207 protein-coding genes, 4 tRNA genes, 1 other RNA gene and 13 pseudogenes (2 of these 225 cut by a window edge) are annotated in these 230,686 nt (G+C 41.0%); 140 read left to right on the top strand and 85 right to left on the bottom strand.

Annotated features, from left to right (window positions below; genetic code table 11):
- From C3Y93_RS00840 to C3Y93_RS00880, 9 genes are all read left to right on the top strand, one after another.
- A protein-coding gene (locus tag C3Y93_RS00840) for a quinone-dependent dihydroorotate dehydrogenase (protein ID WP_004971477.1) crosses the window boundary here: on the top strand, positions 1-403 show its final stretch. 599 nt of this gene lie to the left of the window's left edge; the window shows 403 of its 1,002 coding nt (coding positions 600-1,002); the start codon falls outside the window, past its left edge; its stop codon occupies positions 401-403.
- Positions 404-406: 3 nt separating this feature from the next.
- Positions 407-988, top strand: coding sequence for a CvpA family protein (locus C3Y93_RS00845; protein WP_004971476.1), 582 nt, complete (start codon positions 407-409; stop codon positions 986-988).
- 25 nt (positions 989-1,013) lie between these two features.
- Positions 1,014-2,552: an amidophosphoribosyltransferase gene (gene purF, locus C3Y93_RS00850; RefSeq protein ID WP_104851811.1), complete on the top strand. Its 1,539-nt coding sequence runs from the start codon at positions 1,014-1,016 to the stop codon at positions 2,550-2,552.
- Positions 2,553-2,648: 96 nt separating this feature from the next.
- Positions 2,649-4,538, top strand: a complete 1,890-nt coding sequence (locus C3Y93_RS00855) for a M48 family metalloprotease (protein ID WP_104853222.1) — start codon at positions 2,649-2,651, stop codon at positions 4,536-4,538.
- 170 nt (positions 4,539-4,708) lie between these two features.
- A complete protein-coding gene (locus C3Y93_RS00860; protein WP_104851812.1) occupies positions 4,709-5,359 on the top strand; it encodes a hypothetical protein in 651 nt (216 codons plus the stop codon).
- A gap of 63 nt (positions 5,360-5,422) precedes the next feature.
- Positions 5,423-6,397 (top strand): 2-hydroxyacid dehydrogenase, encoded by a 975-nt coding sequence (locus C3Y93_RS00865; protein WP_104851813.1) that lies wholly within the window; start codon positions 5,423-5,425, stop codon positions 6,395-6,397.
- Between the two features lie 105 nt (positions 6,398-6,502).
- Positions 6,503-7,939 (top strand): M48 family metalloprotease, encoded by a 1,437-nt coding sequence (locus C3Y93_RS00870; protein WP_171287373.1) that lies wholly within the window; start codon positions 6,503-6,505, stop codon positions 7,937-7,939.
- Between the two features lie 48 nt (positions 7,940-7,987).
- On the top strand, positions 7,988-8,362 hold the full coding sequence (locus C3Y93_RS00875; RefSeq protein WP_096902524.1) for a GFA family protein: 375 nt from the start codon (positions 7,988-7,990) through the stop codon (positions 8,360-8,362).
- A gap of 60 nt (positions 8,363-8,422) precedes the next feature.
- A complete protein-coding gene (locus tag C3Y93_RS00880; protein WP_004971462.1) occupies positions 8,423-8,785 on the top strand; it encodes a hypothetical protein in 363 nt (120 codons plus the stop codon).
- A gap of 149 nt (positions 8,786-8,934) precedes the next feature.
- Here the strand turns inward: C3Y93_RS00880 and C3Y93_RS00885 are convergent, their stop codons facing one another.
- Positions 8,935-9,381 (bottom strand): GatB/YqeY domain-containing protein, encoded by a 447-nt coding sequence (locus C3Y93_RS00885; protein ID WP_104851814.1) that lies wholly within the window; start codon positions 9,379-9,381, stop codon positions 8,935-8,937.
- Between the two features lie 31 nt (positions 9,382-9,412).
- Entirely contained in the window at positions 9,413-9,628 is a 216-nt protein-coding gene (gene rpsU, locus C3Y93_RS00890; RefSeq protein ID WP_001136722.1) for a 30S ribosomal protein S21, read from the bottom strand.
- Between the two features lie 146 nt (positions 9,629-9,774).
- Here rpsU and tsaD point away from each other — a divergent pair, with 146 nt between their 5' ends.
- Positions 9,775-10,791 carry a tRNA (adenosine(37)-N6)-threonylcarbamoyltransferase complex transferase subunit TsaD gene (gene tsaD / locus C3Y93_RS00895; protein ID WP_004971458.1) on the top strand — a complete coding sequence of 339 codons (1,017 nt, stop codon included), beginning with the start codon at positions 9,775-9,777 and terminating at the stop codon, positions 10,789-10,791.
- A 94-nt stretch (positions 10,792-10,885) separates the two neighbouring features.
- Here tsaD and C3Y93_RS00900 read toward each other — a convergent pair whose 3' ends face one another.
- Complete coding sequence (locus C3Y93_RS00900; protein WP_004971457.1) at positions 10,886-11,143, bottom strand: EexN family lipoprotein; 258 nt, start codon at positions 11,141-11,143, stop codon at positions 10,886-10,888.
- 353 nt (positions 11,144-11,496) lie between these two features.
- On the opposite strand from C3Y93_RS00900, the gene C3Y93_RS00905 reads away from it, so the two are divergent.
- Entirely contained in the window at positions 11,497-11,808 is a 312-nt protein-coding gene (locus tag C3Y93_RS00905; protein ID WP_104851815.1) for a hypothetical protein, read from the top strand.
- Between the two features lie 76 nt (positions 11,809-11,884).
- Here the strand turns inward: C3Y93_RS00905 and C3Y93_RS00910 are convergent, their stop codons facing one another.
- Entirely contained in the window at positions 11,885-12,757 is an 873-nt protein-coding gene (locus C3Y93_RS00910) for an ATP-binding protein (RefSeq protein ID WP_104851816.1), read from the bottom strand.
- A gap of 185 nt (positions 12,758-12,942) precedes the next feature.
- Here C3Y93_RS00910 and C3Y93_RS00915 point away from each other — a divergent pair, with 185 nt between their 5' ends.
- The 5 genes from C3Y93_RS00915 (at position 12,943) to C3Y93_RS00935 (ending at position 15,743) form a co-directional block, all read left to right on the top strand.
- Entirely contained in the window at positions 12,943-14,472 is a 1,530-nt protein-coding gene (locus C3Y93_RS00915) for a DUF3336 domain-containing protein (protein ID WP_104851817.1), read from the top strand.
- Entirely contained in the window at positions 14,462-15,313 is an 852-nt protein-coding gene (locus tag C3Y93_RS00920) for a serine/threonine protein kinase (protein ID WP_104851818.1), read from the top strand. The genes C3Y93_RS00915 and C3Y93_RS00920 overlap by 11 nt, the downstream gene beginning before the upstream one ends.
- Positions 15,314-15,430: 117 nt before the next feature.
- Positions 15,431-15,515 (top strand) — tRNA-Leu (locus tag C3Y93_RS00925).
- 33 nt (positions 15,516-15,548) lie between these two features.
- A tRNA-Trp gene (locus tag C3Y93_RS00930) sits at positions 15,549-15,622 on the top strand.
- 36 nt (positions 15,623-15,658) lie between these two features.
- A tRNA-Leu gene (locus C3Y93_RS00935) sits at positions 15,659-15,743 on the top strand.
- 244 nt (positions 15,744-15,987) lie between these two features.
- Here the strand turns inward: C3Y93_RS00935 and C3Y93_RS00940 are convergent.
- A complete protein-coding gene (locus C3Y93_RS00940; protein WP_004971452.1) occupies positions 15,988-16,191 on the bottom strand; it encodes a hypothetical protein in 204 nt (67 codons plus the stop codon).
- 420 nt (positions 16,192-16,611) lie between these two features.
- On the opposite strand from C3Y93_RS00940, the gene C3Y93_RS00945 reads away from it, so the two are divergent.
- Entirely contained in the window at positions 16,612-16,884 is a 273-nt protein-coding gene (locus C3Y93_RS00945) for a hypothetical protein (protein WP_104851819.1), read from the top strand.
- A gap of 41 nt (positions 16,885-16,925) precedes the next feature.
- On the opposite strand, the gene gloB is transcribed toward C3Y93_RS00945, so the two are convergent.
- Both gloB and C3Y93_RS00955 read right to left on the bottom strand, forming a co-directional pair.
- Positions 16,926-17,657 (bottom strand): hydroxyacylglutathione hydrolase, encoded by a 732-nt coding sequence (gene gloB, locus C3Y93_RS00950; RefSeq protein ID WP_104851820.1) that lies wholly within the window; start codon positions 17,655-17,657, stop codon positions 16,926-16,928.
- A gap of 209 nt (positions 17,658-17,866) precedes the next feature.
- Positions 17,867-19,102: a pyridoxal phosphate-dependent aminotransferase gene (locus C3Y93_RS00955; RefSeq protein WP_004971448.1), complete on the bottom strand. Its 1,236-nt coding sequence runs from the start codon at positions 19,100-19,102 to the stop codon at positions 17,867-17,869.
- A 153-nt stretch (positions 19,103-19,255) separates the two neighbouring features.
- Here C3Y93_RS00955 and msrB point away from each other — a divergent pair, with 153 nt between their 5' ends.
- Complete coding sequence (msrB, locus tag C3Y93_RS00960) at positions 19,256-19,675, top strand: peptide-methionine (R)-S-oxide reductase MsrB (RefSeq protein ID WP_096902313.1); 420 nt, start codon at positions 19,256-19,258, stop codon at positions 19,673-19,675.
- On the top strand, positions 19,672-20,151 hold the full coding sequence (locus C3Y93_RS00965; RefSeq protein WP_019836246.1) for a glutathione peroxidase: 480 nt from the start codon (positions 19,672-19,674) through the stop codon (positions 20,149-20,151). The genes msrB and C3Y93_RS00965 overlap by 4 nt, the downstream gene beginning before the upstream one ends.
- 73 nt (positions 20,152-20,224) lie before the next feature.
- Here C3Y93_RS00965 and dapC read toward each other — a convergent pair whose 3' ends face one another.
- The 5 genes from dapC to C3Y93_RS00990 all read right to left on the bottom strand — a co-directional run bounded on the left by dapC (position 20,225) and on the right by C3Y93_RS00990 (position 26,589).
- On the bottom strand, positions 20,225-21,394 hold the full coding sequence (gene dapC, locus C3Y93_RS00970; protein ID WP_104851821.1) for a succinyldiaminopimelate transaminase: 1,170 nt from the start codon (positions 21,392-21,394) through the stop codon (positions 20,225-20,227).
- A 20-nt stretch (positions 21,395-21,414) separates the two neighbouring features.
- Positions 21,415-24,081, bottom strand: a complete 2,667-nt coding sequence (glnD, locus tag C3Y93_RS00975) for a [protein-PII] uridylyltransferase (protein ID WP_104851822.1) — start codon at positions 24,079-24,081, stop codon at positions 21,415-21,417.
- Between the two features lie 27 nt (positions 24,082-24,108).
- On the bottom strand, positions 24,109-25,326 hold the full coding sequence (gene purT, locus C3Y93_RS00980; protein WP_104851823.1) for a formate-dependent phosphoribosylglycinamide formyltransferase: 1,218 nt from the start codon (positions 25,324-25,326) through the stop codon (positions 24,109-24,111).
- Between the two features lie 181 nt (positions 25,327-25,507).
- The gene (ygaH, locus tag C3Y93_RS00985) at positions 25,508-25,855 is read right to left on the bottom strand and encodes an L-valine transporter subunit YgaH (protein ID WP_004971441.1); all 348 of its coding nucleotides are present in this window, start codon (positions 25,853-25,855) and stop codon (positions 25,508-25,510) included.
- A complete protein-coding gene (locus tag C3Y93_RS00990; RefSeq protein ID WP_171062558.1) occupies positions 25,852-26,589 on the bottom strand; it encodes an AzlC family ABC transporter permease in 738 nt (245 codons plus the stop codon). Before C3Y93_RS00990 ends, ygaH begins: the two co-directional genes overlap by 4 nt.
- Positions 26,590-26,708: 119 nt before the next feature.
- Between C3Y93_RS00990 and C3Y93_RS00995 the strand changes: the two genes are divergently transcribed.
- Complete coding sequence (locus tag C3Y93_RS00995; protein WP_026438320.1) at positions 26,709-27,200, top strand: hypothetical protein; 492 nt, start codon at positions 26,709-26,711, stop codon at positions 27,198-27,200.
- A gap of 127 nt (positions 27,201-27,327) precedes the next feature.
- On the opposite strand, the gene ychF is transcribed toward C3Y93_RS00995, so the two are convergent.
- A complete protein-coding gene (gene ychF, locus C3Y93_RS01000) occupies positions 27,328-28,419 on the bottom strand; it encodes a redox-regulated ATPase YchF (RefSeq protein WP_004971435.1) in 1,092 nt (363 codons plus the stop codon).
- Between the two features lie 268 nt (positions 28,420-28,687).
- Between ychF and C3Y93_RS01005 the strand changes: the two genes are divergently transcribed.
- Complete coding sequence (locus C3Y93_RS01005; protein WP_096902290.1) at positions 28,688-29,452, top strand: glutathione S-transferase family protein; 765 nt, start codon at positions 28,688-28,690, stop codon at positions 29,450-29,452.
- 78 nt (positions 29,453-29,530) lie between these two features.
- Here C3Y93_RS01005 and C3Y93_RS01010 read toward each other — a convergent pair whose 3' ends face one another.
- A complete protein-coding gene (locus C3Y93_RS01010; protein ID WP_228153772.1) occupies positions 29,531-30,589 on the bottom strand; it encodes a hypothetical protein in 1,059 nt (352 codons plus the stop codon).
- 488 nt (positions 30,590-31,077) lie between these two features.
- Between C3Y93_RS01010 and C3Y93_RS01015 the strand changes: the two genes are divergently transcribed.
- Positions 31,078-31,548 carry an Lrp/AsnC family transcriptional regulator gene (locus C3Y93_RS01015; protein WP_004971430.1) on the top strand — a complete coding sequence of 157 codons (471 nt, stop codon included), beginning with the start codon at positions 31,078-31,080 and terminating at the stop codon, positions 31,546-31,548.
- 85 nt (positions 31,549-31,633) lie between these two features.
- Here C3Y93_RS01015 and C3Y93_RS01020 read toward each other — a convergent pair whose 3' ends face one another.
- Positions 31,634-32,383, bottom strand: a complete 750-nt coding sequence (locus C3Y93_RS01020; RefSeq protein WP_070155957.1) for a YebC/PmpR family DNA-binding transcriptional regulator — start codon at positions 32,381-32,383, stop codon at positions 31,634-31,636.
- A 99-nt stretch (positions 32,384-32,482) separates the two neighbouring features.
- Positions 32,483-33,061, bottom strand: coding sequence for a 1-acyl-sn-glycerol-3-phosphate acyltransferase (locus C3Y93_RS01025; protein ID WP_104851825.1), 579 nt, complete (start codon positions 33,059-33,061; stop codon positions 32,483-32,485).
- A gap of 307 nt (positions 33,062-33,368) precedes the next feature.
- Here C3Y93_RS01025 and C3Y93_RS14245 point away from each other — a divergent pair, with 307 nt between their 5' ends.
- The 4 genes from C3Y93_RS14245 to C3Y93_RS01045 all read left to right on the top strand — a co-directional run bounded on the left by C3Y93_RS14245 (position 33,369) and on the right by C3Y93_RS01045 (position 35,846).
- Positions 33,369-33,512: a hypothetical protein gene (locus tag C3Y93_RS14245; protein WP_158660378.1), complete on the top strand. Its 144-nt coding sequence runs from the start codon at positions 33,369-33,371 to the stop codon at positions 33,510-33,512.
- A gap of 138 nt (positions 33,513-33,650) precedes the next feature.
- Positions 33,651-33,727 (top strand) — tRNA-Ile (locus C3Y93_RS01030).
- Positions 33,728-33,920: 193 nt separating this feature from the next.
- Positions 33,921-35,120 (top strand): tyrosine-type recombinase/integrase, encoded by a 1,200-nt coding sequence (locus tag C3Y93_RS01035; RefSeq protein ID WP_043972784.1) that lies wholly within the window; start codon positions 33,921-33,923, stop codon positions 35,118-35,120.
- 468 nt (positions 35,121-35,588) lie between these two features.
- The gene (locus C3Y93_RS01045; protein WP_158660379.1) at positions 35,589-35,846 is read left to right on the top strand and encodes a helix-turn-helix transcriptional regulator; all 258 of its coding nucleotides are present in this window, start codon (positions 35,589-35,591) and stop codon (positions 35,844-35,846) included.
- 196 nt (positions 35,847-36,042) lie between these two features.
- Here C3Y93_RS01045 and C3Y93_RS01050 read toward each other — a convergent pair whose 3' ends face one another.
- Positions 36,043-36,369: a helix-turn-helix domain-containing protein gene (locus C3Y93_RS01050; RefSeq protein WP_043972788.1), complete on the bottom strand. Its 327-nt coding sequence runs from the start codon at positions 36,367-36,369 to the stop codon at positions 36,043-36,045.
- Between the two features lie 147 nt (positions 36,370-36,516).
- Between C3Y93_RS01050 and C3Y93_RS01055 the strand changes: the two genes are divergently transcribed.
- Positions 36,517-36,849, top strand: a complete 333-nt coding sequence (locus C3Y93_RS01055) for a hypothetical protein (RefSeq protein ID WP_081378479.1) — start codon at positions 36,517-36,519, stop codon at positions 36,847-36,849.
- Here C3Y93_RS01055 and C3Y93_RS01060 read toward each other — a convergent pair.
- The gene (locus C3Y93_RS01060) at positions 36,846-37,412 is read right to left on the bottom strand and encodes an IS630 family transposase (protein WP_121533679.1); all 567 of its coding nucleotides are present in this window, start codon (positions 37,410-37,412) and stop codon (positions 36,846-36,848) included. The two genes, C3Y93_RS01055 and C3Y93_RS01060, sit on opposite strands and share 4 nt — an antisense overlap.
- Entirely contained in the window at positions 37,402-37,857 is a 456-nt protein-coding gene (locus C3Y93_RS01065) for a helix-turn-helix domain-containing protein (protein WP_075696606.1), read from the bottom strand. Before C3Y93_RS01065 ends, C3Y93_RS01060 begins: the two co-directional genes overlap by 11 nt.
- Positions 37,858-37,977: 120 nt before the next feature.
- Between C3Y93_RS01065 and C3Y93_RS01070 the strand changes: the two genes are divergently transcribed.
- Complete coding sequence (locus C3Y93_RS01070; protein ID WP_004645384.1) at positions 37,978-38,724, top strand: IS5-like element ISAba31 family transposase; 747 nt, start codon at positions 37,978-37,980, stop codon at positions 38,722-38,724.
- A 19-nt stretch (positions 38,725-38,743) separates the two neighbouring features.
- Positions 38,744-38,989: a hypothetical protein gene (locus C3Y93_RS01075; protein WP_052690212.1), complete on the top strand. Its 246-nt coding sequence runs from the start codon at positions 38,744-38,746 to the stop codon at positions 38,987-38,989.
- A gap of 101 nt (positions 38,990-39,090) precedes the next feature.
- Here C3Y93_RS01075 and C3Y93_RS01080 read toward each other — a convergent pair whose 3' ends face one another.
- Positions 39,091-40,110, bottom strand: coding sequence for an AraC family transcriptional regulator (locus C3Y93_RS01080; RefSeq protein ID WP_045796736.1), 1,020 nt, complete (start codon positions 40,108-40,110; stop codon positions 39,091-39,093).
- Positions 40,111-40,263: 153 nt separating this feature from the next.
- On the opposite strand from C3Y93_RS01080, the gene C3Y93_RS01085 reads away from it, so the two are divergent.
- Entirely contained in the window at positions 40,264-41,709 is a 1,446-nt protein-coding gene (locus tag C3Y93_RS01085) for a coniferyl aldehyde dehydrogenase (protein WP_045796737.1), read from the top strand.
- Between the two features lie 114 nt (positions 41,710-41,823).
- Entirely contained in the window at positions 41,824-43,542 is a 1,719-nt protein-coding gene (locus tag C3Y93_RS01090) for a GMC oxidoreductase (RefSeq protein ID WP_045796738.1), read from the top strand.
- A 318-nt stretch (positions 43,543-43,860) separates the two neighbouring features.
- Here the strand turns inward: C3Y93_RS01090 and C3Y93_RS01095 are convergent, their stop codons facing one another.
- The 7 genes and pseudogenes from C3Y93_RS01095 to tnpA all read right to left on the bottom strand — a co-directional run bounded on the left by C3Y93_RS01095 (position 43,861) and on the right by tnpA (position 52,338).
- Complete coding sequence (locus C3Y93_RS01095) at positions 43,861-44,607, bottom strand: IS5-like element ISAba31 family transposase (RefSeq protein ID WP_087662167.1); 747 nt, start codon at positions 44,605-44,607, stop codon at positions 43,861-43,863.
- A 95-nt stretch (positions 44,608-44,702) separates the two neighbouring features.
- Positions 44,703-47,762 (bottom strand): tyrosine-type recombinase/integrase, encoded by a 3,060-nt coding sequence (locus tag C3Y93_RS01100; protein WP_075696605.1) that lies wholly within the window; start codon positions 47,760-47,762, stop codon positions 44,703-44,705.
- The gene (locus C3Y93_RS01105) at positions 47,755-49,944 is read right to left on the bottom strand and encodes a hypothetical protein (protein WP_075696604.1); all 2,190 of its coding nucleotides are present in this window, start codon (positions 49,942-49,944) and stop codon (positions 47,755-47,757) included. The genes C3Y93_RS01100 and C3Y93_RS01105 overlap by 8 nt, the downstream gene beginning before the upstream one ends.
- A complete protein-coding gene (locus C3Y93_RS01110; protein WP_075696603.1) occupies positions 49,934-50,575 on the bottom strand; it encodes a hypothetical protein in 642 nt (213 codons plus the stop codon). Before C3Y93_RS01110 ends, C3Y93_RS01105 begins: the two co-directional genes overlap by 11 nt.
- A gap of 211 nt (positions 50,576-50,786) precedes the next feature.
- Positions 50,787-51,548, bottom strand: a pseudogene (locus C3Y93_RS01115) (IS66 family transposase); the annotation flags it as partial.
- 74 nt (positions 51,549-51,622) lie between these two features.
- Positions 51,623-51,958: an IS66 family insertion sequence element accessory protein TnpB gene (gene tnpB, locus C3Y93_RS01120; protein WP_046880033.1), complete on the bottom strand. Its 336-nt coding sequence runs from the start codon at positions 51,956-51,958 to the stop codon at positions 51,623-51,625.
- Entirely contained in the window at positions 51,955-52,338 is a 384-nt protein-coding gene (tnpA, locus tag C3Y93_RS01125; RefSeq protein ID WP_104851828.1) for an IS66-like element accessory protein TnpA, read from the bottom strand. The genes tnpB (C3Y93_RS01120) and tnpA overlap by 4 nt, the downstream gene beginning before the upstream one ends.
- A 121-nt stretch (positions 52,339-52,459) precedes the next feature.
- Between tnpA and C3Y93_RS01130 the strand changes: the two are divergent.
- A pseudogene (locus C3Y93_RS01130) lies at positions 52,460-52,720 on the top strand (transposase); the annotation flags it as partial.
- Positions 52,721-52,751: 31 nt separating this feature from the next.
- Here C3Y93_RS01130 and C3Y93_RS01135 read toward each other — a convergent pair.
- Entirely contained in the window at positions 52,752-53,738 is a 987-nt protein-coding gene (locus C3Y93_RS01135; RefSeq protein ID WP_004278529.1) for an IS110 family transposase, read from the bottom strand.
- A 239-nt stretch (positions 53,739-53,977) separates the two neighbouring features.
- Between C3Y93_RS01135 and C3Y93_RS01140 the strand changes: the two are divergent.
- Together C3Y93_RS01140 and C3Y93_RS01145 are read left to right on the top strand one after the other, a co-directional pair.
- Positions 53,978-54,790: pseudogene (locus C3Y93_RS01140) on the top strand (IS3 family transposase); the annotation flags it as partial.
- A 578-nt stretch (positions 54,791-55,368) separates the two neighbouring features.
- On the top strand, positions 55,369-60,753 hold the full coding sequence (locus tag C3Y93_RS01145; RefSeq protein WP_075696592.1) for a DUF4011 domain-containing protein: 5,385 nt from the start codon (positions 55,369-55,371) through the stop codon (positions 60,751-60,753).
- A 1,041-nt stretch (positions 60,754-61,794) separates the two neighbouring features.
- Here the strand turns inward: C3Y93_RS01145 and C3Y93_RS01155 are convergent.
- Together C3Y93_RS01155 and C3Y93_RS01160 are read right to left on the bottom strand one after the other, a co-directional pair.
- The gene (locus C3Y93_RS01155; protein WP_000693745.1) at positions 61,795-63,750 is read right to left on the bottom strand and encodes an alkyl/aryl-sulfatase; all 1,956 of its coding nucleotides are present in this window, start codon (positions 63,748-63,750) and stop codon (positions 61,795-61,797) included.
- An 81-nt stretch (positions 63,751-63,831) separates the two neighbouring features.
- A pseudogene (locus C3Y93_RS01160) lies at positions 63,832-64,092 on the bottom strand (integrase core domain-containing protein); the annotation flags it as partial.
- A 113-nt stretch (positions 64,093-64,205) separates the two neighbouring features.
- Here C3Y93_RS01160 and C3Y93_RS01165 point away from each other — a divergent pair.
- Positions 64,206-65,174, top strand: coding sequence for an IS30 family transposase (locus C3Y93_RS01165; protein ID WP_005804963.1), 969 nt, complete (start codon positions 64,206-64,208; stop codon positions 65,172-65,174).
- Here the strand turns inward: C3Y93_RS01165 and C3Y93_RS01170 are convergent.
- A complete protein-coding gene (locus C3Y93_RS01170) occupies positions 65,101-65,511 on the bottom strand; it encodes a hypothetical protein (RefSeq protein ID WP_228153773.1) in 411 nt (136 codons plus the stop codon). The two genes, C3Y93_RS01165 and C3Y93_RS01170, sit on opposite strands and share 74 nt — an antisense overlap.
- 46 nt (positions 65,512-65,557) lie before the next feature.
- Here C3Y93_RS01170 and C3Y93_RS01175 point away from each other — a divergent pair, with 46 nt between their 5' ends.
- From C3Y93_RS01175 to C3Y93_RS01185, 3 genes are all read left to right on the top strand, one after another.
- Positions 65,558-66,241 (top strand): metallophosphoesterase, encoded by a 684-nt coding sequence (locus tag C3Y93_RS01175; RefSeq protein ID WP_104851830.1) that lies wholly within the window; start codon positions 65,558-65,560, stop codon positions 66,239-66,241.
- A gap of 644 nt (positions 66,242-66,885) precedes the next feature.
- Positions 66,886-67,185, top strand: coding sequence for a hypothetical protein (locus tag C3Y93_RS01180; protein ID WP_104851831.1), 300 nt, complete (start codon positions 66,886-66,888; stop codon positions 67,183-67,185).
- Positions 67,186-67,523: 338 nt separating this feature from the next.
- Complete coding sequence (locus C3Y93_RS01185; protein WP_228153774.1) at positions 67,524-67,781, top strand: hypothetical protein; 258 nt, start codon at positions 67,524-67,526, stop codon at positions 67,779-67,781.
- Positions 67,782-67,823: 42 nt separating this feature from the next.
- On the opposite strand, the gene C3Y93_RS01190 is transcribed toward C3Y93_RS01185, so the two are convergent.
- Together C3Y93_RS01190 and C3Y93_RS01195 are read right to left on the bottom strand one after the other, a co-directional pair.
- Positions 67,824-68,006: a hypothetical protein gene (locus C3Y93_RS01190; RefSeq protein WP_104851833.1), complete on the bottom strand. Its 183-nt coding sequence runs from the start codon at positions 68,004-68,006 to the stop codon at positions 67,824-67,826.
- Between the two features lie 107 nt (positions 68,007-68,113).
- Positions 68,114-68,440: pseudogene (locus C3Y93_RS01195) on the bottom strand (IS66 family transposase); the annotation flags it as partial.
- A gap of 87 nt (positions 68,441-68,527) precedes the next feature.
- Here C3Y93_RS01195 and istA (C3Y93_RS01200) point away from each other — a divergent pair.
- The 3 genes and pseudogenes from istA (C3Y93_RS01200) (at position 68,528) to C3Y93_RS01210 (ending at position 72,612) form a co-directional block, all read left to right on the top strand.
- Positions 68,528-69,546: pseudogene (gene istA / locus C3Y93_RS01200) on the top strand (IS21-like element ISAba8 family transposase).
- A complete protein-coding gene (gene istB / locus C3Y93_RS01205) occupies positions 69,546-70,319 on the top strand; it encodes an IS21-like element ISAba8 family helper ATPase IstB (protein WP_104851834.1) in 774 nt (257 codons plus the stop codon). The pseudogene istA (C3Y93_RS01200) and the gene istB (C3Y93_RS01205) overlap by 1 nt, the downstream one beginning before the upstream one ends.
- A 138-nt stretch (positions 70,320-70,457) precedes the next feature.
- Positions 70,458-72,612, top strand: a pseudogene (locus C3Y93_RS01210) (TonB-dependent receptor domain-containing protein).
- A 99-nt stretch (positions 72,613-72,711) separates the two neighbouring features.
- On the opposite strand, the pseudogene C3Y93_RS01215 reads toward C3Y93_RS01210, so the two are convergent.
- From C3Y93_RS01215 to C3Y93_RS01225, 3 genes and pseudogenes are all read right to left on the bottom strand, one after another.
- Positions 72,712-72,792, bottom strand: a pseudogene (locus tag C3Y93_RS01215) (4-carboxymuconolactone decarboxylase); the annotation flags it as partial.
- A gap of 40 nt (positions 72,793-72,832) precedes the next feature.
- Positions 72,833-73,333, bottom strand: a pseudogene (locus C3Y93_RS01220) (IS3 family transposase); the annotation flags it as partial.
- Positions 73,334-73,370: 37 nt separating this feature from the next.
- Positions 73,371-74,357 carry an IS110 family transposase gene (locus C3Y93_RS01225; protein ID WP_004278529.1) on the bottom strand — a complete coding sequence of 329 codons (987 nt, stop codon included), beginning with the start codon at positions 74,355-74,357 and terminating at the stop codon, positions 73,371-73,373.
- 250 nt (positions 74,358-74,607) lie between these two features.
- On the opposite strand from C3Y93_RS01225, the gene C3Y93_RS14535 reads away from it, so the two are divergent.
- The 4 genes from C3Y93_RS14535 to C3Y93_RS01245 all read left to right on the top strand — a co-directional run bounded on the left by C3Y93_RS14535 (position 74,608) and on the right by C3Y93_RS01245 (position 84,160).
- Entirely contained in the window at positions 74,608-79,080 is a 4,473-nt protein-coding gene (locus C3Y93_RS14535; RefSeq protein ID WP_158660380.1) for a GA-like domain-containing protein, read from the top strand.
- Positions 79,081-79,341: 261 nt separating this feature from the next.
- Positions 79,342-80,856, top strand: coding sequence for a TolC family protein (locus C3Y93_RS01235; RefSeq protein ID WP_104851835.1), 1,515 nt, complete (start codon positions 79,342-79,344; stop codon positions 80,854-80,856).
- A complete protein-coding gene (locus C3Y93_RS01240; protein WP_104851836.1) occupies positions 80,853-82,982 on the top strand; it encodes a type I secretion system permease/ATPase in 2,130 nt (709 codons plus the stop codon). Before C3Y93_RS01235 ends, C3Y93_RS01240 begins: the two co-directional genes overlap by 4 nt.
- Positions 82,979-84,160, top strand: a complete 1,182-nt coding sequence (locus tag C3Y93_RS01245) for an HlyD family type I secretion periplasmic adaptor subunit (RefSeq protein ID WP_104851837.1) — start codon at positions 82,979-82,981, stop codon at positions 84,158-84,160. The genes C3Y93_RS01240 and C3Y93_RS01245 overlap by 4 nt, the downstream gene beginning before the upstream one ends.
- 189 nt (positions 84,161-84,349) lie before the next feature.
- Here C3Y93_RS01245 and tnpC (C3Y93_RS01250) read toward each other — a convergent pair whose 3' ends face one another.
- The 4 genes from tnpC (C3Y93_RS01250) to betT form a co-directional block, all read right to left on the bottom strand.
- Positions 84,350-85,996: an IS66 family transposase gene (gene tnpC / locus C3Y93_RS01250; protein WP_104851838.1), complete on the bottom strand. Its 1,647-nt coding sequence runs from the start codon at positions 85,994-85,996 to the stop codon at positions 84,350-84,352.
- 74 nt (positions 85,997-86,070) lie between these two features.
- Positions 86,071-86,406 (bottom strand): IS66 family insertion sequence element accessory protein TnpB, encoded by a 336-nt coding sequence (tnpB, locus tag C3Y93_RS01255; RefSeq protein WP_000618091.1) that lies wholly within the window; start codon positions 86,404-86,406, stop codon positions 86,071-86,073.
- Entirely contained in the window at positions 86,403-86,786 is a 384-nt protein-coding gene (locus C3Y93_RS01260; protein ID WP_001055589.1) for a transposase, read from the bottom strand. Before C3Y93_RS01260 ends, tnpB (C3Y93_RS01255) begins: the two co-directional genes overlap by 4 nt.
- A 140-nt stretch (positions 86,787-86,926) precedes the next feature.
- Complete coding sequence (gene betT / locus C3Y93_RS01265; protein WP_104851839.1) at positions 86,927-88,894, bottom strand: BCCT family transporter; 1,968 nt, start codon at positions 88,892-88,894, stop codon at positions 86,927-86,929.
- Between the two features lie 591 nt (positions 88,895-89,485).
- Between betT and C3Y93_RS01270 the strand changes: the two genes are divergently transcribed.
- Complete coding sequence (locus C3Y93_RS01270; protein ID WP_104851840.1) at positions 89,486-89,740, top strand: TIGR03643 family protein; 255 nt, start codon at positions 89,486-89,488, stop codon at positions 89,738-89,740.
- On the opposite strand, the gene C3Y93_RS01275 is transcribed toward C3Y93_RS01270, so the two are convergent.
- Both C3Y93_RS01275 and C3Y93_RS01280 read right to left on the bottom strand, forming a co-directional pair.
- Complete coding sequence (locus C3Y93_RS01275) at positions 89,737-89,889, bottom strand: DUF2256 domain-containing protein (RefSeq protein ID WP_076755130.1); 153 nt, start codon at positions 89,887-89,889, stop codon at positions 89,737-89,739. The two genes, C3Y93_RS01270 and C3Y93_RS01275, sit on opposite strands and share 4 nt — an antisense overlap.
- Before the next feature lie 3 nt (positions 89,890-89,892).
- Positions 89,893-91,415 (bottom strand): annotated as a pseudogene (locus tag C3Y93_RS01280) (cryptochrome/photolyase family protein).
- Between the two features lie 380 nt (positions 91,416-91,795).
- On the opposite strand from C3Y93_RS01280, the gene nudC reads away from it, so the two are divergent.
- From nudC to C3Y93_RS01325, 9 genes are all read left to right on the top strand, one after another.
- Positions 91,796-92,569: an NAD(+) diphosphatase gene (gene nudC / locus C3Y93_RS01285; RefSeq protein WP_171287374.1), complete on the top strand. Its 774-nt coding sequence runs from the start codon at positions 91,796-91,798 to the stop codon at positions 92,567-92,569.
- A 228-nt stretch (positions 92,570-92,797) separates the two neighbouring features.
- A complete protein-coding gene (locus tag C3Y93_RS01290) occupies positions 92,798-93,346 on the top strand; it encodes a lipocalin family protein (RefSeq protein WP_104851842.1) in 549 nt (182 codons plus the stop codon).
- A gap of 136 nt (positions 93,347-93,482) precedes the next feature.
- Positions 93,483-94,469, top strand: a complete 987-nt coding sequence (locus C3Y93_RS01295) for an acyl-CoA desaturase (protein WP_104851843.1) — start codon at positions 93,483-93,485, stop codon at positions 94,467-94,469.
- Positions 94,466-95,749 carry an NAD(P)/FAD-dependent oxidoreductase gene (locus C3Y93_RS01300; RefSeq protein WP_104851844.1) on the top strand — a complete coding sequence of 428 codons (1,284 nt, stop codon included), beginning with the start codon at positions 94,466-94,468 and terminating at the stop codon, positions 95,747-95,749. Before C3Y93_RS01295 ends, C3Y93_RS01300 begins: the two co-directional genes overlap by 4 nt.
- 9 nt (positions 95,750-95,758) lie before the next feature.
- Complete coding sequence (locus tag C3Y93_RS01305; RefSeq protein ID WP_104851845.1) at positions 95,759-96,553, top strand: DUF1365 domain-containing protein; 795 nt, start codon at positions 95,759-95,761, stop codon at positions 96,551-96,553.
- Complete coding sequence (locus C3Y93_RS01310; protein ID WP_104851846.1) at positions 96,550-97,746, top strand: SAM-dependent methyltransferase; 1,197 nt, start codon at positions 96,550-96,552, stop codon at positions 97,744-97,746. The genes C3Y93_RS01305 and C3Y93_RS01310 overlap by 4 nt, the downstream gene beginning before the upstream one ends.
- A 25-nt stretch (positions 97,747-97,771) precedes the next feature.
- On the top strand, positions 97,772-98,548 hold the full coding sequence (locus C3Y93_RS01315) for a DUF1295 domain-containing protein (RefSeq protein WP_104851847.1): 777 nt from the start codon (positions 97,772-97,774) through the stop codon (positions 98,546-98,548).
- Positions 98,549-98,559: 11 nt separating this feature from the next.
- Complete coding sequence (locus C3Y93_RS01320; RefSeq protein WP_104851848.1) at positions 98,560-99,609, top strand: SAM-dependent methyltransferase; 1,050 nt, start codon at positions 98,560-98,562, stop codon at positions 99,607-99,609.
- A gap of 39 nt (positions 99,610-99,648) precedes the next feature.
- Positions 99,649-100,971: a sensor histidine kinase gene (locus C3Y93_RS01325; protein WP_104853225.1), complete on the top strand. Its 1,323-nt coding sequence runs from the start codon at positions 99,649-99,651 to the stop codon at positions 100,969-100,971.
- Here the strand turns inward: C3Y93_RS01325 and C3Y93_RS01330 are convergent.
- From C3Y93_RS01330 to C3Y93_RS01345, 4 genes are all read right to left on the bottom strand, one after another.
- Complete coding sequence (locus tag C3Y93_RS01330) at positions 100,968-101,660, bottom strand: response regulator transcription factor (protein ID WP_005177281.1); 693 nt, start codon at positions 101,658-101,660, stop codon at positions 100,968-100,970. The two genes, C3Y93_RS01325 and C3Y93_RS01330, sit on opposite strands and share 4 nt — an antisense overlap.
- An 11-nt stretch (positions 101,661-101,671) precedes the next feature.
- Positions 101,672-102,169, bottom strand: coding sequence for a chalcone isomerase family protein (locus C3Y93_RS01335; protein ID WP_104851849.1), 498 nt, complete (start codon positions 102,167-102,169; stop codon positions 101,672-101,674).
- Positions 102,145-102,717, bottom strand: a complete 573-nt coding sequence (locus C3Y93_RS01340) for a nuclear transport factor 2 family protein (RefSeq protein ID WP_171287375.1) — start codon at positions 102,715-102,717, stop codon at positions 102,145-102,147. The genes C3Y93_RS01335 and C3Y93_RS01340 overlap by 25 nt, the downstream gene beginning before the upstream one ends.
- A gap of 111 nt (positions 102,718-102,828) precedes the next feature.
- Positions 102,829-103,722, bottom strand: a complete 894-nt coding sequence (locus C3Y93_RS01345; protein ID WP_104851851.1) for a LysR family transcriptional regulator — start codon at positions 103,720-103,722, stop codon at positions 102,829-102,831.
- A 102-nt stretch (positions 103,723-103,824) separates the two neighbouring features.
- Here C3Y93_RS01345 and trpB point away from each other — a divergent pair, with 102 nt between their 5' ends.
- Together trpB and trpA are read left to right on the top strand one after the other, a co-directional pair.
- On the top strand, positions 103,825-105,036 hold the full coding sequence (trpB, locus tag C3Y93_RS01350; RefSeq protein WP_104851852.1) for a tryptophan synthase subunit beta: 1,212 nt from the start codon (positions 103,825-103,827) through the stop codon (positions 105,034-105,036).
- On the top strand, positions 105,033-105,821 hold the full coding sequence (gene trpA / locus C3Y93_RS01355) for a tryptophan synthase subunit alpha (RefSeq protein ID WP_104851853.1): 789 nt from the start codon (positions 105,033-105,035) through the stop codon (positions 105,819-105,821). Before trpB ends, trpA begins: the two co-directional genes overlap by 4 nt.
- A gap of 123 nt (positions 105,822-105,944) precedes the next feature.
- Here the strand turns inward: trpA and ribA are convergent, their stop codons facing one another.
- A complete protein-coding gene (ribA, locus tag C3Y93_RS01360) occupies positions 105,945-106,547 on the bottom strand; it encodes a GTP cyclohydrolase II (RefSeq protein ID WP_004976959.1) in 603 nt (200 codons plus the stop codon).
- 535 nt (positions 106,548-107,082) lie between these two features.
- Here ribA and C3Y93_RS01370 point away from each other — a divergent pair.
- From C3Y93_RS01370 to C3Y93_RS01390, 5 genes are all read left to right on the top strand, one after another.
- Complete coding sequence (locus C3Y93_RS01370) at positions 107,083-107,991, top strand: cation diffusion facilitator family transporter (RefSeq protein ID WP_004693172.1); 909 nt, start codon at positions 107,083-107,085, stop codon at positions 107,989-107,991.
- A 65-nt stretch (positions 107,992-108,056) separates the two neighbouring features.
- Complete coding sequence (locus C3Y93_RS01375; RefSeq protein ID WP_004693170.1) at positions 108,057-108,485, top strand: cation efflux protein, CzcI-like; 429 nt, start codon at positions 108,057-108,059, stop codon at positions 108,483-108,485.
- A 47-nt stretch (positions 108,486-108,532) separates the two neighbouring features.
- On the top strand, positions 108,533-109,855 hold the full coding sequence (locus C3Y93_RS01380; RefSeq protein ID WP_104851854.1) for a TolC family protein: 1,323 nt from the start codon (positions 108,533-108,535) through the stop codon (positions 109,853-109,855).
- Between the two features lies 1 nt (position 109,856).
- On the top strand, positions 109,857-111,092 hold the full coding sequence (locus C3Y93_RS01385; protein WP_104851855.1) for an efflux RND transporter periplasmic adaptor subunit: 1,236 nt from the start codon (positions 109,857-109,859) through the stop codon (positions 111,090-111,092).
- The gene (locus C3Y93_RS01390) at positions 111,082-114,228 is read left to right on the top strand and encodes an efflux RND transporter permease subunit (RefSeq protein ID WP_104851856.1); all 3,147 of its coding nucleotides are present in this window, start codon (positions 111,082-111,084) and stop codon (positions 114,226-114,228) included. Before C3Y93_RS01385 ends, C3Y93_RS01390 begins: the two co-directional genes overlap by 11 nt.
- A gap of 71 nt (positions 114,229-114,299) precedes the next feature.
- Here C3Y93_RS01390 and betA read toward each other — a convergent pair whose 3' ends face one another.
- From betA to betI, 3 genes are all read right to left on the bottom strand, one after another.
- Positions 114,300-115,958 (bottom strand): choline dehydrogenase, encoded by a 1,659-nt coding sequence (gene betA, locus C3Y93_RS01395; protein ID WP_104851857.1) that lies wholly within the window; start codon positions 115,956-115,958, stop codon positions 114,300-114,302.
- Positions 115,959-116,064: 106 nt separating this feature from the next.
- On the bottom strand, positions 116,065-117,537 hold the full coding sequence (betB, locus tag C3Y93_RS01400) for a betaine-aldehyde dehydrogenase (RefSeq protein ID WP_104851858.1): 1,473 nt from the start codon (positions 117,535-117,537) through the stop codon (positions 116,065-116,067).
- A complete protein-coding gene (gene betI / locus C3Y93_RS01405; RefSeq protein WP_004976938.1) occupies positions 117,530-118,156 on the bottom strand; it encodes a transcriptional regulator BetI in 627 nt (208 codons plus the stop codon). Before betI ends, betB begins: the two co-directional genes overlap by 8 nt.
- A 554-nt stretch (positions 118,157-118,710) precedes the next feature.
- On the opposite strand from betI, the gene C3Y93_RS01410 reads away from it, so the two are divergent.
- Positions 118,711-120,771, top strand: a complete 2,061-nt coding sequence (locus tag C3Y93_RS01410) for a choline transporter (protein WP_004976932.1) — start codon at positions 118,711-118,713, stop codon at positions 120,769-120,771.
- 12 nt (positions 120,772-120,783) lie between these two features.
- Positions 120,784-121,398 carry a MarC family protein gene (locus C3Y93_RS01415; protein ID WP_004976930.1) on the top strand — a complete coding sequence of 205 codons (615 nt, stop codon included), beginning with the start codon at positions 120,784-120,786 and terminating at the stop codon, positions 121,396-121,398.
- A 237-nt stretch (positions 121,399-121,635) separates the two neighbouring features.
- Here the strand turns inward: C3Y93_RS01415 and C3Y93_RS01420 are convergent, their stop codons facing one another.
- On the bottom strand, positions 121,636-122,067 hold the full coding sequence (locus C3Y93_RS01420; RefSeq protein ID WP_004976922.1) for a PPC domain-containing protein: 432 nt from the start codon (positions 122,065-122,067) through the stop codon (positions 121,636-121,638).
- Positions 122,068-122,202: 135 nt separating this feature from the next.
- Entirely contained in the window at positions 122,203-123,069 is an 867-nt protein-coding gene (gene tehB, locus C3Y93_RS01425; RefSeq protein ID WP_104851859.1) for an SAM-dependent methyltransferase TehB, read from the bottom strand.
- 279 nt (positions 123,070-123,348) lie between these two features.
- Between tehB and C3Y93_RS01430 the strand changes: the two genes are divergently transcribed.
- The 6 genes from C3Y93_RS01430 (at position 123,349) to C3Y93_RS01455 (ending at position 127,765) form a co-directional block, all read left to right on the top strand.
- A complete protein-coding gene (locus C3Y93_RS01430) occupies positions 123,349-123,975 on the top strand; it encodes a 2'-5' RNA ligase family protein (RefSeq protein ID WP_096901204.1) in 627 nt (208 codons plus the stop codon).
- Positions 123,972-124,493 (top strand): bifunctional adenosylcobinamide kinase/adenosylcobinamide-phosphate guanylyltransferase, encoded by a 522-nt coding sequence (cobU, locus tag C3Y93_RS01435; RefSeq protein WP_096901203.1) that lies wholly within the window; start codon positions 123,972-123,974, stop codon positions 124,491-124,493. The genes C3Y93_RS01430 and cobU overlap by 4 nt, the downstream gene beginning before the upstream one ends.
- Positions 124,490-125,548: a nicotinate-nucleotide--dimethylbenzimidazole phosphoribosyltransferase gene (gene cobT, locus C3Y93_RS01440; RefSeq protein ID WP_104851860.1), complete on the top strand. Its 1,059-nt coding sequence runs from the start codon at positions 124,490-124,492 to the stop codon at positions 125,546-125,548. The genes cobU and cobT overlap by 4 nt, the downstream gene beginning before the upstream one ends.
- Complete coding sequence (locus tag C3Y93_RS01445; protein WP_104851861.1) at positions 125,545-126,150, top strand: histidine phosphatase family protein; 606 nt, start codon at positions 125,545-125,547, stop codon at positions 126,148-126,150. Before cobT ends, C3Y93_RS01445 begins: the two co-directional genes overlap by 4 nt.
- The gene (locus C3Y93_RS01450; protein ID WP_104851862.1) at positions 126,147-126,890 is read left to right on the top strand and encodes an adenosylcobinamide-GDP ribazoletransferase; all 744 of its coding nucleotides are present in this window, start codon (positions 126,147-126,149) and stop codon (positions 126,888-126,890) included. The genes C3Y93_RS01445 and C3Y93_RS01450 overlap by 4 nt, the downstream gene beginning before the upstream one ends.
- A gap of 665 nt (positions 126,891-127,555) precedes the next feature.
- Complete coding sequence (locus C3Y93_RS01455; RefSeq protein ID WP_004976903.1) at positions 127,556-127,765, top strand: hypothetical protein; 210 nt, start codon at positions 127,556-127,558, stop codon at positions 127,763-127,765.
- Between the two features lie 85 nt (positions 127,766-127,850).
- Here the strand turns inward: C3Y93_RS01455 and bioB are convergent, their stop codons facing one another.
- On the bottom strand, positions 127,851-128,843 hold the full coding sequence (gene bioB, locus C3Y93_RS01460; protein ID WP_104851863.1) for a biotin synthase BioB: 993 nt from the start codon (positions 128,841-128,843) through the stop codon (positions 127,851-127,853).
- Positions 128,844-129,131: 288 nt separating this feature from the next.
- Entirely contained in the window at positions 129,132-130,232 is a 1,101-nt protein-coding gene (queG, locus tag C3Y93_RS01465; protein WP_104851864.1) for a tRNA epoxyqueuosine(34) reductase QueG, read from the bottom strand.
- 21 nt (positions 130,233-130,253) lie between these two features.
- Here queG and C3Y93_RS01470 point away from each other — a divergent pair, with 21 nt between their 5' ends.
- Positions 130,254-131,774, top strand: coding sequence for an NAD(P)H-hydrate dehydratase (locus tag C3Y93_RS01470; protein WP_104851865.1), 1,521 nt, complete (start codon positions 130,254-130,256; stop codon positions 131,772-131,774).
- 24 nt (positions 131,775-131,798) lie between these two features.
- On the opposite strand, the gene ruvC is transcribed toward C3Y93_RS01470, so the two are convergent.
- Positions 131,799-132,344: a crossover junction endodeoxyribonuclease RuvC gene (ruvC, locus tag C3Y93_RS01475; RefSeq protein ID WP_104851866.1), complete on the bottom strand. Its 546-nt coding sequence runs from the start codon at positions 132,342-132,344 to the stop codon at positions 131,799-131,801.
- A gap of 200 nt (positions 132,345-132,544) precedes the next feature.
- On the opposite strand from ruvC, the gene C3Y93_RS01480 reads away from it, so the two are divergent.
- The 3 genes from C3Y93_RS01480 to C3Y93_RS01490 all read left to right on the top strand — a co-directional run bounded on the left by C3Y93_RS01480 (position 132,545) and on the right by C3Y93_RS01490 (position 134,460).
- Positions 132,545-132,928: a YkvA family protein gene (locus C3Y93_RS01480; RefSeq protein WP_096901198.1), complete on the top strand. Its 384-nt coding sequence runs from the start codon at positions 132,545-132,547 to the stop codon at positions 132,926-132,928.
- 168 nt (positions 132,929-133,096) lie between these two features.
- Positions 133,097-133,669 (top strand): FxsA family protein, encoded by a 573-nt coding sequence (locus C3Y93_RS01485; RefSeq protein WP_104851867.1) that lies wholly within the window; start codon positions 133,097-133,099, stop codon positions 133,667-133,669.
- A gap of 149 nt (positions 133,670-133,818) precedes the next feature.
- A complete protein-coding gene (locus tag C3Y93_RS01490; RefSeq protein ID WP_104851868.1) occupies positions 133,819-134,460 on the top strand; it encodes a LysE family transporter in 642 nt (213 codons plus the stop codon).
- A 16-nt stretch (positions 134,461-134,476) separates the two neighbouring features.
- Here the strand turns inward: C3Y93_RS01490 and C3Y93_RS01495 are convergent, their stop codons facing one another.
- Positions 134,477-134,668, bottom strand: coding sequence for a hypothetical protein (locus C3Y93_RS01495; protein WP_104851869.1), 192 nt, complete (start codon positions 134,666-134,668; stop codon positions 134,477-134,479).
- Positions 134,669-134,995: 327 nt separating this feature from the next.
- Between C3Y93_RS01495 and C3Y93_RS01500 the strand changes: the two genes are divergently transcribed.
- Positions 134,996-135,226, top strand: coding sequence for a hypothetical protein (locus C3Y93_RS01500; RefSeq protein WP_413784395.1), 231 nt, complete (start codon positions 134,996-134,998; stop codon positions 135,224-135,226).
- A 166-nt stretch (positions 135,227-135,392) separates the two neighbouring features.
- Here the strand turns inward: C3Y93_RS01500 and C3Y93_RS01505 are convergent, their stop codons facing one another.
- Positions 135,393-135,704: a monooxygenase gene (locus tag C3Y93_RS01505; RefSeq protein ID WP_104498673.1), complete on the bottom strand. Its 312-nt coding sequence runs from the start codon at positions 135,702-135,704 to the stop codon at positions 135,393-135,395.
- Between the two features lie 152 nt (positions 135,705-135,856).
- On the bottom strand, positions 135,857-137,023 hold the full coding sequence (gene metK / locus C3Y93_RS01510; RefSeq protein ID WP_104851871.1) for a methionine adenosyltransferase: 1,167 nt from the start codon (positions 137,021-137,023) through the stop codon (positions 135,857-135,859).
- A 759-nt stretch (positions 137,024-137,782) separates the two neighbouring features.
- Here metK and tkt point away from each other — a divergent pair.
- From tkt to C3Y93_RS01525, 3 genes are all read left to right on the top strand, one after another.
- The gene (gene tkt / locus C3Y93_RS01515) at positions 137,783-139,771 is read left to right on the top strand and encodes a transketolase (RefSeq protein WP_104851872.1); all 1,989 of its coding nucleotides are present in this window, start codon (positions 137,783-137,785) and stop codon (positions 139,769-139,771) included.
- 151 nt (positions 139,772-139,922) lie between these two features.
- On the top strand, positions 139,923-140,138 hold the full coding sequence (locus tag C3Y93_RS01520) for a hypothetical protein (RefSeq protein ID WP_004976879.1): 216 nt from the start codon (positions 139,923-139,925) through the stop codon (positions 140,136-140,138).
- Positions 140,139-140,386: 248 nt separating this feature from the next.
- A complete protein-coding gene (locus C3Y93_RS01525; RefSeq protein ID WP_104851873.1) occupies positions 140,387-140,971 on the top strand; it encodes a YceI family protein in 585 nt (194 codons plus the stop codon).
- Between the two features lie 85 nt (positions 140,972-141,056).
- On the opposite strand, the gene C3Y93_RS01530 is transcribed toward C3Y93_RS01525, so the two are convergent.
- Positions 141,057-141,767 (bottom strand): glutamine amidotransferase, encoded by a 711-nt coding sequence (locus C3Y93_RS01530; protein WP_104851874.1) that lies wholly within the window; start codon positions 141,765-141,767, stop codon positions 141,057-141,059.
- Between the two features lie 237 nt (positions 141,768-142,004).
- Entirely contained in the window at positions 142,005-143,516 is a 1,512-nt protein-coding gene (locus tag C3Y93_RS01535) for an aldehyde dehydrogenase family protein (RefSeq protein WP_019837400.1), read from the bottom strand.
- A 245-nt stretch (positions 143,517-143,761) separates the two neighbouring features.
- On the opposite strand from C3Y93_RS01535, the gene C3Y93_RS01540 reads away from it, so the two are divergent.
- The gene (locus C3Y93_RS01540; RefSeq protein ID WP_104851875.1) at positions 143,762-144,943 is read left to right on the top strand and encodes a transcriptional regulator; all 1,182 of its coding nucleotides are present in this window, start codon (positions 143,762-143,764) and stop codon (positions 144,941-144,943) included.
- A 64-nt stretch (positions 144,944-145,007) separates the two neighbouring features.
- Here C3Y93_RS01540 and C3Y93_RS01545 read toward each other — a convergent pair whose 3' ends face one another.
- Both C3Y93_RS01545 and mdh read right to left on the bottom strand, forming a co-directional pair.
- Complete coding sequence (locus C3Y93_RS01545) at positions 145,008-146,003, bottom strand: alpha/beta hydrolase (RefSeq protein WP_104853226.1); 996 nt, start codon at positions 146,001-146,003, stop codon at positions 145,008-145,010.
- A 247-nt stretch (positions 146,004-146,250) separates the two neighbouring features.
- A complete protein-coding gene (gene mdh, locus C3Y93_RS01550; protein ID WP_004976867.1) occupies positions 146,251-147,423 on the bottom strand; it encodes an iron-dependent methanol dehydrogenase in 1,173 nt (390 codons plus the stop codon).
- A gap of 465 nt (positions 147,424-147,888) precedes the next feature.
- On the opposite strand from mdh, the gene C3Y93_RS01555 reads away from it, so the two are divergent.
- The 5 genes from C3Y93_RS01555 (at position 147,889) to C3Y93_RS01575 (ending at position 155,328) form a co-directional block, all read left to right on the top strand.
- Positions 147,889-149,892 (top strand): hypothetical protein, encoded by a 2,004-nt coding sequence (locus C3Y93_RS01555; RefSeq protein ID WP_104851876.1) that lies wholly within the window; start codon positions 147,889-147,891, stop codon positions 149,890-149,892.
- Positions 149,893-149,981: 89 nt separating this feature from the next.
- Positions 149,982-151,694 carry an AAA family ATPase gene (locus C3Y93_RS01560; protein WP_104851877.1) on the top strand — a complete coding sequence of 571 codons (1,713 nt, stop codon included), beginning with the start codon at positions 149,982-149,984 and terminating at the stop codon, positions 151,692-151,694.
- 140 nt (positions 151,695-151,834) lie between these two features.
- Positions 151,835-152,818, top strand: a complete 984-nt coding sequence (locus C3Y93_RS01565) for an ion transporter (protein WP_004976861.1) — start codon at positions 151,835-151,837, stop codon at positions 152,816-152,818.
- Between the two features lie 283 nt (positions 152,819-153,101).
- A complete protein-coding gene (locus tag C3Y93_RS01570; protein WP_004976859.1) occupies positions 153,102-154,022 on the top strand; it encodes a LysR family transcriptional regulator in 921 nt (306 codons plus the stop codon).
- Positions 154,023-154,152: 130 nt separating this feature from the next.
- Positions 154,153-155,328 (top strand): CynX/NimT family MFS transporter, encoded by a 1,176-nt coding sequence (locus C3Y93_RS01575; RefSeq protein ID WP_096901189.1) that lies wholly within the window; start codon positions 154,153-154,155, stop codon positions 155,326-155,328.
- 85 nt (positions 155,329-155,413) lie between these two features.
- Here C3Y93_RS01575 and C3Y93_RS01580 read toward each other — a convergent pair whose 3' ends face one another.
- On the bottom strand, positions 155,414-155,869 hold the full coding sequence (locus C3Y93_RS01580) for a DUF441 domain-containing protein (protein WP_004976854.1): 456 nt from the start codon (positions 155,867-155,869) through the stop codon (positions 155,414-155,416).
- Between the two features lie 159 nt (positions 155,870-156,028).
- Here C3Y93_RS01580 and C3Y93_RS01585 point away from each other — a divergent pair, with 159 nt between their 5' ends.
- Positions 156,029-156,751 (top strand): pseudouridine synthase, encoded by a 723-nt coding sequence (locus C3Y93_RS01585; RefSeq protein WP_104851878.1) that lies wholly within the window; start codon positions 156,029-156,031, stop codon positions 156,749-156,751.
- 101 nt (positions 156,752-156,852) lie between these two features.
- Here C3Y93_RS01585 and C3Y93_RS01590 read toward each other — a convergent pair whose 3' ends face one another.
- The 3 genes from C3Y93_RS01590 to C3Y93_RS01600 form a co-directional block, all read right to left on the bottom strand.
- Positions 156,853-157,296 (bottom strand): GNAT family N-acetyltransferase, encoded by a 444-nt coding sequence (locus tag C3Y93_RS01590; RefSeq protein WP_004976850.1) that lies wholly within the window; start codon positions 157,294-157,296, stop codon positions 156,853-156,855.
- A 93-nt stretch (positions 157,297-157,389) separates the two neighbouring features.
- Positions 157,390-157,746, bottom strand: coding sequence for a type II toxin-antitoxin system RelB/DinJ family antitoxin (locus C3Y93_RS01595; protein WP_004976848.1), 357 nt, complete (start codon positions 157,744-157,746; stop codon positions 157,390-157,392).
- A gap of 110 nt (positions 157,747-157,856) precedes the next feature.
- Complete coding sequence (locus tag C3Y93_RS01600; protein WP_104851879.1) at positions 157,857-158,771, bottom strand: pseudouridine synthase; 915 nt, start codon at positions 158,769-158,771, stop codon at positions 157,857-157,859.
- A gap of 216 nt (positions 158,772-158,987) precedes the next feature.
- Between C3Y93_RS01600 and tsaE the strand changes: the two genes are divergently transcribed.
- The 4 genes from tsaE to hfq all read left to right on the top strand — a co-directional run bounded on the left by tsaE (position 158,988) and on the right by hfq (position 163,004).
- On the top strand, positions 158,988-159,464 hold the full coding sequence (gene tsaE, locus C3Y93_RS01605) for a tRNA (adenosine(37)-N6)-threonylcarbamoyltransferase complex ATPase subunit type 1 TsaE (protein ID WP_096901184.1): 477 nt from the start codon (positions 158,988-158,990) through the stop codon (positions 159,462-159,464).
- The gene (gene mutL, locus C3Y93_RS01610) at positions 159,457-161,439 is read left to right on the top strand and encodes a DNA mismatch repair endonuclease MutL (protein WP_104851880.1); all 1,983 of its coding nucleotides are present in this window, start codon (positions 159,457-159,459) and stop codon (positions 161,437-161,439) included. The genes tsaE and mutL overlap by 8 nt, the downstream gene beginning before the upstream one ends.
- A 6-nt stretch (positions 161,440-161,445) precedes the next feature.
- Complete coding sequence (gene miaA, locus C3Y93_RS01615) at positions 161,446-162,390, top strand: tRNA (adenosine(37)-N6)-dimethylallyltransferase MiaA (protein WP_104851881.1); 945 nt, start codon at positions 161,446-161,448, stop codon at positions 162,388-162,390.
- 92 nt (positions 162,391-162,482) lie between these two features.
- Entirely contained in the window at positions 162,483-163,004 is a 522-nt protein-coding gene (hfq, locus tag C3Y93_RS01620; RefSeq protein ID WP_104851882.1) for an RNA chaperone Hfq, read from the top strand.
- A 169-nt stretch (positions 163,005-163,173) separates the two neighbouring features.
- Here hfq and C3Y93_RS01625 read toward each other — a convergent pair whose 3' ends face one another.
- Both C3Y93_RS01625 and C3Y93_RS01630 read right to left on the bottom strand, forming a co-directional pair.
- Complete coding sequence (locus tag C3Y93_RS01625; protein ID WP_104851883.1) at positions 163,174-164,472, bottom strand: peptidylprolyl isomerase; 1,299 nt, start codon at positions 164,470-164,472, stop codon at positions 163,174-163,176.
- Complete coding sequence (locus C3Y93_RS01630) at positions 164,472-166,919, bottom strand: LPS-assembly protein LptD (protein WP_104851884.1); 2,448 nt, start codon at positions 166,917-166,919, stop codon at positions 164,472-164,474. Before C3Y93_RS01630 ends, C3Y93_RS01625 begins: the two co-directional genes overlap by 1 nt.
- A gap of 120 nt (positions 166,920-167,039) precedes the next feature.
- On the opposite strand from C3Y93_RS01630, the gene C3Y93_RS01635 reads away from it, so the two are divergent.
- The 28 genes from C3Y93_RS01635 (at position 167,040) to pyrF (ending at position 189,095) form a co-directional block, all read left to right on the top strand.
- Positions 167,040-168,053 (top strand): aminoglycoside phosphotransferase family protein, encoded by a 1,014-nt coding sequence (locus C3Y93_RS01635; protein WP_104851885.1) that lies wholly within the window; start codon positions 167,040-167,042, stop codon positions 168,051-168,053.
- Positions 168,054-168,743, top strand: coding sequence for an N-acetylmuramate alpha-1-phosphate uridylyltransferase MurU (gene murU, locus C3Y93_RS01640; RefSeq protein ID WP_104851886.1), 690 nt, complete (start codon positions 168,054-168,056; stop codon positions 168,741-168,743).
- Positions 168,744-168,827: 84 nt separating this feature from the next.
- Positions 168,828-169,460, top strand: coding sequence for a 16S rRNA (guanine(527)-N(7))-methyltransferase RsmG (gene rsmG / locus C3Y93_RS01645; protein WP_104851887.1), 633 nt, complete (start codon positions 168,828-168,830; stop codon positions 169,458-169,460).
- 24 nt (positions 169,461-169,484) lie between these two features.
- Complete coding sequence (locus C3Y93_RS01650; protein WP_104851888.1) at positions 169,485-170,267, top strand: ParA family protein; 783 nt, start codon at positions 169,485-169,487, stop codon at positions 170,265-170,267.
- Complete coding sequence (locus C3Y93_RS01655; RefSeq protein WP_004976817.1) at positions 170,264-171,151, top strand: ParB/RepB/Spo0J family partition protein; 888 nt, start codon at positions 170,264-170,266, stop codon at positions 171,149-171,151. Before C3Y93_RS01650 ends, C3Y93_RS01655 begins: the two co-directional genes overlap by 4 nt.
- Positions 171,152-171,182: 31 nt before the next feature.
- The gene (locus C3Y93_RS01660; RefSeq protein WP_104851889.1) at positions 171,183-171,830 is read left to right on the top strand and encodes a MotA/TolQ/ExbB proton channel family protein; all 648 of its coding nucleotides are present in this window, start codon (positions 171,183-171,185) and stop codon (positions 171,828-171,830) included.
- 9 nt (positions 171,831-171,839) lie between these two features.
- Positions 171,840-172,262, top strand: coding sequence for an ExbD/TolR family protein (locus C3Y93_RS01665; protein ID WP_070154593.1), 423 nt, complete (start codon positions 171,840-171,842; stop codon positions 172,260-172,262).
- Positions 172,262-173,989 (top strand): lipid A export permease/ATP-binding protein MsbA, encoded by a 1,728-nt coding sequence (gene msbA / locus C3Y93_RS01670; protein WP_104851890.1) that lies wholly within the window; start codon positions 172,262-172,264, stop codon positions 173,987-173,989. Before C3Y93_RS01665 ends, msbA begins: the two co-directional genes overlap by 1 nt.
- Before the next feature lie 3 nt (positions 173,990-173,992).
- Positions 173,993-175,006, top strand: a complete 1,014-nt coding sequence (gene lpxK, locus C3Y93_RS01675) for a tetraacyldisaccharide 4'-kinase (protein ID WP_104851891.1) — start codon at positions 173,993-173,995, stop codon at positions 175,004-175,006.
- An 11-nt stretch (positions 175,007-175,017) separates the two neighbouring features.
- Complete coding sequence (kdsB, locus tag C3Y93_RS01680; RefSeq protein ID WP_104851892.1) at positions 175,018-175,779, top strand: 3-deoxy-manno-octulosonate cytidylyltransferase; 762 nt, start codon at positions 175,018-175,020, stop codon at positions 175,777-175,779.
- Positions 175,780-175,793: 14 nt separating this feature from the next.
- Positions 175,794-176,783, top strand: a complete 990-nt coding sequence (locus C3Y93_RS01685; RefSeq protein WP_104851893.1) for a DNA polymerase III subunit delta' C-terminal domain-containing protein — start codon at positions 175,794-175,796, stop codon at positions 176,781-176,783.
- A gap of 10 nt (positions 176,784-176,793) precedes the next feature.
- On the top strand, positions 176,794-177,135 hold the full coding sequence (locus C3Y93_RS01690) for a PilZ domain-containing protein (RefSeq protein WP_026438361.1): 342 nt from the start codon (positions 176,794-176,796) through the stop codon (positions 177,133-177,135).
- A 24-nt stretch (positions 177,136-177,159) separates the two neighbouring features.
- Positions 177,160-177,933 (top strand): TatD family hydrolase, encoded by a 774-nt coding sequence (locus C3Y93_RS01695; protein WP_104851894.1) that lies wholly within the window; start codon positions 177,160-177,162, stop codon positions 177,931-177,933.
- A gap of 93 nt (positions 177,934-178,026) precedes the next feature.
- Positions 178,027-178,641, top strand: a complete 615-nt coding sequence (locus C3Y93_RS01700) for a TetR/AcrR family transcriptional regulator (RefSeq protein ID WP_004976797.1) — start codon at positions 178,027-178,029, stop codon at positions 178,639-178,641.
- Positions 178,642-178,647: 6 nt separating this feature from the next.
- Entirely contained in the window at positions 178,648-179,199 is a 552-nt protein-coding gene (locus tag C3Y93_RS01705) for a type II secretion system protein (RefSeq protein WP_104851895.1), read from the top strand.
- Complete coding sequence (gene gspI / locus C3Y93_RS01710) at positions 179,189-179,569, top strand: type II secretion system minor pseudopilin GspI (RefSeq protein WP_004976793.1); 381 nt, start codon at positions 179,189-179,191, stop codon at positions 179,567-179,569. Before C3Y93_RS01705 ends, gspI begins: the two co-directional genes overlap by 11 nt.
- Entirely contained in the window at positions 179,566-180,189 is a 624-nt protein-coding gene (gene gspJ / locus C3Y93_RS01715; RefSeq protein ID WP_104851896.1) for a type II secretion system minor pseudopilin GspJ, read from the top strand. Before gspI ends, gspJ begins: the two co-directional genes overlap by 4 nt.
- Positions 180,190-180,202: 13 nt before the next feature.
- A complete protein-coding gene (gene gspK / locus C3Y93_RS01720; protein WP_171287376.1) occupies positions 180,203-181,186 on the top strand; it encodes a type II secretion system minor pseudopilin GspK in 984 nt (327 codons plus the stop codon).
- Between the two features lie 175 nt (positions 181,187-181,361).
- Complete coding sequence (locus C3Y93_RS01725) at positions 181,362-181,958, top strand: 6-pyruvoyl trahydropterin synthase family protein (RefSeq protein WP_104851897.1); 597 nt, start codon at positions 181,362-181,364, stop codon at positions 181,956-181,958.
- A gap of 37 nt (positions 181,959-181,995) precedes the next feature.
- Positions 181,996-182,709: a uracil-DNA glycosylase gene (ung, locus tag C3Y93_RS01730; protein WP_104851898.1), complete on the top strand. Its 714-nt coding sequence runs from the start codon at positions 181,996-181,998 to the stop codon at positions 182,707-182,709.
- On the top strand, positions 182,706-183,827 hold the full coding sequence (locus tag C3Y93_RS01735) for an enoyl-CoA hydratase/isomerase family protein (protein WP_004976784.1): 1,122 nt from the start codon (positions 182,706-182,708) through the stop codon (positions 183,825-183,827). The genes ung and C3Y93_RS01735 overlap by 4 nt, the downstream gene beginning before the upstream one ends.
- Before the next feature lie 27 nt (positions 183,828-183,854).
- On the top strand, positions 183,855-184,346 hold the full coding sequence (gene tadA / locus C3Y93_RS01740; RefSeq protein ID WP_004976782.1) for a tRNA adenosine(34) deaminase TadA: 492 nt from the start codon (positions 183,855-183,857) through the stop codon (positions 184,344-184,346).
- Between the two features lie 101 nt (positions 184,347-184,447).
- On the top strand, positions 184,448-184,879 hold the full coding sequence (locus tag C3Y93_RS01745) for an SRPBCC family protein (protein ID WP_004976780.1): 432 nt from the start codon (positions 184,448-184,450) through the stop codon (positions 184,877-184,879).
- A gap of 16 nt (positions 184,880-184,895) precedes the next feature.
- A complete protein-coding gene (cmk, locus tag C3Y93_RS01750) occupies positions 184,896-185,588 on the top strand; it encodes a (d)CMP kinase (RefSeq protein ID WP_104851899.1) in 693 nt (230 codons plus the stop codon).
- A gap of 119 nt (positions 185,589-185,707) precedes the next feature.
- On the top strand, positions 185,708-187,384 hold the full coding sequence (rpsA, locus tag C3Y93_RS01755; RefSeq protein WP_004976774.1) for a 30S ribosomal protein S1: 1,677 nt from the start codon (positions 185,708-185,710) through the stop codon (positions 187,382-187,384).
- Between the two features lie 159 nt (positions 187,385-187,543).
- Complete coding sequence (locus C3Y93_RS01760; RefSeq protein ID WP_004976773.1) at positions 187,544-187,849, top strand: integration host factor subunit beta; 306 nt, start codon at positions 187,544-187,546, stop codon at positions 187,847-187,849.
- Positions 187,850-187,866: 17 nt separating this feature from the next.
- Positions 187,867-188,232, top strand: a complete 366-nt coding sequence (locus tag C3Y93_RS01765; RefSeq protein WP_104851900.1) for a lipopolysaccharide assembly protein LapA domain-containing protein — start codon at positions 187,867-187,869, stop codon at positions 188,230-188,232.
- A 182-nt stretch (positions 188,233-188,414) separates the two neighbouring features.
- Positions 188,415-189,095 carry an orotidine-5'-phosphate decarboxylase gene (gene pyrF / locus C3Y93_RS01770; protein ID WP_019836519.1) on the top strand — a complete coding sequence of 227 codons (681 nt, stop codon included), beginning with the start codon at positions 188,415-188,417 and terminating at the stop codon, positions 189,093-189,095.
- Positions 189,096-189,216: 121 nt separating this feature from the next.
- On the opposite strand, the gene C3Y93_RS01775 is transcribed toward pyrF, so the two are convergent.
- Together C3Y93_RS01775 and C3Y93_RS01780 are read right to left on the bottom strand one after the other, a co-directional pair.
- Positions 189,217-190,122 carry a lysine exporter LysO family protein gene (locus tag C3Y93_RS01775; protein ID WP_004976767.1) on the bottom strand — a complete coding sequence of 302 codons (906 nt, stop codon included), beginning with the start codon at positions 190,120-190,122 and terminating at the stop codon, positions 189,217-189,219.
- A gap of 67 nt (positions 190,123-190,189) precedes the next feature.
- Entirely contained in the window at positions 190,190-191,668 is a 1,479-nt protein-coding gene (locus C3Y93_RS01780) for a flavin-containing monooxygenase (RefSeq protein WP_104851901.1), read from the bottom strand.
- A 169-nt stretch (positions 191,669-191,837) separates the two neighbouring features.
- Here C3Y93_RS01780 and C3Y93_RS01785 point away from each other — a divergent pair, with 169 nt between their 5' ends.
- The 4 genes and pseudogenes from C3Y93_RS01785 to C3Y93_RS01800 form a co-directional block, all read left to right on the top strand.
- Entirely contained in the window at positions 191,838-192,845 is a 1,008-nt protein-coding gene (locus C3Y93_RS01785; protein WP_165492532.1) for a helix-turn-helix transcriptional regulator, read from the top strand.
- Between the two features lie 89 nt (positions 192,846-192,934).
- Positions 192,935-194,089, top strand: coding sequence for a cell division protein ZapE (zapE, locus tag C3Y93_RS01790; RefSeq protein WP_004976758.1), 1,155 nt, complete (start codon positions 192,935-192,937; stop codon positions 194,087-194,089).
- A gap of 358 nt (positions 194,090-194,447) precedes the next feature.
- On the top strand, positions 194,448-196,613 hold the full coding sequence (locus C3Y93_RS01795; RefSeq protein ID WP_096901411.1) for a malate synthase G: 2,166 nt from the start codon (positions 194,448-194,450) through the stop codon (positions 196,611-196,613).
- Between the two features lie 199 nt (positions 196,614-196,812).
- Positions 196,813-197,433: pseudogene (locus C3Y93_RS01800) on the top strand (aldehyde dehydrogenase family protein); the annotation flags it as partial.
- Between the two features lie 75 nt (positions 197,434-197,508).
- Here the strand turns inward: C3Y93_RS01800 and istB (C3Y93_RS01805) are convergent.
- Entirely contained in the window at positions 197,509-198,282 is a 774-nt protein-coding gene (istB, locus tag C3Y93_RS01805; protein ID WP_104851834.1) for an IS21-like element ISAba8 family helper ATPase IstB, read from the bottom strand.
- Positions 198,282-199,301, bottom strand: coding sequence for an IS21-like element ISAba8 family transposase (istA, locus tag C3Y93_RS01810; protein WP_104851902.1), 1,020 nt, complete (start codon positions 199,299-199,301; stop codon positions 198,282-198,284). Before istA (C3Y93_RS01810) ends, istB (C3Y93_RS01805) begins: the two co-directional genes overlap by 1 nt.
- A gap of 76 nt (positions 199,302-199,377) precedes the next feature.
- On the opposite strand from istA (C3Y93_RS01810), the pseudogene C3Y93_RS01815 reads away from it, so the two are divergent.
- A pseudogene (locus C3Y93_RS01815) lies at positions 199,378-200,211 on the top strand (aldehyde dehydrogenase family protein); the annotation flags it as partial.
- Between the two features lie 115 nt (positions 200,212-200,326).
- A complete protein-coding gene (locus C3Y93_RS01820; protein ID WP_096901413.1) occupies positions 200,327-201,004 on the top strand; it encodes an SOS response-associated peptidase family protein in 678 nt (225 codons plus the stop codon).
- Positions 201,005-201,058: 54 nt separating this feature from the next.
- Here the strand turns inward: C3Y93_RS01820 and C3Y93_RS01825 are convergent, their stop codons facing one another.
- Complete coding sequence (locus C3Y93_RS01825) at positions 201,059-201,523, bottom strand: MarR family winged helix-turn-helix transcriptional regulator (protein WP_004976754.1); 465 nt, start codon at positions 201,521-201,523, stop codon at positions 201,059-201,061.
- Between the two features lie 777 nt (positions 201,524-202,300).
- Here C3Y93_RS01825 and C3Y93_RS01830 point away from each other — a divergent pair.
- Positions 202,301-203,824: a TerC family protein gene (locus tag C3Y93_RS01830; RefSeq protein ID WP_104851903.1), complete on the top strand. Its 1,524-nt coding sequence runs from the start codon at positions 202,301-202,303 to the stop codon at positions 203,822-203,824.
- Between the two features lie 267 nt (positions 203,825-204,091).
- Here the strand turns inward: C3Y93_RS01830 and C3Y93_RS01835 are convergent, their stop codons facing one another.
- Positions 204,092-204,952 carry an alpha/beta fold hydrolase gene (locus C3Y93_RS01835; protein WP_104851904.1) on the bottom strand — a complete coding sequence of 287 codons (861 nt, stop codon included), beginning with the start codon at positions 204,950-204,952 and terminating at the stop codon, positions 204,092-204,094.
- 140 nt (positions 204,953-205,092) lie between these two features.
- Between C3Y93_RS01835 and C3Y93_RS01840 the strand changes: the two genes are divergently transcribed.
- The gene (locus tag C3Y93_RS01840; protein ID WP_004976749.1) at positions 205,093-205,545 is read left to right on the top strand and encodes a hypothetical protein; all 453 of its coding nucleotides are present in this window, start codon (positions 205,093-205,095) and stop codon (positions 205,543-205,545) included.
- Positions 205,546-205,718: 173 nt separating this feature from the next.
- Here C3Y93_RS01840 and C3Y93_RS01845 read toward each other — a convergent pair whose 3' ends face one another.
- Complete coding sequence (locus C3Y93_RS01845) at positions 205,719-205,955, bottom strand: hypothetical protein (protein WP_004976747.1); 237 nt, start codon at positions 205,953-205,955, stop codon at positions 205,719-205,721.
- Between the two features lie 572 nt (positions 205,956-206,527).
- A complete protein-coding gene (gene brnQ / locus C3Y93_RS01850; protein ID WP_096901417.1) occupies positions 206,528-207,820 on the bottom strand; it encodes a branched-chain amino acid transport system II carrier protein in 1,293 nt (430 codons plus the stop codon).
- Positions 207,821-208,170: 350 nt separating this feature from the next.
- Between brnQ and map the strand changes: the two genes are divergently transcribed.
- Positions 208,171-208,965, top strand: a complete 795-nt coding sequence (map, locus tag C3Y93_RS01855) for a type I methionyl aminopeptidase (RefSeq protein WP_004976729.1) — start codon at positions 208,171-208,173, stop codon at positions 208,963-208,965.
- 225 nt (positions 208,966-209,190) lie between these two features.
- Here map and C3Y93_RS01860 read toward each other — a convergent pair whose 3' ends face one another.
- Together C3Y93_RS01860 and C3Y93_RS01865 are read right to left on the bottom strand one after the other, a co-directional pair.
- Positions 209,191-210,090, bottom strand: a complete 900-nt coding sequence (locus C3Y93_RS01860) for a LysR substrate-binding domain-containing protein (RefSeq protein WP_004976726.1) — start codon at positions 210,088-210,090, stop codon at positions 209,191-209,193.
- A 74-nt stretch (positions 210,091-210,164) separates the two neighbouring features.
- Positions 210,165-210,593, bottom strand: coding sequence for an HD domain-containing protein (locus C3Y93_RS01865; protein WP_004976725.1), 429 nt, complete (start codon positions 210,591-210,593; stop codon positions 210,165-210,167).
- A gap of 120 nt (positions 210,594-210,713) precedes the next feature.
- Here C3Y93_RS01865 and C3Y93_RS01870 point away from each other — a divergent pair, with 120 nt between their 5' ends.
- Positions 210,714-211,043, top strand: a complete 330-nt coding sequence (locus tag C3Y93_RS01870; protein WP_004976724.1) for a hypothetical protein — start codon at positions 210,714-210,716, stop codon at positions 211,041-211,043.
- Between the two features lie 94 nt (positions 211,044-211,137).
- On the opposite strand, the gene glnG is transcribed toward C3Y93_RS01870, so the two are convergent.
- Positions 211,138-212,616 carry a nitrogen regulation protein NR(I) gene (gene glnG, locus C3Y93_RS01875; RefSeq protein ID WP_096901419.1) on the bottom strand — a complete coding sequence of 493 codons (1,479 nt, stop codon included), beginning with the start codon at positions 212,614-212,616 and terminating at the stop codon, positions 211,138-211,140.
- Positions 212,603-213,712 (bottom strand): nitrogen regulation protein NR(II), encoded by a 1,110-nt coding sequence (gene glnL, locus C3Y93_RS01880; protein WP_004976718.1) that lies wholly within the window; start codon positions 213,710-213,712, stop codon positions 212,603-212,605. Before glnL ends, glnG begins: the two co-directional genes overlap by 14 nt.
- A gap of 350 nt (positions 213,713-214,062) precedes the next feature.
- On the opposite strand from glnL, the gene rimO reads away from it, so the two are divergent.
- The 12 genes from rimO (at position 214,063) to lpxA (ending at position 226,471) form a co-directional block, all read left to right on the top strand.
- Positions 214,063-215,406 (top strand): 30S ribosomal protein S12 methylthiotransferase RimO, encoded by a 1,344-nt coding sequence (gene rimO / locus C3Y93_RS01890; protein ID WP_096901422.1) that lies wholly within the window; start codon positions 214,063-214,065, stop codon positions 215,404-215,406.
- Positions 215,407-215,490: 84 nt separating this feature from the next.
- A complete protein-coding gene (gene pyrH / locus C3Y93_RS01895; protein WP_004976712.1) occupies positions 215,491-216,219 on the top strand; it encodes a UMP kinase in 729 nt (242 codons plus the stop codon).
- An 88-nt stretch (positions 216,220-216,307) separates the two neighbouring features.
- Entirely contained in the window at positions 216,308-216,862 is a 555-nt protein-coding gene (gene frr, locus C3Y93_RS01900; protein ID WP_004976711.1) for a ribosome recycling factor, read from the top strand.
- A gap of 3 nt (positions 216,863-216,865) precedes the next feature.
- Complete coding sequence (uppS, locus tag C3Y93_RS01905; RefSeq protein WP_004976709.1) at positions 216,866-217,618, top strand: polyprenyl diphosphate synthase; 753 nt, start codon at positions 216,866-216,868, stop codon at positions 217,616-217,618.
- A 3-nt stretch (positions 217,619-217,621) separates the two neighbouring features.
- Positions 217,622-218,446: a phosphatidate cytidylyltransferase gene (locus tag C3Y93_RS01910; RefSeq protein ID WP_004976707.1), complete on the top strand. Its 825-nt coding sequence runs from the start codon at positions 217,622-217,624 to the stop codon at positions 218,444-218,446.
- A complete protein-coding gene (gene ispC, locus C3Y93_RS01915) occupies positions 218,447-219,643 on the top strand; it encodes a 1-deoxy-D-xylulose-5-phosphate reductoisomerase (RefSeq protein ID WP_104851905.1) in 1,197 nt (398 codons plus the stop codon).
- A gap of 3 nt (positions 219,644-219,646) precedes the next feature.
- Positions 219,647-221,002 (top strand): RIP metalloprotease RseP, encoded by a 1,356-nt coding sequence (gene rseP, locus C3Y93_RS01920; RefSeq protein WP_104851906.1) that lies wholly within the window; start codon positions 219,647-219,649, stop codon positions 221,000-221,002.
- Positions 221,003-221,089: 87 nt separating this feature from the next.
- Positions 221,090-223,579 carry an outer membrane protein assembly factor BamA gene (gene bamA, locus C3Y93_RS01925; protein ID WP_416224616.1) on the top strand — a complete coding sequence of 830 codons (2,490 nt, stop codon included), beginning with the start codon at positions 221,090-221,092 and terminating at the stop codon, positions 223,577-223,579.
- Between the two features lie 41 nt (positions 223,580-223,620).
- Positions 223,621-224,121: an OmpH family outer membrane protein gene (locus C3Y93_RS01930; protein WP_104851908.1), complete on the top strand. Its 501-nt coding sequence runs from the start codon at positions 223,621-223,623 to the stop codon at positions 224,119-224,121.
- Positions 224,122-224,124: 3 nt separating this feature from the next.
- Positions 224,125-225,195, top strand: a complete 1,071-nt coding sequence (gene lpxD / locus C3Y93_RS01935; RefSeq protein WP_004976698.1) for a UDP-3-O-(3-hydroxymyristoyl)glucosamine N-acyltransferase — start codon at positions 224,125-224,127, stop codon at positions 225,193-225,195.
- A 2-nt stretch (positions 225,196-225,197) separates the two neighbouring features.
- Positions 225,198-225,686: a 3-hydroxyacyl-ACP dehydratase FabZ gene (fabZ, locus tag C3Y93_RS01940; RefSeq protein ID WP_004976697.1), complete on the top strand. Its 489-nt coding sequence runs from the start codon at positions 225,198-225,200 to the stop codon at positions 225,684-225,686.
- Positions 225,683-226,471, top strand: coding sequence for an acyl-ACP--UDP-N-acetylglucosamine O-acyltransferase (lpxA, locus tag C3Y93_RS01945; protein WP_004976696.1), 789 nt, complete (start codon positions 225,683-225,685; stop codon positions 226,469-226,471). Before fabZ ends, lpxA begins: the two co-directional genes overlap by 4 nt.
- A 154-nt stretch (positions 226,472-226,625) precedes the next feature.
- Here lpxA and tnpC (C3Y93_RS01950) read toward each other — a convergent pair whose 3' ends face one another.
- From tnpC (C3Y93_RS01950) to C3Y93_RS01965, 4 genes and pseudogenes are all read right to left on the bottom strand, one after another.
- Positions 226,626-228,272 carry an IS66 family transposase gene (tnpC, locus tag C3Y93_RS01950; protein ID WP_104851838.1) on the bottom strand — a complete coding sequence of 549 codons (1,647 nt, stop codon included), beginning with the start codon at positions 228,270-228,272 and terminating at the stop codon, positions 226,626-226,628.
- A 74-nt stretch (positions 228,273-228,346) separates the two neighbouring features.
- The gene (gene tnpB, locus C3Y93_RS01955) at positions 228,347-228,682 is read right to left on the bottom strand and encodes an IS66 family insertion sequence element accessory protein TnpB (RefSeq protein ID WP_000618091.1); all 336 of its coding nucleotides are present in this window, start codon (positions 228,680-228,682) and stop codon (positions 228,347-228,349) included.
- On the bottom strand, positions 228,679-229,062 hold the full coding sequence (locus tag C3Y93_RS01960) for a transposase (protein WP_001055589.1): 384 nt from the start codon (positions 229,060-229,062) through the stop codon (positions 228,679-228,681). Before C3Y93_RS01960 ends, tnpB (C3Y93_RS01955) begins: the two co-directional genes overlap by 4 nt.
- A gap of 44 nt (positions 229,063-229,106) precedes the next feature.
- A pseudogene (locus C3Y93_RS01965) lies at positions 229,107-229,950 on the bottom strand (YbgF trimerization domain-containing protein).
- 348 nt (positions 229,951-230,298) lie between these two features.
- Here C3Y93_RS01965 and ffs point away from each other — a divergent pair.
- Positions 230,299-230,395: signal recognition particle sRNA small type (ffs, locus tag C3Y93_RS01970), an RNA gene on the top strand.
- A 47-nt stretch (positions 230,396-230,442) separates the two neighbouring features.
- Here ffs and C3Y93_RS01975 read toward each other — a convergent pair.
- Positions 230,443-230,686, bottom strand: the 3' portion of a protein-coding gene (locus C3Y93_RS01975; protein WP_104851909.1) for a regulatory protein RecX. It continues 440 nt past the right edge of the window; 244 of the gene's 684 nt are visible here — the last part of the coding sequence; its start codon lies off the right edge, out of view; it ends in the stop codon at positions 230,443-230,445.

Genomic DNA, 230,686 nt, shown 5'->3' on the forward strand with positions numbered 1-230,686 from the left:
GTTAGCCGAAGAACATCAACATTATGTGCCGTTGGTATTAAAAGTTGCTCCAGATTTAGACCCTGAAGATATTCAGTTTATTGCCAAACAATTATTGCAATTCAAAATTGATGGTCTGATTGTGACCAATACCACTTTGTCGCGCGAAGGTGTAGAAAACTTGCCGCATGGCGATGAAGCTGGTGGTTTATCGGGTGCGCCTGTGTTTGAAAAAAGTACTGCATGTTTGGCAGCATTTTCAGCAGCACTGAAAGGTGAAATTCCTTTAATTGGTGTAGGTGGCATTTTATCGGGCGAACAAGCGGTTGCCAAAAAAAATGCAGGTGCAAGCTTGGTTCAGGTGTATAGTGGTTTAATCTATGCAGGTCCTGAGCTGGTTCAAGATTGTGTGAACGCCTTATAACTTATGAATACCATTGATATCGTTATTCTGATTCTCTTGCTTATTGGAGGGTTGAACGGTTTGCGACAAGGATTTATTAAAGCCTTTGCGAACTTGGTAGGATGGATTTTTGCCCTAATTGTTGCGGCAAAATATGCAGTTGTCCTAGCACCTTCGATGACAGCACTCAGTAGCGATCCTGTGGTACAAAAAATTGCAGCCTTTGCATTTATTGTCTTGGTGATTGTGGTACTGACCTGGATTGTAACCGCTGTTTTAAATGGTGTTTTAAAGAGCTTGAAACTTGGCCCATTAAATCGTTTGGCAGGCGGTGCATTTGGTACCTTGAAAGGCTTACTCATTGTTCTTATTACCATTCAAGGCATTGGTCCTTGGGTCGAAAGCTCGCCTTATTGGAAACAGTCTAAATTTGTACAAACTTTATTGCCGTATGCACCGTGGGCAACAGAACTCTCCAAAGACGCTGCCAATGAGGCTTTACAGCACATCAAGTCGAAAGATGCCGCGCCATCTTCCGACATCGCATCTGACGCAAAAGAAAATCGCTCTGGCGCAGATGGCTCAACGAATAATCCTTTTTATTAATCCCTAGCTGGTCTGCGAGGTTGCTATGTGTGGAGTTGTTGGTATAGCTGGTAAATCACCTGTTAACCAAATGTTGTTTGATGCATTAACGATGTTACAACATCGTGGACAGGATGCAGCTGGGATCGTAACTTGCCACAATGGACGTTTGTTCTTGCGTAAAGATAACGGTATGGTGCGTGATGTATTCCATACGCGTCACATGCGTGCGTTGCAAGGTAATTATGGTATTGGGCACGTGCGTTATCCAACTGCAGGTTCATCTAGCAGTGCCGAAGCGCAGCCATTTTATGTGAACTCGCCGTACGGGATTACTTTGGCACACAATGGTAATTTGACCAATGCCGAAGAAATTCACGAAGATCTGTTTAAAACAGATTTACGTCACATGAACACCGATTCTGACTCAGAAGTGTTATTGAACGTATTTGCACATGAATTGCAAAAACGTGGCAAATTAAACCCAACTTCAGAAGATATTTTTCATGTGATCAGCCGTGTGCATGAGCGTTGTAAGGGTGCTTATGGCGTTGTTGCTATGATTACAGGTCAAGGCTTGGTTGGCTTCCGTGATCCAAATGGTATCCGTCCATTGATTTACGGTTCACGTGAAACTGAACAGGGCATGGAATATATTATTGCATCAGAATCTGTGGCAATTACTGCACTTGGCTTTAAAGTTGAACGTGATATTGCGCCGGGTGAAGCGATCTTTATTAATGACGCAGGTGAATTATTTACCCAGCAATGTGCCGCTAAACCTGAATATCGCCCATGTATTTTTGAGTATGTATATTTTGCTCGTCCAGATGCGACCATTGATGGTATTTCAGTGTATAAAGCGCGTTTGAAAATGGGTGAAAAACTGGCGCATAAAATTACCCAAGAGTGGGGCGAGCAACACGATATTGATGTCGTTATTCCAATTCCAGATACATCACGTACATCAGCTTTAGAATTGGCAAATACTTTAGGGGTTAAATTCCGTGAAGGTTTTATGAAAAACCGCTATATCGGACGTACCTTTATTATGCCAGGTCAGCAATTGCGTAAAAAATCAGTACGCCAAAAACTCAACCCTGTAGAGCTTGAGTTTAAAGGCAAAAATGTACTGTTGGTGGATGACTCGATTGTCCGTGGTACGACCTGTAACGAAATTATCCAAATGGCACGTGATGCAGGTGCGAAAAAAGTATTCTTTGCTTCTGCAGCGCCAATGGTGAAATATCCAAACGTGTATGGTATTGATATGCCAGCCAAAGATGAATTAATTGCGTCTAACCGTAATGTTGAAGAAATTCGTGAAATTATTGGTGCAGACCGTTTAATTTTCCAAGATTTAGAAGATTTAAAACAAGCGGTTCGTACCCATAAAGTGTCGCATTTAACTGAATTTGATTGTTCAGTATTTGATGGTGTGTATGTGGCTGGCGGAATTGACGAAGCTTATCTGAATGATCTTGAGCAAAAGCGTAACGACTTGGCTAAAAAAGGCAAAGATGGTTATATTGATGTCAATATTGATGCCGCGTCAGTAGACTTAACTGGTGTAAAAGAGAGTTAATTCTTTTTCTGATCAGCTCAGTGAGAAAAGCGGGAAATTCCCGCTTTTTTCATTTATGATGGTGGCTCAAATACAATGTAATTCAGGATGTTTACATTGAGGTCTGTGAGTAGTTACTTGATTAAAAACAAAAATATGATTTGGTCTGCAATTTTATGTTTGGTTGCAGTCGCTTTGACCCTGTTTATCTTAAACACAGTTTTGGGTCTGTTGGTCTATTATGTCGATTCAAGCCAACCCATCTATTGGCACAGTCTAAGCCCATACTGGATTACGGTCTTGGTGCTGATTATGACAGTATCCGTCATTTTGGAATTTTACGTTTTTCGCTCAGGTGGTCATTCTTTGGCAAAACAATTGGGTGCGCGTCGTTTAACCCAGTTCGAAAGTACCCCAGAAGAAAGTACCGCACTTAAACTGACCGAACAATTGGCCGATACCTTTCAAATCCCAGCGCCTACTGTATATGTATTGCCCGATGAAATTGGGGTAAATGCCCTCACTGCAGGCTTTAGTCATAAAGATATTGTGATTATTTTGACTTGGGGTGCTTTGCAAAACTTGGATGAGCAAGAGCTTTATGGACTACTCAGCCATGAGTTTAACCATATTTTAAGTGGTGAAACCATTGATAATACCAAGCTTAAAATCCTCTACAGTAGCCTAACCACGTTTAGTAAGTGGGGCAGTAGCATCGCCAAACTTGGCTTTGGACAACATCGTGATGCACCGCCACATAAGTTAGCGACTTTTTTTGTTGCTGTAGGTGGTGGTATCTGGTTGTTTGGTAGCTTGGGCGTGTTGATTACCCGCTTAATTAAATATATTAGTCTAAGCGGACGTACCTTTAAAAATGATTTAAAAACCAAACGTTTGATTCAAAATAATGCCAATATTCAAACTTTGCTGCGAATTTATGTGCATCATGCAGGGTCGCAAATTCATAGTGAATATTCAGAATCTATTTCCCACATGTGCTTTGCTAACTCGCTCAGTCCGCAAAGCTGGATGAACATTCATCCAAGTATTGAAGCCCGTATTTTTGAGCTTGATCCAACCTTGGTACAAGACTTACAGCTAGAAAATTTGAAGCGTTTACGCAATCAGCCTTTGTTTAGTCTATTTCGCTCGTTAGAAGAAATGAATGCTGAATATTATGCGCCGTGGAGTTCACCACAACCTTTGCCTTTGCTGCGCTTATCGCCAATTAGCTTTGCAATTAATGATGCAATTAAGCCCCTCAAGCCTGAAATTCGTAATAACATGCCGCGCCCAGAGTTGATTCAGCGTGCCTTACAAACGGCAACGGGTTCGCGTGAGGTGATTGTTGCTATTTTAATGATTCGCCAATATCGTGAATTTATTCCTGCTGAAGCAGAAGTCAGCCGTGCAATTGTAGATGCTTTATTAAATTTGGATGGGCGAGTACATATCTCGATTTTCCATGAAGCATGTAAAAATATTGGTGGTATGCCGCTGAGTATCGCACGGCAGTTTTTAACCAAATTGGCAAAAATCATTCAGGAAGATGGTGAAATTGGTTTGTTAGATGCTTTGCTGCTTGAACGAATCAAGTTTGAATTGAACTTGCTGCCTTTACATACACCTGCAGCGTTACACGAAGTTAAACCGCAAATTGTACGTTTAATCGATGCTTTATTGCATGTGCAGCAAATTAATAGTGTTAATCAGTTAGATGTACGTGAACGTATTTTAGAACGTGTTTTAACTGCAGATGAATTGATTGATTATGAAGAAATTTCAGATGAACCGATTGATTTATCAGAAATTTTAAATGATATGGCAGGTTTGCTGCTGCGTGATCGACTGATGGTGTTAGGCATTGCTGAAATTTGTTTGTGGAATGACCGTATTATCACCCAAGATGAATTGGATGTTTTGGAGTTGCTCTATTGGCGTTTAGGTTTTAAAACCGAAGAAATTGTCGAGCAAATGCAAAAACAAAACAGTTTGATGATTGTGTGACACTGATTGACTAGGTGTGTTTAAAGCAGATTTTGAAAAAATACGAATAGGTCAGATTGGGTGAAAGAAAGCACAGCATTGTGCAGCCTTTCTAGGTAGAATAGGTGCTATCTTGCATGTTGTTCTGTGATAAATACGTGCAGCGAAAAATTAGATAGGTGATGATAAACATGATGGGGCATCAGCGTGACATTTTAGCCAGTTTGGGAATCGATATTTGGGTTTCCAGAATGGCTGTGTCTCAAACTTTGCCACAATCATCGGTTTGGCGCGACCAAGCTGCACCTGAAATACACAGCGAAATTATTGTTCCTGCTGCAGTACCTCAACAATTAAAACAACAACAGCCGATTATTCACGAAAAGCCTAAGCAAGAACCATCTCCGCAACATACGACAGTTGAAGCGGCCGCGCCAGAAGTTGTTCCTGAAGCGCGTGTCATGCTGCAAATTGAAGCATTTAGTATTGAAGCTTTGCAGTTGCCACATTGTGTCATTTTGGTAGAAAGCACTACCTTGAGTCAGGAACAGCAACAATTGTGGCGTAATATTCAACATGCGCTACAGGCCGAATATCACGTATTGCAATGGCCTTTTGCTTTAGAAGTATTACAAGACGGCATCGGGGTAGAAAATTATGTGCAAGGTTTTGTTGATGTCTTGAGTACAGATAAAAACATGCTGATTTTAGGTCAATTACCACATTTTAAATCTGAACAATGTTTGCATTTAGCCAGCTTGCAAGAGATGTTAGATCAACCGCTGTTGAAAAAAAGTCTGTGGGATGCGATACAAATCACATCGTTAAAGCCTAAAGCCTAAGTCAATTCAGATATTTAAAACTCTACATATACAAGCAATTGTAGACACGAAACAGGGATAATCATGCGTAAAAAAGTGGTAGTGTTTAGTCAAATTGATGCAGAAATTTTAAGTAAGCTAGAGCAAGATTATCAGGTGGTGCAGGTCAGCCCGAAGTTGGGTGACGTGAATCAACAGTTGCTTGAGCATGTGCAAGATGCGGATGGCATGATTGGTGCAGGGCGCTTGCTTAATCAAAGTAACTTACATACTGCGACTAAACTCAAAGTGATTTCGAGTGTAAGTGTCGGTTACGACAACTATGATGTAGATTATTTAACCCAACAAAAGATTAGTCTTTGCCATACACCGCATGTCTTGACTGAAACCACAGCAGATTTAGCCTTTACTTTATTGATGAGTGCAGCACGACAAGTGCCATATTTAGATCGGTGGACTAAACAAGGGCAATGGAAACGTACCGTGGGTGCAGCACAGTTTGGACAGGATATTTATGGTAAAACCATTGGTATTGTAGGTTTGGGGCATATTGGTGCGGCTATCGCACGGCGTGCATTTCATGGTTTTAATATGAATGTGGTGTACCACAATCGTCGTGAAAAAATGGAAGTGGCGAAGGCATTTAATGCAGAATATTTAAGTCTGGATGAATTGCTGCAACAGTCTGATTTTGTGGTACTGGCAGTCGATTTAAATGCAGACTCTAAAGCCTTAATTGGTCAGCGTGAACTTGATTTAATGCCGTCTCATGCAATTTTGGTCAATATTTCGCGTGGTTCGGTCATTGATGAGCAGGCACTTATTCAGACCTTACAAGCAGGCAAAATTTTTGCCGCAGCTTTGGATGTCTATGACAAAGAACCACTGCAAGAATCACCATTATTTGAGTTAGATAATGTCGTGACTTTGCCGCACATTGGTTCAGCAACTGCAGCAACTCGTCGACAAATGGCAAACTTAGCCTATAAAAATTTAGTTGATGCGCTGGAAGGACGTCGCCCGCAATATGTTGTTAATCCTGCTTGTTATACGTCTTAAAGTTAAAGATGATTTGGTAAAAATTGATAACACATCATTGCAAATGCGTTCATTTTTCAATGTTATAGTGAATCATTATGCAAAATATGTATTTGAGATCATCCATTGAAACATCTATTACTGATCTGCGGTTTGAGTTTTGCCAGTATTGCGACAACCCAAAGTGCCAATCTAACCACCACACCACAATTTAATGTGCCTGAAATAGGCAGTGGTGTGGGATTAATTGATCAGCAAAAAGAACGCAGTATTGGTGAAAAAGTCTATCGGGAAGTGCAGCGTAAAATGCCTGTCACGCAAAACCCGTGGCTGGAAGATCAATTAATCAATACGTTTTCGCATCTACTCAGCCAAACTCAATTGGGGCAACCCATTGGGCTACTCATTATCAATGATCCACAAATTAATGCTTTTGCTGTGCCGGGTGGTTTATTTGCGTTAAACACAGGTCTTATTAATTCTGCCCGTAATATGGATGAAGTTGCGGGCGTGATGGCGCATGAAATTGCGCATGTGTCGCAACGTCATTACAGTCGCTCTCAAGAGGCATTTAAAGGACAGGGTTTGTTGGCACTGGCTGGGGTTGTGGTTGGGGCATTGGTTGCCTCACAAGCCGATGGTGATGCAGGCGCAGCGGTGATGATGGGTTCTCAAGCCGCTTTAATGGATCAGCAATTGACTTATAGCCGTAATCAGGAACGTGAAGCAGACCGTATTGGCATGCAATATATGTATAGCGCAGGCTATAACCCACAAAGCATGGCAGATTTTTTTGAGGTGATGCACCGTACTACGAGTCGAGTGAGCTTCTTACCTGACTTTTGGTTTACCCATCCCTTAACCACAGAGCGGATGAGTGAGGCGCGTTTACGTGCCAATCAATTGCCACCAGTGCCAACCTCGCTGCGTGATGAAGACTTTGAGATTTTAAAGTTATATAGTTTGGTGGTTTCGCAGCAGGCGACAGAACAGCAGCTTAAAGCATTTGCAACCCGTAACCATTTTGCGGCGAATTTGGCTTTGGCTTATTTTTATAGCCAGCAAGGCGATTTTGTTTTGGCGCAACAAAGTATAGATCAGGCCAAAAGTCACAATCGTTTACATAATTTATTGACACTTATTCAAACTGACATTTATTTAGGGCAAAATAAAATTGATTTAGCGCTCAAAACAATTGGTTCACCTGCGCGAATTATGCCTGAAAATCGTGCGCTGAATTATAAATGGGCCGAGGTTTTGATTCGTCAAAATCAAACTACGCAAGCAGAAAGTATTTTGAAGGGTTTCTTGCAAAAAAATCCACGTGATTTATCGGCATGGAATTTAATGCAGCAAGCGGCAAATGCAGACCGAAGTTCTGCATTACGCACGGTAAATGTGTTACGGTATCGTGCAGAAGTACAGTATTGGTCAGGTTGGGAAGAAGAGGCAATTAAATCATTACTGCACGCGCAGCGTTTAGCCAAAGACAATCAGGCGATGTCGGCAAATATAAAAAACCGTGTGACTGAAATGCAAAGAGAACGACAGTTAAAAATATAAGTCGGGCGTACATACGGTGGCATAACAATAAAGAAAAGGAGTTTAAGAATGATTGAGGGACAATGTTTATGTGGTGCGGTGTATTACCGTTACCATGCCGAAATTGAAAAAACAATATTATGTTTTTGCCAGCATTGCCGTCGTGCGCAAGGCGGTATTATGGGATGGAATAGTCCAGTGGCACGCGAACATTTTGAAGTGGTGCGTGGCTTAAAATATCTAAAAGAATATTTTCATAGTCCCAATAAAGCACGGGTATTTTGTCAGGAGTGTGGCAGCCCGATTTATTCTTATCGGCTAGATTTACCCGATATTATTCGCTTACGCTTAGGGACAGTGACTCAAGGCAAAGTTCCCGAACCATGTGAGCAAGCATTTGCGCAATACAAACCCAACTTTTTGGCAATTGAGTCGTGTGAATAGTTATTCACCGAATATACAATGCTAAAATAGAACTTGAGTTGAAACGACCCTGACTTGAAAATGAAAAAATATATTTATTTATGCCTTACTTTGGGGATGACCTTGCAAAATGTCTATGCTGCGAGTGCAGAGCAGTATGTGTTGGCTGTTGAAGAAATTAATGCGCAATATAAACAAGATACCCGACAGTTTTTACGAGGCTTAAACCCACAACAGCAGGGTTTTAATCCGCAGCAACAGCAGCAGTTTTGCGGCATTGTTAGTCGTTATGTTGATCGTTTATATCAGGCAGCAGATGAAAACCGTGCCTATTTGGATCGTCGTTACCAAAATATTAATAAACAGGATGTGATTCAGCAGGTCAGTACATCTAAAGAAATGCAATTGCTGAAAAAGTATCAAGTGAACTGCGATTTAAAGTAAAAAGTTAAAGCAAAAGTGTCTAAGGGTGAGTAATAGTTATCTCATCCTTGTTTAGCATTATACTGAATGGTATTGGAGAGAAAGATTAAACAGGTTTAATCTGACTTTTAAATAAGTATTTGGATAAACACAAATTTGGGATGAGCTGATTAGCTTAATTTAGCTTTAATTTTTGCAGATACTTGTGCAGGATCGGCGCGCCCGGCTATGAGCGGACGCAGAGAGTTCATCACCTTACCCATATCTTTCATGCTAGTAGCTTGTTGCGCTTGAATGGTTTGCGCAATCATGGAATCAAGTTCTTCCTCAGTCATAGCTTCTGGTAGAAACTGAGATAACACCTCAATTTCGGCTTGTTCCTTACTAGCTAAATCTTCTCGGCCAGCGCCTTCAAAGGCTTTAACCGATTCTTTACGTTGTTTAATTTGCTTTTCAATGACCGCAAGAACCTGAGCATCGTCAAGCTCTTTGCGCTCATCGACTTCGATTTGCTTAATTGCCGCCTGTAGACTACGAATTACCGTTAACTTATCCATTTCTTTGGCGCGCATAGTCGCTTTTAAAACGTCAGTGATTTGGTTTTTTAAAGTCGTCATCATTTAATCCAGACAGGCAATCACAAATTAATTAGTAAAGGCGAGTAGTACGTACTGATTCACGCGCCAATTTCTTTTGGTAGCGTTTAACAGCAGCAGCTTTTTTGCGCTTACGTTCTTGAGTTGGTTTTTCGTAGAATTCACGCTTACGTACGTCAGCTAAAACACCTGCTTTTTCGCAAGAACGTTTGAAACGACGGATAGCTACGTCTACTGGTTCGCCTTCTTTCAATTTAACTTGTGGCATGAAGAATCCTCATTAAGTTATGGATAAGATCTGGGCGAAATTGCCCACGATCACAAGTGAAGGTCAGTATTTTACTCATTTACATCTCATATCACAAGTCTATAATAGGTTTCGCAATAGAATTGATACAGGTTATAGGCAATTTAATGATCGTTTTAGGCTTAGAAACATCTTGTGATGAAACAGGACTTGCACTGTATGACAGCGAGTTAGGTTTGCGCGGGCAAGTACTGTATAGCCAAATTAAATTGCATGCAGAGTATGGTGGTGTGGTACCCGAACTGGCTTCACGTGACCATGTGCGCAAACTTATTCCTTTAATCAATCAATTGCTTGAGCAGAGCCAAGTCAAAAAATCTGAAATTGATGCAGTGGCTTATACCCGTGGGCCGGGGCTAATGGGCGCACTCATGACAGGCGCATTATTTGGACGAACTTTAGCTTTTGCCTTAAATAAACCTGCAATTGGGGTGCATCACATGGAAGGGCACATGCTTGCACCATTATTGTCTGCGACACCGCCAGAATTTCCGTTTGTCGCTTTATTGGTTTCGGGTGGACATACACAGCTCATGGCAGCTTATGGCATTGGCCAATATGAATTGTTAGGCGAGTCGATTGATGATGCTGCAGGCGAGGCTTTTGACAAAGTTGCCAAAATGATGGGTTTACCGTATCCGGGTGGGCCAAATATCGCCAAACTAGCTGAACAAGGCGATGCCAAAGCTTTTGAATTTCCACGTCCAATGTTGCACCAAGGCTTAGAATTTTCATTTAGCGGTTTAAAAACTGCGGTTTCAGTACAAATGAAAAAGTTAGGTGATGAAAACCGTGATGCCGATATTGCGGCAAGTTTCCAAGAAGCGATTGTTGATACTTTGGTGAAAAAATCGGTAAAAGCTTTAAAACAAACAGGTTTAAAACGCTTGGTGATCGCGGGTGGGGTGAGTGCAAATACTCGGTTACGTGAGCGTTTAGAAGCAGATTTAGCTAAAATTCGTGCAACGGTTTATTATGCAGAACCTGCATTGTGCACCGACAATGGTGCAATGATTGCTTTTGCGGGCTATCAGCGTTTAAAAGCAGGGCAGCAAGATGGTTTATCGGTTACGACTACACCACGTTGGCCAATGACGGAGCTTACCAATCCAACTGCGGGTTAAGTTGTTCGTAGCATAAAATCAATCAGAGGCAATAATCTGCCTCTGACTTTTATGCTAAGTTTTTACATTAATATTAGAAACGAATACTTAAGACTTAGCGAACTGCGTCCATTAAACCTTTGGTAAGATCTTTCATCATGCCTTGCATCACAGCATTCCCTGCATTTGTACAGTTTTCTAATTTTTTACCTTCTAGTGATTTACCTTGATTGGCCATTTCTTCGCACTTCTGCAAAACTTTTTTAGCTTCATCTAAGTTCTCGGCATAATACTCTTGCGTTTTCACTTGTGTACATGCTGTAAGCGTTGTAATTAAACTTACTGTAATTAACAAATTTTTAAATTTAAACATTATTTTTTAACCGTTGTTTGTTTTAAAGAGATTGCATCTTAAGCGAATAATGGGTTCATAAAATAATACAATGGACTAAAGTTGATCTTATTAAGTAAAATTAAATAATTGCAATATAAATATTTTTAATTTTTTTGAAGTTTTATAGTCATATTCTATCCCAAACTTTATTTCACGTATTGGTTTCAAATAGAACTGCTTTATTTTTTTGTGCACTCATCCTACAATTTATAGAAATCCATAAAGTAGCTGACAGCAGTATTTAAATCTGTGAATCCTGTCCAATTGTTGTGTTTTCAACTTTAAACTATGATTTTTGGTAGATATTTAATATAAAACCAATTGAGATAAACATGCGATTTAAAAATACATTTTGCATTATTTGTGTGATGGGGATGATGGTATTGACCGCTTGCGAGGGCGCTGAGTCAATACAGCAAAATATAAATAGTACAGAAAATCAGCCGAGTTCAGTGACAGCCCAACAGGTCGAAGTACCGACTCGTTTGACTACTGTAGCAACTCATCCTTCGGCTATCACACCTGAAGCGACAGTACCGCAAGAAGTATATGTAGGAGAGCCGACTGTGGCAGAAATGCAGGCGCATGGCGAAGAATTTTATAAAGACACATTGGCACGGATTGCTGCAGAACAAGGTCAGTAGTCGCTCAGTCATTTAGCGCGTTTAAATAGAGTGGGTTGCTGACTATCTTCTATATGCAAACTACCCATTAAAATATTTAAAGTGCTTTAAGTTGCTGCGAGCCAATCCAGTGTTTAGAAAATTGATAGGCAGCACGCCCTGAACGCTGTCCACGTGCCTGACACCATCTTAATGCTTCTGCACGTACTTCGGCAGTCATTGGCATTTCGGCTTTGTGTAAATAATGCTCCACAATTTCTAAATATAGATTTTGATCCATTGGATAAAACGACAGCCATAGACCAAAGCGATCAGACAGTGAAATTTTCTCTTCAATTGCTTCTTGAGGATGCAACTCAGTATATTGCGGTACATCTACACGAGTGACAGGTGTATTTTCATGCATAAATTCAGGTAATAGATGACGTCTGTTACTGGTTGCATAAATAATAAAATTACTGGAACCTGATTGTAATGAACCATCTAAAACACTTTTTAAACTACGATAATTTTCATCTTCTGCGTTAAAAGCTAAATCATCACAGTAGACAATAAATTTTTCAGGACGATGCTGAATGATTTTTTGAATTTCTGGCAATTCAGACAAATCATCGCGTTCAATTTCAATTAAACGTAATCCTTGATTGGCATACTCGGTCAATAGGGCACGTACAATAGATGATTTTCCCGTACCGCGTGAGCCTGTAAGTAACACATCATTGGCAGGTAAGCCATTTAAAAACTGCAAGGTGTTTTGAATGACTTTTTCTTTTTGCTTTTCGATGCCTTTTAAATCATCTAAATCAATTTTTCTTGGTTGTTGAATCGCTATCAATTGTCGATCATGCCATTTGAATGCGATGGCGGAAAAGTCGGTTTCTTGTTTTAAAGCAGGTAAACTTTGCTGTAGTTGTTGGAGTACATGAGAAAGTGATAATAAGATGTTGTCGGGTAAATCTAGGTTTGCCATGATAATTCAGCTTAAAAAATGCAGATCAGATTGCTACACTTTAAGACTAGCGCAATTGACCTAGATTTGACAATCAAAGTGTGAATCGAGTCATTGACGCGTATTACAATTTTTTAGATATTGTTGTGTATAGTAGGCATAGGCAAGCGTAGTGCTGCGAATAAACCAACGGATTGAGGAATGCTATGTTATTTAAAGATTTCACCGAAGATGTTAATCCGCATCAAGCCTATCGCATAAAAAAACTCAAGCGCCAAATTCAAAATGCCGAATCGTATGAAGAATGGAAAAGTATTGCCATTCGTATAGATGAAGAAACTGGTGCGCAAGAATGGAAATATGACAACAGTTCGCCATATTTTGATGCGGAAATTATCTCGCATCGTTTAAATTTATTACGCCGTTATCGCACCACCGAACGCAGTCACGATTTAATTTATATTTTGCGTGAAGGTTTAACTTTTGACATCGCCAATATTGCCCATCCGATGTTGTTTACTGCAACCTATGTGGGTACTAAAAAAATTATTGAAGATTATGTGGATGAAGTCAGTAAAAGTTTGGCTTTTGTCGCTTCAGATGAATGTCAGGCTTTAACCAAAGTAGAAAAAATAGAGTTTTTTCAGCAATGCCAAACTGCATACGGACAACCTGCCTTGATGTTCTCTGGTGGGGCAACGCTAGGTTTGTTTCATACAGGTGTTTGTAAGGCCTTACTTGAACAGGATTTAATGCCTAAAGTGCTGTCGGGTTCGAGCGCGGGTGCAATAATGACTGCAATGCTAGGCATCGCAAAACCTGAAGAAGTACAGCATATTTTGGGTGGTGAGTCATTTTTCCACGAAGCATTTCAGTTTAGACAAATGCGCGAAATTCTTAAAGGTAATGGTGGAATTGCCGATGTGCATTATTTAAAAAAATTCCTGATCAAAAACTTGGGCGATACCACGTTTGAAGAAGCTTTTCAAAAATCAGGTTTGCATATTAATGTGGCGGTTGCGCCTTATGATGCATCGCAAGACTCACGCATTATGAACAGCTTTACTGCGCCAGATTTATTGGTTTGGAGTGCGGTGTTGGCCTCGTGTGCTGTGCCAATTTTATTTCCACCTGTACGTTTAACCAACAAACGCTATGATGGCGAACACACTCCATATATGGGTAAAACCCGTTGGGTGGATGGCAGTGTGCGTAGTGATTTCCCGCAGGAAAAAATGGCGCGTTTGTATAATATTAATTACACCATCGCCAGTCAGGTCAATCCGCATGTAGTGCCTTTTATGCAGGATGATATTAAGCGCTATCGTAAAGATATGCTGAGTTGGCCAGAACGGATTATTCGTCGTCAGGGCAAAGTCATTAGTCGTGGGGTAATGGATTTTGTGCGTGAGCGAGCAGGAGCTGTACCGCCTGTGCGTCGTTTGCTAGATCATGGCTATGGTATTGTCGATCAACGCTATTATGGTGATGTGAATATTGTAGGAAGCTATAACCTGCGTCATTACAGCTATATGTTGCAAAACCCGAAACCACATTTATTTAAAATTTTACAGCGTGAAGGCGAGCGTGCGACTTGGCCGAAAATTTCATCAATTGAAACGCATGCACGTGTCGGTAAAACTTTGCAACATTGCTTAGAATTATTAAATGCAGCTCAAATAGAGGTATCCACCGAAGTCGCAGCAGAAATGCGCACTGGCGCAAGTGTTGTTTAATGTTTTAAATTTGGATGTTCAACAGCTAGATACTGCGCAGTTCGAGTTGCGCAGTAAAGCGCAAAGTTTGCAACATGGTCGGCATATTTATCGTTTTGAACATCAAGGGCAGTTTTATTGGCTGAAAGCCCAACAACAGGGAGTTTATGCGACAGTAGAGCAGGGCTTTGCACAAGAATGGAACTTTTATAAACAGTACGCGCAATCATCATATTTATCTTTTTTATTGCCATGTGAATTGATGGATGCTGCACCCATTCATATTCAGTCGCAGGGTAATTCACATGACATTTCATCGCATTATTCACAGGTCTATTCACGTGCTTTAATTTTACCTGAAGCGCAAGCTGTTTTTGTGATGGGTAATTTACCTGAATATACAGAAGCGATTAAACACATATTTTTGCGTGTCTTTGAAGCAGTGGAAGCATTACATCAATTAGGTTGGATTCATGCTGACTTAAAAGCTGAACATATTGTGCAGTTGGATGGGCAAATCAAACTGTTAGATTTTGAGCAAGTACAGCAAATTGCAGATATTCAATGTCAGGGGATGACTGCAACGCCACGTTATATGGCACCAGAATTATTTCACGGACAGCTCAAAACTGCACAAAGTGATATTTATGCTTTAGGCATTATTTTTTATGAATGGTTAACGCAACAACGCTTGCAGGCAAATAGTTACCACGATTGGGCGTATTTACATTGTCAAAGATTGCATATCCAACTTTCTACGCATCTACAAGCATTTTTACCACTGCTGAATCACATGTTGGCAAAGTCCTATTCGCAGCGTGCAACGAGTATTGCAGAGTTGAAATTATGGCTTAGTGGCTGAATATGCTTAAGAAAAAATCAAAAAATAGTTTTTTGTTTTTTATTTAAACAGTCATTGTGCTTTTTTATAAAAAAGGCTTGTCATCAGGAAGTGATCTCTATAATATACACAGCCATCGGGGACGTGGCGAAATTGGTAGACGCACTGGATTTAGGTTCCAGCGCCGCGAGGTGTGAGAGTTCGAGTCTCTCCGTCCCCACCACTTAAATATCAAGTCAGCTTGATTTTAAGTTACAGAGGATTGGTGTAATGGTAGCATGACGGTCTCCAAAACCGTTCGTCAAGGTTCGAATCCTTGATCCTCTGCCAAATTAAAATCCAACAACTCAGTTGGTACCCGATGTTGGGGACGTGGCGAAATTGGTAGACGCACTGGATTTAGGTTCCAGCGCCGCGAGGTGTGAGAGTTCGAGTCTCTCCGTCCCCACCATACATTAAAGAGCAAGGCAATGACCTTGCTTTTTTATTGCCTGTTATTTTAGCTTTAAATCATTGCATCTCTTTGACAAGGCTTAGATGTATTTTAAGATTTAAAGTTCAGTATAAAAAAAAGCCCATAAACAGGTTATGGGCAAGATCATCTTTAAGTATTGATGAAATACGATTTGAATTTTTATTTTTGCATCCTATCAAGTTCAACCGTTATCGCATACTTATCTATATTGTATAAGTACTTATGCTTTTAAATGGTCTTCAAATTCCTCGCCTAATTTCATTGCTAAAGCATTACCAGAAAGCTCGCAAGTGACCAAACCATATTCTTTTTGAAAGCTAAATGTGAAACCGTGACCATCCGCCAAATTTTTGACTGAATAACCTAATTTTTCTAACCAAATACGAAACGCAATTAAATTTTTTGCTTTAACAACTTTTTTCACGAGAGAACTCCTATCCATTTATTTAATTATTAATAGGGATATTTCTTGAATTTTTAAAGGGCAGAAATGTATTTCTTTGACATTTTTTTCACTGATTTTTAGAAATCTAAAGTCCTTTTAAGCAATTAGAATATTTTAAAAGAATTATTTATTTGTAAATTATTGATATTTATTATTTTAACTGAGGTGGCGTAATTAATTTTAAGGTCTTAGATATATTGCCAAAAGATGACTTGGAAATAATTTGTTAATGATTTTTGGTTTTAGACTGTATTTATTTTCAGCATGAACACATGAAGATTTTCCATTGTTTTCATGCAAAGCTTTAATTTAGCGCAATGCATATCAGTGTGGAGCATGTCGGCACCAAATGGACATTAGCTTATACTATGGTTGAGTTTGAAGATTTGGAAAATAAACATGACTGCACAAACAATCCAACAGCAGGCTGAGTACATAGTGAAGCAGATGCAAAATCAAGGGCTAGAGCCTTTTGCTGTGATGCTTGGGCATGAAGATTGGTTACTGTTTTCCTCGCAATCCAAAGTGGCTTATACGCCTTTTGGCAGCGCACGCCGTTATCAGCCTGCATTGTCCAACTTACTTTTGGTGCGGGTCGATGAAATGAATGCTGTGCGTGTGGTGACGCAAACTCAATTAGATGAGTTTGCTGCCAGTAATCAGATTTTATAATCCGAGAGAAATATCAGATGCTTTATGATCAAAGCATCAATTTAAAAGTTGTCTTTGAGTTCACGTAATTTCTGAAATTCTTCGACACTTTCGGCCCTTAAAAATGGATTGGTTTCCAGTTCTAGTTCGATGCTGCTTGGCAAAGTGGGTTGATTAAGCATGCGTAAACTTTCAATTTGTTGATAACGCTCTTGAATGGCAACATTGTCGGGTTCTACATGCAGTGCAAATTGTGCATTCGCCAATGTATATTCATGGGTGCAATATACTTGGGTACGCGGAGGCAGCGCTGCCAAGCGGTTTAAAGATTGATACATTTGCAAATATGTACCTTCAAAAACACGCCCACAGCCCATCGCAAATAAAGTGTCGCCACAGAACAATACATCCAACGCATCTATAAAATACACAATATGCCCCAAGGTATGTCCCGGAACGGCAATAACATCGACCTGTAAATCATGAAAATTGATATGATCTTGGTTTTGTAAAGGATGCGTGATAAACGGAATTTTGCTCAATTCTTCACGTGGCCCATAAACAGGTAAATTACGTTCTGCAATGAGTTCAGGTACACCGCCAATATGGTCTTGATGCCAATGTGTCAACCAAATTTGCGCGATCTCTAAACCATGATTTTGGCAAAAACCTTCAACAGGTTTGGCATCAGTTGGGTCAACCACCACCACTTGTTTGCTGGCACAATGTTCAAGCAACCAAATATAGTTTTGTGATGGTTTCTGCGCATCAATAAGATGAACTTGGTAGTGCATGCTCAGTTCCTGAAACTTAATCGCTTGTGGCTATTACAGCATGCTTTTGCGGGCGTGTAAAAGTGTATCCCCAAGTGTCTGAGTATCGCTTTGCTATGTGACCACTTGATGATGAACAAGAGATGTAAAGATAAAATAGAAATAAAAATCAAATCCATAAAAAATGCCGTGATCAACACGGCATTTTAAAACAGAGATTCGGTTTGATCTTAGCGGATTTTTGCCAAGAAACGACCTAAACGTGTCATTGCTTCACGTAATTCATTTTCTGCAGGCAAGAACACGACACGGAAATGATCAGGCGTTGGCCAGTTAAAACCTGTACCTTGAACCAACAAAACTTTTTCTGCTTTGAGTAAATCGAGCATTAACTTTTCGTCATCTTCAATTGGATAGACGTTTGGATCAAGTTTCGGGAAGCAATACATTGCACCCTCAGGTTTGACACAAGACACGCCAGGAATGTCGTTCAGCATTTCCCATGCAATGTTACGTTGTTCGTATAAACGACCACCCGGACGAATCAAGTCATTGATAGACTGATAACCACCCAATGCTGTTTGAATCGCGTACTGCGCCTGATGGTTGGCACACAAGCGCATAGACGCAAGCATGTCTAAACCTTCAATGTAGTCTGCAGCGCGTGATTTATCGCCTGTAATCGCCATCCAGCCTGAACGGAAGCCCGCAATGCGATACGATTTAGACAAGCCATTAAATGAGATACAGAGTTGATCACCCGCTAAAGCTGCAACCGCAACATGCTCAATGCCGTCATAAATAATTTTGTCGTAAATCTCATCGGCAAATAAAATCAGGTCATATTTTTTAGCCAGTGCAACAATTTGTTCTAAAACATGACGTGGATAAACCGCACCCGTTGGGTTATTCGGGTTAATAATGACAATACCGCGCGTATTTGGCGTGATTTTGCTTTCCATATCGGCAATGTCTGGATACCAAAAGTTTTCTTCATCACATTTGTAGTGAATAGCAGTACCGCCCGATAAATTCACTGCCGCAGTCCAAAGCGGGTAGTCAGGCATTGGTACCAGCATTTCATCGCCATCGTCTAACAAGCCTTGCATCGCCATAACAATCAGTTCAGACACGCCGTTGCCAATATACACATCATTGACATGCATATCGAAAATGCCTTTTTGCTGATAGTACTGACAAATCGCTTTACGCGCAGGGAAAATCCCTTTGGAGTCGGTATAACCAATCGCATTAGGCAAGTTCAATGCGACATCATTAATAATTTCCTGTGGAGCTTCAAAACCGAATGGGGCAGGGTTGCCAATATTCAGTTTAATAATTTTATGACCGGCCTCTTCCATTTCATTGGCCGCTCGTAACACAGGTCCGCGAATGTCGTAGCATACATGCTCAAGTTTTGATGATTTTTTTATTTCGCGCGGAGTCGTGTTACCTAGTACGGACATAGTTCCATCCAATGATTAGAAGATAAATAAATTATAGATTACTGAAATATCACAATCTATGCTGAAATTTAGCTAGATATTTTGCAAGGTCTAGCGTAAAAATGGAAGTACTGAAGCATGACACTGAATGTCAAAGATTTAAAGGAGTTAGTGATGGGAAAACTCAATAAAACAGACCGAGAATGGCAAAGAGAGTTATCACCAGAGGAATTTCGGATTACACGTCAAAAAGGCACGGAGCCTGCTTTTACGGGGAGATATTGGAATACTAAACAAGAGGGGATTTATACCTGTCGTTGTTGCGGTACAGCGCTATTCTCATCTGAAACAAAATATGACAGCGGTAGCGGTTGGCCAAGTTTCTATCGTCCAATCCAGCCTGGGGTGATTGAAGAACATCAGGATGGTTCGCATGGCATGCAGCGTACTGAGATTGTTTGTCATCATTGTGACGCACATTTAGGGCATGTTTTTGATGATGGTCCACAGCCAACAGGATTGCGCTATTGTGTCAATTCGGCTTCTTTAGAACTCAAAACACAAGAAAAAAATGATGAGGGAAATTATCCATGACTAACATTTATCAATTTGAAGCCGAGTTGTTAGATGGACAAAATAAAGCTTTTAGTGATTATGAAGGGAAAGTTTTGTTGATTGTAAATACAGCCAGTAAATGTGGTTTTACGCCTCAATTTGCAGGTTTAGAAAAGTTATATCAACAATATAAAGATCAGGGGCTAGAAATATTGGGCTTCCCGTGCAATCAGTTTGGTGGGCAAGATCCGGGCTCCAATGAGCAAATTGGGAGCTTCTGCCAAAAAAACTATGGTGTCAGTTTTCCAATGTTTAGCAAAATTGATGTGAAAGGTCCTGAAGCACATGCGATTTTCCGTTACCTGACCAATAATAGTAAAGGTATTTTGGGCAACGGAATTAAATGGAATTTCACCAAGTTTTTAATTGGCAAAGATGGCAAGGTGTTGAACCGTTTTGCTCCGACCACAAAACCTGAAGATTTGCAGGCGGAAATTGAAAAGGCTTTACGATAAAGGCTTGCGCTTGTGCAAGTAAGATAATTAAGGCGATCAGATGATCGCCTTAAATTTAATTGAAATCATTAACTTATAAAATCGCTTTAAGACGTTGAATTACTTGTTCACATTGCGCCAAATCTGCAACCAAAGCTAAGCGAACATGGTTTTCACCTGGGTTACCTTGTGCGGTTTCACGAGATAAATACCGACCTGGCAGCACTTTAATATGGGCTTTTTCCATCAATATTTTGGCAAAATTTTCATCATGGTCGACTTTGAGCCAGTAATAAAAACCTGCATCTGGTTTTTTTAATGGCAGTAAATGCCCAAGTTCCGTTTGGAATAATTCAAACTTGGCGCGATATTGTTGACGATTATCTTCAACGTGCTGTTCATCATCCCAAGCTGCAATAGATGCCAATTGATGTTGTACAGGCATTGCCGCACCATGATAGGTACGATATTGCAAATAAGGTTTTAATAAGTTGGCATCGCCCGCAACAAAGCCTGAACGCATGCCGGGTAAGTTTGAGCGTTTAGACAAAGAATGGAATACGATGCAGTTTTTGTAGTCATCGCGTCCAAGTTCGGCACAGACTTCCAGTAAACCTGTAGGCGCTTGGTCAAACCATAATTCTGAATAACATTCATCAGATGCAATGACAAAATTATATTGATCTGACAGGGCAATCAGCTTTTTAAATTGTTCTTTTGAAAGGACAGCACCCGTTGGATTTCCCGGTGTACAGACAAATAATAAAGCAGTTTTTTCCCAGACTTTTGCAGGTACAGCATCAAAATCACCCAAGTAATTATTGTCTTCGGTGCAATTGATGAAATAGGGTTGAGCACCTGCCAATAAAGTTGCCCCTTCATAAATTTGATAAAACGGATTGGGCATCACTACATAAGGCGCATCTTCACGTCGAATCAATGCTTGTACGAAGGAAAAAATCGCTTCACGTGTACCTGAAACGGGGAGAACTTGAGTGTCTGGGTTAACTTGTTTTAAATGAAAGCGTTGTGTCAGCCAATGGGCAATGCTGTGACGTAATTCAGGCAGACCTTTGCTGTTCGGATAAGTCGATAAATGCTGAAAATTATCAATAATGGCTTGTTTGACAAATTCAGGTGCAGGATGTTTAGGTTCGCCAATAGACAGTGGAATTAACGGCAAATTTGCAGGTTGTACGTCCTGAAATAGTTTGTTTAGCTTTTCAAAAGGGTAAGGATGTAATAAGGACAAACTTGAGTTCATGGATGTTCCGTAAATTGAAGTTAATGTTGACCACAGACCTGATTAGAGGCCTCATCTAAAGCAGCTTTGAGCTGGATGGCAAAGATATCTGCTTCAGACTTTGTCATTGGGTTGCCATCTTTTTTGGTGACGAAGAAAATATCTTCGGCACGTTCGCCCAGGGTGGCAATTTTGGCGGAGTGAATATCTAAGCCTTGCATCATAAACAAGCCGCCAATTTTGGCGAGTAACCCGGGATGATCTAGTGTGGCAATTTCGACCATGTTTTGATTCAGCGCTGCATTGAAAGTCACTTCTACTGTATTTTCAATGTCAAAATGACGTAATTGACGCGGAATGCGGCGTTGCATCAGACCCGGATATTTATCTGACTGGCTCAAGGCATTCACTAAAGCCTCAATCACCATTTCTTCACGTTCAGGGTCTGTTAAGAGTGTGCCAAAACGGTCTAAGACCACGTAAGTATCCAAACTAAAGGCTTTGGTCGCAGTAATAATTCGTGCATCCTGAACGTCAAGGTTCATGCGGTCTAAAATAGCGACAGTTGTGGCAAATAGGTTGGGTTGGTCTTGCGTGTAAATAAAGATTTGTACTGCGTCTTGTGCTGATTTTCGGTGCGCGCGCATGAGCACTAATGGTGCAGGATTATCGCCATGCTCCAAAATCGCGCGGGTATGCCATGCAATTTCATCGGCAGATTCTTTAATAAAGTATTCATCGCCCAGTTCTTGCCAGACTTTTTCAACAGCACTGAGTTCAAAATCTTTAACTAGTAACTCGCTTGCCGCAAATTTGGTGTCTTCAATCAGCATTTGATAATCGACGGGACGCCCAAGTCCTGAGCGAATGACATCACGCGCTTGCGTATAAAGTTGGCGCATTAAGGATGCACGCCATGAGTTCCAGAGTGTTGGATTAGTCGCATTAATATCAGCAACCGTTAAGGTATAGAGATAATCTAAATGCTCCATATCTCCCATTTTTTCGGCAAATTCCTTGACCACATCGGGGTCAGAAATATCTTTTTTCTGTGCTGTGACTGACATCAACAAGTGATTTTTGACTAACCATGCCACAAGGTTACATTCACGTTCAGTAAATCCGTGTTTACGGCAAAACTCAATCGCATCTACCGCACCAAGTTCACTGTGATCACCACGACGACCTTTAGCAATATCATGGAAAATCGCAGCCAAATAAATAATGTCACGACGGGCTAAACGTTGAAATACCGAGCTGACCACAGGAAAATCTTTCGCAAATTCAGGTTCTTTGAAGCGGCTTAAATTGCGCAGCAATAGTAGAGTGTGGGCATCGACTGTATAAATATGGAATAAGTCGTATTGCATTAAACCTGTAATTTGACCAAAAGCGGGGATGTAATTGCCCAATACACCTAAGCGTTTCATAGTCACCAAGGTATTATACAAGCGGTGCGGTGAGCGCAAAATTGCCATAAACAGCGCTTGATGCGTTGTATCATCACGGAAACTTTGGTCAATACGCTTGGCTGCAAGTGTCAGCAGGCGCAGTGTTCGTGCGCGAATTCCTTCAATTTCAGGACGATTGGCCAATAAATAGAAAATTTCTAAAATTGCGCTTGGTTTTTCTGAGAAAATTTTGTGGTGCTGCACGGCAAGTTTGCCATCGACCAGTTTAAAATTTTCATTAATTTCTTCAATGTTACGTTCATAATTAGGCAAACGCGGGGTAATGACCGACTCATTAAAATAGGCCAGCAACATTTCATTTAAAGTGGAAACTTGCTGTGCAGAGCGATAATAACGCTTCATAAATTGTTCAATCGGGTAATTTTGCGGTTTACCTTCTTCTCGAACATAGCCAAAAGTTGCTGCAATATCTCGTTGATAATCAAACAATAAACGGTTTTCATCACGTTTGGTTAAACGGTGGAGATGATGACGAATTTCCCATAAAAAGCTTTCGGCTTCTTCGAGTACACCCAATTCAAACTCTGAAATAAAACCTAAATGCACTAAGTCGTAAATACGATTGACCCGAAAATGGCGTTTGGCAATCCAGCCAATTTGGTTGATGTCACGAATACCGCCCGGAGCATTTTTAATATCGGGTTCTAAATTACTTTCGGTGTCATTGTGCTGCGCATAACGCTTGCTTTGCTCCTCCATTTTGGCATCAAAAAAGGTTTTATCTGTCCAAGTCTGCGAAACAATACGACGCGGCCATTTGGCAAGCTGCTGATTTCCTGTAATTAAACGCGCTTCAATCAAGGCAGTTGCAACAGTTAAATCACTGGTTGCCTGAATCACACAGTCCTGAATAGTCCGCACGCTGGTGGCAGGTTTGAAATTGCCAACATCCCATAAAGATGAAATAAAGGTCGAAATAAGTTGTTCTTGTTCTGCTGTAATTGCATCTTCCGATAACACCATAATATCGACATCTGAATAGGGCAGCATTTCTTTGCGCCCATAGCCACCTACCGCAAATAGGCTTAAATCGGTTTTGTCTAATTCAGCATGTTGCCATAAGAAAGTGAGCGCTTCATCAATCAGGTTAGAACGCGCCAAAATCACTTCACGAATGGATTGTCCATTTTCAAAACATTGTTGTAGCTGATTTTCGACATCGGTGCGCCATTGGTTAATGGCCTGAATGTCATGGTTGCTTTTTACATAATTCAGCAAGGGTAATGTAATGATCATGGACAATTCCGTTATGCAATGACGAGCTTAATTTTGATTTTCGTTTAAATGTACGCGAACAGTGTCCGCAGTATGCTGAGCTAGCTCACGCGCTTGCTCTGTGGTTTCTGCTCGTGCAGTGGCAACGCCCATACGACGACGTTCAAAACCTTCAGGTTTGCCAAATAAACGTAAATCTGTATCGGGATGTGCTAATGCAAGATTCAGGCCAGAAAATGAAAGATTCGTTGCATCGACACCTGCATAAATCACCGCACTGGCTGCAACGCTATGGCGTGTGGTATTGACAGGTAAGCCTAAAATCGCGCGGGCATGTAATTCAAATTCACTTTGGAATTGTGAAGCCAATGTCACCAAACCTGTGTCGTGTGGACGTGGAGATACTTCACTGAACCAGACTTTATCGCCTTTCACAAACAGCTCTACACCAAAAATACCGCAACCACCTAAGGCAGTAGTCACTTTGTGTGCAATTCGTTTGGCTTCAGTCAAGGCAGCATCACTCATGGCTTGAGGTTGCCAGCTTTCTACATAGTCGCCTGCATCTTGACGGTGACCAATTGGGTCGCAATATGAAGTTTCGATCGCACCAGTTTCTGGGTTTTTAGCACGTACGGTTAATAAGGTAATTTCAAAATCGAAGTCAATTTGTGATTCAACAATCACAGTGCCTTGATTGACACGCCCGCCAGTCTGGGCATATTCCCAAGCTGCATCAACTTCATCAAAGCAGGTGACACGCGATTGTCCCTTGCCTGAAGATGACATCACAGGCTTCACAAAGTTTGGATAACCAATGTCATCACATGCAGCGCGGAAAGATTCGAGAGAATTGGCAAAGCGATAAGCGGATGTCGGCAAACCTAATTCTTCTGCAGCCAAACGACGAATGCCTTCACGGTTCATGGTCAAATTTACCGCTTTGGCAGATGGAATCACTGTTGCAATATTTTGCGCTTCAATTTCAAGTAAAACTGATGTCGCAATGGCCTCAATTTCAGGCACAATTAAATTAGGTTTAATTTTTTCAATCAGTTGTTTTAATTCTGTGGCATCTGCCATGTTTAAAGTATAAGCATAATGTGCGACTTGCATGGCTGGCGCATGGTCGTAGCGATCGGCGGCATGTACTTCTACGCCTAAGCGTTGCAGTGAAATTACCACCTCTTTACCGAGTTCCCCTGAACCCAATAGCAAAACCTTGAAAGCAGAAGATTGAAGGGGAGTACCAATGGTCACGCTCATGTGAATCGTCCTTGCTAAAGTGGGCTTTTAGCATAGCAGAACTGTTCCATGAGTTAAGCCCTGTTTGCAATAAAATCATGATTTTGTCATCTCGTTGTATTGCATTCAGTGCTTTATAGTAATTAGGGCTGAATCCTGAAATAGCTCATTTGGGCGATCCAACCTCTAAATTTCAGCAACATTAGAACGAAAATGGCACATAGGTATAAATTAAACCATAGGTGATGGCTGCGGTAAGCGTGGCAGGGACGATTTTCTTAAACTTAAAATACAAACCTGTGAGTACTAAAAAGCCAATTAACATCGCAAAACTTTTATTGGGTGTTTCAAGCAAAGGTGGCAAGGTTGCAACCACAAGCATAGAGCTAATTGCGGCTATACCAATGCTGCCCAAAGCGATTTTAAGCCATAAAGCACCACGTTGCTGTGAGCCTTGTTGAAACTTTTGAATCACAAAAAATGGCCCAAAACGTGAGGCGAAGTTTGCGATACCGACCATAATACCGACCAAAATAATTTCTAAACTCATGATTTTGCTCCTGTATGTTCAGGGTCGGGTTGTTTTAAAACATAGTGTTTAAATAATCCCGCCAAAATACCTGAAGAAATCCCAATAAAAATTGCAGCAGATAAGTCAATAAAATAACAAGCTACGGCAGATACTAGAATGGTGATTCCCACGACAAAGGTGTGTTTCTTTTCAAATGCTGCCAATAAGAAGCTAAGGAATAAAGCGGGCAGTAAAAAGTCGAGCGCCGCTTGCAAAAACTGTGGCATTTTAGTGACTTGATCGGCAAATAATCCGCCTAACAAAGAGCCTAATGCCCAAGACAACCAACTAAATAAACTCAGTCCAAGCATCCATGATTCAGACCATTCCTGACGGCGCTGTGACAGTTTAATCATGCCTGAGGCAAAAACTTCATCGGTCAGACCCCATGACCAAATTGCAGTTTTTTTTAGGTTTAAACGATCTTGAATCAGGTTTTGTAAGGCTGGGCCGTAAAGTAAATGTCGAATATCCAAGGCGATTACCGTTAATGCGGTCATCCAGATTGAAGTTCCACTGCCCAATAAGGCAACGACTAAAAATTGACTCGCCCCTGCATACATCGAGCAAGATAAAAATAAGGCTTCCCATGCGCTAAAGCCGAATTGAGTTGCAGAAACACCAAAAGCAAAAGAAACAGGCAGATAGGTGAAAATAATCGCCTGACTATCTTTTGCACCTTGCCAAAAACTTGCTGCGGGCGCAGTTTGAATATTGTGTACGGACACGACACACCTTGTGGGAGAAAGTTGAACGATGGGTCAAATGAAGATTGTGTATTATACTTGAATTCATTAGCATGATGCCGAATTGTTTGTATGGGCGAACCGATATGTTGAAATTGAAAACACCTGTAATCCTGCTTGCTTCAATGTTATGCAGTAGCCTGTTATTGCAAGCGTGTAGCAATGACAACAACCCGCAAAAAACAGTAGAAATTAAGCCTGCGCCAAAACTCACCAATGATGCGACTGTGTATGCGCAAGCCGCGTGGGAATTAATGAATGAAGTTGAGCCGTACGTGTATCGTAAACAGCGTAACTTAATTGAAGATAAAGTCCGCAAACCTGCCCGTAAATTAAGTACCGACTGGCGTATTAATGTCAAAATGACCGACTCTGTAACGGAAGGGAAATATGCGCTGTGTCGTAAGGCTTTGACCAGTTTGGAAATTTGGGCACGTGCGACGATTGACAGTTCAAGCAGTCTTGCACAAAAACAAGCTGATTATGAACGGGATAAAAAACAATGTGCTGATGCTTTGGCGCATCCTGAATTGGGCAATACTGACCCGAAACAAAAGGGCAATGTGGTGCAGTCTTAATTGAGGTTGTTCTGCATTAATGTGATGCGGAATCGCCCATAAAAAAACCTCGATGTAAGCATCGAGGTTTTTTTATTGAATCAATGCTCGGCTGTAAGCATTGTTCTAAAACTAAACATAAAAACAATTAAACATTAAAACGGAAGTGTAAAACATCACCGTCTTGTACGATATAAGTTTTACCTTCCAAGCGCCATTTACCTGCTTCTTTTGCACCTGCTTCGCCGTTGTATTGTACGAAATCCTCATAAGCAATACATTCTGCGCGGATAAAGCCTTTTTCAAAGTCAGTGTGAATTACGCCTGCTGCTTGTGGTGCAGTTGCACCTACTTTCACTGTCCACGCGCGGACTTCTTGTACGCCTGCAGTAAAGTAAGTTTGCAGACCTAACAGCGCATAACCTGCACGAATCACTACGTTCAGCCCTGGTTCTTCCATACCAAGAGCTTCTAGGAATTCTGCACGGTCTTCATCTTCAAGTAATGAAATTTCGGCTTCAATTTGGTTGCATAAAGGCACCACAATCGCATTTTCTTCTGCAGCAAGTTTTTTGACTGCATCTAAGTGCGGGTTATTTTCAAAGCCATCTTCTGCCACGTTCGCAATATACATGGTTGGTTTTAAGGTTAATAAACCAAAACCACGAACCAATTTGCGTTCATCGTCATCTAAATTGGCTGCACGTGCAGGCTTGCCATCATCCAGTAAAGGTTGGATTTTTTCTAAAACGGCTTTGGTCGCTACGGCTTCTTTATCGCCACCTTTGGCAGATTTTGCTAAGCGTGTAATGGCTTTACTTACCGTTTCTAAATCGGCCAAAGCAAGTTCGGTATTGATGGTTGCAATGTCATCTAATGGGTCAATTTTACCATTTACGTGAATGACGTTTTCATCTTCAAAGCAACGAACTACATGCGCAATCGCATCGGTTTCACGAATGTTGGCAAGGAATTGGTTACCTAAACCTTCACCTTTAGATGCACCTGCAACCAAACCTGCAATATCCACAAATTCCATCGTGGTGGGTAATACACGTTGCGGATTTACGATTTCCGCCAATTTGTCCAAACGTGAATCTGGCACAGGTACAATGCCTGTATTTGGCTCAATGGTACAGAACGGGAAGTTTTCCGCTGCAATTGCAGCTTTGGTTAAAGCATTAAAAAGCGTAGATTTACCAACGTTTGGCAGGCCCACAATACCACAATTAAAACCCATGAATAACTCACAACGTGTTATTTAAAAATTAGGCACGATTTTACATGAAAGGGCAGATAAAGTCAGGTCATCGGACAGATGTTTCTCCAATCTAGCGTGCTTGATGCTGTACGTTGAATTTCTTTTCGGAATTGATTTTGAATTGCTGACTGTTTCGCCTGAATTTTGAATAAAAAGTACATTGTAATTATAAGAGGCTATGACTAAAGTATGACAAGCACAGTATTGATACTGCTTTGGATATCAAAATTTTAAATATGGAGATTTTATGCGCATCTTATACCAGTTTCCTTTGTCTCATTTTTGTGAGAAAGCTCGCTGGTTATTGGATCATAAAGAGTTAGATTATGATGCGCAAAACTTAATTCCAGGCGTGCATCGCGCTTTTGCCCAATTAAAAACAGGGCAAAATAAATTACCTATTTTACGTGATCAAGACCGCTGGATAGCAGATTCGACTCAAATTGCTTTATATCTAGATGATATTTACCCCGAACATGCCTTGTTACGCAGTGATGCCGAACAATATAAACATGCGTTGGCCATAAATACTTTGGCTGATGAATTGGGGCAGCATGTGCGTCGATGGGGGTTGGCGCATGCATTATCTGAAAGTGAAGAACCTTTGGAAATTTTAATTGGCGAAAAAGGCTATTTGCGTCAATTTTCTAAATATTCCAAGCCAATTATTAAAGCCTTGGTGTCTAAGGGCTATCAGCTCGATCAAGATAAAGTTGCAGAATCCAAACAGCGGATGGATGAATTAATTGTCATTTTAAATCAGCATTTGATTGATAATTACGGGCGTTATTTTGTGGGTGAGCGTTTAGGTTTAGCCGATATTTCAGTGTGTTCGATGCTTGCACCTATTTTGGAAATTTCTGGAACGCCGTGGGAAAAAGAACATGATGAAGTGATTTCTGAAGAATTTAAAGATTATAAAAAATATTTGCTGGATTTACCTTTAGGGCAATATGTTTCTCGTATTTATCAAACTGAGCGTAATGCACGTGTAGATTGGCGCGGTATTTAAATGTTATCGCCTCAGATAAAATACGCGCAATCTGCGCGTATTTTTTGGATACTGATGTATAAAATCTAGAACTAAGAGTTAGAACAAAGAATTTAAGTTATTCAAATCAAAATTCTGTACCAAGTTTGGCAGGGTAGCTAAATCAAATTGTGTATCAGATGTTCCACCAGTTAAATTGCCAAATGCATCGCCTAAAGCAGGAACTAAGCTATCAATATTGATCTCTGAACTGGTTGTGGAGGATGCACCTTGCAGTAAGTCGCTGATGTTAAAATCTGAACCAGAAATTAAGTTGTTAAAACCATCACTCAAGCCATCTAAGCTGAAACCACCAGTTGTATCTCCAGTCAGATTATTTAATAAACCACCTAGATCAAAGTCACTTGCAAGCTGACCTTCAGGATTAAGCAACGCAAGAATTGGTTCTAGAGCAGCGATATCTAGACCACCTAAATCACCACCGATGTTACCGCCAATTAAGCCGCTTGCCAGTTGCGCAATTTGTGCAATATCAAGATCGCCATTGCCTTGCATTAAACCGCCTACTAATTCAGCAATGACCGCGATATCCATACCGCCTAAACCTCCACCGATGTTGCCACCAATCAAGCCACTAACCAGTTGAGCAATTTGAGCAATATCAAGATCGCCATTGCCTTGGATTAAACCACCCACCAGTTCAGCGATAGCACCAAAATCCATACCGCCTAAACTGCCAGTATTGCCGCCAATTAAACCACCAACCAGTTGTGTGATTGCGGCCATATCGAGGTCACTATTACCCAAAATCAAACCGCTGACCAATTGAGTAATTTGAGCAATATCAAGATTACCCGTATTACCACCGATTAACCCACTCACTAATTGGGTGAGTTTCGTAATATCTAAATCACCTGCATTGCTGCCAATCATGCCGCTGAGTAAATTGGTGATGGAAGCAATATCGAAGCTACCGCCATTGGATTGTGTCAGTTTGCTAATTAAACTGGTGATATCTAAGTTGGTATTCGAGCTTGAAAATTGGCTGATTAGATTGGTTAGGCTAGAACTATCTAAGCTGCTGCCAGAGAGTAAACTTTTTAATAAAGAATCTAGGGTAGGTGTGGTCGAGGTCGAACTAGTCAGGCTGCCAAGCAAACCAGAAAAGGTATTGCTTAAAGAGCCACTACTTAAGAGTCCATCGAATAAAGAGCTGGTCTGAGTTTCTACGGTAAATACAGAGCTAATTTTATTTTCAGCAAGCTTAGAGATTTAAAAGCCATGACGATTCCTTGTATTTTTATTGGTTTTGTTGTGCTGCATTGTGCTTATTGTCGAGCGCATCTGTTTTAATACATTTCTATACACTTGTAAAAGATAGACGGTCGGGATTGTGAAAATGTATGAGTAGATTCGTTGTTTTGTTGAGTTTTTTAAATTTAAAAATTTGAAAATCAATAAATTAGAAAGCTGTTCCGTTTGTCTGTTAAGTTGTTCAAAACGATAAGCGGTGATCTGTTGAATCATAAACATTTTGCTTTAATAATGGAAAATAATTTTCGATAAAGATGCTTAGTCTGCAAAATAATTTAAGTATAATGGCAGCATGAGTTTAAATTTTATCAGATTAGATTGAGTGCTTGAAAATGGAATTAGATCGCTACGATAAGCATATTTTAGAAATTTTAAGCAATGAAGATGTTAATTTGAATGAACTTTCCGAGCGGGTTAATCTGTCGGTAAGTTCGGTGCATCGCCGTATTAAAAGTCTGATCGATCATAAAATTATTTCAGGTTTAAAGCGTGAAATTAATTATCAAAAACTGGGCTTTAGTTTGCATGTGTTGTTGCAGGTGTCTTTGAGCAAACACGATACCGATATTTTTGCCAAATTTTTGGATGAATTGGAAAGCATTCCTGAAGTGATACGTGCATTTTTGGTGACAGGACAGACTGCAGATTTTATTGTAGAGGTTGTGGCACGAGATATGGAAAATTACAGCGAAATTTTATTAAAACGGATTGGTAAAATTGAGCATGTGGCAGGTTTGCATTCTAGCTTTGTGATTAAAGAATATGATGTTTTAAACTGTCATGGTTTATTAAATAAAGTTTAATTTATTAGAATCTTAGAATTATTTTGACTGGATCTATAAAAAAACGCACGAGAACGTGCGTTTTTAGGAATTGCAGTTAGACCGATTATGCGTCTAATTGTGCTAAAACTTCATCAGAGAATTCAACGTTGGTATATACGTTTTGAACATCATCTAAATCTTCAAGCATATCAATCATTTTCATAATTTTTTTCGCTTGATCGATGTCTGTAATTTCTGCTTTGGTCGATGGACTCATAACCACTTCAGCATTGTCAGATTTCAAACCTGCTGCTGTTAGCGCATCTTGAACTATACCAAAAGCTTCTGGCGTAGTAATAACCAAAATGCCATCTTCAGACACTTCAATATCTTCTGCGCCAGCTTCTAAAGCCACTTCCATCACTTGATCTTCTAAAGATGAATCTTCAAATGAAATTTCACCACGTTTGGTGAATAGGAATGCTACAGAACCATTGGTGCCTAAGTTACCGTCAGTTTTAGAGAAACAGTGACGTACATCTGGCACGGTGCGGTTTAAGTTGTCTGTCATGGTTTCTACAATAACCGCAACACCACCTACACCATAACCTTCATAGGTTACTTCTTTAAGATCGTCGTTATCTTCACCGCCTGCACCACGCTGGATGGCACGGTTAATGACGTCACGTGTCATGTTAACTGAAAGTGCTTTTTCCACAACAGCACGTAAACGAGGGTTACTTGCCGCATCTGGACCGCCGAGCTTTGCAGCAGTTGTTAATTCACGAATAAATTTGGTAAACAACTTACCACGACTAGCATCTTGTTTGGCTTTACGATGCTTAATGTTGGCCCACTTGGAATGACCCGCCATGCGAACTATGCTCCTTACAGATTGGCAGTATGCCTATCAAAATTGCGCCCATTCTAACATAAGCCCTTTTTTTAGATAAAGGGCAGAGTTTTAGGTTTTTTAAGTGTTGCTTTGAGTTGTTTTTGGCTCAGGAATGACAATATCTAAGCCCACTTGTTCTTTATATAATTGTTGGATAAGTGCCATATCGTGATCTAAATCTGTCGGATAGATTTTGCCAAAAATCCCACCTTGTTTGGTTTGTGAGTTGGCATACATTAAAACGATAGGCACATTGGCTGCTTTGGCAATATGCCAAAAACCTGTACGAATTGGCTTGCGGGCTTCACCTGTTTTTGCGCGAGTTGCTTCGGGTGCGATGACCAAATTGAAATGTTCATTTTGATCAAAAAGTTCGACCATTTGCGACACAATATCTTTGTTAGATTTACGGTCTACTGGAATACCGCCGACTTTTTCTAAAATAGGTTTAAGTGGCCCTTTAAAAAGCTCTTTTTTGATTAAAGTATGGATTTTAATATCATAAATTTGGAACAGAGCAAGCGAGAGGATTGCATCCATCATTGAGGTGTGTTCAAAACCGACGATCACTTGTTTGTTTTCGAGGACGTTGGGTTCTACCTGATATTGCCATCCTGCAAGTTTGAATGCGGATTCGCCTATAAATTTTTTCAACATAGATGTAACAGCTGATGAATCTGGAAATGCATAATTTCTGCTTATTTTATATAAGAGTCAACAGAAAAATTGTTTGAAATATAGCAATCTCAAGTGATGCAGTTGATATAGCGTTATATCTTTTATTGGTTTTAACTCTAAATACTTTGTTTTTAATATTAAAAATATATGAATTGAGAGAAATTAAGTCTTAAATTGAGCAAAAATGCACTATTCAAATGATTTGTAAATCATTAGACTTTGGTCGTAATTAGCTATGATTCTATTCATCATTTCACTATTCCACGCATCATGGAAGGATACTAAAGTGGCTTATTTGACGACTTTTCTTGTGGCATTGATTGTGTTGTTATTGGTCTTGGTATGGTCAATGTTTGAGTTGTTTTTAGAAGTGCGTAAAGAGAAGCGTTTAAAGTTGCATCGGGCAATGTTTCGGAAAGTGAAGGTGTAGTTTTTATATTTCAATAATAATCAAATTCGTCTGCTGACTATCTATACAGCAATTTCTGAAAATGGCTTGTGTTTTTAAAAAATCTTCGCTAGTATTCTTTGCGCTTGAACTTGTTGAAATATAACAAATTCAATTATAGGGCCTATAGCTCAGTCGGTTAGAGCAGCGGACTCATAATCCGTTGGTCGACAGTTCAAGTCTGTCTGGGCCCACCAAATTCATGTGTTTATATTGTAAAATACATACTTAAACCCTTAATTCTAAAAGAGTTAAGGGTTTTTTTATGTCTTAAGAATACTCAGGTGTACTCGTATAAAAACACCCTATTTGTATCCTGGCTTGTATCCTGTATAAAAAATAGAACTCAGGATACAGGAGCCTAGTTTAATCTAGGAAAATCAAAATTTTATGGCTAAATCTAAATTACTTACAGATACACAATATGCAGCATTAAAAGCAAAAGAATCTGAGTACAGAGTTTCAGATATTTCAGGTCTGTATTTAAAAGTTGGTGTAACAGGCAAAAAGTCATGGCAGTTAAGATTTAAGAGTACGGTTGGTAAGTGGACATGGCTTGGGTTGGGAAGCTACCCAGCAATCTCAGTCAAAGAAGCACGCTCGTTGGCTATTAAGTATCAAAATGGTGAACTCATTTTAAAAACTAAAAATGAGAAATTATTGGAAGCTAAACAACAAGAGAACCTATTGTTTGGTAATTTACTGATTAAATGGATGAATACGAAAAAAGGTGTATGGACTGATAAAACCTATAAGAAAGAGTATCAGTCGATAGAAAAGCATATATTGCCAGTATTTGGTCACCGTTTATTTAAAGAAATTTCCGCATCTGAATGGAAAGAATTTTTCAGAGAAAAACAATTAAATGAAGGGATATTCAATAGACTTGAAAAATTAATTTCGTATTGTCGTAATGCTTATGATTATGCAATTGATGATAATTTAATTAGCTATAACCCTCTCGCAAGAGTACGAAAAGGGCTAGTAAATCATACTTCAGGCTCAATGAAACATGTCGTAATGGATGAACTTCCCGATCTTGTTAATGCAATCCGTAATTATCGCTCTGAAACTACTAGCATTGGACTCGAATTGCTCTTGGTGTTGTTTCCTAGACCTGGTGAGTTGAGAGCTGCACGTTGGGATCAATTTAATTTTGAAACAAGAGTATGGCTTAGACCTGCTGATCTGATGAAAAGAAGAGTAGCTCATGCGATACCGTTACCGAAGCAAGCAATTAAATTATTGCTTCGATTAAAAGAGATTTCAGGGGATGGCAATGAATATTTGTTTCCATCAAGAAGTAATTCAAATGAAAAATTTATATCTGACGTGACCTTCACTTCAGCATTGAAAAGAATGGGGTATACTGGGAAGCAGAATCCTCATGGATTTCGCCACATTGCGAGTACTTTTTTAAATGATATTTTTAGCGATAAAGAACAAGTGATTGAATCAGCATTGTCTCATCAAAAAGCAGGTGTGAAAGGTGCATATGATAAAGGTGCTCACTTAAGAGAAAGGGTGGATGTTATGCAATTTTGGGCTGACCACTTGGATTCGATCTGCGGAGTAAGAATGTTTGATTAAAGTGTTCTTGTTATAATTTTAAAAGCTGAAATTTTATTTTCGGCTTTTTTTTTTGCGAAACGGGATTATTGAAGATGTGATTTTTCTAATATGTGTAGATTAATGGGTTTTAACTGTTTTAATAAATTGATGAAAACTTTACTAAACCCTCATAGTCAAATAAATCCGATTTTAATGAAACTCCGTGAAGAAAATGTGTGGCGATGTTCAAGTAGCATATTGTGCAAAATTTTACAGATTAATCGTCAGCAACTTATCAAAATTCAAAATGCTGTTCCTAACTTTCCAAAACCCATGAGAGATCGAGATACTCGACAAGCAGTGATGTATTTTGATGTTGATGAGATTTTCAATTGGTACATGAATGAATTTCATCCTGATTTTTGAACTAAATTTAACGAATTGACACTATTGGAAAAATATTTTTTTTAGTCTGATATGATTTTTTCTTTTTTTGAAAAAATATTTATGTTGGAAATGAATACACCACAATCAACTATGATTCAGGAAAATAAAGCGTTAGCTTTAAAGTTTAATGATGTAGCAAAAAAATTAGGCTTGTCGAGGACGGGACTAAACTTTTTGATCGCAAAGAATCCCGATTTTCCACGACCTTTTAAGCTTGCAGATGGTGAAAAAGCGCATAACTACTTTGATTATACGGAGGTGTTGAATTGGTATGAAATACAGAAAAAGAATAGGTCTTCTGTTAGTAGGAAACAATAAATTGGCTTATATGGGAACGTTTGGATAAAGGAGAAAGGCTCAAGGGGTAATTTTATAAAACCATGATGTGAATTTACTTTTAAAAAAATATTTCACGAGGAAAAAGCTATTTTGATCCTTGAAAAAAAAACCACGTTAGGTGGTTTTTTAATTTTTAGGTCTTTTTCTTGTCTGATTCATATATGCATGGTTGTCTCTAGTCAGAGCCTAAAGAAATAATAAATTTCTCAATCATTTTGCGTTCCAACTCTGGTAATTCCTGTAAAGCATTAGTAATAGGATCAATCTCTGAGGTACTCATTTTTTCACGGCGTCCCAAGATGTAATCGGCTGATACATTAAGTGCGACAATGAGTTTATAAAAATTCTCTAATGAGGGTTTACGTGAGCCCGACTCAAAATGCGCAATAGAGGTTACGGGTATTCCCGTTTTTTCAGCAAGTTCTTGCTGTGTCAGCTTTCGTATCTTTCTGACTTCTTTCAATCGAATCTTAAATTCATTCGAGTCTAATTCAAGTGTCATTATTACCGCCAAATAGACAATAAAAACTTGACGTTTTGGTCATGTTTTTATATAAATATAGACATAGTTTAGATGCTTACTTGTAAAACGAGAAGCAACTAAATCATTACTTGATAAAAATCTAAATCAATTGAAGGCCAAACGATCATGATGGATTATTCTTCGAGTCGAATTTTGACATCGATGCATCCTAGTATTCGCCATCTCAATATTCGCAATGTAGCTAAAATTGTAGCCTCAAAAATTATTTGTAATACGCAATTACAGTTGCAATATAATCCTGACTTTTGTCGGCAACTGGGCGTATCAACTTATCTCAACACGCACATAGGATTAGCTTATTTCATTGATGATCGCTATTTTGACCATTATGGTTTACAACCAGAAAGCTTAATAAATTTTTCAGATGTCTATGCTCAATTGTTGCATGACTTTTATGAGTTTTCAGGTTATCAGCCAGATCAGCTAAGCTGTCATTAAAAAGTAAACATGTATTCTTTTCCGAATTGGTTTGATACTCTCTCCACCCATTGCTCTATTTTATCAGCTGTCATGACTTGAAAGTCTCGCCAATAATATTTCATCTGCTTCCATACCATCTCGATTCGATTTAACTCAGGGCTATAAGCTGGAATAAAATACAAATTCGTCGAAAAGTTACTTTTAAGTAGCTCTCTGTAATCAGCCATCTTTTTACTTCTATGAATCGAGGCATTATCAACAATAAGAACCAATGGAAGGTTATAAGTCTGTTTTACTTGTTGAGCTATTCCAGTTAAATAGGCATAAAACCAAGTGCTTGTAACTGACTCTTGTAAACAACTTGTCACCAGTTTCCCCGTTGAAAGCAAACACCCCATGACATTAACTCGTTTTAATCTTATTGCATCAACCGCATGAACATCACCTATCTTTGTCCATGCATAGCGGTTATCAGGTGTAGATGAAAACCCTGTTTCATCAACATAACCTAATATAATTTCACCACGTGCCGCTTGCTCTCGTAATTTTTCAATCTGCTGTGTTGCTTGTTCAAATGCAATCGGATCTCTTTTTTTTCAAGCTATGACGGGTACGCTTGAAGACCATACCTGAATCACGTAAAAACTTACGAATGGTTTCAACAGACACGGACACTTCGTATTCTTCATGTAGTTTGACTCGGATTTGTTCTGCATTGAGTGGACTTGTATTGACCCAATCTAGGATTTTCGCCTGATAGTCTGAGATCAATGTATTGGGCCGACCTGAGCGATGACCTTCTTTAATCGATTCAAACTCATACAATTCCCAACGTCGGCGTTGTATCCTTATGGTTTCTGGGATACGTTCTTGTAGAGTGGCAACTTCCGCAACACTTTTACCTTCAGAAAGCCAGAGAATAGTTTGGGCACGTTGTCTTTCACGCCAATGTTTTGCATGCTTGGCCAGAAAAATGAGTCGTTCTCGCTGTTCTAAACTAAGTGGTACAGAAACAATTCGAGGCATGTGTGAACATCTGTTAACTAAAAAAACTTTTTCGCATGATTAGGGTGTGTTGACACTTTTAGCTTAAAAAAATAGCGAAGTAGTAAAATCAAATCGCCGAACCCAATTTTACTATTCGCTATGCCTCGTACCATGCTGACAGATCAACACTGGCAAAAGTTGAAAGTTATTCTGCGTAATTTATCCATTCACCACAACTCAAATTTACGCAATTTTATTGAAGCTATTCTCTATAGAATTAGAACAGGCTGTCCGTGGCGAGATATTCCTTGTTGTTTTGGTCATTCAAACTCTATTTTCAAACGTTTTAATCGTTGGTCAAGCAGCGGTAAGTTACTTAGATTATTCAAATTACTAGCCTCATGCCCCGATATGGAGTGGATTTTTATTGATGGCTCTCATGTACGTGCTCATCAACATTCTGCTGGCATAGCGAATCAATCTATTTCTAAAAGTGTAGGAGGAAACTCCTCAAAAATACATTTGATTGTTGATGCACATGGCAATCCTATTGATTTCATGATTACCGATGGAACCACACATGATGTTAAAGTTGCACCTGATTTAATATCAACATTAGATTTAAAAGAGACAAAAGTGGTATGTGCAGATAAAGGCTATGATTCAGAACCACTGCGTGAACAGATCAGGAAAACAGGGACTAAAGCGAATATACCAAAGAAAACAAATAGCCAATCGAACAATGACCATATGGACTGGTATTTATATAAAATCAGGCATTTAGTTGAAAATATGTTTTGTAGATTAAAGCAATTTAGAGGAATAGCTACTCGATATGACAAGCTCAAAAGAAATTATCAAAGTTCTGTTGCTTTAGCCTGTATATTTTTATGGCTACCTTTATAGGGTTAATTATGAACAGTAAATGTCAACAGACCCTAGTTACACTTATCCAAATAGTACGACGGTGGCATTGAATACTGAAACGACATATGACTGGAATGCAGAAGAAGCCACAGTTCCTGTCAACTTGACTGTGACCAAAGTGATTCGCCTAAATGGTCAGGCCATTAGTGTGGGCGGTGGTGCTCGATATTGGGTTGATGATACTGACGGCAGCCCGAAAGGTTGGGGGGCACGTTTGGTCGCATCCTTTGTTTTCCCGAAATAATCAATTGAGTCTGTATTGATTAGAGTGACATTCAATGGATTTAAACTATATGCTTGAATTCGTTGGGTACTTTTTATTTAACGAAGTAGCAAAACCAGAAGTCATACAATATGGCTTCGACTTTTGTCTCTTAACTCGGTTGGAGGAACGCCAAACCAGCTTTTAAAGTTGCGACTGAAAATAGATAATTCTGCATAGCCCAACTGTAGAGCAATATCTGTCAAATTCACATTGCCTGCATCAAGCATACGAAGCGCTTCTTTTTTTCGGACATTTTCGAGTATATCTCGATAGGTTGTTCCTTGCATTTTTAAAGCGCGCTGAAGCTTTTTCGGATGCATTCCCATACAGAGTGCGATATTTTCAATGCTGCAGTCTCCTGTCGCCATCAGCATGCGGACTGAACTCTCTATCAGTGCGGTATTGTCTTCAGTTTTGGTGCTGCTTTGTGTTTCAAGCTGCTGTACGATTAGTTGATTAATGGCATCTTCATTAAAATTATAGGGTTTATAGCTTAAAAAGCTTGCGGGAAAATAAAGCGCATCCTCATCGGTTTCAAATTCCACTGGACAGGAAAAATGTGCTTGGAAAGTTTGAGCTCCTTTTTGTGGTGCTTTTTGCTTGAAGCAAATTTTTTCTGCATGCCACTGTGGGCCAATCAAATCTTTTAAAATATTCGCGACAAGGCAAATGGCCAGTTGTGATTTTTGTGGTACATCGGTGTTGTATTCACTTAAACGCACAAAGTTCAGCTTACAGAACAGAGCATTATGTTGCGAGACGTGAAAGACAACGCCTTCAGCATGTAAATAGACATACTTTTGCGCCACGCTTAAGGCTTCAAGTATGCTCGTTTGTCGGGACATATAGACGCCAATCAAACCGATTGTGCTAATATTTTGGAGTGCGCCGAGTTTTAAACCGAAGCAGTCATCCTGACAGGCTAAGGCCGCTTTTTCCAATAAATTTAAATAATGATCATAATGAATAAATGAATCTGGATCGCGGAGTAAAGCAGGTAAAATCCCGATCTCTTTCAAGATTCCTATAGGGTTTATGCCATAACTACGGACTAAGTCTTCAAAACCGCCGAGGCTGGCTGCACGAATATAACTTCCCATTACAACATTCCGTGTTGTCCTAAAAGATCAATTTAGTGTCCTAAAAAGTCAAGCATAATTCAAGTCATTTGTTAAAGTAGGATAAGAGATTATCTCAACCAACATAGAAAAGAAGTATTGAATCACCATTTTTAGCCGTGAAAGGAAAAGCATATGCAACTTACGGTTCAGTCTCATATCGAGCAAACAGTGATAGAACAGACATTGCACGATTGTTTTCAATTACAGCGCAAAAGCTTTCATCAGCAAGGCATTGAAACGATTGAACAACGCAAGCAACATTTACTGAATTTAAAAGCATTGATTAACAATCACCGTGAAGCAATTATTGACGCCTTGAATCGTGATTATGGAAATCGTTCACGCCATGAAACCTTATTAGCAGAAATTATAACTGTCACGGATGACATAAACGGCAGCATCAAACACTTGAAACACTGGACCAAAGTACAAAAACGACATGTCGATCATAGCCTGTATTTTGGTGCAAAAAACCGTGTGATTCCGCAGCCGCTGGGGGTGATTGGAATTATTGTGCCGTGGAATTTCCCCATCAATTTGATGTTCTCGCAATTATCTGCTGTGTTTGCTGCGGGAAATACCGCTATGGTTAAAATGTCTGAAAATTCAAGACATTTGGCTGAATTACTGATTGAGTTAAGTCCCAAATACTTTAAAGCGGAAAAATTACAGATTTTCGATGAGACTGGTGAAGTAGGCATCGCATTTTCAAAATTGCCGTTTGACCACCTGATGTTTACTGGCTCTGGTGCGACAGGGCGTAAAGTCATGGCTGCTGCAGCACAGAACTTGACGCCAGTGACTTTGGAGTTGGGTGGTAAATCTCCTGCGGTGATTGATCCTGAATACCCTATTGAGAAAGCTGTAGAACGCATTATGTTTGTGAAACAGTTTAATGCGGGGCAAATTTGTACCAATGTCGATTATTTATTTGTACATGAGTCGAAGTTACAAGCTTTTATTCAAGCCGCGGCAGCGTGGGTTCAGGAACATGTGCCTGATATTCATAGCAAAGATTATACTTCTGTGATTGATGAGCGTGCATTTCAGCGCTTAGTGCATAGCTTGGCAGATGCTGAAGCCAAAGGGGCCAGTTTGATTAATTTAAATCAGCAAGAACCAGATGCTGCGACACGAAAATTTCCACTGACTTTGGTATTGAACAGTAATGATGAGATGGAAATTGATACGCGTGAAACCTTTGGTCCGATCTTGATGGTCAAAACCTACCAAAAGCCTGAAGAGGTAGTAGACTATATTGTGCAGCGTGATCGTCCATTGGCTTTTTATCCATTTAGTAATAACAAAAGTTTAATCGATTTTTATATCAGCAGAGTTATGTCGGGCGGGGTTTCGGTCAATGATGCCTTATTTCATGTCGGGCAGCATGACTTACCCTTTGGTGGAGTCGGTGCCAGCGGGATGGGGCACTATCATGGTTATGAAGGCTTTTTGACTTTTTCTAAAATGCGCCCTGTATTTTATCAGGCGGGTTTTTCGAGTTTGAAGTTTCTCGCGCCACCGTATGGAAAATTTGCCAATTGGCTGTTGAATTTATTGATTCGCATGAAGTCATAAGCGCTTAAATTTTAAAACCTCAACATCACTTTTCACTTCAAGATGGATATTTTGAAGTGAAGGAATTAGTGTATTTAAAAACAGAAAAATAAAACTATTAAAGGAGTTAATAGTATGAATAATAAAGATTTTGATTATGATCAAATCGTGATTGGCTCAGGCTTTGGTGGATCGGTCAGTGCTTTACGCCTCAGTGAAAAAGGCTATAAAGTCCTGATTTTGGAGAAAGGCTTACGCCGTGAAGACAAGGATTTTCCAACCACCAATTTAGACACAAAAAACTATTTGTGGCGACCTGAACTGGGATTCAGAGGTACGATGCAATTTACTTTCACCAGTAAAACCACCATTTTGCATGGGGTGGGCGTTGGTGGGGGCTCACAAATTTATGCCAATGTACATTTAATTCCACCTGATGCAGTTTTTGAGTCGGAGGCATGGACCAAGATTCGTAAAGACTGGAAAGACACCTTAAAGCCGTTTTATGGTCTCGCTCAACGTATGTTGGGTACAGCGAATAATACTTATACCAATATTGCAGACGACACGTTAAAAGAAGTTGCGAGTGAAATTGGATATGCAAATTCATTTAAAACGGTGAATACGGGGGTCTTCTTTTCGCAAGTAGCTGGTCAAGAAGGACAATTAGCGAAAGATCCGTATTTCAATGGAGATGGACCAGATCGTAACTCCTGTATTTATTGTGGCAGTTGTATGTTGGGCTGTCGTAATAATGCCAAAAACACCCTCATGAAGAATTACCTGTATTTTGCTGAACGTAATGGGGTAGAAATTCGTCCAAGTTCTGAAGTCCTCAAAATTATGCCATTGAGTGAGGATGGTGGTGAAGGCTATGAAATCATTATCAAAGAAACTTTAGGTAAGAATGTTCGTCAATATAGTTTGCGCAGTCGTGGGGTAGTGTTATCTGCAGGGGTGATGGGTACGGTACCGATGTTGTTAAAAATGCGGGATCAGTATAAGACTTTACCCAATATTTCTTCATTGCTGGGACAGGAAGTTCGGACGAACTCGGAAACTCTGACCACAGTGAACAACACAGATAAAAAACTGGATGATGGGGTAGCAATCAGCTCTTTTATTTCGGTCGATGCAGATACCAATATTGAGGTCACACGGTTCCCTGAAGGTGCGGATGCTTCATGGATTTATATTCCATACGTGCCGATGGTGACCGGTCAGGGCTTTATGCGCTTTATGAAGTTTGTGTTCAATACACTGTTACATCCCTTAAAAACCTTTAAAGTACTGCGTTATAAGGGTAAAGCCAAAGACTCTATCATTTTATTGGTGATGCAAAAGTCTGAAGCATTCATTCATTTTGAATGGCGTAGAAAGTGGTATCGACTGTTCAAAAATAGTATCACTGCTGTGCAAAAAGAAGGGGACACGCCACTCACCGTTTCATTCCCTGCGGCTGAAGAAGCCACTAAAATGATTGCACAAAAGTTAGGTGGAGAACCTGGTTCTGCACTTACTGAAATTCTACTGGGAACGCCAACGACAGCACATATTATGAGTGGTGTCGCGATGGGCAATGACAAGTCGAATGGCGTTGTGGACTTCACTGGTCAAGTCTTTGGTTATCAAAATTTACGCGTATTAGATGGTTCGATTGTACCTGGGAATTTAGGTGTGAATCCCTCACTAACCATTACCGCACTGTCTGAATTTGCGATGAGTCAAATCCCAGTGTTCTCCGCAGAGCGGGCAGCAAAGATTCAGCGTATTGAATTTAGTCAGCCTTTGGAGGGACAGGTGTCTGACTTGAAGGGTACTGGTGATTTAGCCAGTGCATTAAGCAATGCTTAAAAAAGTGGATATGGTTTGGGCTGGTGATGGTGATGGTGTCTAATACGGCAAATTAGACAGCCCAAGCAATACAATCTTGAGATCATTATCCCTCTAACGCTGTATGACAGCGTTAGAGGGCGTTGCTGATTTTATGGGCTATAATTCAGAAATTCCTAAGCTAAGAAGAGAGCGAAAAGCTGTCTTACCTTTTTTACCGATCAATGAGTAATTGGGGGGCATTATTGAGTCTATTCATAAACCCAAAAGCCATGGTTTATTTTTTCTTGTTATAAAATATGACTAGGGTCTGTTGACATTTACTGTTCATAATTAACCCTATAAAGGTAGCCATAAAAATATACAGGCTAAAGCAACAGAACTTTGATAATTTCTTTTGAGCTTGTCATATCGAGTAGCTATTCCTCTAAATTGCTTTAATCTACAAAACATATTTTCAACTAAATGCCTGATTTTATATAAATACCAGTCCATATGGTCATTGTTAGATTGGCTATTCGTTTTCTTTGGTATATTCGCTTTAGTCCCTGTTTTCCTGATCTGTTCACGCAGTGGTTCTGAATCATAGCCTTTATCTGCGCATACCACTTTTGTCTCTTTTAAATCTAATGTTGATATTAAATCAGGTGCAACTTTAACATCATGTGTGGTCCCATCGGTAATTATGAAATCAATAGGATTGCCATGTGCATCAACAATCAAATGTATTTTTGAGGAGTTTCCTCCTACACTTTTAGAAATAGATTGATTCGCTATGCCGGCAGAATGTTGATGAGCACGTACATGAGAGCCATCAATAAAAATCCACTCCATATCGGGGCATGAGGCTAGCAATTTGAATAATCTAAGTAACTTACCGCTGCTTGACCAACGATTAAAACGTTTGAAAATAGAGTTTGAATGACCAAAACAAGAAGGAATATCTCGCCACGGACAGCCTGTTCTAATTCTATAGAGAATAGCTTCAATAAAATTGCGTAAATTTGAGTTGTGGTGAATGGATAAATTACGCAGAATAACTTTCAACTTTTGCCAGTGTTGATCTGTCAGCATGGTACGAGGCATAGCGAATAGTAAAATTGGGTTTGGCGATTTGATTTTACTACTTCGCTATTTTTTTAAGCTAAAAGTGTCAACACACCCTAGTTATTTTTGTCAACTTATGATCTAGGTTGCGACGGCGTACATAGGATCAGTAAAACCAACATGCAATAGCGTAAGACGGTTAGTGCCTTTCCATTGTTTTGGGATACTAGCTCAAGCTTAAAAGCATTACTTAAACTGCTGTTCATTCGGTAAGGTATTGATTTAATCTGCAGTTTTTCAGTAAGCTTATCTTGTGAGATTTTAAGGGGTAGAGCGATCTGCCAATATTTTGCTGGAAATAAAGAATAAATACCTGTCAAAAATCGATTTGCTAGTCTTACTTCAGCACTGTTAAAGATTAATCCCGCGTGTGAAATGTTAGCCTTCATTTCAAAAATTGCTAGTGCATTTAATATATGGATATCATTATAACTATGCTGGTTGAGCTGTTTAAAAAAATATTCTAAGACTATTTTTTCTTCCATTGTTTCAATATGTGGAAGTATGCGTTGTGATTTATCAGCATCAATAATGAAGCGAGGCCGGTTCTTGCGATTTTTGAGTTCTTTGAGCCTAAGTATATTTTGTTGCCAGAGCATGAGTGTTTCAATTGGAAAGTTATACTTTTGAGAAAGAAGCTCAGGTGTATAAGATTGATCTAATGCTTTGAGTATTTTTGAAATCATTAAATACGAATACCCAGATTGACTAGTGCCATAAATGTAACGATGTTCAGTGAGTGGATGAGCATCTATTTTTTGCGGAAGTAAACTTGATTGCTGTACTGCGTCCAATAAAACTGCATGGGTTGCTTGAATCATTTGATTATCGTAACTACTGAGATAGCTTTCCTTAACATGTTTCAACGGTGTTATTGGTGTTAGGCAGATTTTTTGAATAACTGCAGAGCTAATCATTGGGTCAAATTGACGCAATTGATAGCCGGCCATTAAATAAGATAGGTGTATATAGCTGCGAAAAGTTTCTGTGGGTTCGATATGACCGAGCAAGTGAGCAAGTAGATACCAACAATCTTGTGGTGTTTTCGAGCGTAATAACCCATTTCGGATCAAGTGGTAATGATCGTTTGAATAGTCCGTGAAGGCAGCTACAAACTCGTAGTTCATATTCAAGATCATAGCGAGGTTATTTGCTGCTGAGTGCCGTAAAGAATGAAATGAATATCTGTGTTCTGGCAGAATTACATGGAGAATGCGTTGAAAAGGAAAGGTTACCAAGTTGGGTTTTAGTCGATCAATGCTATTCCACAGCGTGAATAGATATTGATTTGGTGTATAAGCCATACGGCGTGTTTTACAGTATCTCTGAAACTTAAGATGCTCTTCTTCGCTAAGTAGAATTTGGACGTTTAGATTACGTTCAGCACTATCTGTTTTCAGTAAATGTTGTTGTTTCTTCGAACGATATGGACGTATCCAAATGGAACTAGCTTGAACGCCTTCAACGTCCTTGATTCGCAAGCCGAGAATTTCATTAATGCGCATCCCTGTGCGAAAAGCTATCGTATATACGATACTTAACATTTCTAAATCATGTACCGTATAACGTGGGTTTTGATAGTGTGCAAGCTGAACGAGTAGATGTTTGAAGGTTTTTCCTGAGATGATTTCAGCTTTTGGTGAGCTGAAATCTTGCCCTTCGGTCTGCATTGGAAATGATTCAGCATTGAATAGCATTTGTTGAAATTGATGGAATCGTTTTAAAAGTGCGAATTTTTGTGATTTAGATTTACCGACGCCGTTTAACATGCGGTTGTAGATCACGTCTAGATGGTCGTTGAGATTGGATTCTTCTATAAAGTCAGTGCTATGTAGTAACCATGTCTCTGCTAACTTGGTGTAATAGCTATAAATTGAGGAATGACGAATTTTTTGTTGTTGAGCGATATAGCGCAAGTACTTGTTTTGATCGAGCTGATAAAGCTCTGTGATTTGCTTAATATCTTCTGTAGTCGGACGAAATAAGCTAAATAGCCAAAGCCCAAGCCGTTTGGCATTTTCTGGAAGATTGGCATGTTGGCTATGCAGAAGGTTACATAGATCTGAGGTGGTCTTATGAGTATTTTTGAAGAACGTCAAAATTTGTTTATGCAAAGCAGTGAGTGCCTCAAGCGGATCCTCAGTGTGTAATTTTTCCTCTTTTGCTTTGTCGTTGATATTTTGGGGCTGTGGTTCTTCAGTTTGATAGGAGTGGTCAAGTGTTAGCTGAGGTGAGAGATAGCGTTTAAAAGCACTTGGACTTAAGCCACAGGTTTCTATTTCTTCAGTTAAACACAGTGCAAGCGCAGGGCTTAAATTGACCTTGTCTAGTTGCATAAATGAATGACTTGAGGCTTGTAAAAGCTGATTAAATTTATTCTGGTTAAAAGAAAGCTCTAAGGCATTAAAAATGTAACGGATATAAGTATAGCAATCGTATTGAATATCTATTGATTGTGTTTTAAATCGAGTAATCCAGAGCTGTGTTAGCCGGTCTGGTACAAAATTTCGAGATTTCCTCAAGGTTTGTTTAGGATCATATAAATCACCATATTGCGGCGATTGAGGTTCTAGAAAGATCAGGGGTATTTGTATTTTTTGAAGTTGATAAATCGGGCCTTGTTCTTTTAAATGTTCTAACAATGCTTCTAGGCTGGAAAGATTAGAGATTCCGCCATACAGGATTGCGCAGATTAGGATATTTCCTATACTTTCATCCGCTGTAAAACCATCTGCCGTGTACCAATATCTTAAAAGCTTTTCTTTGATTTGTACTATGAATTTTGAATCATCTAGCCACGATTCATTGAATAGTAATGGTGTGCGTTGAATAGAAACTAGGTGGTGAGTTGGTAAAGGTACGTCTGTTTGAAGATTTCGATTGTATTGAATAATTTGTTTGCGGAAATGCTGATAAAATCTGCTTCTTAGAGAAAAGCTAAATTTATGTTGATCTAGATGCTGAGTTACTTGGTTAAAGAGGGATGGTATTCCTTCTGATTGTTGTGCTTGCTGTAATTGTTCGAACGATAGAAATTCATCGATGATTGCTTGAATTTGTAAGCGCTCTTTTATGTGCTTTTGATCTCTATTCTTTGTACGGCGTTCATGTGCATAGTGTTTTTCTTTAAGCATGTTCATACATTCCATCAATTTTAAAAGTGTGTTGCATGTCGTTAAGATGAGCAGCGAGGGTTTTATATTGTTGAAGAGACAGACTTGAGAATTTTTGCCCGATTTCCTGTTGATTCTGCTCATGTCCAAACGCAGCTAAAATTAAATTTTCATCTGCTTTTGAGGTAAGGTAAGCTCGAGTCGTATGTCTAAGCCAATTTGCATGCTCGAGTTGCATGAAGTGGGTAAATTGGCTTACAAGGTGAGGGGTGAGGGCTTGCCATTGTCCATGTTGGTAAACACTGAGAAGAGGTTTTTTACTGCTTAAAATTTCTTGAATGTGCGGTTGATGCTCTGGACACAGTTGTTGGAATTCATTTAAGTAGGTAATGAATTGGTGGATTTCCTTCACTACAAAATCACAGAGGGGAATTAAGCGACCATCATTCGTTCTGGTATGTATTTCTTTATCTGAAACCCAAAGCCATTGAAGCTTTAAATCAAAATTTCTTAAAAAACCAGGGAATTCACTTACAGGTCGAGCCGCACTGAAAAATAATAATATATGCCAAAGCCAGACATTATAGTGATTGAACATTTCAAGTATTTGTCCATGGTGTTGAGCTTGAATGATCTGATGTTGTAAGTAAGCAAATATTGCCGTCACTGTCGCTGGCTTGGGAGCTTTACAGCTACCAAATCTTAGTTGCTCATCATCTGCAAAAATATGAAGCTTTGCGGCCAAGTCGTGTGATAGTTGTTGCACAGTTGCTTGATAATTTTGATGTAATTTATACACAGGGTATGAGCAATATGAAATAGAAACGGATCGATTTGCATCAATGCCTGTGAGTATGTCAGCCAATTGCTGGCTCTTGGTTTGTTGGTAAATACAGTGATGTAGTAAAACACTTATTTTTTTAGTTGATAAAGATGGAATAAACAGTTCTTCACGGCATTTTTTTAATGCCTGGTTGACTTGGTCTTGGCTCACTATTGGAGATTGCTTTAGACCAAGTATAAGTTCCTTAATTAAGGGTAAGTCGAAATGGGTAACCTGATTAAGCAATTGGTCTTTGTATTCAAAAGCAGGGTCCTCAAACAGCGTGAATTTGGAACGTAGAAAATATTGATCGTTTTCTAAAATGAGTTGTTGTCGTTTATTTAGGGCACGGCGCTGATTTGTTTGTAGATTAAGCCATTGTTCAATAGGTACCCCAGTGAGAAAGCTCAGTAGGATAAAAAGATATGCTTTGTTTTTAGTTATGTTGTTTAAATAGTGCTCATGACAATGCTTTACAAGTAAACTCAGGCTGTTGAAGTCAGGGTAATGCTTGCTACACGTAAAATCATGCTGCTGTCTAATAATGTGTTGTTGTGTGAGTTGGCTAATTTTATGTTGTAGAAAACTGGATTGAGTGGCTAAAGGTGATACTTGTGCTGTATTAAGTGAGTATTGCTGTTTGGGCTGCTCGTCCTGTAATTGTTCGAAGAAGAGTGCAGGATGTTCTTTCTGAGGTATATCCTGTGGGCAGCATAAAATTGCGCCGTGCTCATCTAGATAATGTGGTTCATCTATGTGTTTGGGTGGTGCTGAATAATTTTTTTTGGGTTTGAGTGCTAATACATAATCATAAAATCGCCGTATATCAAGTAGTAGTAAATACTGAAAGCGATTGAGCTGATGATTAGCTTCTAAAAGGCGTAAATATTTGACGAGGTCAGCTAATGGTGTTTTAACGCTAGGAAGTTGTTGCCATAGCCATAAGTACTCTTGCTGATACTTATTGAGTTGATTTCCTAGTTGTAATGCAGCATAAGCTTCATTTGCTAACCTAAATCGATCAAGTACTTTAATAATCGTGGTTTGATGGTCTTTTTTACCTGCATTTGGAATAGATTTAAGAATGCAGGCAGCATGTAAATTGTGGACTGCCCATTGCTGTATAACTGAATGCTGTGAGTGCTGTTGTACTGAATAAATATAGGCACAAATAGGATGTGCTGAAACAGAAGGTGGAGCAGGTAAAAAAAGTGTCCGTTGATCCTGATGATTCGGCTCTGCTTTGATGTCGAGTGTTAATAATTGCTTTAATTCAGGGATAAGGGGTATGCCGTCTAAGTATTGCTCAAGCATTTCAGCATAGTCATCATGTATGAATTCTTTCTCTAAAAGACGCTGAATTAATGGCCTAGTTTGCATGTTGAGCCCTCCAAAATAGTTCTGGGTTAGGCTCAAGATGTTTGAGCGCTGCGCACTTTTGCGTAAGTTGCTGGATTTTGTCGGTGTAACTAGAGTGGATTTGTTTTTGTTGATACAAGAGCTGATTACGACTACAGCCGATGAGTTTTGCGAGCAAATCAAGCGATAACTCACAGCGTGGTTTTTCAGAGTGAAGTGCATTTAGGTCATAAATCGCATGCTTAGAAAGTGAAGCATTGAATGTATGTAGTACGCTATTTGGATTAATACATTTAATATCAATTTTAAGCTCAGTGATTAATTTGAATAAGCGTGTACTGAGTTGATATTTGAGCAGAGGTAGGTCAATGTCGGTTTGCACAATATAGCGTGCATTGATGGATAAACTTTGTGTTTTGGAAGTATATAGAAGCAGGAAGTTATCCAAGACGAAGAACTCATTCTCTGAAATTTTTGAGGGATAAAGTAACTTGATATCAGGCTGATAAATTGAAGGCAATTTTGCTGCCTTTAAGATTTGTGCATAGCAATTGTAAATTTTACTTAAAGGTGGGTATGGGGTAAGGGTGACCTGATGTGAGTCAAACTTAGCTTTAGCGTATTTCTTCTGATTTGAGTGTTTAGATGCCATGTTTATGCTCCTTATTTTAGTAATGTAAATAAAGACATGGCTAAAAAATCAATTTCAAAAAAAAGATCAAGAAAATGGTTATAAATGTGGATGGTTTTTGATGAATTTCAGATTTTGAAAATAATATGCTTAGTGCAGAGCTAGATATATTTTTGTGTAAGTTGTTGATTATTAGTTATTGAATGTGGCTGGTTTTACTAAGTTTTGTATTTTCTACACCGCAGCGACCTATCCAGTCAGATAAAGTTGATCTAGAAAGTTCGATTCCCGCCCGCTGATAGATCAGACGTTGACGGTACAGCGGCAAATGATCGGCATATTTCGATACCAAAACATGGCTGAGCAATTCAGGTGAAGCAATGCCTTTATCAATCACATAGGCGGGCATCGCTTGCTGAGTCAGGGTGTCACACTGATCACAGACCCATTTACCACGCACATGCTGTTCCTTATAGAACTGTGCCGGTCTGAAATGCAGTTTTTCACTGACATCTTCGCCGATACGACGGAGTTGGCAGCCACAAGCACATTGGGTTGATGCAGGTTCATGCTCAATACGGATGGTGTGTAGATGATCTGGCAGTGGTCGACGTTTAGGTTTATTGGTTTTGGCTTTCTGTGTCACTGCATCGGTTTTATCTGCATTTAGCCGTTCCAGTTCTAGATCAACCGCGGCAATATCTTCTTCAACCGCTTCATCCCACAGGTGGATTTGTTTTGCAGTGAGATGTTCGTTTTTACTGCCGAATTTGTGCTGTTTAAATAGTGCGAGTTCATGCTCGTATTTTTGATTGAGAATGGAAAGATGTTGAACTTTAGAATCTAATTGCTGATTGGTGACTTCAAGATGTTGAACTCTGGCATCTAATTGCTGGTTTGATTGTGCTAGAGACTGATGCTGCAGCGCCAACTGCCGGGTAAATTCCAGCAGTTGTTCATGGGTCAGTTGGCTTAAGTCAGGCAGCGTATTCATGACCGCAGTATGCCTGAGGTCATGACGCAGAGGAAATAGAACGTTTGGAGAATAGCAGAATAGCCGAGCCTGGTTTAGAGCATATTCACCACTTGCTGCAATCCAATTCTCTGCCAGGGCAAACCTTGGATTAATGCCTGTAACTGTTCCGGGTTGAGGGCCACGGTTTCACCTTGGTGAACTTGAGCCCAGTGGAATTTTCCCTGTTCCAGCCGCCTGGCACACAGCCAGATGCCCAGTCCATCATGTACCAGCACTTTCATACGATGGCCACGTTTATTACAGAACAGGTAGGCGCAATGCGGTTTGATTGAGCCAAAGGCTTTCATAATCTGCGCCATGACCGTATCCATCCCTGCTCGCATATCCAGAGGTTGGGTGGAGAGCCAGATTTCATCAATGCGGATCATGTTGCAAGTACCTTGAGTAATTCTGCTAAAGCAGATATTTTCGATACTTGCCATTTCAAGCCAATTTTTGCTTTTGAGTGGGGTAAAGTAATTTGAACTTTTAACATGTCAGTAGGAGTAGGATCTAATGGTGCAGAGCAAGATAAGGCAATAAATGCAGGTTTATTCGGTAGTGGTGAGCGATCACTCCCTGGCTTAGCATCAATTAAGCGAATCCATTTGGATACAAGATTTGTATTCAATCCATGTTGCAAAGCGACTGAAGCAATTGAAACGTCCGGTGCTTTACAAGCCTGAACGATCTGCTGTTTAAATTCAGCACTGTATGTTCTTCGTTTTTTCGCAAGAGATGCGATGGATGTCTGATTATTTGTAGTCATAAATTTAAGTCCCCACTTGTTTCTAAGTGGGGACTAAATTAAGGCTTATAGGATGAATTCAGAAGGTGTGTTCAGCGGACGCTTACGAATTTTCTCTTAAGATACGAGCAGGAGATTCTGCATGAAAACATCTAAATTTACTGATAGTCAGATCATGTCCATCTTGAAACAGGCAGAATCTGGCACACCTGTAGCGACCCTTTGCCGTGAACACGGCATGAGTAATGCTACCTTTTATAAATGGCGTGCCAAATATGGTGGTATGGATACATCATTAATGGCTCGACTGAAAGAGCTAGAAGCCGAAAATACCAGACTTAAAAAGATGTATGCGGAAGAGCGATTAAAGGCCGAAATCATCCAGGAAGCGATGGCAATGAGATACCGTCTTGGTAGTCAATCAGGTTTTGATATTATTCGACCAATAAATAATCTCTTTGATAGGCAGTCTGATGTTTTAAAACGCCATAACACAGATGTATAAGCTTGCGCATTGCAGCACCTAAAGCACACATTTTATTTTTACCCTGGCTTAATAATCGTTGATATAAAGCTTCAATGTGTGGATTATATTTAATCGCTGTTAATGCTGACATATACAATACTGAGCGTATTTTACTGTCACCTGCTTTTGATAAGTGACTTTGCTTGTTGACTGAACTGCCAGACAACTGATGTACTGGAACCAAACCTACATATGCAGCAGCTTGACTTGCTTTTTCAAACTTGTGCGAATGAAATAACCCCAACAGTAATAAGCCTGATCGTTCACCGATTGAAGGAATAGTTTGCAGTAATTTCAAATCCTGTTTCAATGTTGGATCTTGATCTATGTGATTATTTATTAACTTATCAATATGTTCAAGTTGCTGATTTAAATACTCAATATTCTCTTCAAGTAATTTAATCACAACAACGGAGGTATGAGTGGACTGCGCCTTTTCAAGTCGATTCTTTTCCTGCAATAGACTACCTAGATAGACATCTCGTCTGCCTAGTAAAGCTTTTAATAATCTGACATTTTCAGGTTCAGGCTGCCATATGATTAACTTTGCGGTGTAACCATAACGTGAAAGAGCTTCACTATCAGCTTTATCCGTTTTATTTAGCATGGACATGCCTTTGGCAAAGGCTCTTACTCGTGAAGGATTAGCCACACAAACCTTTACACCTGCATCATATAGATAATATCCCAAATTCTCATGATAAACCGAAGTCGCTTCCATGATTGCTGTCACTTGATCAGGTTCAATTTTAAGAGTGATGAGCCATTTGAGCAGACTGCCAAAGCCACTTTCTGTATTAGTAAATATTTTATTTTTTCTTTTTCCAGTCAAACCTTGAGGGAAAATGCAACAATCTATTTTGGTTTTACTGACATCAATACCTAGCATAATCATGGTGATATTCCTTGAGTTTAAGCTATGATTTTTATCCCATTAACCATCATCTTACCTTGTGAATACAGCATCAAAGTGCTTAGTTACCGTTCAGAGTTGTATGAGGGATAAGGGCAAATTGTAGGTTTTATCTCAGGTTCAAATTTAAGATTTTAGCAGCACTCCAAACTCTACAATTTGCGTATAGTGGTAGCTAATCACTATATCAATCAAGATACAAGCAGCACTGCTGCGCAAGGGTAAAGCCATCTTGCCGGCGTAAGATGGCACAACAGGCAGTTGCCCAGCATGCCATTAGTATTCGTTTGGCTTGTAAAGCATTTGGCATTAGTGAAACCTGCTACCGCTATCAAGCCAAACTCAGCGATGACAATGCACTCATTGCTGAACAGCTCATTGAACTCACTGAGGAAAATTCCGATTGGGGCTTTGGTTTGTGCTTCTCGTATTTACGGCATGTTGAGAGTTGTTGCTGGAATCACAAGCGGGTTTACCGCATTTACTGTGAGTTGGCACTGAATCTGCGTATTAAACCGAGAAGAAGACTAAAACGGCATGCGCCTGAACCATTGAAAGAACCAATCCGAGAAAATCAGGTTTGGTCATTAGATTTTATGCATGATCAGCTTTCCGATGGTCGCAAGTTTCGATTATTGAATGTGATTGATGATTACCGCCGCGAAGGCCTAGCCATTGAAGCAGGGTTCTCATTGCCCACAATCAGGGTTATTCGTACGTTGAATCAATTGCTGGAGTGGAGAGAAAAACCGTTAGTGATCCGATGCGATAATGGTCCCGAATTTATCAGTCACGAATTTGTGCGCTGGGCTACTGAGCACGGTATTCGTATTGAATATATTCAACCGGGTAAGCCACAGCAGAATGCGTATATTGAACGCTATAATCGGACCATACGTTATAGTTGGCTGAGCAAGCATTTATTTGATACTTTGGATGAAGTACAAGATTATGCAACAAACTGGTTGTGGCATTACAACCATGAAAGACCACATCAAGCTAACAAAGGAAAGCCACCTCTAATGGCTGCTTAACCTCTACTTTTAACTTCGGTTATTTATGGGAGGATTACCATACTAATATCGATGTTGAAATAGATTTCCTTATTCAATGGCAGAACTTTTTAAGTACAGAGTTAGACAATATTTTTTTAGAAGATCCTAAGTTGGTTAAAAATATATGTATAGCCGTAGCATTTAAAAATCCAGATAAGCGTGGGTGTCAGGCAGAACATAATATTTATAGATTTACTTTACTAAGATACGAAAGTTTACTTGTAAAAAAACAGAACAGCTGACATTTTTTGATTAACATGCATTCTGTTTAAGCCAATCATTCCATTACTGGCTGTATCATTTCGAAAGTTACCCAGCATGACTCTGATCAGGTTCACAAGCCCCCCGATATGCCCAAACTACTATGAGCCAAATCGAGGTGACCATGACAGAAAATGAGATGAGATGTTAAAGATCCAGTTTGAGAAAAACGCCAGCGTAGAGTGAAATGATCATTTAGGTATACAGGTTTATCAACTATTAAAAAAATGCTAAATTATTATCATAAAAGAGCAATGTAAAAATATTTTTTTGAATTTTAGAGGTTTTTAGACTAAATGACCGAGGGTACAGCAACATTTGCATATGATTCATTGGAGTCGATTCGTAAGAGACTATTGGATTTAAGTTCAAGAAATTCGCTGTTAAATTATAAGTTTCCACGTGGTAAGTGCCTTCAGTTCATTGAAACTACACCAAACTCTATATTCAAAGCATTAAATGACAGAAAAATAATAGATCTACTACCAATTCCTAAACCATTAGATGCAGAGCTCAAGAGCTACTATGGGGTGGAGGAAAAGAATGGTAGTGGTATTAAAGATCACGGACCAAGTGTTGAATCTTGGGCAAAGCATTTAGGTTATGAGATTAGTTTTGAATTGAGTCACAATTATACGAGTAATTCATCAAAACCTGAAAATACACATGTTTTACAGAGTTTACTTTATCCAAAGGACTTAGAAACTCGAGTTAAATATATTAGACAACAAGCCGAATCATTCATAAATGAAACAGGTTCGAATGTTTTATATATTGCGATTGGTTTTTTAGAATGGACTGAAAGTAAAGATTCAAATCTGAAACGGTTAGCTCCACTTTTCACTCTACCTGTAAAAATTGAAAAAAAGCCAAAAACAAAACATGGGGGCTATGATAATTTTGAATTATCTATGTCAGATGAAGGATTATTAAGTAACGTTACATTACATGAAAAGTTAAAAAATGAATTTGGCTTAGAATTGCCTTTATTGGATGAAGAAAGTACGCCAGAAGATTATTTTGACTTAATTGAAAAAAATATTTTGTCTCATGAAGTAGGTTGGAGTATTAAACGCAAGGTCTGTCTGTGCTTGCTAAATTTTTCTAAGCAAGCAATGTATCAGGATCTTGATCCTACGAATTGGCCTAAAGGGTATTCAATAGAAGATCATCCAGTTATTAAACAATTATTTAGTAAGGTAGCCAAAGAAAGTCAGTCTCATAGTTTCGACTCTGAATATGAAATTGATGATATAGAAGATATCCATGAAAAATTCCCAATCATTTACGATGCTGATAGTTCTCAACATAGTGCTTTAATCGATGCCGTAAAGGGGGAAAACTTAGTTATTGAAGGTCCTCCAGGATCTGGTAAATCTCAAACAATTACAAATTTAATTGCTGCAGCAATCAATGATGGCAAGAAAGTACTTTTTGTTGCTGAAAAAATGGCTGCATTAAATGTAGTAAAAGATAGACTAGATAAAGCTGGATTAGGTGGATTCTGTTTAGAATTACATAGTCATAAGTCTAATAAGTTAAAAATATTACATGACTTAAATGAACAATATAAGCAATTGAGGCACTATGCTAAAATACATGAAATACAAATCACAAAAAACAAACTTGAGTTAAGTAAAAATTATTTAAATCAATATGTAAAAAGAATTAATAAAGAGTGGGGAGAGACGAAATATACAGCACATGAAATTTTAACAAAAGCAACTTACTTCAAGAATTTATTGGATATAAATCCTGAAGATGTATTAATCGATAATTTAAATTTGACTACATTAAATCAGGATGATATCCAAAGCTATATTGATTGGGGGAAATTGTTAGAAAATTCATTTATACAAACTCGGGATCAATGTCCTGATAAGGAGATCTATAAACACTATTGGTTTGGGGTTAATAAGGTAAACTTAATTGATTCTGAAAAAGCAGAAATTGTGAACTTTCTTAAAGAGTGGAACTATGAATTAACAGTAATACAACGTTTATTTTCTGAGCTTTTTTTTAGTGATGATGTGAATTTAGAATTAGTTGAAAGAGTAACTAATAATGCAAAAGAATTACCAAATTTTGATGAGGAAATATCTTATCATTTAATTAATGATCAAATCGATAATATTAGTTTACTATCTGAATACATTCATTTGTATGATGAAATTAATAAAAACTACAGAGTAATTGTTGCGGTAATTAACAAAGAATATCTTGGAGAGTCAAGTTCTCGTGAAGTTGAAATCATTAGGAATTTGATAAATGAAAGCAAAGCTTTTGATAAAAGTATCACTTTAGAAGATATAGATGAAGCGATACACCAACTAGAAAAAATTAAGACTGCTTTGTTGGATTTAAAGCCTGATATTGAATTAATTGAAAAGAATATTCCTTCTGAACTTAAGAAGGTGTTTGGATATTCAGAAGAAAATTTTAAAGCTATGGAGATATTGGTAGGACATTTAAAAGGGTTGCCATTTGATCTTCTAAAACATAGAAATGAAATATTTGATGAATCTGGTATTGATCAGTTTATAATTGATTTTGAACCAATATTTAAACAGTTGCATCAAAACTATCAAGATTGTCAAAGACTGTACAAATTAGAGATCTTGCCTAGTGTGGAAGACTTAGAGATAAATTACAAAAATATATGTATAGGTGGATTTTTTAAATATTTTACGATGCGTTGGTGGAGCGCTCGAAAATTTATATTAGGTATCAGTAAAAATGAAGGTACTCCACTTATTGAAATACAAAATAATTTTTCTAAATTAATAGATTTTAAGAAAGGTATTGATTCTGCAAATAAATTGAATGATAAATATAAAATATTAAATCATATGTATGATGGAGTTAATACGCCATTAAATGATATTAAAACATTGCGTGATTGGTACAAAGGCGTTCGCCATGAATATGGTATTGGTTTTGATGAGAAGGTGAAGATAGGTTCTGCTATATTAAGATTAGAGAGTCACTTAGTAAAATCTATCATTGAAGAATATGATCGTAAAGTTGCACCTAAGATTAAAGATTTATTGAATTTACTGCAGGGCTTTTCTACTTTATATGCAAGTAAAATTAGTCATTTGAGAAACGTCCACGAAATTATTGATGATGAAAGTGAGATTTCTCGCACATTAATTTCTCTTAAAGAATTAAAATTAAAACTTGGGCCCTTTATTATTGATAAAGAATCTTCATTAGCTCGTATTGAAAATGAATTAATTTTATTTGATGCTAATGTAGTAAAAGTAACTCGATTTAATGAAATTAGAAAAAATTATCCTCAATTGTCTAAAGAATGGAGCTTTGATGATTTAAAAGGGGATATTAATGTTGCTGAACTAAATCGCGCTCAAAAGACTCTTAAGCTTTTAAATATAATTTCTGATTCATTCGGAATTTTAAGAGAGAAACTATCTAAGATATCAGATAAGGAAAGTTATCAAAGATTAAAAAAATCTTTAGATGAAATCTCTCATCATTTCAAAAATGAAGGAATAAGAAGAAAACAATTTGAAGAGCATTCTAATGTTGAAGCAAATTGGACCAATCAGCTTAAAAATTCTTTTATTGAAACGATAAAAAGAAATAATTTAGCTTTAGAGAATGAAGATTGGTTATTTACATGGAGTAATTACCATACTATTAAGAATAAAGCTGAAAATTCTGGTTTAAGATGCATTATTAAAAAGTTGGAAAATGCCGAATTAGAGAGGTATTCAGTTGCTGACGTGGTGCAACTATCTTTATATAGTTCTTTAGCAAAGCATATTATTAATACAGATACACTGATTCAAAAATATAACGGTATAGAATTATCGACTATGGTTAGTAATTTTCAGAATTATGATAATGAATTACTAGTATTACAAAGAAAGCAGATTGCTTGTAATGCCTCATCAGTCGATGTTCCTGTAGGGATTGCTTATGGTAGAGTATCTGATTTAACAGAATATTCATTAATTGCAAAAGAGGTTTCAAAAAAAACAAGACATATTCCAATTCGGTCTTTGCTAGAAAGAGCACCTAAATCAATTCAAGCATTAAAACCATGTTTCATGATGAGTCCTATGTCTGTTGCTCAGTACTTAAAGCCAGGACTTTTTGATTTTGATTTGGTTGTGATGGATGAAGCATCTCAAATTTTGCCAGAAGATGCGATTGGAGCATTAGCTAGAGGCAAAAGTGCAATTATTGTCGGTGATCCAAAACAATTACCACCTACAAGCTTTTTCAGCACATCAGTTAACTTTGACGATGCAAATGAAGATGAACTTGTTGGAGTAGAGGATGCTGAAAGTATCTTAGATTCAGTCTCAATGTTTAAGAAGAGGCGTTTACGTTGGCATTATCGCTCGCGTCATCAATCATTAATTGCCTTCTCTAATAAATACTTTTATGACTCTGACCTTGTTTTGTTCCCATCACCTATCCAAAGTTCTCCAGAACTTGGTATCCGATATAAGAAGGCATCTGGCATATTTGATTCAGGGCGAAACTATAAAGAAGCACAAAGTGTTGTAGATGAAGTATGTGAATTAATTCTTCAAGATAAAGAAGAGTCAATTGGTATAGTTGCGATGAATAGTCAGCAACGGGATGAAATCGAAAGTCAATTAGAACTCAGACTATCAAAAGATTCTAGGTTGCAGGATCTTTATGATAAAAAAATGAAATCTCATGAACCTGTATTTGTTAAGAATCTTGAAAATGTCCAAGGTGATGAAAGAGATGTTATTGTCATATCCATGACTTATGGGCCGTCACAGGTTGGGGGTAAAGTATTTCAAAGATTTGGTCCGATTAACCAAAGTTCAGGTTGGAGACGACTCAATGTACTGTTTACCCGTTCAAAGAAGAGAATGCATGTAATTTCATCTATGAATTCATCTGATATTTTATCATCTGAATCAAGTAGTAAAGGTGTAACTGCATTAAAGGCATTCTTAAGATACTGCGAAACTGGTTTTTTACATGAAGAAAAAGTAACTGGCAAAGCACCTGATAGTGACTTTGAAATAGCAGTCATTAAAGCGCTTGAGAAGCATGGATATGAATGTGAACCTCAACTTGGTGTTGCAGGATACTTTTTAGATCTTGCTGTCAAAAATCCAGCTAATCCAGGAGAATATTTGTTAGCAGTTGAGTGCGATGGTGCAACTTATCATTCTGCAAAATCTAGTAGAGATCGTGATCGTTTACGCCAACAAATTCTAGAAAGTTTGGGTTGGAATATACATCGGATTTGGTCAACAGACTGGTTTAAAAATTCGCAAGAACAAATGCAAATTTTGTTGGAAAAATTGAGAGTATTAAAACCGGCTGTTGATATACAAGATACTATTAATACCCAAATAACACGGCCGACAAGCATTAATATTGAGAAGCAATATTTACTTGAATTTGAAACACAAAATGAATCAAACGATAATATTATTGAAATAATAGAGGCGGGTGATCTGGTGAGATATTTGGATAGTAGGCATCCTGAAAAAATAATGAATGTTAAGATTTCTAATAATCTTAACAATTTCCAGGAAGGTATTACACATGTTAATAGTCCCTTAGGTCAAGCATTAATGGGACTAACGATAGATGACAGTACAACCTTATCTTTGCCAAGTGGTGATGTGAAAATCACAGTGAAAGAGATCATTAAGTCTTAAGTAAATTTTAACAATGGTGGTAAATATGAATTTTGAAATAGAAAAGTTAATGAGAGCTGAGGAAATTGCGGCATCTGGTATTTTTTAGTCTTTCTGAATCTGAACAGCAGGCTATATTACAGTGGGGCTTACGTTTATTTGGGATGGGACAGCACAAAGTCGGTGATATACACGAGATTAAATACGAGGGCAGAGTGGTTGTTTTATATGACGGTTCTAGATGGGAAGGGCTTTGTTGCATAAATATGTAAGCATCTGATTTAAATAAATTTAATTTTGGATCAAAAAACAATCAAAACTTTTAAAATCATATAGTTATGAAATCTTTGTGCAACAAAGCCATATTAAACTAGAAAAACATTTGGAAAATCGAGATGGAAGTCCAAAAATTCCAGGGGTGCAATTTTTTTATTGTCCATTAGATGTAGCTATGCAAAATTCACATTATGATTCCCCAGATTTTTTTCATGAATAGAATATTTAACAATAGACCTTGCGGAGTATGCTTTTACCTAATTTTGAATTGGTTAAAACCTTATAAAATATAGTTTGTGGCTGTTTAAATTTTGACTAATGCAAGGTCTAATATATTTTTTAAGGCGACTGATGCAAAAATCTATTTTTTGTTAAAGGATGGCTAATCATTGTATTTCAACCGCAGATTATGCACGAATGCTAAAAAATCTGGGATGCAATATAAAAGCTTATTTTCAATAAAAAACACATCATAATACCCCCTTGCCTTTTAACCACAAAAATATTGAAGTTATTATTTAGAAGCAATTAATAGAAAAATAAACAAATCTTTTTTAAACAAGCTACTAATAAAAATATCTCCATCGAAAATAAAGTATAAAAATTCAAAAACCATTTAATAAAGTATCAATAGAGTTAAAATACATATAGCTTACTTTTAATTTTAAAGAGGAATACAAGAAATAATTTCTTGTATTCCTGTTATAAGATTGGGAGAACCAAGTTGATAATTTCACCCATTTCTTTGGATCTATTAATTTAAGTTTCGACTTTACTTATTTGAGCTTAGCCATTTGGTCGAGTCACAATCGGGAAAATTGAATCTGGACGTTTAAACATTGCAAAGAATTTTCCAATTTTCAGTGGATTACCTTTGACTTTACTGTCTTTAGAAAGCAGGACTTTTACCCCTTCTATTTGACCTGTAATCATTTTTAGATATAAGGGCTTGGTTAAGGTTAATGTAGGGCAATCCAATGCCAAATCTTTACTTTCATCATAACGCTTAAACTGCATGACTGAGTTTTCAACCCATAATGAAAAATGCTCTTTGGTATCCGACAAAACCAGATTGATACACTGGTTTTCATTTTTTAAATTTTCCACATCTAAATTTGTCGCCATAGCTTCAAGAAATCTTTCAGTTGGTGTATGAATCAATAAATCACTCGGATCAGAAGTATTTTGTAGGGGTACATTATTTTGTAGCTCTTGAGCGCCCACCAAAAAGAAATTACGCCAAGTTGAAGCCTCAGCAGCATAGCCCAATTGACGATAAGTATTCGCCAATAAGTCTTTTGCTTGTTGGTTTTGAGGGTTATTCAACACAATATGTTTTAAAATCTCGGCAGCCCATCTATAGTCAGCTTGAGCGTAGGCATCCCGCGCATTTTTCAATGCATTGTTCTCCCCACCTGCTAACTCAATATATTTTTTTGCAACAGCTTTAGGGGGTAATGGATCTAAATTGGAAGGATGGGCATCGAACCATCCCATATAATATTGGTATACTGCTTTTACATTATGTTTTAGGGTTCCATAATAGCCATGAGCATATAGTTTTTGATCAAGTGCCGCTGGAAGCTTAATTTTTTCGGCAATTTCAGCGCCATTAAAACCAGAGTTCATATATCTCACCGTCTGATCATGCGTGAACTTATAAACATCTCGCTGGGTTTTAATAAAATCTTGAATATTGTCATTGCCCCAGACAGGCCAATGATGCTGTGCAATCAATACATCGGATGCTTTGGCATGCTGCATTGCTTGGTCTAGATAGCCCACCCATTTTAAGGCATCACGGACTTTAGCACCCCGAAGGGTATAAAGATTATGCATGGTATGAGATAGAATTTCTGCGCCGTTATAAAGTTTCAATGATGGGATAGAGAACGTTAATTCTGCTGGTGCTTCTGAACCCGGCACGTTATAAAACACAAAATCCAAGCCATCAACCGTCATTTTCTGTTCTGGTTGAGTGATCAGTTGTGTAGGCTCAAGGATGCCCATTTTTCCCACAGCAACAGCCTTACCTAAACCTGTATCCACCAATCCTTCCGCATTTTTAGGTAGAAAAGTTCCATACATATAAGTCGCACGACGTATCATGGCTGAACCTGCCATCACATTTTCACTGGTCGCTTCTTCCATAAAGCCTTTTGGCGCAATAATTGGAGTTTTTCTAGCGTTAATTTCTTCGCTAGAAAGAACGCCTAATGCACCACCAAAATGATCGATATGGCTATGGGTAAAGATAATGGCTGAAATTTTTTGCTCACCTAAATGCTGTCTAGCAAATTTAAGTGCTGCTTCAGCCGTTTCTTTAGAGGTTAATGTATCCACAATAATCCAGCCAGTATCACCCTGAATGATGGTCATATTTGCCAAATCAAAACCACGAATTTGCCAAACTCGATCTGTTACTTTAAATAGCCCAACATTGTTGTTTAATTTTGCTTGTCGCCATAGAGTGGGATTAACGGTATTTGGTGCTTGATCTTGTAAAAAACTAAATGCATCAAAATCCCAGATAACATTGCCTTTCTCACTTTTAATTTGACCTGTTGGCTTGGCAATAAAGCCCTTTTGAGCCTGATTAAACTCAGTCATATCCTCTAAGTTATACTTCGCCTTATATGTATTATTTGATTCAATGACCGCTTTTTCTACTACAGTATTTGCTGCAAAAACAGAAAATGGCAGAATAAGCATCAATGAAACTGTTAAAAACTTAATTTTCATCTTCTTTCCTTTTTTTAAATAGAGGTGGTCCCACATGTTTGAACAACTAAAAGCTTATTTATAAGTGATACTCTGCTCTAGTTAAGCTACCTTATTTTGTTGTGGTAGCTGGTCATAGTAAAACTCATCTGGAGTCATTTTGTCCAGACTCGAATGAGGTCGTTTCAAATTATAAAATTCAAAATATGCGTTTAATTGCTTCTTCGCATCCAAAACATTGCTGTAGGCTTTGAGATACACCTCTTCATATTTAACGCTCCGCCATAATCGTTCAACCATCACATTATCAACCCATCGACCTTTACCATCCATGCTGATTTGGATGTCATTTGATTTCAATACATGGCAGAGTAAAACTTGAAGTGCGACATAAACCACCTAATTAATTTAAAGGGTTTATGGAGTATATAAAATTGTCATACCATCATCTTAACTTTGAAGATCGTACTGCATTAATGCTTGAGTCAAGAAAAGAAGGCTTTTCAGCCAGAAAATTTGCTGAACTCATTAAAAGACATCCTAGTACGATCTATCGTGAGCTTAAAAGAAATAGCATCAATGACGTTTATCAAGCTCGATATGCTTCTGATAACACCTTCGCTAGACGTAGACGTGGTCACAGAAAACTCAAAATCGATTCAATCCTCTGGAAATTTATTGTTGAAGCGATCCGTTGTTTATGGTCTCCTCAGCAAATAGCAAAGCGTTTAAAGACATTTCCTGATTTGGATCAAACAATGAATGTAAGCCATACAACGATTTATTCAACGATACGAGCATTACCAAAGGGTGAGTTGAAAAAAGACTTATTATCCTGTCTGCGTCATGAAAATAAAAAGCGAAAAGCTAACGGTGAACCTAAAAAAGATTCTATATTACAGGATATTAAAACTATTCATGAGCGCCCAGCCGAAGTTCAAGAAAGAAAAATACCGGGTCATTGGGAAGCTGATTTAATTAAAGGTAAAGACAATAAAAGTTCGATAGCAACACTTATTGAACGAAATACACGGCTCTGTATCTTGGCAACATTACCTGATGCAAAGGCAGAATCAGTGCGCAAGGCTTTAACTGAAGCTCTGAAATATTTACCTGCAGAACTGCGTAAAACGTTGACCTATGACCGTGGACGCGAGATGTCAGAACATAAAATACTCGAAGAAGATTTAGGCATAGATGTATATTTCTGTGACCCACATTCACCTTGGCAAAAAGGCACATGCGAAAATATGAATGGTTTAATTAGGCAATATTTACCTAAAGGGATTGATTTAAATCAGGCAGATCAGCATTATTTAAATCAAGTTGCCATGTCACTGAATACTCGTCCTAGAAAGGCGTTAGATTGGCTTACACCATTAGAGAAATTTGCTCAGCTTGTTGATTATCATATGGCTTTTGAAACTGTCGCACCTCATGTTTGAATTCGCCCAGCTTTTCCAAAGCTTGTTGGGATGACATAGATTGGTCATGCTCAAATATTAGAGCATTTAGATCATTTTTTAATTTATTCTTTAAAAATGCCGGCATGATAAGATGAATTTTATTGCAATTTATTTGTAGATTGCTAAGTTCATCACAGGACTCCAAGATGACAATATGGATTTTATTTTCAGTCTTTCTTGGGATTTGTTCTAAAGTTTTAACTGTAAATAATATAGGGTTTAGTCCATCTTCAAATGGCTTATAAAAATCAAGTGAAATTTTATTATTTGTATAAATAACAATATCTTGCAATGTATTAGAAGCTGTATGGGTCATGTTCTATAATGGTAATCAAAATTTGTAAAAAGGTTTTATTCATAGCATGAATGATGTAATAAAGATACTTGTAAACCAAAATTATAATTCAGTTTATATCGTTGGAGATCTTCACGGGTCTTATAGTCTTCTAATGCATGAGCTTCATCTAAATAATTTTGATTTTGAAAATGATCTACTGATCTGCACAGGTGATCTCATCGATAGAGGTAATGAAAATTTAGAATGTATTTCATTACTCGATCAAAAATGGTTTTTAACTGTGCGCGGTAATCATGAAGAAATGTGTATTCGAGGGCAGTATGATCCTAAAATGAAAGACATGCATGCAAGGAATGGTGGAGCATGGTTTTATAGACAATTTCAAAAGACGCGACAGAGAATTGTTGATCGTTTAACAAAGTTACCTTTAGTGATTGAAGTTGAGCTGAAACATAAAAAGGTAGGTGTTGTTCATGCCGACATTGATATTCATGATTGGAACATTTTTAAGGAAGATATTGTCAAAGGTGACTATAAAATTCCAGGTATCGTATCAACATATTCAAATGCACTTTGGGGTAGGGGGAGAATACGTAATCATTCAAACCAATATGATATCGTCGAAAATATCGATGAAATCTATTTAGGTCATACGATCGTAAAAGAACATACGAAAATCGATAATTGCCATTATATTGATGTTGGTTCCTCTTTTACCAAGAAACTTTGTATTGTAAAAATCCAATGAACTTGGTGATGTGGTAGGGGGGGTGGTGAAAAAAGTTTAATTGATTAAAAAAACAACATTTAAATCATGTATCCTAGCTTGTATCCTGTAATTTTAAAAAATTAATTAGTTTAATAAAAACAATAGGGTAGGTGATAGTTCTCGTCTGTCTGGGCCCACCAGTTTTTTGTAATCATATGCACAGTTTTGTAATGATTTAATATATAAACCCATGAATTATAATGATTCATGGGTTTTTTATTTCTGCTTTTTGCACAACTATGTTTGGCTATGCACAGCTTTATTTGGCCCTCTTGTGTATCCAATCTTGTATCCGATACTCTTTCTGCATTACTCGGATACAAGAGATTCTGCTATGAAAAGAACGGCTTTAGATAACATCAAACAAATCAAAGATACCCAGTAATACCCCCTAAAAATAAAAGGATCTAAAAGTAGAATTTTCTCTTAACATACAAGCAGGAGATTCAGTATTTGGATGGAATAACTTTTTTGCTGAATTTGCTAGCAATGCTGATGAATTTAAAGATTTTAACCTTAGAGCTGAGTAATGAACTTTTGTAGTGTCATACGCTATAGTTTTTAAATTCATCCTCATGAGCATATGATAACTTCAGTATTGACTGAATATTAAAGGATTATTTGTGAGTAGAAGTGTAAAGAAGCAACTCAGTTTCTTTTTAATCGTACTTTGCGGAGTGATTAGCTATAATTATGTAGCTACTCGCCCAGTAGAAAATACAGCGGTGAATTCCAACGTTCGAGAGCGTGAGCGAGCATTTATACAAAAACGAGCTGAATACATAAAAAATCACGGTGAGACCAGTATAGCTGAGCAAGAAATTAATAAAGAATTGGCACTCAGAAGAGGGCATTCTTTAATTAATAGTTCGTCTTCGTACCAGAGTGCTGAAGAGCAAGATCTTGAAAAATTTGTAAAGTGAGATAGATATTATAGTAGATTGGATTGTTTATAAAGATAATGCGAAAATATTCGCTAAATCCGCAGCAAAAATTAGTAAGATGAAATAATAAAGTGTGACGATCTCAGGTCTATACTAAACGCAACTAATCAACCTCCTATGAAAATCGTCAGAACTGGTAAAGATGTCATGGAGTTTTTAGAGGATTGATTTTTAAGACATTGTTTTATTTTTATTTGATCGCGGTGATTTTAATGAAGTATTGTGGGATCATTACTCAATTTTAATTTATGTCATAAATTATTAATCTTAATTTCAGATAAAAATCAAGGAAAAAATTAATGTCGAGAAAGGTAATAATGACTACAAATGAAAGACGTCTTCAAGCATTAAATCAAATGCGTGCTAGCTACCGTGGTGTACAGCTTTTAAGGCAAGATAGAACTAGATTTATGCAAGATGGGTCTATTGTTCAATCCAGCTTTTCTTCCACAAGTGATAGTAGGTATCCTGCATGTGATGAACTATCAATGGAAACGGATGAGAGTGATGTGTTGAAAGAAACTGCTGAAGCTATGTACGCATCTACAGGTGATACAATTTGGTTAAGCTTTTAAATATAAAATTCAAGCGCTTTATATCGTTTCAATGAGCAGAGTTCAAAATTGCTTGAGTAAGTCGTCAATTGATATTTCCTCTTCCACATAGAAAATACCATTTTGATCTGCTTTCATTTTTTTAATAGTCATACCTTCAAGCTTGGCAATCTCGATTAAATCGTCAAGTATTTGATCTGCAATTTTATTTTTCCAATCATTTTCTGGGTCTAAAGGATTCGACATGAGTTTCTCCTAGTTCATGGTGTAGAAGCTAAATCAACAATACTATAGGATGTATGATATTAGAGTTGGTTTAAATGTAAGCGTCCGCTGAATCCCATACCTATTTTTTAATTCGATTTAGGTTTCCAACAGTGCGGCAGCAATTCTTCAATTTGGGTCACTTTGTGTGTCGGTAACCTTTTCAGCACATCACTTAAATAGGCATACGGATCCAAGCCATTCAGCTTTGCTGACTGGATTAACGTCATGATGTTTGCCGCTCGCTGACCACTGCGCAGCGAACCTGCAAACAGCCAGTTCTTGCGCCCCAACGCCCAGGGACGCATCTGATTCTCGACCCAATTGTTGCAAATAGGTAGATTGCCATCATCCAGATAGCGGCTTAAAGCTGGCCAACGCTTCAGAGTGTAATTGATGGCCTTGGCGGTGGGAGTGTTAGCGGCAGTGTAAAAATGACCCCCTAATGGCATTTAAAAACTGACCCCCTTGGTTAATATAGCGGTCATTTTGGACTGCTCAACATGTTAACTTTGGAGCAAGCAGTGACAATCCAAATACTTCATCAACAAGGTAAATCTATTAAAGCCATTAGTCGTGAACTGGGGGTGTCCCGAAATACCGTACGTAATATTTACGGCAAAACACCACACCTCAGTATCAGCGTATACAGCCTAGAATAAGTATCCTTGACCCATACAAACCCTATTTACTCCAACGTGTAAACGCAGCTCATCCTGAATGGATTCCTGCTGTTGTGCTCTACCAGGAAATTTTAAGGTTGGGATATCCAGGAAAGATCAGGATCTTGAGGGAATATCTTGCAACATTAAAACCAGTTGCTAAACCAGAACCGATCATTCGTTTTGAAACCCAACCTGGCCAACAAATGCAGGTGGATTTCACGACAATTCGACGCAACAACACGACTTTAAAAGCCTTTGTCGCAACATTAGGGTATTCCAGAGCGACTTTCGTGAAATTTTATGATCATGAACGTACGGATGCATGGATCGATGGTCTAGAAAATGCATTTCAGTTTTTTGTAGGAGTACCTCAAGAAATCCTGTTTGATAACGCTAAAACGATCATGATTGAACGGGATGCCTATCAGGAGGGGCAGCATAAATGGAATCCCAAACTGCTCGACTGCGCCAAGAAATACAGCTTTCGTCCTCGCGTATGTAAGCCCTACCGTGCACAGACCAAAGGCAAAGTTGAACGCTTTAATGGATACCTCAAATCAAGCTTTATTGTGCCATTGAAAGCAAGCCTGAAGACTTCGGGTTTACTGTTAGATGTTGATGTCGCCAATGCCCACATTGGCCGGTGGCTGCATGAAACCGCCAATCAGCGGATTCATGCCACCACGCAAGAAAAACCGGCTGTTCGACTGCAACAGGAGCAGCAAAAATTTACGCCATTACCGCAATCAGATACAGGTTCTAGCACTGTACCTGTTGCAGCAGCACAGCATGTCATGCCCTACGAGAGTTTGCAGCATCCCTTATCGGTATATGACCAGTTGCTGGGAGTTTCCTGATGAATCTGCAATACGACCGTATAGAGCAGCTTTGCCAAAAGCTCAATCTGCCTGCCATCGCATCACAATGGTCACATCATGCACAACAAACATTAGGTCAAGATGGAAGTTATGCCGACTTTGTTGAAGCGATCTTGACGCATGAATATGCTGCCAGGCAACAGCGCAGTCAGCAGGTACTGATGAAACTCTCAGGCCTGCCTCAAGTCAAAACCCTGGAAGACTATGATTTTAATTATGCCCTAGGGGCCCCTAAATCACAGGTGATTGAACTGTTCAATCTGAGCTTTATTGCTAGAGCAGAAAATGTGGTGTTTCTCGGGGCTAGCGGAGTAGGAAAAACGCACTTATCTATGGCATTAGGCTATAAGGCCATCATGAACAACATTAAGATCAAGTTCATTACCGCCGCCGATCTCATGCTGCAACTGAGTACAGCCTATCAGCAAGGTAAACTGAAAACCTATATGCAACGTGCGGTACTGGGACCAAAGTTACTGATTATCGATGAAATTGGTTATTTACCGTTTGGACGTGAAGAAGCGAATCTGTTCTTTAACGTGATTGCCAAGCGTTATGAAAAAGGCAGTACGATATTGACGAGTAACTTACCCTTTAGCCAGTGGTCCAAATCCTTTGCAGATGATGTCACGTTGACCGCTGCGATGTTAGATCGGTTATTGCATCACTGTCATGTGGTACAAATATCGGGTGAGAGTTATCGTTTGAAGGATAAAAAAAGAATTGGGATTCAGCCCCAGGTTGAAATTTAATACGAGATCAAAGGGGTCAATTTTACTTTGCCATTTGTAAGGTGAAAGGGGTCAATTTTAGAATGCCGTTGACAAGCATAGGCTTCCCATTTTTATGGTAATAACAAGCAAGGAAATATTGTGCGATTAACTTATTTGATGCCTGCACCTTTTAAACAAGCCTTATTGACTGCGGTTATTTTACAGTCTATGCATGCTTATGCAGAAACCACAGAATATCAACTTCCCGTCATCACTGTCCAATCGGTACATACCGATAGCGAGTTGTTATCGACTTCTGCATCTATTCAAAAAGTCCAAGCGGCTACAGTACAAAACAATGCCAATGTTAACCTATCGGAAATTTTACAAGGGGTTGCAGGCTTACAAATTAATAACCGTGAAAACTATGCGCAAGACTTACAGATTTCGATGCGTGGCTTTGGCGCTCGTTCAACTTTTGGAGTACGTGGCATTCGGATGTATGTCGATGGTATTCCTGCGACCATGCCTGATGGTCAAGGGCAAAGCTCCAATATTGACCTCAATAGTTTAGATCACATCGAAGTACTGACAGGGCCATTTTCATCTTTATATGGTAACTCATCAGGGGGAACCATTTTGGCTGAGACCAAAGAAGGGCAAGTGAAAGACTCAATCCAAGTGGGGCTAAATGCAGGCAGCCACCATAAGCAACAAACCAATATCCAATTACAAGGGGGTTCTGAACAGACCAATCAACCCGCTTATGTGATTAGTTCCTCTTATTTTGATACCGATGGTTTTCGAGACCATAGCGCAGCACAAAAAGTATTAAATAATGCCAAACTAACATGGAACTTAGAGGATGGCAGTAAAATCAACTGGGTCACCAACTATGTCAAAATCCATGCAGATGACCCAATGGGGTTAGAGCGTAAGGATTGGCAAGCAAACCCAAAACAAATTGCTCCTTATGTAAAAAATATGGGGTTTAACGCGCGCAAAGATATTGAACAAACTCAAACAGGTGTGACTTGGTTTAAACCGATTAATGATAAAAATGAACTCTATGCCATGGCATATTTAGGCAACCGCCAAGTCACTCAATATCAGGCAATTCCTAATGGAGCTACCTCCCAGAAGCTACCTACTCATGCTGGTGCTGTGATTGATTTCGAGCGTAATTATTATGGTGCTGATTTCCGTTGGACAGGTAAAGAATTATTACCGAATACTACATTTAGTGCTGGTATTGCTTTAGACAATATGGATGAAGACCGTCAAGGCTATAATAATTTTGTAATGGTAAATGGTAAATGGTAAAGAATCTTATGGTGTTAAAGGTAATTTACGCCGTAATGAAAATAATACCCTGTGGAATTTAGATCCATATGTACAAGCCTCATGGCAGTTCTTACCCACGTGGCATCTTGATACAGGCTTACGCTATAGCAATGTGCATTATGAGTCAGATGATCATTACATTGTAGCTGGTAATGGTGATGACAGTGGTTCAACGGATTATCAGAAATTATTGCCTTCTGTGGCTTTAGGTTGGGAAATTTTACCTGAACTTTATGCCTATGCGAGTTATGGTAAAGGCTTTGAAACGCCAACCTTTACTGAAATGGCTTATAACACTGATCCTTCTAAATCGGGTATGAATTTTGCGTTAAAACCTGCGAGTAGTGATAATTACGAGCTAGGTTTAAAGTCGCAGAATCCATTCGGGCTCTTCACTTTAGCTGTTTTCCAGACAGATACAAAAAACGATATAGTGACAGCGGGAACACGTGATGGTCGTGCGACTTTTCGTAATGCAGATCAAACCACACGACAAGGTTTAGAGCTTTCATGGCAACAAACGATTTGGAAAGAACTCAACATTCAATCGAGCTTTAGTTATATCGATGCAGAATTTGATAGTTATACAGCAGAAATAGCGAATCCAAATAACCCAAATACTCCATATGCAAAAGCAATTGATAAAGGAAATAAGATTCCCGGAATTGCTAAAAATCAAGCATTTACCCGTATTGCATGGCAACCTAAACAGGGCTTCCAAGCAGGCTTAGAAGCACGCTATATGGATAAAATTTATGTCGATGATATCAACTCAGATACTGCACCAAGTTATACCGTTGTGGCTGCAAATGTCGGCTATTTATGGGTAAACCGTGACTGGAAAGTAAACAGCTATGCTCGAGTCGATAACCTGTTTGACCGTAACTATGTTGGCTCAGTGGTTGTGAATGACGGCAATAGTCGCTTCTTTGAACCTGCCGATGGTCGAAACTTTAGCGTTGGCATGAGTGTGACCAAAGCCTTTTAATGGGAATGGTTTGACTAGGCAAATAGTGCTACATAGCCAAACCAGATGAATCGCGCCATACAACTGAAAAAAACGCTTTTGTATAGGCGCATAATCTATTTATGAATTGCTTTGATATTCCTGAATCACTTCCAGCGCAGCACGGAACGCCTCTTGAGTCGCAGGTGCACCGCAATAAGGTTGAACCGTACTGGGTTTGTCGGAGACTTTTTTATTTAAGTTAGGCCACCTGACCTAACGGGTTAATCTTATCATAGTACATTGCTTCAAACTCAAAAGGCGATACATAACCCAGTGCACTGTGTACACGCTTTTTATTGAACCAATCTACCCAGTTTAGTGTCGCAAGTTGTACATCCGCTAAACCTTGCCAATCCGCTTTTAAATATTCAATCACCTCTGTTTTGTATAAGCCATTCACCGTTTCAGCCAAAGCATTATCGTATGAATCACCGGTCGTACCGACTGATGCTCGTAAATTTGCTGCTTCTAAACGATTGGTATAACGAATGGAAAGATATTGCACGCCTCTGTCACTATGATGAATCACGTTCTTTGGCATGCCTCGATCATGCAATGCTTGCTCCAGTGCATCGAGCACCATATCTGTATTCATACGTGTTGATACTTTCCATCCAACAATTGCTCGCGAGAACACATCAATAATAAAGGCGGCGTAGACCCAGCCATAATTGGTTTGAATATACGTAAAATCAGCGACCTGAGATACCGTCTTGGTAGTCAATCAGGTTTTGATATTATTCGACCAATAAATAATCTCTTTGATAGGCAGTCTGATGTTTTAAAACGCCATAACACAGATGTATAAGCTTGCGCATTGCAGCACCTAAAGCACACATTTTATTTTTACCCTGGCTTAATAATCGTTGATATAAAGCTTCAATGTGTGGATTATATTTAATCGCTGTTAATGCTGACATATACAATACTGAGCGTATTTTACTGTCACCTGCTTTTGATAAGTGACTTTGCTTGTTGACTGAACTGCCAGACAACTGATGTACTGGAACCAAACCTACATATGCAGCAGCTTGACTTGCTTTTTCAAACTTGTGCGAATGAAATAACCCCAACAGTAATAAGCCTGATCGTTCACCGATTGAAGGAATAGTTTGCAGTAATTTCAAATCCTGTTTCAATGTTGGATCTTGATCTATGTGATTATTTATTAACTTATCAATATGTTCAAGTTGCTGATTTAAATACTCAATATTCTCTTCAAGTAATTTAATCACAACAACGGAGGTATGAGTGGACTGCGCCTTTTCAAGTCGATTCTTTTCCTGCAATAGACTACCTAGATAGACATCTCGTCTGCCTAGTAAAGCTTTTAATAATCTGACATTTTCAGGTTCAGGCTGCCATATGATTAACTTTGCGGTGTAACCATAACGTGAAAGAGCTTCACTATCAGCTTTATCCGTTTTATTTAGCATGGACATGCCTTTGGCAAAGGCTCTTACTCGTGAAGGATTAGCCACACAAACCTTTACACCTGCATCATATAGATAATATCCCAAATTCTCATGATAAACCGAAGTCGCTTCCATGATTGCTGTCACTTGATCAGGTTCAATTTTAAGAGTGATGAGCCATTTGAGCAGACTGCCAAAGCCACTTTCTGTATTAGTAAATATTTTATTTTTTCTTTTTCCAGTCAAACCTTGAGGGAAAATGCAACAATCTATTTTGGTTTTACTGACATCAATACCTAGCATAATCATGGTGATATTCCTTGAGTTTAAGCTATGATTTTTATCCCATTAACCATCATCTTACCTTGTGAATACAGCATCAAAGTGCTTAGTTACCGTTCAGAGTTGTATGAGGGATAAGGGCAAATTGTAGGTTTTATCTCAGGTTCAAATTTAAGATTTTAGCAGCACTCCAAACTCTACAATTTGCGTATAGTGGTAGCTAATCACTATATCAATCAAGATACAAGACAGCACTATTACCCCAGAAGAAGTTACCTTGTTAGAAGGTGCGCTGCTAGTTGCAGAAGCAGCGAAAGCAGCGGCTCAGGGCAAAGTTAATGGACTTCCGACAGGCGACGCCAAAAATGGATTACAAGGTCGTCTAGATATGCTTGAGTTTGAAGTGCCGCCAGCCAGTGACGATTACACCGATGCGGTTGATGCATTAAACGCTGCTAAGGATGCGATCGATGCGGCTGAACAAGCCTTAGAAGACGCGATTGCTGACGGCAAAGTAGAACAATCTGAAATCGATGCACTTAATGACGCTATCACCAACGCTCAAGGCAAATTGAATGACGCAAAAGATGCGATCAATGCCTTGCCAGAAGGCAGCGCGAAAGGTGCACTCGTTACTGAAGCAGGCACCGAGCAAGCTCGCTTAAATGCGATTGAAGTACCTGCGGTTGACGCAGACGACTTTGACGCTGCTGCTAACTTGTTAGCCGATGCAAAAGCAGCGGTTAATGCCGCTGAACAAGCACTGGCCGATGCCATCGCTGACGGTAAAGTTGAACAGTCTGAAATCGATGCACTTAATGACGCTATCACCAACGCTCAAGGCAAATTGAATGACGCAAAAGATGCGATCAATGCCTTGCCAGAAGGCAGCGCGAAAGGTGCACTCGTTACTGAAGCAGGCACCGAGCAAGCTCGCTTAAATGCGATTGAAGTACCTGCGGTTGACGCAGACGACTTTGACGCTGCTGCTAACTTGTTAGCCGATGCAAAAGCAGCGGTTAATGCCGCTGAACAAGCACTGGCCGATGCCATCGCTGACGGTAAAGTTGAACAGTCTGAAATCGATGCACTTAATGACGCTATCACCAACGCTCAAGGCAAATTGAATGACGCAAAAGATGCGATCAATGCCTTGCCAGAAGGCAGCGCGAAAGGTGCACTCGTTACTGAAGCAGGCACCGAGCAAGCTCGCTTAAATGCGATTGAAGTACCTGCGGTTGACGCAGACGACTTTGACGCTGCTGCTAACTTGTTAGCCGATGCAAAAGCAGCGGTTAATGCCGCTGAACAAGCACTGGCCGATGCCATCGCTGACGGTAAAGTTGAACAGTCTGAAATCGATGCACTTAATGACGCTATCACCAACGCTCAAGGCAAATTGAATGACGCAAAAGATGCGATCAATGCCTTGCCAGAAGGCAGCGCGAAAGGTGCACTCGTTACTGAAGCAGGCACCGAGCAAGCTCGCTTAAATGCGATTGAAGTACCTGCGGTTGACGCAGACGACTTTGACGCTGCTGCTAACTTGTTAGCCGATGCAAAAGCAGCGGTTAATGCCGCTGAACAAGCACTGGCCGATGCCATCGCTGACGGTAAAGTTGAACAGTCTGAAATCGATGCACTTAATGACGCTATCACCAACGCTCAAGGCAAATTGAATGACGCAAAAGATGCGATCAATGCCTTGCCAGAAGGCAGCGCGAAAGGTGCACTCGTTACTGAAGCAGGCACCGAGCAAGCTCGCTTAAATGCGATTGAAGTACCTGCGGTTAACGAAGGTCTGTTTGCTGACGCCGAAGCGGCGGTAAGTGCAGCGGAAGCAGCGGTTCAAGCGGCCCAAGTTGCGTTGACAGCGGCGAACAACGACGCCTTCATCACGCCAGCAGAAGTGGCTGACTTACAAGCGAAATACCAAGCGGCAGAAGATGCCTTAGGTGCTGCACACAACGCAGTGAATGTCTTACCAGCCAGTGATGCCAAAGATGGCTTCCAAGAACGTTTAGAAGCACTTGAGAACATCACCGTTCCAAGCGTGAGCGAGAGTTATGACGATGCGTATGATCTTGGAAGTTTTGCTGAAGATGCAGCGATTATTTTGACCGAGGCGGATCTGTTGAGCGGTATTGGTGCTCATGAGTCATTATCGGTTAAAGATGTTGCTGTTGCGCCAGAGTTTGGCTCAATTACCGATAACGGCGATGGCACTTGGACATTTACACCTACCGAACATTTTGCGCACGATAGCGCAGTGGGTACGCTTGAAATTACGTTCAAAGTGACCGACGGTGGTACACATGAGGCAGATGCTTCTGCGGCAGTTCATATCGAAGCCGTGGCTGATGGCGTAATGATTGATCTAAAAGCCAATATCTTTGACAACAGCGGCACTACAGGTGGCGAAGTTGGCGAGGTTGATCTGCCCATCGTGCCGCCGTCAACGGGCTTGATCTTTAAACAGTATGACAACGTCACGATTCCAAGTGGCCAAAAAGGAAGCTTTGCATCTGGTGGGCTTGAGCAGATTCTTGAAGGGACGCAGCCCACTAAGACAGGTCGAGCCGATACCTTTACGGGTGAGTTTGGAAATAAAAGCGGCAATAACGCCAATGCGGTGTCTTATACAGGCTTAATCTACTTAGAAGAAGGTCGTGAATACAGCTTCACGGGCCGAGTTGACGATTCTATGTATGTTGAAATTGGTGGCAGTGTGCTGGTGAGCACAGTGGGTAATACATGGGGAACCTACCATCCAGACCCAAGTAAGCAAACACTTTCAGGTGGCGCTTCTAATACTCAGAGCTTTATCCCACCAGCCACGGGCTATTACACCATCGAGGCCTACTTTGCTAACTTAGATAGTGAGGGTGACTATAGTATTACAGTGCTAGAAAAAGCCGAGAATGCTAGTTGGGATACAGCAACCTCTAAAGAGCTAACTTCCGATAACTATCATCTTTATGGCAGTGCCGAAGAGCTGATTACACTTGGCGCTGAAGTTGGTACTTTTGTTGAAAGTGGCAGCGGCGATCACCAAGGGAAGTTTGGCGGTTACTTTGCGGCGGGCGTGGTTGATGAAGGGATTATCGGTAACCCGATTAAGCTTTCAGGTATTGATGTTACGCTGATTGATAATGATGGTTCAGAAACACTGACTGTGTTGAAGATCACCAACATTCCAGAGGGTAGCACCATTACCGATGGCGCCAATACCTTTGTTGCTGATGCCGACGGTGCTGAGTTAAATCTGATGGATAGCGCAGGCAATATTATTTGGGATTTAGACCAATTAGTATTTATCTCTAATCCAGACCTAACGGCGGCAGACTTGCCAGACGGTAAACTCAGCATTGACTTGAAAATTGAAGCCACCACCAAGGAAGCAAGTAACGGGGATGAGAAAACCGTGGTGAAAGATTTGCTTGTGACGGTGTTAGACTTTGACGCCAGTACCGCAGATTTAGACCCAGCGATTAAAAACACCGATAACCTGTTTACCCATGGCACTGATAGTAACGATACGCTCACTGCTCCAACAGTCGCTGAGGATGTAAGAAAAGTCACTGTGGGTGTTGATGGTGAAACGGGATCAAAACATCCAGATAATCCATGGACGATACAGTTTGAGGGAAGCAAACCCGGCTTGAGCATTACCCAGGTAGTGATTGATTTGAATACTTCTGTTAATTCAGATGTACATTTTAATGCATCAGGTGGTAGCGGAAATACCAAAACAAAACATCAAGACTACTTTGAAAAGAAACCGATTATAGGGGGTAGTGACTCACCAAGTCACACAAGCCTCACTGGTGGTATGGTGCAAAATTACAGCATCGGTGGGCATAGTGGTATTTTGGGTAACCGTGAGCCACAAACTCTAACCATTAACTTTAAGTCGGGGCAATTTACATCGGGTAAAGAGTTTAGTTTTGTCGCAGATACGGATACGACACGCTCTCCTAACAATAGCTATGCCGATCAGATGGCTGGCTCTACCATCACGGTTTATTTCAGCGATGGTAGCAGCCAAACCATGACCTACGAGCAATTAAGTGGCAGTGGCACTTCAAGCAAAGCAGGTGCCGAGCATGAAGCTAACTGGGCAGCAGGTGCTTACCTCAACGGTGGCGATGGTGACGATACCATTTACGGCTCAGGTGGTGACGACTATCTGGTCGGCGGCGCAGGCGATGACTACCTCGAAGGTGGCGACGGCAAGGACTATCTGCTTGGTGGTGCTGGTGATGACCAATTACACGGCGGACAGGGTGATGACACACTACTTGGTGGCTTAGGTAATGACACGCTGAACGGTGGTGCAGGCGATGACATCCTTGATGGTGGTGCAGGTAACGATATCCTGAATGGTGGTGCAGGCAACGATATCTTGACAGGTGGTTTAGGTATCGACACCCTCATTTACAATGTCTTGACTGCTGGCGATGCCACCGCAGGCAATGGTAAAGACACATGGACGGATTTTGAAACACAAGACAAAATCCAGTTTGATCAGAATTTCTTTACTGGACTGCTGGCGTCTGATTTAAGTGATACTGCAAAGGTTGAGAAGTTTATTAGCGTTAGCAATGATGCAAATGGCAATGCCGTACTTAAAATTGACCGTGATGGTGACTTACCGACTTATGGCAAAACCGACTTGCTGGTACTTGAAAACCAAGCAGGTTTAACCTTGCAACAACTACTTGATAACAATCAAATTATCATTGGTTAATTTATGGGGTAGATTGAGCTACGGCTTGATCTGCCCAGCACTTAAAAAAGCAGTGTGCGGTGCATGCTGCTTTTCTTTGTTTTTAAATGCAGCTTGAAATGTGGCATTAGCGAATCAATTGTATCGTTGATTTTTATTGTAAATTTATCATGATCGATGTGGCACACATGGCTTTAAAATAGACAGGAATGCTGCTATAAACAACAGCAGTACAATACCTTTTTTGATTTGTAAACATAATAGAAATTCGACACTTAGACCATGAAATTAACCCAATCCAAGATATGGTTGTGCTTGTTTTTACCCATATCTAGCACGTTTAGCACTGCTTATGCAGCGCCTTCCTCATCTTATTTTGATGCCAGTAAAAATAGAATTCAGCAGCTATTCGCACCGCAATCTGCAACTGCAAACCAAGTCAACTTGCAGCAGTTTAAGCAATTTCCATTAGATATTCAGTCGCTACAAGAACGGTTGCCTGTGGTGACCAGCACGGCTCAAACCACTGGACATCCCACAAAAAATGCCGCAACGGTCGGATATGTAGCCGAACTAGGCTTACAAGACGCCATTCAACAAGCGCTACAACGTCGTCCAGAAATCACCCGCAGTATGGCCACTTTGGCAGGGCAAGCCGCCAATATCGATGCAGCCAAGGCACAGTATTATCCACAAATTTCTGGGGGCATCAGCACTGCTGACTTAACCACAGGTGAACGGGGTAGACAACTTTACAGCCTATCGGCAACCCAAGTCCTGTATGACTTTGGCAAAATTAAAAGTGCGGTCAATATTGAACAAGCCAAATTATTACAAGAACAGGCCAATGTGCTCGTGAGTATTGATGATATTGCCTATCAAACCGCCAATGCCATCGTCAATATCAACCGCTATCAGGAAATTGTTAAAATTGCGCATCAGCAAATTCAAGGCATCGCTCGAATTGCCGAAATTGCCAATTTACGTGCCCAAGCAGGGATCAGTAGTCAGGCCGACCCCGTACAAGCTCAGTCCAATGTAGAGGCAGCTCAGTCCAATTTACTCGTCCAAGAAAGTCAACTCAAGCAATATCAACAAACGCTCAGAACACTGTTGGGCTATGACGTATCCAATATACAACTGAGCCTGCCTGATACTGTGATTCGTCATGCAGGGTTATATGAAGAACCCAGCTTTAGCCAAATTCCGAAAATGATGGCGGCACAGGCTGCGGTACAAGTGGCACAATACCAAAGCCAAGAAACCAAACGCAGTGTTTACCCTAGTATTTATGTCAAAGGCAGTTTAAATCAGGCACTTAATGGAAAAAATCCCAATAATAATGAAGATGATGGCATGTATAGTTCAGTCATGCTAGAAGCCAACAGCAATTTTTTCCAAGGCGGTGCTTTACGTGCCAAACAACGCTCAGCGGCGTATGCCGAGCAGGCAGCCAAAGCCGAGGTGCAAAGCGTGTACTTAGATGTTTTAGATCAAATTCGCTTGATTCGAGAGCAAATTGATAATAAACAAAAGCAAATGGAGGTTTTAGCATTGCGAAAAAACACCACTGCCCGTACCAAAGAACTGTATCAAGAACAATATAAACTGGGCACCCGTACCGTGGTGGACTTGTTAAATTCCGAGCAGGCAATTCACAGTGCAGCGCAAGAAATTGAAACCGCCCGTTACGATATTTATGCAGGCTTAATTCAATATATTCATGTCACAGGGCGCTCCCGTGATCTTTACCAACTCAATAACACTAAAATTCAAGGGGTGGAGATTCAGCCATGAGTACCGCTATACACTACCAGCCTTGGCTACAAGCCGTTTTAACAATTGCCAAACATTATCGCATTGAAGCTTCGGAAGAGCGTTTACGTTTACAACTGGACTGGAACCCGAACCCATCTAGCGATGAGTTGGTGACTCTGATGGGGCGGCAAATTGGCCTACAGGTCAGAGCCAGTGCCTTTAGTCCCGAAATCTTAAACCCTTGGCGTTTACCTGTGCTCATTGCCATGCACGATGGGCAGGTCGGGGTGTTAGATAAACTCGATGCCGCAGGCAATGCCAGCGTACAATTTAGCGGTGACCAAGGCTTGGCACAAGTGCTCACGCTGCAACAACTGCAACACAGCATACAACAGGTCTATATTTTACGCCCTGAAAAATCGATCCCCGATGTGCGGATTGATGAATATGTCAAACCCTACGAGTCGAGCTGGTTTTGGTCAATTGTCCTGCGGGATTGGAAACGCTATATCGATGTCATGTTTGCCTCTTTAATGGCCAATATTTTGGCTTTGGCGACGGTTTTATTTTCCATGAACGTCTATGATCGGGTGATTCCAGCCCAATCGATTCCGACCTTGTGGGTGTTGGCAGGTGGGGTATTGTTGGCGGCGATCTTTGAATTTAGCATCCGTGTCGCCCGTATTTATTTGTCGGATATTATTGGCAAACGGGCCGATTTGAAAATTTCAGATCGGGTCTTTGGTCATGCGCTACGCATTAAAAATAAAGAACGTCCCAAGTCCACAGGCACCTTTATTTCCCAAATTCGAGAACTGGAAGGCGTACGGGAATTGGTGACTTCGACCACCATTTCAGCGGTGGCCGATTTACCGTTTTTCTTATTGTTTTTGGGCATTTTTTGGTTAATTGGCGGCGATTTATTTTGGGTGATGTTGGCTGTGGTGCCGTTGATGATTTTACCAGGGATTTTGATTCAAAAACCGTTGGCGAAATTGGCTGCTGAAGGTATGCGCGAAGGGGCAATTCGTAATGCCACCTTGGTCGAAGCGGTACAGGGCATTGAAGATATTAAATTATTACGTGCCGAAGCACGCTTTCAAAACCAATGGAACCATATGAATGAAGTCTCGGCAGAGATTTCGATGCGTCAGCGCAAATTGGTGGGCGTGGTTGGCGCATGGACGCAAAAAGTCCAAGGCCTAACCTTTGCCATTGTGGTTTTGGTGGGCTGTTTTGCAGTCATGAAAGGCGATATGACTACGGGAGCCTTGGTGGCCTGTTCGATTTTATCCTCTCGGATGCTGGGGCCGATTGCCCAAATTTCGGGGGTGCTGGGACGTTTGCAACAAGCCAAAGTGGCCAAAACCAGTTTGGATGAATTGATGAAAAAACCTGTCGATCAGGCGGAACATGCCCATCTGATTCATCGTACAGCTTTGCACGGTCAGTATGAGCTCAGCCAAACCCTATTTAAATATGCCGAAGATGATGCGCAAGCGACTTTGGCAATTCAAAAACTCGAGATTCGTGCAGGGGAAAAAATTGCAATTTTAGGTCGCAATGGCGCAGGGAAATCGACCCTGTTACAACTGTTGGCAGGCATGCAAGAACCTGTACAAGGCAAAATTAAACTGGATGGGGTGGATTTGGGTTTAATTGACCCTGCGGATGTGCGTCGTGATATAGGCTTGCTCAATCAAAATGCCCATTTATTTTTTGGAACGGTGCGGGAAAATCTTAAACTGGGCGCACCTTTGGCCACAGATCAAGACATTTTAACGGTCTTGAAAATGACAGGGGCTTTGGATTTTGTGTTGGCGAAAAAAGAAGGTTTAGATCATCAGGTCTTGGAAGGTGGAGCAGGTTTTTCGGGCGGACAACGTCAGGCTTTACTCTTGTCACGGCTGTTATTACGTCAGCCGAATATTGTGCTCCTCGATGAACCGACCGCAGCCTTGGATGATGTCACTGAAAAACAATTGATTGATCATTTACACACGTGGCTGGGGCAAAAAACCTTGGTGATTGCCACCCACCGTCGTGCAGTGCTGGAATTGGTGGATCGTATTATTGTGTTACAAGACGGAAAAATTGTGATGGATGGCAGTAAACAACAGATCTTGCAGCAGTCAGTTTCCAATCAGGCGGAGGCAACAGCATGAGCCAGCAATCCTCGCAACCGAACAAAGTGACACACATTGAACCACCTTTGCCAAGTGCTAGCTTATTTATTTGGATTATTGGCATAGGCTTGTTTGTGTTGTTGGCATGGGCGTGGTTATTCCAGCTTGAAGAAGTGTCCACAGGCACGGGAAAAGTGGTGCCTTCCTCTAAAGAACAAACTATTCAGTCACTTGAAGGCGGGATTTTAACCAAGCTCAATGTGCAAGAAGGACAAATTGTACAACAGGGGCAGGTGTTGGCACAGCTTGATCCGACCCGTTTGGCCTCCAATGTGGGTGAGTCGGCATCATTATTATTGGCCTCGCAAGCCACGGCTGCACGGTTGCGTGCCGAAGTGAATGGTACAGCACTGCATTTTCCTGCCGAAGTCTTAAAAGATCCCGCATTGGTACGTGAAGAAACCGCATTGTATCAATCTCGTCGTTTTAATTTAGAGGAGTCTTTGGCGGGTTTGCAGCAGGCTTTGATGTTGGTACAGCAAGAGCTGGGCATGACCGAACCATTGGTGGCCAAAGGTGCAGCCAGTGAAGTGGAAGTGTTACGCTTAAAACGCCAAGCCAATGAACTGCGGAATCAAATGAACGATGTCCGTAACCAATATTTGGTCAAAGCCCGTGAAGAATTGGCCAAAGCCAATACCGACATTGAAACGCAAGGACAAATTGTGAAGGGTAAGTCGGACAGCCTGAGCCGTACCGTCTTTAAGTCACCTGTACGCGGGATTGTCAAAGAAATTAATGTCATGACCTTAGGTGGGGTGGTGGCACAAAATGGCAAGCTGATGACTTTGGTACCGCTGGATGAAAAACTGCTGATCGAAGCGCGGATTTCACCACGAGATATTGCCTTTATTCACCCAGGTCAGGAAGCATTGGTTAAAGTCACCGCCTATGACTATTCCATTTATGGCGGACTCAAAGGTAAAGTCACGGTGATTTCACCCGACACCATTCGGGATGAGGTCAAGCAAGACCAGTTTTATTATCGGGTCTATATTCAAACCAATAGCGATAAACTGAACAATAAAGCAGGGCAGCAGTTTAGTATTACCCCAGGTATGGTGGCCACAGTGGATATTAAAACGGGTCAGAAAAGCGTGTTAGATTATCTGATTAAACCGTTTAATAAAGCGCAAGAGGCGTTAAGAGAGCGTTAAGATTTTGGTTTAAATCAGGTTTTTAGTAATACTTATTGGCTATTTGTTTAAGCTTTGAGGTTTGCTTAGTTTTTACCCGAGTGTTCGAAATTGCATTGAACTGCAAGCACAGTCTGTAATAGAAATGAACAATGAGCGCCACAGGCGCTCATTTTTATGTAAGCGTCCGCTGAACCCCATGCCTATTTTTTAATTCGGTTCAGGTTTCCAGCGGTGTGGTAGCAATTCTTCAATCTGAGTCACTTTATGTGTCGGCAACCTTTTCAGCACATCACTTAAATAGGCATAGGGATCCAGCCCATTCAGCTTTGCTGACTGGATTAATGTCATAATATTGGCTGCTCGCTGACCGCTGCGCAGCGAACCTGCAAATAACCAGTTCTTACGTCCCAACGCCCAGGGGCGCATCTGGTTTTCCACCCAGTTATTGCAAATCGGTAGATTGCCATCATCCAGATAGCGGCTTAAAGCTGGCCAACGCTTCAGAGTGTAATTGATCGCCTTGGCGGTAGGAGAACTCGATGGCACTGTCAGATGATGTTGGTTGAGCCATTCATATAGTTGTTGCATCACTGGTTGACTATGCTGTTGTCGGTATTCGCGGCGGTCTTCCGCTGTACCATCGGTCTTTTTCCTGAGTTCTGCTTCTATGGCATACAGTTTCTGAATCAGCACTAAGGCCTGTTCAGCGACCTGACTTTTCCCAGTTACATGCAGTTCATGGAATTTACGACGTGCATGCGCCATGCAGCCCACCTCAATGACCTGACCTGATTTAAAGCGTGCTTTATAACCGCTGTAATCATCACAGACCAGATGGCCCTGCCAGTCTTTCAGGAACGCTTCAGCATGCTGACCTGAACGACTATCCTGAAAGTCATAGATCACGGCTTGAACTGGATTGTACTGTGTAGTGGCATAGGCCCAGACATAACCTTTCTTCGGTTTTTTATCATTCTCACCCATCCGCATGATGGTGACTGGTGTTTCATCTGCATGCAGCACCTGCTGTTGTAGTACCACCTCTTTTAAGGCATTGGCCAGAGGTTCCAGTTCCACACCGCAGCGACCTATCCAGTCAGATAAAGTTGATCTAGAAAGTTCGATTCCCGCCCGCTGATAGATCAGACGTTGACGGTACAGCGGCAAATGATCGGCATACTTCGATACCAGCACATGGCTGAGCAGTTCAGGTGAAGCAATGCCTTTATCAATCACATAGGCGGGCATCGCTTGCTGAGTCAGGGTGTCGCACTGATCACAGACCCATTTGCCACGTACATGCTGTTCCTTATAGAACTGTGCCGGTCTGAAATGCAGTTTTTCACTGACATCTTCGCCGATACGACGGAGTTGGCAGCCACAAGCGCATTGGGTTGATGCAGGTTCATGCTCAATACGGATGGTGTGTAGATGATCTGGCAGTGGTCGACGTTTAGGTTTATTGGTTTTGGCTTTCTGTGTCGCTGCATCGGTTTTATCTGCATTTAGCCGTTCCAGTTCTAGATCAACCGCAGCAATATCTTCTTCAACCGCTTCATCCCACAGGTGGATTTGTTTTGCAGTGAGATGTTCGTTTTTACTGCCGAATTTGTGCTGTTTAAATAGTGCGAGTTCATGCTCGTATTTTTGATTGAGAATAGAAAGATGTTGAACTTTAGAATCTAATTGCTGATTGGTGACTTCAAGATGTTGAACTTTGGCATCCAATTGCTGGTTTGATTTTTCTAATTCTTGATTTGATTGTGCTAGAGACTGATGCTGCATCGCCAACTGTCTGGTGAATTCCAGCAGTTGTTCATGGGTCAGTTGGCTTAAGTCAGGCAGCGTATTCATGACCGCAGTATGCCTGAGGTCATGAGAAGAATGAAATAGAACGTTTGGAGAATAGCAGAATGGAACAGCCTGGTTTAAAGCATCGTCACCACCTGCTGTCGTCCAATGCGCTGCCAGGGCAAACCTTGGATCAGTGCCTGTAACTGTTCCGGGCTGAGGGCCACGGTTTCACCTTGGTGAACTTGAGCCCAGTGAAATTTGCCCTGTTCCAGCCGCCGGGCACACAGCCAGATGCCCAGTCCATCATGTACCAGTACTTTCATGCGATGGCCACGTTTATTACAGAACAGGTAAGCACAATGCGGTTTGATGTAGCCAAAGGCTCTCACCACCTGAGCCATGGTCGTATCCATACCTGCACGCATGTCCATGGGCTGAGTAGACAACCAGATTTCATCAATGCGGATCATGTTGCAAGTGCCTTGAGTAATTCTGCCAAGGCAGGTATTTCTGATGTCTGCCATTTTAGCTGAATATCATTATTCGTATGAGGCACGGTGATACACAACGTGATCCTCTCATCAATAGGTTGGCTGATTGCAGCAGTGTAAGGCAAAGCAATAAATGCTGGATTCACATGAGTAGGATCCTGCACGGCACCCTCATGATGGCTGAAGATCCTGATCCAACGACTGACAAGGTTGGCATTAATACTATGTTGCAGTGCGACCGAAGCGATCGAGGTATTAGGATTTTTACAGGCATTGACAATACTGAGTTTGAATTCTTTGCTGTATGTTCTGCGTTTTTTAGCAACAGGAGGTGTTGCTGAATATATATCCATGTTCATGGATTAAGTCCCCACTTGTTTTTAGGTGGGAACTAAATTAAGGCTTATAGGATCGCTTGGTAAGGCTGTGTTAGCCGGATGCTTACTTTAAGCATAGCAAACTCAGGCAATTACACAATTTAATTTACAGTCTCCAATACTTAGTTGCGAACCACATTTAAGAAATATAAATGCCGCTCATATTGTTCCAAAATGTCTTGAAGTAAGTCTTCTTGTGTCCATTCCATCACATTGTAGTTTTTACCACCTTCCCGTAAAAACACTTCAGCAATATAAGACTGCTGAGTATCTTCATTTTGATCTTGAAGCATAAAGCTTGGAGCGAGAGTTTTACTTACAGCTACTTGGTAAATAAAATTAATTTCATCATGATGATTGACTTTGAATAGTAAGCCTTGATCACTTTCGACAATAGATACATCCAGTTGGCGACGTTGAAATTCACGCTTTAAATTCTGAAATGCTTGACGTACATCCTGTTTAATATAAGCTTTGACTTCGGATTCACTGTGAGGCGAATGCATAATTAAACTTAAACGCTGTTGCCAGCTTCTTGGATTATGTATAGCGCGTGGTGTGATTCGAGCACTTTGTAAAGCTTGCATCTTAGTCACATCTAAACGTAAGGCTTTGATGAGTCCGATGCACAATAGCAGCATAATAAAAGTGAACGGTAGGGCACTCATAATAACTGCAGACTGCAAAGCTTCTAAGCCACCTGCAATCAATAAAATAATAGAGAGCACAGCAATAGTTGCTGTCCAAAACAGTCGTTGCCACGCAGGAGAATGTTCTGTTTTTGCTGTTAAATAATCGGTGATTAAAGACCCAGAATCTGCAGAAGTCACAAAGAATAGAAAAACTAAAACCGTTGCAAGTAAGCTAGAAGCCCCAGAAAATGGCAAGTGCTTTAAAAACTCAAATAAGGCAACAGAAGAGTCTTTTTCTACAGCAGCAACTAAACCTCCCTGATTTTCAAAAAGAATACTAAATAGCGCGGCATTACCCATAAAACCCATCCATACCAAAGTGAAACCTGTGGGAATGAGTAATACCCCTACAATAAATTCACGGATGGTGCGTCCACGGGAGACACGAGCGATAAACATACCAACGAATGGCGACCATGAAATCCACCAAGCCCAATACATGATGGTCCATCCACCAATCCAGCCTGTAGGCTGATAAGCATACAGATTAAAGGTCATTGCAAATAAATTGGAAACGTATTGACCAATGTTCTGAATGGTGGTTTGTAAAATATAAATACTCGAACTGGCGAAAAATACAAATGCGAGCAGTATTACGGCCAAAATGATATTTAGTTCAGAAAGTCGTTTAATGCCCTTATCAAGACCAAGAAAAACTGAAAATGATGCGAGTGCACTGACTAAGATAATTAAGATAACTTGGGTTTGAATACTATTTTCAAAATCAAATAGATAATTTAGCCCAGAGCTAATTTGAGTTACACCAAAACCTAAAGTGGTTGCGATACCGAATATTGTGCCTATAGTTGCAAAAGTATCAACTCCATCGCCAATAGGGCCATAAATTCGCTTGCCAATAATTGGATATAAGCCTGAACGCACCTTTAAAGGTAAGTTATGTCTAAAAGAGAAATAAGCAAGACTTAATCCCACTAAAGCGTAAATAGCCCAGGCATGCAATCCCCAGTGGAAAAAAGTAATACGCATGGACTGTTGGGCAGATTGGATGGTTTCGGGTGTTCCAGTCGGTGGGCTAACATAGTGCATAACGGGTTCGGCCACACCAAAGAACATTAAGCCAATACCCATTCCTGCGGTAAATAACATGGCAAACCAAGAACTATTTTTATATTCAGGTTCGCTATGATCTGGACCTAATTTAATACGCCCCATTTTAGACAAGGCGATACAGGTAAGCGCGATCAGAAAAATGGCGACAGCAAGTACATAAAACCAACTAAAAGAGGCTGTGATCCATTGGTTTAACTGATTGGTGAGCAAGTTAAAAGCATCTGGTGTAAATATCACTAATGCTAAAAAAACAGAAATAATAATCACGGTGCTAAAAAATACATTTGGATTGACGTTATCAAACCAAGATGCTTTTTTGGAAGGCATAATTCCCCCGTATTTTGTCGTAGTTTGGTGCGTGTAGATAAAAGCAAAAATTTCACATTGAGTGAAAAGATAGGAAATCAATCCCCTGATGAGTGTGCTTGGTACAGAATTATCGGCAGAACAACTGATTTGTAATTATATCATTGGATTTACCTTTTAGTAAAACCCAGGGTGTAAAAATGCATTTCAGTATTTTATATACGGTAAATTTTTAGTTAGGAAAAGTGTGGCTAGTAAATCGATGGTTATTCATAGCTTATAAGGCTAATACCTTAGCATAATCTGAAAGATCAACTAGCCTCACAGAGGCTTTGTTGCATTAATATGTAAGCATCTGATTTAAATAAATTTAATTTTGGATCAAAAAAATAATAAAAACTTTTAAAATCATGTAGTTATGAAATATTTATGCAACAAAGCCCTTAAATTTTAACAACTTAGGAAAGCTCTATCTTTAAAATCTTTATGCAACAAAGCGATAGTAAACTAGAAAAAATCACAAAAAATTCATGATTGTACTGTTATTCTTTTAGTCAAATTAAAGTCAATAAAGCTTATTCACGCTTCATGATGATTAAAAACGAGAATAGTATGAATCAATTTTCTGAAGAAGACTTATCTAGAATTATAGAAATGGCTTGGGAAGATCGAACTCCTTTTGAAGCTATTTTATGTGAGTATTGTTTAAATGAAGCTGCGGTGATCCGCTTGATGCGGCAAAATATGAAAGCATCGAGTTTTAAAATGTGGCGTGAACGCGTCACCGGCCGAAAAACCAAACATCTGCAACTGCGTTCCCCCGACGTGATACGGGCCTATTGTTCACGGCAATACAAGCGTTTCTAAGCGTTTGATTTTGACCGTTGTCTGGACTCACGTTTACATCGTTCAGAACAGTATCTGACTTCCTCCCAGCAGCGTTGCCATTTTTTGCGCCAAGTAAAAGGACGCAAACAGTGCATACAGATTTTTTCAGGAAGATGCTGTTTTTTCATGGTTTATAACTCATCAATCCGGCTAAGAAGTTGCTGGGCATGGCTGATGATCTGCGGCCGATCTTTAAGCTTGTCCAGCTGTCGATAGATCATGCCCATACGTGGATGAGTACGGAATGTCGCTTCATGCCGGATCATGAAATACCAGTACAGGCTGTTGAAAGGACAGCTGTCTGGTTCGGTACGGGTTTTGACATTGTAGCTACAGTGCTTGCAGTAATCCGACATCTTATGGATATAATTGCCCGAAGCCCATAGGGTTTGCTGGCCATCAAGCCGCCATCGGCATGCATCACCATGCCCAAGGTGTTCGGTAGTTCTACCCATTCATAGGCGTCGGCATATACTGCCAGATACCACTCACTGATCTGCTTCGGATCTATACCAGTTAATAAGGCAAAATTTCCAGTCACCATCAAACGCTGAATATGATGTGCATACGCATGCTGAAAAGTATTACGGAAACACTCAGCCATGCACTTCATCTGAGTGCGGCCAGTCCAGTAAAATTGTGGCAAAGGGGTTGAGTACTGCAGCGCATTGCGGCTGGCATACTCCGGCATGTACAGCCAGTAAACTCCGCGGACATATTCGCGCCAGCCGAGGATCTGCCTGATAAAACCTTCCACTGCATTCAGTGGTGCATGACCTTCATGGTAGGCAGCTTCTGCCGCATCACAAACTTCTTTGGGCAGTAACAGACCACAATTTAGATAAGGCGAGAGCAGGCTGTGAAACAGCATGTCTGCACCCTGAGCCATGGCATCCTGATAGTCTCCAAAATGCGGCAAACTGTGAGTAATGAAATGCTCCATTGCAAGCAGAGCATTGCTACGTGTGGTGGCCCAGCGGAAGTTGTCAAGGCTGCCAGCGTGAAGTGGAAACTCGCGCTCAACCAGCTTAAGTACATCCAGATCAATCTGATCGCGTTCAAAATGAAGTGTTGGAGGCAATGGTGGAGTGCCTGACCATGTCTTGCGATTGGCGCTGTCATAGTTCCACTGTTGTCCAAGCGGTTGCTGTCCTTGCATCAAGTAACCAGTCTGTTTACGCATTTCCCGGTAAAAATATTCCATACGCAGAGTCTGGTAGTGATTGGCCCAATGCTGGAACTGCTCTGGACTACAGAAAAAACGATCGTCATCCAGACACTGTACCGGCAGTTGCAACTGCTGGCTCCAGTGCTGTTCAATCTGCTGCTGCAGGCGGTATTCCCCGCATCGGGTCATTACCAATTCTGTGACGGGGAACAGCAGTTGCTGTGCCTGTACGAAATCCAGCAGGCTACGAATCGGACTGCCGAACTGAAAAGCATGGTAACGTACACGCCAGCCTTCCGCTTTGAGCTCTTTGGCAAAATGCCGCATCGCGCTAAAAATCAGAGCAATTTTCTGCGGATGATGGGCGACATAAGTCGCTTCCTCAACCACTTCGGCCATCAGGATCACATCCCGGGTACGGTCCAGCGCTTTAAGCGTAGCGAGCTGATGATGAAGCTGGTCACCTAAAATTAAACCGAAACGCATAGCCTTTCCAGACCCGATCAAAGATAGTCTAGTGTAAAGCCAGACAGTTCAATTTTTTGTGAAAATACAGATCAGTCCGCATGTTCAGTCAATTCAGCCCGACCTGATTTGCTGACATTGCACAGGAATCATGATTGCTACAATAACAGAGTGTCCATCTCTATAATGCTACAGCCAGTTAATGAAACTCGCTTCGCATTATTCCTGAAGACATAAATGTTGTGAAAATTATGTGATTTTAATCAAAAAGATACAAATTATTATGGTTGTAATTCAGGAAGCGTGCGCTTAGTATCTAAAGAGAAGTTACTCTATGTAAGTTTCCTTAGTTTTGTCCCATACACCCCCATGTATGGGATTTTTTTTAATCAGTGGATGTCATGAGCATGCATTCAAAAGCGTATATTTTTAGACAGCAGCAATTAATGGTGGATGAGCATTTTCAGTTGCCGCTGGTCGCAAGACTGCAGCATGATCTGGATTTGTCGGAAAATGGCCAGGTCATTGCACGGGATCTAAAAGAAAATGAATTAGTACCTGAAGGCTATCAACTAGTCCCGATCCGGCAATTGGTGCAGGTCTGGAGCAGGCCACAGTTTGAACAAGCCAGTCGTGCTGTGCAGTTGCTCGAGTGGCGCCGCAATCACCGCTTTTGCAGTAAATGTGGCCATCCGACCCAGCAGCACGTCAGTCACTATGCCATGGTCTGCCCATCCTGTGGTTATAACCAGTATCCACGTGTGAATCCTTGTGTGATTACCATCATTACTCGGGGTACAGATGAAATTCTGCTGGCGAAAAATGCCCGCAATAAAACCCAGATGTACAGCCTGATTGCAGGCTTTGTTGAAGTCGGCGAAACCTTAGAGGAGGCAGTACGCCGTGAGACGATGGAAGAAGTGGGGCTACAGATCAAAAACATTCAATATCTGGCCAGCCAGCCGTGGCCGTTTCCCAGCAATCTGATGATGGCCTTCAGGGCGGAATATAATGCAGGCGAGATTCAGATTCAGGAAGATGAACTGAGCGACGCGCAATTTTTCAAGTTTGATCAGTTACCCGAAATTCCCTTCAAGGGCAGTATTGCTTATGCCATGATTCAGCATGTGATGCATGGTACACCTGTTGCCGATGACGGCAAAGAATGGCTTTGAAGTAACCAGTCTGGTTTGGCTGCTTAAATTAAGAAAAAAAATCAGGAGGTTTATTTTCGATCGGTGTAATTTTTGAGAACCTGAATTTTCCGATGTTGAAGACTTAATTATTGTTTAGCGGATAAGCGAATTGCATCTCAACAAAAACTGAATCGCAGCATCTAATCTTCACACTTTGTTCACATCGACTTGGGTTATCTTAATCATGAGATCTAACAAGGCTAAAAAATGAAGATGCTATTAAATTCGGTTTTTGCAGTTACAGCGTTAGCCTTCATCAGCCTAAGCTTTACTACGCAAGCTGAAACGGTTCCACCTCAGGCAGTCGATCAGGTAGATATCCAACGGTATGCGGGCAAGTGGTATGAAATTGCGCATCTACCGATGTATTTTCAGCGTAAGTGTGTATCCAATATCACTGCACAATATAGCGTCAATGCTAACCAGACCATGGGCGTCTTAAATAGCTGCCGGATTGAAAATGGTGAAATGATCAGCTCTGAAGGGGTAGCCTATCCGCAAAATCAGGGCAACAGCAAACTGAAGGTCAGCTTTTTGCCGCCAGGTTTAAGATGGATTCCGTTTACCAAAGGGCATTACTGGGTATTACGCGTGGATCCAGAATATAAAGTGGCGCTGGTCGGTGGACCGAGTACCAAATACCTGTGGATTTTATCGCGCGAACCGCAACTGCATGAAGCCACCTATGAGTCCTATCTGGATACAGCAAAATATTATGGTTATGACATCACAAAACTGATCAAATTGCCGCATTAATCTGTTACCCTTTTGCCGAACTCATTAGTCTCTCTACAGTTCGGCTTTTTTTATTTCACTTCACATAAAATTCATATCTGACTGATTAGACTCATCAAATAGAATAAAGACAACCGCTTAAAAGTAGGATGAGTCCATGTTGAAAAGCCTGATGCGATGGATAGACAGCTGGTCCATACACACATCGCCTGAAACGCTGACCGCTGAAAATAGTAAAATTCAGTGGTTCAGAATTTTACCCTTTATTCTACTGCATCTGGCCTGTCTGGCAGTATTCTGGGTGGGGGTATCGTGGTTTGCACTGGGTTTCATGCTCGCATTCTACCTAATCCGCATGTTTTCCATTACGGCCTTTTTTCATCGCTATCTGTCACATAAAACTTTTCAGACTTCGCGTCCGGTGCAATTCCTGTTTGTGTTAATTGGAACTATGAGTGCACAGCGTGGTCCGCTCTGGTGGGCGGCGCATCACCGTTATCACCATCGCTATACCGATACCTTGCAAGACCCGCATTCCTCCACGCATGGTTTTTGGTACAGCCACGTTGGCTGGTTTTTAAATGAATATAACTTTGCCACGCGAAAAGAAGTGATTAGAGATTGGGTGAAATATCCGGAACTGATCTGGCTGGACCGTTTCAGTTTAATTGTGGTACTGCTGACCGCGGGCGGGATTTATGCGCTAGGGGAGTGGATGGCTATGACCTGGCCGCAACTTGGTACCTCCGGCCTGCAATTGCTAGTCTGGGGCTTTGTGGTCTCCACCGTGTTACTGCTCCATGCCACTTTGTGTATTAACTCACTGGCGCATCATTATGGCAGCCGTGATTTTGACACTGAAGATCACAGCCGCAACAATTTATTCCTGTCGATCATTACCTTAGGCGAGGGCTGGCACAACAATCACCATTATTATGCCGGCAGTACCCGGCAGGGTTTTTACTGGTGGCAGATTGATGTGACCTATTACCTGCTGAAACTCATGTCTTTGTTCGGGCTGGTCTGGGGACTCAAGCCGATTCCGGCACGGGTCTACGACGTCAGTAAAATTGCCCAAGCTCGAAAACAGAAAAAAGCTGCCAAGAAGGGCACTCCGACTATTCATTCAAAGGAATCACCATGAAAATTGCAATTATTGGTTCAGGTATTTCTGGTCTGTACGCTGCCTGGAAACTCAGCAAAGCGCATGAAGTCACAGTCTTTGAAAAGAATAACTACTTTGGTGGTCATACCGATACCCATCAGCTGAATATCGATGGTGAACAGGTTGCGGTAGACAGTGGCTTTATTGTCTTTAATGAACATAACTATCCGCTGTTCTGCGCCATGCTAAAAGAACTTGGGATTCAATCGCAAAGCAGTGACATGGGCTTTTCGGTGAATAATCAGGTCACTGGCTTACAGTACAATCCTTCAAAAAAATTCTCGTTATTGTTCCGACCTCAAAACTTTTTTAATGCAGATTTTCGCGCGATGTTGTCGGATCTGTTCCGCTTCTATGCCGCCAATAAAGATCTGGATGTGGAGCATGTCGATGCACAGCTCAGTATTGATGAGTATTTAAATCAACATGGTTATAGCGATGCCTTCCGTCAGGAACATCTCTATCCGATGTGCGGGGCGCTGTGGTCCTGCCCAGTGGAACAGGCCGGACAGATTCCGTATAAGTTTGTGGTGAGCTTTTTCCAGCATCATCGCATGTTGCAGCTCAAAGACCGTCCTTTATGGCTGACGGTCAAGGGTGGATCAGCTCGCTACGTCCGTGCCATTCAGGCCCAGTGCAATATCACGCTTCGTAAAACTGCTGTGCATCAGGTGTCTCGCAGTGCCAATGATGTACTGATTGAAACCCAACAGGGCAGCGAGCGTTTTGACTGGGTGATTTTCGCCAGCCACGCCGATGACAGCCTAAAACTGCTGAAAGACCCAACCGCGCAGGAGCTGGACGTGCTAGGCAAGTTCCGCTATCAGGATAACCGCATGGTGGTACATTCCGATACCTCTATCATGCCCAGATCCCGTCGCCAGTGGGCCAGCTGGCATGTACACGTCACGCCGACTCAGGTCACTGAACAGACGCCATTCCAGCACAGTGGCACACATTATGGCTTTAGCTACTGGATGAACCAGTTGCAGAACCTGAACTGCAAAACCCAGGTCTTTGCCACCCTGAATCCTAATTTTGCCCTGAATCCAAAAAAAGTCTGGGTAGAACGACATTACCGTCATCCGGTGTTTGATGCCTCGGCGATTGAAGCACAGCAACGCTGGGCCGAGGTCAACGGCCAAAACCGCACCTCATATTGTGGCGCTTACTGGGGCTGGGGCTTTCATGAGGATGGGGCGCGTAGCGCATCATGGGTAATCGATCAGTTATTAAAACAGGCTGAACAGGCAGCTTAGGAGCGCATGATGCAGATGTATCCACTGGCGATAGCCACTGCTGAAATCCGGCATCGTCGTTATTTGCCCCAAGCCCATGCTTTTAAAACCCAGCTGAGCTATCTGTGGTTTGATCCAGATCAACTCGCGACGTTTACCCGAAAATCCTGGCTGTGGTCATCTAACCGCTGGAATTTCCTGACCCTAGATGAGCTCGATTTTCTGACTATGGAATGTGGCTCGATTCGGCAGAAGATTGCACGCCTGCTGATCAAGCGGGAAAACTATCTGTTACCGCATGCCGCTTCCATCCGGGTGCTGGCTTTACCGCGCACACTCGGCTTTCGTTTCAATTCCGTAGTGTTTTATATGGTCTTTAGTGCGACCGACCAGTTGCTCTTTGTGCTGAGTGAAATCACCAACACACCGTGGAATGAACGACAGGTCTACATTCACGACTGCCGAAACAATGCAGACGAACATGCGCCGTACCAGAGTCACCAGTTTGACTTTAAAAAGGCCTTTCATGTGTCGCCGTTCATGCCAATGGGGTTGGATTATCGCTGGCGCTTCAGCTTTTCGGATCGGCAGAACGTGATTTATATGCAGCTGTTTGAGCAGGGAATCTTGCAATTCGATGCCACCCTGAAATTTTCCTTGCAGGCCATCACGGTTCCTTCACAGCAGCATCGCTATGCTGTACTGAAAGTTCTTGAACCCTTCAGGATGGTCAGCGGAATTTATCTGCATGCCTTTCGTTTATGGAAAAAGAAAATTCCGTTTTACCGCCATCCTAAAAAAGAAAAAGGAAACACATTGCGATGAAGACACTATTCATGGGAGAGCAAAGCACACTGCCGGTGGTACTGCGCCACCTGCTGAAATTACGCCATGGTCAGCTGATTTTTAAAGGCGTCTGGAACGGGGCTGTCGGGGAAAATAGCGATTTACAGGCGGTGATACAGGTGCATGATGTTCGTCTGATGGATCTGCTGTTCCGTAATGGTGTACTGGGTGCTGCCGAAGGTTTTATCCGTGGCTACTGGAGCAGTGAAGATCTGGTCGATGTGATCCGCATTTTGGCACGTAACCGCGATGTGCTGGACCAGATGAATCAGAATGCTGTGGCCAAAGCCAGCCAGTTACTGTTAAAGGTCTGGTATAAATCGCGCAAGAATTCGATTGATGGCAGCCGCAAAAATATTGCCGAGCATTATGACCTGAGCAATGACTTTTTCAAGCTGTTCCTGGATTACAGCATGATGTATTCAAGTGCTGTGTTTAAAGAGCCGGGCATGACCCTGGAACAGGCTTCGGATTATAAAAAAGAGCTGATCTGCCAGAAACTGCAACTCAAACCGATGGATCATTTGGTCGAAATTGGTAGCGGCTGGGGCGGTTTTGCCATTTATGCCGCGCAGCAGTATGGCTGCAAGGTCACCACCATCACCATTTCCAAAGCACAGTATGATGAAGCTGTGGCCCGGGTCGCTGCAGCAGGATTGTCACATCGTGTGACTGTGCAGCTGAAAGATTACCGCTTACTGGAAGGCAAATACGACAAGCTGGTGTCGATTGAAATGATCGAGGCCGTAGGTGAGCAGTATTTACCAACTTATTTCCGAAAATGCCGCGAGCTCCTCAAGCCGAATGGTCTGGCCCTGATTCAGGCCATCACCATTGAAGATGCACGCTATGCCAAAGCCCTGAATACCGTGGACTTTATCAAGCGCTATATTTTCCCGGGCAGTTTTATTCCCTGTATCAGTGTCATGACCCAGACCGCTTCCGAACAAAAATTGCGACTCAAACATTTGGAAGATATCGGCCAGAGCTATGCTCAGACCTTGTACTGTTGGCGTCAGCGTTTCTTGCAGCAGCATGATCAGGTACTTGGGCTTGGTTTTGATGAGCGTTTTATCCGCATGTGGGATTTTTATCTGTGTTATTGCGAAGGTGGCTTCCGCGAAGGCGTGATCAGTGATGTACATCTGCTGTTCGAAGCCAGTGCCTACTAAGCCAAGATAAAACAGGAGTGCCGAAATGCTGCTGAATTTACTGATGCTGAATGTCTTTATCATGCTCTGTAGCTGGGTGTTGGTGACCTATAACCACAGAGCAGGGCTGGTCGATGTCGCTTGGAGTTTCAGTATTACCCTCAATGTGATTATTGCCGCTTGGGCGATTGACAGTGCACCGATGCTGGTTCGCTTATTTCTGGGACTGGCGAGTGGGATCTGGTTTTCACGGCTGACTTGGCATCTGTTACGGCGCTATGACAGTGAAACCCAAGAAGACACGCGTTATGCCAACATGCGCCGAGCGATGGGGGATTATCAGCATCTTGGTTTTCTAATGTTTTTTATATTTCAGGCAGGTTTGGCTCTACTGTTTTCTTACCCAATGCTGAAGTTGTTAAGTATCTCGACCGAGCAATGGAATGACTGGACTTTGGTCACTGTGATTGTGGCGGGCATGATCATGTTGCTGGCGCTGATCGGTGAGAGTACCGCTGACCAGCAACTTTACCGTTTTAAGCTAGATCCACAGAATCAAGGTAAAACCATGGATCAGGGTTTGTGGAAATATTCGCGCCATCCGAATTATTTCTTTGAATGGCTGCACTGGTTTGCCTATCCGGTCCTTGGTCTGGCAGCAGGTGCCTATGGATTATGGATTTATCCGCTGCTGATGTGGCTGTTTCTGTACTACATCACCGGGATTCCCTTTAGTGAACAACAGGCGCTGGCACATCGCGGCGACAACTATAAAGACTATCAACGACGAACTTCAATGTTTATTCCGTGGCCACCCAAATAGTAGGTAAATACATGGACTTTATGATTCAACAATCTTTAAAACTGGTCGAAAGCGGCAAGCTGCCCGATTCGGTGATTCGCGCGGGCATTCGCAGCCTAAGCAAAAAACGTCTGGCACAAGAAGGACGCTTTGACCCGGCACTGGCAGCTCGGCGCTATATGGATGTGCTGCATATGCTGAAAAATAGCGAGATTGCCATCGAGACCGACAAGGCCAATGAACAGCACTATGAACTGCCCACCGCATTTTTCCAGGCGGTGCTGGGCAAGCGTCTGAAATACAGCGCTAGCCTGTTTGAACACACTCATACCACGCTGGATCTGGCGGAAGAAGCGGCACTTGCCAGCTATTGCCAGCGTGCACAGTTAAAAGATGGACAGGATATTCTGGAAATTGGCTGTGGCTGGGGATCGTTGAGTCTGTATATGGCCGAGCATTATCCCAAAGCCCGTATCACGGTGGTGTCGAATTCCTCGACCCAGCGCCAGTATATTCAGGAACAGGCGCGTCTGAAAAAGCTGCAGAACCTTATGGTGATCACCTGCGACGTCAATGTGCTGCAACTGGAACCCGCGTCCTTTGACCGCGTGGTTTCGGTGGAAATGTTTGAACATGTGCGCAACTACCAGAAACTGTTTGAAAATATCAGCAGCTGGCTGAAAGCGGATGGTCTGCTCTGGTGCCATATTTTCTGTCACCGTTTCCTACATTATCCGTTTGAAGTAAAAAATGAATTCGACTGGATGTCGAGATATTTCTTTAGTGGCGGACTGATGCCGGCAGCGTCGACCTTTCTACATTTCCAGCAGCATTTGCAATTAGAGCAGCACTGGCAATGGGCGGGTACGCAGTATGAACGTACCGCAAATGCTTGGCTAGAAAATATGGATGCTAAACAGGCCGAGCTAAAGCCCTTGTTTGAAAAAACTTATGGCGCGGATGCCGCAATCTGGTGGCAACGCTGGCGGATTTTCTTTATGGCCTGTGCCGAGCTGTTCGGTTATGAGCATGGACGTGAATGGGTAATCGGTCACTTTCTGTTTAAAAAGAAAACCGTATAATTGAACGGCGAATCGGATGGGCCAGCGGGGAATGCACCAATGTTAAAGCTGTTCAGGGACAAACACGATCATCCTCTGGGTGAGGTGTTTAACCGCTATTACTGGCTGCAAATCGGATTCATTGCCTTGTCTGTGGTGATTGGGATTGGCTGTAGTGCTTGGGTAATCAAAGGTTCCCTGCTCAGAACTGCGCTAGAACAGGAAATGTCACACTACTGGCAGCGGCTGGAACGTAATCCGGCTGCTGAATTGCCCGATACCAAAAACCTGTATGGTTACCGCTGGAACACTGTGCCACCCTCCCAATTTAAGAATATGTCACTTGAGCAAGGGGTGAATCGGCATTTTGTCGATGGCAAGGAGCGCATGACCGTGTATGGTGAAAAAGACGGACAGCATGTGCTGCTGGTGTTTGGCGAAAGCAACGTCAATAAGCTGGTCTGGCTGTTTGGTCTGGCACCGCTGATGGTCAGCCTGTTTGTGCTATATAGTGTGCTGTGGTGGTGGAACCGTCGGGCCCGGCGCTATTTTTCCCCCATTACCCGTCTGGCCAATGCGCTGGAATATATCGACTGGGAACATCAGAAAAATCAGGCTTCGCCTTTTCAGGACATCCGCACCGATTCTAATCTGGAAGCTGAATACCTCAAGCAGGCGCTGGAAAAATATCATCAGGTATTAAGTGAATTTATTCAGCGTGAGCGTGAATTTACTGGAGATGTCAGCCATGAGCTACGCACGCCACTGACCATTTTAAAAGGCAATGTGCAGCTGTGTCAGGCACGCTATGGCGACAACAAGGCCTTTACCCGCCTGCATAACACCATTGAAGACATGCAGCTGCTGGTCGATACCTTGCTGGCCATTGCCCGCAATACCACCAACACTTTAACTGCTGAACCGACCATGCTTTCAGAATGTCTGGACAATCTGGTGCAGGATCTGGAGAGTGTCAGTCATAACAAAGGCATGCAGATAGACCTGCAAAAAGACCTCGATGAACAGCCGCGTAAACTTTATCCATCCATGACCAAAATGGTGTTTGGCAATATTCTGCGCAATGCGCTGAACTATTCACAGGGCACAGAAATTGATGTGATTCTGGAAAAAAATAAAGTGCTGATTGCTGACAATGGGGTCGGCATGCCTTTACCTAACAATTCTAAAGTTCAGGAACTGTCTGGTCAGCAGCTAAAACTGGAAATCAAAGGGCATGGCATTGGATTACAATTGGTGCAAAAGCTATGCAAACAGCTAGGTTGGCGTGTGGAGCTGTTTGACAGGCAATATTATCTTGACACTCATCAGAATGTTGAATTAGCAATGACCACTGGACTGATTGTCGTTGTGTACCTAAATTAGGCTTCATCTTCGAAAGCAATTTTTAAACCAATCCCAGATATGGTGTGAATCAGCTTTTGTTCAAAGGGTTTATCGACCATTTTGCGTAAATTATAGATATGACTGCGCAGAGCATCACTTTCTGGCTCTTCGTCACCCCAAAGCTGCATCATAATTTCCTGTTTGGTCAGTACTTTAGGAGAATGACGCATCAATAGTTTCAAAAGTTTAAACTGAATTGGAGGCAATTCAATGTTCTGCCCAGCTCGAGTTAGCTGTTGTGTTGCTGGGTCCAAAATTAGGTCATGAATTTGCAGACGACTGCTAGATACTTCACCCAGGGAACGTTTGATCAGGGCCTTGACCCGAACCACTAGCTCGTTAAAGTCAAAGGGCTTGACCAGATAATCATCCGTGCCGGAATTGAAGCCTTTAAGTTTGTCATCCAAGGTATCCCGAGCGGTAAGCATCAAGACAGGTAAGTCCAACCCCTCTTCATTGCGTAACCACTCGCACAATTCATAACCAGAACCATCAGGCAAATTAATGTCTAGTAGCAAGATATGGTAGCGTTGCTGTTTCAGTAATTGTCTAGCAGCACTCAGATTGCGGGCGTGATCGACCACAAAGCCATGTTCTTCAAGAAACTCGCATAGGGTAGAGGCCAGTTCATAATGGTCTTCAACCATCAGGATAAAATGTTTCGACATAGCGGCAGACACTAATTTAATAATTGCTGTTTTAATTTAGCACTAAATGGCTGGGGACCCAGCCATATATTAAAATATTGTTGTGCCAGAGGATGTTTAAGCTGCCCTAAACTTTGCTGGTTCAAAGATAAGCTCAGGGTCTGTGTAGCATGGTTGTATTTTAAACGATACAGGTCGCCTGATCTGACCGGACGATACAAATCGGTGATTGGGTTGAATAGAGCATGTATTTTTGCGTCTTTAACATTACGTTTCAGTAAATGTGTGGCCGCACGCTTAAATGCCCATTCCGGAATATTCTGTGTATAGGAAAAGTCCATCTGTATATTTTGTTTTTCCCAGGACTGGCTACAGTTTTGGGCAAAATAACTGGCCATACCGACCTGTTTTTGACCCACCATCAGCGGACCATTGCCGCATTGATTCAGGCTCTGTGCATGCGCCCACGAACCGAAACTCCCGAGCATCAGTACAGTGGTTATGGCTACTTTTTGAAAGGCAGTACCCATGAATAGGTTCCTCCTACATATGGCAAAGAACGATACAGACCATTGGCCGGATCCCAGAAATCTTGTTGGAAAATAATCTGATGGTTTGGGTTGACCTTTATTTCACTGATTCCAAATGAATCCATTGTTCGTGTCTTCCCGAACATTTTAAAATCATAAACCATATGCCAATGCACATAGGCAGAGTCTTGATGATATGAAGTATTTAATAGGCTGACAGTGACATTACTCACCCGCTGGTTCATACCTTGAAAATGTTCAAGCAGTTTTTTACGCGATGAAAATTGCGACAGAGTATCGTTAATAAAAAGCTGATCTGCATACAGTGCTCCAGCATTTTCAACGAATTTAGGTGTGCCCAAGGTATTAAAGGCTGAGGTAAAGCGGAGGCCGATATCCTGAGCTTTAGCCTGATCCAGCGCTATCCCCTGAATACCATTTCTGGATTGGGCGTAATCGGCTGAATAACTGGGAATACTTTTACATCCGGCTAACAACAGAAGCGGCAAGGATAAGGCTGTAGCAGTTAGTGTTTTTACAAGTCTCATCATCAGTGTCCGTATGAAGTGTATGTTTATACCTTAGGCAGCACAGCGTGAACAGAATGTGAAGATAGATACTAAAGACAGTACATTGAATAGAATTTTGATGATTAAGGATTAAATTTCACTTTCTCTTTTTTCTTCAGTCATTAGCCAATGAATGATATTCATGACATCACGATTTTCGTTATTTTTTCTGACCATTGCATAAAAATTATAGTCACAATAGATAAAACCAAAAGGGGCAATGACCCTTCCATTTAATATTTCTTTTTCTACTAAAATTTGAGGCGCTATCGCAATTCCTAACCCAGACACAGCAGCTTCTATCATTAAATTGAGACTATCAAAATAGCGATCATTCGCTTTTGGGGGAAAGTGAATTTGGGACTGATTAAACCATGTATGCCATGCACTTTTATTTGAGTGGGTATGAAGTAATGGATAATTTAAAAGATCATTTTTTGTATGAAGAAGATTTATTTCACGATTACAAATAGGACCCATGTTATCGGGAAATAACAGATATTTATTCAAAAAGTTGGGAAGTAGATGATGCTCACTGACACTATTGATCAATATGTCAACTTTCTCTTTTTCTAACAATTTTAAATCATTACATGTCATTAATTTTATATGGATATTGGGATAAATGACTTCGAGCTTTTCTAATCGAGGAATCAGCCAATTTGCCATAAAACTATGAGAAGCGCCTATGACAACTTCTACTTCAGATGTCTTATTAGTTAACTCAAAGACGCATTGTTCTAAACGATTAAAAAGCTGCGTACAAACTCGAGATAATTCTTCTGCGTCCGTTGTCAGAGAGATGGTAGAGGAATGCCGAATAAACAATTTTTTATCTAACCATTCTTCTAACTGCTTTATTTGATGACTAATCGCACTATGGGTGACACATAATTCTTCGGCAGCTAAGCTGAAACTTTTATTTCTGGCGACAGCTTCGAAAGCTTTTAAAGCATTAAGAGGAGGTAATGTTCTGCGTTTCATGTTGTAAAATTTTCTAACATCATCAGCTCAAAATATATCAATTATCATCAAAATGAAAATATTTTAAGATCGAACAAGTTTTGATAGTAAAAGAGATATGAGATGACAACCCCTTATACAGGTAATGGTCCTGATGACTTAGGATTTTTTGGTAAATTTGGCGGATGTTACATGCCAGAGAGCTTAATGCCAGCACTTCAAGAATTAGAGCAAGCCTTTAATAATGTTCGGCACAAACCTGAATTTTGGGCTGAATATCAGCAGATTTTAACGGACTTTGTTGGTCGTCCTAGTCCTCTTTTTTATGCAAAAAACCTAACAGCTTATGCAGGCGGCGCTCGAATATATTTCAAGCGAGAAGATTTGAACCATACGGGTGCGCATAAGATCAATAATTGTGTAGGCCAAATCTTATTAGCCAAATTTATGGGGAAAACCAGAATCATTGCAGAAACTGGTGCTGGGCAACATGGTGTTGCAACAGCAACGGTTTGCGCGCTGTTTAAGATGAAATGTACCATTTTTATGGGAGAAACAGATATTCAGCGCCAACAAATGAATGTTGAGCGCATGAAATTACTCGGTGCTGAAGTCAGAAGTGTTCAAAAGGGTCGTGGGACTTTAAAAGATGCCATGAACGAAGCATTACGTGACTGGATTCGTCATGTGGATACAACCTATTACCTGTTGGGTACTGGCGCAGGCCCTCACCCATATCCGACGATGGTCAGAGAATTTCAGAAAATTATTGGTCTAGAAGCCAGAAACCAAATACTCCTGAAAGAAAATAGGCTGCCTGATGCTCTAGTTGCTTGCGTGGGTGGGGGATCAAATGCACTAGGGTTGATGCATCCTTTTCTAGAAGACCTGAATGTCAAAATGTTTGGCGTTGAGGCAGGTGGAAAAGGAATAAATAGCGATGAACATGCCGCCTCTATTTGCAAAGGTCAGGTCGGTGTGCTACATGGCAATTTAACCTATTTATTACAAGACTTCGATGGGCAGATTTTAGAAGGGCACTCTGTATCAGCCGGCTTAGATTATCCTGGTGTTGGTCCAGAGCATGGCATTCTGTTTGAAACAGGACGTGTGACATATACGGCTATAACCGATCAAGAGGCTGTAAATGCATTTCAGCTTTTAAGTCAACAGGAGGGTATTATTCCTGCGCTTGAGAGTTCTCATGCGATTGCATATGCGATTCAACTTGCTCAAGAAATGCAGCCAGAACAGATCATTATTGTCAATTTAAGTGGCAGAGGAGACAAAGACTTAAACACGGTCAAAAAATATCTTGCAGGAGCTACAGCATGAACCGTCTAGATCAAAAATTAGAGCAATTGAAACTGGAAAATCGAAGCGGTCTGGTCTGTTATTTTACTGCTGGAGATCCTAATTTTACAGAAAGTTGTCGTCTGTTAAGCCAATTGGGTCAAGCAGGGGCTGACATTATTGAAGTGGGTATTCCATTTTCTGATCCAGTGGCAGATGGAGAGATCATTCAGGCTGCGCATCTTCGGGCTTTAGGTGCAGGTCAAACGGTAAAACAGACCATTGAGTTGGTAAAAGCAATAAGACTGCATGATGACCAGACACCAATAATTTTCATGACTTATTTAAATCCGATGATGCAATATGGTTTTGAGACACTTATCGCCGAAACAGAAAATCTTATAGATGGAATATTGATTTTAGATGCTCCATATGGATATCGAGAAAACTTTGAAGTGCAGTTAAATGAAAAAAATATGCATTTAATTGCAATGACCGCGCCGACGACCCCAGTTGAAAGGTTAGAGCAAATCTCAGCGCGCGCGACAGGGTTTTTATATCATGTTGCAGAAAATGGCTTAACAGGAGGAGACTTCAATCTGTCTAATCTTGAGAAAAAGATTGCTGAAATCAAACCTATTTTTAATATTCCAGTTGCAATTGGCTTTGGGATCAAAAATGAAAGTCATGTTAAAGCATTAGCCAATAAAGTAGATCTTATTATTATCGGTTCAGCGCTCGTCAATACTTTCTTTAATAAAGGGATGATCGCAACTTTAGAAAAAGTCACGGTTTTTGCACAGATACTGAGACAAAACAAAGAATAGTCAGGCACCTTTCATAAATCTTCTTTAAAACCATAATTGAATATAAAACAATATTTTATCTTGGCCTTCTCCCGAAAGGGAGATGGAGCTTTATACGTGCATATTTTCTAAAAGTGATCGCTTTTAAAAATCACTATTATCATATAGATGTGACATGCGTTTTTGCTTTGTTTCTAGATAAGCTTTGTTAAAGATATTTAAACCAACTTTTAAAGGAATACGTTCAACAACATTAATTCCTAAATCAGTTAAAGATTTAATTTTAAGGGGATTATTTGTAATGAGTTTTACATTCTTTATTTTTAAATAATCTAACATAATGGTACACATATCATATTTACGAGCATCTGCTGGTAAATTTAATAATAAATTGGCGTCAAGAGTATCATGTCCTTGATCTTGAAGTGCGTAAGCTCGAATTTTATTGGTTAGTCCTATGCCGCGACCTTCTTGGCGTAAGTATAAGATCACACCTTGACCTGCATCATTAATCATTTTCATGGTTGAATGTAATTGGGGGCCACAATCACATTTGAGTGATCCAAAAGCGTCACCTGTTAAGCACTCTGAATGAATTCTAACGAGTACAGGTTGATTAGAAATAGTACCCATGCCTTTAGCAAGAGCGATATGTTCTTCACCAGTACTTTGGTCTTGAAACGCTATAATTTCAAAATCACCAAATGCAGTCGGTAGTTTTGATTTTGAAACAAACTCTATAGCCATTGAAGAATACACCTATATAAATTTATATTTGGTACAATTTACTTAATCTAACTTGAAAGCATTGGCTAATTTTTTTCAGTCATAAATTTCAGCATTTAACTTCCAAGTAAAGAGTATGTATTTAATAGTGAATTTTTTGTGAAATATTAAGTTGACAAAATAACTAACCAAGCTAAAAAAATTTAGTTAGCCCAGGCTTTGTTGCATAAATATGTAAGCATCTGATTTAAATAAATTTAATTTTGGATCAAAAAATAATCAAAACTTTTAAAATCATATAGTTATGAAAACTTTGCGCAACAAAGCCGAACAGATGCCAAAATAATTGATCTGGTACAGCGTATTACACCAACAGGCTATACGCAGGCCATGAGCTTTTTGACAGGGAAAAAACGCCGTAAATAAAGACGTATTCACATGAAAGATGATTTTATTGTTTTAACCGAGTATACTAAATCGAGTAATTTTTAAATTAAAAAAAGCTTCGATTTCAATGCTAAAGCATTCCGTTAAATAAAATGATAAGGAGTCCTACATGAGTGGTTCTCATAACCATGATCACAGTCATGTTGAAGTGACTGCAAAAAATGCCAAGAAATTAACCATCGCACTTGCCCTGACGTTTACCTTCTTAATTGTGGAAGTGGTTGCAGGATTTATCACGCAAAGCTTGGCCTTACTGTCCGATGCAGCGCATATGTTTACCGATGCCGCTGCTTTAGCGATTGCTTTAGCAGCCATCAAAATTGGGCAAAAACCTGCCGATGATAAACGTACTTTTGGCTATCAACGGTTTGAAATCTTGGCAGCTTTGTTTAATGCCATGATGTTGTTTGTGGTAGCCATTTACATTTTATATGAAGCCTATCAGCGTTTTAGTCAGCCACCTGAAATTCAAAGCTTGGGTATGTTGGTTGTTGCGGTTCTGGGTTTAATCATTAACCTGATTTCAATGAAGATTTTGGTGTCGAGCAGTCAAGACAGCTTAAATGTGAAAGGGGCTTATCTTGAAGTGCTCAGTGATGCCTTGGGCTCTGTGGGTGTGATCATTGGCGCACTGGTGATTTATTTCACAGGTTGGATGTGGGTAGATACCGTTATTGCGGTGTTGATTGGCTTTTGGGTCTTACCTAGAACTTGGGTGCTACTGAAACAAAGTATCAATATTTTGCTCGAAGGTGTACCAAGTGAAATTGATATCGAATCTTTACGCAATGACTTGCTGGCTTTAGAGGGTGTACAAGGTATTCACCAGCTTAAAGTTTGGGCCATTACCTCTAAGAATGTGCATTTAACAGCGCATTTGATTGCACCTGATGTAGATCAGAGAGCTTTATACCACCAAGCTGTGGAGTTATTGGGGCATGAGCATGGGATTACGCAAGTGACTTTGCAGATTGAAGAAGATGAATGCCATCCACACCAACATGAACATAGTCATTAAAAAAGACTTGACCTTAGACTTAGTCTAGGCTTTACAATAGCGTCACTTTATTTCAGTACGACATTATGCGTTCTACCACGTGGATTAGCGTCTTAGTTGCTTTATTCATGTTCCAAAGTCTTTGGAACGTGGCGGCAGCTTTTTGCGTCCATGAAGAACAAAAAACTCAAGTCGTGACGCAACAAAATTTTCATTTTGGGCATCATCAAACCACCTTGTGTGTGTCTGATGATAAGGCACACCAGCAAAGCAGTGCCGATAGCCATACTCAAACGGCAAATGATCAGTTTGAATTGGGTGAAGACCATCAAGACCATCAAGATCATTTGCCTTCAATGGCACATTTGATTATTCCGAAAGAAATAAACTATCAAATGCCGCTCGCGTTTGAAGTTCGTGAGCGTCCGCAGTTTTTTTGGCACAATGCCTATCAAGCCCCTGATTTATTGGGGCAACATCCTCCTCCTGAACTTTCCCCGCTAATGGTGGGGTAGCCTAAAACATTTCCCACCACTTCTTCTAAAAATTAGTGGGAAAAAACATGTCGAATCAATTTAAGGCGTTTATACGCCAAGCCCTTGCTGTGGGCATAACAACAGCCGCGATGCAATGGAGTTTTGCCGAACCGATCAAGACTTTAGATGAAGCTTTAGCAAAAGTAGAGCGCTATCAAAACCAAAGCGACATTGGGCAACAGCGTCAAAGCATTTCAGAGCTGAACATCAAAAACAGTGGCCTATGGCAAAATCCTAGCTTAAATATCAATCAAGATGGTTTGGGTTCAAATACCAATCAAGAGCTCAGTATTGCCATCAGTCAGCCCTTAGATGTTTTTGGACAGCGTAAGCTTAATCAAAAACTCGCAGAAACAGCGCAGCAACAAGGACAGTTACAACAACAACTGTGGACAGCACAAAGCCAATTGGTGGTGAAATTTGCATGGTCTCAGTTGGCTTTGGCACAAGTTGAAAAATCGCTGTACGCAGCACAACTCAAAGTGAGTCAAAACAATTTAGACAGTGCCAAAAAACGTTATCAGGCGGGCAGTATTGCTTTGGTTGACTATGAACGTGCGCAAATCGAAAGTTTGGATATGCAGCGCTTATACCAACAAGCGGTACTGTCAGAACAAGTAGCACAGCGTCAACTCTCAAACCTTTGGGGCGAAACCAAAGCCGATATTCAACTCAATGCGACCTCAATGCCATGGCCAGATCAAAGCGAGGCCACAGTACAGCGCTATATTGCTGAAGGTTGGTTGGAAAAGCTATATGCACTGAACATTCAACAGTCCAATTTAAACATTGAAAGTTTAAAAGTGCAGGCACGTCCCAATCCGACCTTAAATGTCGGCATGAAACGGAGCCAAGCACCGAATGAAAGTAGCGATACCACATTAGGTGTCGGCGTGGATATTCCGCTGAATATTTTTAACCGTCAGCAATACAGCATTCCGATGGCCCAGCGTCAGCAAAGCCTGTTGAATCAGCAGCAACAGCGTGAGTTAAAACAGCAGATTTTAGATATCGCCAATGCCATGCATGAGCTCAAAGGACTAAATAAACAGTTCAGTTCGATGAGCCAACAAACCACTTTGGCAGAACAAGTTCAAGTACGTACGCTGCAAGGTTTTAAAGCGGGAAAGCTGTCCATTACCGACATCCAACAAGCTAACTCACAACTGCAAAGCATACGCCTTGGGCAGTTGCAGTTATTACGTCAAGCTTGGCAGACTGCATTGAGCGCAGAAGCACTCAGCCTAGGTACTAGCTACGAACAGATCAGTAGTTCAGATGCTTATAGCCAAATCAGTAAAAATTCTATCGCACAAATACAAGACCTCATCCTTGGCGGAGCACAATAATATGCAACTAAAAAACCAACTTGGAAAAATATCACAGCCATTGATGATTGGGCTTTTGCTCCTCATTACATTTCTCATCGCTTTAGGGATCTGGTTTAGCTCAAAAGATAAAACCACTGATGAACATGCGCATGCAGAACATGAAGAATCTGAACATGCTGATGAACCCGAGGCAGAAAAAGGACATGCCGAGGAAGGTGAAATTCAACTGACGGCACAGCAACTGACAGAGCAAGGCATTCAAATCGCTTCAGCTCAACAAGGCGTGGTGTCTCAAGTTACCGTTCTGCCTGGAAAGCTTGTGGTTAATACCGATCAGCAAGCACATATTTCGCCAAACTTTGGTGGGCATGTGGAACAGGTGAATGTTGAACTTGGTCAAAACGTACAAAAAGGACAAACCTTAGCTGTACTGTCCGTCCCAGAACTGATTGATCAACAGGCCAATTTGCGGATGGCTCAAGCCAGTTTGGATTTGGCACGTCAAGATTATCAACGTGAACAGCAGTTATGGTCACAGGGCATTTCTGCCAAGCAGGATTACCAACGGGCAGAAAATGCTTACCGACAAGCGCAGATTACTGTGCAGTCCGTGCAAAGCCGCTTAAACGCCCTAGGTGCAACAGGTGGGGTAAATGGTCGTTTTGCCATCAAAGCACCCATTTCAGGTGTGATTAGCCAAAAAGATATCGTAGTGGGTGAAAACGTACAATTGGCCGATCAGCTTTTTGTGATTGAACAATTTAAAGAGTTATGGCTTGAGTTTAATCTGCCTGCTCAGTACTCAGGTCAGTTACAAGCCAATCAGAGTCTGACATTTAAGCCGAATGCTTCTGAACAAAAATATGAAGCCATTATCCAAAGCTTAACCTCTCAAGCCGATGCACAAACAGGACGCTTGGTGGTACGTGCTAAGTTAAGAAGCCAAGCGGCTGAACTACGTCCAAATGTTTTAGTGAATATCTTTTTAGACAATACCAGTTCAAAAACAGCACTTCGCGTCCATAAAAGTGCTATTCAAAACATTGAAGGTCAAACTTCGGTATTTGTGGTCGACGCGGAACAAAAAGGACAAGTGCATTTGAAAGCGCAGCCCGTTCAACTTGGGCAAGCTTCAAATGATGTTCAATGGGTGGAAGTGATTTCAGGCCTAACAGCAGGACAACGCTATGTCAGTCAAGGCAGCTTTGTTCTTAAGTCTGAATTAGAAAAAGGCGAGGCTGATCATGCACACTAATCATGATTTACCCAAGCCTGAGGGTTTGTTTGAACGAATTATTCAGTTCTCTATTCAAAATGCAATTTGGGTCATGCTCTTTGTCTGTACATGGATTGCGGTCGGGGTTTATAGCTATCAAAAACTGCCGATCGATGCAGTGCCCGATATTACCAATACGCAAGTACAAATTAATACCCAAGCCAATGGTTTTACCGCATTGGAGGTTGAGCAGCGGATTACCTACCCAATTGAAACTGCAATGGCTGGTATTCCCGATTTACAGCTGACTCGATCTATTTCACGCTATGGTTTGTCCCAAGTCACTATTGTATTTGAGGATGGCACAGACATCTATTGGGCACGTCAGCAGATTAATCAACGGGTGCAAGAGGTCAAAGCGGACTTACCTAGCGATGTTTCCCCAACCATGTCACCAGTTTCGACGGGTTTAGGTGAAATTTATCAATGGGTCATTAAAGCTGAACCGAATGCCAAAAAAGTGGATGGTACGGCTTATAGCGCGATGGACTTGCGGGAGATCCAAGATTGGATCGTTCGTCCACAATTGCAACGTGTTGCGGGGGTTGCCGAGGTCAACAGTATTGGCGGGTTTAATAAAACCTATGTGGTTGCTCCCGACTTAAACCGTATGCAACAGTTGAATATTTCCTTAAGCCAACTACAAACTGCTTTACAGGAAAATAATGAAAACCGTGGCGCTGGTTATATTGAGGAAAATGGTCAGCAGCTCACAGTCCGTGTTCCGGGGACACTCAACAGTCTTGCAGACATTGAAAATACAACGGTTGCCAGCCCAAATGGGAACCCCATTCGTGTCGCGGATATTGCGCAGGTTTCAATTGACCATGACCTCCGAACAGGAGGAGCAACCTATAACGGCGAAGAAACTGTACTCGGCATCGCTATGATGATGATGGGGGAAAATAGTCGAACGGTGTCTAAAGCTGTAGATGCCAAAATTCAGGAGGTGCAAAGCAGTTTACCGCAAGGTGTCACAATAGAAACGGTTTATGACCGCACGACTTTGGTGGAAAAAGCCATTAAAACGGTGCAAAAGAACTTGGTTGAAGGCGCAATCTTGGTGATTGTGATCCTCTTTTTATTCTTAGGTAATATTCGTGCGGCGTTAATTACAGCCTGTGTGATTCCACTGTCTATGCTGTTTACTTTAACGGGTATGGCACAGCAGAACATCAGTGCCAACCTGATGAGTTTAGGGGCATTGGATTTCGGGATTATTGTCGACGGTGCAGTGGTAATTGTTGAAAACTGTATTCGCCGTTTAGCCCATGCCCAGCAGTTACTCAAACGACCGTTGACTCAGTCGGAACGTTTTAAAGAAGTGTTTTTGGCAGCGCGTCAAGCCCGCCGTCCACTCATTTTTGGTCAGCTGATTATTTTAGTGGTGTATTTACCGATTTTTGCACTGACTGGTGTAGAGGCAAAAATGTTCCACCCAATGGCTTTGACTGTTGTACTTGCACTCGTTGCAGCCATTATTTTGTCGATCAGCTTTGTACCTGCGGCTGTCGCACTTTTTGTCAAAGGTGACATTAAAGAAACTGAAAGCCGTTGGATGCTGTGGCTAAAAGAGCGATATCAGCGAGTATTGGACTGTACCTATCAGTATAAAGCGGTGGTTTTGACCTTCGCACTGTGCTTATTGGTGTTGACGGGATTACTTGCAACACGTATCGGCAGTGAGTTTGCACCGCAACTGAGTGAAGGTGACTTTGCTGTACAGCAACTGCGCTCTCCAAGCACAGGCTTAGAAGAATCACTTCGTATTCAGGAAAATACGGAAAAGCTACTTCTGAAGAAATTCCCTGAAATACAGGCTATTTTTGCGCGAACAGGCACGGCTGAAGTGGCGACCGATGTGATGCCTCCAAATATTTCAGATGGTTATATCATGTTAAAACCCCGTGATGCATGGCCAAACCCGAAAGAAACATTGGATGAACTGCGTAGCCGTATGCAGGCGTATTTAGCGACATTGCCCGGTAACAACAGTGAGTTTTCTCAGCCAATTGAACTGCGTTTCAATGAGTTAATATCGGGTGTACGCAGTGATGTCGGTGTCAAAATCTTTGGCGATGACATGCAAGTATTAAATGCGGAAGCTGAAAAAATCAGTAAATTGATTCAACAGGTTTCAGGCAGTACCGCCGTTAAAGTTGAACAAACGTCGGGTTTACCTTTGCTCAATGTGGAAATTGATAAAAGTTTAGCAGCTCAATATGGCTTAAGTGTTAAAACCATACAAGACTATGTGTCAGCAAGCATTGGCGGACAAAATGTCGGTGAAATTCTACAGGGTGACCGCCGTTTTGACTTTGTGATTCGACTCAGTGAGCAAGATCGTAGTATCAGTGGGATTGCACAACTGCCTATACAGCTTCCGAACGGTGGCAGCATTCTGCTCACTGATATTGCCATTGTAAAAATGATGGATGGCATCAACCAAGTCAGTCGTGAAAATGGCAAACGTCGTGTGATTGTCACTGCGAATGTGGAAGGGCGAGATTTGGGTTCTTTTGTCACAGAAGTACAAAGTCAGCTTAAGCAGTATCCTCTACCAAGTGGTTACTGGATTGAATATGGTGGTCAATTTGAAAATCTGGCCTCGGCACAGGCTCGAATGCAAATTGTGATTCCACTGGCGTTACTGACGATCTTTATTTTGCTGATGGCCGTTTTCCATAACGTCAAAGAAAGCTTGTTGGTGTTCACGGGGGTTCCATTTGCTCTAACTGGCGGTGTGCTTTTCTTGTGGTTAAGAGACATTCCCTTGTCAATGTCGGCGGGCATTGGTTTCATTGCCTTGTCTGGCGTCGCCGTCTTAAATGGTTTGGTCATGTTGACCTTCATTAAAGAGCTAAGAGAGCAATATCGCCTGCATGAAGCCGTTTGGCAGGGAGCGATTTTGCGATTAAGGCCTGTTTTAATGACCGCTTGTGTAGCGTCTTTAGGTTTTGTCCCAATGGCGCTTGCCACAGGCACAGGGGCAGAGGTCCAACGTCCACTGGCGACCGTGGTGATTGGTGGAATTATTTCTTCGACGTTATTGACCTTGGTACTATTACCAGTGTTGTATCGTTGGATGAATGCAAAAAAAGAAACGGAAGTTTAATCCCTTAATCAGTTGAAGTATGAGGAGGTAAAATAGTCTCCTCATAATTGAGTGTGAGAAAATTATGCAGATCAACGGGCTTGATAAAAACCTGCATCGGAACGAGCTAGTGCTGGTAGTCCACGAATTTGATCGGCAATTTTCTCAGCCATCATAATGGTTGTCGCATTCAAATTCCCTGTGATAATTAACGGCATAATAGATGCATCAACCACACGTAAATTGTGCAGACCATGCACACGCCCTTGGCCATCGACCACGGCCATTTCATCTTCGCCCATTTTGCAGCTACAAGAAGGGTGGTAGGCCGTTTCAGCATGATTGCGTACGAAGTCATCCAATTCTGCATCACTGCTTAAATGTTTACCTGGACTAATTTCTTCACCGCGATAAGGATCTAATGCGGGTTGTTGCATGATTTCACGTGTAATCCGAATAGCATCGCGGAATTCGCGCCAATCTTGCTCTGTGGACATATAGTTAAACAGAATGCTTGGATGTTCAAATGGATCTTTAGATTTTAGTTTGATGCGTCCACGAGAGGGTGAGCGCATAGAACCGACGTGGGCTTGAAAGCCATGTTCTTTGACTGCGTTGCTACCATTGTAGTTAATTGCAACAGGCAGGAAATGAAACTGAATATTGGGCCAAGAAAATTCATCGGAAGAGCGAATAAACCCCCCTGCTTCAAATTGGTTGCTGGCGCCAATCCCAGTTCCATTGAATAACCATTCGGCACCAATGGCAGGCTGGTTATACCATTTCAATGCGGGGTAGAGCGAAACAGGTTTTGTGCATTTATATTGCAGGTACATTTCCAGATGGTCTTGTAAATTTTCTCCGACACCAGGTAAATCATGGACAATTTCAATATCTAGATCACGCAGTAACTCGCTAGAGCCTACACCTGAACGTTGTAAAATTTGCGGAGATGCAATTGCACCTGCACAGAGCAAAACTTCTTTATTCGCATAGACCTGATGTAACTGTTGCCGATTAGCACCTTGCAGGTATTCCACCCCAATTGCTTGTTTGCCACTAAACATAATTTTATGGGTGGTGGCATGCGTCATGATGGTCAAGTTGGGGCGCTGCTTTGCCATATCCAGATATCCACGGGCTGTACTGGCGCGTCGACCATTGGGCGTGACAGTTCGATCCATAGGACCAAAACCTTCTTGTTGATAGCCATTTAAATCATCTGTACGTGGATAACCTGCTTGTACGCCAGCGTCTACCATCGCATGAAACAGCTCATTATTATTGGCTTTGGGTGTAGCAACACTTACAGGTCCATGATCACCGTGATAGTCGTTGGCGCCAATATCACGACTTTCTGCTTTTCGATAGTAAGGCAGGCAATCGGCATAGCTCCAGTTTTCTAAACCTTTTAAAGTCGACCATTGTTCTAAGTCCATGGCATTGCCACGGATATAGCACATGCCATTAATCAGTGAAGATCCACCCAAACCTTTGCCGCGTCCACATTCCATGCGGCGGTTATTCATATGCGGTTCGGGGTCAGTTAAATAAGCCCAGTTATAGCGTCGCCCTTGCAGTGGATAAGCCAACGCAGCAGGCATTTGGGTACGAAAATCGAGTCGGTAGTCAGGTCCGCCAGCTTCTAGTAATAAAACAGAGATATCTGCATCTTCGGTTAAACGTGCCGCAAGAACATTACCTGCAGAGCCAGCGCCAATAATAATATAATCGTAGTGAGTAGAATGCATAATGATCCTTTTTCTATGGCAGTACCACGCCCGATTAGAGCGTGGCGACATGTTGAGTTGAGGATGTAAAACAGAAAAATAAAGAATAAAGGTCAGTATTTAGCGTTTAGAAAATACTGTGATAATCGCCCAATTCGACTTGAATGGATTTAATGCGGGTATAATGTTGCAAAGTAGACAAACCATTTTCACGTCCCACACCCGATTGCTTATAGCCCCCGACAGGCATTTCAGCAGGGGATTCGCCCCAAGTGTTAACCCAGCAAATGCCCGCTTCAAGTTGGTGAATAATGCGGTGTGCCTGCGAGATATCTTGTGTTACAACCCCTGCTGCTAGACCATAAGGGGTCTGGTTAGCACGTTGAATGACTTCTTCGATGCTGTCATAAGTCAAAAGACTCATCACAGGTCCAAATATTTCATCTTGTACAATTCGCATGTCGTCATGACAGTCTGTAAAAACAGTTGGCATGACATAAGCGCCCTGAGTCAGTTCCGCAGAGGTCGCTCGTTCACCCCCAATTAAAAGTGTCGCACCTTGCTGTTTGCCCAATTCAATATAAGACAAGACTTTTTCCATATGCGGGAAACTGGTGAGCGGACCAAAATTGGTTTCTGCCAACATTGGGTCACCGACACGAATACGTTTAACACGTTCGAGTACAGCCTGTTCAAACTCGACTTTTAGGTGGCGCGGTATAAAGACACGCGTACCGTTAGTGCACACCTGACCCGAACTAAAGAAATTTGCCATCACTGCAATGTCCGCAGCGCGGTCAAGAGGAGCATCAGAGCAAATGATCAGTGGAGACTTGCCGCCGAGTTCCATGGTAATTTCTTTTAAACTAGATGCAGCAGCACTGGACATGACTTTTTTGCCTGTTTCCACCCCACCTGTAAAGGAAATTTTGGCAATTTCTGGATGTTCAGTCAGCCATTGACCGACTTCTTGTCCAAGCCCTTGAACCACGTTAAAGACCCCAGCAGGCAAACCCGCTTCGGTATAAATTTCAGCCAACTTAAAGGCCGTCAGTGGCGTAATTTCACTGGGTTTGAAAATCATGGCATTCCCCGCAGCTAAGGCAGGTGCAGATTTCCACAGCGCAATTTGAATAGGGTAGTTCCATGCGCCTATACCCGCGACAACGCCTAAGGGTTCGCGACGGGTATAGAAAAAACTACTTTCACGCAGGGGTACTTGTTCGCCCTGAATCGCAGTTGCAAGACCTGCATAATATTCGAGAACATCCGCGCCAGTGACAATATCGACACTAGAGGTTTCGCTGTATGCTTTACCCGTATCGAGCGTTTCTAGACGGGCAAGCTCATCATTACGTTTACGTAAAATATCCACGGCACGCAGCAGAATACGTGCCCGTTCAACAGCCGTCATGGCGGCCCAAACTTGTTGCCCTTGTTGGGCACTTTTAACCGCCGCATCTACATCGGCTTGACTTGCTTGCTGCACGCTCGCAAGGATTTGACCTGTAGCAGGGTTAATCGTATCGAAGGTTTTACCACTAGTGGCATTGACATACTGTCCATGGATATACAATTGATGTAATTGTGCATCATTCATTTTGCTGTTCCTGCCGTATCTGTTGTATTAAGCGAAGTTGCATATCGACATAGTCGTATGCAATAGAACGTGCCAAGTCACGATCAAATGCTTGATGACCACTTAAACTGCCGCGTAACCAAAGACCATCAATCAAAGCAGCAAGCCCTTTGGCGATATGGCTGGCTTTGTCTTTAGGCATCATCTGCAGTAAATGAAATTTTAAATTTGAATAAAGACGTTGGTCATTTATTCGCTGCAAGCGACCTAAATCGGGCATGTGCATGCTGGCGGACCAAAAATCTAACCAGACACGCATCGCTGTTTGATTCACCTGACTGATGTCAAAGTTGGCATCAATAATTGCCTTAAGTAAATTTTCTGGTGTGGGCTGACTAACTTTGGCTTTATAGGTTGCCGCAGTTTCACGTAAGACAAAGAGCATTTGTCGCATACAGCTTTCAATCAAACCCTGCTTATCACCAAAATAATGACTCACAATGCCTGTAGAAAGTTGGGCTTTTTTTGCAATCTGAGCAATAGTGGTATTGGATAAACCCACCTCGTAAATGACCTCATAGGCTGCGCGAATGATTTCTTCACGACGTTCATGCTCAGGTTTAACTCTACGTTTATTCATGATAATCCAGAAAATTTACCTTAGATTTAAAGGTGTTAGATTCAATTATTGACATGGAAAACATCATAGCATTTTTTTATAATACTTTTAATTGATTGAACGTTCAATCAATTAAAAGTATCATGTTGTTTAAATTGAATGCAGCTTTGCAAAGTTTGTTCTCAATTTTTTAAGTATTAATGCTTATTTATCATATGGATAGATTTGTAGTTGGTTTTGGTGAACCTGTGGCAGAGTACGCGCATTTTTTTATGTTCTTGCTTGAAACATCGGATACAGCACCTAAAAGCTTCTACAAAAATTGAGTTTAAGGAGAAGAACAGTTTATTTATGTCGTTCTCATGTTGGAATTGGTTGTGTAAGCAGGGCAAATTTAGGGAATTTGTTACACTGCCACATATCTTTATATTCTGGCTAAACATTCGGTTACACGAAGATAGCATTTTTGTCGGAGATAAAAGTACTGTCGTATAGCACTTATCGATTTTTAAGCTCTCGACAGCGAGAAGTTTAAAAATAGATTTTCAACTTATATTTACTTCCTTGAGGATTGTATGGCAACAGATAATCCAAGAGCAGTTGATGATCAAACATTAGCACCAAAAGACCGTTTAAATGGTGTGGTCTTTTATATTTCAGCTCTCATTATTTTAATTTTTTCAATTACCACCATTTTGTTCAATGACTTCGCCAATCAAACGCTGAATGCAGTTTTGGCATGGGTCAGTTCCACCTTCAGTTGGTACTATTTACTGGCTGCCACACTGTATATGGTGTTTGTGATTTTTATTGCCTGTTCACGCTATGGTGATATTAAGCTTGGCCCCAAACATTCTAAACCCGAATTTAGTTTACTCAGTTGGTCTGCCATGCTGTTTTCAGCAGGGATTGGTATCGATTTGATGTTCTTCTCGGTCGCTGAACCTTTATCCCATTATATGCATCCACCAGTAGGTGAAGGACAGACCTTTGAAGCTGCACGCCAGAGTATGGTCTGGACTTTATTCCATTATGGCCTGACAGGATGGTGCATGTACGCCTTGATAGGCATGGCATTGGGATATTTCAGCTATCGCTACAATTTGCCACTCACCATCCGTTCCGCGCTTTATCCGATTTTTGGTCAAAAAATTCATGGTCCGATTGGACATAGTGTGGATACTGCCGCGGTGATCGGGACGATTTTCGGTATTGCGACCACCTGCGGTATTGGTGTCGTGCAACTGAATTACGGTTTACATGTACTGTTCGATTTACCTGAAAATCTGTGGATGCAGGCATCCCTAATTGGTGTTGCTGTAGTGATGACCATTATTTCGGTGACTTCAGGTGTAAATAAAGGTCTGCGCATACTCTCGGAAGTGAATATTTATGTATCCGTGGGTTTGATGCTGTTTATTTTATTCCTCGGCAATACAGAATTTTTACTCAATACTTTTGTGCAAAATATTGGCGATTACATTAGCCGTTTCCCAAGTATGACCTTGGAAAGTTTTGCCTTTCAGCAACCCAAAGAATGGATGAACAGTTGGACGCTATTCTTCTGGGCTTGGTGGGTGGCTTGGTCACCTTTTGTGGGACTCTTTCTTGCACGTATTTCTCGTGGGCGTACCATTCGTGAGTTTGTCAGTGGTACCTTAATCATTCCGTTAATTTTTACCCTAACGTGGCTGTCAATTTTCGGAAATAGTGCATTATACAATGTGATTTTTGATGGAAATCTGGCATTGGCTCAAACCGTCATTGCCAATCCAGCACACGGTTTCTACGACTTGTTGGCTCAATATCCGTATTTTCCTTTTATTGCAGGCATCGCAACCATTACAGGGTTGTTATTTTATGTGACTTCAGCCGACTCAGGTGCATTGGTCTTAGGGAATTTCACCACACAATTTACCAATGTCGACCATGATGCACCACGCTGGCTCAGTGTATTTTGGGCTATTGCCATTGGCTTGCTGACCTTGGCCATGTTGATGACCAATGGGATTACTGCTTTGCAAAATGCAACTATTATCATGGGGTTGCCTTTTAGTTTTGTTATGTTCTTGGTGATGGCAGGTTTATATAAATCTTTAAGACTTGAAGATTATCGACAAGCCAGTAGCAGTTTGAATGCAGCACCTGTGGTGGGTAATGTAGATATTCTGAACTGGAAAAAACGCTTGTCACGGGTTATGCATCATCCTGGAACCAGCGATACCAAACGCATGCTGGATGAAATATGCCGCCCCGCCGTGCTGGCCGTCGCAGAAGAAATGCAAAAAAGAGGCGTGAATATTGACGTGCAGGAAAGTGCATTAGAGCAAGATCCAACTTTATATCATTTAGATTTGATTATTCATCTGGAAGAAGAACAGAACTTTGTTTATCAAATCTGGCCAGTACGTTATATCGCACCCACATTTAGTGAACGTGGTAAGTTGGGTAAACGGTTTTATTTTCGTTTGGAAACCTATCTTTATGAAGGTTCACAAGGTAATGATTTGGTTGGTTACACCAAAGAGCAAGTTATTAATGACATTCTAGACAGATACGAACGACATATGACCTTCTTACATATAAACCGAATCAGTCCTGGAAATCGTCCGTTATTTCCAGACCCACAAAGTTAATCAGGGGACACCATGTATATCTCATATTTACATGCTTTTGCGTTGTTCTTTTCATTGCTTAATCCATTTTTGATGAGCATTTACATGATTGGCATGATTCGTAATTCAGAAGCAAAAGTGTTTAATAAAGCCCTGATTCAAGGCTGTTTAATTGCTTATGCGGTATTTATGCTGTTTGCATGGGGTGGTGAAGCTATTTTCAGCAAATATTTGAATGTGCGGTTTGAGGCATTTCAAATCTTTGGTGGGCTTATTTTCTTGGTGATTGGTTATCGCTATGTGTTTCAAGGTGCAGACACCATCGGTGAGATGCGGGGAGCACCTGAACACTTGGCAGGTACCATTGCTATGCCTTTTATGATTGGACCGGGGACGATTAGTGCCGCCGTGGTAACAGGCATGACTTTGCCCATTAGTGGGGCTGCGCTGGTAATTTTCCTCACCTTGGCGCTAACCTGTAGTTTAATGATTTTGATGAAGTTTGCGCATGATCATCTCAGGTATAAGCATGCCAAATATATAGACCGTTATGTGGATATTGTAGGTCGATTATCTGCGTTACTGATTGGTACTATTGCGATTGAAATGATTATTACGGGGATTTTAGGTGTGATTGCAGAGATGTAAGTTCATCACAGAAAAAAACCGAATGCAATTCATACAGTTTTTTATTGTCAGAAATATGATTCTGATTAGGATGCAAATTTCTTAAGAATTTGATGAGGGTGTAAATAATTCTGTGTAAATACAGTTTTATTTACAGTCTCCATACACGTAAAAATCACGCCCCAGTTTAACTGGCAATAGTTTTGAACCCTTAGTTTTGAACCCTTGTATTAAAACTTAAACGAATCTAGCAATTCTTTATTTGATGTTAATACTCATCCAGTATTGAGGTTTTTTATCTTTTCTTGCTTGTGATCTAGGTTGAAATACTCTAATTTCATACTCACCTGACGCAGGTAAAATATAAATACCATTATCATCAAGCTCTGGAGAATATTCTCCAAGACTGATGGAGTCTTTTAATTGATTACCCCATAAGTAAGTTTCAACATTTCCTCCAGTCAACTTCACTTTTAACTTTTGCCCTTTTTTAGCATAAAATTTGTAGGAATCATACTTGTATCCATCTATCCTTCCGTAATAATTTGCAGAGTAAGCTTTTTTTGCAAAGTTAACTACTACAATCTTTCGTATATCATTGTTATCATTTGCAAGTACGGCAGGGCTAAGCATAGTTAAAGTTAGGGCCATACAAGCACCAGCTAGTAATTTCGTATTCGCTATTTTCATAAGTTACCTTAATAATTGTATACCTCACTACAGAATAACATATGAACCCTTGATCCTAGGCAGTATCTAGGACAAACAACTCCTCGTTTGCGAGCAGCTAAAAAAGATCATCTGTTTCAAATTTCTTTTGTGATTCTACTTTTTCCTCGCCAACAATGTCGCAAAACGCTGTTTAATTCGATTACCATCTGCATCTTTACGGTGCAATTCACCGACATTTTCATTGTATTTCACAATATCCCAATCAGCATAATAAGCACTTAACTCACCCGCTTTAAAACTAAAAGGGAAGTCCTGTTGCACAGGGTAATCTTCAGTATTCATCGCGCAAACAATTAAGTTAAAGCCTTGAGGTTTGGTCGCTTGCTGCATATGCTGAATAAGAGGAGGGATAGTTTCAGGCGCCAAAAACATCATTACTACGATACAGTTGATGAAGTCATATTCACCAGTAATAGTGGCATCCTGATTGAAATCCCGAACAGCAGTTTGAATAGATGAAATCTGTTCTGCAGCAATAATTTCATTTAATTTTTGGATACTCACTGGGTTCACATCCCACGCATCCACCTGAAAACCGTTTTGGCTCAAATACAGCGCATTTCGGCCTGTACCACAGCCAACATCCAAAGCTTTACCCACGGTTAACTGTGGAAGTGCCATTAAAATTTCAGAATGTGTTGGGCTTAATTTATATTTTTTAACAAAATAATCTTGAGGCAAACAATAAAAACTGAGCTGACATTCAATATCATCACTGGCAGATACAATTTTATGCCACACTTGTGGTTCAATAAAAGGTGGTTGATTTTCCACAGAAAAAATATGCTCAGATTGTACTTCACCAGATTCATGCAGCATCGAAAAATGCAATTCGCCTTTTAAAATAGTCAACTTCGCCCATGTGCCGACTTGGGTATTGTGTTGTTTTTTGAACCCTTGTGGAATTGAGTCATAATTCCAAATTGGAAGTTGCTTATAACAGATCAATTCTTGTTGCATCATAAACTCCAGTTGTACCGATCCTGATGGGATATAACTTCACATTAATGTAGTGTCTTGTGTAGATTAGAAAATATCATCTTCATTTCAGCATAACATTGCAGACCTGTTTCAGCCATCTTCTGAATTTTATCCATCTCATTAAAATCAAAATTATTTAAATGATGTAGATGGTTAAAATACCAAACTGAAAAATATTCACCTCAAATTGCATGATTTTCATGTCTATTCAGTTGTGAATGTTTTACCATAAGCTGTTTTAATTCATTGAATTATCCCGTGTTTATTCAAGCCAATCAGTACGTTATTCCAACACAGCAGCATGATTATCCTGAATGGCATCGTGGGCGTGAGCGTTATGTGCTTTGGTATTTAGCTGTTCAACATCCAGCTTTAGAATGTTATTTACAACAATTAAAACAGCAATTTTCAGATGTATTATTTCGCCCAAACACTCGCCAGTTTCATATCACCTTATATATTTGTGGGTTTTATGCAGCAAAAAAGCATTGGGAAGATGACTTTCTCGAGTCACAATTTCAACAACAAGTTCAAGCCTTACAGCAGTTGCAACTAGAGCCTTTTCAACTGAAAGTGGGCGGCATCAATAGTTTTGATAGTGCTTTATTTGTAGAAGTGCAAGATCAATCACAGCAACTGGCGCGTATACGTCAGGCACTTAGCGTAGGCGGGGCTGAAATCGCAGCTTTACAGTATCATCCACATATTACTTTGGGTTTATATCAAACAGCGTGTTCAACCAATTTGATTTTGCAGCGTATTCAAAATCTCCCCGTGCAATATTTCGATTTAGATATCCATCATTTAAATTTTGGTTATTATCAGGCACACACTTTACAAGGTCAGCTATTTAGCACGCATCAATTTCCTTTGGAGCACATGTGATTCAACTTATTTTGGGCGGTGCGCGTTCGGGTAAAAGCCGTATGGCTGAGCAAACCGCGCAGCAACTTGGCAAATCCGTCATTTATGTAGCAACTGCACAAGCGGGCGATGCAGAAATGCAGGCGCGGATTCAGCATCATCAACAACAGCGTCCGCAGACTTGGCAATTGTGCGAAGAGCCATTGTATTTGGCGGAGCAGTTAAAGATGCTGGATCATCCGAATGCTGTGATTTTAGTAGATTGTCTGACCTTGTGGATGAGTAATTTGTTGATGCAATCTGCAGAAAGCTTTGCCGAACAACAAATTTCAGCATTGCTCGAAGTTTTACCTCAGTTGCAAGCCGATATTATTTTAGTGAGCAATGAAACAGGTTTGGGCGTTGTACCGATGGGCGAAATAACCCGAAAATTTGTCGATGAAACAGGGCGATTACATCAGCAATTGGGACAAATTGCAGACAAAGTGCAGTTCTGTGTCGCAGGTTTTCCAATGCTTTTAAAAGGAGAGAAGAAATGACTTGGTGGTTTGCAGCGTGTCAAAAGCCAAATGAACAGATGAAACAACAGGCAATTGCACGACAACTTCAATTGACCAAACCAACAGGTTCATTGGCAGCATTGGAAAATATTGCGATTCAACTGGCGGCTTTGCAAGGGACAACGCAGCCGAATATTGAACGTCCGTGGATATGTATTTTCGCAGGCGATCATGGCGTGATGGAAGAAAATATTTCCGCCTATCCCCAAGCCGTGACTCGGCAAATGCTACAAAATTTTGCCACAGGTGGGGCATGTATCAGCGTCATCGCCCGACAATATCAGGCGCATTTACAAGTAGTCGATTGCGGCTCAGTCGGGGACGCATACGAATATGCAGGAGTAGAGCGGCATTGTATTCGTGCAGGCACAGCGAATTTTTCCAAAACCCGCGCCATGACTGAACAAGAATGTGCAGATGCGATGGCACTTGGGCGTCAGAGTGTGGAAGATGCCATATCACAGCAGGCTTCGATTTATGTGGCAGGTGAAATGGGCATTGGAAATACCTGTTCGGCATCAGCCTTATCTTGCTTTTTATTACAAGAACCTGCGGAAGCTTTGACTGGTGTAGGCACAGGAATTGACACTGCACAATTGCAACATAAAAAACAGGTGATTGATGCTGCTTTAGCCCTACATCAGGACTATGTACAACATGATGCTTTTAAAGCCTTATGTGCAGTTGGTGGGTTGGAAGTTGCCGCAATGGTGGGCGCGTATATTCGCTGTGCGCAGTTGGGCTTGCCGATGGTGGTGGATGGTTTTATCAGCAGTGCTGCTGCATTAGTTGCAGTGCGTTTAAATCCTCAAGTCCGAGAATGGATGTTGTTTGGGCATCAATCGGCTGAATATGGACATCGTCGCTTATTAGAAGCATTAGGTGCACAAGCCTTGCTGCATCTAAATTTACGCTTAGGTGAGGGCAGCGGTGCGGGCGCGGCATTGGGCATTATCCAACTGGCCTGTGCCTTGCATAATCAAATGGCGACTTTTGCCGAAGCTGCGGTTATTGGTGAGAAAGTATCTTTATGATCATGCTAGACCTATTAAGACATGGCGAAACAGAATTGGGTCATACTTTGCGTGGCTCAACCGATGATGCTTTGACTTTAAAAGGTTGGCAAGACATGCAGCAGACTTTAAACACGGCAATAGCTACAGGACAGCGATGGGATGTTGTGGCAAGTTCACCTTTACAGCGTTGTCTGCAGGTTGCTCAGACCTTTGCGCAAGCACAGCAATTGCCACTGTATATTGATGCACAATTTCAGGAAATGCATTTTGGTGCATGGGAAGCTATTTCCACTCAAACCTTATATGAACAATACCCTGAAGATTTAGCTAAATTTTGGATGACACCGACCCAATTTAGTCCGCCACAAGCAGAATCTTTGCTAAATTTTCAGCAGCGCGTTTTGCAAGGTCTGTCCGATCTCAACCAATATTTACAACAACTCGAGCAACAACCTAAACGTGTGTTATTGGTCACGCATGGCGGGGTAATTAAATTGCTCAAAGTATTGGCGCAGAAACAACCTTTAGACGATATTTTAAAAATGTCTGCAGCGTTGGGGCAATTGAGTTCATTCCAGTTACATCCTAATGGCAAGATTCACATGCAGGGGCAAACATGACACCTTTTTGGATTGCCTTGCAATTTCTGAGCACGTTTCCTGTTTCTTTAAAACAGATACCAACTGCAGTGCAAAATGCGCAATCACTGTTGTTTTATCCGCTCGTTGGCTTATTAATCGGGGCTGTGTTGTGGGGAATGGCGCATCTATTGCAATTCCTGCCTTTGGTGCTCAGTAGCAGCTTAATTTTAGTACTCTGGATTTGGCTGACAGGTGGTTTACATTTAGATGGATTGGCGGATACTGCCGATGCATGGGTCGGCGGTTTTGGCGATTCTGAACGTAGCTTAAGCATCATGAAAGACCCAAGCAGTGGCCCGGTTGGAGTGTTGAGCTTACTGATCTGCTGCTTATTAAAATGGTCTGCGCTATATGTACTGCTTGAACAACAGTATTTTGCCTTTTTGCTGTTTGTACCCGTATTGGGACGGTTAAGTGCTTTGATTTTATTTTTAAGCACGCCTTATTTACGTGCCAATGGTTTAGGCACTGCTATTCAGGCACATTTGCCTAAAACAGGCACAAAAATTGTGATTGCATTGATCTTGTTTGCTACGGTGTTTTGGGGATGGATGGGCTTGGTGGCTGTTCTGACTTTTATTCTCAGCACTTTGTATTTGCGATACAAGTTTATGCAACGTTTAGGTGGAATTACGGGCGATACCGTTGGTGCGAGTATTGAAATAACAGAAAGCATGATGTTATTGGCTATTGCGATTCTTTGGTTTTTAATAAATTAGCTTTTAAGCAGTTTTTCTTGTTTCAAGCGCGCTGAAAATTGAAATAATATAAGCGAATGAATTTACAGCTATTTATGCACTCAATTTCAGCAAGTATGCAGATGAATTTGTCATTTGTCGGAAAGTTCCTAAATTAGATTTGCTATTTTTTTTAAATATGATAATAGTAGTTTATGTCAATCAGCCTTGATGGCATTTGTATCTCAGGATGAGATCACAAACGTGATGTATAAAAATCAAAAGGAATGTCATTTATGATCAAACTGTTAAAGCAAATTTTCTGTATCCATATTTATGAATATGACGCAATGGAAGAAATCGGGGCGCATTTAGAGTGTCGTAAGTGTGGGGATTCTAAGACACAATAATGTTAAGTATTGAATCTGTATTAAAACCAAGTGAGTCTTTATGACTCACTTTTTTATTTTAGGCTAATAGCCTGAATATTTTGCTTAGTCTTGCCTGCATGTATAGATTAGACTGCACTTATCCATCTTCAAAACTACATATATCATTCCCACCTCTTTTGGTGGGGAGACTTCTCATGCTGTACGAAGTTTGATTTATACAAGTGCACAATTAAATTTTCTATCCTCCGCACACTTTATCCCACAAGGTATTCCGCTTAAAATCCAGTACCTAGAAATATTGAACTGACCGTATTTATGGCTAAAAACTTTCAAGAAAAAACGTATATTGTAGATGACAATCTAGCAGATACTTTGACGTGGTTGCTGCATCATCAGGACTGTTATGATCGGTTTTATTATGATGCGATTCAGCAACAACTGACGGTAGAACATGCCAACGGGGTAGATATTATTAAAACAGGGCAGTATTTAAATGCCAGTTACGGAATTTTAATCACCTCTTAAAAGCATTGCCGCATAAACTTATTTTGCTGCATAAAAAACAAAGTCCCTTTGCGGGACTTTGTACATTTGGATGGATGCTAAAACTTTAAGCCATTGCCATCGCATCTACCGACAATTCAGAAACCGTTGGTTTAGCACGTTCAGGCACTAAGCCTAACTTTTGGAACAATTGTTTGTCTTTGCCTTCGCCTGCGTTTGGTGTAGTTAAAAGTTTTTCACCTGAGAATAACGAGTTCGCACCTGCCATAAATGCCAATGCCTGATCTGAATCAGACAACGATTCACGCCCTGCAGACAAACGAATATAGCTGTTTGGCATGATAATACGTGCAACTGCAATAGTACGAATCCATTCAATCACATCTAGCTTTTCGACTTCAGCCAGTGGTGTACCTTCAATCGGAACTAACATATTGATTGGCACAGATTCAGGGTGTAACGGTAAAGTCGCCAATTCATGTAACAAACCAATACGGTCTTGGGTATCTTCACCTAAACCGACAATACCGCCACTACACACTTTCATACCTGTTTGACGCACAATATCTAAAGTATTTAAGCGGTCATCAAAGCTGCGAGTACTAATCACATTGGGATAATACTCACGCGATGTGTCTAGGTTGTGGTTGTAATAATCCAAACCTGCATCTTTTAAGCGTTCTGCTTGAGATTGATTCAACATCCCTAAAGTCATGCAAGTTTCTAAGCCCAATGCTTTGACTTCACGTACCATTTCTAAAACATACGGCATATCGCGTTCATGCGGATTACGCCATGCAGCACCCATACAAAAGCGTGAAGAACCTGATGCTAAGGCTTCTTTAGCTTCTTGAATGACTTTATCCACTGCAATACGTTTTTCAGCTTCAAGCTGTGAATCATAATGCGCAGACTGCGAGCAATATTTGCAATCTTCAGGGCATTTGCCTGTTTTAATAGACAATAAGGTACTGACTTGTACGGTATTGGCAGCAAAATGTTGGCGATGCACACGTTGTGCTTCAAAGACTAAATCCAGAAAAGGCTGTTCATATAACTGCTGAATTTCTTCCCGAGTCCAATCATTGCGTACTGACATAAGTAAAAGTCCATCATCCCTATTATTCATAGTCTGTATCATACACAAATAGTTGGAATCAGAAAGGCATAATCTCCCAATTTCATGGCTAATATTCGACAGTATGGAAACAAAAATATGCAGTCGATTTGGTTGCAAACTTAAGCAATTTTAATACTATTTCGCTGCAAAATTTATTTTTAAGCATTTTTATTTTGCAATGAATTGGTCACTAAAATTCAGTTAACTGCATAAATTGGCAAGTAACCTGCAGCCAAAATATCGTACCATTTGGGTGGTAGTTTTTGTTTAAATTTTAGGCTGTTTAAGCAATTGTTCCTGAATCGCCCAATCAATATGGATTTGCACAATCTCATCATGCTGTGCTCGCGTTTGCTGCAAAGTTTGCAAAATCTGTGCTGAAAATGGGGCATTTCCAACCCCGATTGCAATATTACGCATAAAACTTTGATAGCCTGTACGACGCAATGGACTACCTTCAGTTTTGGCTAAAAACGTGCTTTCATCCCATTGCCATAAATCTAGCAAGCTGACTTGATCTAAGGCATGTCGAGGGTGAAAATCCTCCACCGTAGTGACTTGTGCAAAGCTATTCCACGGACAAATCAGTTGGCAATCATCACAACCAAACACCCGATTACCAATACCACGACGTAATTCTTCAGGAATAATACCCTGATATTCAATGGTCAAATAAGCAATACATTTACGCGCATCCAACATATAAGGTTCAACAATGGCCTGCGTTGGACAAATGTCGATGCAGGCTGTGCAAGAACCGCAATGCGAGGTTGCAGGCGGATCAAAAGGCAAATCTAGTGAAGTAAACAACTCGCCCAATACAAAAAAAGATCCAGATTTTTTATGAATCAGTAAGGTATGTTTACCTGTCCAACCCATACCAGCACTTTCTGCCAGTGACTTTTCAAAAATCGGGGCTGAGTCCGCAAAGGGGCGTGATTCAAAATTCCCCACTTTTTCACGAATACGGGTGGCAAGAGTTTTTAGGCGTCCGCGCATGACTTTGTGATAATCGCGCCCACGTGCATAACGGGCAATAATTGCAGAGTTAGGTGCATCGGGAATGTGTCGTGGACGTGGTGTTTCCACCAAATAATTCATCCGCACACAAATAATACTTTTTGTATTCGGGACTAACAGTGTGGGATTAGCGCGCTTGTCTAAATTTTCTTCTAGAAACTTCATATCGCCATGATAGCCACGTTTTAAATATTCCTGAAAACGTGCTAATTCTGCTTGAGCATCTGGTTTGGCAATGACACAATCAGCAAAACCAAGCGCCAAAGCTTGAGCTTTAATCCACGCTTTCAAGGCGGCTGGATCGTCTTGATGCAGAGAAATATGTGCTGAAGTGGTGGATGTTGCCATAACAAAATAGAAGGGAAGAAAATGCCGCAGCAAGTGTACCATAGCCCTGTTTATCATAGTCAAAGTATTCAAGCGTGGGAGCAGCGCTGGTTTGCCCGTCAAAATAGTTCTTACGGTTTAATGCAGCAAGTGGCGTGGACACTGCATTTACAAATTCGCAAAATTTTTGCAAAACAGCCATCTACAATACAAAAAATTGCTGTGTGTTGTGGACAAGGCAATAACGCAGGCGATGGCTATTTAACTGCAAAATATTTAAAACAAGCAGGTTTTCAAGTCGATATTTATGCCGCAACACGCGGTTCATCGGCAGATTTACATCAGGCTTTTTTAGAAGCTCAGACAGAACAAGTCAATATAATTCAAGGTTTTGCATTTCAACAAAGTTATGACTGCTATATTGATGCATTATTTGGTATTGGTTTAGATCGTCCTTTAAATGATGAGTGGCAGTCGCTTATTCACGCAATGAATCAACAAGCGGGTTTAAAAATTGCGGTTGATATTCCAAGCGGTTTAAATGCCAACACGGGGCAGCCATTGCCATGTGCAATTAAAGCCGATTACACCTTTACAGCTTTGGGTTTGAAAGCAGGGTTATTTACAGGGCAGGCACAGGAATATACTGGACTGGTCGATGTGCTGGATTTGATTCCAGCCGATGCAGAACTCAAAGCGTTGGCCCAACTCACACCACATTTGATTCAATTACCCGCACGGCAGGCTTTTGGACACAAAGGCAGTTATGGGCATGTGTTGATTGTGGGCGGACATGCGCAAATGGGTGGTGCGGTGATGATGGCTGCAGAAGCCGCATCAAGCGCAGGTGCAGGGAAAGTGACTGTGGTCTGTCATGCCAAACATCATGTGGCGATATTAAGCCGTGCGCCGAATTTAATGTTGCGGGATATAGACGCACTGACAGGCGCAGAAATTCAGCACTTAATTTCACAGGTCGATGCCGTGAGTTTAGGGATGGGACTAGGACGAGATGCTTGGGCAGAACAGCATTATGCAGACTGGTTTGCCGCACTAAATCAGTCCGAGGTAGAAGTAGTTTACGATGCCGATGCCTTGTGGTTTTTGGCGAAACAAGCGCATTCATCGCATCATCCAGCCCAACTAAAACCGAACAGTTATGCCACACCACATTCAGGTGAGGCTGCGACCTTGCTCAATACTACGGTTGCAGCCATTGAAGCAGACCGTATTGCCGCGATTCAGCAATTGCAGCAACGCTATGCAGGCGATTGGGTGTTAAAAGGTTCAGGTAGTTTGACTTTGCAAGCTGCATCTACAGAACCGCAAGCAAGTTCATTGTGGATTTGTACCGCAGGCAATCCTGGTATGGGTACAGGTGGTATGGGCGATGTGTTGGCAGGCATGATTGCCAGTTTAAAAGCCCAGTTTCATCATAAAATTCAATTGCATGAAATTGTCATGTTACATGCCTTGGCGGGGGATGTATTGGCACAGCAGGGCATGCGCGGTTTACAGGCACAGCACATGAGCCAAGCGATTTATCAGGTTGTGAATCGGTAAAATATAAGCGATGGCGATGCTGATTTAGCGACGTCTGAAGCTTGAACGACTACGTCCGCGTGCCATACCACCCAAGGCATTGAGCACAGCCAATTTGGTCATACTGCCCGATGCATGAGCATGGCAAATTGCAGCAGCCAAAGCATCGGCAGCATCTTGTTGTGGTTTGATGGATAGATTTAATAATTTCATGACCATCATTTGTACTTGTTCTTTATCGGCAGCGCCATAACCCACGACAGATTGTTTAATTTGACGAGCGGTATATTCCGCCACTTGTAAATCTAAATTTACCAAAGCGGCAATCGCTGCCCCGCGAGCCTGTCCCAATTTTAAGGCAGAGTCTGGGTTTTGCGCCATAAACACTTGTTCAACTGCTGCTTCAGTCGGGCCGTGAAATTTCACAATCCGTTCAATCCCTGCAAAAATCCGTTTTAAGCGTTCGGGCATTTCACTGGTTTCGGTGCGAATGGTTCCTGCATCTACAAAACGTAATTTAGCGCCATCACGTTCAATAATGCCGTAGCCCGTTAGACGAGAACCAGGGTCGATTCCAATAATAAGTGACATGCCAAGCCTTAAAAAATTACATCAAGTTGAATTATAGGAGTTTAAATCTCTTTTGTGTGGAGTAATTTCAAAACATTCGGTCAGTAAGCTGCCGTTTAAACAATTAGCATGTATCCTTTGCCATATTTTCAATTTTGGACTTCATTTTATTTTAAGTTTTGAGGCGTATATTTTATATACGGTAGCAAATGAGAGCGGCAATGAAGTGGATTAATAGGCTAAAACAGTGGGCGAAGCAAATTAAACGAGATGTTTATGCGGTGTGGTTTGCAGCACGTGATCCTGAAACACCGTTTATGGCAAAGCTTTTGGCATTGTTGGTCGCTGCTTATGCTATTTCTCCCATTGATTTAATTCCAGACTTTATACCTGTTTTGGGTTATTTGGATGATTTGATTTTAGTGCCATTGGGCATCATGTTGGTATTGCGTTTAGTACCTGCTGAAGTAATGCAGCGTTGTCGCTTACAAGCCGATGCGATCAGTCAAAAACCGAGCAGTTATATTGCAGCATCAGTTTTTATTGCGTTGTGGTTATTATTGGCTTATGCCGCATATTTTTATCTTTATCGTTTAAATATATAGACGTATTAAGTCTGTTATTGGGTGATGATGAAAATATTAATGACAGACTTAACCTTTAAAAATACAATAATGCCCATATTGAAACAACAGCGAATCAAAAAAGCTTGATCCCGATGAAGCACTTGGTTACTGCATTTTATTTATTTTGTTGAGATTAGATTAATTTTCATGAAATTATTTCTTATTGTTCTAATTGGCTTAGTTCTTGAAGTCTTCGTCTGGATTGGTGTGGGCGACCTAGTGGGGAGCATGTGGTACGTGTTCTTTTGGTTTGTCGCTGCTTTCTTCATTGGTTTGAACCTGATTCGTAAATATTCTGCAGGCGTGATGCCACAAATGCAGCAAATGCAAATGGGGCAGATGAGTGCCGACCCTGCACTTAGCAATAATTTACCTAAAATCTTTGCGGGTTTTTTATTGATGATTCCAGGTTTAATCAGTGATGTTTTGGCATTGTTGGTGATGATTCCTGCCGTTCAAAATGCATTTAAAGCTGCAATGATGAAAGCCATGATGAAGCGTCAGCAAGCGATGATGAATCAAATGATGGGTGGCATGATGGGCGATATGAATGGCATGGGCGGTGCAGGGCAAAACCCATTCGCAGATTTAATGCGCCAAATGCAAGATATGCAAAATCAACAGGGTGGTCGTGACTCTAGTATCATTGATGGTGAAGCACGTGAAATTACCCCTGATGCTAAAAAAATTGAAATGAAAGATGTCAATCAACCTAAGTAATATTAATTGTGCTTTCTATAAAACCGAATCGAGCTGATTCGGTTTTTTATGCGCATTTTGAATGATAATTAACGTGAAATATTTAAAGCATCGTCTATAGCCTGACAAGGCAAGCTATAATCTTGTTTTAAGTTTTTCCTAATGTATCTATGTCATTGTTATTGACCATTTGTGCACTGCATTTTGTTGCGCAGCTCAGTCCTGGTCCAGATGTGCTACTCATTGCTAAAAGTGCAGCAACCAATACACGCCGTAATACTTTACACATTATTGCAGGTATTTCGACTGGAATTGTCGTGTGGGTAGTGCTGACCTTGCTCGGTTTCACGGTCTTGGTACAACAATTTCCATGGATACAACAAGTACTAATGCTCATTGGTGGTTTATTTCTTGCCAAAATGGGCTGGGGCATGCTGTCAGGTGGTTGGCACAGTTGGCAGCAAAGCAAACTGTTTGATGATACAAATGTTCAAATTCCTGCGGCGAAAAACTACTTTTTATTGGGTTTGTTCACCAATTTATCTAATCCTAAGACCTTAATTTACTTCAGCAGTGTCTTTGCTTTGGCGTTGAGTTCATCTGCAACGGGGTCTTTAAAAGCCCAATTAGCGGTCATTATTCCTATTCAGACCTTTGTGACATTTACTTTATTTATGTTGCTGCTTTCCACACCCAAAATGAAAAAGTTGTATCAGCGTTCGGGCAGTTATATTGATATGGCATCGGGCGCATTATTTTTATTATTTGCGCTGTGGTTATGGCTTGATGCACTGCGTATGTTTTCAATCTAAAATATAGATATGAACCTTAGTGAGTTGAGTTAATTGGGTCTGATGGTTTTTTGACGATTTGTTCAACTTCAGCTTCTGTTTTAACTAAATGATCGGGTGGATAGTTGCGATTGCTACTTAAAGTCGCTTCTGTGTTTTCTGAGCCCTGATATTTTCGGCTACGGTTGGCACGTTCACGTAAACCGCCTTTTTTAATCAATTGCACCATCTTGATTCTATTCCGTGTGATTAAAAAGATTGATAAAACCCACGTTTAGCAAGCTAAATTTGAGCTGTGATCTTGAGTTTTACGCAGTTCAATATTTTAACATGGCATATAAAATTCAGATGGGAAATCCAGAAATTTATTCAAAAATACTATTTGCGCATTTCTTCTAACTTTGGCATGCTGATTGAAATGCTTGGCAAGGTTGCTGAGCAAGTATCTTAGACAAGCTACAAAGTGTCACAGATGCTTAAGCAAAATTACACTTCATCAGGGTAGATGGTGTAACAATAAAAACAAGAATTACAGTGAAGTAGGAGAATACCTATGCTGTATCATCAGTATCGTTGCGCATGTTGCAATCGTGTTGTGGAATCATCAGAAAAAGAATGTACTTCTTGTGGATCTCACAATATTCGTAGTCCTTATGGTTTTTGGTTATTCTGTGTTTTGGCATGTTTAGCTGCAGCTATTGTGTTTAAAGTCGTGCATGTGTATTTGCAAGATCATCAAGAGGTGCCTGTACAACAAACAGTACTTGATGTGATTCGCACACAGTAGGCTGAATATAATTCTAAACTTAACTTAATCTAAAATTGTCCGCTTAAACTTAGTTTGGCCATATTTACAATGCTAAATTTAAAAATCCTGAATGAAGCTATCATTCAGGATTATAGGTGATTTTTCTGCTTGTCTTCTAAATCTTAATCAAAGTACCCTAAAGCTGTTAAGAGTTTAAAAAACTAGCTTGGTTAATGGTAGACAGGGCAGCGTTCACTTCAAAAATCTTGCCACGAATGTTTTGTACGCCAAAACTTTCTAAACGTGCAGTGTGCATTTTTAAATAGCGTTCTGCATTGGCGGCATTATCAAATAAGTAGATGCCACCGGCTTCTTGCGTCTGGCTGTTCTCTGTCCAGATTTTCCAAATCATGCCAGCTTCTAAGTTAATACTTTCAGCAAGTTCTTTGTATGCTTGGCTCATGCTTTCACCAAATGGGCCTTGAGAAGGGAAGTCGACTTGAAGAATAACCGCCATGCGTAGCTCCTAAATTATTTTTAAGTGATATTAGGACTATAACATATTCATATTTTATATATTGTGGTTCACGTCATAAATATTGTTTGTTTTATGGTGCATTAAAAAAGCCCACCGAAGTGAGCTTTTGAAATCTGTTTGAATCAGAGCTTTTATAGGCCTGCAGAAGCTTTTAATGCTTCAACTTTGTCAGTTTTTTCCCATGTAAATGCAGTGTCTGAACCTTGGCGACCAAAGTGACCATAGGCTGCAGTTTGCTTATACATTGGTTGTAACAGATTGAGCATATTGGTAATGCCGTAAGGACGTAAGTCAAAGTGTTCACGTACCAAAGCAATAATCAACTCATCTGCTACTTTTGCAGTGTTAAAAGTGTTAATTGAAATTGAAGTTGGTTCTGCAACACCAATTGCATAAGATACTTGAATTTCACATTTGTCTGCCAAGCCTGCTGCAACAATATTTTTTGCAACATAACGACCTGCATAAGCAGCTGAACGGTCAACTTTAGAAGGGTCTTTACCTGAGAAAGCACCGCCACCGTGACGTGCCATACCCCCGTAAGTATCTACAATAATTTTACGGCCAGTTAAACCACAGTCACCTACAGGGCCACCAATTACAAACATCCCTGTTGGGTTGATGTGGAATTTGGTGTCTGCATGGAACATTTCGGCAGGAATCACTTTTTTCACAATTTCTTCAATTACAGCTTCTTTGAGCTGAATTTGAGAAATTTCAGGATCATGCTGAGTCGATAAAACTACTGCGTCCAAACGTACAGGCACACCATTTTCATACGCAAAAGTTACCTGACTTTTTGCATCTGGGCGTAACCATGGTAAAGCACCACTGCGACGTAATTCAGCTTGCTTTTCCATTAAGCGGTGTGCGTAAGAAATTGGGGCAGGCATTAATACATCAGTTTCACGGCTGGCATAACCAAACATCAAACCTTGGTCACCCGCACCCTGATCTTCAGGTTTTTGGCGGTCTACACCTTGCGCAATTTCAGGTGATTGTTTACCAATCATGTTAATGACCGCACAGGTAGAACCATCAAAGCCAAGATCTGAATGATGATAACCAATACCGTTTACGGTTTGACGAACAATGGCTTCAAAATCAACATTTGCAGTTGTTGTGATTTCACCTGCCAGTACAACCGCACCCGTTTTTACAAGCGTTTCACAAGCAACCCGCGCATAAGGGTCTTCTTTTAAGATTGCATCCAAAATGGCATCACTGATTTGGTCAGCCATTTTATCTGGATGGCCTTCGCTTACAGATTCCGAGGTAAATACAGCGTACTCGCGCATAAGTCCTATCACAGTTAAATTCAAAAGACGCAATATGTTACATCGAGTTAGACTTTAGGACTAGCGCATTAAGACTAAAATGGCTGAATTTATTTCAATTCAATGACTTTTTATCGCAATAAAGTATCGGTATGACTATATTTTGACTCAAAAATATTCATGTTGGCTAAAGCATGCCGTCATAATTTTAAACTAAGAAACACTTTATTTTTAAATAGTTAATTGTATTTAAAAACAATATTTTAGATGGATGTTTTAAAGACGTTGAATTGAGTTTATCTGCATAATTCTGCATTTTTAAAAGCTATTTTAAAGTTTTGAACGATGGCTGTGATTCAATTTATTGTGTGAAAAGTGAATAATATTCAGGGTGGCTGTAAAATTGTCTATTATTTCAGCATTTGGTTAGATCAAGATTGGATGATATATGTAGTTAAACGAGATGAATTGCATCTAAAGTGTGAGTCGGCTATCAAACTCGCTCTTCGATCATGTGCAATTCTATAAACTGAAATATCTATGTTTTAAAATCTGTAAAGCTGCGGCTTAAAACTTGCTTTGCTGAATGGTTGGCCTCATTTCTCTTCAAACAAATGCTGAAACTGTCCTGAATCTGCACGAAAAGTACGCTGAATGGGAATTAATGCGGAAATATTTTTGCATAGGCTTTACCCCTCAGGCTTTTTTTTGAGAGAATAGCGGCTGTTTTGAATTTTATTCATCTTCTTCTATTTAACGATTTTTTGTGGACTCTGACCTATGACGACCCCGCTTAACGAACGTCGTATTGCAAACGCAATTCGTGTATTGGCAATGGATGCTGTGCAAAAAGCAAATTCAGGACATCCAGGTGCTCCGATGGGGATGGCAGATATTGCCGATGTGGTGTGGCGTGAATTTTTAAATCACAACCCAACCAATCCACAATGGGCAAACCGCGACCGTTTTGTACTGTCTAATGGTCATGGTTCAATGTTGCAATATGCGTTGTTACATTTAACAGGTTATGATCTTTCGATTGAAGATTTAAAAGCATTCCGTCAGTTACATTCAAAAACTCCAGGTCACCCAGAATTGGGCTATGCACCAGGAATTGAAACCACCACTGGTCCTTTGGGTCAGGGTATTGCCAATGCCGTAGGTTTTGCCTTGGCTGAAAAAACTTTGGCAGCACAATTTAATAAAGAAGATATTCAAGTTGTAGACCATTTCACTTACTGTTTCTTGGGTGATGGCTGTTTAATGGAAGGTGTTTCACACGAAGCATGTTCATTGGCAGGTACTTTAGGTTTAGGCAAACTGGTTGTTTATTATGATGACAACGGCATTTCTATTGATGGTGAAGTAGAAGGCTGGTTCTCTGATGATACAGAACAACGTTTCTTGTCTTATGGCTGGCAAGTACTAAAAGTTGATGGTCACGATGCAGATGCAATTCGTGCGGCAACAGTTGAAGCAAAAGCTGAAACGCAAAAGCCAACCATTATTATTTGTAAAACAGTGATTGGTTTAGGTTCGCCAAACAAACAAGGTAAAGAAGACTGTCACGGTGCGCCATTAGGCCATGATGAAATCGCTTTGACGCGTCAAGCATTAGGCTGGACAGATGAAGCATTTGTTATTCCTGAAGATGTATATGCCGCTTGGGATGCTAAAGCGAAAGGTGCAGAAGCAGAAGCAGCATGGAATACAACTTTTGATGCCTATGCAGCAAAATATCCAACGGAAGCTGCTGAACTTAAACGCCGTTTAAGCGGTGAACTACCTGCAGAATTCATCGCACAGGCAGATGCGTTTATTGCTGAAACCAATGCTAAAGCTGAAACTATTGCAACGCGTAAAGCCAGCCAAAATACTTTGCAAGCATTTGGCCCATTATTGCCTGAATTATTGGGTGGTTCTGCAGACTTGGCAGGTTCAAACTTAACCCTTTGGAAGGGTTGCCAAGGCGTTCAGGACAATGCAGCAGGGAACTACGTGCATTATGGCGTACGTGAGTTTGGTATGACTGCTATTGCAAATGGTGTAGCACTTCACGGTGGTTTCATTCCTTACGTTGCAACATTCTTAATGTTTATGGAATATGCGCGTAATGCCGTGCGTATGTCTGCATTAATGAAGCAACGTGTGATTCATGTGTATACCCACGACTCGATTGGTTTGGGTGAAGATGGTCCAACACACCAACCGATTGAACAAATTGCATCTTTACGTGGTACGCCAAACTTAAATACATGGCGTCCTGCAGATACCGTTGAAGCGGCTATTTCTTGGAAATCTGCATTAGTCCGCAGCGAAGGCCCAACAGCTTTAATTTTCTCACGTCAAAACTTACCATTCCAAACTCGTACTCAAGCGCAAATTGAGAACGTGGCAAAAGGTGGTTATGTCTTGGCTGAAGAAAAAGGTGAATTGAAAGCAATTATTATTGCAACAGGTTCAGAAGTGAGCTTGGCAATGGAAGCATACGCACAGCTTGAAGGTGTACGTGTCGTGTCTATGCCATGTGCAGAAGAATTTGTGAAGCAAGATGCAGCATATCGTGAAGCGGTATTGCCATCCCAAATTCGTGCACGTGTTGCGGTTGAAGCAGCGCATGTAGACTACTGGTGGAAGTTTGTCGGCTTAGACGGTAAAGTGATTGGTATGACAACTTATGGTGAATCTGCACCTGCAAAAGACTTGTATCAGTACTTTGGCATTACCACTGAAGCGGTTGTTGCTGCAGTAAAAGAATTAACAGCTTAATTTTTTAATCCAGTGTTTTTGAAGGCGTTCCTGCAAAGGGACGTCTTTTATTTTGCAAATTTGTTGGGTGGTCAATCCGATGATCCAACAAATTTTGTCAGTGTAAGTCAGGTTTGTGAATAAACCTCTGTGTAATTGAGTGAGATGATAAATGAGTTTGTACGAGCAAATTAATGATGAAGTCACTTTAATGGATGCGGGTGAGCAAAAGTGGATTGGACAAGACTTACCACTTGAAGCTATGGTGGCAGTAGAGTTGTTATTACAGGATTTAGCTGAAGATCAGCAAATCAAAATTCGCCGTAAGAACCATGAAAAGCAATCAGGTTTAAAGCAGGTTGACCGCATTTTGATTGAGAAACTTTAATCTATTGCGATGCATTCGAGACATTAGTGGATGTATCATCCAAAATAGCTTTATTCTATGCGTAGGGTAAAGCTTTTTTATTCAATATCATTGCCTTCTAAATTCGATATAAAATACACACGCATATTTTTACAAATTTATCGTTTCAGTCATGCAACATATCGTTTTATCTTTAATCCTGTATTTGCAGCAAAAATCTATAAACTAAACCTCATTGAAACTTATCAACACTATTAGAGATGAACAATATGAACATGAAATCACTTGCTTTAGGTTTGGCTATCGCATCTGCAGCAACCATGACAATGGCAAAACCAGTGGCGTATCAAATTGACCCGACCCATACGGCAACTGTATTTAGCTGGGATCACTTCGGTTTCTCTACGCCATCAGGTAACTTCTCTAACATTCAAGGTACCATTAATGTTGATGAGAAACAGCCAGAAAAATCATCTGTCAACGTGACTATTCCATTAAACAGCCTGAACACCAACGTCAAAGCGCTGGATGAGCACTTAATGGCAGCAGACTGGTTTGATGCAGCAAAATATCCAACTATTACTTTCAAAAGTACCAAAGTTGAAACTCAGGACAAAAAGAACTTTAAAATCACAGGTGATTTAACTGTGAAAGGTGTAACGAAACCTGTAGTTCTGGATGCGGTACTGAACAAACAAGGTCCACATCCAATGACCAAAGCGGCAACTGTTGGTTTTAATGCCACCACGTCATTTGACCGTTCAGCATTTGGTATCGCCGGTTTTGTACCAAATGTAGGTGATAAAATTACTGTAAACATCACCACTGAAGCTTCTGTTGCTGCGAAAAAATAATCGCAAGAACAGCACAAAAAGCACCCGCTTCAGGGTGCTTTTTTTATGACGATGATAAATGTAAGGACAATTTAAAGCTTTCCGGTCAGCTTTGAGATTTTAAGCCGGCTAGAAACTGACCAAGAACCGTCGCGCTAACCTGTTGCAGTTGCGGCGCGTATTGCTGATGAGCGGCGCGTAAGGTGGGAATATTAATCTGGGCCTGACGTAATTCACAGGTATGGCCAATCAGCCATTTTTCTAAACTGTCTGCAGCAACTTCAGCGTGAAATTGTAACGCCAGAATATGTGGTCCGACCCGAAAGGCCTGATTCGGATACAGGTCGGAGCTGGCCAGTAATTCAGCCTCTGCTGGTAAATCAAAAGTATCGCCGTGCCAATGCAAAACCGGTGTATCGGCTAATGCCACCAGTGGATGATGGACGGCATCTGCCAGACTGAGCGTACTCCAGCCAATTTCTTTGGTATGGCCGGCATAGACTTTGGCACCCAAGGCATGAGCAATGAGCTGTGCACCCAAACAAATACCAATGGTTGGTAAATTCTTTTCTAAACGTACTTTTAGTAAGTCTATTTCTTGTTGTAAGAAAGGATAGTCTGTGATTTCATAAACGCCAATTGGGCCACCTAAAATAATCACTAATCCTTCATGTGCAAACGCCTTTTCTAGATTTTCCACACCAGCTTCAAAATACCGTACCCGTAAACCTTGTTCATACAGGACATCTTCCCACGCGCCGAGGTCTTCAAATGCAAGATGTTGAATGGCATAGACAGTGTCGGGTAAATCGAACATGGCAGATACTTCAGGCTGAAAGGGAGATTTAATGTAACGTGAAATAATTCTTAACTAAAGTGTAATACTTAAATAAAGGATAGATTTTTAATTTGATCTTCCGGTTTATACCACGCTGAAAGAGCGTGCTGCGAAAGTCATAGCATTTTATGTCGCAATAAAAACGCCCGATGCAAATACATCGGGCGCAGCTTGAAACGGTAACTTCAACGCTGTTGGAATTCTAAAGACGAGTCTTTAGAAGAAGCCAGCAGGTTTGGTGGAGTAGCTCACCAACAAGTTTTTGGTTTGTTGATAATGTTCTAACATCATCTTGTGGTTTTCACGGCCAATACCTGATTTTTTATAACCACCGAAAGCTGCATGCGCAGGGTAAATGTGATAACAGTTCGTCCAAACGCGACCCGACTGAATAGCACGACCTGCACGGTAAGAAGTGTGCGCAGAACGTGACCAAACACCTGCACCTAAACCGTAAATGGTGTCATTGGCAATTTTAATGGCTTCATCGAAGTCTTTAAATGTGGTCACAGAAAGCACTGGGCCAAAAATCTCTTCTTGGAAAATTTTCATGTCGTTGGTGCCTTTGAAAATTGTCGGCTCAATATAGAAACCGCTGCCAACTTCATGACGCTCACCACCACCTGTTAACACTTGTGCACCTTCGGCACGACCTGTCGCAATACAACCCAAGATTTTGTCCTGTTGTTCTTGCGATGCTTGTGCACCAATCATCGTTTCAGTATCAAGCGGGTGACCTGTTTTAATACGTTTAACACGTTCAATGGCTTTTTCAAGGAAACGGTCAGCAATACTTTCCTGCACAAGCGCACGCGATGGACAAGTACAAATTTCACCCTGATTCAGCGCGAACATAGCAAAGCCTTCGAGTGCTTTGTCTAGGTAGTCGTCTTCTTGCGCCATAACATCTTCAAAGAAAAGATTTGGAGATTTACCACCAAGCTCCAAAGTCACTGGAATGATGTTTTCAGTGGCGTATTGCATGATCAATTGACCGACCTGAGTCGAACCTGTGAATGCAATTTTGGCAATACGTGGATTGGTTGCCAATGGGCGACCCACTTCTACACCGTAACCATTGACTACGTTTAGTACGCCAGCAGGCAATAAATCTTGAATCAGTTCGACTAAAACTAAAATGCTGGCAGGGGTTTGTTCTGCAGGTTTAAGTACAATACAGTTACCGGCAGCCAAAGCAGGTGCAAGTTTCCATGTTGCCATTAAAATAGGGAAGTTCCATGGAATAATTTGCCCTACAACGCCCAATGGCTCATGGAAATGATAGGCAATGGTATCTTCATCAATTTCAGAAATTCCGCCTTCTTGGGCACGAATACAGCCCGCAAAATAACGGAAATGGTCAATCGCCAATGGAATGTCGGCAGCCAATGTTTCACGAACAGGCTTACCATTATCCCAAGTTTCGGCAACTGCCAATAACTCTAGATTTTGTTCTAAACGATCTGCAATTTTTAACAAAATGTTAGAACGCGTTGTTGGAGATGAGCTGTTCCATTGCGCTTTGGCTTTATGGGCTGCATCTAAAGCCAGTTCAATGTCTTCTGCCGATGAACGTGGGACTTTGGTAAATACTTTGCCATCCACAGGAGAGATATTTTCAAAATATTCACCTTTTACAGGGGCGACCCACTCGCCACCAATAAAGTTTTCGTATTGTGCTTTGAATTGAACTTTTGAACCGGGTTGATTGGGATCTACGTAACGCATAATTCACTTCCTTTGATGGTTTTTTATAATCTGCCGTCATCTTTACCTTTTAGCACAATCCTGTGTCTAAAATCAGGTTAAATTTACGGCTAAGGTATAAGGTACTTTGGTACGCTATTTGTTTAGCATACCAATATAAGGTTGGAAAAAGGTTGGAAAGTTGCAGGTTTACAAGCAATGAACAAATCCTTACAAAAGTAAGCGGTACAATGGATGTAATGCCCACAGGATTGTGAGAATCAATAATGATGAAAAAACAAGACCTATTGGAAAAAAGACAGCATATTGAACAATTTAGACAAAGCAGCAGTTTATCGCCGCTGCATGCGCAGCAAATTCAGCAGAGTATTTTAAAATCATGGCAACGCTCTCAAATTGCTGAAATTCCTGTTGATCGGTTGGCAGCCCCGTTAAATTATAGTCTAACGCATACACATGGTGGTTCGGCCTTACAACGTGCTGTGCAAAACTGTGCAGAAGATTTAAGACATATCGCACAGCAGTCCGACATGGTGGCAGCCGTGGGCGATGTGGGCAGTACAATTATTTGGACGGCAGCGAGCGCGCAAATGCGTAATGTGGCGGAACAGGTGCATTTTGTAGAAGGCGGGCAGTGGCGTGAAGAGTTGGTGGGTACCAATGCTTTGGCTTTGTCACTTAAAACTCAGCAAGCAAGTTGTGTGTTTTCCAGTGAACACTTTATGTCATCATTACATGACTGGGTTTGTTATGCAGCGCCTATTTTAGACCCTTATTCCAAACAAGTATTGGGTGTAATTGATTTATCGACTACTTGGAAAAACCATAACAGTTTGGGGATGTTGGCAGCAGAACGCTGTGCTTCTTTGATTCAAAATGCGTTGCTGGAACAGCAAAAACAGCAGCTTTATATTCGCGCGTTTCGTGTGCCACAGGTGTTATTTAATGGCAAAGTGGTGGTGATGACACCGCGTCAAATTGAAATATTGGTGATTTTGGCACTTTGCCCACAAGGCATGAGTTTAGACACTTTACACCAAGCACTATATGGTGAGCGTAAAGTCAGCATGGGAACGCTAAAAGCTGAAATGTCGCAATTACGCGATATTTTAGGGGGGATGCTCGGCTCGCGTCCTTACCGAGTTTTGGCGCATATTGAAGCCGATTTTTTACAAGCTGAGCAGGCTTTAGATGCAGGTTATGTGCAGTCTGCCTTGCAAACGTGTGCAGGGGTATTTTTGGCGAAAACTGAAAGTCCATTTTTATGCGCATGGCGAGATTGTTTAGAATCACGCCTGAGTGATGCCATTTTTAATGCACAAGATACCGATGTATTGCTGAAACATTTGGCGCATAGCCCTGAAGCGATTGATGCGGTAGAGCGTTTAATTGAACTGATGCCAAAGCATCATCCTGCACATCAAATTTTATTAAAATACAAAGCCTAAATGACGAATCAAGTCTTTAGGCTTTCATTTCACTGTCCTTTAGTCTTACTGTTTTTTTTAGTTTTTACAGCCCTTTGCGGTTTAACCAGTCAAACAAGGACTGATACACTTCCGCGCGGACTTCTGGCGCAGAAAGCACCAAATCATGCACGCCATCTTCAATTTGGCAAAGCTGAATATCACCATGCATGTGATGCCCATATTTTTGCATATCTGCAACATCCAAAATTACGTCAGTGCGTTGCGCAATCTCATTCCATTGGCGTGGATAACTACTTTGACTCGCATGCATAATTAAGGTTGGTACACCCAAATGTACGCTAGCATGAATTTCTTTTTGCGCTTCATGAATTGCACGTACAAAACTTAATCGTACTTTAGGATAGCGTGGCTTTTTCCATTCCAAATTAAATAACCATTCACCATGATATTGCTTGTGTAGACTTGGTACATAAAATGGATTGAGGCGGCTTGGAAATTTCATTTCTGGCAGCAATTTGCCCAATTGGCTTAAGCGCGGAATACCGACTTTTTTCTCAATTTCGCTCATATTGAAATCATAAAAAGGGCTGTTGCACCATAAACTACGAATCAGTGGATGATTGGGATGATGTGCCACATATAACGTGGTGATTAATCCACCTGTTGAATGTCCCGCCAAAATCACTGAGTCATGTTCTTCTGCGGCAATTTGCTCAAGTGCAGCGGAAATTTCTGCATCATATTCAGACAAGCTGCGCACGTTGTACCAATGCTGATGTGACAAATGCGAACGCCCGTATTTGCGCAAATCTAAGGCATAAAAGTCATAACCATGCTGATTAAACTGGTCTGCCATTTCTGTTTGAAAAAAATAGTCAATAAAACCATGAATATAAAGTACGGCTTTACGGGTTTCCTGTTCGGCTTTTTTGCGTACCAAGGTAGCAATCACTTTGCCTTCATAATCCGAAGGAAAATCCAGCGTCATTTGTTGGTAATCGGCACCCAAAATATCGGGTTGATAGCTTGGTGTTGTTTTTTGTTTTTTACTTAACAGCATAAGGTGTTCGTCATCCATTTTATTTTGACTATATCCTTGATGAGCTGTGCGCATTTGTCAAATTGAATTATGCAAACCCTCTGCATCTAAATCGCTTTAGTTTTATGCTGCGAGTTCATTTTGTTCTGAACAGCAAAAAAAGCAGAACGCATTTGAGATGGTTCTGCCAAAGGGAAGGATAAAAATAAAACAGCAAAAGAGGAAAATTGAAAAAAAGGATGGGAGATGCTGAGCAAATCTTGATTCACTCAGCAGGAGATTCAAATTACATCGCGGCTTTAAAAATTTCGACCACTTGTGCATGATTGGCTTTACGTGGGTTGGTGAGCATGCAGGCATCTTTTTGTGCATTTTCAGCCATAATCGCCAAGTCATCTTCTTTAACGCCTAACTCTGCTAAACCTGTTGGAATACCAATTGAGCTAGATAATTCACGAATTGCATCAATTGCGGCATAGGCGGCTTCTGTGGTAGTTAATCCATCAGTATTTACCCCCATCAGTTCTGCAATATCTGCATAACGCTCAGGGCAGGCAATCAGGTTAAACTCGCAAACATGCGGCAATAAAATTGCATTACATACGCCGTGCGGCAAGTTGTAGAAACCACCGAGTTGATGCGCCATGGCATGCACATAGCCTAATGAGGCATTGTTGAATGCCATACCTGCCAAATATTGCGCATAGCTCATGGCATCACGTGCTTCAATATTTTCACCATTTGCCACAGCAGGGCTGAGCCACTGGCTAATCATACGAATAGCTTTTTCCGCACAGGCATCGGTAATAGGATTGGCTGCAGTTGAAACGTAGGCTTCTACAGCGTGAGTTAAAGCATCCATGCCTGTTGCTGCGGTTAAACCTGCAGGTTTGGCAATCATGAGTTTTGGATCATCAATGGCGATGAGTGGTGTGCAGCGCCAATCGACAATTGCCATTTTAACGTGCGTGTCAGTGTTGGTAATGATACAGAAACGGGTCATTTCCGATGCTGTACCTGCTGTGGTGTTAATGGCAATTAGCGGGGTCATTGGCACGGTACTTTTATCAATGCCTTCATAATCACGAATATGCCCACCACCTGCGGTAACTAAGCCAATGCCTTTGGCGCAGTCATGTGAAGAACCACCACCTAAAGACACAATAAAGTCGCATTGATTGGCATTGTAGGCATCGACACCTTTATGTACGTTAATGTCGGTTGGGTTTGGCTCAGCACCTGCAAAGATATGGCTAGCAACGCCTGCTTCGGTGAGATAGCCTGCAATGGTATCGGCTACGCCAAATTTAAACAGTCCTTCATCTGTCACAATCAGGGCTTTTTTAGCACCTAAATTTTGCGCTCTTACGCCAATTTCTTTGGCACAACCAGGGCCGAAGAGAGACACACAAGGAATATAAAAACCGTTGGTTTGATCTGCAATATTTTTAAAAGCCATGCTCAGATTCCTTCTTGCATTGGGTATTGGAATAATGTGTTGTTATCGCGGTGTTGAACCGTGATTTGAGTATACAATGTATACAATGCTTTGTGGTGAAATCCTACCTACCAAACACCAACCCTATTTTCTGAGTAAATAATGCAAACTAATCAATTGAAATTTATCTGTTTTTTAATGGGTTTTTATTTTTTCTGAAGTTGTGCGCAGGCTATAGGCAAGGGCTTAAATCTTGTTTATAGTGTTTTTGTATCTCTAATTTTAAGGTGTAGATACCGTTCACATAAATTTCAGGTGTAATTCAATTAATAAGTGGCTTAAGCTCGATTGAAGAATTGTCCACTTTTTGCAGATGGAAATAAAAAACAAAAAATAGGGATGTATCACGTGATGGGTCTAGTCGGTGCAATCAAATAAAAATAAGATGACACTTAGATAGACCGCACTTAAGCATGAGGAGCGTATATGCAGCCAATTTGCCAGCATAGCCAGTTGCATGCCGTTGCACAGCAATTGTTTCGTATTTCCAGTGTGGCCGCAGAAATCTATCAAGATCAAATGGATTTGGTTGGACATTTTACAGCACAAAATTTGTTTCGGATCGATCCTTTGCAGCATCGGGTCGAATTGCTGAATGGTCTGTTTAGTCTTGAATTTTATCCGCCAAAATCGCATACAAATTTAATAGAAACTCACTTTGAATTTGCGGGGAAACAGCAAGAAGCATTTGAAGATTTTTTCTTACATGATCTGCATTTTTTGACTGGGGATTTAAAACCGCAGCATTCTTTATTTTTGCGTAATCAGGCGCAGCAATTGCGACAATTGATTCTGCAGCAAGTTTACCTGTGGGTAGATGGTGCAGCACGGGTTAAGCAATTGTTATTGCATTTAGATGCAATGCAGGCACAAATTTTAGATCAGGCATTAATGCAGGCAGACGATCAGTATCAACCAGTATTGACCAAATTTGTGCAGCAAGGGCAGCACATTCCTGAAGATGTTTTAACTAACTTATCGATGCTGTGTGCTTTGGAATTTGTAGAGGGTGAAACCTTTTTGCCAGTGCAAGCACTGATGCAAAGTTATGATGATTTTTGTTTTAGTGCGGCAGAATTTTTACCTAAAGCCATGCATCGTATTTTAAGTATTTCATTTCCTGAACGATTTAATTTGCAGGATTTAATCGATCATCAGGATGATATTCGGTTGTTGTATCGACATGCCGAAGAACATGGGCATTTATTGGGTTTTGCGCGTTTAATGCACCGTGAGGTGTGGCAGCGTTCCGATGCTTTGGCGAAACCGCATTTTTTAAAATCTTGCCCTTTAATTTGGCAAAAGAAAGTCGCCAAACTGCCGTTATTTGATTATCCACGTGCGGTGAATTGGCTGTTTAAACAGTCTGCACAAGTGTTGGATTGGCTTAGTTTAAATATTCATCATACCAGTGTGCGGGTGGCAGTGACTGCGCTCAGTTTTGTCGATTGTAGTCAGGCACATCCACGGATTATTTTGGCAACTTTGCAATATTTTCAATATTCAGCCGCACGTATGTTCATTCAAAGCTGTAATGTATATGCGACACAGCAAGCGTGGTTCGCACATGCGCATAATGTCAGTTTAATGCCGCATGGCGAAAAACAATCGTTGGATGATCCGCGAGTTGCCATTAGTCCTTCTATTTTGTATTTGGATGAGTGGATGACTTTGCTGAAAACCGTGGCACAACATGATGAGCATTTGGTCAAGCATGTATTTCGGCGTTTAAGTCGTGTCATGCAAAGTTATATGACTTATTTGCAGCAAATCACACAGGATTTACCGCTCGCTTTGTTGGATTATATTCAGCCCGAGAGTCAGCAGCAGCGTGACTTTTATACGGTGTTGCAGTGTTATCAGCTTCAACCCGATGATTTTCGGCAGCGTTTTTATTTACGGGCGCAGCATACGCGAGTTTCAGTGTTTGACAGTTATGTACGTGACTATTTACTGGAATATTTTGCAGCGCATACACATATTCCTAAGAGTCTGAGTTGGTTGGGATTATTTCATCAGGCGGTGCGTTGGCATCAACAGGTCTACAAAGCAGAGCTGATGGCTAAATTAAAAAAGGAAATTCTGTGCAGTGCATGGCAGGCCAAAAGCCCTCTGCCGACGCTAAAATTTTCAGGCTGGTGCTTTGAGGAAATGACTCATCTAGATCGTATTATTGAAGAATCACAAAACTTTAAACACTGTTTGGCACTTAGCTATGCCAAGCTAATGAGTGAAGGGCAATATGTGGCTTTTCACATGGCATCGCCACATTATGCGCAGCAATTGACCTTGGGGTGTCATTTTCGGCAAGGACAGCTTGAATTTGATCAGTTGGAATATCCGAATAATCAAAAAGCGGAACAGTTATTGGTGACCATTGCAGAGCAGTTTATTGCATGGGTGAATCCACAATTGCAAGCTAAAGCATAAGACAACAGTTGTCGTATTCGCAGACTTGAGCCTTAACTTTTGGGCAAAAACTCGTTAGGCTATAGCCGTTCAGCAATGGTATAGGTCTTATGAAACAGGAAACTGCACTTAAACTTTTAAAAGCAGGCGAAAATGTCTTTTTAACAGGCTCTGCTGGTGCGGGTAAAACCTATACCCTGAATCAATACATCAATTATTTAAAAGCACGTAAAGTACCTGTAGCCATCACTGCATCTACAGGTATTGCTGCAACGCACATGAATGGCATGACCATTCACACGTGGGCAGGCATTGGTATTAAAGACTTTTTATCAGATGCTGACCTGAAAAATATGAAAGAGCGCAAATATCTCAAAGAGCATTTAGAAAATGCGCAAGTGCTGATTATTGATGAAATTTCGATGTTGCATGCCAAACAACTGAATTTGGTCAATCAAGTTTTAAAATATTTTAAAGACAGTGATGACGCTTTTGGCGGCATTCAAGTGATTGTTGCAGGAGATTTTTTCCAGTTACCGCCTGTAGGAAAAAACGATGAGCGCAATCGTGACAAGTTCTGTTTTATGTCAGAGGCGTGGGTCGAAGCTAAATTTCGAGTCTGTTATTTAACTGAGCAGCACCGTCAGGGCGATGACTACTTAAATGACATTCTCAATGCAATTCGTGCACAAAGTATTGATCATCAACATATTCAGGCTTTGGAGCACACCCGCCATCAAGATATTGGCGACACTTTCACACGTTTATATACGCACAATATGGACGTGGACAATATCAACTTTAAGCATCTGAATGAAATTGAAACTGAGAGCAAGCAGTTTGATGCCGTGTGTGATGGCAATGAAAAGTTGATTGAAACGCTGAAATCATCCGTACGTGCGCCTGAAATTTTAAATCTAAAAAAACATGCCAAAGTGATGTTTGTTAAAAACAACTTCGATATGGGCTATATCAACGGCAGTTTGGGCGAAGTGATTGGCTTTGAAGAAGATGACGATCACGGTATTTTGCCTAAAGTAAAATTGACCGATGGCACAGTATTACTGGTCGAGCCTGAAACTTGGTCGGTGGATAATGATGCAGGCAAAACCATTGCCAGTTTCCAGCAAATTCCGCTGCGTTTGGCATGGGCAATTACCATCCACAAATCACAAGGTATGACCTTAGAAGCGGCAGAAATCGATCTTAGCCATACTTTTGAAAAAGGGCAGGGTTATGTGGCGTTGTCACGATTAAAATCGTTAAGCGGTTTGCGTTTATTGGGATTTAATAGCCAAGCTTTGGAACTCGACAGTTTAGCGATTAAGGCTGACCGCCGTTTTCAGGAATTGTCTGAAGAAGCTGAAACGCACTATGAGCTGATGGATTTAACACCACAACATAATGCATTTATTCGTCACTGTGGTGGCACGTTGAACGAAACCGAAATTTTGCGCAATGAAAAGAAAATTGCCAAAGGTGGAAAAACCAATTATGCGACTGCCACGTTAGATGAAACCCGCGCTTTATTTGAAGAAGGTTATGATATTCAGGATATTGCAGTAGAGCGAGGTTTAACTCCTGCAACTATTATCAACCATTTGGCACGTTTGCAAAAAGAACAAAATCTGGATATTTCAGTGGCACATCCAGGTGAAGAAGTGGTGGAAGAGGTCCGTAAAATTTATAAGCGATTAATGAAGCGTCAAAATGCAGAGCACTTCAGCGATGATGGCGCAATTAAACTGCGCCCGATTGTTGAAGCGACTAGTCCACGCATGGGCTATGATCAGGTGCGTTTAGCATTGCTGTTTATTCAGTAGTTTAGTCATTTGGATAATGATGACTTATACTGCAATTCTGCATTAAAAATGCCCGCTTAACGTCACATAAAATACTATCATTTTGAGAAAAACTTCGGTTAAACTGCCATCACTGTAAGCCTTAAAATATAATATTCGGTATGGCATTTACACCGTGGTACACATTTCGAAAATTTGTCTATAACAACTTACACGACGATGACTATGAAACATGGTTTAGTCGTTGCATTAACTATTTTTTAATTTTACTGATTTTAGGCAATGCCAGTGCGGTTATTTTAGAGTCGGTGAATGATGTCTATCTTGCCTATCAGGTATTTTTTGACCATTTTGAAAACTTTTCCATCGCAGTGTTTACGCTTGAATATTTGCTGCGGATTTGGAGTATTGCCGAAAAAGACCCGTTTATTTCGCCGTGGAAACAGCGTGTAAAATGGCTTACCAGCGGTGGGGCAATTATAGATTTGTTGGCGATTCTACCTGCTTATATTAACTTCTTTGTGCATCTAGATTTACGGTTCCTAAGAATTTTACGTTTGCTGCGTTTGTTAAAACTGACACGTTACTTTGTATCATTGCAAATTTTATTAAGAGTGATCGAACGGGAAAAAGGATCATTTCAGGCAGTCATTTTTATTCTCTCTATTATGATTGTGATGTCTGCCGCAGGTGTGTATGTGGTGGAAAGCAAGGCACAGCCTGAAGCCTTTAGCTCAATTCCCGCTTCGATGTGGTGGGCAGTGGTGACTTTAACCACAGTCGGTTATGGCGATGTCACACCAATTACCCCTTGGGGCAGAATTTTAGGTGCGTTAATTACGGTATTGGGTGTCGGCTTGGCAGCATTGCCTGCAGGTATTTTAGCCACAGGTTTAGCCAACGAACTTGAACAACGTAAGCAGCATTTAGGGTTGAAATTTAGAGAGCTATTGCAAAATAGTGAGATTGATCTGTTAAATGATCAAGAAAAAATTGAAGATTTACGCAAACAAGTCGGTTTAAACACTGAGCAAACCCAAGATATTTTATTGCAGTTAATTCGTGAGCGTCGTGAAGAAGAGCTGCGTTTAGAACAGGAGCCTTATAAATACTGCCCACATTGTGGAGAGAAGTTGTCGGAGTAAGCGAGGCTTGGGTTAAGAATTTCAATTCTAGTTTGGCTCTGCACGTTGGAAGCCTAAAATATGCTTGCTGAAAGCCATATTATTTTTATGGAATTGTATTGATTTCGTAGTAAATATCATCGAATAAAAACTAAGATGAAGAAAACTCATTATTTACATGCTAAGATTAAATTAATTCATTATTAAATTGAATCATGTTTGGCTTTGTTTCTTATTTTGCAAAATAAAAATGCGACCTAGGTCTAAACATGCAGTCAATAACTTGAAAAACTAGGAACAAGCAATGCTTGAAATTCGCCACTTAAAAACGCTATCAGCCCTGCGTGAACATGGTTCTTTGGTTGCTGCCGCCAATGATTTATGTCTGACGCCATCTGCCATTTCTCATCAACTCAAAGAACTAGATCATTGGTATGGCGTAGAAGTGGTGAACCGTCGTAGTCGCCCTGTGACATTTTCCAATGTCGGACAGCGTTTATTGAAACTGGCGGATGATGTCCTGCCACAAATTCAAATCACCCAAACTGATATTACCCGCATTGTGCATGGTCAAACGGGGCGAATTATTTTTTCTTCGGAATGTCATAGTTGCTTTGACTGGTTGATGCCGCTGCTGAATCAATATCGTCAGCAATACCCTGATGTAGATTTAGATTTTGCTTCAGGTTTTGAAGCCAATCCGCATGAATTATTGCAAAACGCAGAATTTGACCTATTGATTACTGCAGACCCGATTGCCTTAAAAGGTATCGAATATTTTCCAATTTTTGAATATGAATCGCGTTTGGTGTTGTCAAATACTCATCCTTTAGTACGTGCCGAGCGCATTACCGTACAGGAGTTGGCAGAAGAAACCCTGATTACCTATCCTGTCGATAAACACCGTTTAGATATTATGTCTAAGCTATTCATTCCAGCCAATATTCAGCCAAAAGCTATTCGTACTACAGATTTAACCCAAATGTTGATTCAACTGGTGGCGAGTGGGCGAGGGATTGGCGCATTGCCAGATTGGGTGGTGAATGAATATGAGCAAAAAGGCTGGGTAACTTCACGTCGTTTAGACTGCGTTGCTGCGGGAGGATTACGCCGTACCTTGTATGCGGGTTATCGTAGCGAAGAAAAAGAAAAGAGCTATTTTGAAGGCTTTTTGAAGCAATTAGAGAAATTTTCCCAAAAACGCACACAATATTATTCGAGTTAAAAATTGCACAATCAGCATTTTAAAGAGGATGCTGATTAATTGCTAAAAACACTAAGCTCATCTAAATCTCCACTAAAAACAGTGAGATGTTCTTGCTAAGCTTGCCTTGCGAAAATTAAGGGAGAGCGCTGTGAGTTCGGTACGTTGGCTGACCAAGGATTTATGGATTGTTGCTGCGGGTTTTATGGCAGCAATGCATATTGGCAAGTTGCCACCGACTGTGCCTATCCTTCAAGCTGAACTCGGAATTAGTCTGGTTCAGGCAGGCTTTTTGCTGTCTTTAGTACAAGCTGCAGGCATGACTTTGGCGTTGTTGCTAGGCAGTTATACCGCAAAAATTGGCTTAAAACGCTGTGTACTTTTGGGTTTGTCTTTATTGGCAGGTGCAAGTTTTGTCGGTGGTTTTGTACATAGCTTTTCCGCACTATTAAGTCTGCGTGTAATTGAAGGTTTTGGCTTTTTACTGATTACACTCAGCGGCCCTGCATTTATTCGTCAACTGGTTGCAGTGGAGCAGTTGCCTGCCAAAATGGGGCTGTGGAGTGCCTATATGGGCGGCGGGATGGGTATTGGTTTACTAAGTACGCCGTTTTTACTGACCATCTTGGATTGGCAAGGCGTGTGGATGTGTTTTGGATTGTTATCCTTTGCGCTCGCAATCATCATTTATAAAGCCGTACCGAGTGTGCAGATCAGCACGCAAGCCATTGCCATCTTTGAACTGATTAAAAGCACTTTGAGCCATCCACCCGCATGGATATTGGCTTTGGTTTTTGGTGTTTATGCAGGGCAGTGGTTCAGTTTGGTGGGTTTTTTGCCGACCATTTATCAGCAATATCAAATATCTTTACAAACCGCAGGTGTGCTCACAGCTATGGTTGCAATGGCAAATGCGGTGGGTACGTTTGTATGTGGGTTGTTATTACAGCGTGGGCTGAGAGCGCAAGTGTTGATGCAAATGGGTTTTGCGGTATTGATGCTATGCGCACTGAGTTTTTATATTTTGCGTGATGTTTTACCATTCATTGTGCAGTTTTTATTGGTCATCCATTTCTCTTTATTTGGTGGTTTAGTCGCAGCTGTGGTATTTGCGCAAGTACTTAATTTTGCACCACAACCGATTGCGATTAGTACCACCGTAGGTTTGGTGTTGCAGTGCTCGGCAATTTCACAATTTTTATTGCCGCCTGTGGTCGCAGCTATCGTATCTGCCACAGGAACATGGCTTTGGGTTGGTATTTTAATGGCCGTTTTATCTGCAATGGGAATGATATTAACATCTATCTTGTTTCGCAAAGTGGCTTAGATTTGGATGGTTTTTATTGAAATTGGTTGATACAAGACGATGAATTCAAGCAAAACCATCTAAACCAAGCGTCCCTAAATCTATGTTAAGAATAGCCAATAAACAAGGTGAGAATTCCTGCTGCAATCAATGGTCCCACAGGCACGCCACGTAGCACAGCAACACCTGCGACTGTACCAATCAATAAGCCTGCGACCACATCAGGCTGATTGGTCATGAGCTTGACACCACGCCCGCCTAACCATGCCACAAAAACACCAATTGCAATCGCAAGTAAAGATTTCCAACTCAGGAAAGATTTTAGAATTGCTTCGCCTGGAAGTTTGCCACTGGCAATGGGTGTCAGTACGCCAATGGTGAGAATGATAATGCCCAGATTTAAGCCATGCTGCTGCAATAGTGGGAAAAATTCACTTAGCGGCGTAATTCTAAAAACAATCAGTACTGCTGCGGCAATGGTCACAGCCGTATTTTGGCTAAAAATACCGCATGCGAGTAGAACGATCAGCACCATCAGGTTAAGGTCTAATTGAGAGAGCATGGTGATCCATAAAAGGGGAAATAAATTGGAAAAGTGCAGTTATTGTAACTGTTTTGAACTACAAGCGGGCAAGGTACGCAATGTGTTCAGAATTTACGGTGTATTTGGTTTAGAATAGCAGCAAATATATTTATACTTTTTATCATTAGGTCGCTCATCATGTTGTTGGAAAAAATGTTGCAATCACAAGGCTTTGGATCACGTAAACATTGCCAGCAACTCATTAAAAATGGTGCAGTCACCATTATGGGCGAAACCCAGACTAATCCTAAATTCGCGATAAAAATTGCGCCTGAAACGGTTTTGCAATTTTCGGTGTATGGGGAAAATTATCAATATCGTGAAAAGGTCTATATCGCCTTACATAAACCACAAGGCTATGAGTGTTCGCATCAGGCGACCCATCATTTTAGTGTGTTTGACTTGTTTGATGATGTATTGCTGAATCGTGGTTTGCAGTGTGTTGGACGCTTAGATCAGGACACCACAGGGCTGTTATTGCTGACGGATGATGGACAGTTTTTACAAGCATTGACCCATCCTAAAAAGCATGTGGCAAAAGTGTATGCTATGCACACCGCAGACCCGATTAATGCAACACAAATCCAGCAACTTGAGCAGGGTGTCGCATTGCGCAATGAATCAGGGACATTTGCTGCAACAGAGGTACAACAGCTTGCTGAACATGAATTGCAGATGACCATTCATCAAGGTGTTTATCACCAAGTTAAACGTATGCTGGCAGCAGTGGGCAATAAAGTAGAACAATTACATCGTCAGCAAGTTGGTGCATTAAACTTGACTGATTTGGCTTTAGATGTGGGTGAATGGATGTATTTAAGCCCTGAACAAGTCGAATTGGCAAAAAACCGTATGGAATAAATGAGGTTCTGCTGAACTTTCATCAATAGCTTATGATCAATGGCTTACGTCAGATTAAATTTAAACCCTTTGCCTAAAGCCGTAATCGTCAGATCAGGTGACTATTTTAAAAAGCAGTGATAAGTCTGGAATTCATCATCTTTGACAAAGCCCATCTTTTCATACAATTGGTGGGATTGGTAATTACTTTTTTGTGTTTCAAGGCTAATCCGTAGCGCATTTTCATGTCGTGCAAATAAAATTGCAGTATCAATGAGCTGTTTGGCCGAACCTTGTCGTCTAAAAACAGGGGTAACATAAACGTCATCTAAAATATAGTAGGTCGAGCAGGCAACCGAAGAAAAGCCTAAATAAAGTAATACAAATCCAGTGATTTTTTGATCTTTGATATGAATGAAAATCACACTTTCCTGATTTTCAAAACGCTGTTTTAAGAATGCTGCTGAAAGGCTTAAATTCGAGGATGCACCATAAAACTGACGATACTCATCGAACAATACAGCAAGCTGGTCTAAGTCTTCTAAAGTGGCACGTCTTACAATCATTACGATACTCCATGCTTTTTTATTGTCCTTGCATGAAGCATAGCTAAGTTTTTAAAGTAAATTTTTAAAGAATTGTTTAAAAATGCAACACTGTTAATTTTTGTCAGTTTCACCCAAAATTGCATTGAGTTCATCAAACAAGTCTAGATGTTCATCATCCAGTTCAAAATCTTCAACACTATTATTGCCAGTTACAGATGCTTCATTGCTTGGGGTTGCATCCACTAGCGTTGCTTTTTGCTCTTGTTTTAATTTGCGTAACTTAATCAATTGTTCCAGATTAATATTCTGATTTTCAATTGAAAAGGGAATTGATTTAGTCAGCACGACTTGCTTAAAAAACAAACGTACCGCTTGCGCAGGCGTAATCCCCAACTGTTTAAACACAGCAAAGGCTTGTTTTTTCTCTTGAGAGTCCAAGCGTACTTGATAGACTTCAGTTTTTCTCATAATTTTTAATAGAAGGAAATAGATTTAAATTTTAGCAATATTGTAAACAATTCATTTGTAATTTCAATATGACTACAACGAAAATCCACTATTTTGTAATGACAAACATATTACAATGTCAATTCTTGCTGTGCGCTAAAGTGGAATTGTTGCTGGCTAATCGGGTCAAAAAAACTTAAATGCTTGGCAAGCAATTGTAGCGGTGCAGAAAAATCATCTGCTTGTTTGTGCAGTAAAATGGGATAAAACGGGTCGTTCTTAATCGCAATACCTAAGCTATTTAAATGCACACGCAGTTGGTGCTGCTTGCCTGTTGTAGGCTTTAATTCATATTTTGCCCATGTTTGATTATGTTCAAGCAAACGAATTTCTGTTTCGCTGTTAGGTGTGCCTGCCACGACGTGCATCAAATAAAAAGGTTCACCTTTTTCCATGCGTAATTGCACAGTACATGGTAGTGACAAATTAGCTTGATAAGGCGCAATGGCATGGTAGGTTTTTTGCACCTGACGTTCTGCAAATAATTGCTGATACACCGCCCGAGTTTCTGGTTGTTTGGAAAACAGCACCACACCCGCAGTTTCGCGGTCTAAACGATGAATAGGTGTGAGCTGCTCATTCTGTGTTTGTTTTTTTAAGCGTACTAATAGGGTTTCTTGTACATATTGCCCTGTAGGGCTCATGGTCAAAAAATGTGGTTTATCTACAACCAATAAGTGTTCATTTTCAAATAAAACTTGATGCTGAAAAGGCACGGCAACTTCATGCGCTAAAAAACGATAATAAAAAATATCCTGATGTGCGCTATAAGGTGTATCTAAATCTAAACGCTTGCCTTCGGCATCATAAACCAGACCATCCTCAAAGCGTTGCAGCCATTCCTGTGCAGAAATATGGGCAAACTGGGCACATAAATAACGAAAAATTGATTCAGGCTGTGTGCTTAATTTGGGTAAATGCAATTTGCTGGCGCTCACACCATCGAGCATGGGTGGAACAAAGGTGTTGGGATGAGTCGACTTCATCTGCAAATTGCTCATATTCAGGTGGGAGAGTTTCTTTTTCATCATATTGAAAATAGCCTAAGCAGTTTGGGTGCTAAGCTTAATAATCTTGATTCATTGCCTTGTCTAAACTTGTTATAAATTGTCCACATTTACACAGTTTTATCCATCAGTACATAGGCTTTAAAGCAGTGCGATGCTATCATAATTGGTCTTTTGAATCATGTCGTGAGCGTTATGCAGTATTCATTTAATTTGGCTTTAAATAATGAGCAAGATACCCAAAATCTGGCGCAGGTTTTGGCAACGCATTTTCGGTCGGGTGTGATTTATTTAATTGGTGATTTAGGCGCAGGAAAAACCACTTTATCGCGTTATTTTCTACAGCATTTGGGGCATCAGGGCGCGGTTAAAAGCCCGACTTACACCTTGGTGGAACCTTATCAAATACAAGGACAAGATATTTTTCATTTTGATTTATATCGTTTAAATGATCCTTATGAATTAGAGCTGATGGGCATTCGTGATTATTTAGAAACCCCAAATGCCTTGTTTTTATTTGAATGGCCATCAAAAGGTGGCGATGAAATTCCGCCCGCAGACCTGATCATTGAAATTAAAAAATCGGAAGATGAATTAAGCCGTACTGCAACGCTAAGTTCGTCTTCGGTTGCATTACAACAAGCTTTGGAGCAACAATTTAATCATGCCTAATGATGTGTTAAATCTACGTCGGATCCACACGCTTGAACCTGCCTTAGCCAACCAAATTGCTGCAGGTGAGGTGATTGAACGTCCTGCCTCTGTGGTCAAAGAACTACTAGAAAACTCCATTGATGCAGGTGCAACCGAGCTAATTATTCGGGTGGCACAAGGCGGCAGTACACTCATTGAAATTATTGATAATGGTCGTGGCATTCATGCTGAAGATTTGCCTTTGGCGGTGACTCGTCACGCGACCAGTAAAATTCAAACGGCTGATGATTTACATGCTATTGTCAGTTTAGGCTTTCGTGGTGAAGCACTGGCATCAATTGCAGCAGTATCGCGTTTGACTTTGGTCAGCAGCCAAACTGAAGATGGTGTTGGTTATCAGGTCGAAGTCAATGGCACTGCCTTTGACCATCAAGATATTCAGGCCGTTGCTGCACAAAAAGGCACACATATTCGGGTGCAGGATTTATTTTTTAATGTGCCTGCACGACGTAAGTTCCTGAAAAAAGCAGGTACAGAATTTGGACATATTGAAGAAATTGTCCGTCGTTTGGCGCTGACACATTTTGATATTCGTTTTGTTTTGGAACACAACGACAGCATTAAACTGAATTTACCCATTGCAGACAGTGGCGAATTGCGTTTTCAGCGCGTGCAGCAACTTTTAGGACGAAACTTTGTCGAAAATGCCTATTGGATTGATGCTGATAGTGTCACCATGCGCTTATCGGGTTGGTTGGGGCATCCTTCCGATGCACGTTCACAAGCCGATTTACAGTATGTGTATGTGAATGGACGTATTGTAAAAGACAAGACCATCTCCCATGCTTTGCGTATGGCATACGAAGGTATTTTGCATGGACATCAACATGCTGCATATTTGCTATTTTTAGAAGTAGAACCTGAAAATATTGATGTCAATGTGCATCCGACCAAGCATGAAATTCGCTTTTTAAATCAGCGAGAAGTTCATGAGTTTGTAAGACATTACGCCAAAGAAACCTTAGCTCAATTTCAAACTGCAACTGCAGATTTAGCTACAGCCATGAAAGCCGATCCTATCGAACAAGCTGCGCCTTATGTGGTACAACCGCGTTATCAGGAACAATTTTTGCTGCACAAACATGCCGAGGCGAATCCTCACAACTCTGTAGACGATGCAGCAGCTGAATACACGATGCAGCCTGATTCACAAGCGGGAAGTGAGCTACTTACCGATTTTAATCAGAGTCAGCCGCAGACAGTTCAATATAACCGACCTGTGCAGAGCAATTATCAAGGTTCGCAACAGCTCAACAATGCTTTAAAAAGCTATCTCGCGCCTTTACGTGATCTAGATCAAGACTCAGCCAATCTTACGCAAACAAACACAACACCTGCGGTGGATGAGCATCCGCTCGGCATTGCAATTGCGCAATTGCATGGTATTTACATTCTGGCGCAAAACAGTGAAGGCTTGATTATTGTAGATATGCATGCCGCCCATGAACGAATTGTGTTGCAACAGATGAAAGCCGCTTGGGATAAACCTGAGTTTTGGACTTCGCAGCAATTGCTGATCCCCAAAGTTATCAGCATTAGCCGCATGCAAGCCATGCGGGTGGATGATTTAAAAGAACAATTGGCACGACTGGGCTTGGAAATAGACCAATATGGCGATGAACAGGTCATTGTGCGCGGTGTGCCCGCGATTTTGCATAAGGCAGATTTTGCCGAATTAATTCCTGAATTACTTGATGATTTAGACCCGAATGATGAGGCGCAAGCCTTGTTGCAAAAGCGTGATCATATTTTGGCGGGAATGGCATGTCATAGTGCAGTACGTGCACATCGGATGTTAAGTCTTTCTGAAATGAATGCCTTATTGCGTCAAATGGAACAAACCGAATTTGCTAGCCAATGTAATCATGGTCGCCCGACTTGGCGTGCCTTTCCATTGGCACAACTAGATAAACTTTTTGCTCGAGGAGAGTAGCGTTACATGTCAAATCAATTGCCGGTCATCAATTTAATGGGACCAACTGCAAGCGGTAAAACTGCTTTGGCATGTGAGCTGTATGAAATGGGGCATTTTGAGCTGATTTCAGTCGATTCTGCGCTAGTTTATCGAGATATGGATATTGGTACAGCCAAACCAACTAAAGCGGAACAGGCGCGTTATCCGCATCATTTGATTGATATTATCAGCCCGCTTGAAGTGTATTCTGCTGCACAATTTGTCGAAGATGCCTGCGCCTTGATTGACGATATGCACGCGATAGGAAAAACCCCAATTTTAGTGGGCGGAACCATGCTGTATTTTAAGGCATTGCTTGAAGGTTTATCTTCAAATTTACCCAGTGCCAATTACCAAGTACGTGCTGAAATTGAAGATAAAGCCGCGCGTGAAGGTTGGGAGGCTGTATATGCAGAATTATGTGCGGTAGATGCATTGGCGGGACAAAAGTTTAAAGTGTCCGATAAGCAACGTATTATTCGTGCTTTGGAAGTTTATAAATTAACAGGCACACCAATTACCCAGCTTCAGGCGGAACAACCCAAAAATGTACCATATCGTTACACTTTTCATAACCACGCCTTGATGCCTGATCGGGTAGAATTACATCAGCGTATTCAAAAACGCTTAGAGATTATGTGGGAAATGGGTTTTTTGAATGAGGTGCGACATCTTATTGAAAATTACGATTTAGATGCTAATTTACCCTCTATGCGTTCAGTTGGCTATCGTCAAGCTTTAGAGTTTTTGCAAAACGGTGATGAAAGTCGCGAAAAAATGCAGGAAATGGAGGATAAGGCGCTATTCGCGACACGACAACTCGCGAAACGTCAATATACTTGGCTCAGATCGTTGCAAGAATCGCATAAATTTCACACATATTTTACGATAAAGCAGGCTCAAGAAGACTTGCGAAACTGTTACGGATAAAGCAAAATTTACCTACTGTCTTTTTTATAATTTTTAATTGAAAAATAGAGATAGTTTTTGCGCTGATTTTTAATTATTTTTGGAGTTATAACATGTCTAAAGGTCAAACTTTACAAGATCCGTTCTTGAATTCTCTCCGTAAAGAACGTATTCCTGTTTCTATCTTCCTTGTGAACGGTATTAAGCTACAAGGCCATATTGAATCTTTTGACCAGTATGTTGTTTTATTAAAAAATACGGTAAGCCAAATGGTTTACAAACATGCAATTTCTACAGTTGTTCCTGCACGTAATCCACGTCCTGCTGGTGCACCTGCTGGTGGTCAAGGCGCTGGCTTTGGCGGTCAAGGCGGTGGCTTCGGTGGTCAAGGTGGTGGCTTTGGTGGTCAAGGCGGCTTCGGTGGTCAAGGTGGTGGCTTTGGTGGTCAAGGTGGCGGTTTCGGTAGTCAAGGTGGCTTTGGTGGTCAAGGCGGTGGTTTCGGTGGTCAAGGCGGCGGCTTCGGTGGTCAAGGTGGCTTCGGTGGTCAAGGTGGCTTCGGTGGCGGTCAAGCAACTGGCGGTTTTGACAACGATTCTAAATTTGAAGAATCTTCAGAAGACGATAACAACCGTTAATTGATCTTCTTAAAAAACCTCTCGAAATGAGAGGTTTTTTTATGTCTATGGTTTTTTTATCAAAGTCGTATTTTGGTAGTGGCTAAGATGAAGTGCATATGGTAAAAAAGCATAAAAAACCAGTGTTGCTACACTGGTTTTAATTTTGGAAATAGCAGAAAACTTAAGCTTAGTTTTTCTTGCGGTCTAAGCTTGGGTCTTTAATTTCTACAAAAGCATTGTTACGTGTTTCACGTAACCAGCTATCCAATTCAGTATCAAACTGGCGTTCACCTAGTATTTGACGTGCCATACGTTCTTGGTATTCACGAGTCATATCTTGCTGGCGTGTATCGGTCACTTGCAGTACATGCCAACCAAACTGGGTTTGGAATGGTGCGCTAATTTCACCTTTTGCAGTATTTTTCATTTGATTTTCAAATTCTGGCACCATCACGCCAGGATTCACCCAGCCTAGACTGCCGCCATCACGTGCAGAGCCAGCGTCATTAGAGAACGTCGCTGCTAAGGTTGCAAAGTCTTCACCCGCTTTTAAACGGTTGTGAATACTGTCAATCATGTGTTTCGCATTTTCAGGGCTTACGACTTCACTTGGCTGAATCAAGATATGTCGAGTTTGATATTGTGGAACTAGTGCACGTTGCTCAGTACTTTTGCGCTCCAGTAATTTTACGACATGAATACCATCACGGACTTCAATCAGTTCACTGGTTTGCCCCACATCTAATGGCGTAATACGTGCAGCAAGTTCCGCGGGAATATCGGTCAAGTTACGTAAACCCATGTCTGCAGACTGAACGGTTACACCATTGCCTGTATATTTTTTACTAATGGCTTGAATGTCATTGTTCTGCGCCAATTCAGCTTTGACTTGTTGCGCAACTTGTGCGGCATTTTCTGCTCCAGAAACACGCACATGCAAAATATGTACTTGATTGCCTAAGGCAGCCTGACCTTGTGGTGTTTTCAGGAAATTATCAACATCTTGGTCGCTAATTTGAATACGTGACATTACGACTTGCTGACGTAAGCGATTCATTGCCAAATCTTCAGCAATACGGTTACGTAAAAACGCATAACTGCCTGGTGCAGATTTATCTAATTTTTGCTGAAAAGTTTCTAGGCTGTTTGCGCCATTTTGCTGTGCAACTTTTAAAACTGCTTCATTTAAAGATTTTTCATCAGCTTTAATGTTGTAGCGTTTGACTTGCTCTAATTGCGCTTGGCGTACAATCAGTTGTTCTAAAGCTTGTTGTTCTAAAATGTGTTGTGGTGGAACAGGGCGCTTTTGCATCTCAAGTTGTTGTTTGAGTTCAACCACGCTTTGCGCTAAATCACTTTTTAAAATGACACTATTGTCAACTACAGCCACAATTTGATCATTCGCAGCAAATGCAGGCAGCGCTGCTGTCATGCAAAGTGCTAAGGTTGATGCTTTTAAAAATCGTTTTAACTGTTCTGTTTTCATTAACGTTGTGTCCAAGATTGATTAATTTTATTAAAACCTAAAATACGGTTTTCAAGCAAAGATGCAAGTTTATTATTGAAACCGCCTAAACCTTTCAAATTTAATTCCGCCATAATGGCACGTTTTGGTTTTACACCGGCATCGGTAACATCATCTAAATCGTTATAGTAAGAGCGACCATAGACTGAGATGCCCCAACAGCAAGATTCATAATTCACCCCTAGCAAATATTCACGGGCGACGCTATGGTCTAGGTCGTATTGCGCATGACCTAAAATACGCCAGTTGTTGTGAATCGGTTGAATAAACGATGCCACAACTTGATCATAATGATCTTGACGGTTTGGAATAACACGGCGGTTAATATAACCAAAGCTATATAAGTTGCCTTGATCACCCGTGTAAAGCATATTGACACTGCGCTGTGCATTGTCGCCATTTGACATCCATGCAGCATTGGCACCCACACTGAGGTTTTGACTTAGCTGACTGGTTAAGCTCACAATTGGCCCAGTACGGTTTTCCGTATTAAATTCGTCTTCGGTATTATCCAACGTGACACGACGATCTTCAAAGTAAAAACTTTGACCAATTCCTGCTCTAAGGCGTTCTAAACCAATTTCATCAAACAGGCTATAGCTTAAGCCTAAAGATAAGAAATTATTATCTTCTAAACGGTCATGTCCATAGAAACGGTTTGGACTGAACAATTGATCATAATTGATTGATGCTGTTGCAGAATCAAAGTTCGGGTGGTCGTTTTGATTGCGGTACGGTGCATAGGCATAGAACGCACGCGGGGTGATGGTTTGCAAGAAGCGACCATCTTTTTCAAAGGTAATCCCTGTATCTAAAGTGAATTGCGGAACAGTAACCGACTCACTTTTACTTGAAGATTTATACGGATCTGTACTTAGGGTCTCTTTGTCATAGAAGGTGTTGATGTTACGTAACGATACTTCAGGAATTACAAATGACCACGGGTTGCGGTAGTTGTAACGCACAGCAAAGTCATTATAAATACGCGTACCACTTGGTTCCCCATCTTGCGCAGCTAGATCTTTTTTGAAGTAAGCTGTGTCGTTATTAAATTCGACTTGGAAGCCTTGAGGATTGCCCGTTTTATAGTTCAATAAAAATTGTGGTAGGCGTGCATAAGGGCGATCCACAGATGGAATCGTCTTATCCAGGGTTTGGAAATCTTCAACTTTGAGCTGTGCTTTTAAACCCGGTATGCCGTTACGATAATTCAACTCCCAAGCACGACGTAAATTTAGGTCGGTTTTAGAGTTCGGGTTGTTATTTAAATCGGCAAAGTAGTCTTTGTCCGATGCATAGTTATATTCTAAGTTGGTTGAAAATTGTTCGTTGATTTGCCAACCGTGTAAAAAATGTAAGTCTTTACGGTCTTGGTCATCATATTTGGCATCCGATGCTAAATAACCGCCCCAAATTTTACCTGAACCAAAATTTTCAGTTAAATAACGGAATTCACCTTCTAGCATCGCGCCACGATCTGCAATATAACGTGGGCTAACGGTAGCATCAAAATTCGGTGCAAGGTTTAAATACACAGGCACAGATAGCTCGACACCACCATCATTGGTAAAGCCAAAACTAGGCGTCAAAATACCTGTGGTACGGCGGTCATCAATTGGGAAATTGAAGTAGGGTACAGCCAAAACTGGTACATTTTTCACATAGAATTTGGTGCCACGTGTTTCACCGCGTCCAGTTTCCTGATTGAGCTTAATTTCGTTGGCTTGAATTTTCCAGGTTGGCGCTTGCTCGGGCGGGCAGGTGCTGTAGGTGGCGTTATTGAGTACCATGGTATTGGTTGAGGTACGTGCAATTTTTTCTGCCATGCCATGAGCATGCTGTTCTTCAGCAATATAAAAACTGTTATTTAAATCGCCTTGCTGAGTTTTAAGGTTGTAGTTAATTTCATCACTTTGCGCAAGTAAACCAGCTTGTGCCATTTGAACACGACCTTCGGCTTTGGCAAAGGTTTGGGTCTGATCAATGGTAATTTTATCGGCGCGAATTTGACGGCCTTGCTGGTCAATCAGGACATTGCCTTCTAAGACAGAATCGCCATTTGGGTCATAGTGACCATAATCGGCAGTAACGGTAGAGGTTGCTTCTGCAGCGTCTACAGCAACTGTATTTGAACTGATAGGTGTCAGCCAAGCACCTTTACAATAAGCCGAGCTGGCTGTGTTACCAAATTGTTGTTGCGCTTCGGGCGTTGCTTTATCAACATAATATTGCTCAAAGAATTGCTGACCTGGGTAAGTCTCTTGAATACTTTGTTTAAGCCGTTGGTTGTCAATATGACTGACCGATGAAGCCTGATCTGCTGTCTGTGCATAACTGGAAACAGAGTGACCACATAACAGAGTTAAGACCGCAGTCGCTAAAGGATTAAATTTAAACTGATGCTTCATTTATCTCATCAACCAAGAATGCTTAATCGCAATTAATTATTGTCGCATCATAGAGAAAAAGCGCAGAAGTAGCTACACTTAACACTTTAAAAACTCAGCCTGTATTAGAATTTATTGCAAATGAATACACAACGCGAACAATTGATACAAACATGGATAACATCTGTACTTGGTTCAGATCAATTTGAAACTCATTTTTTAGCAGGCGATGCAAGTTTCCGTCGTTACGCACGAATCAAATTGAATAATAAAACATTTATGCTCATGGATGCACCACCAGAAAAAGAAGATTGTGGTCCTTTTGTCACGATTGATGAATTTTTTGCTGCCAATGCTGTGCGTGTACCCAAAATTGTGGCCAAAGACCTGACACAAGGCTTTTTGTTACTCGAAGATTTTGGTGATGTCTTATTATCTACCTTGCTGAATGATCAGACTGTAGATGACTACTATGCGCAGTGTTTTAAGCAGTTAATTCAATTACAAGATATTGATGGTACGGCACATTTCCCTGAATATTCCTATGACAAACTCATCAGTGAAATGGAGTTACTCACCGATTGGTTATTGCCTGCCTTACAGATTCAGCCAAGCGCAGAAGAAAGTGTCTTAATTAAACGCACTTTTGCTATTTTAGCCAATGCAGCCGTGGCACAGCCGCAAGTGATTGTGCATCGTGATTTTCATAGTCGTAACTTAATGAAAGTTGGTGAGGACACCGAGCTTGGTGTGATTGATTTTCAGGATGCGGTCATTGGTGCAGATACATACGACTTAATTTCGATTACCCGTGATGCTTATGTGCAGTGGAATGCTGAGCGTGTGTATCGCTGGTTTAAAATGTTCTATGACTTGTTGCCAGCAGCATCTAAGCAAGATCGTGATTTTGAACAATTTAAAAAAGATGCCGATATGATGGCAATTCAGCGCCATATCAAAATTTTAGGTATTTTTGTGCGTCTGTTTGAACGTGATGGTAAGTCGGGTTATCTCAAAGACCTACCTAGAGTAATGTGGTATTTGCTTGAAGAAAGCAAGCCGTATCCTGAATTACAACCATTTATGCAATTCATTCACAATACAGTAATGCCAAAATTTACAGCCAAATATGGTCAGTATGAGGTGGTTGCCTAAATGAAAGCCATGATTCTTGCTGCGGGCATGGGTAATCGTATGCGTCCTTTAACGTTGCATACGCCTAAGCCATTATTGGAAGTCGGTGGTAAGCCTTTAATTGTGTGGCACATCGAAAAGTTGCAAAAAATTGGTGTGCAGGAAATTGTCATTAATACCGCATGGCTAGGTGAAAAACTTGCATATGCTTTGGGCGATGGTTCTCAGTTTGGTGTGAAAATTTTGTGGTCGCATGAAGGTGAAGGCTTGGAAACAGCAGGCGGAATCATTAATGCGCTGTCATTATTAGGCAATGCGCCTTTTATATTGGTGAATGGTGATGTTTGGACCACGATGGATTTCGCACCTTTGTTGAATGTACAACTGCAGGATGCTTTGGCACATTTGGTTTTAGTTGAAAACCCTGTGCAGCATCCACAAGGTGATTTTACCTTGTCTGAAAATAAGGCTTATACCTTTGAACAAGCACAGTCAGGTGAAAATCTGACTTACAGTGGGGTCGCGGTGATGCATCCACAAATGTTTGTTGGCTTAGAATCGGGCAAGCGTCCACTAGCACCATTATTGAAACAAGCCATGCAGCAAGAAAAAATTTCTGCACAGAAATTGCAGGGCGTTTGGGTGGATGTTGGCACTCCTGAGCGATTAAATGCACTGGATCAACAAATTCAGCAGGGTGTGTACGCTTAAGTGCATATTCACTAAGCATTCGCCCCTATGACTGCAACTATAAATCGGTATACTTCCATTAACTTTTTCGAGATGTGAATTGTGATGCATTCGTTTTTTCAGGAACTCAAGCAAGGTAGTCAGGCTTTAGGTTTAGAGCTCAGTGATGAGGCTTTAAATTTATTACTCAAATACCAAGATGCTTTGGTGCTATGGAACAAAGCGTACAATCTCACCGCAATTCGTGATCCGAAAGAAATGCTAGTGAAGCACTTGCTAGACAGCGTAAGTATTTTAAAAGATTTGCCTGCCGGTCGTTTGCTGGATATTGGTACAGGTGGTGGTATGCCAGGCATGATCATTGCCTTATGTCAGCCTGAACGGGATTGCGTGTTATTAGATTCTAATGGTAAAAAAATCCGTTTTTTAAAGCAGTTTATTGCTGATTTAAAACTGAAAAATGTAGTTGCAGTACAAACTCGTGTCGAAAATGAAGATAGCATTCGTGAGCTAGGTCAGTTTGATGTAATTACCAGTCGTGCTTTTGCATCTTTAACTGACTTTGTTGCAGCATCTAAACCATTTATGCATGAACAAAGTATTATTGCTTCTATGAAAGGTTTGGTTCCTGCTGATGAAGTGGAAGCATTGAAAGATGAGTTTAGCTGTGAAATTATCGAGCTCAAAGTTCCACGTTTAGACGAACAGCGTCATTTACTTTTATTAAAACGTATTTAAATTTTTCAAAGGACTGGGGTGATCATGGCACAAATTATTGCGATTGCGAACCAAAAAGGTGGTGTAGGAAAAACCACAACCGCAGTAAATTTGGCAGCATCATTAGCTGTTTTGAAAAAGCGCGTTTTATTGGTCGATATGGACTCGCAAGGCAATGCCACCATGGGGTCGGGTATTCAAAAAAATGATTTGCTCTATTCTGTGACCGATGTATTGTTGGGTGAAGTACCCATTGAAACAGCGATTACCAAAGCAGAAGTTGGCTATAAAGTTTTGGGTGCCAATCGTGATTTGGCAGGGGTTGAACTGGTGATTGCTGAGCAAGAGGGGCGTGAGTTTATTTTGCGCAATGCCTTGCAAGAAGTTGCCAAAGACTTTGATTATATTATTGTCGATTGTGCGCCAAGTTTAAGCTTAATTACCGTGAATGCTTTGGCAGCAGTGCAAAGTGTGATCATTCCAATGCAGTGTGAATATTACGCACTTGAAGGTTTGGCTGACCTGACGCAAACCATTGACCGTATTCAACAAGCACTCAATCCTGATTTAGAAATTATTGGTGTATTACGCACCATGTATGATGCGCGCAATGCCTTAACCCGTGACGTGTCTGAAGAATTATCGCACTATTTTGGTAAAAAATTATACGATACCGTGATTCCGCGTAATGTACGCTTGGCAGAAGCACCTGCACACGGTTTACCCGTCATTTATTTTGAAAAAAGCTCGAAGGGTGCAGTTGCCTACCTGAATTTAGCAGCTGAAATGTTGAAAAAAAGCAAAGTGAAAAAAGGAAGTAAAGCATGACCACAAAAAAACGCGGATTAGCCAAAGGTCGTGGTTTGGATGCCTTATTGGGGTCAATCCAGAAAGAAAAATTACAACTTGAAGTGCAATCTTTAGATCATGGTCAGCTAAAACAAATTGATGTCAGTTTATTAAAACGTGGTGAATATCAACCGCGTCGCTTTATTCAAGAGCAAGATTTACAGGAACTGGCGGCATCTATTGAAAAACATGGTGTAATGCAGCCAATTGTGATTCGTCCTATTGATGACGAACTACATCCTTATGAAATTATTGCAGGTGAACGTCGCTGGCGTGCTGCACAGTTGGCAGGTTTAACTGAAATTCCTGCAATTGTGCGTGATTTGACCGATCAGGTCGCGATTGCTTTGGCATTAATTGAAAACATTCAGCGTCAAGACCTCAACCCAATTGATCAGGCAATGGCGTTACAACGCTTTCACGATGAGTTTGGCTTGAGTCATCAGGAAATTGCCGAAACAGTAGGTAAAGCACGTACCACGGTCAGTAATTTATTGCGTTTACTCACTTTGGCTGAGCCTGTTAAAGAGTTGATGCAGCAAGGCTTGCTAGATATGGGTCATGCACGTGCTATTTTAACTTTGAAAGCTAAAGATCAGCTCAAAGTCGCGCAGCATGTAATTGAAAAGAATTTATCGGTACGTCAAACCGAACAGTTGGTACGTGACTTTAATGCGCCAAAACAAGAAAAGCCGAAAACGGCTATTGCGCCTGATATTCAACAACTCACGCAACGTCTTTCTGAGCGTTTTAGTGCAGATGTTAAAATTGATTATAACAAGCAAGGTAAGGGCAAATTGACCATCAGTTATCACTCTCTGGAAGAGCTGGATGGTATTTTAAATATTTGCCTGTCCGATTAATTTTAATTCGTATTTTATTGGGGAAAAGCGAATGTGGGAATTGGTAAAAGCAGGTGGCTGGCTGATGCTGCCGTTGGTATTGTGCTCGGTATTTACCGTTGCAATTACCATTGAGCGTTTTATGCGTTTAAAGAGAGCAGGTATTTTGCCCAATGCGTTGTTGCTCAACCGCGGGCAAAGTTTAGCGACTGTGTTGCAACAACTGAATCAAAGTGCCAACTTAAAAAACAGTACATTAGGCCGTATTTTTGAGGCGGGTGCGCGTAATAAACAACAATCAGAACACTATGCGCGTGCACAAATAGAAGCGACAGCTTCACAAGAAATTGGTTATTTAGAAAAAAATATCAACTTCTTGGGTACGCTCAGTGCAGTTGCGCCATTATTGGGTTTATTGGGTACAGTGCTTGGGATTATTGAATCATTTTTAGTGATTGATGTGGGTGCAAGTAATCCAACCTTAATGATTCCAGGGATTTCTAAAGCCTTAATTACCACTGCTGCAGGTATGTTAATTGCAATTCCAGCCTTATTTGCCTATCGTTATTTTCAGCGTTTGGTGCAAGAATATACTGCTGAGTTAGAGCAGCAAGCGACTTTGTTTCACGCAGGATTATTTCATCAGAGTCAACCTCATCAGCTTGATGCGGATGTGCAACATGTGAAAAAAGTAAGCTAAGGTGAGTTTATGAAGTTCAAACGCTCGCAAGTTGAAGATATTCATATTAACCTGACCCCAATGATTGACTGTTTACTGTTCATCTTGGTGTTTTTATTGCTTTCAACCACATTTAACCAATTTAGCCGTATGAATTTAACTTTGCCAGATGCGCAAGGTGTACCACCAAAATCTTATGAACATAAAATTGAAGTGGTGGTAGATTCTTCAGGGCATTATTCTGTCAATGGTCAGGCGCTTTCGACTAAGGGAGTGGCAGATTTAAGCACAGCAATTAAACAAATCTCTCAAGATCGACGAGATTTAATGTTTATCATTGCTGCAGATGCCAAAGCCACTCATCAAGATGTGATTCGAGTGATGGATGTCGCAGGACAACTTGGTTTCGTCAACATCAATATCAGTACGAAAGTCCCAACTCGAGGTTATTAGTGAAGAAGGATTTACAGGTCTATCGCCGTCTTCTGAGATATGTGCTCCCATTTTGGGGTTTGGCAATCTTGGTGATTATTGGTTTCACCATCAATGCAGCCACAGAAGTATCAATAGCAAAACTCTTGGAAAAAATAATTAATGCCATTCAGGAGCGCGACCAATCTTTCACTACGTTATTTCCGCTGCTAGTCATTGCGCTGATGTTTTTCCGTGGTTTAGGAACTTTTGTTGGCGGCTACTATACCGCGGTGATTTCACGTAATTTGGTATTTAATATTCGTCAGGAAGTTTTTGCTAAACTGCTGCGCCTACCTGCGCAGTATTACTTAGATAATACCAGTGGGCACATTACTGCCAAAATTATGTATAACGTAGAGCAGTTGACCGCTGCATCTACAGAATCGCTGCGTACATTGGTACAACAGGGTTTGATTACACTCGGCTTGCTCGGCTATTTGCTGTATACCAACTGGCGTTTGACCTTATGTATATTGGTATTTGGCCCATTAATTGGCTTGCTGATTCGTAAAGCTGCAAAACGCATGCGTCGTTTATCTATTCAAGTACAAGACACCATGGGGGATGTAAACCACGTGGTGCAAGAAACGGTGAATGGTAATTTGGTCGTCAAAGGTTTTGGTGGTCAGACCTATGAACAAAGCCGATTTAAAGAAAACTCTTTAGAAAACCTGCGTCGTGGTTTAAAGATGGTGGCAGTGCAGCAATTGAACAGCCCTGTGGTGCAGTTCATTATGTCCATTGCTTTGGCAATTATTATCTGGATTGCCTTACGCCCAGAAATTCTACGTGATATTTCAGCAGGCGAGTTTGTAGCCTACATTACTGCCGCAGGTATGTTGAGCAAACCAATTAAAGCCCTTACCGATATTAATGAAAAATTACAACGCGGTTTGGCAGCGGCGCATTCGGTTTTTGAATTGCTCGATATGCCTGAAGAAGATAATCACGGGACGCTTACACCAGACTTAAAAGGTAATTTGCAATTTAAGAATGTGAATTTGGTGTATTCCGATGGGCATCATGCCATTCATGATTTCAACTTGGATGTCAAAGCAGGTGAAACTGTGGCTTTGGTTGGGCGTTCAGGTGCGGGAAAAACCTCATTGGTCAATCTGTTGGTGCGTTTTCAGGAAGTATCCTCAGGGCAAATTTTGTTTGATCAGCAGGATATTCGTGACATTGAGCTGAATAGCCTGCGTTCACAAATTGCGATGGTCAATCAGCAAGTGGTATTGTTCAATCGTACGGTACGTGAAAATATTGCCTATGGTCAGCTTGAAGGTGCGAGTGATGAAGCAGTGATTGCTGCAGCCAAAGCGGCTTATGCACATGACTTTATTATGGCTTTACCGCAAGGCTACGACACAGCATTAGGTGCGCAAGGTTTGAATTTGTCGGGTGGTCAGCGACAGCGTATTGCCATTGCACGTGCAATCTTGAAAAACGCACCAATTTTAATTTTAGATGAAGCCACCAGTGCTTTAGACAATGAATCTGAATACTTTATTCAACGTGCATTTGATGCGGCCATGCAAGACCGTACCACCATTGTCATTGCACACCGTTTATCTACCATTGAAAATGCTGACCGTATTGTGGTGATGGATCAAGGACGTATTTTAGAACAAGGTACTCATCAGGAACTCATAGCGCGAAAAGGTGCGTACTTCCAGTTGCATCAACGTAACTTCGAGGAACATTAATTCATGTCTTTGGCACAATTTATTCAGGACGCTTGGCAGCAACAAGCCAAATGGCTGGTTGTGCTTAGGCCCTTGTCTTTATTGTACCGTGGTGTGAGTTTGCTCAATCAAAATTTATATCGTTCAGGTATTAAAACCGCTTATACCGCGCCCGTACCTGTGATGGTGATTGGCAATATTACTGTGGGTGGCAGCGGCAAAACCCCTTTGCTGATTCACTTGGTCAAATATCTACAAAGTTTAGATGTTCGTGTTGGCGTGATTAGCCGTGGTTATGGCGGAAAAGGCCCATTTCCAGCCTATGTCAGCATTGACGCTAATGTTGACGTAGTGGGCGATGAACCGACTTTGATTGTGCAATCTACAGGCGTACCGATGGCTGTGGGGCCAAATCGTCAAAAAAGTATTGAATTGTTACTTGCACAGCATGAATTGGATTTAATTATTAGTGATGATGGTTTGCAGCATTTGGCTTTAAACCGTCAATTGGAATGGATTGTTTTAGATAATAATCGTGGTTTGGGTAACGAGAAAATATTGCCCGAAGGTTATTTGCGTGAACCAAAATCTCGATTAGAGCATGCCACGGTGATTGAACATGTAGCGCAACCGAGTTCTGAATTAAATATGCATTTGGCCGTTGCAGCGCCATACTTATTGCATCCCGCACAAGAATTAATTTTTGATCCGACCCAAAATTTTTATGCTGTCGTGGGCATTGGCTTTCCTGAGCGGTTTTATAAAACTTTAGAGTCGATGGGTGTGACCCAATTTCAATGTCATGAGTTTCCAGACCATCATGACTATGAAATTACCGATTTGCAGTTTGAAGACTCGCAACCGATGATTACCACAGAAAAAGATGCGGTCAAGTTATTGCCCCTGTTAAAGCAATATCCAGATTTTCAGCGCGAAATTTGGGTTGTACCTGTAGATGCAGTATTGTCATCGGCCTGCTATGTCACCTTACATCAACAATTGAAACAATTGGGTTTAAACCTGCCTGAAAGACCATGATAAGGAAAATTATGAAGCACATTGTTATCCCTGCACGTTATGCCAGTTCACGTCTGCCAGGCAAACCTTTACTGGAAATTCATGGTCGTGCCATGATTTTACGTGTGGTTGATCAGGCAAAAAAAGTGGCAGGTTTTGATGACTTGTGTGTGGCGACCGATGATGCCCGTATTGCCGAATTATGCCGTGCCGAAGGTGTAGATGTAGTGCTGACTTCGGCAGACCATCCATCAGGTACAGATCGTTTAAGTGAAGTGGCGCGCATTAAAGGTTGGGATAAAAACGATATTATCGTCAATGTGCAGGGCGATGAACCACTTTTGCCTGCGCTATTGGTGCAACAAGTGGCGCAGTTGTTAGAAGCTCAACCTGAATGCTCGATGTCTACGCTATGTGAGCCGATTCAGCAACTAGATGAATTTACTCGCGACAGCATTGTTAAAGTGGTCATGTCTAAACACAATCAGGCTTTGTATTTTAGCCGTGCCACGATTCCTTATGACCGCGATGGTGCGAAAGCAGCGACACCACAATTGCATGCACATGCGTATCGCCATTTAGGTTTGTATGCGTACCGTGTGGAATTGCTGCAAGAATATGTGACTTGGGAAATGGGAACACTGGAAAAGCTGGAAAGCCTAGAGCAATTGCGTGTCTTGGAAAATGGACATCGTATTGCCATTGCAGTTGCAGAAGCCAATTTACCACCGGGTGTAGATACCCAAGCAGACTTAGACCGTTTAAATGCAATGGATATTGCCCATTTTGAGTAAGTGAATCACCGACCATGCAACGTGATGTAATTGGACAAGTATATCCTTGGCAGCAACAAGTTTGGGAAAACCTGACAGGGCGATTTCCCAAAATGGGGCATGGTTTATTGTTTTTTGGCAAACAGGGTTGTGGTAAAGAAGCCTTTGCACAGCAATTTGTGGCTTGGATTTTATGCCAACAGCGTGATGTGCAGTCACAGCCTTGTGGTGAATGTAACAGTTGTCAGTGGTTAAAATCAGATACACATCCGAATTATGTCTATATCAGCACCGATGAAGAGAATAAAAAGCAAAACGCGAAAATTAAGATCGAGAAGATCCGTGATTTATTACCTTTTGTCCAGCAAACGGTAGATGGCTGGCGGGTGATTGTGATTGAACCTGCCGAAGCCTTAAATATTGCATCTTCCAATGCGTTGCTGAAAACCCTCGAAGAACCGGGTGATCGCATCGTGATTATTTTGCTGGCAGATCATTATCTTAAATTACCTGCAACCATTCGTAGCCGTTTGCAGCATTTTGCTTTAGACCGTATTGATGCTGCACAGGCTACGGCATATTTGCAGCAGCATTTGCCCGATTTAGATGCGAACAAACAGCAATTGTTGATGAATTTGTCTAATCAAATGCCATTGCAGGCTTTGCAGTTGGCACAGGCAGAATGGCTGGAACAGCGTACAGATTTTCTGAAAGACTGGTATAAACTGGTGACGCAAAAAAATATGCCGATGGCAATCGCAACCAAGTGGAACAAGGCGCTGAGCTTTACTGATTTTAGTCAGATGTTTGAATACTTGTTGTGTGATTTAATTTGTGTCAAGCTAAATCAAAGCATTAAAAATTTGGATTTAAGCACCGCTTTGCAGCATTTGGCTGAACAATATGACTTAGAAAGTCTGTTTGGTTTATATGCAGAATTACAGCAAGCCAAGCCAATGCTTGAGCAAAACGTGCAAAGTAATCTAGTGCTTGATCAATTATGTATTAAGTTGATGAATATTTAAGGGGAACATGATGCAACCACGTATGGGCGGTATTATTCAGGCCAATATTCCTGATGTCGAAACGCTATATTTAAGTTATATGCCATACGTTGTGGGCGGTGGCTTATTTGTACCCTCAAAACAACCTGTAAAAATGGGTGAAGAAATCTTCGTGCTTGCAACTTTGCCTGAACAATCACAAAAAATTCCACTTACAGGAAAAGTCATCTGGATTTCGCAAAAGCAAAACGGCATCAAATTGCAGGGCTTTGGCATTCAACTGAGCGGTGAAAAAGGCGTTTATTACAAATCTGAAGCCGAAAGAATCCTTGCGGGGCTTAAGTCTGACAACCGTAACAGTTACACTATGTAGGTTGTTTGCTTTTAGGAAAAAATCGTGTTTGTAGATACACATTGTCATTTAACGATGTTGGATTTAAGCCCTTATGATGGTGACTTAGATGCAGCAATTGCACAGGCACGCCTAGCGGGTGTGTCTAAAATTATGGGTATCTCTGTCGATTTAGACGATCATATTGCATTGTCAAAAATTGCAGCACGCCATGCCGATGTCGGTTATAGCGTGGGTGTGCATCCTTGTGAAAATGCAGAAAATATGGCGCGTGCCACCACCGAGCAACTGATTGCTTTAGCACAAGCAGACAAAGTCTGGGCTTTGGGCGAAACAGGTTTGGACTATTTTCACAGTACCGATTTTGTCGCAGAGCAAAAAGCCTGCTTTGCGCGGCATATTCATGCGTCACAAGCTGTAAAAAAACCTGTGGTGGTACATACCCGTGCTGCCAAGCAAGATACAGTAGATATTATCCGTGCGGAAAAGTCGACACATGGTGTATTACATTGCTTTACTGAAGACTGGGTAACTGCCAAAGCGGTGTTGGATTGCGGTTATTATGTGTCATTTTCAGGCATTGTTTCCTTCAAAAATGCGCAAGATTTACGTGATGTGGCCAAGCAAGTACCTTTAGACCGTGTCTTAATTGAAACTGATAGTCCATATTTGGCACCTGTGCCATATCGCGGTAAGACAAATGAGCCAAAATACGTTCCGTATGTAGCCAAAGCCCTAAGTGATGTATATGATAAGTCCTTAGAGGAAATGGCTTTCATAACAACACAAAACTTTGAAAACCTGCTCAAAGGACATTAATTTGCATAGTGGAATGATGCAAAAATTTAATGTGCTGGTGATATTAAAAATTTCCATTGATTGAATAGTGAAAAGAGAGTTTATCGGGTGAAGATGGATCGTCAGGCTCAGTTTCGAGCAAGAGAAACGTTAATTTTCCAAGTGGCAGAGCAGTTGCTTTTGGAAAATGGTGAAGCAGGAATGACCCTTGATGCTTTGGCAGCAGAACTGGATTTGGCCAAAGGTACTCTATATAAACACTTTCAAAGTAAAGATGAACTATATATGTTGCTTATTATTCGTAATGAGCGCATGTTGCTAGAAATGATTAAAGATGCGGAAAAACAGTTTCCTGAACATCTAGCATTTTTTATGCTGCATCACTTACATCATCCTGAACGTACTGTGCTTTTTCATCAAATTGAAGAACGCCTTTCTACAACGGGTGTTGGCATTGGCTTGTTGTTTAGTGAACTATATCAGGTTCGTAAAAGCCGATTACGCATCATTATCCGTATGACTGAACAATATTTGGAATCTATTAATAGTCACATGGAAGTGCGTGATTATCTGGCTTCAATTTGGGCACTTACGCATGGTGCGGCAGCCATTTTAAACTCAAGTTTCTATCAGCGTTATTTAGGTTCGCGGGATACTTTACGTGTGGCCTATATCGATCAAGCGTTGGCGATGCCCAAACAAGCACAATCTTTCGAGCAATTGAATTAATACGCTATGAACACACCACTATCTTCGGTTCGCGGTTTTACGCTCATTGAATTGATGGTGGTGATAGTCATTATGGCGATTATGGCATCGCTGGTTTTAATGAATATCGGTGGTGTTGATCAGCGTAAAGCCATGCAGGCACGGGAAGTGTTTTTATTGGATTTGCGTAAACTGAATCGTGAAGCCAATGATCAAGCGCGTATTTTTGCACTCAATTTGCATCAAGCAACCGATGTTTCAGCTGCGCGTTATGATGTGTTGGAATATCAGCCTTATGCCACAGAACAACAATTAAGCCTGCAAAATAATCAAAAATGGCAAAACTATGGCGAATTTAAAAGCAGAACGTTGCCTGAACAAGTTTCTATCCAAATTTTATCTTTAGAACAAAGCTATCCGAATGCTAACAATAGTGAGTTGCTGCAAGGTAATGCACCCGCACTGATTTGGCTGGGCAATGGTGAAACCAAACCTGTGCGTATTCAGTTCTATTTAGAACAGCGTCCTGTAGGTGCGGAAATAGAGGTCGATCATTTAGGAAAAATCCATGAAAGCTAAAGGATTTACACTACTTGAAGTTATGGTGGCTTTGGCAATTTTTGCAACAGCAGCTATGGCAATGACCAAAGTGGCGATGCAATATACCCAATCCACCGCCAATGCAATTTTAAGAACCAAAGCACAATTTGTGGCTTTGAATGAAGTGGCATTGATGGAAATGAATCGGCAATGGTTAAGTGGAACAGAGTCAAAGCAAGTGACACAACAGGGCGAAACATGGCAAATTGACAAGTCCACACAGCCAACCATTAGTCCGAATGTGCAACGTGTCGATCTTCAAATCAGTTTATATAATCAAGACACAGGACAAGTTGAAGCAGGAGTGACTTCTTTGGTGTTTTTTAATGCCCGTGAGCAGCAATCATGAGTACAAAGAAAGGCTTCACTTTAGTTGAGTTGCTAGTCGCTATTGCAATTTTTGCAGTGCTGTCTGCTTTGGGTTGGAAAGTATTTGATTATCTCGCCAAAGTCAAAGATCGCAATGCGATGCATGAAGCCAATTTAGAGCAGTTGCAAGAAAGCTATCAACAAATTTTACGTGACATGATGCAGGCTGTCCCACTAACGGCCAATATCAAAGGACAGCAACAACCTGCTTTAGTTTTACAAAATGGACGTTTTAATTTTAGTAAAACAGGGGTGACCGATCCTTTGCAGCAGGGTATTTCACCCCATGAGCGCGTAGAGTATCAATATCGTGCCGATGAAAAGAAATTGTATCGTTTAAAATATCGTAATTTGCATCAAACGGGCAATGATCAGCCTGAGTCGAGCGTGATGTTAGATGAAGTCGAAGCTTTTGAGATTGTGGTATTAAATCCAAATGAATTAAGTAGTTGGCCTGAAAGCAGTGTTGATTCGCAGCAAATTGAACAATTAAGGCTACTCCCGAAAGGAATAAAAATAAATTTAACCGTGCGTGACGTGCAATATGAATGGATATTTAGCTTATTGCAGACTGATTTTTTAAAGAAGAAAGACAATTAAAGGCACAGTGGCAATGTATTCAAAATCGACTCAGCGCTTAGGTAGCATCATCAAATCACAAAAAGGCATCGCCTTGATTACGATATTGATGTTGGTTGCTTTAGCCACGATTTTGGCCGCGACCATAGCCAAACGGCAAATGTATACCAGTGAAAATACCGCGTATTTGATGCGTCAAAATCAAGCATTGTTATATGCTAAAAGTGCCGAAGTGTTTTTTGCAGAATTACTACAAGATGATGCTGAAAATGCAGGTCAAGTCGATCACTTACAAGAAAACTGGGCAAAACCAATGCCGCCATTTCCAGTCGAAGATGGTTATGTATCGGGTGTGCTGCAAGATGAGTCGGGGAAATTTAATTTAAATAGTTTGCTGACAACCGAAGATCAGGTAAATGAAAAAGCAAAAAAATATTTTGAAAAACTGTTGCAGCGTGTCGGGCTACCTGCGCAATTAAGTGAAGCCGTGATTGACTGGCAAGATGCAGATGATGCACCGAGTGGCGCAATGGGGGCAGAGTCGAGTTATTACCAAGGTTTGCCAACCCCTTATTTACCGCCGAATAGCTTATTTCATAGTGTTGAAGAATTAAAACAAGTTCGTGGCTTTGAGGGAGCGAAGTATCAGCAAATTGCGCCTTATGTAGCTGCCTTGCCAAAACGGGATACCACTATCAATATTAATACTGCACCTGCTTTGGTTTTGGCGAGCTTAGATGAAAAACTGGATGTGGTTAACGTGCAAAATCTACTTGATCGTCGGAATGCCAATTTGGAGCACTTTAGCAATGTAAATGCTTTGTGGGAACTAGATGGCTTTCAAACTGTCGATAGCGCGCTCCGCAATGAATTTACAAGTTTATTGGGTGTGCAATCACAATATTTCAAAGCCAAAATTGAAGTGGTGCTGGGCGAGCGCAAACGTCAATTTAGCAGTGATTTGGTGCGTAGTGAAAAATCTGTCAATGTTAGTGGGCGAAGTCTGACGCCATTTTAAGTATCATCATTAACCTTGTGCTGCTATTTAGATGTAAATGCATTGCATGTCTGTGCTGAAACTGATCATTACGATTTTTGTCTGGCAATCTGTGGGCTAAAATTGGCTTATTGTTCACGTTTTGCATTATACTTAAAAAGAATATCCCCCAAATATTTTGATGACGTTAAGACCCATGTTAATTCGAAAGTTATTTAAGTTTGAAAATGCGCATATTGTGCGTAATTGCACTTCAGACCGCTGTAAGCGCTCGATTCATGGTCATAGCTATAAAGTAGAATTGTTACTGAAAGCTTCAAAACTCGATCATGGACAAATGGTGTATGACTTTGGTTTGCTTAAAGGTGTAATCAAAGAATTATTTGATGCTTTTGATCATGCCATTTGTTTTTGGGAGCAGGACGATCCTGCATATATTCAAGCCTGCAAAACGTTCAGCGCACGTTGGGTTTCTTTACCAGTATCGCCATCGGCAGAGCAGTTTTCACGTATTTTCTTTTATTTGGCACAGCAAGTTTTGGCATCGACCATCACACAAAATGGGGAGGGTGATGTAGAGGTCTATTCTGTAATTGTGCATGAAACCGATACTGGCTATGCACAAAGCTTTTTGGAAGATATTGAAAATGCGCAGATGGGATTGCTGAGTCTGGATCAAATTCATTTCTCTGAGCAAGTGCAGACAGAGTGGTCAGACCCACAAATGTATGAAAAATTAAAACAGGGGATGACATTCCAAAACCCGAATGTCGAGTTACAAGTTAAACTTTAAATCACATCATTAGACATCAACAAGGATTGATAGCGGTATGTCTTTTACTGAGCAGCAATATGCGAGCTTAAATAAAGTTCAGTTAGATGAGAGTTGGAAATACAATCTAGCTGAATTTTTATTGAGTCCACAAATGGATGCGCTACGCGGTTTTTTGTTGCAGGAAAAACAACAGAATAAGGTGATTTATCCACCAAGTTCACTGATATTTAATGCTTTAAATACCACGCCTTTAAATCAGGTGAAAGTCGTGATTATTGGGCAAGACCCTTATCATGGACCTAATCAGGCACATGGACTTAGTTTTTCTGTACAAAGAGGGGTTGCATTGCCACCATCTTTGCGTAATATTTTCCATGAGTTACATACAGATTTAGGTGTGCCTATTCCAAGACACGGTGATTTAACCCATTGGGCAGAGCAAGGGGTATTGCTGCTCAATAGCGTGTTAACGGTAGAAGCAGGACAACCAACCTCGCACCAAAAGCAGGGTTGGGAAGATTTTACAGATCATGTGATTGATGTGTTAAATCAACAACGTGAGCATATTGTGTTTATTTTGTGGGGCGCGTATGCACAACGTAAAGGACAACGTATAGATCCAAATAAACATCTGATTTTGAAGGCAGCGCATCCATCCCCATTGGCAGCAAACCGCGGTGGTTTTTTTGGATGTAAAGTATTTTCAAAATCAAATAATTATCTTAAACAAAATGGCATTGAGCCTATAGACTGGCAGCTGGACGCATGACACATTCTCCCATTTCTAAAGAATATCATCCAGATTTAATTGTCGAAGAAGCAAATAACGGTTGGCGCATTGTACGTTTGAATCGCCCAAAATCTTTGCATGCTTTAGATGAATCTATTGTTTCTGCATTATTGGCAGTATTTGAAGACTTTCATACCGATGATAGCGTAAAAGCAATTTGGCTAGATTCGACCACACCAAAAGCATTTTGTGCAGGCGGTGATGTGCGTAAATTACGTCAGCTTGTCATTAATGATGAGGTTGCAACTGCCAATAAATTCTTTGAGCAAGAATATGCGTTGGACTTGTTGCTACATAACTATGCCAAGCCTGTTTTAGTGTGGGGTGAAGGTTATGTCATGGGTGGTGGCTTAGGTCTATTTATGGCTGCACCATTCCGTTTGGTGACACCGTATTCACGTTTAGCTATGCCAGAAATTAACATTGGTTTATACCCAGATGTAGGGGCAACTCGTTTCTTGGCTGACCGTGGTGCGATTGGCTTGTTCACAGGTTTAACGGGTTCAATTATGACTGCTGCAGGTGCGTATGGTATTGGTTGGGCAACCCATATTTGTGATGCACAACGCGCTTCTGTATTAGAAAAAGTCATTAATATTGACTGGAATCATTACCCTGCAGGTGACTTCCGTGCCATTGATGATACCTTGAACAGCATGCACCGTCCTGTAGGGCCTGGGCCGCTACAGAATTCTTTGGATGTGATTCAAAGCGTGTGCCGTGGTGTGAGTTTTGAAAGTGATTATGAATCCATCATTGGTCTAAGCGATGCACGTAGCGATTGGTTACGTCAAGCCAGTGAAAACTTGCAAAAAGGTTCACCAACCACAGCAGCTTTAACGTGGTTACTATGGCAATGGGGTAAGAAGGTTCACGCTTGGAATGAAGTGTTTGAACTGGAAACGCAAATTTCAGACTGGAAAATTCGCCACGCAGATTTTGTCGAAGGTGTGCGCGCACGTTTGGTCGATAAAGACCTTGCACCAGCTTGGCAGCAAAATGGGCCAGTGCAGCTCAAAACCATTTTTGCAGACAATCCACCTGTGACGAGCATTGAAAGCTGGAATGAGTTATTGAAACAATACGAGATTATTTAATTCGTATTGATTTTTACTCATATTTAAATGTCAGAACAGAACTATAGTGATGAAGACTGGATGCAGCTTGCCTATGCGCAGGCTGCTTTGGCTGCAGCACAGGGGGAAATTCCTGTGGGGGCTGTCATCGTTAGTCAAAATCAAGTGATTGGCGCGGGTTATAACGCGCCTATTTCCTTACACGACGCAACCGCACATGCCGAAATTGTGGCAATCCGTGCAGCATGTGATCATATTCAAAATTATCGTTTGCCTGAAGATGCCACGCTTTATGTCACACTGGAGCCTTGTACCATGTGTGTGGGTGCGCTCATTCATGCGCGAATCAAACGTGTGGTATTTGGAGCAACTGAACCCAAAGCCGGCTCATTGATCAGTGCTAGAAAGCTTTTAGAGTCAGGCTATTACAATCATATTTTTGAGTATCAATCAGGTTGTTTAGAGCAGCAATGTTCAGCCCAGTTGAGTGATTTTTTTAAGATGCGCCGTGCGCAAAAGAAACAACAAAAGCAGCAATAGTTGATAAATGACCTCCATGATCAAAACCAGTTCTGAGTTTTAGGCTTGATTTGCGTTAAACTAAATCAAACACAACATAGCATTCATCATCAGGGCAAACCATGCACGCTATTCAAATTAAAAAAGAATTTAATGCGCCAGTTGCGCAAGTATTTGAATTACTTTCTAAACATGCAACTTATAATATTGCGTTTGCACCAATGCAAGTGGTGCGCATTAAAGACTCTGCTGACCCTGAACGTCCAGATGGTGTAGGTTCGGTGCGTCGTATGGGGATTGGGCCAATTAAACCTTTGCAAGAGCAAATTACCGTGCTTGAACCGAATCAGCGGATTGAATATAAAATCATTAAAAATCCATTGATCAAACATCATTTGGGTACCATTGAATTTCAGCAAGTGGCAGATCACAAAACCTTGGTCACGTATCGCATTGAGCTACAAGCGCGAGTTCCATTTGTGAGCAAAGCTATTCTTGCGCAGTTGAAAACTGCAATTAAAATTGGTTTATCCAAACTCGCAAAATCTCTCTAATCATTTCGGAAACAGCATGACGGTTCAAATTATTACCATTGATGGCCCTAGCGGTTCAGGTAAAGGCACACTCGCGGCAAAATTGGCAGCATATTATCAGTTTCATTTACTCGACTCTGGTGCGTTGTATCGTTTGTTGGGTTTGGCGTTACATAAGCAGAATTTGCTAGATCAACTTGATACTGAACTGAGTCAATCCGTTGCCATTGCAACACAGCTCAATATTCAATTTGTGACCCAGCCAGATGGCACACAAGTGTTGCTTGATGGTGAAGATGTCACGCAAACCATACGTACCGAACGTGTGGGGGAATATGCCTCAAAAGTTGCGGCAGTACCTGAATTGCGCACAGCATTACTTGCACGTCAGCATGCCTTTGCCCAAGCACCAGGCTTGGTTGCAGATGGACGCGATATGGCGACCAGTATTTTTCCAAATGCGCAGGCTAAAATTTATTTAACTGCTTCGGCAGAGTCGCGTGCACAAAGACGAGTAAAACAGTTGCAGGGTATGGGGCTGGATGCTAAAATAAGCGACATTTTAGCGAATATACAGGCTCGCGACAAACGAGACATGGAGCGCACAGTTGCTCCGCTCAAGCCCGCAGAAGATGCTTACATCATTGATAGTTCTGAGTTGAACATTGATGAAGTGTTTGCATTAATGACGGCTTATGTCGATCAGAAGCTTGCTATTTGCCGCGCTTAACCGCGTGAAATAAACCTATTCAGCGAACGCATAGCTTGATCAGTTCTATACGGACTATGTAGACGCTTAACTAAACCGGCCTTGTCTGATCCAAGACCGCTGACTTTATCAGGTATATCATGACCGAATCTTTTGCAGCCCTCTTTGAAGAAAGCGAATTAAACCTCAACGTTGAAAAGGGTGCTGTCATCCAAGGCGTTGTAGTAAGCATCGACTCTGACTGGGTAACAGTTGATACTGGCCTTAAATCAGAAGGCGTTGTTGACCGCGCTGAATTCTTAAACGAACAACGCGAACTTGAAGTTCAAGTTGGTGACACCGTTGATGTTGTTGTTGAAGCACTTGACAACGGTATGGGCCAAACTGTTTTATCACGTGAAAAAGCGAAACGTGCTGAAACTTGGACTAAACTTGAAAAAATCTTTGAAGACGGCGAAATCGTTACTGGTGTTATCTCTGGTAAAGTTAAAGGCGGTTTCACTGTAGACATCGGTCCAGTTCGTGCGTTCTTACCAGGTTCTTTGGTAGACACTCGTCCTATCCGTGACACAACTCACCTTGAAGGTAAAGAGTTAGAGTTCAAAGTTATCAAACTTGATGCTAAACGTAACAACGTTGTTGTATCTCGTCGTGCAGTTATGGAAGCTGAATCTTCAGCTGACCGTGAAGCGCTTCTTGCTCAGCTTGAAGAAGGTCAAACTGTTACTGGTACGATTAAGAACCTTACTGACTACGGTGCATTCGTTGACCTTGGCGGTATTGACGGTCTTCTTCACATCACTGACATGGCTTGGAAACGTATCAAGCATCCATCAGAAGTGGTTGAAGTGGGTCAAGAAGTTACTGTTAAAGTACTTAAATTTGACAAAGAGCGTAACCGCGTATCTTTAGGTCTTAAGCAATTAGGCGAAGATCCATGGTTAGCGATCATGAGCCGTTATCCTAAAGGTTCTATCGTTAAAGCTCGCGTAACAAACTTAACTGACTACGGCTGTTTCGCAGAAATCGCTGAAGGCGTTGAAGGTTTAGTACACGTTTCAGAAATGGACCACACTAACAAAAACATCCACCCATCTAAAGTTGTTCAGATTGGTGACGAAGTTGACGTTATGGTTCTTGAAGTGGACGAAGAGCGTCGTCGTATTTCTCTTGGTATCAAACAAACTCGTGCTAACCCATGGGAAGAGTTTGCTAAGAACCACGACAAAGGTGAAAAAGTTTCAGGTACAATCAAGTCAATCACTGACTTCGGTATCTTCATCGGTTTACCAGGCGGTATCGATGGCCTAGTTCACTTGTCTGACATTTCTTGGAACGAGCAAGGCGAAGAAGCTATTCGTCGTTACAAGAAAGGTGACACTGTTGAAGCGGTTATCCTTTCTGTAGACGCTGAAGGCAACCGTATCAGCCTTGGTATCAAGCAATTGAACAGCGATCCATTCAACGATTTCTTAGCTGCTAACGAACGTGGTGCTTTGGTTAAAGGTACTGTAACTGCTGTTGATGCTCGTGGCGCAACTGTTAAGTTAGCTGACGAAGTTGAAGCAACACTTAAAGCATCTGAAATCAACCGTGATCGCGTTGAAGATGCAACTAAGTTCTTGGAAGTTGGTCAAGAAGTTGAAGCGAAAATCATCAACGTAGACCGTAAATCTCGCTCTATCAACTTGTCTATCAAAGCGAAAGACGAAGCTGAAGAGAAAGAAGCTGTTGCTAACTTGAAAACTGCAACTAGCGGTCAAGACAATGGTCCTAAGACAATTGGTGACTTGATCAAAGCTCAAATGGGCAACTAAGTTGCGGGTAAACTGTATGGTTAATGTAAATTAGCACATACTTTTTACACAAATACTGTAAACGGTAGCGTAGTATTCAATTATTACGCTACCGTTTTGTATTTAAACAGGTTATTATCAGTTTAGGTAAAAGTAGCTTGATAATTAAAGAGGTCGCAGATGACTACTGAAGCACTTAATAAGTCTGATTTGATAGAACGAATTGCTTTGAAAAATCCACATTTGGCTGAGCCATTGGTGGAAGAAGCTGTGAAGATCATGATTGATCAAATGATTGCATCACTATCGGCAGATAACCGAATTGAAATTCGTGGATTCGGTAGTTTTGCATTGCATCACCGTGAACCACGTGTAGGTCGTAACCCAAAAACAGGTAAGTCTGTAGAAGTTGCGGCTAAAGCTGTACCGCACTTTAAACCGGGTAAAGCACTACGTGATGCAGTAAACGAGTCTGTAAATAAATAAAATTCCTAGGGGTGTTTATGCGTTACGTTCTAGTCGCTATTTTAGTTATTCTATTTGGATATTCTCTGGCATTGGTTTTGCAAAACGGCACTGAACTTTCAGTTGACCTGTTATTTACTCAAGTGCCTGCAATGCGTTTGGGTCTATTGCTACTGATTACATTGGCACTTGGTTTGGTGCTAGGGTTATTGTTGGGCGTGCAGGTTTTCCGTGTATTCCAAAATAGTTGGGAAATTAAGCGACTACGTAAAGATATTGAATACCTACGCAAAGAGCAAATTCATGTAGCTCAACTGGCTGCTGCTGAAGCTGCTGCGCATACTCGTCATGAAAAAACGGTATTAGATGTGCATACTGAAGATCGTTCTTCTAATGCACTTTAATTTGCTCTGTTGAGCGAATTGATCATCAACACCTCAAGGTTATCTTGGGGTGTTTTTTTATGTGTGCCTTTGACGAATGGCTGATTATCGCTGCGATGGGGGATAAGCTGTCTTTTTGACTATCTGCTTGGCACGAATCACTTTATAATAGCGACTCTTTGTCAAATCCATAGGTAATTCTCTTGAGTATCATTGTTGCCCTCGATGCTAAAAGCCAATATGACGCCTTAACCATTGCAGAACAATTAGACCCTGCATTATGTCGAGTAAAAGTTGGTAAAGAGTTATTTACCCATGAAGGTCCTGCAGTCGTGAAAGCCTTGCATGACAAAGGTTTTGAGGTTTTTCTAGATTTGAAATTTCACGATATTCCAAATACAACGGCTCAGGCTGTATGTGCTGCAGCAGATTTAGGCGTATGGATGGTCAACGTGCATGCCTCAGGTGGTCGTAAAATGATGGAAACCTGTGTGGAGCGTTTAAAAGCAGGGAATTATCAGACTCAACTGATTGCAGTGACTGTACTAACCTCTATGGGGCGTGAAGATTTAAAAGATTTAGGTTTAGATATTGAGCCTTTTGAGCAAGTTCAGCGTTTAGCTAAACTCACTCAAGAAAGTGGTTTAGATGGTGTGGTGTGTTCTGCGCAAGAAGCCAAAATGTTGCGTGAAATCTTAGGGCAGGATTTTGCCTTAGTAACTCCAGGGATTCGTCCTGAAGGCTCAAATGCCGATGATCAAAAACGTATTGTGACTCCCAAACAAGCTATGCTGGATGGTTCTACGCATTTGGTGATTGGTCGTCCAATTACAAAATCTGAAAATCCACGTCAGACTTTGAAAGATATTTTAGCGACGCTTTAATTTTACTATCGCTGACTCTCTAAAAGGGAGATAAGCCCTCTCTCTAACTCTCGCCTAAATAGAGCGCAAACCCTCTCTCCAACTCTCTCCCAGAGGGAGAGAGGACAATTGTTGATTCTTTTTAAATAGCAGCCAATACACTTACAGCAATGGGTGCAAGGATTGACAATACAAATCCACTGACCATGGCATGTGGAATAAAATCGTTGCCACAGGCTTGTTTTACCATGGGCAAAGTGACGTCCATGGCAGTTGCGCCTGCGGCAGAAATTGCAGCACGTGGATAACGCCATCCCAAAATATACATCAGCAATATCGCAAAAATCTCTCTGAATAAATCATTCATTAACGCAATACTACCCAATTCGGCATTGCGAAGTTCCGACACCACAATCCCGCTCATGGAATAAAATCCATAACCTTGTGAGAGCATAAGCAAATCTTGTAGAGCGATGGGGAGCCAAAGTGCGCAAAGTAGTACCCCTGCAACTGAACCGAAAATACAGCCTACGGGCACCATTAAAATTTTCCAATTCAGCCAAGAACGATCTAAAGGCGAATAAGCGAGATCGAGTCCAATCATCCACATAAACAGCAACAGTAAATACCAAGTGTTGATCTGAACTTGGAAATCCATAGCACTAAAAAGTAGATGCAGCACGTAGCCTGCCAATAGTGCAAAAAAGGCATAACTGATGTTGATGCAGGATTGAATCAACAACTGTAATGAAACTTTGCCTTGCGTTGCTTGCAGCCCCAAACCTTTGTAAAGCAAATAACAACACAGAAAAGCACCAATTGATGTAGCAAATGCAATCTGTAAAGCTGTAGATAGAATATGCGATGGCTGCTGTAGTGAACCGAGCGTTTGTGAAAATTCCATCGCAATTGCAATTAGCAGGATATAGCTAAAATATGGAAGCAGTTGAAACGCAATTTTTTCGATTATTCGAGGGAGGCGTTTTGCCAGTACAAAGCCTAGACATAAACAGCAGAGTAATTGGAAAATCAGCCAAAGAGATTGCATGAGATCAACAGGTGGGAGATAGATAAAAACCTGTTGATTATGCCAGTTTGCTTTTAAAAGCGGAAATTTATGCCGCTTTGCTGATTAATCTGAAATCACTCGGATGCAGCGACTTGGTTTTTAGCCAATATTTCCAAGTATAGGTTGGCCAAAGTGCAAAGTTTTTTCCACCATCTTGTTGATACCAACTTACACAGCCAGATTGCCAAACCGTGTTATTTAGCATGTCTTGCACATCGTGGTTAAATTGATCTTGTACTTGATCTTTTACTACAATTGCATTGCTCTGTGATTGTGCCACCAAATCCATCATTTGCAGAATGTAATCGACTTGCGATTCGATCATAAAAATAACCGAGTTATGCGCCAAAACTGTATTTGGTCCAAGCAACTGAAACAGGTTCGGAAAACCTTTGTGGCTAATGCCGTAATAGCTTTCTGCGCCATCTTTCCATGCCTGTTTTAATTCAACGCCATGTTCACCAATGCAGCTAAATGGCTGTAGATAGATACGCGGATCGGTAATAAAGCCTGTGCCATAAATCAGACAATCAATTTTTCGCATTTTACCATCTTTGGTGATGATGCTGTCTGCAGTCAATTCCTGTATTGCATCAGTCACTAATTCGACGTTGTCACGGTTAAAAGTTGGGAAGTATTTATTGGACACTAAAATACGTTTACATCCCATAATGTAGTCAGGCGTGAGTTTTTGTGCCAATTGTTTGTCTTTGACCTGAAAACGAATAAAGGCTTCTGCCAGTTTTTGGGTATATTTCATCACGCTAGGTTGCATGATTGGAATTGCACGTGATTCATTCGACCAATACAAACGCGCACGATGCAACTTTCTAAACCAGTCTGCTTGTTTAAACAGTTTTTTCTCAATATTCAGATATTTGCGTTCATCTCGTGGAATGACCCATGCAGCTGTACGTTGCATGACATATAACTGTTTAACTTGAGGTGCAATTTCAGGAATGTATTGAATCGCGCTGCCGCCTGTGCCAATAGATGCCACAACTTTGCCATTTAAGTCGTATTGATGATCCCATTGTGAGGAATGAAAAACCTTGCCCTGAAACTTTTCAATACCTTTAATGTGCGGAATTTGTGGTACATGCAGTGGGCCAGAAGCAAAGACCAAATATTGGCAACTCAATTGTCTGCCATCTTTTAGCGCAACATACCATACACAGTCTTTTTCATGGTATTCGGTATGCACCACTTCGCTGTTAAATTGGCAATATTCGCGCAGATTAAACTGTTGCACCACATCTTGAATATACTGAAAAATTTCTGGTGCTTCGGCATAGCGTTTTGACCAGTCAGTTTTGGGTACAAATGACAATGAATACAGATGCGACTGCACATCACAAGCCGCGCCAGGGTATTGATTTTCACGCCAAGTACCACCCACTTCATTAGACTTTTCTAAAATCACAAAGTTATGAATGTTGCGTTGTAGCAAACGAATCGCCATGGCTAATCCACCAAAGCCTGCGCCAATAATTGCGACTTGATAATGAGCTGCTGCATCCTGCATGAAGACATCCTTATATTTATTTTGTTTGACTTGAGTTTGTTTGAGTCAGGATAGAATAAGCCAGCATGTGGTAACATGATCGTGCTGACATAAAAATTGATATTTTCGGCAATTTCTATCTGTGGATGAATCGGGTAAAAAGGATATTCCGTTTCGCACTGTTCATTTTATGAAAAGATCCATACTTGGCTTAATGTATTTAATACAAGGCATGCGTAAAGCAGGCGTTGATGTCGATGCAAAATTGCAAAGTATCGGCTTGCGTGCAGATGCGCTGGATACCAGTTCAATTATTCATCCGAGTTTGGAATGGGATATTCTCAAAGTCATTGGTGAAGATGTAGAGCCTGAAATGGGGCTGTTTATTGGACAGCATTATGCTTTGGCAGGTTATGGTCCTTTACTGATGTTATTGGTGACCAGTCCAGATATTGCCACTGCATTAGAAAAAGGGATTCAATATCAGGGATTGACGCATTTAAGCGGGAAACTGAGTTTGCAACATAGCACGCGACATATTGCCTTGTGTTATCAACCCAATGATTTACATAGTAGTTTAGGTGTATTGCGTGCGCAGTGTGAAATTTCAGGCACGTTCAAATTTATTCAAGACCTATATAAAATGATGGGGATGAGTGCGCCACGTATTCGCATAGAATTGCCATTTGCACAGCCGCAGCAAAGTGAAGTTTTGCAAACTTTTTATGATTATTACGGTCAAGATATTGTTTTTAATCAACCCCAAGCAGCGTTTTGGTTTGATGATGCAGTTCTCACAGCACGTATTCCATCTGCCGATGCAGTCACTTTTAGTAGTTATGAAGCCAAATGCGTGATTGAGTTAGAGCGACTTAAACTCGAAGATGATGCGCCTTCGGTGGTACAGCGCGTAAAAGATTATTTGGAATTACAACAAGGCAGTATGCCGAGCATGGCAGAAACAGCACATGCTTTGCAAATTCCTGAACGGACATTGCGCCATCAACTGCAACAATTGAACACTAGTTACAAACAAATTCGTGAAGATCTTATCAAAGATAAAGCATTGCGATTAATTGAATATCAGGAATATTCAATTGAAATGATTGCAGAGTTACTTGGTTATTCAGAGCCTGCGGCATTTAACCATGCCTTTAAGCGGTGGTTCGGACAAAGTCCACGCCAATATACAAAATAGCCTAAGTATTTTGCAAACTATGCCAAAGTGCTATATCTCGTGATTCGATCTTCGTTATAATCTATTTGCCCAAATAAGTACTGATGAATATGTCTGATTTTAATTCGCCACAAACCACAGCCTTTACTCCATTATCGCCTGCGGAGCGTTATGCACAAGCGTTAGCCTCTGGACAATTTATGCCAGATGATGCGCAGGCGCAGGCTGTACACGAACTTGAGCGTGTGTGGCAGGAATTAATTCAACGCTATAAAGCATCAAAAAAAGCGTTCCGCCGTTTCCGCCGCCAAACAGCACCACAGGGTGTTTATATGTGGGGTGGTGTAGGTCGTGGTAAAACATGGCTCATGGATCAGTTTTACGACTCGATTCCATTTAGACGTAAAACACGTATGCACTTTCACCACTTTATGCAGCATGTGCATCGTGAACTGAACAAACTTTCAGGGCAGCGTAACCCGCTCGATTCTGTTGCAGACCAAATTTATAAAGATGCAGTGGTGATTTGTTTCGATGAATTTTTCGTATCTAACGTGACTGATGCGATGATTCTGAGTGACTTGTTCCAAAAATTATTCCATCGTGGCATTACTTTGGTGGCAACATCTAACATCGCCCCAGACGGTTTATATAAAAATGGTATCCATCGAGATCGTTTTATTCCAACCATTGAAATGGTCAAAAAACATTGCCAAGTGCTAAATGTCGATGCTGGTGTAGATTATCGCTTACGTGTTTTGAAACAGGCGCAATTATTTAAATCGCCTTTAACGCATGATAATCAAAACTGGATGGCACAGCGTTTCAGTGCTTTGAGTAATACACAACATTATTCTTCTGAGCCAATTATTATCAACCAACGTATTGTTGAAACAATTGCGCATACTGAAGATGTGTTGTGGTGTGAATTTTCAGAACTGTGCTTTAAACCGCGTAGTCCTGCAGACTTTATTGAAATTGCCAACATCTACAACACGGTTTTGGTGAGCAATGTACCGCATTTAACAGACTTCTTGTCTGAAGGAACACGTCGTTTTATTTATTTGGTCGATGAATTTTATGATCGTGGTGTCAAGTTATTACTGACTTCTGAAGATTCGATTATTGAAATTTATCAGGGCGAAAAACTGGCATTTGAAATTGAACGCACACGTTCACGTTTATTGGAAATGCAGTCTGATGATTACTTAAATGAAGAACATCGACAGATACAGGCCACCGAAGCCAAACATCAAATCAGTTGATCTTTTAAGCGCCTAGAACTAGGCGCTTTTTTATGATAGAAAAGATGTGACTGTTGGTTTTATCGACATTTTGTCATAAACATGGCTTAATCTTGAAGGGTTGCAATAAGACTGACGTCGATTTTTACAACAAAATCTGAACTTAAGTCTAATTTCGACATTTCAAAAACTTTATACACTGTAAAAGTGTATTTAGATGAGTAATAGTGTCGTGTTTCTGATCAGGATTTATGATGATTGTTGTCATTCATCTTGTAATAAATGATCGTTATTTTGAAATGTGATAATACTATTCAGCTAAATATAAATCAGTATACTAGAATCTCTTGTATAAAAAGTAGCAATATCAGGAAAGACAATGACTGCACGTATTCAAAAAGGCAAGTTAGCGATTGCTAAAGAACTTTACGATTTCATCGAAAATGAAGCATTACCAGGTTCTGGTTTGGACAGTGATACATACTGGAAAAACTTTGAGCAAGTCGTTGTCGATCTTAGCCCTAAGAACAAAACATTACTCGCAAAGCGTGATGAGCTTCAGGCTAAAATTGATGAATGGCACCGCAATAATACATTTGAATTAGAAGCTTACAAAGCTTTCTTGACTGAAATTGGCTACTTATTACCAGAAGTAGAAGATTTTCAAATTACCACCGAAAATGTTGATGAAGAAATCGCATTATTGGCTGGTCCACAGCTCGTAGTACCTGTACGTAACGCACGTTATTGCTTGAACGCAGCAAACGCACGTTGGGGTTCGTTATATGACGCACTTTACGGTTTTGACGTTATTTCTGAAGAAAATGGCGCAGAAAAAGGTAAAGGCTACAACCCAGTTCGTGGTGAAAAAGTAATTGCATTCGCGAAAAACTTCTTAAATGAAACTTTCCCATTGGCGCAAGGTTCACATGCCGACGCGACTCAATATGCTGTAGAAGCAAACAAACTTGTTGTTCGCCTAAAAGATGGTTCTACAACAACTGTTGCGGATAGCTCTAAATTCGTTGGTTACAATGGCGAAGCTTCTGCACCAACTGAAATCGTACTGAAAAATAACGGCCTGCACGCAATCATCCAGATTGATGCAAACAGCCCAATTGGACAGACAGATGCAGCTGGCGTGAAAGATGTTGTGCTTGAAGCGGCTGTAACGACGATTCAAGACTTGGAAGACTCTGTTGCAGCAGTTGATGCTGAAGAAAAAGTTGAAGGCTACCGTAACTGGTTAGGCTTGATGAAAGGTACGCTTGAAGAGTCTATCGAGAAAAATGGCAAGACCATTACCCGTAAACTAAATGCTGACCGCACCTTCAAAAATGTTGAAGGCGGTGAGACCAAGGTTCATGGCCGTTCATTGATGCTGCTTCGTAACGTGGGTCACTTGATGACAAACCCGGCGATCCTTGTAGATGGCGAAGAAATTTATGAAGGCATCATGGATGCATTGGTCACTCCATTGCTTTCTGTGGCTGATATCCGTGGTGAGAACACGATCAAGAACTCACGTACCGGTTCTATGTATATCGTTAAGCCAAAAATGCACGGTCCAGAAGAAGTAGCATTTGCGGTTGAGCTGTTTGAACGTGCTGAACAAGCGCTTGGCTTACCTGCTAAAACCCTGAAAATCGGTATCATGGATGAAGAGCGTCGTACCTCTGTTAACCTGAAAAACTGTATTGCTCAGGCGAAAGACCGTACCATCTTTATTAACACCGGTTTCATGGATCGTACAGGTGATGAAATCCATACCTTCATGGAAGCAGGTCCATTTGTTCGTAAAGGCGAAATCAAAGGCCAAAAATGGTTCCCAGCTTACGAAAACCGTAACGTCATGGTAGGTCTACAAACAGGTCTACGTGGTAAAGCACAGATTGGTAAAGGCATGTGGCCAAAACCAGACATGCTGTTAGACATGTACAAAACCAAGACTGAACATCCTGAAGCAGGCGCAAGCTGTGCATGGGTTCCGTCTCCAACAGGTGCAGTGATTCACGCGATTCACTACCATCAAATTAATGTAGCAAACCGTCAGCAAGAATTGCTTGCAACTGAAGCATTGCCTTTAGATGATTTGTTAACTCCACCTCTTGCAACTGATACCAACTGGTCTGAAGAAGAGAAACTAAAAGAACTGGAAAATAACTGCCAAGGTATCTTGGGTTATGTCGTTCGTTGGGTTGATCTGGGTGTAGGTTGTTCTAAAGTTCCAGACATCAATGATGTGGGCCTGATGGAAGACCGTGCAACTTTACGTATTTCTTCTCAGCACGTTGCCAACTGGTTACGTCACGGAATTGTAACGCGTGAACAGGTTGAAGAAGTAATGCAGCGCATGGCGAAAATTGTAGATCAACAAAATGCTGATGATCCACTATACACGCCTATGTCTAACGACTTTGCTAATAACATTGCATTCCAAGCTGCATCTGACTTGATCTTCAAAGGTGGCGAGCAACCTTCTGGTTACACAGAGCCACTTTTACACGCAGCGCGTTTAAAGTTAAAAGGTTATACAGGTGATTAATCCTTTAGGATTTGATTTACTGATTGTGTAATACAAACAAATGAGCCTCTTCGGAGGCTTTTTTGTTGCCTGTATTTTGCTTATGGTTTTTTGAAAATTTTGCAGCTGAATAGTTACGGGATGTACTTGCTGCTAGAAAAACATCAAGCTGCGGAGTAGAGTGAAAGTCATATATAAAAAGTAGCGCAAGGACAAATACATGCCAGCATATCAAGATTTGAATCAACAATTTATTGGCGGCAAGTGGTCGGTTGGGACATCTACTAAAACCATTCCAAACTTGAATCCATATCATCAAACTACAATTTTTGAGATGCAGGGCGCCAGCGTGGTAGATGTTGATAGTGCCTATAGTACAGCGCAAAAAGCTTTTGATGAACAATTGATTCAATCCACAAGTCTGCGTCAATACATCATTAAGAACTTAGAGCAAGTCATTCAGCAACGACGCGAAGAAATTATCCAGTGGCTGATTGATGAGTCGGGCAGTACCCGTTTAAAAGCCAATATCGAAGTCGATGCTGCTTTAGGGATTATTCAAGAAGCTGCACAATTTCCCGAGCAAATGACCACGACGCAACTGGAAAGCAAAGATCCGAAAGTCCGTAGTGTTGTTTTGCGTAAACCTTTGGGTGTTATTGCTGTGATCAGTCCGTGGAATTTCCCTTTCCATTTGTCTATGCGTTCAGTGGTTACAGCGATTGCTTGTGGTAATAGTGTAGTGCTCAAACCTGCCAGTGATACGCCAGTCACAGGTGGAACTATACTCGGTAAACTGTTCGAAGAAGTAGACTTGCCTGCAGGCGTACTCAATGTGGTGGTGTCAACGGCATTCTAAAATTGACCCCTTTCACCTTACAAATGGCAAAGTAAAATTGACCCCTTTGATCTCGTATTAAATTTCAACCTGGGGCTGAATCCCAATTCTTTTTTTATCCTTCAAACGATAACTCTCACCCGATATTTGTACCACATGACAGTGATGCAATAACCGATCTAACATCGCAGCGGTCAACGTGACATCATCTGCAAAGGATTTGGACCACTGGCTAAAGGGTAAGTTACTCGTCAATATCGTACTGCCTTTTTCATAACGCTTGGCAATCACGTTAAAGAACAGATTCGCTTCTTCACGTCCAAACGGTAAATAACCAATTTCATCGATAATCAGTAACTTTGGTCCCAGTACCGCACGTTGCATATAGGTTTTCAGTTTACCTTGCTGATAGGCTGTACTCAGTTGCAGCATGAGATCGGCGGCGGTAATGAACTTGATCTTAATGTTGTTCATGATGGCCTTATAGCCTAATGCCATAGATAAGTGCGTTTTTCCTACTCCGCTAGCCCCGAGAAACACCACATTTTCTGCTCTAGCAATAAAGCTCAGATTGAACAGTTCAATCACCTGTGATTTAGGGGCCCCTAGGGCATAATTAAAATCATAGTCTTCCAGGGTTTTGACTTGAGGCAGGCCTGAGAGTTTCATCAGTACCTGCTGACTGCGCTGTTGCCTGGCAGCATATTCATGCGTCAAGATCGCTTCAACAAAGTCGGCATAACTTCCATCTTGACCTAATGTTTGTTGTGCATGATGTGACCATTGTGATGCGATGGCAGGCAGATTGAGCTTTTGGCAAAGCTGCTCTATACGGTCGTATTGCAGATTCATCAGGAAACTCCCAGCAACTGGTCATATACCGATAAGGGATGCTGCAAACTCTCGTAGGGCATGACATGCTGTGCTGCTGCAACAGGTACAGTGCTAGAACCTGTATCTGATTGCGGTAATGGCGTAAATTTTTGCTGCTCCTGTTGCAGTCGAACAGCCGGTTTTTCTTGCGTGGTGGCATGAATCCGCTGATTGGCGGTTTCATGCAGCCACCGGCCAATGTGGGCATTGGCGACATCAACATCTAACAGTAAACCCGAAGTCTTCAGGCTTGCTTTCAATGGCACAATAAAGCTTGATTTGAGGTATCCATTAAAGCGTTCAACTTTGCCTTTGGTCTGTGCACGGTAGGGCTTACATACGCGAGGACGAAAGCTGTATTTCTTGGCGCAGTCGAGCAGTTTGGGATTCCATTTATGCTGCCCCTCCTGATAGGCATCCCGTTCAATCATGATCGTTTTAGCGTTATCAAACAGGATTTCTTGAGGTACTCCTACAAAAAACTGAAATGCATTTTCTAGACCATCGATCCATGCATCCGTACGTTCATGATCATAAAATTTCACGAAAGTCGCTCTGGAATACCCTAATGTTGCGACAAAGGCTTTTAAAGTCGTGTTGTTGCGTCGAATTGTCGTGAAATCCACCTGCATTTGTTGGCCAGGTTGGGTTTCAAAACGAATGATCGGTTCTGGTTTAGCAACTGGTTTTAATGTTGCAAGATATTCCCTCAAGATCCTGATCTTTCCTGGATATCCCAACCTTAAAATTTCCTGGTAGAGCACAACAGCAGGAATCCATTCAGGATGAGCTGCGTTTACACGTTGGAGTAAATAGGGTTTGTATGGGTCAAGGATACTTATTCTAGGCTGTATACGCTGATACTGAGGTGTGGTGTTTTGCCGTAAATATTTACGTACGGTATTTCGGGACACCCCCAGTTCACGACTAATGGCTTTAATAGATTTACCTTGTTGATGAAGTATTTGGATTGTCACTGCTTGCTCCAAAGTTAACATGTTGAGCAGTCCAAAATGACCGCTATATTAACCAAGGGGGTCAGTTTTTAAATGCCATTAGGGGGTCATTTTTACACTGCCGCTAACAGCGGGTGCGAGTCGTGAAATTGGTGATTACTTTGTTGAGCATGTAACTCCTAAAATGATTTCATTTACAGGCTCTACAGAAGTTGGACAGCATGTAGGGCAACTGGCCGTTGCGGGTGAGCATTTAAAACGTGTCGCCTTAGAACTCGGTGGCAATGCACCTTTAGTCATTTTGGATGATGCAGATATAGATTAGGCCGTAGAACTAACTGTGATGGGGCGCTTTTTGCATCAAGGTCAAATTTGCATGAGTACCAATCGGGTCATTGTCGATCAGTCTATTTATGCAGCCTATCTTGAAAAATTGTTAGCAAGTGTGTCGCAATTAGTAGTAGGTGATCCGAATAAAAATGACACCTTGATTGGGCCAATTATTAATGCAGAACAGGTGAAAAAGCATCAGCATATTATTCAAAAAGCACAGGCGCAGGGTGCAGAATTGGTTTATGCGGGCGGGGTTACGGGGAACTTAGTTGCACCACATGTTTTTGTGAATGTCGCTGCCGATTCAGAAATTGTACAAAATGAAAGTTTTGGACCTATTTTACCGATTCTCAAAGCAGCAGATACCGCACATGCCTTACAGTTAGCGAACGATACACGCTATGGTTTATCTGCTGCTGTATGCACTACAAATGTAGAACGCGGTGCAGAATTTGCAGCACAGTTTGATGTTGGAATGACACATATTAATGGTATTACCGTTGCCGATCATGCCAATGCACCGTTTGGTGGTGAGAAAAACTCAGGCTTAGGTCGTTTTAATGGGCGCTGGATATTTGAAGAATTTACCCGCACGCATTGGCTGACATTGCCAGCTTAACGGTAATTATTTGTCCTGCGTTTTGTTTGAGTAAGAAGGAATGCGTGGGTGCGCACTTACTGTTCATGATCAAAACGCATAATATAGTGCGTGTGTCTAATCATCCAATTTGTATATGTGTGCCAATTTTAAACCAATAAGCATAGCGCAATTATCTGCATTAGGTCTGCCTGAAATTCCGTTTGAATATGCTGAAGAAGCGTATCCAAATTCGAGTGTGCCACTATTGTTTAAGTCTGAACAAGGTTTAGAGTGGCGCTCGGTGAATTTTGGCTTGATTCCCAAATGGGCGGAAGACAGAAGTATTGCGCAAAAAACCTATAATTGCCGTAACGAAACTTTATTAGAAAAACCAAGTTTTAGTGAAGCTGCTTATAAGTGTAAATTTGGCGCGATTGTTGTGTCAGAATTTTATGAATCCAAATATATAGACAGTAAACCGCAGCGTTGGGGTGTACGTCGTAAAGATGGACAGGCCTTTTTTATTGCAGCACTGTATGAAATTTGCCGTTTAAAGGATGGGCAAGGCACGGAAGAAATTGTCCGTTCTGCGAGTATGATTACCATGGACGCAATTGATCACGCGATGATGAAGGAATTTCATGAGCCTGGGCCAGTCAAACGTTCTGTTATTGTTATTCCACATGCACGTTTAGATGAATGGCTAAGTTTGAAAACACCGAACATACACAGCTTTGTGCAGGGCTTTCCTTTAGACGAGTTTGAGTGTTCACATGTACCAAAAGCAAAGATCGAAAAAGTAAGCCCCCAGCTCAATTTTTTCGATCTTTAAGTACATCTTGTGCTTATATAGGATAAGAACAGATGTGGAACAATAACGTGATGTTTAGCGTGCTAAATTATTAAAAATATGACGTAAACTTTCCATCATTTTTTCAATTTGTAGTGGAGTTAAACCATCAAATGACTGCTCTAAAACAACGCTAGTCAGATCATTAATTTTGTTGGTCATCTCATTACCTTTTTCAGTAAGCACGACACGAGTGATACGCGCATCATCATCACAAGAATAAGTTTCAACCAAACCTTCATCTTTTAAACGATAAACAATTTTAGTTGTAGTTGACATTTTTGACACCACCATGTCTGACAAATCAGACACACTCGCATGTGCTTTTGACCTTAATGCCAATAAAATACGACGGCGAGAATTATCTAAACCATACTTTTTAAGTGCCTGATCGACATTCTGTACATATTGAGCATGTACTTGTGTGACCCAATAATACGGAAATTGTTCAATATCATATTGGTCGGCGGATGGTAGAAATTTTGAATATTTCTTGGACATTGCATATTCCCTGCATTGTTTTAATTGTATTTTTGATATTTCACATTTTATGTGAAAACTCATGTGCTTAGCAAGATGCTTTCAGTGGCTAAAATTTGGTTGAAATCTGACGAAATATGATGAATCTCGATTTAGAAGCTGGCTTTGAAATGGCTATTTTTCCAAGCGCGTAGGCATTTGTTTAAGTTCAATCCATATTCATGTGTCATATCAATTAATCCTATAGAATTGTTTTAGTTTGGATTAGTAGTGAGTTATCTGGTTTTATAAGTTGAATTATCAATTTAACCATCAACTTAGGCTGCATTTTAGTTAAAAAAATACATTTGTACACTTGGCTTTTAGGTAAAAGTGCGGGTTATTGCGTTGAATTTTGCAAAAAAATTATAAGCTTTGGTCTAATCTTTTAACAATAGTTGTTTTTTATCAATATTTTAAGTTTAGATTAAAGTGTGGGTTGGCTTACAGTTGTAATCTATGACTAATGCGTCTAAAAATACATTACAATTCATTTGACATTTTTAATCCATTTTCACGGCTTTTGTTTGGCTGTCATCGCTCTAAAAAAATTAAGAATGTGAAAAATAAAGTAAAAACCATCTTATAGATCGTACTGTTTAGTTTTATTCAAAAAAATTAAAAATTTAATTACAAATGTTCAAGATTATGCATAATTAAGCTATCTATTGCTAAAAAGGTTACTTTTATGGATCCGTCGCCGTGCGCAGGTCTACTTTATATTTCGATTTCTACTAACTATCTCGGAGCTATGAACTAATGGAGTTTTTATTAGATCCGGGAATATGGGTTGGTTTAATTACACTTATTATTCTAGAAATCGTATTAGGTATTGATAACCTAGTCTTTATTGCAATTCTTGCAGAAAAATTACCCCCAGAACAGCGTGATAAAGCCCGTGTGATTGGCTTATCTTTAGCGTTGTTTATGCGTTTAGGATTGTTATTTGCAATCTCTTGGTTGGTTACTTTAACCGAACCGTTAATTACCTTATTTGAAAAAACCTTTTCAGGGCGTGACCTCATTCTGTTGGGTGGCGGTTTGTTCCTCGTCTATAAGGCGGTAGGAGAGTTGCATGAGAAGATGGAAGGCAAACCCGAAGTCAAAGTCACGACCAATTTGGTTTATGCAAGTTTTGCCGCAGTTGTAGCACAAATTGTTGTTCTAGATGCAGTTTTCTCTTTAGACTCAGTCATTACCGCAATTGGCATGGTCGACAACATCTATGTGATGATGGTTGCCATGGTGGTTGCAATGTTGGTGATGTTACTTGCATCTAAGCCATTAACTGCTTTTGTGAACCGTCATCCAACAGTGGTGATTTTGTGTTTAAGCTTCTTACTATTAATTGGTATCAGCTTGATTGCAGAAGGTTTTGGCTTCCATATCCCTAAAGGTTATATCTATTCGGGTATTGGTGTTGCGATTGCTATTGAAGCGTTTAACCAATTTGGTCAGCGCAATGTTGCAAAACATGAAGCAAAAATTCCGTTACGTCACCGTACTGCAGATTCAATTTTAAAATTGATGGGGGGGCGAGTTGAAACCAGTAGCCCTGATTTGCATAACGAAGCGCAAGAAGCGTTTGCAGATGAAGAACGCTACATGATTGGTGGTGTCTTGACCTTGGCAGAGCGTTCAGTCGCATCAATTATGACGCCACGTAGCCAAATTTCATGGGTCGATATTGAAGATTCACCTGAACAAATCCGCGAACAGATTCTATCTGTACCACACAGCTTATTCCCAGTGTGTCGTGGTAGTTTAGATAAAGTCATTAGTATTGTACGTGCCAAAGAGTTGTTGGATGTATTGGACGAAGAAGAAGAGCTTAAAGCTTTAATTAAACGTCAGCGTCCAATTTACATTTTTGAAAAAATGAAAGTGATTGATGCGATCAATACGTTACGTACCTCTAAAGGTTCTTTGGTTTTAGTCAGCGATGAGTTTGGTAATGTTCAAGGTTTGATTTCACCGCTTGATGTGTTTGAAGCGATTGCAGGTGAATTCCCTGATGCAGACGAACAGTTAGATTTGGTTAAAACCAATGAAAACGAATGGAAAGCAACAGGTATGCTGGATTTATACCAGCTTGAACTTGAACTGGGTATGATGGATCTGATTGAAGAAGATGCAGGCTACATTAGCGTTGCAGGTTTGATTTTAGATAAAACCCAAGGTGAAGTTCAGGTCGGCACGCAGTTGGATTATCAAGGTGTGCACTTTGAAGTGACAGAACTTGATGGTAACCGTATTAAAACTGTGATGATTCGCTTACGCTAATTACTAAGCTTTGAATTAAATCACTCAAAAAGCTCTACCGAAATGGTGGAGCTTTTTTATGGTGTAATAAAAAGATTGTGATGTTTCATCCTGAAAATGTGTATCAGCGATAAGTCTGGATTTTAAAAGCTGAACATGAAATGTGGCATGGAATAGAAAAAAAGAAACAACCAAACAGGATTACAAATTTGGTTGCTTAAACAGGGAAAAGAAAAAGCGAGAAACTAAAACAAATGTTTAATTTGTATGTGACTTCGCCACTAAAAATTAAACTGCCAATTGATTTTCAATCACATTCCATAAATTTCGATGTGACTTTTTAAACATCGCCATATGCCCAATGGCTTTATGCTGATAACGCTTTGGTTTAAGTTCAATCATATTAGTCGATGCATGGGGATAGAGACGGAGTAAATCTTTCACATTGGCTTCGGTGGCAATCTCATCATCCGAACTCCAAATAGCAGTAATCGGGCAACGAATTTTATCGTGATAATGCTGTGAAACTGTTTTGCCTATAGCATTGATGACATAGCCGGGTTTGCTACAAAATTGTGCCCATTGTTGGGCCACATTTTTAGGTAGGTTTTCGCCCATGCCAATTGCATTGGTTGGGCCATAACCATGTGTGATTCTGGCAAGTGGAAAAATAACTTTAAACATCACAGGGGCAAGTAGGCGAGTACGACCTTTTAAACCTTTTGTGTGGCCTGTAGAGCCTGAAACAGCTACGACTTTTGCCACTTTATGATATTCAGGATTAATCCCCAGTAATTGTCCGCCTGCGCTGTGTCCCAATAAAACCACTTGTTCAGCTTGCGTTTTTTGCAGCAAAGTATTTACTGCTGCAGGAATATCTAACTGCCCCCAATCAACAATACTGGCTTCACATTGTTTCAATGGTTCGTGTAACGAATCACCAATACCACGAAAATCAAAACACAGCACAGCATAGCCTTGTTCATTTAGCCATGTGGCAAAAGCGTGATAAAAATTCTTGGTAATGCCTGTCGCGGGACAAATCAAGACGGGTAGACGCTGTGCTTGTGTATATTGATTTGGATAATAACGGGCAGCGAGGGCATAACCATCTGCACATATAATATTTAAGCTTTCAAATGTGCTCATAATGTTTTAAGGATGATGAGAATAAAGTTACTTTACACGAGTTCCAAAAAGAAACTTGTATTTATTCTGACTCTAAAGTCAAGCTTAGTAGTCTGCGAGTGTAGTTAAATAGCCACACGAAAAATAAAAGAGTGTTAAACATGGAAAGTTTATCTTTGGCAGTGCGCCTTGCGATTATTTTCAGTGGAATATTTTTGTGGGTGGGGATGCTTACAGGCGTGTGGAAATATTGGCAAATTCGTGCTTCTGCCCAAGCGCGTGCTCATTATTATGTGGATATCGCACATCGCAGTAGTTTGTTATATGCACCTGCAAGTTTAATTTTAGCGGTCTTGGCTTATTTTTGTATTTGGGATGCCACTGTAATTTTAATTTGTGTGATTCTAAATTTAGTATTTTTTAGCTTTTCTATTCTGAGTTATATCTTGCATGGATTGCTTAAAGATACCACTAATCAATTTAAACAACCGCATCAAATTGCAGCATGGACATTGCCAAGTTGGTGCATGAGTTTGGCGATGCTGTTATTGATTGTGGCTGAATTGGGTGGGACTAGTGTGTTATTGCTTGGCGCAATCTATGGATTGTTGTAATTCTAATTGCTCAGTTTAATTTTTTCTTGGTAGCCCGTAGAAGATTTTGAGATTTTTGCTGTAGATCAGGAATGATGATTAGAATCTACTTTTTGAGTTTGGCGGCAGAGGAGTGATCCATCTGCCGCAAAGTGAAAGCGAAAAAGCTAAAATGAGTGGGTGCTAGGGTAAGATTAATGAACTTCTACGTTTTTATGTTCACGAAACTTTTGGTCAATGGATGTCCAAATCGCAAAGGCTATACATACCAATAAGGCATATAAAAAATAGGTTGGTTTCAAGTTGCCTTGAATTGAGCCTTGGAGCAATAGGGTCAGCATCAGTGCAAAAGTGGTGCTTAAAAAAGTAACTAGATTTTGGTTAGCCTTCAGAGCGTTAATGAAGACTTGCGTATTGAAATGTGAAAACATCTCCATCCCTCCTTGTTATAAATCACTAAAATCAGAGCATTTTAGTCAGATTGGTTTTATTGTTCTACCTTGTTTAGCAAACTATTTCAAGCCCTTATAGTCATATTTTGATAAAAAACATCATTTTCATATGAAATACTACTATTTTTTATCATTTATTTACAAAATAATAAAAAGTAGTGTGTTTTTTAAGCCATTTAAATACGATTTCAATCGTACTTGCATATTTTATGCCAGCTAATTTTGAGGGCGACTATACGACTTTAGCGTTAATTTGAGCTCTGCTTAAAATGGGTGAATGATTTATTTTGTTTTAGTTTTTTATTGAAAATATTTTAATTTCATTTGTTTATTTATACCAAATAATTATTTGGGTTGCTACTATCATGACTGATAAATTGCCTTAAAAAGAGGCAGTTTTAGCACAAGAAACAATAAGTGCGGGTTTGGGTAAAACCTGACAATTATTGTCTAACTTAAATTCGTATTTGGATAAAACACGACTTTAATACAATACAGCTCGCAAATAGAGCATGACTTGAAAAAATAGCCGAGCTCGAAGTCCGTACTGGCTATTTTTTCATTCGATCATGAATTGCAGCGAATACAAAAATCAGTAATGCAGGAATCAACCAAGCGAGGTTTTGTTCACTCAGGGGAAAATTGGTCAGTGTGGTTGGCAAGAATCTAGCTAAGTCTGCGGCCTTCATTGCATCAATGATGCCAAAGAGCAATGCAACTGCGGCAGTAGGTGCAATCACGCGGGTTGGAATACGGAATAATCCCCAGAAAAAGCTGAGTAGAATGACCACAATTGCAGGTGGATAAATCGCGCTTAAAATAGGCACTGAAACTGCAATGAGTTTGGTGAGTCCAAGATTGGAAATAACAAAGGCAAAGCCCACTAAAATAAATACCCAACGGCGATAATGAATTTTAGTAATTTGCTCAAAATATCCAGCACATGCGCATGTCAGTCCAATTGCCGTAACCATGCAGGCAATAAAAATCATTGCAGCTAAAAATACCGAGCCAAATCCGCCAAAAGCATGTTGCACATAGGCATGTAAAATGACTGCACCATTACTGGCATTGGCGGCAACATCGTGACTGCCCATCCCCAGTTTAAATAGGCTTAGATAAACTAAAGTTAAACCGATCCCTGAAATTAAACTTGCCCATACCGCATAGCGGGTGATGAGTTTTTTATCAGTTACGCCACGTGAACGAATCGCATTAATAATCACAATCCCGAATACCAATGCACCTAAGGTATCCATAGTGAGATAACCGTTAATAAAGCCTTCAGATACAGGACTGTTCACATAATTGTGAATGGCAGGTGAAATTGTACCTGTCGGAATAATAAATGCAGTGATGCCTAAAATTAGTAATGACAGAATTTTAAGCGGGGAAAGTACATAGCCCACTGTATCTAAAATTTTGTGTGGATACAGTGAAACTAACATCACCAAGGCAAAATAGATGGCGCTATAAATGAATAAGGTGCTCGCGGAATCGCCAAAATAGGCAGAGAAACCAATTTCATAAGATACGGTAGCGGTACGTGGTGTGGCGAAAAGCGGGCCAACCGCTAAATAACAGACGACTGTTAAAATTAAGCTCGCGATTTTGCCTAAAGGCGAACTTAAAATTTGTATAGAACCTTCGACACGTGACAACGCCATAATGGTAATCACGGGTAAGCCAACTGCGGTAATGAGAAAACCGAGCGCAGCAAGCCAGACGTGTTCGCCCGCTTGCTGTGCCACGATAGGTGGGAAAATAATATTACCTGCACCAATAAACAGCGCAAAGGTCATAAAACCCAAGGCAATAATATCCCGTGTGCGTAAATTCGTCATGGGAGAGAAATAAGATGTAAACAAAAGAAAGCGATTTTAGTAGATCGAGCTATGATTTTCTAATTTATTTTATAGGTCATATGAATATTTTTTATGATATGTGTTTGTAGGCTATTTTAATCTTCACTATAAAAATTAAATAACTTACTGTTTATCTGATGTATTTTTGAAAAATGCTGATCCCACATAGTATAGATGGCTTATCTAGTATAAGTTTTGGTTGCTATTTTAAATGCGCAGTTCTTAAACAAAACTGTTGGTCGCATGACGATGGATACTTGTTTGGCAGCTTGAGCTGATTTTACAAGCCGAAAGGGTTATAATCTCAGGCTTCAGGTCAGGAGTTCATCATGCGCGCCCTTAAAGTCAGCATTAAATCAGAGCAAGATATTGAGAAATTACGCATTTCGGGGCGTTTGGCTGCTCAGGTGTTGCAGATGATTGGCGAGCATGTCAAACCCGGAGTCACGACAGAATACTTAGATGATTTGTGTCACGATTATATTGTAAATACCTTAAAAGTCATTCCTGCCAATGTGGGCTATCACGGTTATACCAAAACCACCTGTATTTCACCCAATGAAGTGGTCTGTCATGGTATTCCATCATCCAAAACCATTTTAAAAGATGGCGACATTATTAATATTGATGTGGCAGTGATTAAAGATGGTTTTTATGGTGATACCAGTCGTATGTACTATGTGGGTCAGGTGAAACCAGAAGCGAAAAAACTGGTCGATACCACTTATGAGGCGATGCGCGCAGGGATTCATGCGGTGAAACCGGGCGCGACTTTGGGCGATATTGGCTATGCCATTCAAAGTGTGGCGCATCGTGAAGGGTTTAGCATTGTGCGTGAATATTGCGGACATGGTATTGGGCAGGTGTATCACGAACAACCAAGTGTGCTGCATTATGGTCAGCCTGGACAAGGCTTGGTGCTTAAAAAAGGCATGGTATTTACCATTGAGCCAATGGTGAATGCGGGCAAAGCGCGTGTGAAAGAACTGAAAGATGGCTGGACGGTGGTGACGACAGATAAATCACTTTCTGCACAATGGGAACACATGGTTGCTGTGACTGATACAGGCTTTGAAGTGTTATCGCCGTGGCCAGAAGGTACGGGGAGTTATCCTGAAATTTAATGCACGAATGCTTTTAGGTTAAGACTGATAGATAAAACATCTTAGACTTTAGTTTTAAACTATTTGTTAAAAAATGAACAATCGCTATAATCGAAGTCAAAGATACTTGCTGTAGTTTCTTTGTTTTAGCTTTCTTATTTTAGATTGTAGTTTTCAAAGCTTATCTGTCTTAGATAAGCTTTTTTTTTTTGCTGTTTCGTATCTGAAATCAAAAGATCCTATGTGCTAACGAATGGTTAGCTTTTCGACCAAATAGTCGATAAATACACGTACAGCAGGTAATAAACCACGGCGTGATGGATAGACGGCATGGAAAATACCATGCGGTGCGTGCCAGTCGGGTAAAACACGAACCAATTCACCCGATGCAACATAATCTTCAACAATCGTGTCAGGCAACAACACAATGCCACAATTTTGTCGTGCCAATTGCGCTAGCATCATTAAATCTGAACCCATGACTGTAGGGTTGACCTTAATTTTTTTCGGTTGCTGTTGTTGATCATGCACAACCATGTATTGATCTAAATGCTCATCCGACATGCTTAAAATTTTATGATGACTTAAATCTTCAGGTTTTTTCAAATCGCCAAATTCATTCAAATAAGCCTGACTGGCAAATAGATGTTGTTCGATGTTGCTGAATTTGCGAATCACCAAACTTGGATCATCATCTAAATTTGAGCGGACACGCAGGGCAATGTCGATCCCTTCGTTGACGATATCGACACGACGGTTGCTGACAATTAGCTGTACTTTAATTTCAGGGTAGGCTTTCAAAAACTCAGGCAAGATTTTGGCAATTTCATTTTGTGCAATTGAAACAGGTAAGCTGACTTTAATTACACCACGCGGTTGAATACTTAGGTGATCGACCAAGTCGTGCGCGGCTTGGGCAGCATTCATCATTACTTGCGCATGCCGATACACATTCATACCAATTTCTGTGACCGCAAAATGACGTGAGCTGCGCTGAATTAAACGCACACCTAAGCGTTCTTCTAGGTTGTGTACGCGTCGGCTAAGTTTGGATTTTGGAATATCGGTGGCGCGTTCTGCTGCACTAAATCCACCATGTTCGACCACTTGGGCAAAACAATAAAAATCATCCAAATCTGTAAGCATGACTAAATTCCATTTATGCAACAATACTTAAATTAAAGTGGCATCGTTGCATGTTGTCAATCTTTAATTGTGCTTTATTGCTGTGCTTTTTGCAGAATCTCTAAAACTTGTCGGTATTCTTCTAAACGGGCTAAATCACGTGCTGTAGGATTGGGAATCCGCGTTAAATTCATGTTGTCTTGCACATCTGCAATTTTTACAGCACAGGCAAGCGGGTTTTGTGCAGTACGCATAGCCGCTTGAACACGAGTTTCATGCGGCAGTTTGGTGAGCGCCTGAATTGCTTGAATAATATGCGTTTGAAATCCTAAATTTTGCAGGTCTTGTGCTGTGGTGTGGGTATCTTCAAGAATGTCGTGCAGTACAGCGACAATTTGCTGATCGGGCTGTTGTAATTGCAACATTACACGTAAGGGATGCAAAATATAAGGCTGACCGCCTTTATCTAGCTGCCCTGTATGTTGTTGTACTGCAAGTGTAATTGCATTTTCTAGAGTTGCCATAAGTATAATTAAAAAAATTTCTATAATTATAAGCCGTGCTTAGCGTAAAATATAGAAATTGCTTGTTATGATGCAAACAGATTTTATGTTTATCTATTTTACTATTGGTGATGCTGCTCTATGCCATATCAACTCATTGAACTGAATACGCCTGCGACTGAAAATTTGCTTTGCCCACATTGCCAACATGCTGTTATTGATTGGGCAGAAGAACAATATATTCAGCCTTGCGAGCATACTTTGTTTGTCGCAATGGATTTGGGTTTTGAATATGCCTCAGATGTATTTGAACAAAGCATGCCACGCAGTGTCGATGAAATTCATGCACATGATGATCAGTTGGATATGTGGCAAGAACTGACTTCAAGTCGTTATCCGCAATATTTGATTTATAAAACGGATTTAGGCGTGCAAGGTTTATCTCGCTATGTTGGATTTACCGCGGCTTAATTGCACTTAACTTAGAGAGTCTAAGATATAAAAATAGGGAAATTCAAAAGCTGAATTTCCCTATATTTTGATGGATTAGATATTTTTTCTGCGTTTAGCTCTCCATATCTTCTTCTATTTCATCATCGGCACTGTCCATTCCTAATTCTTTGAGTTTTCGCGTCAAAGTATTACGTCCCCAACCCAATAATTCAGCGGCATGACGTTTACGTCCACGGGTTTGTTGCAGTGCAGCATTAATTAAGGTGCGTTCAAACATTGGAATGGCGATATCCAGAAGTTTCATCTCGCCATTTTTTAACTTTTGTACTGCCCATTGCCCAAGTAATTCATCCCAATGCTGCATAGATACCCGATCTGCCACATGAAGCGCAGAATGTTCGGCTAATTTTTCAATTGGAATTTGCTTGAGTTCGGTTGGTAAATCTTCAGGATAGACCTCACGTCCTGTAATCATCACGGTAAGCCAGCGACAAGTGTTTTCCAATTGGCGCACGTTACCTTGCCACGGCAATTGCTGCATATATTCGACTGTTTCAGGACGCAATATTTTTGGACTCACGCCTAATTCTTTGCCTGCACGTGCCAAAAAGTGCTGTGCCAACATTGGAATATCTTCACTGCGATGCGCCAGTTTAGGAATATGAATCCGAATGACGTTCAGGCGATGATATAAGTCTTCACGGAAGCGTCCATCTTGTACCAGTTTTTCCAAATCCTGATGTGTTGCTGCGACAATCCGTACATCCACTTTGACAGGAATATGTCCACCAACCCGATAAAATTCACCATCTGCCAAGACGCGCAATAAGCGGGTTTGGGTTTCAAAAGGCATATCACCAATTTCATCTAAAAACAAGGTGCCGCCGTTGGCTTGTTCAAAGCGTCCCTGACGTTGTGTATTGGCACCTGTAAATGCACCTTTTTCATGTCCAAAAAGTTCGGTTTCAATCAAATCTTTCGGAATGGCTGCCATATTCAGCGCAATAAATGGTTTGCTGCTACGCGGTGAGTGGCGATGCAGTGCATGCGCCACCAACTCTTTGCCTGTACCTGATTCACCATTAATGAGCACAGTAATGTGTGATTGCGATAAACGACCAATCGCACGAAACACTTCCTGCATGGCAGGCGATTCACCAATAATTTCTGTCGATTGAATTGGCTGCACTGTCGATTTTGCAGATTCTTGCTGTTGTAGTTTGGTGATATGCAAAATTGCACGATTGACTAAAGCAAGTGCTTCATCAATATCAAAAGGCTTGGGTAGGTATTCAAATGCACCTGTTTGATAGCTAGATACTGCCGATTCTAAATCGGAGTGCGCAGTCATAATAATCACAGGCAAGTCGGGATAACTGACTTTGACTTTGCCAAGAAAAGTTAAACCATCAATTCCAGGCATGCGAATGTCGGTCAAAATTACATCGGGTGCATCTTGGTTTAACTCATCTAGTGCAGACTGTGCTTCTTCAAAACTGGTGACTTCAAAACCTTCTTCTCTAAAAGTTTTTTCCAGTACCCAGCGCATTGCACGGTCATCATCAATCACCCAAATTTTATTTCGCGACATGACTCGCCTCCCAAGGTAAATATAAGCTAAATATTGTTTTTCCTGGAATGGATTGGCATTCAATCATTCCGTTATGTTGATGCATAATATTTTGTGCGATGCTCAAACCAAGTCCTGTACCGTTTGCGCGGCCAGTCACCAATGGATAAAACACGGATTCTAAAATGTCTTCAGGTACGCCTGGGCCGTTATCTTCAATATCAACACGTACGGTAGAACGATTCAGCACACCATTAATGGTAACCAAGCGTTGAATACGAGTTCTTAAAATCAATTCAGGTCGATGCTCGGTAAAGAAATCGGGATGTTCGGTCATGGCTTGTACTGCATTGGCGCAAATATTCAGCATGACTTGAATCAATTGATCGCGGTCTGCCATGACTTCAGGTAAAGAAAGGTCATAATCACGGATAATATTTATTTTGTTTTTAGTTTGATTGACGATCAGGCTGCGCACCCGTTCTAAAGGTTCGTGAATATTGACCAGTTCATAGCTTGGTAGTTGGCGTGAGCCGAGCATGGTATCGGCCAAGTTTCTTAAACGATCTACCTCGCTAATAATAATGTCGGTAAATTCATCATATTTCGGGTCATTTAAACTTCGTGCTAACAGTTGTGTCGCACCACGAATTCCTGCAAGCGGGTTTTTAATTTCATGTGCCACACCACGAATCAGCTGACGTGCGACTTGATGCTGTTGAATAAAGTTTTCTTCTTTGGAAATTTTGAGCATCCGATCAATCGGATTCAATTCAATCAGCAAAAGAGGATGATAAGGCTTGCCTGCATTTAACTGTGATGCAGTGTAATCGACATGAATATCTTTAAAATTGACATTAATGGTCGCTTCACGGCGGGTGTAGGGTTGACCAGTTTTGATGGTATTCAGGAAAGCCTCTTGCGTATTGAACTCATCATCAGGCATGTGCAGCAAATTTAAAACGGGTTGCCCTGAAGCGCGAATTAAACTGATATCAAACAATGCTTCACAAGACGAGTTTAAATAAAAAATATTCAGGTCACGATCAACCAGTAAAATTGCGGTGCTGAGGTTATCCACCAAAAGACGATAGTCAATGCTCTGGGTCTGATCCATTCGTGAATGCTTCCTGTATGAAATATTGTGCAAGGGCATTGTCATGTGTCAGCCATGTTCCAAATTTGGATCGAATTGAGGCGAATTAAGCAAAATGCACGCCAACTTTTCGTTTTTAGTGCATTTATCACTGAAGAATCGGAAAAATGCGCAGGAACTGGACTGAATTTTCAAGATATAACGGATAACAGAAACACTGTAAATAAAAAATGCATTAAAATGGTGCAATATTTAAATCATTCAGCCTGAATGGTTGTATTTTGGTGCATTATGCAAAGAGTCGGCTATTTCTCTATTTTTATGCAAAGAAAAGTCATACAATACGCGCATTCTAGTGGAGTGCAGATTCTATGAAATCCCCCAAAGTCGGTTTTGTTTCTTTAGGTTGTCCTAAGGCATTGGTAGATTCCGAACGAATTTTAACTCAGTTAAAAACTGAAGGTTATGATGTCGCATCTGATTATGAAGGTGCTGACTTAGTTGTTGTCAATACATGTGGTTTTATTGAATCTGCAGTACAAGAGTCCTTAGACGCGATTGGCGAAGCCATGAATGCCAATGGTCGTGTCATTGTGACAGGTTGCTTGGGTAAAGATGAAGATAAAATTCGTCAAATGCATCCCAACGTATTAAAAGTGACTGGCGCGGCTGCTTATCAGGACGTGATGGAAGCGGTGCATCAATATGTTCCTGAGCCACCAAAACATAATCCATTTATTGATTTGGTACCTGAACAAGGCATTCGTTTGACGCCTAAACATTATGCCTATCTTAAAATTTCAGAAGGCTGTAACCATCGCTGTACTTTCTGCATCATTCCAAGCATGCGTGGTGATTTAGTTTCGCGTCCTGTGGGTTCGGTATTAGAAGAAGCTGCGGCACTGAAACGTGCAGGCGTAAAAGAAGTATTGGTAATTTCTCAAGATACTTCTGCCTACGGCGTAGATACCAAATATAAATTGGACTTTTGGAACGGTCAGCCTGTTAAAACCAAATTCTATGATATGTGTGAAGCCTTAGGGCAATTGGGTATTTGGGTGCGTTTGCACTATGTCTATCCATATCCGCATGTGGATGCTGTAATTGATTTAATGGCACAAGGCAAAATTTTACCTTATTTGGATATTCCATTCCAACATGCCAGCCCGAAAGTATTAAAGTTGATGAAGCGACCTGCGCACAGCGAAAACACGTTGGAGCGTTTAAAACTTTGGCGTGAAAAATGCCCTGAGCTGGTGATTCGTTCAACCTTTGTGGTGGGTTTTCCAGGCGAAACAGAAGAAGATTTCCAAATTTTGCTCGACTGGCTAAAAGAAGCGCAATTAGACCGTGTTGGTTGCTTTACTTATTCACCTGTTGAAGGTGCGGCAGCAAACGACTTGCCAGATCATGTGCCAGAAGAAATCAAGCAAGAACGCTATGAGCGTTTTATGCAGGTTCAGCAAGAAATTTCAGCAGCTAAACTGCAAAAACGTATTGGTCAAACCATGACCGTGTTGGTAGATGATTTGGAAGAAGAATTTCCAGTCGCAGTGGCACGTTCTTATGCAGATGCGCCAGAAATTGATGGCAACGTCTTTGTAGAAGATATTGACAAGAGCGTGATTAAAGCAGGTGATTTACTTGAAGTTGAAATTACCGATGCCGATGAATACGACTTATTTGCCAAGCTGATTCAGGTCAAATCTGCATAATGCTTTGCAGATTTGGATTGCTAGCTGTAAGCCATACAAATTGTAAAAAATTAAAGTTTAGAATTTAGAATTGGAGTAATGACAATGTTAGATTCAAAAAAGCCACGTTATGCACGTATCTTGTTGAAACTATCGGGTGAGGCACTTGCGGGTAATAAAGACATGGGGATTGATGCGCAAGTGCTCGATCAAATGTCTTTGGCAATTGCACACTTGGTCGGTTTAGGTGTGCAAGTGGGTATTGTTGTCGGTGGTGGTAACTTATACCGTGGCAGCCAATTACAAAAAGATGGCTTAGTTGGCCGTGTAACAGGCGACCAAATGGGTATGTTGGCAACGGTGATGAACGGTTTAGCCATGCGTGATGCCTTGGTGCGCCGTAACATCAAAACCCGTTTAATGTCTGCATTGCCTATTGGTACAGTGGTTGAGTCTTACTCAAGCCGTGATGCGATTCGTCACCTGACTCAAGGTGAAGTGTGTGTGTTCGTTGCGGGTACAGGCAATCCATTCTTTACCACAGATACAGCAGCATGTTTACGTGGTATCGAAATCGAAGCTAACTTGATCTTAAAAGCGACCAAAGTAGATGGCGTATATAACAAAGATCCAAGCAAATACGAAGATGCGGTGAAATATGACACACTTACATTTGACCAGGTGTTGGATGAAAAATTAGGTGTTATGGATTTAACTGCAATCTGCTTATGCCGCGATCACAATGTGCCGTTGCAAGTTTTTGATATGAATAAAGCAGGTGCATTGCTTTCTGTAGTGATGGGCGAAAAAGAAGGTACTCACGTTACGAACTAATGTACGTGAGCCACAAAGCTCTTTATACTACGGTCTAATTTAACCCTATATTTTGACTCAAATTTTAGAATACAGTAAGGAAGATCTTATGATTAACGATCTTAAAAAAGACAGCGAAGAACGTATGAGCAAGACTTTAGAGTCTTTAGAACATGGTTTTGCCAAAGTACGTACAGGTCGTGCACATCCATCAATTTTAAATGGTGTGATGGTTTCTTACTACGGTTCCGATGTGCCACTTAACCAAGTAGCCAACATTGGTGTAGAAGATTCACGTACCTTATTGGTTCAGCCATTTGAGCGTTCAATGGTGTCTGCAATTGATAAAGCAATTCGTGAGTCAGATTTGGGTCTAAACCCAATCACAGCCGATGCAATTCGTGTACCGCTTGCAGCATTGACTGAAGAAACTCGTCGTGACATGCAAAAAGTTGCGCGTTCTGAAGCAGAAAATGCCAAAGTTGCTATTCGTAACATCCGCCGTGATGTATTGGGCGACATCAAAGCATTATTGAAAGAAAAAGAAATTTCTGAAGATGATGAGCGCCGTGCAGCAGATGACATCCAAAAAATCACAGACAAATACGTTGCAGAAGTAGACAAGCGTCTTGCTGCAAAAGAAGCTGAGTTGATGAAGGTCTAATCAATGACCACATCGGAAGACAGCGCGTCTTTGCCAAAACATGTTGCCATCATTATGGATGGCAACAATCGTTTTGCAAAAAAAAATCAAATGCAAAAAGGGGAAGGACATCGCTCTGGTAAAGATGTACTTGACCCGATTGTTGAACATTGTAGAAAAAAACACATTCAAGCTTTAACCGTTTTTGCTTTTTCGAGTGAAAACTGGAATCGTCCGCAGTTTGAAGTGGATTTACTCATGCAATTGCTGGAAACCACAATTCATGAGCAATTACCACGCATGGAAAAATTCAATATTGCCTTACGTTTTATTGGTGACCGTTCACGTTTGTCGCCGCATTTGCGTGAGTTAATGTTGCATGCCGAACAAAGGACTGCTAATTTCAACAGCATGACACTCACAATTGCCATTAGTTATGGTGGTATGTGGGATATGGCACAAGCTGCAAAACAAATTGCTGCAGATGTTGTGGCGCATAAAATTGATATTGAACAAATAGATACACAACTTTTTGGTCAATATGTCAGTCTGGCAGACCTACCACCTGTCGATCTGTTGATTCGTACAGGTGGCGATTTTAGATTGTCCAACTTTTTACTTTGGCAAGCTGCGTATGCTGAATTGTATTTTACCCAAACCTTGTGGCCTGAATTTAGCATAGAAGAATTTGACGATGCACTGGCAGTATTTGGTGGTCGCGAACGTCGTTTTGGTAAAACTTCTGAGCAAATTCAACAAGAGAAAATTGAGAATTAATACATGTTAGAGCGGATTATTACCGCATTGGTATTGGTTGCTGTGGTGTTGAGTTGTATGTTTGCAACTCAGTCGCACTATCCAATGTTTATGCTGATGATTGTTGCAGCAGGGGTTGCGGGCTATGAGTGGTTCAAACTCATGCCAAGAAAAACTAAATATGTCCTCAAACCTGTGGCTTGGGGCTTTGGTGTATTGACTGCCGCTTTGGCAGCAATGGCACTTTATTTTAGTGATATTGCCTTGTTACTTTGGGCAGCTTCTATTTTGACATGGTTACTCAGTATTTATTGGGTCAAGTCTTATCCAGAATACGATGCATGGTATAACCCAAGCTTAAGTTTTATTGGTTTTATTCTAATTTCTGCTGCGGTCACTGCAATTTTTTCCGTATGGAATAGTTCGCCGTGGTGGTTAATGTACTTGTTCTTGTTGGTTTGGGGTGCAGACTCAGGTGCTTATTTTGTTGGACGCAAACTAGGCAAGAAAAAACTTGCACCAAATGTCAGTCCAAACAAGTCAGTAGAAGGCTTATATGGCGGTGTGTTTACAGCCATGCTAATTGTGATTGTTGTCGAAGTGGTGTATTTGGACCTAACTTTGGCACAACATATTTTATTTTTGATTCTTTCGGTATTTACGGTATTTAGCTCAGTATTGGGCGATCTGTTTGAATCCATGATCAAGCGCCGTGCAGGTATTAAAGACTCTGGGCGAGTTTTGCCAGGTCATGGTGGTGTGCTAGATCGGATTGATTCTTTACTTGCAGCAGCTCCAATTTTTGCTGCAGGTATGTATGTTTTAAAACTTATTGGCGTAGATTTATAAATGTCACAAGCTGTTTGTATCTTGGGTGTGACAGGTTCAATTGGACAAAGCACCCTAAAAGTACTGCAACAACATCCTGAGCAGTATTCAGTTTTTGCCGTGACGGCACATAGCCGAATTCAAGAACTGGTTCAAATATGCAAACAGTATCATCCTAAAATTTTGGTTGTACCTGCGGCAAAAGTTGATGAATTGCAGCAGTTACTTGCACAGCAACACATTTCAGGGATTGAAATTTTAAGCGATGAGGCGGGTTTAATCGCAGTTGCCGAACATCCTGAAGTGGATGTGGTGATGGCAGCCATTGTCGGTGCGGCAGGTTTATTACCTACACTGGCTGCGGTTAAAGCGGGTAAGCGCGTGTTATTGGCCAATAAAGAAGCCTTGGTGATGTCGGGCGACATCATGATGCAGGCGGCACGTGAACATGGTGCTTTGTTATTACCTGTAGATTCTGAACATAACGCGATTTTTCAATGTTTGCCTGAACATTATTTACAAACCGAAAGAAATGGACAACCTCAGCTAGGTGTATCACAAATTTTACTGACTGCTTCGGGCGGCCCATTTTTAAATCATAGCCTAGAAGAACTGCAACACGTTACCCCTGCACAAGCCTGCAAACATCCAAATTGGTCTATGGGACAAAAAATTTCGGTAGATTCTGCAACCTTAATGAACAAAGGTTTGGAATTAATCGAAGCGTGTCATCTTTTTGCAATTTCAGAACACTTTGTTACAGTTGTGGTTCATCCACAGAGTATTATTCATTCCATGGTTCAATATGTGGATGGTTCAACTTTGGCACAAATGGGTAATCCTGATATGTGTACGCCAATTGCGCATGCTTTGGCATGGCCGCAGCGTATCCAAACGCATGTTCCGCCTTTAGATTTGTTTGTCAATCATCAGCTTGATTTTCAAGCACCCGATACCACACGTTTTCCTGCGTTAAGTCTGGCACGTCAAGCCATGCAAGAAGGTGGTCTGGCGCCTGCTATTTTAAATGCAGCAAATGAAATTGCAGTTGCAGCATTCTTGCAGCAAAAAATTCGTTTTACTGAAATTGCGACAGTGGTTGAGCATACCTTGAACCAAATACAAAATTCAGCCGCAGAAAGCATTGAACTGATTTTGCAGGCAGACCAAAATGCTCGTGCTATTGCACAGTATTTTGTGTTGAATAAAGGAAGCTAAAGCATGAGTGCCTTATTTATTGTGGTTGCAGCGATTCTTTTGCTAGGACCTTTAATTACAATTCATGAGTTTGGGCACTACTTTGTTGCACGTAAATTAGGTGTCAAAGTTTTGGTGTATTCCATAGGCTTTGGGCCCACCATTTTAAAATGGACGTCTAAAAAATCGGGGATTCAATATCAGCTTTCGGCACTGCCTTTGGGTGGCTATGTCAAAATGCTTGATGAACGCGAAGAAAACGTTGCAGAAGCAGACCTACCTTATGCCTTTAATCGTCAGCATCCGTGGAAACGTATTGCGATTGTGGCAGCAGGTCCGTTAATCAACTTGATTTTTGCCATATTATTGTTCTGGGTATTATTTTTACCCGCTCAAGAACAGTTGAATACCCGTGTGGGTAAGGTGCTGGTAGATACACCTGCTGCGACAGCGCAAATGCAAGTAGGTGATAAGATTACCGCCATTGATGGTACGCCTGTGACGACATGGGAAAAGCTGAGCTTTGCCTTGGTAGATCGTGTAGGTGAAACAGGCAAGATTCAGGTACAGGCTGAACGTGCAGGTGAAATCAAAACCTTTAATCTTCCGATTCAAAATTTTATTAATGATCAATCTCAGTCGCCTTTAGATGTACTGGGTTTTACACCTTATCGTCCACAAATTCCTGCTATTGTCAGCAAATTAAGTGAAGATGGTGCGGCCATTCGTCAAGGTATGCAAGTCGGCGATCAAATTGTGGCAATTGATGGTGTAAAAATGAATGACTGGTACGATGTGGTACAAGTGGTTCAGGCATCGCCAGAAAAATTACTGAAAGTAGATGTGCTGCGTAACAATCAAATACAACAACTGGAAGTCATGCCACAAGGTAAACGTGACAATATGGGCAATGTTTCGGGTGTGTTGGGTGTGCAAAGTGATCCTGGAAAAATTGTCATTCCAGAAGATTTTAAGCAAACCATTCAATACAGCCCGAGTGAAGCTTTATTTATGGCGGTAGATAAAACAGGTCAGCTGTCTAGCATGATTCTGAATTCTATTGTCAAAATGGTACGTGGTTTAATTGGTTTAGATAACTTATCTGGCCCAATTACCATTGCCAAAGTAGCAGGACAAAGTGCAGAAATGGGGTGGCAAACTTTTATTTCCTTTATGGCACTTATGAGCGTAAGCTTAGGAATTCTAAATTTATTGCCAATTCCAATGTTGGATGGCGGGCATTTAGTTTATTATTTTATCGAGCTGATTCGTGGTAAACCTGTTTCTGAACAAATACAATTAGTTGGTTTAAAAATTGGTATGGTACTGCTTGGAAGTATGATGCTCCTTGCATTATTTAATGACATTATGCGTTTATAACAACGTAGATACGAAATAAATTTAACACTGGAAAAGACTGGCATGCAGCACACACATTTATTTATGCCCTTGGCACTGGTTAGTGCAATGGCGGCAACACAACAAGTATATGCAGCAGATGAATTCATTGTACGAGATATAAAAATAGATGGTCTTGTTCGTTTAACGCCAGCCAATGTCTATGGAATGATTCCAGTGAATAGTGGTGATCGTGTCAATGAAGCAGTGTTGGCCAATGCGATTCGTTCACTCTATGCCACAGGTTTGTTTGATGACATTCAGGCCAGTCGTGAAGCCGACACTTTAGTGTTTAAAGTGGTTGAGCGCCCAATCATTTCTAAGGTTGAATTTAAAGGCAATAAACTGATTCCAAAAGAAGCGTTGGAAGATGGTTTAAAGAAAATGGGTGTGGCTGAAGGTGAAGTACTGAAAAAGTCAGCACTACAAACTTTAGAATCTGAACTTGAACAGCAGTATATGCAGCAAGGTCGTTATGATGCGGATGTACGTGTCATTACCACAGCACGTCCAAATAACCGTGTAGATTTAACTGTAGAGTTTGTTGAAGGCAAAGCTGCCAAAGTGGTAGATATCAACATCATTGGTAATACGGTATTTAAAGAAAGCGACATTAAGCAGGCGTTTGCAGTTAAAGAAAGTAGCTGGAGTTCGATTGTTACCCGTAATGACCGCTATGCACGCGAAAAAATGGCAGCAAGCTTGGAAGCATTACGTGCGTTATATCTTAATAAAGGTTATATCAACTTCAATATCACTAACTCTAGCTTGAATTTGAGCGAAGACAAAAAGCATATTTTTGTTGAAGTTTCGGTGGATGAAGGTGAGCAATTCAAGTTTGGCGAAAGCAAGTTCTTGGGCGATGCTTTATACAAACCAGAAGAACTTACGGCACTGAAAATTTATAAAGATGGTGAAACCTATTCACAAGAAAAAGTGAATGCGGTGAAACAATTGTTGCTACGTAAATATGGTAATGCAGGCTATTACTATGCCGAAGTGAATATTGTTCCGCAAATTGACAAAGAAACTAAACTGGTCGATTTAAACTACTACATCAACCCAGGTCAGCAAGTTACAGTGCGTCGTATTAACTTCGCTGGTAACAGTAAAACCGCCGATGAAGTACTGCGTCGTGAAATGCGTCAAATGGAAGGCGCATTGGCAAGCAATGAAAAAATTGATTTGTCTAAAGTCCGTTTAGAGCGTACAGGTTTCTTTAAAACCGTTGATGTCAAGCCTGTGCGTATTCCAAATGTGCCAGACCAAATTGACTTAAATGTAAATGTAGAAGAACAGCACTCAGGTACAAGTACTTTGGCGGTAGGTTTCTCGCAAAGCGGTGGTGTGACGTTCCAAGCTGGTTTAAGCCAAACTAACTTCTTAGGTACGGGTAATTCGGTTTCGATTGATTTATCACGTTCTGAAACACAAGACTATTATAATCTGAGTGTGACCGACCCATACTTCACGATTGATGGTGTACGTCGTGGTTATAACATGTACTACCGTAAAACCAAACTGGACGATGACTATAACGTAAACAACTATGTGACAGATAGTTTTGGTGGTGGCATTAACTTCGGTTACCCAATTGATGAAAACCAAAGCATCAGTGCGGGTTTAAATATTGACCAAACTGAAGTGACTACAGGGCCTTATGTCTCGACTTATGTGCGTGATTACTTATTGGCGCATGGCGGTAAGGCAACTGGCAAAGCTGAAGATGTTTGTATTGGTGCTATAGAAAACTTGTATGAGGATCCTGATGATTCAACAAAAATAACTGGTACTAAATGTAATGGTCAGACTGTTGATTATGATAATGAATTTAACGGTGATTTCCTAACGTATAACTTAAACTTGGGTTGGTCATATAACACCTTAAACCGTCCGATTTTCCCAACCAATGGTATGTCGCATCGTGTGAATGCTGAAATTGCCTTACCGGGCAGTGATGTAGAATTCCAAAAAGTCACTTATGATGCTCAAGCCTATTTCCCATTAGGTCATGATTTTGTCTTACGTGGGTATGGTAAGTTAGGTTTTGGTAATGATTTACCGTTCTATAAAAACTTCTATGCGGGTGGTTTTGGTTCAGTACGTGGTTATGACAACAGTACCTTGGGTCCAAAATACCCAGGTGTAACTTATAGTGAATCAAGATCTAAAGATAATGACTATGAGGAAGTGGGTGGTAACGCACTGATCCAATTTGGTACAGAGTTGGCTTTGCCTTTACCATTTAAAGGGGATTGGACGCGTCAAGTTCGCCCAGTGATTTTTGCTGAAGGTGCGCAAGTCTTTGATACGCAGTGTGATGTGCCATCTGGTAAGTTATATATGTCTGGTGAGGCAAGTGACCCAGGTGTAGATGCGAAACAATACTGTAAAGACAACTACGGCTTTGACTTCGGTGAAATGCGTTATAGCGTGGGTGTAGGCTTTACATGGATTACCATGATTGGTCCGTTGTCACTTAGCTATGCATATCCATTGAATGATAAACAAGGCGATGACACCAAAAATATCCAATTTGAAATTGGTCGTACTTTCTAAGTACGACTCGTGTTGGATTGTTTAAACACAGGATGTAGCATATGAAAAAAACAATATTGAGTTTGGCATTGTTGGGTTTATCTACAATGGCAGCAGTAGCACATGCTGCAGGCTATGGTGTAGTAAGTTTAGAGCGTGTTGTAGAAAATAGCAGTTATCTCAAACAGCAAAATCTCGCTTTGCAGCAGTCGGTCAAACCACAAACCACTAAGCTTGAACAGCTGACAAAAGAGTTGGAAGCCATGCAGCAGCGAGCGCAGCAGGCTACGAATTTGTCAGATACTGAAAAGCAAAAAATGAATACACAGTTTCAAGCGAAATTGAAAGAATTTAATGGTTTGCAACAAGTGGTACAAACCCGTGTTCAGTCAGAATTGCACAAAATTAACGATGGTTTTGAAACTCGTTTAAAGCAAGTTGCTGAACAATTGCGTAAAGAAAATGGTTTAGATGTAGTTTTGAATAAAAACTCGGCACTTGCCTATGACCCGAAGTATGATTTAACTGATAAAATGATCCAAAAGGTCAACGCACTTAAATAATCAATGAGTTCCCAACATTATCGCTTAGAAGAAATTGCTGGTTTAGTTCAAGGTCAATACATTGGACAAGCCGATTTACGTTTGCAAGGTTTGGCAAGCCTTGAGTCTGCTCAGGCGCATCAACTTGCATTCGTGAATGGCGATAAATATTTAGCGCAAGCACGTAGCTCCCAAGCGGGAGCTTTAATTGTGACCGCTTCACTACAAGCCGAGTTAGACAATCATCACAACTTTATTGTGGTCGATAATCCATATCTGGCTTTTGCAATTTTGACTCATGTATTTGAGCGTAAGCATACGCAACGTGGTATAGAAAGCACAGCCCAAATCCATCCATCAGCCATCATCGCCGATAGTGCCTATATTGGTCATTACGTCGTAATTGGTGAAAATTGTGTGGTGGGTGACAATACGATTGTGCAATCGCACTGTAAAATTGATGACTTTGTCGAAATTGGTCAACAGTGTTTTATTGATTCACACGTGACTTTGACAGGCGCAGCCAAGCTTGGACATCGTGTGCGCATACACGCCAATACTGTAATTGGCAGTGAAGGCTTTGGCTTTGCACCTTATCAAGGCAAATGGCATCGTATTGCACAGTTGGGTTCGGTGATTATTGGCAATGACGTTCGTATTGGCTCGAATTGCAGCGTAGATCGCGGTGCACTAAATGATACAATTTTGGAAGATGGTGTCATTATTGATAACCTTGTGCAAATCGCACATAACGTCAAATTAGGTGCTCATACGGCCATTGCAGCAAAAACTGCCGTGGCTGGAAGTGTGACAATTGGCAAAAACTGTATCATTGGTGGTGGAAGTGCAATTTCAGGGCACTTAAATATTGCTGATAATGTGACTTTGACAGGAATGTCAATGGTCACAAATAATATTTCTGAATCAGGAAAATATTCGTCAGGTATAGGCTTGTTTGAAAATCAAAAGTGGAAACGTACTGTTGTGCGCCTCAGACAATTAGCAGATGTGCCATTGACCCAATTGGTGAAAAGACTTGATGATATGCAATCTCAAATTGAGTCCCTTGAATCAACTTTTAAATTGCGTAAATAATTATGATGACTGAGTCGAATTCTAGCACCTTCACTAAACCTGAATTGCCAATGCACATTCAAACCATTCGTGAATATTTACCCCATCGCTATCCGTTTTTATTGGTAGACCGCATTGTAGAAGTCACTGATAACGGTATCGTGGGTTATAAAAACGTATCTATCAATGAAGAATTCTTGCAAGGACACTTCCCGAATTATCCGATCATGCCGGGTGTTTTAATCGTTGAAGCGATGGCACAAGTGTCGGGTATTTTAGGTTTTATCATGAATAATGAGAAACCGAGCGCAGGTTCTTTGTTCCTTTTTGCAGGCGCAGAAAAAGTTCGATTTAAAAAACAAGTCGTTGCAGGCGATCAACTTGTATTAAAATCTGAATTAGTTATGCAAAAACGAGGCATTTACAAATATAATTGTATCGCCACCGTTGATGGCGTCGTCGCAGCAACCGCGGAAATTATGGTTTCGCATCAGAAAACAGAGCAAGCATGAGCAATAACCCACTCATTCACCCAACCGCTATTATTGACTCATCTGCAGTAATCGCTTCAGATGTCACGATTGGTCCATACTGTATTATTGGCCCAAATGTAACGATTGGTGAGGGTACAAAACTTCATTCGCATGTGGTGATTGGTGGTTACACCCGTATTGGTCAGCACAATGAAATTTTCCAGTTCGCCAGCGTAGGTGAGGTCTGTCAGGACTTAAAATATGCAGGTGAGGAAACTTGGCTAGAAATTGGTGATCACAACAAAATTCGTGAACACTGCAGTTTGCATCGTGGTACGGTGCAAGACAATAGCCTGACCAAAATTGGTAGTCACAACTTACTTATGGTCAATACGCATATCGCACATGACTGTATGGTGGGTGATCACAATATTTTTGCCAATAACGTGGGTGTGGCAGGTCATGTGCATGTTGGGGATTATGTGGTTGTCGGTGGAAACTCTGGTATTCACCAATTCTGTAAAATTGACTCTTATAGCATGATTGGTGGTGCATCGCTCATTCTTAAAGATGTGCCTGCGTATGTCATGGTTTCTGGTAATCCTGCACATGCATTTGCAATGAATGTGGAAGGAATGCGTCGTAAAGGCTGGTCGAAGGATGTGATTCAAGGTCTTCGTGAAGCCTTTAAACTCATTTACAAATCTGGATTAACCACTGAGCAAGCCATTCAGCAAATTCGCATTGATATTTTGCCAAATGTGGCAGAAGCGCAGCGTTTAATTGATTCTTTAGAGCAATCTGAACGTGGTATTGTGCGTTAAGCTTTGAGTTTGTCGAATGCGGCAAGCTTCAGAATATTAAAAGACATCCTCGGATGTCTTTTTTATTGGCTTATTTAAAGAATCTTGCTTCTTCAGACTTTGGGTATTGGCTCAGAATTTTACGTAAGCGTCCGCTGAACCCCATGCCTATTTTTTAATTCGGTTCAGGTTTCCAGCGGTGTGGTAGCAATTCTTCAATCTGAGTCACTTTATGTGTCGGCAACCTTTTCAGCACATCACTTAAATAGGCATAGGGATCCAGCCCATTCAGCTTTGCTGACTGGATTAATGTCATAATATTGGCTGCTCGCTGACCGCTGCGCAGCGAACCTGCAAATAACCAGTTCTTACGTCCCAACGCCCAGGGGCGCATCTGGTTTTCCACCCAGTTATTGCAAATCGGTAGATTGCCATCATCCAGATAGCGGCTTAAAGCTGGCCAACGCTTCAGAGTGTAATTGATCGCCTTGGCGGTAGGAGAACTCGATGGCACTGTCAGATGATGTTGGTTGAGCCATTCATATAGTTGTTGCATCACTGGTTGACTATGCTGTTGTCGGTATTCGCGGCGGTCTTCCGCTGTACCATCGGTCTTTTTCCTGAGTTCTGCTTCTATGGCATACAGTTTCTGAATCAGCACTAAGGCCTGTTCAGCGACCTGACTTTTCCCAGTTACATGCAGTTCATGGAATTTACGACGTGCATGCGCCATGCAGCCCACCTCAATGACCTGACCTGATTTAAAGCGTGCTTTATAACCGCTGTAATCATCACAGACCAGATGGCCCTGCCAGTCTTTCAGGAACGCTTCAGCATGCTGACCTGAACGACTATCCTGAAAGTCATAGATCACGGCTTGAACTGGATTGTACTGTGTAGTGGCATAGGCCCAGACATAACCTTTCTTCGGTTTTTTATCATTCTCACCCATCCGCATGATGGTGACTGGTGTTTCATCTGCATGCAGCACCTGCTGTTGTAGTACCACCTCTTTTAAGGCATTGGCCAGAGGTTCCAGTTCCACACCGCAGCGACCTATCCAGTCAGATAAAGTTGATCTAGAAAGTTCGATTCCCGCCCGCTGATAGATCAGACGTTGACGGTACAGCGGCAAATGATCGGCATACTTCGATACCAGCACATGGCTGAGCAGTTCAGGTGAAGCAATGCCTTTATCAATCACATAGGCGGGCATCGCTTGCTGAGTCAGGGTGTCGCACTGATCACAGACCCATTTGCCACGTACATGCTGTTCCTTATAGAACTGTGCCGGTCTGAAATGCAGTTTTTCACTGACATCTTCGCCGATACGACGGAGTTGGCAGCCACAAGCGCATTGGGTTGATGCAGGTTCATGCTCAATACGGATGGTGTGTAGATGATCTGGCAGTGGTCGACGTTTAGGTTTATTGGTTTTGGCTTTCTGTGTCGCTGCATCGGTTTTATCTGCATTTAGCCGTTCCAGTTCTAGATCAACCGCAGCAATATCTTCTTCAACCGCTTCATCCCACAGGTGGATTTGTTTTGCAGTGAGATGTTCGTTTTTACTGCCGAATTTGTGCTGTTTAAATAGTGCGAGTTCATGCTCGTATTTTTGATTGAGAATAGAAAGATGTTGAACTTTAGAATCTAATTGCTGATTGGTGACTTCAAGATGTTGAACTTTGGCATCCAATTGCTGGTTTGATTTTTCTAATTCTTGATTTGATTGTGCTAGAGACTGATGCTGCATCGCCAACTGTCTGGTGAATTCCAGCAGTTGTTCATGGGTCAGTTGGCTTAAGTCAGGCAGCGTATTCATGACCGCAGTATGCCTGAGGTCATGAGAAGAATGAAATAGAACGTTTGGAGAATAGCAGAATGGAACAGCCTGGTTTAAAGCATCGTCACCACCTGCTGTCGTCCAATGCGCTGCCAGGGCAAACCTTGGATCAGTGCCTGTAACTGTTCCGGGCTGAGGGCCACGGTTTCACCTTGGTGAACTTGAGCCCAGTGAAATTTGCCCTGTTCCAGCCGCCGGGCACACAGCCAGATGCCCAGTCCATCATGTACCAGTACTTTCATGCGATGGCCACGTTTATTACAGAACAGGTAAGCACAATGCGGTTTGATGTAGCCAAAGGCTCTCACCACCTGAGCCATGGTCGTATCCATACCTGCACGCATGTCCATGGGCTGAGTAGACAACCAGATTTCATCAATGCGGATCATGTTGCAAGTGCCTTGAGTAATTCTGCCAAGGCAGGTATTTCTGATGTCTGCCATTTTAGCTGAATATCATTATTCGTATGAGGCACGGTGATACACAACGTGATCCTCTCATCAATAGGTTGGCTGATTGCAGCAGTGTAAGGCAAAGCAATAAATGCTGGATTCACATGAGTAGGATCCTGCACGGCACCCTCATGATGGCTGAAGATCCTGATCCAACGACTGACAAGGTTGGCATTAATACTATGTTGCAGTGCGACCGAAGCGATCGAGGTATTAGGATTTTTACAGGCATTGACAATACTGAGTTTGAATTCTTTGCTGTATGTTCTGCGTTTTTTAGCAACAGGAGGTGTTGCTGAATATATATCCATGTTCATGGATTAAGTCCCCACTTGTTTTTAGGTGGGAACTAAATTAAGGCTTATAGGATCGCTTGGTAAGGCTGTGTTAGCCGGATGCTTACAATTTTACTTTTGTATTGCGCTGCTAAAGTAGGTTTGTGATCTACATCTTGCGCTATGCTATATAAGCGATATAAGGCACTTGATGCTTTTGCAGATTGGGGATACTTTGTTGCTACAATTTCAAAATTCTTTTTGGCTTCGGTGTAATTGGTTGGCTCAATTGCTAAATTAAATTCAGCTAACCAAAAATAAGCATTGCTGATATACACACTGTTTGGGTGGTTTTTAATAAAGTTTTGCATAGGTGCAATCGCTTTTTTGGCACCACCTTGTTTATAGGCATCCAATGCAACAGTATAGGCTGCTTTTTCTAGCTCAATATTGGTATTTAAACCTTGAGCTGTTGGACTCACATGCGTTGTATTTTGCGCAGATTGCGGGGCATTGCTATTTAACTGGTTGTTGCTGGTGACTGGGTGCAGTATCCTTTTGGTTATCCTCCTCAGCGGTAGGAGTAGATTCAGGGTCTATTTTTTGCTGGAGCAGTTCTAGACGTTGATCTAAATCGGTATAGCGATTTTGCAATTCATGTTTGAGCTGCGCAATTTCATTGTCTTGTTCTTCAATTTTGCCACGTAACTGGCGGATGTCATTTTCAAGTTGCTGATTTTTTTGCATCAACTGCCAATTGATATTGGTGGGTACATTAGCAGTTGCCATATTACTCGTTGCAATCGCAGGGCTATTGGCATAGCCAGCACTGCTTTGGCTGAGGTTGTGGCTTTCAATTGGAATATTGGCAAATACAGACGTTGAGCACAGTAGGGCAAGAGCACAAAGTGCATGCTTTTTTAGCATAATTGAATATCCATCTTAATCTTGTATAAGTGAGTCCTTGTAAGCGTATTGGACTCAACCTGTTGATTTAGTCATTTTCCACATTTAAAACGTCCACGCGTGGAATTGCAATAAGCTTTTACAAACTTATCATCAATCTCAGCGCAATATGGGTAAATCTAGGATTTAAATCTCAAAATAATTTTATGATGGTTTAGTTAGACTAAGTTTTGAATTTTAAGTGAGGTTATTCTATAAATGTCTTCAATTGTTTTTAAAATAATCAATTGGATAGCATTATAAAAGGAAATACAGAACAACGCTTGCAAGTTTGTTAAAAATCTCTATACTCTGTTTTTGCAATGGTAGCCCTGCTGGTTACTTCGCAATTGTACTCTACGAACCCCGTCAGGACCGGAAGGTAGCAGCGGTAGTAGAACTATGATGTGCCGAAGTCTTGCTGGTAGGGTTGCCACCAGATTTAAAAATTATAATTATTTATCTTCTTTATTCAATTTAAAACTCTTGTTCTTGTCTACGAATTGCTTTCATAATCGCATCCATATCAAAACCTCGATATTGTAAAAACCGAATTTGTTTGGCTTTTAGTTTTGGTTCTTTGGCAACCTCTGTGCCGAATTTTTTCACTTTGAGTTGATAGGCCTGTTCTGCCCAATCGGTTTCTTTGAGTTCTTCTGAGATTAAAGCTGTATCTACTTTCTTATTTTTAAGTGCCATTTTTATGCGATTTGGCCCTTTG

The sequence above is a fragment of the Acinetobacter sp. SWBY1 genome (assembly GCF_002946595.1).
Classification (GTDB): Bacteria; Pseudomonadota; Gammaproteobacteria; order Pseudomonadales; family Moraxellaceae; genus Acinetobacter; species Acinetobacter towneri.

Coding starts and splice junctions, on each gene's coding strand:
- C3Y93_RS00845 (WP_004971476.1), top strand. CDS start 407: ATGAATACCATTGATATCGTTATTCTGATTCTCTTGCTTATTGGAGGG.
- purF (WP_104851811.1), top strand. CDS start 1,014: ATGTGTGGAGTTGTTGGTATAGCTGGTAAATCACCTGTTAACCAAATG.
- C3Y93_RS00860 (WP_104851812.1), top strand. CDS start 4,709: ATGATGGGGCATCAGCGTGACATTTTAGCCAGTTTGGGAATCGATATT.
- C3Y93_RS00865 (WP_104851813.1), top strand. CDS start 5,423: ATGCGTAAAAAAGTGGTAGTGTTTAGTCAAATTGATGCAGAAATTTTA.
- C3Y93_RS00875 (WP_096902524.1), top strand. CDS start 7,988: ATGATTGAGGGACAATGTTTATGTGGTGCGGTGTATTACCGTTACCAT.
- C3Y93_RS00880 (WP_004971462.1), top strand. CDS start 8,423: ATGAAAAAATATATTTATTTATGCCTTACTTTGGGGATGACCTTGCAA.
- C3Y93_RS00885 (WP_104851814.1), bottom strand. CDS start 9,381: ATGACGACTTTAAAAAACCAAATCACTGACGTTTTAAAAGCGACTATG.
- rpsU (WP_001136722.1), bottom strand. CDS start 9,628: ATGCCACAAGTTAAATTGAAAGAAGGCGAACCAGTAGACGTAGCTATC.
- tsaD (WP_004971458.1), top strand. CDS start 9,775: ATGATCGTTTTAGGCTTAGAAACATCTTGTGATGAAACAGGACTTGCA.
- C3Y93_RS00900 (WP_004971457.1), bottom strand. CDS start 11,143: ATGTTTAAATTTAAAAATTTGTTAATTACAGTAAGTTTAATTACAACG.
- C3Y93_RS00905 (WP_104851815.1), top strand. CDS start 11,497: ATGCGATTTAAAAATACATTTTGCATTATTTGTGTGATGGGGATGATG.
- C3Y93_RS00910 (WP_104851816.1), bottom strand. CDS start 12,757: ATGGCAAACCTAGATTTACCCGACAACATCTTATTATCACTTTCTCAT.
- C3Y93_RS00915 (WP_104851817.1), top strand. CDS start 12,943: ATGTTATTTAAAGATTTCACCGAAGATGTTAATCCGCATCAAGCCTAT.
- C3Y93_RS00945 (WP_104851819.1), top strand. CDS start 16,612: ATGACTGCACAAACAATCCAACAGCAGGCTGAGTACATAGTGAAGCAG.
- gloB (WP_104851820.1), bottom strand. CDS start 17,657: ATGCACTACCAAGTTCATCTTATTGATGCGCAGAAACCATCACAAAAC.
- C3Y93_RS00955 (WP_004971448.1), bottom strand. CDS start 19,102: ATGTCCGTACTAGGTAACACGACTCCGCGCGAAATAAAAAAATCATCA.
- msrB (WP_096902313.1), top strand. CDS start 19,256: ATGGGAAAACTCAATAAAACAGACCGAGAATGGCAAAGAGAGTTATCA.
- C3Y93_RS00965 (WP_019836246.1), top strand. CDS start 19,672: ATGACTAACATTTATCAATTTGAAGCCGAGTTGTTAGATGGACAAAAT.
- dapC (WP_104851821.1), bottom strand. CDS start 21,394: ATGAACTCAAGTTTGTCCTTATTACATCCTTACCCTTTTGAAAAGCTA.
- glnD (WP_104851822.1), bottom strand. CDS start 24,081: ATGATCATTACATTACCCTTGCTGAATTATGTAAAAAGCAACCATGAC.
- purT (WP_104851823.1), bottom strand. CDS start 25,326: ATGAGCGTGACCATTGGTACTCCCCTTCAATCTTCTGCTTTCAAGGTT.
- ygaH (WP_004971441.1), bottom strand. CDS start 25,855: ATGAGTTTAGAAATTATTTTGGTCGGTATTATGGTCGGTATCGCAAAC.
- C3Y93_RS00995 (WP_026438320.1), top strand. CDS start 26,709: ATGTTGAAATTGAAAACACCTGTAATCCTGCTTGCTTCAATGTTATGC.
- ychF (WP_004971435.1), bottom strand. CDS start 28,419: ATGGGTTTTAATTGTGGTATTGTGGGCCTGCCAAACGTTGGTAAATCT.
- C3Y93_RS01005 (WP_096902290.1), top strand. CDS start 28,688: ATGCGCATCTTATACCAGTTTCCTTTGTCTCATTTTTGTGAGAAAGCT.
- C3Y93_RS01015 (WP_004971430.1), top strand. CDS start 31,078: ATGGAATTAGATCGCTACGATAAGCATATTTTAGAAATTTTAAGCAAT.
- C3Y93_RS01020 (WP_070155957.1), bottom strand. CDS start 32,383: ATGGCGGGTCATTCCAAGTGGGCCAACATTAAGCATCGTAAAGCCAAA.
- C3Y93_RS01025 (WP_104851825.1), bottom strand. CDS start 33,061: ATGTTGAAAAAATTTATAGGCGAATCCGCATTCAAACTTGCAGGATGG.
- C3Y93_RS01035 (WP_043972784.1), top strand. CDS start 33,921: ATGGCTAAATCTAAATTACTTACAGATACACAATATGCAGCATTAAAA.
- C3Y93_RS01045 (WP_158660379.1), top strand. CDS start 35,589: ATGTTGGAAATGAATACACCACAATCAACTATGATTCAGGAAAATAAA.
- C3Y93_RS01050 (WP_043972788.1), bottom strand. CDS start 36,369: ATGACACTTGAATTAGACTCGAATGAATTTAAGATTCGATTGAAAGAA.
- C3Y93_RS01055 (WP_081378479.1), top strand. CDS start 36,517: ATGATGGATTATTCTTCGAGTCGAATTTTGACATCGATGCATCCTAGT.
- C3Y93_RS01065 (WP_075696606.1), bottom strand. CDS start 37,857: ATGCCTCGAATTGTTTCTGTACCACTTAGTTTAGAACAGCGAGAACGA.
- C3Y93_RS01070 (WP_004645384.1), top strand. CDS start 37,978: ATGCCTCGTACCATGCTGACAGATCAACACTGGCAAAAGTTGAAAGTT.
- C3Y93_RS01075 (WP_052690212.1), top strand. CDS start 38,744: ATGTCAACAGACCCTAGTTACACTTATCCAAATAGTACGACGGTGGCA.
- C3Y93_RS01080 (WP_045796736.1), bottom strand. CDS start 40,110: ATGGGAAGTTATATTCGTGCAGCCAGCCTCGGCGGTTTTGAAGACTTA.
- C3Y93_RS01085 (WP_045796737.1), top strand. CDS start 40,264: ATGCAACTTACGGTTCAGTCTCATATCGAGCAAACAGTGATAGAACAG.
- C3Y93_RS01090 (WP_045796738.1), top strand. CDS start 41,824: ATGAATAATAAAGATTTTGATTATGATCAAATCGTGATTGGCTCAGGC.
- C3Y93_RS01095 (WP_087662167.1), bottom strand. CDS start 44,607: ATGCCTCGTACCATGCTGACAGATCAACACTGGCAAAAGTTGAAAGTT.
- C3Y93_RS01100 (WP_075696605.1), bottom strand. CDS start 47,762: ATGCTTAAAGAAAAACACTATGCACATGAACGCCGTACAAAGAATAGA.
- C3Y93_RS01105 (WP_075696604.1), bottom strand. CDS start 49,944: ATGCAAACTAGGCCATTAATTCAGCGTCTTTTAGAGAAAGAATTCATA.
- C3Y93_RS01110 (WP_075696603.1), bottom strand. CDS start 50,575: ATGGCATCTAAACACTCAAATCAGAAGAAATACGCTAAAGCTAAGTTT.
- tnpB (WP_046880033.1), bottom strand. CDS start 51,958: ATGATCCGCATTGATGAAATCTGGCTCTCCACCCAACCTCTGGATATG.
- tnpA (WP_104851828.1), bottom strand. CDS start 52,338: ATGACTACAAATAATCAGACATCCATCGCATCTCTTGCGAAAAAACGA.
- C3Y93_RS01135 (WP_004278529.1), bottom strand. CDS start 53,738: ATGATTATGCTAGGTATTGATGTCAGTAAAACCAAAATAGATTGTTGC.
- C3Y93_RS01145 (WP_075696592.1), top strand. CDS start 55,369: ATGACCGAGGGTACAGCAACATTTGCATATGATTCATTGGAGTCGATT.
- C3Y93_RS01155 (WP_000693745.1), bottom strand. CDS start 63,750: ATGAAAATTAAGTTTTTAACAGTTTCATTGATGCTTATTCTGCCATTT.
- C3Y93_RS01165 (WP_005804963.1), top strand. CDS start 64,206: ATGCTTGAGTCAAGAAAAGAAGGCTTTTCAGCCAGAAAATTTGCTGAA.
- C3Y93_RS01170 (WP_228153773.1), bottom strand. CDS start 65,511: ATGACCCATACAGCTTCTAATACATTGCAAGATATTGTTATTTATACA.
- C3Y93_RS01175 (WP_104851830.1), top strand. CDS start 65,558: ATGAATGATGTAATAAAGATACTTGTAAACCAAAATTATAATTCAGTT.
- C3Y93_RS01185 (WP_228153774.1), top strand. CDS start 67,524: ATGACTACAAATGAAAGACGTCTTCAAGCATTAAATCAAATGCGTGCT.
- C3Y93_RS01190 (WP_104851833.1), bottom strand. CDS start 68,006: ATGTCGAATCCTTTAGACCCAGAAAATGATTGGAAAAATAAAATTGCA.
- istB (WP_104851834.1), top strand. CDS start 69,546: ATGAATCTGCAATACGACCGTATAGAGCAGCTTTGCCAAAAGCTCAAT.
- C3Y93_RS01225 (WP_004278529.1), bottom strand. CDS start 74,357: ATGATTATGCTAGGTATTGATGTCAGTAAAACCAAAATAGATTGTTGC.
- C3Y93_RS01235 (WP_104851835.1), top strand. CDS start 79,342: ATGAAATTAACCCAATCCAAGATATGGTTGTGCTTGTTTTTACCCATA.
- C3Y93_RS01240 (WP_104851836.1), top strand. CDS start 80,853: ATGAGTACCGCTATACACTACCAGCCTTGGCTACAAGCCGTTTTAACA.
- C3Y93_RS01245 (WP_104851837.1), top strand. CDS start 82,979: ATGAGCCAGCAATCCTCGCAACCGAACAAAGTGACACACATTGAACCA.
- tnpC (WP_104851838.1), bottom strand. CDS start 85,996: ATGAATACGCTGCCTGACTTAAGCCAACTGACCCATGAACAACTGCTG.
- tnpB (WP_000618091.1), bottom strand. CDS start 86,406: ATGATCCGCATTGATGAAATCTGGTTGTCTACTCAGCCCATGGACATG.
- C3Y93_RS01260 (WP_001055589.1), bottom strand. CDS start 86,786: ATGAACATGGATATATATTCAGCAACACCTCCTGTTGCTAAAAAACGC.
- betT (WP_104851839.1), bottom strand. CDS start 88,894: ATGCCTTCCAAAAAAGCATCTTGGTTTGATAACGTCAATCCAAATGTA.
- C3Y93_RS01270 (WP_104851840.1), top strand. CDS start 89,486: ATGAATCAATTTTCTGAAGAAGACTTATCTAGAATTATAGAAATGGCT.
- C3Y93_RS01275 (WP_076755130.1), bottom strand. CDS start 89,889: ATGAAAAAACAGCATCTTCCTGAAAAAATCTGTATGCACTGTTTGCGT.
- nudC (WP_171287374.1), top strand. CDS start 91,796: ATGAGCATGCATTCAAAAGCGTATATTTTTAGACAGCAGCAATTAATG.
- C3Y93_RS01290 (WP_104851842.1), top strand. CDS start 92,798: ATGAAGATGCTATTAAATTCGGTTTTTGCAGTTACAGCGTTAGCCTTC.
- C3Y93_RS01295 (WP_104851843.1), top strand. CDS start 93,483: ATGTTGAAAAGCCTGATGCGATGGATAGACAGCTGGTCCATACACACA.
- C3Y93_RS01300 (WP_104851844.1), top strand. CDS start 94,466: ATGAAAATTGCAATTATTGGTTCAGGTATTTCTGGTCTGTACGCTGCC.
- C3Y93_RS01305 (WP_104851845.1), top strand. CDS start 95,759: ATGCAGATGTATCCACTGGCGATAGCCACTGCTGAAATCCGGCATCGT.
- C3Y93_RS01310 (WP_104851846.1), top strand. CDS start 96,550: ATGAAGACACTATTCATGGGAGAGCAAAGCACACTGCCGGTGGTACTG.
- C3Y93_RS01315 (WP_104851847.1), top strand. CDS start 97,772: ATGCTGCTGAATTTACTGATGCTGAATGTCTTTATCATGCTCTGTAGC.
- C3Y93_RS01320 (WP_104851848.1), top strand. CDS start 98,560: ATGGACTTTATGATTCAACAATCTTTAAAACTGGTCGAAAGCGGCAAG.
- C3Y93_RS01325 (WP_104853225.1), top strand. CDS start 99,649: ATGTTAAAGCTGTTCAGGGACAAACACGATCATCCTCTGGGTGAGGTG.
- C3Y93_RS01330 (WP_005177281.1), bottom strand. CDS start 101,660: ATGTCGAAACATTTTATCCTGATGGTTGAAGACCATTATGAACTGGCC.
- C3Y93_RS01335 (WP_104851849.1), bottom strand. CDS start 102,169: ATGGGTACTGCCTTTCAAAAAGTAGCCATAACCACTGTACTGATGCTC.
- C3Y93_RS01340 (WP_171287375.1), bottom strand. CDS start 102,717: ATGAGACTTGTAAAAACACTAACTGCTACAGCCTTATCCTTGCCGCTT.
- C3Y93_RS01345 (WP_104851851.1), bottom strand. CDS start 103,722: ATGAAACGCAGAACATTACCTCCTCTTAATGCTTTAAAAGCTTTCGAA.
- trpB (WP_104851852.1), top strand. CDS start 103,825: ATGACAACCCCTTATACAGGTAATGGTCCTGATGACTTAGGATTTTTT.
- trpA (WP_104851853.1), top strand. CDS start 105,033: ATGAACCGTCTAGATCAAAAATTAGAGCAATTGAAACTGGAAAATCGA.
- ribA (WP_004976959.1), bottom strand. CDS start 106,547: ATGGCTATAGAGTTTGTTTCAAAATCAAAACTACCGACTGCATTTGGT.
- C3Y93_RS01370 (WP_004693172.1), top strand. CDS start 107,083: ATGAGTGGTTCTCATAACCATGATCACAGTCATGTTGAAGTGACTGCA.
- C3Y93_RS01375 (WP_004693170.1), top strand. CDS start 108,057: ATGCGTTCTACCACGTGGATTAGCGTCTTAGTTGCTTTATTCATGTTC.
- C3Y93_RS01380 (WP_104851854.1), top strand. CDS start 108,533: ATGTCGAATCAATTTAAGGCGTTTATACGCCAAGCCCTTGCTGTGGGC.
- C3Y93_RS01385 (WP_104851855.1), top strand. CDS start 109,857: ATGCAACTAAAAAACCAACTTGGAAAAATATCACAGCCATTGATGATT.
- C3Y93_RS01390 (WP_104851856.1), top strand. CDS start 111,082: ATGCACACTAATCATGATTTACCCAAGCCTGAGGGTTTGTTTGAACGA.
- betA (WP_104851857.1), bottom strand. CDS start 115,958: ATGCATTCTACTCACTACGATTATATTATTATTGGCGCTGGCTCTGCA.
- betB (WP_104851858.1), bottom strand. CDS start 117,537: ATGAATGATGCACAATTACATCAATTGTATATCCATGGACAGTATGTC.
- betI (WP_004976938.1), bottom strand. CDS start 118,156: ATGAATAAACGTAGAGTTAAACCTGAGCATGAACGTCGTGAAGAAATC.
- C3Y93_RS01410 (WP_004976932.1), top strand. CDS start 118,711: ATGGCAACAGATAATCCAAGAGCAGTTGATGATCAAACATTAGCACCA.
- C3Y93_RS01415 (WP_004976930.1), top strand. CDS start 120,784: ATGTATATCTCATATTTACATGCTTTTGCGTTGTTCTTTTCATTGCTT.
- C3Y93_RS01420 (WP_004976922.1), bottom strand. CDS start 122,067: ATGAAAATAGCGAATACGAAATTACTAGCTGGTGCTTGTATGGCCCTA.
- tehB (WP_104851859.1), bottom strand. CDS start 123,069: ATGCAACAAGAATTGATCTGTTATAAGCAACTTCCAATTTGGAATTAT.
- cobT (WP_104851860.1), top strand. CDS start 124,490: ATGACTTGGTGGTTTGCAGCGTGTCAAAAGCCAAATGAACAGATGAAA.
- C3Y93_RS01445 (WP_104851861.1), top strand. CDS start 125,545: ATGATCATGCTAGACCTATTAAGACATGGCGAAACAGAATTGGGTCAT.
- C3Y93_RS01450 (WP_104851862.1), top strand. CDS start 126,147: ATGACACCTTTTTGGATTGCCTTGCAATTTCTGAGCACGTTTCCTGTT.
- C3Y93_RS01455 (WP_004976903.1), top strand. CDS start 127,556: ATGGCTAAAAACTTTCAAGAAAAAACGTATATTGTAGATGACAATCTA.
- bioB (WP_104851863.1), bottom strand. CDS start 128,843: ATGTCAGTACGCAATGATTGGACTCGGGAAGAAATTCAGCAGTTATAT.
- queG (WP_104851864.1), bottom strand. CDS start 130,232: ATGGCAACATCCACCACTTCAGCACATATTTCTCTGCATCAAGACGAT.
- C3Y93_RS01470 (WP_104851865.1), top strand. CDS start 130,254: ATGCCGCAGCAAGTGTACCATAGCCCTGTTTATCATAGTCAAAGTATT.
- ruvC (WP_104851866.1), bottom strand. CDS start 132,344: ATGTCACTTATTATTGGAATCGACCCTGGTTCTCGTCTAACGGGCTAC.
- C3Y93_RS01480 (WP_096901198.1), top strand. CDS start 132,545: ATGAAGTGGATTAATAGGCTAAAACAGTGGGCGAAGCAAATTAAACGA.
- C3Y93_RS01485 (WP_104851867.1), top strand. CDS start 133,097: ATGAAATTATTTCTTATTGTTCTAATTGGCTTAGTTCTTGAAGTCTTC.
- C3Y93_RS01490 (WP_104851868.1), top strand. CDS start 133,819: ATGTCATTGTTATTGACCATTTGTGCACTGCATTTTGTTGCGCAGCTC.
- C3Y93_RS01495 (WP_104851869.1), bottom strand. CDS start 134,668: ATGGTGCAATTGATTAAAAAAGGCGGTTTACGTGAACGTGCCAACCGT.
- C3Y93_RS01505 (WP_104498673.1), bottom strand. CDS start 135,704: ATGGCGGTTATTCTTCAAGTCGACTTCCCTTCTCAAGGCCCATTTGGT.
- metK (WP_104851871.1), bottom strand. CDS start 137,023: ATGCGCGAGTACGCTGTATTTACCTCGGAATCTGTAAGCGAAGGCCAT.
- tkt (WP_104851872.1), top strand. CDS start 137,783: ATGACGACCCCGCTTAACGAACGTCGTATTGCAAACGCAATTCGTGTA.
- C3Y93_RS01520 (WP_004976879.1), top strand. CDS start 139,923: ATGAGTTTGTACGAGCAAATTAATGATGAAGTCACTTTAATGGATGCG.
- C3Y93_RS01525 (WP_104851873.1), top strand. CDS start 140,387: ATGAACATGAAATCACTTGCTTTAGGTTTGGCTATCGCATCTGCAGCA.
- C3Y93_RS01530 (WP_104851874.1), bottom strand. CDS start 141,767: ATGTTCGATTTACCCGACACTGTCTATGCCATTCAACATCTTGCATTT.
- C3Y93_RS01535 (WP_019837400.1), bottom strand. CDS start 143,516: ATGCGTTACGTAGATCCCAATCAACCCGGTTCAAAAGTTCAATTCAAA.
- C3Y93_RS01540 (WP_104851875.1), top strand. CDS start 143,762: ATGATGAAAAAACAAGACCTATTGGAAAAAAGACAGCATATTGAACAA.
- C3Y93_RS01545 (WP_104853226.1), bottom strand. CDS start 146,003: ATGGATGACGAACACCTTATGCTGTTAAGTAAAAAACAAAAAACAACA.
- mdh (WP_004976867.1), bottom strand. CDS start 147,423: ATGGCTTTTAAAAATATTGCAGATCAAACCAACGGTTTTTATATTCCT.
- C3Y93_RS01555 (WP_104851876.1), top strand. CDS start 147,889: ATGCAGCCAATTTGCCAGCATAGCCAGTTGCATGCCGTTGCACAGCAA.
- C3Y93_RS01560 (WP_104851877.1), top strand. CDS start 149,982: ATGAAACAGGAAACTGCACTTAAACTTTTAAAAGCAGGCGAAAATGTC.
- C3Y93_RS01565 (WP_004976861.1), top strand. CDS start 151,835: ATGGCATTTACACCGTGGTACACATTTCGAAAATTTGTCTATAACAAC.
- C3Y93_RS01570 (WP_004976859.1), top strand. CDS start 153,102: ATGCTTGAAATTCGCCACTTAAAAACGCTATCAGCCCTGCGTGAACAT.
- C3Y93_RS01580 (WP_004976854.1), bottom strand. CDS start 155,869: ATGCTCTCTCAATTAGACCTTAACCTGATGGTGCTGATCGTTCTACTC.
- C3Y93_RS01585 (WP_104851878.1), top strand. CDS start 156,029: ATGTTGTTGGAAAAAATGTTGCAATCACAAGGCTTTGGATCACGTAAA.
- C3Y93_RS01590 (WP_004976850.1), bottom strand. CDS start 157,296: ATGATTGTAAGACGTGCCACTTTAGAAGACTTAGACCAGCTTGCTGTA.
- C3Y93_RS01595 (WP_004976848.1), bottom strand. CDS start 157,746: ATGAGAAAAACTGAAGTCTATCAAGTACGCTTGGACTCTCAAGAGAAA.
- C3Y93_RS01600 (WP_104851879.1), bottom strand. CDS start 158,771: ATGAAGTCGACTCATCCCAACACCTTTGTTCCACCCATGCTCGATGGT.
- tsaE (WP_096901184.1), top strand. CDS start 158,988: ATGCAGTATTCATTTAATTTGGCTTTAAATAATGAGCAAGATACCCAA.
- mutL (WP_104851880.1), top strand. CDS start 159,457: ATGCCTAATGATGTGTTAAATCTACGTCGGATCCACACGCTTGAACCT.
- miaA (WP_104851881.1), top strand. CDS start 161,446: ATGTCAAATCAATTGCCGGTCATCAATTTAATGGGACCAACTGCAAGC.
- hfq (WP_104851882.1), top strand. CDS start 162,483: ATGTCTAAAGGTCAAACTTTACAAGATCCGTTCTTGAATTCTCTCCGT.
- C3Y93_RS01625 (WP_104851883.1), bottom strand. CDS start 164,472: ATGAAAACAGAACAGTTAAAACGATTTTTAAAAGCATCAACCTTAGCA.
- C3Y93_RS01630 (WP_104851884.1), bottom strand. CDS start 166,919: ATGAAGCATCAGTTTAAATTTAATCCTTTAGCGACTGCGGTCTTAACT.
- C3Y93_RS01635 (WP_104851885.1), top strand. CDS start 167,040: ATGAATACACAACGCGAACAATTGATACAAACATGGATAACATCTGTA.
- murU (WP_104851886.1), top strand. CDS start 168,054: ATGAAAGCCATGATTCTTGCTGCGGGCATGGGTAATCGTATGCGTCCT.
- rsmG (WP_104851887.1), top strand. CDS start 168,828: ATGCATTCGTTTTTTCAGGAACTCAAGCAAGGTAGTCAGGCTTTAGGT.
- C3Y93_RS01650 (WP_104851888.1), top strand. CDS start 169,485: ATGGCACAAATTATTGCGATTGCGAACCAAAAAGGTGGTGTAGGAAAA.
- C3Y93_RS01655 (WP_004976817.1), top strand. CDS start 170,264: ATGACCACAAAAAAACGCGGATTAGCCAAAGGTCGTGGTTTGGATGCC.
- C3Y93_RS01660 (WP_104851889.1), top strand. CDS start 171,183: ATGTGGGAATTGGTAAAAGCAGGTGGCTGGCTGATGCTGCCGTTGGTA.
- C3Y93_RS01665 (WP_070154593.1), top strand. CDS start 171,840: ATGAAGTTCAAACGCTCGCAAGTTGAAGATATTCATATTAACCTGACC.
- lpxK (WP_104851891.1), top strand. CDS start 173,993: ATGTCTTTGGCACAATTTATTCAGGACGCTTGGCAGCAACAAGCCAAA.
- kdsB (WP_104851892.1), top strand. CDS start 175,018: ATGAAGCACATTGTTATCCCTGCACGTTATGCCAGTTCACGTCTGCCA.
- C3Y93_RS01685 (WP_104851893.1), top strand. CDS start 175,794: ATGCAACGTGATGTAATTGGACAAGTATATCCTTGGCAGCAACAAGTT.
- C3Y93_RS01690 (WP_026438361.1), top strand. CDS start 176,794: ATGCAACCACGTATGGGCGGTATTATTCAGGCCAATATTCCTGATGTC.
- C3Y93_RS01700 (WP_004976797.1), top strand. CDS start 178,027: ATGGATCGTCAGGCTCAGTTTCGAGCAAGAGAAACGTTAATTTTCCAA.
- C3Y93_RS01705 (WP_104851895.1), top strand. CDS start 178,648: ATGAACACACCACTATCTTCGGTTCGCGGTTTTACGCTCATTGAATTG.
- gspI (WP_004976793.1), top strand. CDS start 179,189: ATGAAAGCTAAAGGATTTACACTACTTGAAGTTATGGTGGCTTTGGCA.
- gspJ (WP_104851896.1), top strand. CDS start 179,566: ATGAGTACAAAGAAAGGCTTCACTTTAGTTGAGTTGCTAGTCGCTATT.
- gspK (WP_171287376.1), top strand. CDS start 180,203: ATGTATTCAAAATCGACTCAGCGCTTAGGTAGCATCATCAAATCACAA.
- C3Y93_RS01725 (WP_104851897.1), top strand. CDS start 181,362: ATGTTAATTCGAAAGTTATTTAAGTTTGAAAATGCGCATATTGTGCGT.
- ung (WP_104851898.1), top strand. CDS start 181,996: ATGTCTTTTACTGAGCAGCAATATGCGAGCTTAAATAAAGTTCAGTTA.
- C3Y93_RS01735 (WP_004976784.1), top strand. CDS start 182,706: ATGACACATTCTCCCATTTCTAAAGAATATCATCCAGATTTAATTGTC.
- tadA (WP_004976782.1), top strand. CDS start 183,855: ATGTCAGAACAGAACTATAGTGATGAAGACTGGATGCAGCTTGCCTAT.
- C3Y93_RS01745 (WP_004976780.1), top strand. CDS start 184,448: ATGCACGCTATTCAAATTAAAAAAGAATTTAATGCGCCAGTTGCGCAA.
- cmk (WP_104851899.1), top strand. CDS start 184,896: ATGACGGTTCAAATTATTACCATTGATGGCCCTAGCGGTTCAGGTAAA.
- rpsA (WP_004976774.1), top strand. CDS start 185,708: ATGACCGAATCTTTTGCAGCCCTCTTTGAAGAAAGCGAATTAAACCTC.
- C3Y93_RS01760 (WP_004976773.1), top strand. CDS start 187,544: ATGACTACTGAAGCACTTAATAAGTCTGATTTGATAGAACGAATTGCT.
- C3Y93_RS01765 (WP_104851900.1), top strand. CDS start 187,867: ATGCGTTACGTTCTAGTCGCTATTTTAGTTATTCTATTTGGATATTCT.
- C3Y93_RS01775 (WP_004976767.1), bottom strand. CDS start 190,122: ATGCAATCTCTTTGGCTGATTTTCCAATTACTCTGCTGTTTATGTCTA.
- C3Y93_RS01780 (WP_104851901.1), bottom strand. CDS start 191,668: ATGCAGGATGCAGCAGCTCATTATCAAGTCGCAATTATTGGCGCAGGC.
- C3Y93_RS01785 (WP_165492532.1), top strand. CDS start 191,838: ATGAAAAGATCCATACTTGGCTTAATGTATTTAATACAAGGCATGCGT.
- zapE (WP_004976758.1), top strand. CDS start 192,935: ATGTCTGATTTTAATTCGCCACAAACCACAGCCTTTACTCCATTATCG.
- C3Y93_RS01795 (WP_096901411.1), top strand. CDS start 194,448: ATGACTGCACGTATTCAAAAAGGCAAGTTAGCGATTGCTAAAGAACTT.
- istB (WP_104851834.1), bottom strand. CDS start 198,282: ATGAATCTGCAATACGACCGTATAGAGCAGCTTTGCCAAAAGCTCAAT.
- istA (WP_104851902.1), bottom strand. CDS start 199,301: ATGTTAACTTTGGAGCAAGCAGTGACAATCCAAATACTTCATCAACAA.
- C3Y93_RS01820 (WP_096901413.1), top strand. CDS start 200,327: ATGTGTGCCAATTTTAAACCAATAAGCATAGCGCAATTATCTGCATTA.
- C3Y93_RS01825 (WP_004976754.1), bottom strand. CDS start 201,523: ATGTCCAAGAAATATTCAAAATTTCTACCATCCGCCGACCAATATGAT.
- C3Y93_RS01830 (WP_104851903.1), top strand. CDS start 202,301: ATGGAGTTTTTATTAGATCCGGGAATATGGGTTGGTTTAATTACACTT.
- C3Y93_RS01835 (WP_104851904.1), bottom strand. CDS start 204,952: ATGAGCACATTTGAAAGCTTAAATATTATATGTGCAGATGGTTATGCC.
- C3Y93_RS01840 (WP_004976749.1), top strand. CDS start 205,093: ATGGAAAGTTTATCTTTGGCAGTGCGCCTTGCGATTATTTTCAGTGGA.
- C3Y93_RS01845 (WP_004976747.1), bottom strand. CDS start 205,955: ATGTTTTCACATTTCAATACGCAAGTCTTCATTAACGCTCTGAAGGCT.
- brnQ (WP_096901417.1), bottom strand. CDS start 207,820: ATGACGAATTTACGCACACGGGATATTATTGCCTTGGGTTTTATGACC.
- map (WP_004976729.1), top strand. CDS start 208,171: ATGCGCGCCCTTAAAGTCAGCATTAAATCAGAGCAAGATATTGAGAAA.
- C3Y93_RS01860 (WP_004976726.1), bottom strand. CDS start 210,090: ATGCTTACAGATTTGGATGATTTTTATTGTTTTGCCCAAGTGGTCGAA.
- C3Y93_RS01865 (WP_004976725.1), bottom strand. CDS start 210,593: ATGGCAACTCTAGAAAATGCAATTACACTTGCAGTACAACAACATACA.
- C3Y93_RS01870 (WP_004976724.1), top strand. CDS start 210,714: ATGCCATATCAACTCATTGAACTGAATACGCCTGCGACTGAAAATTTG.
- glnG (WP_096901419.1), bottom strand. CDS start 212,616: ATGTCGCGAAATAAAATTTGGGTGATTGATGATGACCGTGCAATGCGC.
- glnL (WP_004976718.1), bottom strand. CDS start 213,712: ATGGATCAGACCCAGAGCATTGACTATCGTCTTTTGGTGGATAACCTC.
- rimO (WP_096901422.1), top strand. CDS start 214,063: ATGAAATCCCCCAAAGTCGGTTTTGTTTCTTTAGGTTGTCCTAAGGCA.
- pyrH (WP_004976712.1), top strand. CDS start 215,491: ATGTTAGATTCAAAAAAGCCACGTTATGCACGTATCTTGTTGAAACTA.
- frr (WP_004976711.1), top strand. CDS start 216,308: ATGATTAACGATCTTAAAAAAGACAGCGAAGAACGTATGAGCAAGACT.
- uppS (WP_004976709.1), top strand. CDS start 216,866: ATGACCACATCGGAAGACAGCGCGTCTTTGCCAAAACATGTTGCCATC.
- C3Y93_RS01910 (WP_004976707.1), top strand. CDS start 217,622: ATGTTAGAGCGGATTATTACCGCATTGGTATTGGTTGCTGTGGTGTTG.
- ispC (WP_104851905.1), top strand. CDS start 218,447: ATGTCACAAGCTGTTTGTATCTTGGGTGTGACAGGTTCAATTGGACAA.
- rseP (WP_104851906.1), top strand. CDS start 219,647: ATGAGTGCCTTATTTATTGTGGTTGCAGCGATTCTTTTGCTAGGACCT.
- bamA (WP_416224616.1), top strand. CDS start 221,090: ATGGCGGCAACACAACAAGTATATGCAGCAGATGAATTCATTGTACGA.
- C3Y93_RS01930 (WP_104851908.1), top strand. CDS start 223,621: ATGAAAAAAACAATATTGAGTTTGGCATTGTTGGGTTTATCTACAATG.
- lpxD (WP_004976698.1), top strand. CDS start 224,125: ATGAGTTCCCAACATTATCGCTTAGAAGAAATTGCTGGTTTAGTTCAA.
- fabZ (WP_004976697.1), top strand. CDS start 225,198: ATGATGACTGAGTCGAATTCTAGCACCTTCACTAAACCTGAATTGCCA.
- lpxA (WP_004976696.1), top strand. CDS start 225,683: ATGAGCAATAACCCACTCATTCACCCAACCGCTATTATTGACTCATCT.
- tnpC (WP_104851838.1), bottom strand. CDS start 228,272: ATGAATACGCTGCCTGACTTAAGCCAACTGACCCATGAACAACTGCTG.
- tnpB (WP_000618091.1), bottom strand. CDS start 228,682: ATGATCCGCATTGATGAAATCTGGTTGTCTACTCAGCCCATGGACATG.
- C3Y93_RS01960 (WP_001055589.1), bottom strand. CDS start 229,062: ATGAACATGGATATATATTCAGCAACACCTCCTGTTGCTAAAAAACGC.